This is a genomic window from Streptomyces sp. ATCC 21386, assembly GCF_018728545.1.
Taxonomy (GTDB): Bacteria; Actinomycetota; Actinomycetes; order Streptomycetales; family Streptomycetaceae; genus Streptomyces.
Genome location: NZ_JAAVVL010000001.1, coordinates 3,782,588 through 3,964,051 on the forward strand (window position 1 = coordinate 3,782,588; position 181,464 = coordinate 3,964,051).

Genomic DNA, 181,464 nt, shown 5'->3' on the forward strand with positions numbered 1-181,464 from the left:
ACAACATGGCCCAGCGGGAGGCCGAGTTGGGCGAGGCACTCGGGATCGAGGTCAACCCCGACACCTACCCGGAGCTTCCGGCCCCGCGGCGTGTCGTCGCCATCGAGAACAGCAACACCCCGAAGTACAGCAGGAATTCGAGGTACGCCGACAACTCGTCGTACCCGTACAACCGGAATGAGGACCACTGATGGAGTCGGCCGAGATTCGTCGCCGCTGGTTGAGCTTCTTCGAGGAGCGCGGTCACACCGTTGTCCCTTCGGCGTCGCTCATCGCGGACGACCCGACTCTGCTCCTGGTCAACGCGGGCATGGTTCCGTTCAAGCCGTACTTCCTGGGTGAGGTCAAGCCCTCCTTCGCCCGCGCCACCAGCGTGCAGAAGTGCGTCCGTACGCCGGACATCGAAGAGGTCGGCAAGACCACCCGGCACGGCACGTTCTTCCAGATGTGCGGCAACTTCTCCTTCGGCGACTACTTCAAGGAAGGCGCCATCAAGCACGCCTGGGAGCTGCTCACCAGCCCTCAGGACAAGGGTGGTTACGGCCTGGAGCCGGAGAAGCTCTGGATCACCGTCTACAAGGACGACGACGAGGCCGAGCGCATCTGGCACGAGCAGATCGGCGTGCCCAAGGAGCGCATCCAGCGCCTCGGCATGAAGGACAACTACTGGTCCATGGGCGTCCCCGGCCCGTGCGGCCCGTGCTCCGAGATCAACTACGACCGCGGCCCCGAGTTCGGCGTCGAGGGCGGCCCGGCCGTCAACGACGAGCGGTACGTGGAGATCTGGAACCTGGTCTTCATGCAGTACGAGCGCGGCGAGGGCACCTCCAAGGAGGACTTCGAGATCCTCGGCGAGCTGCCCAGCAAGAACATCGACACGGGCCTCGGCCTGGAGCGCCTCGCCATGATTCTGCAGGGCGTGCAGAACATGTACGAGATCGACACCTCCATGGCCGTCATCAACAAGGCCACCGAGCTGACCGGCGTCCGCTACGGCGACGCCCACGAGTCCGACGTCTCCCTGCGTGTGGTCACCGACCACATCCGCACCGCCGTGATGCTCATCGGCGACGGCGTCACCCCCGGCAACGAGGGGCGCGGCTACGTCCTGCGCCGCATCATGCGCCGCGCCATCCGCAACATGCGCCTCCTCGGCGCCACAGGCCCGGTCGTCAAGGACCTCATCGACGTCGTCATCGGCATGATGGGGCAGCAGTACCCCGAGCTGATCACCGACCGCGAGCGCATCGAGAAGGTCGCCCTCGCCGAGGAGAACGCCTTCCTCAAGACGCTGAAGGCCGGCACCAACATCCTCGACACCGCCGTGACCGAGACCAAGGCCACCGGTGGCCGGGTCCTCGCCGGCGACAAGGCCTTCCTGCTCCACGACACCTGGGGCTTCCCCATCGACCTCACCCTGGAGATGGCGGCCGAACAGGGCCTCTCCGTGGACGAGGACGGCTTCCGCCGCCTGATGAAGGAGCAGAGGGACCGCGCCAAGGCCGACGCCCGTGCCAAGAAGACCGGTCACGCCGACCTCGGCGCCTACCGGGAGATCGCCGACGCCGCCGGCGAGACCGAGTTCATCGGCTACTCGGACACCGAGGGCGAGTCCACGGTCGTCGGCATCCTCGTCGACGGGCTCTCCTCGCCCGCCGCCACCGAGGGCGACGAGGTCGAGATCGTCCTCGACCGCACCCCGTTCTACGCCGAGGGCGGTGGCCAGATCGGCGACACCGGCCGGATCAAGGTCGATTCCGGTGCCGTCATCGAGATCCGCGACTGCCAGAAGCCGGTCCCGGGCGTCTACGTCCACAAGGGCGTCGTCCAGGTCGGCGAGGTGACCGTCGGCGCCAAGGCCCAGGCCTCGATCGACAGCCGCCGCCGTACGGCCATCGCCCGCGCCCACTCGGCCACCCACCTCACCCACCAGGCCCTGCGCGACGCCCTCGGCCCGACGGCCGCCCAGGCCGGTTCCGAGAACCAGCCCGGCCGCTTCCGCTTCGACTTCGGCTCCCCGTCCGCCGTTCCGACGGCCGTGATGACCGATGTCGAGCAGAAGATCAACGAGGTGCTCTCCCGCGACCTGGACGTCCACGCGGAGATCCTGAGCCTCGACGAGGCCAAGAAGCAGGGCGCCATCGCCGAGTTCGGCGAGAAGTACGGCGAGCGCGTCCGCGTCGTCACGATCGGCGACTTCTCCAAGGAGCTGTGCGGCGGCACGCACGTCCACAACACCTCGCAGCTCGGCCTGGTCAAGCTGCTCGGTGAGTCCTCGATCGGTTCCGGTGTGCGCCGTATCGAGGCTCTGGTCGGCGTCGACGCCTACAACTTCCTCGCCCGTGAGCACACGGTGGTCGCCCAGCTCCAGGAACTGATCAAGGGCCGCCCGGAGGAGCTTCCGGAGAAGGTCTCCGCCATGCTCGGCAAGCTGAAGGACGCCGAGAAGGAGATCGAGAAGTTCCGCGCCGAGAAGGTGCTGCAGGCCGCCGCCGGTCTCGCCGAGTCCGCCAAGGACGTCTCCGGCGTCGCTCTCGTGACCGGACAGGTCCCGGACGGCACCACCGCCGACGACCTCCGCAAGCTCGTCCTCGACGTGCGGGGACGCATCCAGGGCGGCCGGGCCGTCGTGGTCGCCCTGTTCACCGTCGTGAACGGCAAGCCGCTGACGGTCATCGCCACCAACGAGGCCGCCCGCGAGCGTGGCCTGAAGGCCGGTGACCTGGTCCGTACGGCCGCCAAGACGCTCGGCGGCGGCGGTGGCGGTAAGCCGGACGTCGCCCAGGGCGGTGGCCAGAACCCGGCCGCCGTCGGCGAGGCCGTGGACGCGGTCGAGCGCCTGGTCGCCGAGACGGCCAAGTGAGCACCACGGATCACACGAGCGCAGGTGACGGTCCGGCCATGCGTCGTGGCCGTCGCCTCGCGATCGACGTCGGGGACGCCCGTATCGGGGTCGCCTCCTGCGACCCCGACGGGATCCTCGCCACCCCCGTCGAGACGGTGCCCGGACGCGATGTCCCGGCGGCTCAGCGCCGATTGAGACAACTGGTCGACGAATACGTACCTATCGAAGTGATCGTCGGTCTGCCACGCTCTCTGAAAGGCGGAGAGGGCCCGGCCGCGGTCAAGGTACGGGGTTTCGCCCAGGAGTTGGCCCGCATGATCGCGCCCATTCCGGTCAGACTCATCGACGAGAGGATGACTACAGTGACGGCCGGTCAAGGACTTCGTGCCTCGGGTGTGAAATCCAAGAAGGGCAGGTCGGTCATCGACCAGGCAGCGGCGGTGATCATCCTGCAACAAGCGCTGGAATCCGAACGGGCGTCAGGCAAAGCACCGGGCGAGGGCGTCGAAGTGGTCATCTGATCGCGATACGGTAACGTTCCGCGCGATGTGGTGGCCTTCGAACAGCCACCGCACAAAAAGAGGCGGGGACGACAGCCGAGCCACAGGCCCCGCGTGACCGCCGCCTCGCGGCTCTAGGGGATCGATGACTGAGTATGGCCGGGGCCCAGGCTCCGAACCGTGGCATCCGGACGACCCGTTGTACGGGGACGGCGGATGGGACGGACAGCAGGCCCAGGGGGGCCAGCAGTCCGCCTACGGCGGCCAGCCGCAGCAGGACTACCCGGAGCAGCAGCAGTACCAGCAGCACTACGGAAACGGCAACGGCCACGGCGGCTGGGGCAACGGCCACCAGGACGGCTATGCCCAGCAGCAGTACCAGCAGGAGTACGGCGACCCGGGGCAGCAGTACCCCGGCCAGCAGCAGCCCCAGCACCACCAGCAGTACACCGGCCATGGTGAGCAGCAGTACGGCCAGGTCAACGGGGGCTGGAACGACGGAACTGCCCAGCACCCGCAGGGCGCTTACGCCGCCGACCCGAACGACCCCTACGGGGCACAGCAGCAGGCGAACGCCTACGGGGGCGGCGACCAGCAGGACTTCTACGGGACGCCGGAGGCGTATCCGCCGCCGGAGCCGCCTGCTCGCAGTCGCGTGGAGACCCGGCCCGCCCCGGCTCCGGAGCCCGAGGCGGAGGAGCCGCAGGCCGCCGAGCGGACCGACTGGGACCCCGGGCCGGACCAGGGCGAGCACGCGTTCTTCGCGGGTGGCGGCGATGACGACGACGATGACGAGGCGAAGGGCCGCGGCGGCCGGGGTGACCGGAAGGGCCGCGGCGGAAAGTCCAAGAAACCGGGCAAGGGCGGCAAGAAGCGTCGCAGTGGATGCGCCTGCCTGGTGGTCGTCATGGTCTTCGGCGGCGGCTTCGCCGGTGTGAGCTACTTCGGCTACCAGTTCTTCCAGAGCCGCTTCGGTGAGGCCCCGGATTACTCGGGCAACGGCACGAACGAGACGGTCACGATCACGGTGGCCAAGGGTGAATTCGGGTCGGTGATCGGGCAGAAGCTGAAGAGGGCCGGGGTCGTCAAGAGTGTGGACGCCTTCACGGCCGCGCTGGCGCAGAATCCCGAGAGAGATCGGATTCAGGCCGGTGTTTATCTGCTCAAGAAAGAGATGTCCGCCGCAAGCGCCATCGCCCTGATGCTTGACCCGAAGAGCCAGAACAACTTCACCGTCACCGAAGGTGAACGGAACAACTCGGTCTACGCGAAGATCGACAAGGAGTTGGGTCTCGACAAGGGAACGACCAAGGAGACCGCGGAGAAGAAGTTCGACACCCTCGGTCTGCCCAAGTGGGCGAACGACAATGACGAGATCAAGGATCCGCTGGAAGGATTCCTCTACCCCTCCACGTATCCGGTCGCCAAGGGCATGAAGCCCGAGCAGGTCCTCAAGGAAATGATCGCCCTGGCGAAGGCGAAGTACGAGCAGTTCGATCTGGCCGGCAAGGCCAAGGAACTGAAGCTCGAGAATCCGCTTCAGGTCCTCACTGTCGCGAGCCTCGTACAGGCCGAGGGAAACAACGAGAAGGACTACAGGAAGATCGCGCGGGTCGTCTACAACCGCCTTGAGCCCAACAACGCGGAGACGGCCGGTCTGCTCGACTTCGACTCGACGGTCAATTACCTGCGCGGTGAATCCAAGTTGGCGACAGGCTCGGTCGACTCGCTGCGACGGATCGACGACCCGTACAACACCTACAAGGTGTATGGATTGCCGCCCGGGCCGATCGGGAATCCCGGCGACGAGGCGATCGAGGGAGCCCTCAAGCCGGCCAAGGGCGACTGGTACTACTTCGTGTCGATCAACGAGGACGAGACGCTCTTCGCCGTGACCAACGAGGAGCACAACAAGAACCGCAGGAAGTACCAGGAAGCGCAGAACGCACAATGAGCCGCACCGCCAGCAAGAGCCGCGCCGCCGTGCTCGGTTCGCCCATCGCCCACTCGCTCTCGCCGGTGCTGCACCGGGCCGCCTACGCCGAACTCGGGCTCACCGACTGGTCGTACGACCGCTTCGAGGTCGACGAGGCGGCGTTGCCCGGGTTCGTCGAGCAGCTCGGGCCGGAGTGGGCGGGTCTGTCGCTGACGATGCCGCTCAAGAGGGCGGTCATCCCGCTGCTGGACGAGATCACCGAGACGGCCACCTCCGTCGAGGCCGTCAACACGCTGGTGTTCACCGAGGACGGACGGCGCGTAGGCGACAACACGGATATCCCCGGCATGGTGGCCGCCCTGCGGGAGCGCGGCATCGAGCAGGTGGAGTCGGCGGCGGTCCTCGGCGCGGGCGCCACCGCCTCCTCCGCGCTGGCCGCGCTCGCCCGGATCTGCACCGGTGAGGTCGTGGCGTACGTCCGGAGCGAGGCGCGGGCCGCCGAGATGCGGCAGTGGGGCGAGCGGCTGGACGTCGAGGTGCGTACGGCGGACTGGGCGGATGCCGAGCGGGCGTTGACCGCTCCGCTGGTCATCGCCACGACGCCGGCCGGGGCGACGGACGTGCTCTCCGGTGCGGTGCCGGAGCGGCCGACGACGCTGTTCGACGTGCTGTATCACCCGTGGCCGACGGAGCTCGCCGCCCGCTGGTCGGCCTACGGCGGTGCCGTCGTCAGTGGGCTCGACCTGCTCGTCCACCAGGCGGTTCTGCAGGTCGAGCAGATGACGGGGTGCAAGACGGCGCCGGTGGCGGCGATGCGGACGGCGGGGGAGCGGGCGCTGGCCGAGCGCGGCTGAGGGAGGCTGAGCGAGGGCGGGCATCCCGCGTGTGTTGATCCTGTGTGAACCCCTTGTACCGAGGGGTAACCAGCGGCGATCATCACGGGGCGGCCCGGCGACGCAGGCGGGGCGTTGAACGGAGCCCCCATGTCACGTCACTCCCGGCGCAGGTTTCTCACGTATCTGGTGGCCGCGCCCACGCTCGCGGTCGCGACCAAGATCGGTCTGGACGTCTACGAGCCCGCCGGCGCCGAGGCGGCGATCCCCACTCTGCCCGCGCCGGCGGATCTGGTGGACCTCGGCGATCTGCTGATCCTGGCGGGGGCGCCGACGGCGCACATGCTGGTGCTGAGGGTCGACGAGGAGGGCGTGGCCCATTTCCGGCTGCCGCGCGAGGAGGTCGGGCAGGGGCTCACCACGGCTGTGGCGATGCTGGTGGCGGAGGAGTTGGACACCCCGCTCGACCAGGTCAGGATCCAACTGGACGATGCGCGGCCGGAGTTGCTGTTCAACCAGCTCACCGGAAGCTCCAACTCCATCCGCTCGCTGTACGACCCCGTGCGGCACACGGCGGCCGCCGCGCGGGCACGGTTGGTCCGTGCCGCCGCGAAACAATGGGGGTTGGCGGCGCGTGAGTTGACGGTACGTCAGGGAGTCGTCGTGGCGCCGGACGGGCGCACCGCCTCCTACGGCTCACTGTCGGTGGCCGCCGCCACCCTCGACCTCGGCTCCCTCACCGTCACGCCGAAGAAGGAGTCGGAGCGCACGCTCGTCGGCACCCCCACCTCACGCATCGACGCCCGCGCCCTGGTCACCGGCAAACAGGCCTACACCCTCGACCTCGACGTGCCCGGGGCCAAGCCGTGCATGGTCCGCAGGCCGCCGACGATCAACGGCACGGTGAAGGCGGTGAACAACGCGGCCGTCGTACGGGCCATGCCCGGCGTGCTCGACGTGGTGACCATCGACACGGGCGTGGCCGTCGTCGCGGAAACGTTCGGGCAGGCCCTCGACGGCAAGGAGGCGCTGGACGTCACCTGGGGTCCCGGGAGCGTCGACGCGCTCTCGGACCACGGCATCAGGGCCAGGCTGAAGGCGGCCACACCCTCGCTGGACGTCCTCGGGCTGCTGGTGAAGAAGGTGGAGGGCGAGTTCGACTTCGCGTTCGCCAGTCACGCGCCGCTGGAGACCAACTCGGCCGTCGCGGACGTACGGGAGGACCGGGCCGAGATCTGGTCCGGGCTGAAGTCCCCGATCGTCGCGCAGGCCGCCATCGCCAAGGCCGTCGGGCTTCCGGTGTCCAAGGTGAAGGTCCATGTCGTGCAGTCGGGCGGGTCCTTCGGGCGGCGGCTCTTCTACGACGCGGCTCTGGAAGCCGCCGTGGTGTCCAAGAAGAGCGGGCGACCCGTGCGGCTGATGTGGTCCCGCATCGACGACATGCGGCACGGGCGGATGCGTCCCGCCACCCACCACCGGGTCCGGGCCACCTACGCGGCCGGGCAGGTCCTCACCTTCACCCACCAGGTGGCGGCGGTGGAGACCGACTTCCGGCACGGCCTCGGCGACGCGATCACCGCCGCCGCGGCGAGCCTGCCGTCCGGCGTCGGGAACGCGACCTTCGCCCAGACACTGTTCCTGACCACGGTCAAGTCCCCGTACAACTTCGGGGTCACCACCCAGGCGCTCACCGAGGTGCCGATCAGGATGCACACCGGGTCGTGGCGCTCGGTGTACTCCGCGAACACCCGCGGGGCCGAGGAGATCATCGTCGACGAGCTGGCGGCGAAGCTGGGCAAGGACCCGGTCGCCTTCCGGCGCGAGTTCCTGAAGACCGCGCGTCAGCGGGCCGTGCTCGACAAGGTCGCGAAGGAAGGGGACTGGGGGCGCGGCCTCCCGGACGGCTGGGCCCAGGGGGTCGCCTTCCATGACGAGTACAAGGCCTGCACGGCCTGTCTGGTCGAGATCGACGCGACCGATCCGAAGAAACCCCGGGTGACCAAGGCCGTCATCGCGGCGGACGTGGGCCGGGTGATCAACCCGCGCGGCCTGGAGGCCCAGCTGCTCGGCGGGCTCACGGACGCCATCTCCACCACCCTGCGGGCCGGGCTCCACATCGACGAGGGGCTGCCGCTGGAGGGCAGCTACTCCCAGTTCCACTACGCCCGCCAGAAGGACTCGCCGAGGGACGTGAGGATCTTCGTCATCGAGGGAGCCGACGAACCGGGCGGCGCTGGTGAACTCGGAGTCCCAGCGGCCGTCGGCGCCGTCGCCAACGCCTACGCGCGCGCCACCGGCACCAAGCCGCGCAGCTTCCCCGTCAACTTCGACGTGGACTTCACGCCCTTCCCCCGCTGAGCCGGCCGGAGAATCCAGGAGCACCACCGATGCCCTCGCACACCTTCACCGTGAACGGTGAGACCGTCACCGTCCACGCCCCCGACGACCTGCCCCTGTTGTGGGCGCTGCGCGATCTGCTCGGCGTGCGCGGCCCCAAGTACGGCTGCGGCATCGACGTCTGCAAGGCCTGCACCAGCCACCTCGACGGCGAGGCCGTCCGGCCCTGTGTCGTGCCGGTCGCCGAGGCGGCGGGCCGTGAGGTCACCACCATCGAGGGGCTGGCCGACGGCGATCAGCTGCACCCCGTCCAGGAGGCGTGGCTGGAGCAGGACGTGGCCCAGTGCGGCTACTGCCAGCCCGGACAGATCATGGCCGCCGTCGCCCTGCTCAAGCGGACCAGCGACCCCACCGACGCCGACATCGACGAGATCGCCAACGTCTGCCGCTGCGGCACGTACTTCCGCATCCGTGAGGCGATCAAGAGCGCGGCGGCGAAGCTGGCGTGAGCGCGGCCGCGAAGACGGCGTGACCCGGCGGGGTGCTCCCTCCCGCGCCGCCCGGCCCGTCCGTCTGCTGGACCTGTGACCGGCCCGCGCCCCGGACGTGGGAGGATCGGAGGTGGCGGGCCGGGGCCGCGCACCCGGTAGCCGTCGCCGTACGCGAGGACGCGCGTACACGCAGGCAGGACGCAGTACCGGGCGCGAGCACTGAGGAGCACCGTTGAGCAGGTTGCGCTGGCTGACCGCGGGGGAGTCCCACGGTCCCGCACTTGTCGCGACGCTGGAGGGCCTTCCCGCCGGCGTGCCGATCACCACGGAGATGGTGGCGGACCACCTGGCCCGGCGGCGCCTGGGCTACGGACGCGGTGCCCGGATGAAGTTCGAGCGCGACGAGGTCACCTTCCTCGGCGGTGTGCGGCACGGCCTCACCATGGGCTCCCCGGTGGCGATCATGGTCGGGAACACCGAGTGGCCCAAGTGGGAGCAGGTCATGTCCGCCGACCCGGTCGACCCGGAGGTCCTGGCCGGACTCGCCCGCAACGCGCCCCTGACCCGCCCCCGGCCCGGTCACGCGGACCTGGCCGGTATGCAGAAGTACGGCTTCGACGAGGCCCGGCCGGTGCTGGAGCGGGCCTCCGCCCGGGAGACCGCCGCTCGTGTCGCCCTCGGCGCGGTGGCCAGGTCGTACCTGAAGGAGACGGCCGGGATCGAGATCGTCAGCCATGTGGTCGAGCTGGCGGCCGCCAAGGCCCCGCAGGGCGTGTACCCGACCCCGGCGGACGTGGACAGGCTGGACGCGGACCCGGTGCGCTGCCTGGACGCCGACGCGTCGAAGGCGATGGTCGCGGAGATCGACCAGGCCCACAAGGACGGCGACACCCTCGGCGGCGTCGTCGAGATCCTGGCCTACGGCGTGCCGGTCGGCCTCGGCTCGCACGTCCACTGGGACCGCAAGCTCGACGCCCGTCTCGCCGGGGCCCTGATGGGCATCCAGGCCATCAAGGGCGTCGAGATCGGCGACGGCTTCGAGCTGGCGCGGGTGCCCGGCTCCAAGGCGCACGACGAGATCGTGAACACCCCCGAGGGCATCCGCCGGGTCTCGGGCCGCTCCGGCGGCACCGAGGGCGGGCTCACCACCGGCGAGCTGCTGCGCGTCCGCGCGGCCATGAAGCCGATCGCGACCGTGCCGCGCGCCCTGCAGACCGTCGACGTGACCACGGGCGAGGCCGCGCAGGCCCACCACCAGCGCTCCGACGTCTCCGCCGTGCCGGCGGCCGGCATCGTCGCCGAGGCGATGGTGGCCCTGGTGCTGGCCGACGCGGTGGCCGAGAAGTTCGGCGGCGACAGCGTCACCGAGACGGCCCGCAACGTCCGCTCCTACCTCGACCACCTCGCGATCCGGTGAGCCCGGTGCCTCTGGTAGTCCTCGTCGGCCCCATGGGGGTGGGCAAGTCCACCGTCGGACAGCAGCTCGCCGAGCGGCTGGGCGTCGCCTACCGCGACACCGACGACGACATCGTGGCCGAGCAGGGCCGCGAGATCGCGGAGATCTTCGTCGACGAGGGCGAGCCCGCCTTCCGCGCCATCGAGAAGCGGGCCGTGCACACGGCGCTCGCGGGCCACGACGGCGTCCTCGCCCTCGGCGGCGGCGCGATCCTCGACGCCGACACCCGGGCCCTGCTCGTGGGACAGCGGGTCGTGTACCTCTCGATGGACGTCGAGGAGGCCGTCAAGCGCACCGGCCTCAACGCCGCACGCCCCCTCCTGGCCGTCAACCCCCGCAAGCAGTGGCGGGAGTTGATGGAGGCCCGGCGCAACCTCTACGAGGAGGTCGCCACGGCCGTCGTCGCCACCGACGGCCGCACGCCCGAGGAAGTCACCCGGGCGGTCCTGGACGCACTGGAGTTGAAGGAAGCATGAGCGAGACAGTGACCCGTATCCAGGTCGGCGGTACGGCGGGCACCGAGCCGTACGAGGTCCTGGTGGGGCGTCAACTCCTCGGCGAACTCGGTGGGCTGATCGGCAACCGGGCCAAGCGGGTCGCCGTGATCCACCCCGAGGCGCTGGCGGACACCGGGGAGGCGCTGCGCGCGGATCTGGCGGAGCAGGGCTTCGAGACCGTCGCGATCCAGGTGCCGAACGCGGAGGAGGCCAAGACCGCCGAGGTCGCCGCGTACTGCTGGAAGGCGCTCGGCCAGTCCGGGTTCACCCGCACCGACGTCATCGTCGGTGTCGGCGGCGGCGCCACCACGGACCTGGCCGGCTTCGTGGCGGCCACCTGGCTGCGCGGGGTCCGCTGGATCGCCATCCCCACCACCGTCCTCGCCATGGTGGACGCCGCCGTCGGCGGCAAGACCGGTATCAACACGGCCGAGGGCAAGAACCTGGTGGGCGCGTTCCACCCGCCGGCCGGGGTGCTGTGCGACCTGGCCGCGCTGGACTCCCTGCCGGTCAACGACTACGTCTCGGGCCTGGCCGAGATCATCAAGGCCGGCTTCATCGCCGACCCGGTGATCCTGGACCTGATCGAGTCCGACTCGCAGGCCGCCCGTACCCCCGCCGGGCCGCACACCTCGGAGCTGATCGAGCGGTCGATCCGGGTCAAGGCCGAGGTCGTCTCCGGCGACCTCAAGGAGTCCGGGCGCCGCGAGATCCTCAACTACGGGCACACCCTGGCCCACGCGATCGAGAAGAACGAGCGCTACCAGTGGCGGCACGGCGCGGCCGTGTCCGTCGGTATGCACTTCGCCGCCGAACTGGGCCGTCTGGCCGGCCGGTTGGACGACGCCACCGCCGACCGGCACCGCACGGTCCTGGAGTCCGTCGGGCTGCCGCTGACCTACCGCTACGACCAGTGGCCGAGGCTGCTGGAGACGATGAAGGTCGACAAGAAGTCCCGGGGCGACCTGCTGCGCTTCATCGTCCTGGACGGCCTGGCCAAGCCCACCGTCCTGGAGGGGCCCGACCCGGCGATCCTGCTCGCCGCCTACGGCGAAGTGGGCCAGTAACGCCCGCTCGGGCACCACTTGCCCGATTCGCCTTGTGTCCATGGCCACTTGGGCACTTCGGGCTGCCCCCGGCCGTTCACCAAACGACGGCCGGGGACGGTACCGTTCGGTGAGGGCGGGGTCGCGAGACCCCGCTCGCCAGTGTCGATGTGACTGTACGAGACGGAGTGGCACCGGATGCAGCACGCAGTGGGAGCTCCGCTGCCGCCGCCCCATCGGCCGGGGCAGGACCCGGCGGCCCCGTGGTCGCCGACCGCGAACCACCAGGGACACCCGGCATCCCCGCACCCCGCAGCGCCGGGCGCGAACCCGCCGGGGCAGCCCGGCGCGGGCCACCCCGTTCCCCCGGGCACGCACCCCGGCGCCGTACCGCCGCCCCCGCACGCACCGACGGCTCCGCCCAGCCCGGCCGCGCCCCCCGTCTCGGCACCCCCGCCCGCCCCTCCCGGCTCGGTGCCCCCCGCGCCGGGCTTCGCCGGCAGCCCCGGGCACCCGCACTCCGCCGCCCCCCAGCAGACGGCGATACCGAGGGACACCACCGGACACGTGCAACTGCCGCCGGGCGGCCCCGTCACCATGCCGCCGCCCGCCACCGGCGCCCCCGACGTCACGACCACCACACTCGCCGTCCTGCTCATCGGGCCCGCGGGGGCGGGCAAGACCAGCGTCGCCAAGTACTGGGCGGACCACCGCCGGGTGCCCACCGCGCACATCAGCCTGGACGACGTGCGCGAGTGGGTGCGCTCGGGCTTCGCGGACCCGCAGTCCGGGTGGAACGACAACTCCGAGGCGCAGTATCGTCTCGCCCGCCGCACCTGCGGCTTCTCCGCCAGGAACTTCCTGGCCAACGGCATCTCCTGCATCCTCGACGACGCCGTCTTCCCCGACCGCCCGGTCGTCGGCCTCGGCGGCTGGAAGAGGCACGTCGGCCCCGGCCTGCTCCCGGTCGTCCTCCTCCCGGGCCTGGAGATTGTCCTCGAACGCAACGCCGAGCGCTCGGGCAACCGCCGTCTCACCGACGAAGAGGTGGCCCGCATCCACGGCCGGATGGCGGGCTGGTACGGCTCGGGCCTCCCGATCATCGACAACTCCCAGCTGGATGTCCCGGCCACGGCGAGGGTCCTGGACGAGGTTCTGGCGAGGTCGATCGCCAGCCCTCCGAAGTGGTGACCACGTCCCTCTGAAGCCGCGCCCCGAAAGGGGCGCGGGGAACTGCGCGAACAACCCCCACCGGCCCGCACTCGGCACACGAGCCCCGCCACACCCCCGGGTCCCCGCAGATCGCCCCCCAGCTGGCCCCGCTCGACCGGCGGCTCTCCGCCGAAGCTCATACGCTCGGCACATGTCAGAGGTGTACGAGGCCCGCCGCGCCCGGCTCAGGGAACGCTGCCACTCCAGCGGCAGCGCCACCGCACTCGTCACGCGCCCCGCCAACATCCGGTATCTGGCGGGCGCGGCACCCGCGGGTGCCGTCCTCCTGCTGGGCGGGGGCGAGGACGTCCTGGTCTGCGGCGCACCCCCGCGAGGAGAGATCGGCGAGGGCCGGCCCGACGAGGCCGTACGCGTCCAGGTGCTGCCGAGCCCCGGTGGCGACCCGGCGGTCGCCGCCGCCGACCTGGTCACGGCGCTCGACGTCGAGTCGCTGGCCGTGGAGGAACACCACCTCACCGTGGCCCGCCACCGGGCGATCCGCTCGGTCGCACCCCGGCTGCGGCTGGCCGATCTCGGCGGCGCGGTCGAGCAGCTGAGAGTGATCAAGGACGAGGAGGAGGTCTCCTGCCTGCGGATCGGCGCGGAGATCGCCGACCAGGCCCTGGGCGAACTCCTCGAATCGATCCTCGTCGGCCGCACCGAGCGCCATCTCGCCCTGGAACTGGAGCGCCGCCTCGTCGACCACGGCGCCGACGGCCCCGCCTTCCGGACCTCCGTCGCCACCGGCCCGAACTCCGGCCGTCCCGGTCACGTCCCCACCGATCGACGGGTCGAGGAGGGCGACTTCCTCTCCGTCTGCCTCGGCGCGACCTACCGCGGCTACCGCTGTGAGATCGGCCGTACGTTCGTGATCGGCACCTCGCCCGCGGACTGGCAGATCGAGCTGTACGACCTGGTCTTCGCAGCCCAGAGGGCCGGACGGGAGGCGCTCGCACCCGGTGCGGCCTACCGTGCCGTGGACCGGGCGGCCCGCCAGGTCCTGGACTCGGCGGGGCACGGTGAGCGCCTCCCGCCGCTGATGGGGCACGGGGTCGGACTCGAAATCGACGAGGACCCGCAGTTGGCCCCTGCGGCCATGGGTAAACTGGACGCTTGCGTGCCGGTCACCGTCGAACCGGGGGTCCACCTCCCGGGCAGGGGCGGCGTCCGGATCGATGACACGCTCGTCGTACGCCCCGAGGCGGACGGCGGACCCGAGCTACTCACCATCACGACCAAGGAGCTGCTCGCGCTCTAGCTCATCGGCTGGGCGCGTGGCCCGGGGTCGTCCACGTCAGTCCAGGAGATTCCGCAACCGTGGCTTCCACGAACGACCTCAAGAACGGCCTGGTGCTCAAGCTCGAAGGCGGCCAGCTCTGGTCCGTCGTCGAGTTCCAGCACGTCAAGCCCGGCAAGGGCCCGGCCTTCGTGCGCACCAAGCTCAAGAACGTGCTCTCCGGCAAGGTCGTCGACAAGACGTTCAACGCCGGCGTCAAGGTCGAGACGGCCACTGTCGACAAGCGCGACATGCAGTTCTCCTACATGGACGGCGAGTACTTCGTCTTCATGGACATGGAGACCTACGACCAGCTCATGGTCGACCGCAAGGCCGTCGGCGACGCCGCCAACTTCCTGATCGAGGGCTTCACCGCCACCGTCGCGCAGCACGAGGGCGAGGTGCTCTTCGTGGAGCTGCCGGCCGCCGTCGAGCTCGTCATCCAGGAGACCGAGCCGGGCGTCCAGGGCGACCGCTCCACCGGTGGCACCAAGCCCGCCACCCTGGAGACCGGCCACCAGATCCAGGTGCCGCTCTTCATCACCACCGGTGAGAAGATCAAGGTCGACACCCGCACGAGCGACTACCTCGGCCGGGTGAACAGCTAACCGTGGCTGCCCGTAACACGGCCCGCAAGCGCGCCTTCCAGATCCTCTTCGAGGGCGACCAGCGCGGGGTCGACGTCCTGACCGTCCTCGCGGACTGGATCCGGCACGCCCACAGCGACACCCGTCAGCCGCCGGTCAGCGAGTACACCATGGAGCTGGTCGAGGGGTACGCCGAGCGCGCCAAGCGGATCGACGAGTTGATCGCGCAGTACTCGGTGGGGTGGACGCTCGACCGGATGCCGGTGGTGGACCGCAACATCCTGCGGCTCGGCGCGTACGAGCTGATCTGGGTGGACGCCACTCCGGACGCGGTGGTGCTGGACGAGATGGTGCAGCTGGCGAAGGAGTTCTCCACGGACGACTCACCGTCGTTCGTGAACGGGCTGCTCGGCCGGTTGAAGGACCTCAAGCCTTCGCTCCGCCGGGAAGCCGAGTAGCGGACGGCCGGACGGAGAGCGCCGTCGGGGTGCTGTGCGAAGCCGGCCGCGGGTGATCCGTGGCTGGTCGCGCAGTTCCCCGCACCCCTTGGGCGCTGTGCCGCTCCTCTGTGACCACGCGCCGTACGCCACACACAAAGCCGCCGGGGTGGCCCGAACCAACTGGTTCGGGCCACCCCGGCGGCACGTTTCTGCTGGGCTCCGCCCGGAGGGTCAGGCGTCCTCGTGGGAGACGGCGCGGCGTGCGTCCGCGTCCAGGACGCCCCAGCTGATCAGCTGCTCGGTGAGGACCGAGGGGGACTGGTCGTAGATGACGGCGAGTGTGCGCAGGTCGTCCTGGCGGATCGAGAGCACCTTGCCGTTGTAGTCACCGCGCTGGGACTGGATCGTCGCCGCGTAACGCTGGAGCGGGCCCGCCTTCTCGGCCGGCACGTGCGCCAGGCGCTCCAGGTCCAGGACGAGCTTCGGCGGCGGCTCGGCGGCGCCACCAGGGGTCGTCCCAGGAAGCAGCTCCTGCACGGGAACCCCGTAGAAGTCCGCCAGCTCCGCCAGGCGCTGCACGGTGACGGCGCGGTCGCCGCGCTCGTACGAACCGACCACGACCGCCTTCCAGCGTCCCTGGGACTTCTCCTCGACACCGTGGAGGGATAGGCCCTGCTGGGTGCGGATGGCCCGGAGCTTGGCCCCGAGCTGTTTGGCGTATTCGCTGGACATATAGCTCCCCGGACGAAGGCTGGTGACTCACTGTGAGGTTACGCAGCGTGACTCTGCCCCGTCAAGCCGAACGGTCCGGACCGACTCTTCCGTGGCAACCGCGTTCCCTTGGGCCAGGGGGGTGATCAGGGGCGTTGCGGGAGCCTGCTAACGTTGACGGCGCAAATCCGACGTCCTTTAAGGTCCGTCCCGTGAGGCGGAGAAGGAGGTCCGTTTCGTATGGACACGCACGACCCGCAAGCGAATCTGCCCCAGGACGCGCCGTCGTCCGATGCGCGGCCCGTTCTCGAAGGCCCCGACATCGCGCGCGTACTGACCCGCATCGCCCACGAGATCGTCGAACGCGCCAAGGGCGCCGACGACGTGGTGCTCCTCGGCATCCCGACCCGGGGCGTCTTCCTCGCGCAGCGGCTCGCCGCCAAGCTCGCGGAGATCACCGACCGCAAGATCCCGGTCGGCTCGCTCGACATCACCATGTACCGCGACGACCTGCGCATGCACCCGCCGCGTGCGCTGGCCCGCACCGAGATCCCCGGTGACGGCATCGACGGCCGCCTGGTCGTCCTCGTCGACGACGTGCTCTTCTCCGGCCGCACGATCCGCGCGGCGCTCGACGCGCTGAACGACATCGGCCGCCCGCGCGCCGTCCAGCTCGCGGTCCTCGTCGACCGGGGCCACCGCGAACTGCCCATCCGCGCCGACTACGTCGGTAAGAACCTCCCCACGTCGCTGCGGGAGACGGTCAAGGTCCAGCTCGCCGAGGAAGACGGTCGGGACACCGTCCTGCTCGGTGCGAAGCGGACCGCCCAGCAGTAGCACGCGCGCGTGCGGCTCCGCGCCGTACGTTCCTTCGCGATGCCCCTGACTGCCCGTAATCTCCCGAACTGCCTTACGGAGCCTGAAAGATGCAGCGTCATCTCATCTCGGCCGCCGACCTCACCCGTGACGACGCCGTCCTGATCCTCGACACCGCCGAGGAGATGGCCCGGGTCGCCGACCGGCCGATCAAGAAACTGCCGACCCTGCGCGGCCGGACGATCGTCAACCTCTTCTTCGAGGACTCCACCCGCACCCGGATCTCCTTCGAGGCCGCCGAGAAGCGCCTCTCGGCGGACGTCATCAACTTCACCGCCAAGGGATCGAGCGTCTCCAAGGGCGAGTCCCTGAAGGACACCGCCCAGACGCTGGAGGCCATGGGCGTGGACGCCGTCGTGATCCGGCACGGCGCCTCGGGGGCCCCGTACCGGCTGGCGACCTCCGGCTGGATCGACGCCGCCGTGATCAACGCCGGCGACGGCACCCACCAGCACCCCACCCAGGCCCTGCTCGACGCCTTCACCATGCGCCGCCGCCTGGTCGGCCGGGACGCCGGGCTCGGCCAGGACCTGTCCGGGAAGCGGATCACGCTCGTAGGCGACGTCCTGCACAGCCGGGTCGCCCGCTCCAACGTGGACCTGCTGCACACCCTCGGCGCCGAGGTCACCCTCGTCGCCCCGCCCACCCTGGTCCCGGTCGGCGTCGAGACCTGGCCCTGCGCCGTCAGTTACGACCTCGACAGCACGCTCGCCAAGTCCGACGCCGTGATGATGCTGCGGGTGCAGCGGGAGCGGATGAACGCCGCGTTCTTCCCGACCGAGCGCGAGTACTCGCGGCGCTACGGCCTCGACGGCGACCGCATGGCCCGCATGCCCGAGCACGCCATCGTGATGCACCCGGGCCCGATGGTCCGGGGCATGGAGATCACCGCCGAGGTCGCCGACTCCGACCGCTGCACCGTCGTCGAGCAGGTCGCCAACGGCGTCTCCATCCGGATGGCCGTGCTCTACCTGCTGCTCGGCGGCAATGAACCCGCCGTGACCCACACCCGCACCACCGAGGAGAAGTAAGTCCATGAGCAAGATCCTGATCCGTGGTGCGAAGGTGCTGGGCGGCGAGCCGCAGGACGTCCTGATCGACGGCGAGGTCATCGCCGAGGTGGGCACCGGGCTGTCGGACGAGGGCGCGGTGGTCGTCGAGGCCGAGGGCAAGGTGCTGCTGCCGGGCCTCGTCGACCTGCACACCCATCTGCGCGAGCCCGGCCGCGAGGACTCCGAGACCGTGCTCACCGGCACGCGCGCCGCGGCCTCCGGCGGCTACACGGCCGTGTTCGCCATGGCCAACACCTTCCCCGTCGCCGACACCGCCGGTGTGGTCGAGCAGGTCTACCGGCTCGGCCAGGAGCACGGCTACTGCGACGTGCAGCCCATCGGCGCCGTCACCGTCGGCCTGGAGGGCAAGAAGCTCGCCGAGCTGGGCGCGATGCACGAGTCGGCCGCCGGTGTCACCGTCTTCTCGGACGACGGCAAGTGCGTCGACGACGCGGTGATCATGCGCCGGGCCCTGGAGTACGTGAAGGCCTTCGGCGGCGTCGTCGCCCAGCACGCGCAGGAGCCCCGGCTGACCGAGGGCGCCCAGATGAACGAGGGGATCGTCTCCGCCGAGCTGGGCCTCGGCGGCTGGCCCGCGGTGGCCGAGGAGTCGATCATCGCCCGGGACGTCCTGCTCGCCGAGCACGTCGGCTCCCGCGTCCACATCTGCCACCTCTCGACCGCCGGGTCCGTCGAGATCGTCCGCTGGGCCAAGTCCCGCGGCATCGACGTCACCGCCGAGGTCACCCCCCACCACCTCCTCCTCACCGACGAGCTGGTGCGGTCGTACAACCCGGTGTACAAGGTGAACCCGCCGCTGCGCACGGAGCGCGACGTGCTGGCGCTGCGCGAGGCGCTCGCCGACGGCACGATCGACATCGTCGCCACCGACCACGCCCCGCACCCGCACGAGGACAAGGACTGCGAGTGGGCCGCGGCGGCCATGGGCATGGTCGGCCTGGAGACCGCGCTGTCGGTGGTCCAGGAGACGATGGTCACCACCGGACTGCTCGACTGGGCCGGCGTCGCGGACCGTATGTCGTTCAAGCCCGCGAAGATCGGCCGGGCGGCCGGTCACGGACGTCCCGTCTCGGCAGGTGAGCCCGCCAACCTCACGCTCGTCGACACGGCATACCGTGGGTCGGTGGATCCCGCGGGCTTCGCCTCGCGCAGCCGCAACACCCCCTACGAGGGCCGCGAGCTGCCGGGCCGTGTCACGCACACGTGGCTGCGGGGCAAGGCCACGCTCGTCGACGGGAAGCTCACGTGACACCTGTAATTCTGCTGGCCGCCGAGAAGGAATCGGCCGAGGTCACCGACTGGGCCGCGCGCATCGGCTGGGTCGTCGGACTCGCCCTCTTCGTCGCCCTCGTCTACTGGCTGATGCGCGAGGGCTGGAAGTGGCGCGGCACGCTCCAGAGCGATCTGCCGGAGCTGCCCACCTCGCCGGAGGAGCCCGGTGAGGCCAGACTGACGATGAGCGGCCGCTACCACGGCTCCACCACCGCCGGGCAGTGGCTCGACCGCATCGTGGCGCACGGCCTGGGCACCCGCAGCCGGGTCGAGCTGACACTGACGGACGTGGGCCTGGACGTCGTACGCCCGGGGGCGACGGACTTCTTCGTCCCGGTCGCGGCGCTGCGCGAGGCCCGGCTCGACAAGGGCATCGCCGGCAAGGTCCTCACCGAGGGCGGCCTGCTGGTCGTCACCTGGGAGCACGGCGGCAAGCTGCTCGACTCCGGGTTCCGCTCGGACCGCGCGGCCGAGCACAACGAGTGGGTCGAGACCCTGAACCAGATGATCAACACGACGGAAACGGAAGGCGCACGATGACGACCTCCACCCGGGGAGCCACCAGGGTTCCCGCCGTACTCGTCCTGGAGGACGGCCGGATCTTCCGCGGCCGTGCCTACGGGGCCGTGGGGGTGACCTTCGGCGAGGCCGTGTTCTCCACCGGTATGACCGGCTACCAGGAGACCCTCACCGACCCGTCGTACCACCGCCAGGTCGTCGTCATGACCGCCCCGCACGTCGGCAACACCGGTGTCAACGACGAGGACCCCGAGTCCAAGAAGATCTGGGTCTCCGGATACGTCGTCCGCGACCCCGCGCGCGTGCCCTCCAACTGGCGCTCCCGGCGCTCCCTGGACGACGAGCTGCGCGCCCAGGGCGTAGTCGGGATCTCCGGCATCGACACCCGCGCCCTCACCCGCCACCTCCGTGAGCGCGGCGCCATGCGCGTCGGCATCTTCTCCGGCAACGCGCTGCCCGACGAGGGCGTCATGCTCACGGAGGTCCGCGAGGCCCCCGAGATGAAGGGCGCGAACCTCTCCGCCGAGGTCGCCACCAAGGAGACGTACGTCGTCCCCGCGATCGGCACCAAGAAGTTCACCGTCGCCGCCGTCGACCTCGGCATCAAGGGCATGACCCCGCACCGCATGGCCGAACGCGGCATCGAGGTGCACGTCCTGCCCGCCACGGCGACCGCCGAGGACGTCTACGCCGTGAACCCCGACGGCGTCTTCTTCTCCAACGGCCCCGGCGACCCGGCCACCGCTGACCACCCGGTCTCCGTCATGCAGGCGGTCCTGGAGCGCGGCACCCCGCTCTTCGGCATCTGCTTCGGCAACCAGATCCTGGGCCGCGCGCTCGGCTTCGGCACCTACAAGCTGAAGTACGGCCACCGGGGCATCAACCAGCCGGTGCAGGACCGTACGACCGGCAAGGTCGAGGTCACCGCGCACAACCACGGCTTCGCCGTCGACGCCCCGCTCGACCAGGTCTCCGACACCCCCTACGGCCGCGCCGAGGTCTCCCACGTCTGCCTCAACGACAACGTGGTGGAGGGGCTCCAGCTCCTCGACCGGCCGGCCTTCAGCGTCCAGTACCACCCCGAAGCGGCAGCGGGCCCGCACGACGCCGCCTACCTGTTCGACCGCTTCGTATCCCTGATGGAGGGCCAGCGTGCCTAAGCGCACCGATATCCAGTCCGTCCTGGTCATCGGCTCCGGCCCGATCGTCATCGGCCAGGCCGCCGAGTTCGACTACTCCGGCACCCAGGCGTGCCGCGTGCTCAAGGCCGAGGGCCTGCGCGTCATCCTGGTCAACTCCAACCCGGCGACGATCATGACCGACCCGGAGATCGCCGACGCCACCTACGTCGAGCCGATCACCCCCGAGTTCGTCGAGAAGATCATCGCCAAGGAGCGCCCGGACGCCCTCCTGCCCACCCTCGGCGGTCAGACGGCCCTCAACACGGCCATCTCGCTGCACGAGGCCGGGACGCTGGAGAAGTACGGCGTCGAGCTGATCGGCGCCAACGTCGAGGCCATCAACAAGGGCGAGGACCGCGACCTCTTCAAGGAGGTCGTCGAGGCCGTCCGCGCCAAGATCGGGCACGGTGAGTCCGCCCGCTCGGTCATCTGCCACTCCATGGACGACGTCCTCGGCGGCGTCGAGACGCTCGGCGGCTACCCCGTCGTCGTCCGCCCCTCCTTCACCATGGGCGGCGCCGGCTCCGGTTTCGCGCACGACGAGGACGAGCTGCGCCGCATCGCCGGCCAGGGCCTGACCCTCTCCCCGACCACCGAGGTGCTCCTGGAGGAGTCCATCCTCGGCTGGAAGGAGTACGAGCTGGAGCTGATGCGCGACAAGCACGACAACGTCGTGGTCGTCTGCTCCATCGAGAACTTCGACCCCATGGGCGTCCACACCGGCGACTCGATCACCGTCGCGCCCGCGATGACGCTCACCGACCGCGAGTACCAGATCCTGCGGGACATCGGCATCGCCGTCATCCGCGAGGTCGGCGTCGACACCGGCGGCTGCAACATCCAGTTCGCGGTCAATCCCGAGGACGGCCGGGTCATCGTCATCGAGATGAACCCCCGCGTCTCGCGGTCCTCAGCGCTGGCCTCCAAGGCGACCGGCTTCCCCATCGCGAAGATCGCCGCGAAGCTCGCCGTCGGCTACACGCTCGACGAGATCCCGAACGACATCACCGAGCAGACCCCGGCCTCCTTCGAGCCGACGCTCGACTACGTCGTCGTCAAGGCCCCGCGGTTCGCCTTCGAGAAGTTCCCGTCCGCCGACTCCTCGCTGACCACCACCATGAAGTCGGTCGGCGAGGCCATGGCGATCGGCCGCAACTTCACCGAGGCGCTCCAGAAGGCGCTGCGGTCGCTGGAGAAGAAGGGCAGCCAGTTCACCTTCGTCGGTGAGCCCGGCGACAAGGCCCGCCTCCTGGAAGAGGCCGTCCGGCCCACCGACGGCCGGATCAACACCGTCATGCAGGCCATCCGGGCGGGCGCCACGCCCGAGGAGGTCTTCGAGTTCACCAAGATCGACCCGTGGTTCGTCGACCAGCTCTTCCTGATCAAGGAGATCGCCGACGAACTGGCCGAGGCCGACAAGCTCGACCCCGAGCTGCTCGCCGAGGCCAAGCGGCACGGCTTCTCCGACCAGCAGATCGCCGAGATCCGCGGGCTGCGCGAGGACGTCGTGCGCGAGGTCCGGCACGCCCTGGGCGTACGCCCGGTGTACAAGACGGTCGACACCTGCGCCGCCGAGTTCGCCGCCAGGACGCCGTACTTCTACTCCTCCTACGACGAGGAGTCGGAGGTCGCCCCGCGCGAGAAGCCGGCCGTGATCATCCTCGGCTCCGGCCCGAACCGCATCGGCCAGGGCATCGAGTTCGACTACTCCTGCGTGCACGCCTCCTTCGCGCTGCACGACGCGGGCTACGAGACCGTGATGGTCAACTGCAACCCGGAGACCGTCTCCACGGACTACGACACCTCCGACCGCCTGTACTTCGAGCCGCTGACGCTGGAAGACGTGCTGGAGATCGTGCACGCCGAGTCGCAGGCCGGCCCGATCGCGGGCGTCGTCGTCCAGCTCGGCGGCCAGACCCCGCTGGGCCTGTCGCAGGCGCTCAAGGACAACGGCGTGCCGGTGGTCGGCACCTCCCCGGAGGCCATCCACGCCGCCGAGGACCGCGGCGCCTTCGGCCGCGTCCTCGCCGAGGCCGGCCTCCCCGCGCCCAAGCACGGCACCGCGACCACTTTCGAGGGCGCCAAGGCCATCGCAGACGAGATCGGCTACCCGGTCCTCGTCCGCCCGTCCTACGTGCTCGGCGGACGCGGCATGGAGATCGTCTACGACGAGGCCCGCCTGGAGGCGTACATCGCCGAGTCGACCGAGATCAGCCCCTCCCGGCCGGTCCTCGTCGACCGCTTCCTCGACGACGCCATCGAGATCGACGTGGACGCCCTGTACGACGGCCACGAGCTCTACCTCGGCGGCGTGATGGAGCACATCGAGGAAGCGGGCATCCACTCCGGCGACTCGGCGTGCGCCCTGCCCCCGATCACCCTCGGCGGCTTCGACATCAAGCGCCTGCGCGCCTCCACCGAGGCCATCGCCAAGGGCGTCGGCGTGCGCGGACTGATCAACATCCAGTTCGCGATGGCCGGCGACATCCTCTACGTCCTGGAGGCCAACCCGCGCGCCTCCCGCACCGTCCCCTTCACCTCGAAGGCGACGGCGGTGCCGCTGGCCAAGGCCGCCGCCCGGATCTCGCTCGGCGCGACCATCGCCGAGCTGCGCGAGGAGGGGCTGCTGCCGAGGAACGGCGACGGCGGTGAGCTGCCGCTCGACGCGCCGATCTCCGTCAAGGAGGCCGTCATGCCGTGGTCGCGCTTCCGCGACATCCACGGACGCGGCGTCGACACCATCCTCGGCCCGGAGATGCGCTCCACCGGCGAGGTCATGGGCATCGACTCGGTCTTCGGCACGGCATACGCCAAGTCGCAGGCGGGCGCGTACGGGCCGCTGCCCACCAAGGGCCGCGCGTTCATCTCGGTCGCCAACCGCGACAAGCGGTCGATGATCTTCCCGGCGCGTGAGCTGGTCGCGCACGGCTTCGAGCTGCTGGCCACGTCCGGCACGGCCGAGGTCCTCAAGCGCAACGGCATCAACGCCACCGTCGTCCGCAAGCAGTCCGAGGGCACCGGCCCGAACGGCGAGAAGACGATCGTCCAGCTCATCCACGACGGCGAGGTCGACCTCATCGTCAACACCCCGTACGGCACCGGCGGCCGCCTCGACGGCTACGACATCCGTACGGCCGCCGTGGCCCGCTCCGTGCCGTGCCTGACGACCGTGCAGGCCCTCGCGGCAGCCGTCCAGGGCATCGACGCGCTCAACCACGGCGGTGTGGGCGTGCGCTCGCTCCAGGAACACGCCGAACACCTGACCGCGGCCCGCGACTAGCAGCCGACGAGGGGGACACCGGAAACGGTGTCCCCCTCGTCGTGAGGACACCACCATGTACAAGCTCTTCTTCCGTCTGGTCTTCACCCGGATGGACCCGGAGGAGGCCCACCACCTGGCCTTCCGCTGGATCCGCCTCGCTTCCCGCGTCCCCGTGCTGCGCACCTTCCTGGCGGCGGCACTCGCGCCCCGCTACGAGGAACTGCGCACCGAGGCCTTCGGGCTGCGCATGCACGGCCCCTTCGGACTCGCCGCCGGCTTCGACAAGAACGCGATCGCGATCGACGGGATGTCGATGCTCGGGTTCGACCACGTCGAGATCGGCACGGTGACCGGCGAGGGGCAGCCCGGCAACCCCAAGAAGCGGCTGTTCCGCCTGGTCGCCGACCGCGCGCTGATCAACCGCATGGGCTTCAACAACGAGGGCTCGCTCGCCGTGGCCGCCCGCCTGGCCTCCCGCACGCCCGTCTTCAGGACGGTCGTGGGCGTCAACATCGGCAAGACCAAGGTCGTGCCCGAGGACGAGGCCGTCGGGGACTACGTGAAGTCCACCGAGCGCCTCGCCCCCTACGCTGACTATCTCGTCGTCAACGTCTCCTCGCCCAACACGCCCGGCCTGCGCAACCTCCAGGCCACCGAGGCGCTGCGGCCCCTGCTGACCGCCGTCCGCGAGGCCGCCGACCGCACGGTCCGCACCCGCCGGGTCCCGCTCCTTGTGAAGATCGCGCCGGACCTCGCCGACGAGGACATCGACGCCGTCGCCGACCTCACCGTGGAGCTGGGCCTGGACGGGATCATCGCCACCAACACCACCATCGCGCGCGAGGGACTGGGCCTCACCTCCGCACCCTCCCTCGTGAAGGAGACGGGCGGTCTCTCCGGCGCCCCCGTCAAGGCCCGCTCCCTCGCGGTCCTGCGCCGTCTCTACGCGCGCGTGGGCGACCGGATCACCCTGGTGGGCGTCGGCGGCATCGAGAACGCCGAGGACGCCTGGGAGCGCATCCTGGCGGGCGCCACCCTGATCCAGGGCTACAGCGCCTTCGTCTACCAGGGGCCCTTCTGGAGCCGCGCCCTCCACAAGGGGCTCGCCGCGCGGCTGCGCACGAGCCCGTACGCCACCCTCGCCGACGCGGTCGGCGCCGACGTGAGGAAGACGGTATGACCGAGCCCTTCGGCGCACGGCTGCGCCGAGCCATGGACGCGCGCGGACCGCTCTGCGTCGGTATCGACCCGCACGCCTCCCTGCTCGCCGACTGGGGCCTGAACGACGACGTCACGGGCCTGGAGCACTTCAGCCGCACGGTCGTGGAGGCGTTGGCCGACCGGGTCGCCGTCCTCAAGCCGCAGAGCGCGTTCTTCGAGCGCTTCGGGTCGCGCGGCATCGCCGTGCTGGAGAAGTCGGTGGCGGAGGCGCGGGCGGCGGGCGCGCTGGTCGTCATGGACGCCAAGCGCGGCGACATCGGCTCCACCATGGCCGCGTACGCCGAGACCTTCCTGTGCAAGGACGCGCCCCTCTTCTCGGACGCGCTGACGGTCTCGCCCTACCTGGGCTACGGCTCGCTGAAGCCCGCCGTGGAGCTGGCGCGCGAGAACGGGGCCGGACTGTTCGTGCTGGCGCTGACCTCCAACCCGGAGGGCGGCGAGGTGCAGCACGCGGTCCGCACCGACGGCCGGAACGTCGGCGCGACCATGCTGGCCCACCTGGCCGCCGAGAACGCGGGAGAGGCGCCCCTGGGGTCCTTCGGGGCCGTCGTCGGCGCCACGCTCGGTGACCTCTCGCAGTACGACCTGAACATCGGTGGACCCCTCCTCGCGCCCGGGATCGGGGCGCAGGGGGCCACGCCGGCCGATCTTCCGGGGGTCTTCGGGTCCGCCGTGGGCCATGTGGTCCCGAACGTCAGTCGGGGTGTCCTTCGTCACGGTCGCGACATCGTCGCGCTGCGTGACGCCTCGGATCGTTTCGCGGATGAGATCCGCACCGCGACGGAGACCGTCCGAGACCTCCGATGAGTGCTTGAGGGGCGGTTACCGGACGCCTTGAGTCTGAATACATTCTCAAATCCAGGGCGATATGCCGGTTATGCCCGACTCCAGGGAGGCTGACCAGGACTTTTCCGCTGTTCTCGCTGACTCTGGCGGAGTTGGCCGCTAGTCTCCGAGCAGGGTGAACGGGCGAGCGTGTTGCTCGTGGCACCCCAGGTGTGGGGCGACTAGGTTCCTCACCGGTCCGTATCCGACAGTTCGACATCCGAGGTGACGTAGGCGTGGCTCTTCCGCCCCTTACCCCTGAACAGCGCGCAGCCGCGCTCGAAAAGGCCGCCGCGGCTCGCCGGGAGCGGGCCGAGGTCAAGAATCGACTCAAGCACTCCGGCGCCTCCCTGCACGAGGTCATCAAGCAGGGCCAGGAGAACGACGTCATCGGCAAGATGAAGGTCTCCGCCCTGCTCGAGTCCCTGCCGGGCGTGGGCAAGGTCCGCGCCAAGCAGATCATGGAGCGACTCGGCATCTCCGAGAGCCGTCGTGTACGCGGCCTCGGTTCCAACCAGATCGCTTCCCTGGAGCGTGAGTTCGGCAGCACCGGTTCCTGATCCCGCCCCCTGACGGGAAGGGAGTCCCGGGCACTCCGGGATTGCTGGAATAATCGCTGCATGGCTGCAACATTCCGGGGGACGACCCCCGAGCCCCCGGACGTACGTCCGCGGCTGACCGTGCTCTCCGGCCCCTCCGGGGTCGGCAAGAGCACGGTCGTCGCCCATATGCGCAAGGCTCACCCCGAGGTGTGGCTCTCGGTGTCGGCGACGACCCGCAAGCCGCGCCCCGGCGAGCAGCACGGCGTCCACTACTTCTTCGTCACCGACGAGGAGATGGACAAGCTGATCGCCAACGGTGAACTGCTGGAGTGGGCCGACTTCGCCGGCAACCGCTACGGCACTCCCCGGGCCGCCGTGCTCGAACGCCTGGAGAAGGGCGAGCCGGTCCTGCTGGAGATCGACCTCCAGGGTGCGCGGCAGGTCCGCGAGACCATGCCGGACGCCCAGCTGGTCTTCCTGGCGCCTCCCTCCTGGGAGGAGCTGGTGCGCCGGCTCACCGGGCGGGGCACCGAACCGCCCGAGGTGATCGAACGCCGCCTGGAGGCGGCCAAGATCGAGCTGGCGGCCGAGCCGGAGTTCGACGTGACCCTGGTCAACACCTCCGTCGAGGACGTGGCTCGCGAGCTGCTAGCCTTGATGGATGTTGTGTGATCACGGGGTCTGTCCGTTTTCTGTGATCACGACCGATCTTTTCCCATCCATCGGAAGGTAGAGCGTGTCCTCTTCCATCTCCGCGCCCGAGGGCATCATCAACCCGCCGATCGACGAGCTCCTCGAGGCAACCGACTCGAAGTACAGCCTCGTGATCTACGCGGCCAAGCGCGCTCGCCAGATCAACGCGTACTACTCGCAGCTCGGCGAGGGCCTCCTCGAGTACGTCGGTCCCCTCGTCGACACCCACGTCCACGAGAAGCCGCTCTCGATCGCCCTGCGCGAGATCAACGCGGGTCTGCTGACGTCCGAGGCCGTCGAGGGCCCCGCGTAAGTCATATCGGCAGTTCGCAGTAGGTTTTTCCACAGGCCCGGCAGGGGGCACCTCCCAGCGTTAGCTGGGGGAGCGACTGTCGGGCCTGTGGTGTGTCATTGAGGCGTCACGCAGAAGGCGTACACATCCGAGTGCGGGGAGGCCCGGTGGGCAAGCCGAAGGTCGTTCTGGGGGTCAGCGGCGGGATCGCCGCCTACAAGGCGTGCGAGCTGCTGCGCCGGCTGACCGAATCCGGTCATGACGTCAGGGTCGTGCCCACCGACTCCGCACTGCATTTCGTCGGCGCCGCCACCTGGTCCGCGCTCTCCGGCAACCCCGTCTCCACCGAGGTGTGGGAGAGCGTCCACGAGGTGCCGCACGTGCGCATCGGGCAGGAGGCCGACCTGGTCGTCGTCGCCCCGGCGACCGCCGACATACTGGCCAAGGCCGCCCACGGCCTGGCCGACGACCTCCTGACCAACACCCTCCTCACCGCTCGCTGTCCGGTCGTCTTCGCCCCCGCGATGCACACCGAGATGTGGGAACACCCGGCCACCCAGGAGAACGTGGCGACGCTCCGCCGCCGCGGCGCCCTCGTCATCGACCCCGCCGTGGGCAGACTGACCGGCGTCGACACCGGCAAGGGCCGACTGCCGGACCCCGCGGAGATCTTCGAGGTCTGCCGCCGGGTGCTGGCACGGGGCGTCACCGAGCCGGACCTCGTCGGCCGGCACGTGGTGGTGACCGCCGGCGGCACCCGGGAGCCCCTCGACCCCGTCCGCTTCCTCGGCAACCGCTCCTCCGGCAAACAGGGGTACGCCCTCGCCCGTACGGCCGCGGCGCGCGGCGCCCGGGTCACGCTCATCGAGGGGAACACCGGACTGCCGGACCCGGCGGGTGTGGACGTCGTCCGGATCGGAACGGCGGTCCAGCTGCGCGAGGCGGTGCTCAAGGCGACGCCGGACGCGGACGTCGTGGTGATGGCGGCGGCCGTGGCCGACTTCCGCCCGGAGACCTACGCCAGCGGCAAGATCAAGAAGAAGGACGGCCAGGAGCCCGAGCCCGTCGTCCTGGTGCGTAATCCGGACATTCTCGCGGAGATCTCGGCGGACCGTCCGCGCCCTGGCCAGGTGGTCGTCGGCTTCGCCGCCGAGACCGACGACGTCCTCGCCAACGGCCGCGCCAAACTGGCCCGCAAGGGGTGCGATCTGCTGGTGGTGAACGAGGTGGGGGAGCGCAAGACCTTCGGCTCCGAGGAGAACGAGGCCGTGGTGCTGGGGGCGGACGGAAGTGAGACACCGGTCCCGTACGGCCCCAAGGAAGCCCTGGCGGAGACGGTCTGGGACCTGGTGGTGAGCAGGCTCGGGTGACGGTGGCATTCGCGTCAGCCCTCACCCGAACCGCTGACTTTGGGGCGTGGCGACCCTGGCGGACCGCGGCGGCCATTGGGCACAATGCACGTGCCGCAGGTCACAGGGCTCCCGAGAGGCGAGACAGGTGGGCCGGTGGCCGAGCCCGACCGATAAACTGTTCTCGGACGACGCCGGGCGCAGCCCCCGACCGCGTCCGACAATGATCAGCCAGCAGCCGCTGCAACCACAGGGAGCGTTGTGTCCCGTCGTCTGTTCACCTCGGAGTCCGTGACCGAGGGTCACCCCGACAAGATCGCCGATCAGATCAGCGATGCCATTCTCGATGCGCTCCTGCGCGAGGACCCCACGTCCCGCGTCGCCGTGGAGACGCTCATCACGACCGGCCTGGTGCACGTGGCCGGCGAGGTCACGACCAAGGCGTACGCGCCGATCGCCCAGCTGGTGCGCGACACCATCCTGAACATCGGCTACGACTCGTCGAAGAAGGGCTTCGACGGCGCCTCCTGCGGTGTGTCGGTGTCGATCGGCGCGCAGTCCCCGGACATCGCGCAGGGTGTGGACACGGCGTACGAGTCCCGGGTCGAGGGCGACGAGGACGAGCTGGACAAGCAGGGTGCGGGCGACCAGGGCCTGATGTTCGGCTACGCGTCGGACGAGACGCCGACGCTGATGCCGCTCCCGATCTTCCTGGCGCACCGTCTGTCGAAGCGCCTGTCCGAGGTCCGCAAGAACGGCACCATCCCCTACCTCCGTCCTGACGGCAAGACCCAGGTCACCATCGAGTACGACGGTGACAAGGCGGTCCGGCTGGACACGGTCGTGGTCTCCTCCCAGCACGCCAGCGACATCGACCTGGAGTCCCTGCTGGCCCCGGACATCCGCGAGTTCGTGGTGGAGCCGGAGCTGAAGGCCCTCCTGGACGACGGCATCAAGCTGGACACCGAGGGCTACCGCCTGCTGGTCAACCCGACCGGCCGCTTCGAGATCGGCGGTCCGATGGGTGACGCCGGCCTGACCGGCCGCAAGATCATCATCGACACCTACGGCGGCATGGCCCGTCACGGTGGCGGTGCCTTCTCGGGCAAGGACCCGTCCAAGGTCGACCGGTCGGCGGCGTACGCGATGCGCTGGGTCGCCAAGAACGTGGTCGCGGCCGGCCTCGCCTCCCGCTGCGAGGTCCAGGTGGCGTACGCCATCGGCAAGGCCGAGCCCGTCGGTCTCTTCGTGGAGACCTTCGGCACCGCCAAGGTCGACACCGACCGGATCGAGAAGGCCATCGACGAGGTCTTCGACCTCCGCCCGGCGGCCATCATCCGTGACCTCGACCTGCTGCGCCCGATCTACGGTCAGACCGCCGCGTACGGCCACTTCGGCCGCGAACTCCCCGAGTTCACCTGGGAGCGCACGGACCGCGTCGAGGAACTGCGCAAGGCCGCGGGTCTCTGAGCCCTCCGGCTCGGCACTTCTCCGGTTCTCCGACGAGGCCCGGCACTCCTTCGGGGGTGCCGGGCCTCGTCGCGTTCCCCGACCCCGCGGCCGCCGGACCGCCCCGCCCGCCTCGGACGGTCCGAGCGCCGTCTCGCGCGCTCCCGGGCGGCGTCGGCTGTCAGTGGGGTTTGGGAGGATGGGCGTGTGAGCAGCGAGGACGGTACGAGGGGCGGGGGCGCGGCGGGGGACGGCGAGCCGGAGCAGCTGGCTCTCGTCCGGGAGGCCGTGCGCAGGGCCAAGGTGCCGCGGGCGAAACCGCGGACCTGGCGGGGGGCGGCGCTGGCGAAGGAACTGCCGGTCGCCCGGGTGCTGGTCGACAAGGGCGTGCTGCATCTCGACCGGTACTTCGACTACGCGGTGCCGGAGGAGCTGGACGAGGCCGCCCAGCCGGGCGTGCGGGTGCGGGTGCGGTTCGGCGCCGGGGGGCGCAACGTCCGCGAAGGGCGACGGGAGGGCGGCTCGCTGATCGACGGCTTTCTCGTCGAGCGGGTCGCCGAGTCGGACTACTCCGGGCCGCTGGCCGCGCTCGCGCAGGTCGTCTCCCCGGAACCGGTGCTGGGGCCCGAGCTGTTGGGGCTGGCGAGGGCCGTGGCGGACCGGTACGCGGGGAGCCTCGCCGATGTGCTGCAGCTGGCCGTTCCGCCTCGGCACGGTCGGGCGGAGGCGGTGCGGATGGGCGAGCCGGCGTCCCCGCTGCCCGCACCCGAGCCGGGGTCGTGGCTGCGGTACGGACGGGGGAGGGAGTTCCTGCGGGCGCTGGCCGACGGCGGCGCCCCCCGGGCCGTGTGGACCGCGTTGCCGGGGCCGGAGTGGGCCGAGGAGATCGCGCGGGCCGTGCAGGCGACGCTGGCGTCGGGGCGTGGGGCGCTCGTGGTCGTACCGGCCGGGCGGCCCGCCGCGCGGGTCGACGAGGCGCTCGGACGGCTGCTGGGGGAGGGGCGGCACGCGCTGCTGACCGCCGACGCCGGGCAGGAGAGGCGGTACCGGGAGTGGCTGGCCGTGCGGCGGGGGGCCGTACGGGCTGTGGTGGGGACCCGGGCGGCCATGTTCGCACCGGTGCGGGACCTCGGGCTGGTCGTCGTATGGGACGACGGCGACGCGAGTCACAGCGACGACAACGCCCCGTTCCCGCATGTGCGGGAGGTGCTGGAGCTGCGGGCGTCCCGCGACAAGTGCGGCTTCCTGCTGGGGAGTTGGAGTTGCACGGTCGAGGCCGCCCAGCTCGTCGAGAGTGGCTGGGCCGCGCCGATCGCGGCCGGGCGGGAGCAGGTGCGGGCCACCGCGCCGCTGGTGCGGACCGTGGGGGACGCGGACCTCGCACGGGACGAGGCCGCTCGGGCGGCGCGGTTGCCGAGTCTGGCCTGGCAGGTCGCGCGGGACGGATTGCGGGACGGTCCCGTGCTGGTGCAGGTGCCCCGGCGCGGATATGTGCCGCGGATGGCCTGCGCGCGCTGCCGTGAACCCGCGCGGTGCCGGCACTGCGCGGGACCGCTTCAGGCGCGGGACGACTCCGGTGCGCTGCGGTGCGGATGGTGCGGGCGTGAGGAGGCCGGCTGGCACTGCCCCGAGTGCGGTGGGCACCGGCTTCGGGCACAGGTCGTGGGGGCGCGGCGGACCGCCGAGGAGCTGGGGCGGGCCTTTCCCGCCGTGCCCGTGCGGACCTCCGGCCGGGAGCAGGTGCTCGACACCGTGCCGGGGACGCCCGCGCTGGTGGTGAGTACGCCCGGGGCCGAGCCGGTCGCGGAGGGCGGGTACGCGGCTGCCCTGCTGCTCGACGGCTGGGCGATGCTGGGGCGGCCGGATCTGCGGGCCGGGGAGGACGCGCTGCGACGCTGGATCGGCGCGGCGGCGCTCGTGCGGAACCAGGGGGACGGTGGCACGGTCGTCGTGGTGGCCGAGCCGACGCTGCGGCCCGTGCAGGCGCTCGTGCGGTGGGATCCGGTGGGGCACGCGGTGCGGGAACTCGCCGAACGGGCCGAGCTGGGGTTCCCCCCGGTGTCACGGATGGCCGCCGTGTCCGGCCCGGCCCAGGCGGTGTCCGATTTCCTGACCGCTGTCGAACTGCCTTCGGACGCGGAGGTGTTGGGGCCTGTGCCCGTGGCGGGACCGCCGGTTCCCGGGGCGAGCGCCGGGCCTGCGGCAGGTGCGGGAAGGGCGCGGCGGGCCGGGGTGCCGGCACCGGGGGAGCCGTGGGAGCGGGCGCTGATCCGGGTACCGCCGGGGAGCGGGGCGGCGCTGGCCGGTGCGTTGAAGAGTGCGCAGGCGGCGCGGATGGCGCGCGGGGTGAACGAAGGGGCGCGTGTGCGGATCCGGGTGGATCCGTTGGACATCGGGTGAGCGGTACGGGGGCTGGGCAGCTCCGGCATGGGTCTGCCTCCCGGTCGGTCGGAGACCGGGAGGCAGACGTCGGGGCGGGTCAGCCGTTGCGAGGGCCGGGGAATGCCGTGGGTCTCACGTCCTCGCGGAGGGTGGGGCTGCCCGCTGTCGGCTGCGTCGGCATGTGCGCGGGCACCGGGGCGGGCAGGGGAGCGGGCATCGAGCGGGCCGCCGGGACCGTGGGGATGCCGGAGCCGACGTTGACGGTGCGGGTGCCCTGGGGTTCCCCCGTGCGTTCCGCCTCGGCGGCGGCCTGCGCGGCGGCACGACGGGCGCCGTAACGGCGGTGTACGGCCTGCTTGGTGACCCCGAGGGCCGAGCCCACCGCGTCCCATGAGAAACCGAGCGAGCGGTCGAAGTCCACGGCTGCCGTGACGAGGGTCTCGACACTGTCCCGCAGCTCCTGGGCGAGGCGGACGGTCGGGGCGGGGGCGCGTCCGTAGACGACGAAGCCCGTGGAGGGGCCGGAGCGGCGCGGGCGGTAGACGTTGCCCAACTGGGCGGTGAGGGTGCGCAGTGCGTCCACCTGCCGGCGGACCCGCTCGATGTCCCGCACCAGCAAGTGCAGGCTGGCCCGAGCCTGGGCGTCGTGGGTTGCGTGGTCGGCCATGAACAAGCCTCTCGAACCGGCGTTGGAAAAGGGGAGGTGCCGCGAATGCGGCGCGTATCGGTCAACTCTTTCTTGACCAACGCGAATTCGCTCCGCTGGTAACGGGGTGGGGGCGTGGGGGCATATGCGTAGGGCGCGTGGGTGGGGGTGCGCCCCCGCTGGCGCTGGGCTTGGGCCTTGTTCTCCCACCTGCGCAGCGCCCGTTACTCCTTGGTGGAGGAGTACAGCTCTCTCGTGGGGGTGCCACGCCGTCGGTGGCTGCGGCCCGTCGGGTGGTTGGGTGGGAGGTCTGTGTGGGGCGGAACATAGACTGGGCTGTTGTCCCGCGTTGTCGCGTGGGGGCGTACGAACTTTCGTCCGAGAGGCCGTCAGACATCCATGAAGCTCGTCTTCGCCGGTACCCCAGAGGTCGCTGTTCCCGCCTTGGACGCCTTGATCGCGTCGGGGAGGCATGAGGTGGCCGCGGTCGTGACGCGGCCGGACGCTCCGGCGGGGCGGGGGCGGCGCCTGGTCGCGAGCCCGGTGGCGCAGCGGGCGGAGGAGGCCGGCATCGAGGTGCTGAAGCCTCACCGGCCCCGGGACGAGGCGTTTCTCGCGCGGCTCCGGGAGATCGCGCCCGACTGCTGCCCCGTCGTCGCCTACGGGGCCCTGCTGCCCCGGGTCGCCCTCGACGTGCCCGTCCACGGCTGGGTCAACCTGCACTTCTCCCTGCTGCCCGCCTGGCGGGGCGCCGCTCCGGTGCAGCATTCGATCATGGCGGGTGACGAGATCACGGGCGCGTCCACCTTCCTGATCGAGGAGGGGCTCGACTCCGGGCCGGTGTACGGAACGGTCACCGAGGAGATCCGGCCGACCGACACGAGCGGGGACCTGCTGACCCGGCTCGCCTTCGCCGGCTCCGGGCTGCTCGCCGCCACGATGGACGGGATCGAGGACGGCACCCTGAAGGCCGTGCCCCAGCCCGCCGACGGGATCACCCTCGCCCCGAAGATCACCGTGGAGGACGCCCGGATCGACTGGGCCACCCCCGCGCTGCGCGTCGACCGGGTCGTGCGCGGCTGCACGCCCGCGCCGGGCGCGTGGACGACGTTCCGCGGGGAGCGGCTGAAGCTCGTCCACGTCGCGCCGGTGCCCGAGCGGACCGAACTCGCTCCGGGCGCGCTCGAAGTCGGCAAGAACAACGTGTACGTCGGGACCGGGTCGTACGCCGTCGAACTGCTCTGGGTGCAGGCGCAGGGCAAGAAGCCGATGCGGGCCGCCGACTGGGCGCGCGGGGTGCGGATCGAATCCGGTGAGTCGGTCGGAGTCTGAGCGACTCGGATTCCGATTCTCGATTCCGCCGGGCCGGTGGCCGCCCTGACCGCAGGTCTCCGCGGCCGCCGCTCGGTGGTCCGCCCCCGCGGCGTACCCTGGCCGTGATGTCTCGTCCCGTATCCGGAGCACCTTTTTCGTGAGTGAGCAGTCCCGTCCGGGCAAGCCGGGCAAGCCGTACCGCCGTCCCCAGAAGGACCCCGTCCGTATGCTCGCCTTCGAGGCGCTCCGGGCCGTGGACGAACGGGACGCGTACGCGAACCTCGTTCTGCCGCCGCTGCTGCGCCGGGCGCGGGAGAAGGAGGGGCCCGACAAGTTCGACGGGCGGGACGCGGCGCTGGCGACCGAGCTGGTGTACGGGACGCTGCGGCGGCAGGGGACGTACGACGCGGTCATCGCGGAGTGCGTCGACCGGCCGTTGCGTGAGGTCGACCCGCCGGTGCTCGACGTGCTCAGCCTCGGTGTGCACCAGCTGCTGGGCACCCGGATCCCCACGCACGCCGCCGTGTCCGCCTCCGTCGACCTCGCGCGTGTCGTGCTCGGCGACGGACGGGCCAAGTTCGTGAACGCCGTGCTGCGCAAGGTGGCGCGGCACGACCTCGACGGCTGGCTGGAGCGGGTCGCGCCGCCCTACGAGGACGACCCTGAGGACCACCTCGCGGTCGTGCACTCGCACCCTCGCTGGGTCGTCTCCGCCCTGTGGGACTCCCTCGGCGGCGGGCGCTCCGGGATCGAGGAGCTGTTGGAGGCCGACAACGAGCGGCCCGAGGTCACGCTCGTCGCCCGGCCCGGACGGTCCACCGCCGAGGAACTGCTCCGGGAGGAGTCCGCGGTGGCGGGGCGCTGGTCGCCGTACGCCGTGCGGCTCTCCGAGGGCGGGGAGCCGGGTGCCGTGGACGCCGTGCGGGAAGGCCGCGCGGGGGTGCAGGACGAGGGCAGCCAGTTGGTGGCGCTCGCGCTCGCCAACGCGCCCTTGGAGGGTCCCGACAAGGCATGGCTCGACGGGTGCGCCGGGCCCGGCGGCAAGGCCGCGCTGCTGGCCGCCCTCGCCGCCGAGCGCGGGGCCGTGCTGCTCGCCTCCGAGAAGCAGCCGCACCGGGCCGGGCTGGTCGCCAAGGCACTGGACGGCAATCCAGGCCCGTACCAGGTGATCGCCGCCGACGGCACCCGCCCGCCCTGGCGGCCCGGGGCGTTCGACCGGGTGCTGATGGACGTGCCCTGCACGGGGCTGGGGGCCCTGCGGCGGCGCCCCGAGGCCCGTTGGCGACGGCGGCCCGAGGACCTGGACGGGTTCGCCCCGCTCCAGCGGGCGCTGCTGCGGACCGCGCTGGAGTCCGTGCGGGTCGGCGGAGTCGTCGGCTACGCGACCTGCTCGCCGCATCTCGCCGAGACCCGCGCGGTCGTCGACGACGTGCTCAAGAGTTACGGCGACGCGGCCGATCTGATCGACGCGCGGCCCCTGCTTGAGGGCGTACCGGCACTGGGCGAGGGCCCCGACGTCCAGCTGTGGCCCCATCTGCACGGGACGGACGCCATGTACCTGGCCCTCATCCGCCGGGTCGCGTGACGCTCCGCCCCGTCAGCCGTCCGGCCCCGCGGCGCTGCCCACCGGTTCCTGCGGCGGCGGCGGTGCTCCGCCGTCCTCCCGGGCCAGCCGGTGCGGCCACCACACCTTCGGGCCTACGTCCAGGAACAGCGCCGTGACCAGCACGGAGCGGACGACGAAGGTGTCCAGGAGCACGCCCAGAGCGACCGCGAAGCCGATCTCGGCGAAGGCGACCATGGGGAGCGTGCCGAGGGCGGCGAAGGTGCCGGCGAGGACCAGGCCGGCCGAGGTGATCACCGCGCCGGTCGTCGCCAGGCCGGTCACCACGGCTTTGCGGGTGCCCTGGTGGGTGGCCTCCTCGCGGATGCGGGTGGTCAGGAAGATGTTGTAGTCGATGCCCAGGGCGACCAGGAACACGAAGACGAACAGGGGGAAGTCGGTCGACTCACCGGCGTAGTCGAAGAGGTGTCTGAAGGCGAGCGCGCTGATGCCCAGCGCGGCGGCGAAGGAGAGGATCACCGTCCCGATCAGCAGCAGCGGGGCGATCAGGGCGCGGAGCAGGGCACAGAGGATCAGCAGGACCACGACCAGCACCAGCGGGATGATCAGGATGTTGTCGTGGGTGGTCGCCTCGTCCATGTCCAGCAGGGCCGCCGTGCCGCCGCCCACCTGGGCGTCGGCGTCCGGCACCGCGTGCACGGCGTCCCGGACCCGCTCCACGGTCTCCTTCGCCGCCTCGCTGTCGGCCGGGTCGGACATGGTCGCCTCGAAGAGGACCCGGCCCTCGTGGGCGGGTTTCGTGCCGGGCGGCAGGCCGAGCGAGTCCGGCACGACGCCTTCCGTGTCGGCGACGACCCGGCCCACCTCCCGCGCCTGCTCCTGGTTGCTGATGATCACGAGCGGATCGCCGCTGCCCGCGGGGAAGTAGCGCGCGGATACCTCCTGGCCGACGATCGAGTCCGGTTTGCCGGTGAAGGCGTCCGCGTTGCTGATGCCTTCCGCGCGCAGTTGGATCAGACCGAGTGAGCACAGTGCGAGGGCGGCGGCCGTCGCCACCCAGACCGTGCGGGGGCGGCGGGAGAAACGGCGGCCCATCCGGGCCCACACACCCCGCTCGGTCGGGTCGGGGCTGCCGAGGTGCGGGATCACCGGCCAGAAGATCCAGCGGCCGAAGATCACCAACAGGGCGGGGAACAGCGTCATCATCGCGAGCAGGGCGACCGCGACACCGATGGCCGCCACCGGGCCCAGCCCGCTCGTGGAGTTCATCTCGGCGGCCAGCAGCACGAGCATGCTCAGCACGACCGTCGCGCCGGACGCCAGCACCGCCGGGCCCGCCCGGTGCAGGGCGAGGGCCATCGCCTCGTGGCGGTCCTCGTGACGGCGCAGTTCCTCGCGGTAGCGGGCCACGAGCAGCAGGGCGTAGTCGGTGCCCGCGCCGAAGACGAGAACGGTGAGGATGCCCGCGCTCTGGCCGTTCACGGTCAAGCCGGCGTGTTCCGCGAGCAGGTAGATCAGGGCCTGGGCCGTGAACAGGGCCGCGATGACCGCGAGGAGCGGCACCAGGATGAGGGTCGGACTGCGGTAGGTGAGCAGCAGCATCACGATGACGACGGCCATCGCCGAGAGCAGCAGCGTTGAGTCGATGCCCTCGAACGCCTCGGAGAAGTCGGCGGACGTGCCGCCCGGACCCGTGATGTGCACGGCGAGCCCGTCGCCGCCCTCACCCACGTCCTCGCGGATCGAGTCGACCGCCGGCGCGATCCGCTCCCAGCCCTTTTCGTCCATCGTGATCGGGACGTAGACCTGGGCGGCCCTCGGGTCGACCGCGCGGTCGTAGACGGGGCCACGGGTCTGGTCGCCGATGATCTTGTGGGCGGTCAGCTGCTTGAGCTCCCGTACGTCCGCCTCGATCGTCGCCCGGTCCTCGGCGGTCAGCCCGCTCTCCCGGGCGTACACGACCACGGCCGGGATCTGCTCGGGGCGGAAGCCCTCCGAGATCTCCAGCACCTGGGTGGACTCGGCCGAGCCCGGCAGCCAGGAGGCGGCGTCGTTGTCCTGGGCGTCGGTGAGCTTCGTGGCGAACGACGCGACCACGAACAGCACCACCAGCCACAGCCCCAGTACGACCCACTTGGCCCGCCGCCCGCAGACGAGGTGCCCGATGCCGCGGTTCCCTGTCATACCGACCTCCACGACCGCGCCCTGTCAGGGGCGCGGGACGGTGACATCTGCGGCTGCGCCGCGCCGGCGCGAGCGACCAGGACGGGCCCGCGGCCGACGAACCACGGTCTACACCCCGGACCGATGCCCGCAACCCCTGGAGGGCATGACAGTCTTGGCCCATGGCCGCGCAGATCAACCCCAGCATCCTGTCCGCCGACTTCGCCCGTCTCGCCGACGAGGCGAAGGCGGTCGAGGGAGCCGACTGGCTCCATGTAGACGTGATGGACAACCATTTCGTCCCGAACCTCACGCTCGGTGTGCCGGTCGTAGAATCCCTGGCCCGTGCGACGGAGACGCCGCTGGACTGCCATCTGATGATCGAGGCCCCCGATCGGTGGGCGCCCCAGTACGTGGAAGCGGGTGCCGGTTCCGTCACCTTCCACGTGGAGGCGGCCGCCGCACCGGTGCGGCTCGCCCGCGAGATCCGGGCCAAGGGTGCCAGGGCCTCCATGGCGCTCAAGCCGGCGACGCCGATCGAGCCGTTCGAGGACCTGCTGCCCGAACTCGACATGGTGCTGATCATGACGGTCGAACCGGGCTTCGGAGGCCAGGCCTTTCTCGACATCATGCTCCCGAAGATCCGCCGGACCCGCGAGTTGATCAGCAAGCACGGCCTCGACCTGTGGCTCCAGGTCGACGGCGGGGTCGCCGCGTCCACCATCGAGCGCTGCGCCGAGGCCGGCGCGGACGTCTTCGTCGCCGGTTCCGCGGTCTACGGCGCACAGGACCCGGCCGAGGCGGTCCGGGCGCTGCGGGCCCAGGCGGAGGCCGCGACGGCGACCGCGGGCTGGGCCTGCGGCCACTGAACACCGGGCCTGCGGCCACTGAATTACGGAGGAACACCCGGGCGAACGCCGAGGCCGGCGGGGCACGTCGTGCGTCCAGAGGGCCAAGGAAACGTGAACGGCGTTCCTTCGGGCTGATCGAAAACGTCGGATCTGCAAGGATGAACGGCGTATCCATGTGTGAAGAGCAGTGAGGAGATGACCGTGTCGGGTATGTCGGCGGGCCGGTCAGCCATGCGGATGGGACCCGCTGAGCTGGTTCAGGCGGCGGCCATGGCACGCCGTTTCTACCTCGAGGGCAAGTCCAAGATCCAGATCGCCGAGGAGTTCGGCGTGAGCCGCTTCAAGGTGGCCCGGGTCCTGGAGACCGCCCTCGAGCGGGATCTCGTACGGATCGAGATCCGTGTCCCGGCGGAGCTGGACGCGGAGCGTTCCGACGCGCTGCGGGCCCGGTACGGCCTGCGGCACGCCGTGGTCGTCGAGTCCCCGGCCGACGCCGAGGAGTCCCCCGACCCGGAGAACCTCGGCGAGGTCGCCGCGGACCTGCTCGGTGAACTGGTCAACGAGGGCGATGTCCTCGGCCTCGCCTGGGGCCGCTCCACCATCCACATGGCGGCCGCCCTGGACCGGCTGCCGCCCTGCACGGTGGTGCAGCTGACGGGCGTGTACGACGCAGGGACCGCCGAGCGCGGCTCGGTGGAGGCGGTCCGGCGGGCCGCCCAGGTGTCCGGCGGCGACGCCCACCCCATCTACGCGCCGATGCTGCTGCCGGACGCGGCCACCGCGGCCGCGCTGCGCCACCAGACCGGGATCGCACGGGCCTTCGAGTACTTCGACAAGGTCACGGTCGCCTGTGTCTCCATCGGCTCCTGGGAGGCGGGCATCTCCACCGTGCACGACATGCTCAGCGACGAGGAGCGGGGGCACTACGCCTCCCTCGGGGTCGCCGCCGAGATGTCGGCGCACCTCTTCGACGCCGACGGCCGCCGGGTCGGGCGCGACCTCGGCGAGCGGTGCATCACGGTCAAGGCCGACCAGCTCCGCCGTATCCCCGAGGTCGTCGCGATCGCGGGCGGGCAGCGCAAGGCGGCCGCGATCGACGCCGTCCTGCGTTCGGGGCTGGTGACCAGCCTCGTCACCGACACCTCGGCAGCGGACTCTCTGCTGACGGCCGGCCAGACGCCGCGTCCGGCGCTCAACCGGGCGGACCCGGACGGGGTGTAGCGCTCCGCCGGGCCGGGGGAAGGGTGAGTGGGGACTTGGGCCGGGGGATCGCCGCGGCTCCTGTGGCTGGTCGCGCAGTTCCCCGCGCCCCTGTCGGGGCGGGCGGCCCTCGATGAGACACGGGATGCGGAGACTGCGCCTTCGGAGGATCCTCCCAGGACCCCCACCGCCCCTCTGGACGATCCGTCGGGGCCGCTCATACCCGCCGACATGGGACAATGAGGTACGTGCTCTTCCCCCTGGCGGTCCTGTCAGGGGGTCACCTCTGATCGACTGGGATGTGCGGCACGTGCGTTTCCTCAATGACATCCAGCCCGCGTACGACCTGACGTACGACGACGTCTTCATGGTCCCGAGCCGTAGCGCCGTCGGATCGCGGCAGGGCGTGGACCTGGCCTCCCCGGACGGCACGGGCACCACCATCCCGCTCGTCGTCGCCAACATGACCGCCATCGCCGGCCGCCGGATGGCCGAGACGGTCGCCCGCCGCGGTGGCCTGGTGGTCATCCCGCAGGACATCCCGATCGAGGTCGTCACCGACGTCATCTCCTGGGTGAAGAGCCGCCACCTCGTCCTCGACACCCCGATCGTGCTCAACCCCCACCAGACGGTCGCCGACGCGCTGGCCCTGCTGCCGAAGCGCGCGCACAACGCGGGCGTCGTCGTCGACGAGGGGCTCCGGCCCGTCGGCGTCGTCACCGACACGGATCTCACCGGTGTCGACCGCTTCACCCAGCTCGAAGTCGTCATGTCCCGGGACCTGTTGCTCCTCGACGCCGACATCGACCCCCGTGAGGCCTTCAACCGGCTCGACGCGGCCAACCGCCGGTACGCGCCCGCTGTCGACCGGGACGGCCGTCTCGCGGGCATCCTCACCCGCAAGGGCGCTCTCCGCGCCACGCTGTACAGCCCCGCCGTCGACGCGAACGGCAAGCTGAGGGTCGCCGCCGCCGTCGGCGTCAACGGCGACTTCGTGGGCAAGGCCAAGCAGTTGCTCGACGCGGGCGTCGACACGCTCGTCATCGACACCGCGCACGGCCACCAGGAGTCGATGATCAACGCGATCAAGCTGGTGCGCGATCTCGACCCCCGGGTGCCGATCGTGGCGGGCAACATCGTGGCCGCCGAGGGCGTGCGGGACCTGATCGAGGCCGGCGCGGACATCATCAAGGTCGGTGTCGGGCCCGGCGCGATGTGCACGACCCGCATGATGACCGGGGTCGGGCGGCCGCAGTTCTCCGCCGTCCTGGAGTGCGCGGCCGAGGCGAAGAAGTACGGCAAGCACGTGTGGGCCGACGGCGGTGTGCGCCACCCCCGCGATGTCGCCATGGCGCTGGCCGCGGGCGCGTCCAACGTGATGATCGGGTCGTGGTTCGCGGGGACGTACGAGTCGCCCGGCGACCTCCAGCAGGACGCCGGCGGGCGGCTGTACAAGGAGTCGTTCGGGATGGCGTCCGCGCGGGCCGTCCGCAACCGGACGAGCGAGGAGTCGGCCTACGACCGGGCGCGCAAGGCGCTGTTCGAGGAGGGCATCTCGACGTCGCGGATGTTCCTGGACCCGGCGCGGCCGGGGGTCGAGGACCTGATCGACTCGGTGATCGCGGGGGTGCGGTCCTCCTGCACCTACGCGGGGGCCGGGTCGTTGGAGGAGTTCGCCGAGCGTGCGGTCGTCGGGGTGCAGAGCGCTGCGGGGTACGCGGAGGGGAAGCCGTTGCACGCCAGCTGGAGTTAGGGGTTCGGGCGTGGCGCGGCGCCCGGGAGCTCGGGGGAGCTGTGGGTTGGCGGGTGCGGGTTCTGTGTGGTTGTTCGCGCAGTTCCCCGCGCCCCTGACCATGCTGCCGTTTCCCCTCTTCCCAAGAGTGCGCGCAACGGCCTGAACGGGCCGCGCAACGAAGCTTCACGCACCCGTGAGCAACGCAACGATCTTGCGTCGGCGCGCAAGGTTGCCGCATTACGCATGTAAAGCCCTGGCCCATAGGGTCATGCGCTGTACGTGGCGTGGCGGGGACCTCCTGCTCGGTGGCCCCCTGCTGTTCGGTGCTGTCGGTCCTCACCCGCCCTGACCGGCAGCGATGAAGGAGCCACGCGTGCTCGACCAAGGCGCACCCCCGCAGCATGAGAATCGGTCCGCCCCGCCCTCCATAGGCCTCACGGCGGGGCTGATGCGCCGCAAGCCCGTGGAACGCCTGGTCGCGGAGGGCGGCCAGGGCGAGGGAGGGTCGCTGCGGCGGTCCCTCGGTCTGTGGCAGCTGACGATGATCAGCATCGGTGCCACGCTCGGCACCGGTATCTTCGTCGTCCTCGGCGAGGCCGTCCCCAAGGCCGGTCCCGCCGTCACCCTCTCCTTCGTGATCGCGGGTCTCACGGCGCTGTTCTCGGCGCTGTCCTACGCGGAGCTGGCCGGCACCATCCCGGTCTCCGGGTCCTCCTACTCGTATGCGTACGCAACGATGGGTGAGCTGGTCGCCTGGGTCTGCGGCTGGTGTCTGGTGCTGGAGTACGGGGTGTCGGTGTCCGCCGTCGCCGTCGGCTGGGGCGAGTACCTCAACGAGCTGCTGGACGGGACGATCGGCGTGACCATCCCGGCCGCGCTGTCCGCGCCGCCCGGCGACGGGGGCATCTTCAACCTGCCGGCGCTGATCGTCGTCCTGCTGGCGATGGCCTTCCTGCTGGGCGGCGCCCGGGAGTCGGCCCGCGCCAACACGATCATGGTCGTGGTGAAGATCGCCGCCCTGCTGCTCTTCTGCCTCATCGGCCTCCAGGGCTTCCGGTCCGGCAACTACGAGAACTTCATGCCGCTCGGCATGGCGGGCGTCAGCGCGGCCGGGGCCACGCTCTTCTTCTCGTACATCGGGTTCGACGCGGCCTCGACCGCCGGTGAGGAGGCGAAGAACGCACAGCGCGACCTGCCGCGCGCCATCATGCTGTCGCTGGTCGTCGTCACCGCGCTGTACGTGCTGGTCGCCGCCGTCGCGATCGGGGCGCGGCCCTGGGAGGGGTTCGGCGAGTCCGAGGCCGCGCTCGCCGGGATCATGAAGGACGTCACCGGGGACGCGTTCTGGGGCACGCTGCTGGCGGCCGGTGCCGTCATCGCCATCGCGAGCGTGGTCCTCACCGTGCTGTACGGGCAGACCCGCATCCTGTTCGCCATGTCACGCGACGGGCTCGTGCCCAAGGTGTTCTCGCGGGTCCATCCGAAGACCGGGACGCCCCGTGTGAACACCGTGATCGTGTCCCTGTTCTGCGGTGTCCTCGCCGCCGCCGTCCCGCTGGGACAGCTCGCCGACGCGACCAGCATCGGTACGTTGTTCGCGTTCGCCCTGGTCAACGTGGCGGTCGTGGTGCTGCGGCGGACGCGGCCCGAGATGCCGCGGACCTTCCGGGTGCCGCTGTCGCCGGTGCTGCCCGCACTGGGATTCGCCTTCTGCGTCTGGATGATGGGCAGCCTCGACACCGTGACCTGGGTGGTCTTCGGGGTCTGGATGGCCGCCGGGCTCGTGTTCTACTTCAGTTACGGCTATCGCCGTTCCCGTCTCGCGACTCCAGAGAAGTGATCCACCCGCAGTGCTGAACGATCTCGACGAACGCATCGTGCACGCCCTCGCCGAGGACGCCCGCCGCTCCTACTCCGACATCGGCCAACTCGTGGGGCTCTCCGCGCCCGCGGTGAAGCGGCGGGTGGACCGGCTGCGGGCGACCGGGGCGATCACCGGATTCACCGTCCGGGTGGACCCCGCCGCGCTCGGCTGGGAGACCGAGGGGTTCGTCGAGATCTACTGCCGGCGCAACACCTCGCCGGAGACGATCCAACGGGGACTGGAGCGGTACCAGGAGGTGGTGGCCGCGTCGACGGTCACCGGTGAGGCCGATGCCGTGGTGCAGGTGTTCGCTTCCGATATGCGGCACTTCGAGCGGGTGTTGGAGCGGATCGCCGGGGAGCCGTTCGTCGAGCGGACCAAGTCGGTGCTCGTCCTTTCCCCCTTGCTGCGGCGGTTTTCTTCCGGGGCGCCCGCCTGAGAGCTCGGGGGTGGGCGGTTCGTCGGCGGGTGCGGGTGCGTGGGGGTTGTTCGCGCAGTTCCCCGCGCCCCTGAGGGGGCCGGGGGTTTCCAGTTACTCGGCGGTCTTCCTCGCCAGTGCGTTGTTGCCGATCGAGTTGTGGATGCTGAAGCTCACCGCGTCCGGGCGGTAGCGGTCGTCGGACCACTCCACCGGGCGGCCCTCGCGGGTGGTGGTGACCCGCCGGACCCGCAGGAGAGGGCTGGTACGGCGCACGGTGAGCAGCTCGGCGTCCCGGGCGCCGGCCGCCACGGCGTCGATGACGTGCTCCCCGTAGGCGAAGACCAGGCCCGTGTCGTCGAGCAGGCGCTGGGTCACCGAGGGGCAGTCCTCCTCGATGGACTCGACGGCCGGGGAGATCCAGTCGGCGTAGACCGTGCGCTCCAGCAGGACCGGCTGCCCGTCGAGGCCGCGCACCCGCAGCACGTGCAGGACCTGCGCGCCCGGGGCGAGCTGGAGGCGCACACGGTCCTCGGCGGTGGCCGTCCGGTACTCCTGCGTGATCACCCGGCCCGTGGCCTCGCGGCCCATCGCGCGCGCCCACTGGGCGAAGCTGCGCAGCTCGGCGAAGCTCTGGCTGCGGCGGCCGGCCAGGACCACCCGGCGGGCGCCCTGGCGTGAGCCGATGAGGCCCTCGGCGGTCAGGGTCGCCACGGCCTGGCGGACCGTGCCGCGTGAGACGCCGTAGCGGGCCGCGAGTTCGGTCTCCGGCGGCAGCAGACTGCCCACCGTGTACTCCTCACGGTCGATCGCCCGCCGCAGTGCCTCGGCGATCTCCTCGTGTCGCGCCGCCATGGTCCCCCTCCGCTCGTCCGGTCGCCCGCTGTGCGCAGCACGACCAGCCTAACGAGGTGGGGAAGGGGGTGCCGAATGCGGCCTCCGGGCAGGGATTGTGCGGGAAAACGTGCACGAGTATTTCGCCGCTGTTTACGTGCGTGATATGAAGCGCGGACCTAATGAGGCCAACTTGTTCAGACAAGTGCTCCACCCAGATCGTCCCTGCGCGTACCCCTGGAGAGCTCGTGAACCTCTTCCTGCCGAGAACCGCCGTATTCGGCGGCAGCCTCGCCGTCGCCGCCGCACTCACCCTCAGCGCCTGTGGCGCGGCCCCCGAGAGCACCACCACCGCCGACGGCAAGAGCGCGGCCACCGCGACCTCGGCCGAGGACTTCGGCGGCATGGACGCGCTGATCGAGGCGGCCAAGAAGGAGGGCAAGCTCAACGCGATCGCCCTGCCCCGTGACTGGGCCAACTACGGCGCGCTGATCGACGGCTTCGAGAAGAAGTACGGCATCAAGATCGAGGTGGAGAACCCGGACGGCGCCAGCCAGGACGAGATCAACGCCGTCACCTCGCGCAAGGGACAGGACCGCGCGCCCGACGTGCTCGACCTCGGCAGCTCCTTCGCCATCAGCGCCGCCCAGCAGGGGCTGCTCGCGCCCTACAAGGTGGCCGCGTTCGACGACATCCCCGAGGGCCAGAAGGACCCGAAGGGCCAGTGGTACAACGACTACGGCGGCTACATATCCATCGGGTGCGACGCCAAGCGGGTCAAGGAGTGCCCGGAGACCTTCGCCGACCTGCTGGAGCCGAAGTACAAGGGCCAGGTCGCCCTCAACGGCAACCCCACCAAGTCCGGTTCGGCGTTCGGCGGCGTCTGGGCGGCCTCGCTCGCGAGCGGCGGTTCGTTCGACGACATCCAGCCCGGCCTCGACTTCTTCGCCAAGCTGAAGAAGAACGGCAACTACACGCCCGTCGAGTCGACCCCCGCGACCGTCGAGAAGGGCGAGACGCCCATCAGCATCGACTGGGACTACCTGAACGCCGGGTACGCCGACGAGTTCAAGTCCAAGGGCGTCGACTGGAAGGTCGTCGTCCCGGAGGACGGCAAGTTCTCGCAGTACTACTCCCAGGCCATCAACAAGGACGCCCCGCACCCCGCCACCGCCCGGCTCTGGCAGGAGTACCTCTACAGCGCCGAGGGCCAGAACCTCTGGCTCGCCGGCTACGCCCGCCCGGCCCTGATGCCCGCCATGGAGAAGGCCGGCACGCTGGACGAGACGGCCGCCGCCAAGCTGCCGAAGGTGTCGGGCACCCCCGAGTTCCCGACCGAGGAGCAGCAGACCAAGGCCAAGGACGCCCTCGCGCAGGGCTGGGCCAAGGCGGTCTCCGGGTGACCGCCGTCGTCACCGAGGCCGACCCGCCACTCGTGGCCGCCGCTTCCGTGAAGCGGCGGCCACGCCCCGGCGGCTGGCTCGCCGTGCTCCCGCTGCTGGCGTTCGTCGCGATCGCCTTCGGACTGCCCGCCGCCGCCATGCTGAACGGCGCGTTCACCGTCAAGGACCCGGCCACGGGCGCCGCGACGTACACCACGGCGAACATGACGGCCTCCGTGCAGGGGGCCTACCTCACGGCCATGCTCGGCAGTGTGAAACTCTCCGCCGTCTCGGCGGGCCTCGCCGCCGTCCTTGGGCTGCCGCTCGCCCAGGCCGTGGTGACCTCCCGTTTCCCGGCGCTGCGCGAAGCCGTGCTCACCGCCTCCGGGGTGCTCGCCAACTTCGGCGGAGTCCCGCTCGCCTTCGCGTTCGTCGCCACCCTCGGCAACTCCGGTGTGCTGACCCGGCAGTTGGGCCTCACGGACAAGGGCTGGGACCTCTACAGCTTCTGGGGCCTGGTCATCGTCTACCTGTACTTCCTGATACCGCTGATGGTCCTCACCATCACCCCCGCCCTCGACGGGCTGCGCGTCCAGTGGCGGGAGGCCGCCCAGAACAACGGCGCCACCGGCCTCCAGTACTGGATCCACGTGGCCCTGCCCGTGCTCGCGCCCTCACTGCTCGGCGGGCTGGTGCTGCTCTTCGGCAGCGCCTTCGCCGCGTACGCCACCGCCGCGGCCATGGTGGGCAGCTCCATCCCGCTGGTCACCCTGCAGATCGCCGACGCCATCTCCGGCAACGTCCTGGTCGGCCAGGAGAACGTGGCGCTCGCCCTCAGTCTCGACATGGTCCTGATCGCCGGACTGGTCATGGCCGTCTACCTGCCCCTGCAACGACGGAGTGCGCGATGGCTGGCCTGAACCCGGCACGACCGGCGTCGCGCCGCCCGGCCCTGTGGCGTCCGCTGGTGTTCGCCTGCGCCGGGCTGTACTTCCTCGTCCCGCTCGCCGCCTCCGTGATCTTCACGGTCGACGTGCCCGGCGAGGGCGTCACCTTCGACGCCTACACGCGGATCCTGAGCACCGACGGCTTCGTGACCAGTCTGCTGCTCTCGCTGGAGCTGGCCGCCGCGACCATCGCCGTCGTGCTGCTGCTGATGGTGCCCGCCATGGTCGCGCTGCGGCTCGGCGCCCCCAGACTGCGGCCCGTCGTCGAGGTGGTGTGCGCCCTGCCGCTGGTGGTGCCGCCGATCGCGTTCGTCGCCGGCCTCGGCACCGTGCTCAAGTGGGGTCCCGAACACCTCTCCAGGACCCCGCTGTTCCAGACCTTCGTCGCGGTCCAGAACCCCGACTTCCCCGTGGTGCTGGTCCTCGCCTACGTCGTGATGGCGCTGCCCTTCGTGTACCGGGCGCTGGACGCGGGGCTGCGCGCCATGGACGTCCGCACCCTCGTGGAGGCCGCCCGCAGCTGCGGGGCGAGCTGGCCCCAGGCGCTCGTGCGGGCCGTACTGCCCAATCTGCGCGGGGCACTGCTCAACTCCGCCTTCCTCACCCTGGCGCTCGTGCTCGGCGAGTTCACCGTCGCCCAACTGCTGGGCTTCCGGCCGTTCGCCGTGTGGATCGTCAACGTCAGCGGCTCGCAGGCCCAGCTGTCCGTGGCCGTCTCGGTGCTCAGTCTGCTCGTCACCTGGGCCATGCTCCTCGCGCTCGCCTCCTTCGGCGGACGTACCCGAACCGCTTCCGCCTCCCGGGGATGAACCATGACCGTGCTTGAGAAGACCGCGACCGACACCGCCGCCACCGTCGAATTCCGGGGCCTGCGACGGGAGTTCGGCGCCACCGTCGCCCTCGACGGCCTCGACCTGACCGTCCGCCCCGGCGAACTGCTCGCCCTGCTCGGCCCCTCCGGCTGCGGCAAGACCACCGCCCTGCGGATGCTCGCGGGCTTCGAGCACCCAGACGCCGGCGAGGTGCTCGTCGACGGGGAGGACGTCACCCGCGTCCCGGCCCACCGGCGCGACGCCGGGATGGTCTTCCAGTCGTACAGCCTCTTCCCGCACCTCAGCGCCCTCGACAACGTGGCCTTCGGCCTGCGCATGCGCAAGGTGCGCACGGCCGAACGGCGGTCCCGCGCAGCCGAGTTGCTCGATCTCGTGGGCCTCGCCGACAAGGGCGCCCAGTACCCCCACCAGCTCTCCGGCGGCCAGCAGCAGCGCGTGGCCCTCGCCCGGGCGCTCGCCCTGCGCCCCCGTGTGCTGCTGCTCGACGAACCGCTCTCCGCCCTCGACGCCAAGGTGCGGCTCACCCTCCGCGAGGAGATCCGCCGCCTCCAGCAGGAGCTGGGCATCACCACCCTCTTCGTGACGCACGACCAGGAGGAGGCCCTGTCCATGGCGGACCGGGTCGCGGTGATGCACGCCGGCCGCCTCGAACAGTGCGCCACCCCGGTGGAGTTGTACGGCCGCCCGGCCACCGCCTTCGTCGCCGAGTTCGTCGGCACGATGAGCCGGATCCCGGGCCGGCTCGACGGCACCACCGTCGAGGTCCTCGGCCGGCGGCTCCCCGTGGACGGCACCGCCCCGGACGCCGCGGACGTCGACGTCCTGGTACGGCCGGAGGCGGTCGGCGTACGGGCGGACGACACCGGGGACGCCCGGGTCGTCGCGACCGCGTTCCTCGGCGCCGCCACCCGCCTCACCGTACGGTTCGCCGACGGCATCGAGGTCAAGGCCGACCTGCCCACCCACGAGGCGGCGGCCCTCGGCGCCGGAAGCTCCGTGACCGTCACCCTCCCCGAACGGCCGGTACTCCTCGCGGCCCGGCCCACCCGCTGAGACACGGGCACCCGCCCCCACGGCGGGACCCCGCAGTCCCGCCACACCCCCACGGAAAGAGAGTCCCGTGTCCCGATCTCCGCTCCAGGCCGCCCTGTTCGACATGGACGGCACGCTCGTCGACACCGAGCGGCTGTGGTGGGAGGCGGTGGCAGAGGTGGCCGCCGGCCTCGGACGCGCGCTGACCGAGGCCGACCAGCCGGACGTACTGGGCCGTCCCGTCGAGCACACCGCCGGCTGGCTGGCCGCCCTCACCGGCGCCGACGCCGGCGCGCTCGCCGCCGAGCTGCACCGGGAGTTCGCCGACCGGGTCCGCACCGGGATCGTGCCCCGTCCGGGCGCGCTGGAGCTGCTGCGGGCCCTGGCCCGCGAGGGTGTCCCCACCGCCCTGGTCACCGCGTCGCCGCGTGCCGTCGCCGACACCGTCCTGGACGTCCTCGGCCGCGACCTGTTCGCCGTCTCCGTCACCGCCGACGACACCGAGCACACCAAGCCCGCTCCCGACCCCTACCTCGCCGCCTGCCGAGCCCTGGGCGTCGACCCCGCCGCCTGCGTCGCCGTCGAGGACACCAGCACCGGGGTCACCTCGGCCGAGGCCGCCGGGTGCGTGGTCCTCGCCGTTCCCTCGCTCGCCCCCATCGAGGAGGCCCCGGGCCGCTCCGTACGGGAGAGCCTGGAGGCCGTGACCCCGGCGAGCCTGCGGCTGCTGGTCGCGCCCGACGGCCCCGCCCTGCGGGTGATGACCTGGAACCTCTGGTACGGCGGCACCAAGGTCCGCGACCATCGCGCCAAGCAGCTCAAGGTGATCACCGAGACCGGTGTCGACGTGGTCGGCCTCCAGGAGACGTACGGCACCGCCGCCCAGGAACTCGCCGACGCCCTCGGCTGGCACCACCACCGGGCCGGCGACAACCTCGGCATCATCAGCCGCCACCCGATCACGGCCCGCCTCGGCGACCCGGACGTCGGCTTCTACGGGGCCGCCGGCGTCCGGATCAGGACCGACTCCGGCGCCGAGGTCGACATCTGGACGGTCCACCTCGACTACCAGCCCTACGGGCCCTACGAGGCCGCGTTCGACGGGCTGGAGGCCGCGGAGCTGATCGCCCACGAGGAGGTGCGGCTGGCCCAGCTGCGGGACTGCCTGCGCCGGATCGACGACACCGCGCCCGCCGTGCCCGTCGTACTGGTCGGTGACTTCAACAGCCCCTCGCACCTCGACCGGCCGGACGTCGACTGGCCGGTCACCAGGGCCGCCGAGGCGAGGGGACTGCGCGACTCCTACCGAGAGGCCCACCCCGACCCCGTGCGGGAGCCCGGCCACACCTGGTCGCCGATCCACACCGAGCACGAGGACGGCAGCGGCCGGCCCGAGCCGCAGGACCGGATCGACTTCGTGCTGCACCGTGGCCTGGCGGTGCTCGACTCCCGGACCCATGTCAGCGGCACCCCCCGCCCGTGGCCGGACGTCGAGGACAACGACTGGCCGTCGGACCACGCCGCGGTGATCACCACGTTCGCACTGGAGCTGGACCTGGAGCTGGAGCCGGAGCCGGAGCCGTAGTCGTAGCCGGAGCCGGGCGGTGGGCGCGATCCCGATAACCCCTGGGCCGGAAGGTGCGGCCGGGATAGCATCGATGCCATGACCTGGCGACATTGATCCACCGGCCACGCCTCCCGAGGACCGCCTCGGACGCCGTACCGACGACGTCCGATCCGCTCCCTCGGGAAGGCCTCATGACTCTCTCACCCGCGCGTGCGCCCGGTGACGCGACCACCGGTGTCCGCCGGCTCACGGCCACGCTGTACGCCTACGCGTTCCTCGACGAATTCGTGCTGCTCTACCCGGTGTACGCGCTGCTGTTCAGCGACACCGGCCTGTCGATCTGGCAGATCTCCTCCCTGTTCGCCCTGTGGTCCGTGACCGGGATCGTGCTGGAGGTGCCGTCCGGTGCCTGGGCCGACGCCGTCTCCCGGCGACTGCTGCTGTGGGTGGGGCCGCTGCTCACCGCCGCCGGCTTCGCCCTGTGGGTGATCGTTCCCTCGTACTGGGCCTTCGCCCTCGGGTTCGTCCTGTGGGGAGTGCGCGGCGCGCTCGGTTCCGGTGCGCTGGAGGCGCTCGTCTACGACGAGCTCGACCGGCTGGGCGCGGCCGACCGCTACGCGCGGGTCGTCGGCCGGGCCCAGGCGGTCGGCATGGTCGCCGTGATGGCCGCGATGGGGCTGGCCGGCCCGGTCCTCGACCTCGGCGGTTACCAGGCCGTGGGCGCGGCGAGCATCCTGGCCTGTGTGCTGACCTCGGTGACGGCCACGCGTTTCCCCGAACACCGGGAAGCGGTGCCCGGGCCGAAGCACGCCTCCACCCTCGCCACCCTGCGGGCGGGGCTCACCGAGGTCCGCCGGGACCGGTCCGTACGGGGCGCGCTGCTTCTCGTGCCGGCCGTCGGGGCGGTCTGGGGCGCGCTCGACGAGTACACGCCGCTGCTGGTCCGGGACACCGGGGTGGCCGAGCAGACGGTTCCGTACCTGCTGCTGGTGATCTGGGTGGGGCCGGCGATCGGCAGCCTGCTGACCGGCGTGGGGGAGCGGTGGGGCACGGCCCGGCTGGGGGCGGTGCTCGCGGGCTCGGCGGTCGCGCTGGCCGTGGGGGCGCTGCTGGGGACGCCGGCCGGCATCGGGCTGGTGGCCGTCGCCTTCGGGGGCTTCCAGCTGGTCAACGTGCTGGCCGACGCGCGGTTGCAGGACCGGATCGACGGGGCTCGGCGGGCGACGGTGACGTCCGTCGCGAGCATGGGGACCGAGACGGCGACGGTCGCCGTCTTCGCCGCGTACGCCGCGCTCGCGGTGGGGCACGCGCACGGGGCGGTGTTCGCCGTGTTCGCGGTGCCGTATCTCGTGACGGCGGGTGTGCTGGTGGTGCGGAGAGGCACGTAGGGGTGGGGCGTGGGGTGCGTGGGCGGCTGCGGCTGTGGTGGCTGCTCGCGCAGCTCCCCGCGCCCCTGGAGGGGCCCGGGTTGCGTCCTTTCTCAGGCGCGCAACGAATCGTCGTGCGGCCCGGCGCCCACGCAATGAATCGTCCACCGGTGCGCAATGGCCGCCGCTTGTCCGGGTCGGCGCGGCGACCGTACCGTCTTCCTGGCCCCCTTTCTGGCCCCCGAACACCCCTTTGTCCCGGTGAGGAACACGCATGCGTACCGCCCTGCTCCAGAGCTCCGGTCTGCCCGGCTCGGTCGTCGGGAACCTGAAGGTGCTCGACGAGGCAGCACGGTGTGCCGCCGACGCCGGGGCGGGGCTGGTGGTGACGCCGGAGATGTTCCTGACGGGGTACGCGATCGGCGACGACATCGCGCGGCTCGCCGAGGCGGCCGACGGCGACTCGGCCGACGCGGTCGCCGAGATCGCGGGACGCCACGGCGTCGCGATCGTCTACGGCTACCCGGAGCGCGCCGGTGAGACGGTCTTCAACTCGGCGCAGCTCGTCTCCGCCGAGGGCGTCCGACTGGCGAACTACCGCAAGACCCATCTCTTCGGCTGCTTCGAACGCGACCACTTCGCACCCGGCGAGCGGAGCGTCGTCCAGGCCGACCTGGGCGGGCTCCGCGTCGGACTCCTGATCTGCTACGACGTGGAGTTCCCGGAGAACGTCCGCGCCCACGCGCTCGCCGGCACCGATCTGCTGGTGGTGCCGACGGCCCAGATGCATCCCTTCCAGTTCGTCGCCGAGTCGATGATCCCGGTGCGGGCCTTCGAGAACCAGATGTACGTCGCCTACGTCAACCGGGTCGGCCGCGAAGGGGAGTTCGAGTTCGTCGGGCTCTCCACGCTGGCCGGGCCGGACGGGGTCGCGCGCACCCGCGCCGGACGGGCGGAGGACCTCGTCCTCGCCGACGTCGACCCCGCGTTCGTCGCGGCCTCCCGCGAGGCGAACCCGTATCTCCAGGACCGTCGCCCCGGTCTCTACGGTTCCCTCGTCTGAGCCCCGCCCCCGCCCCACCCCGAACACCCGCTTCACCGCAAGGAGTCCGTACCCCATGACGTCCACCGTGCCCAACGCCGTCGAGCACGCAGACGAGCAGCAGCCGCCGATCACCATGTTCGGCCCGGACTTCCCGTACGCGTACGACGACTTCCTGGCCCACCCGGCCGGGCTGGGCCAGATACCGGCCACCGAGCACGGGGCCGAGGTCGCGGTCATCGGCGGCGGGCTGTCCGGCATCGTGGCGGCGTACGAGCTGATGAAGATGGGGCTCAAGCCGGTCGTGTACGAGGCCGACCGGATCGGCGGGCGGCTGCGGACGGTCGGTTTCGACGGGTGCGATCCCTCGCTCACCGCCGAGATGGGGGCCATGCGCTTCCCGCCGTCCTCCACGGCGCTCCAGCACTACATCGACCTCGCGGGTCTGGAGACCCGGCCGTTCCCCAACCCCCTCGCGGAGGCCACGCCCTCGACCGTCGTCGACCTCAAGGGCGAGTCCCACTACGCCGAGACCATCGACGACCTGCCCCAGGTGTACCGGGACGTGGCCGCCGCCTGGAAGACCTGCCTCGAAGAGGGCGCCGACTTCTCCGACATGAACCGGGCGCTGCGTGAGCGGGACGTGCCGCGCATCCGGGAGATCTGGGCGAAGCTCGTCGAGCGGCTCGACAACCAGACCTTCTACGGCTTCCTCTGCGACTCCGAGGCGTTCAAGTCCTTCCGGCACCGCGAGATCTTCGGCCAGGTCGGCTTCGGCACCGGCGGCTGGGACACCGACTTCCCCAACTCCATCCTGGAGATCCTGCGCGTCGTCTACACCGAGGCCGACGACCACCACCGGGGCATCGTCGGAGGCAGCCAGCAGCTCCCGCTGCGGCTCTGGGAGCGCGAGCCCCAGAAGATCGTGCACTGGCCGTACGGGACGTCCCTCAGGTCCCTCCACACGGAGGGGGAGCCCAGGCCCGCCGTGACCCGGCTGCAGCGGACCGCCGGCAACCGGATCACGGTGACGGACGCGAACGGTGACATCCGTACGTACCGGGCGGCGATCTTCACGGCCCAGTCCTGGATGCTGCTGTCGAAGATCGCCTGCGACGACTCGCTCTTCCCGATCGACCACTGGACGGCCATCGAGCGGACCCACTACATGGAGTCCAGCAAGCTCTTCGTGCCCGTCGACCGGCCGTTCTGGCTCGACAAGGCCGTCGACGACAGGGGAAATCCGACGGGGCGGGACGTGATGTCGATGACGCTCACCGACCGGATGACGCGCGGCACCTACCTCCTCGACGACGGCCCCGACAAGCCGGCCGTCATCTGCCTCTCCTACACCTGGTGCGACGACAGCCTCAAGTGGCTGCCCCTGTCGGCGAACGAGCGGATGGAGGTCATGCTGAAGTCGCTCGGCGAGATCTATCCGAACGTCGACATCCGCAGCCATGTCATCGGCAACCCGGTGACCGTCTCCTGGGAGAACGAGCCCTACTTCATGGGCGCGTTCAAGGCGAACCTGCCCGGCCACTACCGCTACCAGCGGCGCCTGTTCACCCACTTCATGCAGGACCGGCTGCCCGACGACAAGCGGGGCATCTTCCTCGCCGGCGACGACATCTCCTGGACGGCCGGCTGGGCGGAGGGCGCGATCCAGACGGCGCTCAACGCGGTCTGGGGTGTCATGCACCACTTCGGCGGCGCCACGGACGCGACCAACCCGGGCCCGGGTGACGTGTACGACACGATCGCTCCCGTCGAACTCCCCGAGGACTAGGGGCGGTTTCGGGGCCAGTCGGCTCGCTCGGGCATCGGCGTCAGCAGCATGCGGCCCGCCAGGCCCACCGCCGCGTCCAGCCGGTGGGCGAACTCCTCTGCGAGATCCGGGAGTCCGCGCAGCGCCCACAGCGCGCGGGCGGCCGACCAGCTGGCCTCACGGGCGCGTTCCAGGCTCCACGCGCCAAGCAGATGGGTGAGCGGATCGGCGATCTGGAGCAGATCGGGACCCGGCATCAGCTCCTCGCGGATACGTTCCTCCAGCGCGACGAGGACATCGCCCACCTGCTCGAACTCGTCCTCCAGAGCGGCTGGTCCGCAGTCGAGCGCACGACAGCTGTCCACGACGGCCAACGCGAGATCGTGCCCGATGTGCGCGTTGATGCCGCAGAGGGCGAACTGCAGCGGCCGTACCCCGGGATGACGCCGCAACTGCAGCAGCGGCCGCCAGCACGCGGGTGCGCGGCCGCCCTCGGCGACGCTCAGGTACCGCTCGGCGAAGAGCACGTCCAGGGTGATCGCGGCCCGGGCGTCCGGGAAGTGACCGGTGTCCAGGCGCCGGCCGATGGCCTCCGTGACGGCGAGGTAGACCCTGTTGAAGACCGCGATCCCGTCCCGCTCCGGAAGGACCGCGTCCAGGGCACGCATACGGCGGAGGACGGTGTCCACCGCGCCGGACGCGACCGCCGTGCCCGTCGAGTCCCCGGAATTGGTGAAATGTTCCGACTGCGCCATAGGGGGCAGGGTCGCAGGCCTACGCTGACACCGGTGCCGCCGTGCCCGTCGCGTCCCCGGAACGGGGTAACGCGGGCACGGCGGGAAGTGCTGGGGAGCCGACGTGGCGCGGCCCGGGGAGCAGGGGGAGAACCACGTGTCAGGCTTACGCGCCCAGCGTCTGGCCGCACGCCGGGCCGAGCGTCGGCGGGCGGTGCGGCGCGCCGCCATGACGGCCGCCGCGGCAATCGTGGCCGTCGTCGGAACGATCACCGCGATGGCGGCGGCGACGGGCGGTGACAGAGGCATCGACGAGGCCCGACCGCCGACGAGCCGCTCGGGGGGCCATCCGTCCGGTCTCTCCGCCCCCACCGCGCTTTCCGGCCCGACCGGGCCGGCTCCCGGCCCTTCCTCCCCGCGGCACACCTCGCCCCCGCCGTCGCCCTCGCACTCGCGCGGGCCCTCGGTCAAGGCCGGAACGGAGCCCTCGGCGGAGCGGACCGAACGGCGGGCGGCACCAGGGACCGGCTCCGGAAAGCTCTACCGCCACCCCGACTCGCAGGTCCTCGACTGGGTCCGTGACCACCCCGACGACCCGCGCGGCGCCGCCATCGAGACGGGCATCGCCGACCGTCCCGCCGCCGTCTGGTTCACCGACCCCGCCCCCGCCACGATCACCTCCCAGGTGGCGGCGGTCGCCTCCGGAGGCGCCGCGCGCGACCAGGTGCCGGTCCTCGTGGCGTACGCGATCCCCGACCGGGACTGCGGCGGTGCCTCGCAGGGCGGGGCGCCGAACCTGGACGCGTACGACGCCTGGATCGACGCGTTCGCCGCCGGGCTCGGCTCGGACGACGTCATCGTGATCCTGGAGCCGGACGCGATCGCGCAGTCCGACTGTCTCTCCGCCGCCGGCCGCGCCGACCGTTTCGCCTCACTCGCCCGCGCCGGCCGGGTCGTCAAGGCGGCCAACCCGAGCGCCCGCGTCTACCACGACGCCGGACACTCGGAATGGAACACCCCGGTCGAGCAGGCCGCACTCCTGCGGCAGGCGGGCGCCGCCGCTCCCGACGGCTCCGACGGTGTCTTCAGCAACGTGTCGAACTTCAACCGCACGGAAGCCGAGGTCGCCTACACCCGCCGGGTCCTCGACGCCCTCGGCGCTCCCGCCGGCCTCGGCGCCGTCATCGACACCAGCCGCAACGGCAACGGCGCTCCCGCCGACGGCGCCTGGTGCGACCCCGCGGGCCGCGCCCTCGGCCGCCCACCCACCCTCACCACCGGCGAACCCCGCGTCGACGCCTATCTGTGGGTGAAACTCCCGGGCGAGTCCGACGGCTGCCGGGGGAGGGCGGGGGCCTTCTCCCCGGGGTACGCGTACGAGCTGGCGCGCGGGTGAGGGGGAGCCCGGCGCCCGGATCGGGGTTTCAGACCGGGAGCGGGGGGACCGGGCGCGGCCGGATCAGGGCTTCAGGTCGGGCAGCGCCACGTTCGGCCGGGGCATCTGCGGGCGGTCGCGGTCGCTGGTGCGCAGCACGCCCGCGAAAAGCACCAGGCCGCACGCCAGCACGGTCACCAGACCGAACGAGACGACCAGGCTGGTCAGCTGTGCCAGACCGCCGATCGCGCTCGGTGCGACGAGCCCGGAGGTGTAGGTGATGGTCGCGACCCCCGCGATGGCCAGACTGGGGTTCGGCCCGCTGCGGCCCGCGGCGGCGAAGCAGAGCGGCACGACGACCGCGATGCCGAGGCCCATCAGGGCGAAGCCGGTCATCGCCACCGCCGGCACGTTCGCGACGACGATGAGGACCCCGCCGAGTGCGGCCAGCACGCCGCTGGCCCGGACGGTACGGACCGAGCCGAAGCGGTTGACCACCGCGTCGCCCGCCAGCCGGGCCACCGCCATGGTCAGCATGAACCCGGTGGTGCACGCCGCGGCGAGCCCGGCCGAGGTCTCCAACTGATCCCGCAGGTAGACCGCCGACCAGTCCAGGGCCGCCCCCTCCGCGAACACCGCGCAGAACCCGACGGCGCCGATGAGCAGCGCCGACTTCGGCGGCAGCGCGAAGCGGGGAGGCGGCTCCTCGTCCTCGGTGGGCCGCAGATCCAGGACCCACTGGCAGGCGATCAGCCCGAGCGCGGTGAGCGAGGCAGCGGCTAGCGCGTGGTGCAGCCGGGCGTCCGACCCGAGGTGCGCGGCGAGCGTGCCGGCCGCCGAGCCGACGAGGGCGCCCGCGCTCCACATGCCGTGCAGCCCCGACATGATCGACTTCCCGAGGCGGTTCTCCACGTCGACACCGAGCGCGTTCATGGCGACGTCCGCCATGCCCGCCGACGCGCCGTACACGAACAGCGCGAGACAGAGGGTCCAGAGGTTCGGCGCGAGGGAGGGCAGGACCAGGGCGAGCGTCCACAGCGAGAGCAGTCCGCGCAGCGCCGTCCGGGCGCCGAACCGGTGGCTGATGCGTCCCGCGAGCGGCATCGCCAGGGAGGCGCCGATCGCGGGGAAGGCGAGTGCGAGACCCAGCTGGCCCGTGCTGACGCCCGCATGGTCCTGGATCCACGGCACGCGGGTCGCGAACGAGCCGGTGACGGCGCCGTGCACCGCGAACACGGCCGCCACGGCGTACCGTGCCCGCCTCACCTCGCGCCGCTCGTAGATCACCGCACTCATTCTCCGCCTCCGTGAATCCTCGGTGTGCCGAGAGGCTTCGCGCCTCGGCTGTCGTTCCGCCTTGAAGGCGCCGCGCCCCGCCTCCGGGTGCGCCACGAGGGCACCCGCCAGGCCCTCGGCCGTCGTACGGACGGCGGCCCGCTCCGCCTCCGCCGTCACGGGACCGCGTCGCTCTCCTCCGTCGCGGGACGGCGCCGCTCCCGGCGGCCTCGGACGGCACAGCTCCCGGTGGCCCCAGCCGACGCCGCTCCCGGCGTCTCCCGTGTCCCCCGCGCCACGGACGCGTCCCGTACGGGGGCACGCCCCCGCGCTCCGTTCCTCAGCCGCCTGCCTGTCTGCTTGCCCGCCCACCGCGCTCGGCTCTCCGCTTCACCCTGCCCTCGGCCCACCCCGATCCCGGCGCTGAAGTAAACTATCAGGAACCCTGCCTGATAGATAGGAGGCGGGGCGGGGAGCAGGTGCTTCAGGCCAACCACCCCTGAGCGCCGCCTTTCTGGGAGGATCCCGGCATGCCCGCATCACCCAGCACCGCCCGAGCCATCAACGACCGGCTCGCCCTGCGGCTGCTGCAGCAGGAAGGGCCGCTGACGGCAGGGCGGTTGAAGCAGCTCACGGGGCTGTCGCGGCCCACCGTGGCCGACCTCGTGGAGCGCCTCACGGCCGCCGGGCTGATCGAGGTCGTGGGGGAGTCGGGGGAGCAGCGGCGTGGGCCCAACGCCCGCGTCCACGGCATCGTCGCCGACCGCGCGCATCTCGCCGCCCTCGATGTGCGCACCGAGGGCGTCTCGGTCGTCGTGGCCGATCTGATCGGTACGGAGCTGACGCGGGCGTCCGTCCCGATCGCGGACGACACCGGCACGGGCCCCGCGGTGGAGCAGGCGGTCACCCTGGTGGAGCGCGCGGCCAAGGAAGCGGGCGCCGACCGGCTGCACACGGTGGTGATCGGCGCTCCCGGCCTGATCGACCCGGTCACCGGCGAACTCCGTGACTCCAGCGGCCTGCCCGCATGGCACCGCCGCCTGGTCGCCGCCCTCGGCGAACGGCTCCCCGCCCGCGTCCTCGTCGAGAACGAGACCAACCTCGCCGCGCTCGCCGAACAGCGCGACGGTGTCGCCCGCGACCGCGACACCTTCGTCCTCCTCTGGCTGGGCCTCGGCACCGGAGCCGCCGTGGTCCTCGACGGCCGCCTCCGGCGCGGTGCCTCCGGCGGCACCGGAGAGATCGGCTTCCTCCCGGTCCCGGGCACGGCCATGGTCCCCTCGGCCGTCGACTGCGAGGGCGGCTTCCACTCCCTCGGCGGCGCGGCGGCGGTGACAGCGCTGGCCGCCGCACACGGCCTCACGGCCGAGGCCGTGCCGCACGAGCCGTACGCGGCGACGCTGGTGCGGTCGGCGGTGACCGCCCTCGCCGCGAACGGCGCGGCGGACGCGTCGCCGCCCGCGCCCGAGGCCGCCTTCCTCGACGCGCTCGCCGACCGCCTGGCCATCGGCGCGGCCTCGGTCGTCGCTGTGCTCGACCCCGGGTGTGTGGTGCTCGGGGGCGAGGTCGGGCAGGCCGGTGGGGCGGAGCTCGCCGTCAGGGTGGGGGAGCGGCTGGCGGCCATGTCACCGCTCCCGACCGAGGTGCGGGCCGGCGGCCTCGGCGGAGCCGCGGTCCTGCGCGGCGCGTTGCTCATGGCCCGGGAGGCGGCCCAGGACGACCTGTTCGGCGCGCCCGCGCGATAGGTCCGACGTTCAGTCCGCGCGGCAGCGGGACGTTCAGCAGGTCAGGTCCGGGGGAGCGGCCCTCGCACCCGGCCCCCTGCCCCCGCCCTCTACCCCGGTCCCCGCCCTCTACCCCGGCACCCACTCCCGGCTTTCACCGCTTGCCCGGCTTCGTCCCGAACCGCCGCTCCAGGTGCTCCGCGAACGTACCTTTCCCCGCGGCCCGCTCCGGCGCGAGGTGTCCGCCGTCCCGGAAGCCCCGGTAGGCCGAGCCGAACAGGGGGACGTTCAGGAGCGGGCGGCGGCGGCCGGTGGCCGTCAGGTAGGCGCGGGCCAGTTCGGGGAAGGTGAGGATCTCCGGGCCACCCAGGTCGTCCACCCGGCCGGCGGGGGCGCCCCCGGCCAGCTCCGCCAGACGGTCCGCGACCTCGGTGACGGCGACGGGCTGGTCGCTCACCCCGGCGGGGAGCATCATGACCGGCGGCTTGGAGAGAACATCGAAGAGCAGCACGAGCAGGTCGTGGAACTGGGTCGCGCGCAGGATCGTCCAGCCCAGCCCGGACCCCTCGACCAGGCGCTCGACGGCCAGCTTGGACCGGTAGTAGCCCAGCGGCACCCGATCCACACCGACGATCGAGATGTAGACCAGATGGCCCACCCCGGCCTGCTTCGCCGCCTCGATCAGGTGCTCCGCCGCCTTCTCGTCGCCTCCGCGCGGCGACGTCGCGCAGTGCACGATCGTGTCCACCCCGGCCACGGCCGCGTCCAGCCCGCTCCCGCCCGCGACGAGGTCGACGGCGTACGGCCACGCGTGCCTGCTGAGCACCCGCACCTCGTGCCCGTCCGCGCGCAACCGCTCGCCGAGAGGGCGGCCGAGAACGCCGGTGCCACCGGTCACCAGGATCGTGGTCATGCCGTCCGTCCCCTTCACGTTCTGCGCGTCGCCGTCCCGAGAACACCAGGGTGCGGGCCGGGGCCCCGGTCGGCAGTGCGGGGACCCGTCAGGGCGGGGGACCCGGCGGCGGGGCAAGGGCCGTCGTCACCGCCGCCGGGCCGTTCGAGGCGGGTACCGCGACCGCAGACTTTAAAAGGACTAGACCAAGGTGGTCAATGGGTCGAGATCCTTTCGAGTGGGGCCGCTGTGCCAGAAATTGACCCTTGGTCAGTGATAGCCGAAACGCGTCGGTGTTCGTCGGAGAAGTCCAGTGATGCCGTCTGTGAGCCACCCCACAGCGCTCACCCGCATGGGTGTCGACCGGGCGTGGCACACTGGCCCTGTACCAGAAGCAGCGCACTCCGGGGTCGGTGAAAGTCCGAACCGGCGGTTACAGTCCGCGACCCGGTCGCTTCCAGCGGCCGGTTGACCAGGTGAAATTCCTGGACCGACGGTTAAAGTCCGGATGGGAGGCAGTGCGCGGCGGGCGGGCATTCGTGCGCGCCGCCGTCTGTTTTCGGTCTGCCTCGTCGGAGGTGGGCCCGCATACGGCGTCGCCCCCTGTGCCGCTGTCCGCTCTGTCTGTCGTCTTCGACAGCCCCGGAGTCCGTGCCCCACGAGGCAGGAGGACCCGGGAAGTGTTCACCGGAATCGTCGAAGAGCTGGGTGAGGTCACCGCCGTCGAGAACCTCGGCGACTCCTCCCGCTTCCGTCTGCGCGGCGCCGTCGTCACCCAGGGGGCGAAGCACGGCGACTCCATCGCCGTCAACGGCGTCTGTCTCACGGTCGTCGAGCACGAGGACGACTGGTTCACCGCCGACGTCATGGCGGAGACGCTCGAACGCTCCAGCCTCGGCGCCCTCGCCGTCGGCTCCCGAGTCAACCTCGAACGCCCGATGGCCGTCGGTGAGCGCCTCGGCGGACACATCGTGCAGGGTCACGTCGACGGCACCGGCCAGGTCATCGAGCGCAAGCCGTCCGAGAACTGGGAGATCGTCAAGATCTCGCTCCCGGCGGACCTCACCCGGTACGTCGTCGAGAAGGGCTCCATCACCGTCGACGGCATCAGCCTCACCGTCGTCGACGCCGGCCCCGACTACTTCACCGTCAGCCTCATCCCCACCACCCTCGACCTGACCACGCTCGGCCGCAAGCAGCCCGGCGACCCGGTGAACCTGGAGGTCGACGTCATCGCCAAGTACGTCGAGCGCCTGCTGGGCAGCCAGGGGACGGCGGGCACCCCGGGAGCGGGACGGTGAACTCCCTGAACAGCGTCGCCTTCACCGCCTTCGGCCAGCAGATCCTCTGGTCGGACATGATCGGCAACGTCCTCGGACTGATCGCTCTCGCCCTCGGCGCGATCCGCTCCCTGTGGAACTGGCCCGTGCAGTTCCTCTCCGGCCTGGTCCTCTTCAGCCTCTTCGTCGGAGACCTCACCGGCAGCGCCGGCAAGCAGGTCATCGTCATGGCCGTCGCCGCGTACGGCTGGTGGCAGTGGAACCGCACCAAGGGACGGTCGGCGGACGGCGCCATCACCCCGCGCTTCGCCACCTGGCGCGAGCGCGGCTGGCTGATCGCCGGCGCCGCGCTCGGCACCCTCGCCGTCGGCGGCCTCTTCACCGCCTTCCCGACCCTGTCCTGGGACCCCTGGCCGGACGCCTACATCTTCACCGGCACCATCGTCGCCATGTACGCCCAGGCGCGCGGCATGGTCGAGTTCTGGTTCGCCTGGCTGCTCGTCGACCTCGTCGGCGTCCCCCTCAACTTCGCCAACGGATACGCGTTCTCCGGATTCGTCTACATCATCTACGGCGCGCTCGTCCTGTGGGGCATGCGCGACTGGTGGCTGCGCTCCCGCAAGCCCGCCCTGGAAGGAGCCCCCGCATGAGCACCGCGCCGATCCTCTACAGCACCGACGACGTCGAGAACTTCGGGCTCGACCCGATCGAGCAGGCCATCGCCGACATCGCGGCGGGCCGTCCCGTCGTGGTCGTCGACGACGAGAACCGCGAGAACGAGGGCGACCTCGTCATCGCCGCCGAGAAGGCCACCCCCGAGATCATCGCCTTCATGATGAGCGAGTGCCGGGGCATGATCTGCGCCCCCATGGAGGGAGACGAGCTGGACCGGCTCGAACTGCCGCAGATGGTGCAGCAGAACACCGAGTCCATGCGCACCGCCTTCACCGTCACCGTCGACGCGGGCCCGCGGCACGGCGTCACCACCGGCATCTCCGCCTCCGACCGCGCCACCACCCTGCAACTCCTGGCGAGCGGCACCGCCGAGCCCGGCGACTTCGTCCGCCCCGGCCACATCTTCCCGCTGCGCGCCCGCACCGGCGGGGTGCTCGTGCGCGACGGCCACACCGAGGCCGCCGTCGACCTCGCCCGCCTCGCGGGCCTGCGCCCGGCCGGCGCGATCGTCGAGATCGCCGGCGAGGACGGGCGCATGCTGCGCCTGCCCGAACTGATCCCGTTCGCCCGCAAGCACGGCCTGACGATCATCTCCATCGAGGACCTGATCGCCTACCGGCGCAGCTCCGAGCCCACCGTCAAGCGCGAGGCGAAGACCCAACTGCCCACCGCCTTCGGCGACTTCACGGCCTACGGCTACCGCTCCACCGTCGACGGAGTCGAGCACGTCGCCCTGGTCCACGGCGAGATCGGCGACGGCGAGGACGTCCTCGTCCGGGTCCACTCCGAATGCCTCACCGGCGACATCTTCCACTCGCTGCGCTGCGACTGCGGCCCCCAGCTGCAGACCTCGCTCCAGCGCATCGCCACCGAGGGCCGCGGCGTCGTCGTCTACCTGCGCGGCCACGAGGGACGGGGCATCGGCCTGCTGTCCAAGCTGCGCGCGTACGAACTCCAGGAGCTCGGCCGTGACACCCTCGACGCCAACCTGGAGCTCGGCCTGCCCGCCGACGCCCGGGACTACGGCGCCGGCGCCCAGATCCTCCAGGACCTCGGCGTCCGCAGCCTGCGCCTCATGACGAACAACCCCGAGAAGACCGACGCCCTCGTCCGGCACGGCCTCGCCGTCACCGACCGCGAGCCGATGCCCGTCCGCGCGGGCGAGCACAACCTCCGCTACCTGCGCACCAAGCGGGACCGGATGGGCCACGACCTGCCCTGGCTGGACACCGCCACCACGTCCACCTGCGGCAACCAGTAACACCGAAACCAGCGGCAAGACCAACGAGCAAGAGATCCAGGAACCAAGGAGCAACGTGAGCGGCAAGGGCGCACCCGAACTGTCCGTACGCAACTGCGGCGACCTGCGCGTCGCGGTCATCGCGGCCCAGTGGCACGAGAAGGTGATGGACGGCCTCGTCGAAGGCGCCCTGCGCGCTCTGCGAGACCTGGGCATCGACGAGCCGACCCTGCTGCGGGTCCCCGGCAGCTGGGAACTCCCCGTCGTCGCCAAGGTCCTGGCCGGACGCGGATACGACGCCATCGTCGCCCTCGGCGTCGTCATCCGCGGCGGCACCCCCCACTTCGAGTACGTGTGCCAGGGCGTCACCCAGGGCCTCACCCAGGTCTCCGTCGACACCGGAGTCCCCGTCGGCTTCGGCGTACTGACCTGCGACACCGAGGAGCAGGCCCTGGACCGCGCCGGCATCGAGGGCTCGAACGAGGACAAGGGCCACGAGGCGGTGACCGCGGCGGTGGCGACCGCCGCGACCCTCCGCTCAGTATCTGAACCCTGGCGCTGAGGCGCGGCCGGTTGCGCGTAGGCTGGGCCTCACCATGTCCAAGAAGACGTTCGAGGAGCTCTTCACCGAGCTCCAGCACAAGGCCGCCCAGGGCGATCCCGCCACTTCCCGCACCGCAGAACTGGTCGAGAAGGGCGTCCATGCCATCGGCAAGAAGGTCGTCGAGGAAGCCGCCGAGGTCTGGATGGCCGCCGAGTACGAGGGCAAGGAGGCAGCCGCCGAGGAGATCTCGCAGCTGCTCTACCACGTCCAGGTGATGATGGTCGCCCGCGGCATCTCCCTGGACGACGTGTACGCCCACCTCTGAGCCGTACCCCCGCACACCACCCCGTACGAAACCCGAACGTACGAAACCGAACGAAGGAAGCTGGCCTCATGCTGCGCATCGCCGTCCCCAACAAGGGTTCCCTGTCCGGCCCTGCGGGGGAGATGCTGCATGAGGCCGGCTACCTGCAGCGCCGGGAGTCCAAGGAGCTGCGGATCGTCGACCCGGCCAACGAGGTCGAGTTCTTCTACCTCCGCCCCCGCGACATCGCGATCTACGTCTCCTCCGGCCGCCTCGACATCGGCATCACCGGCCGGGACCTGCTCATCGACTCCGGCGCCAAGGCCGAGGAGATCCTCCCCCTCGGCTTCGCCCGCTCCACCTTCCGCTTCGCCTCCAAGCCGGGCACGGCCGACGGCGTGGCGGACCTCAAGGGCAAGACGGTCGCCACCTCCTACGAGGGCATCGTCGCGGGCCACCTCGCGGACAACGGCATCGACGCCTCCGTGGTCCACCTCGACGGAGCCGTCGAGACCGCCATCGAACTGGGCGTCGCCGAGGTCATCGCCGACGTCGTCGAGACCGGCACCTCCCTGCGCAACGCCGGCCTGGAGGTCTTCGGCGAGCCGATCATGAAGTCCGAGGCCGTCGTCATCCGCCGCGTCGACGCCGACACGACCTCGGAGAACGAGCCCAAGGTGCAGCAGTTCCTGCGCCGCCTCCAGGGCGTCCTCGTGGCCCGGACGTACGTGATGATGGACTACGACTGCCGCGTCGAGCAGCTGGAGAAGGCCGTCGCGCTCACCCCGGGCCTGGAGTCCCCGACCGTCTCGCCGTTGCACAACGAGGGCTGGGTCGCCGTCCGGGCCATGGTCCCGGCCAAGGAGGCCCAGCGGATCATGGACGACCTCTACGACATCGGCGCGCGGGCCATCCTGACCACCGCCATCCACGCCTGCCGCCTCTGACGGCCGGGGAGTCGCACGCCATGCCCGACCAGTCCCCCCTCCCCACGCTGCCCGTCACTTTTCGGCCGGGCCGCACCCGAGCCGTACTGCTGACCGCCGCGGGCGCGATCTTCGTGGTCATCACGGTCGTCGCGCTGCTGCTGCCCACACTCGGCCCGGGGGAGCGGCTCAGCTTCGTCTTCACGGCGGCCATGCTCGCCGGGGTGCTGTGCATGCTCTCCCGGCCCAAGGTCGTCGCCGACGAGGCCGGGGTCACCGTCGTCAACATCACCGCGCGGCGCCGGCTGGGCTGGGCCGAGATCGTGCAGGTCAACCTGCGGGTGGGCGACCCCTGGGTCTTCCTCGACCTCACCGACGGCACCAGCATGCCCGCGCTCGGCATCCAGCCGGGCATCGCCAAGCAGCGTGCCATCGAGGACGCGCGGACCCTGAGGGCGCTGGTCGAGGCCCGGTCGGTCGCCGAGCCCGAGCAGCGTCAGGGCTGACCCGGAGGCGCGTCCCGGTCGGTCCTGACCAAGATCAGGGCCGACTCGGGGCCGCCGCCCCTGCCGCACCGGCCCCTGTCTTGATTAATCTGTTGGCGGAGGCGTTTTCGTCGCGCCTCCGCCTCTGTCGTTCCACCCCGGAAGGCAGGGGCTCCCTGCTATTCGAGGAGTGACTCCCTCCAGCGATGGACGGATCGTCCTGTAGTACCTGCGCCGCCCCCTCCCGGCACACTGAGGCGGCGGCATGACCATCCCCCTGCTGCTCCTCGGAGCCGCGTTCCTGCTGATCCTCGCCAACGGCTTCTTCGTGGCCGCCGAGTTCGGCCTCGTCACGGTCGAGCGGCCGGAGGCCGAGAAAGCCGCCGCCGAGGGCGACCGCCGGGCCCACAAGGTGGTGGGCGCGCTCAAGGAGCTGTCCTTCCAGCTCTCCGGCACCCAACTCGGCATCACGATCACCTCCCTGGTCGTCGGCATGCTCGCCGAACCGGCTCTCGCGGAGATACTCCACGGCCCGTTCACCGCCATCGGCATACCCGAAGGCGCCGTGTCCGGGGTGTCCGTGGTCGTCGGCATGCTGCTGGCCTCGGCCGTGCAGATGGTGATCGGCGAACTGGTCCCCAAGAACTGGGCGGTGTCGAAGCCCATGCAGGTCGCCCGCTTCGTCGCGGGTCCCCAGCACGTCTTCTCCCGTCTCTTCCGCCCGGTCATCGCCGCTCTCAACGCGGTCGCCAACCGCCTGGTCCGCGCCTTCGGCGTCGAGCCCACCGACGAGCTGGCCTCCGCCCGCACCCCCGGCGAACTGGTCTCCCTCGCCCGGCACTCGGCCCAGGCCGGCGCCCTGGAACAGGACACGGCCGACCTCTTCGTCCGCACCCTCTCCCTGGGTGACCTGACCGCGGAGAACGTGATGACACCGCGGGTCAAGGTCAGCGCCCTGCAGTCCTCGGCCACCGCCGAGGACGTGGTCAACCTGACCCGCGCCACCGGCCTCTCCCGCTTCCCCGTCTACCGGGAGCGGATCGACGAGATCGTCGGCATGGCGCACCTCAAGGACGCCCTCGCGATCCCCGCCCACGAACGACTGCACACCCCGGTCGGCCGGATCGCCAGGACCCCGCTGCTCGTCCCCGAGTCACTGCCCGTGCAGCCGTTGCTGGCCCGGCTGCGCAGCGAGCAGCCCATCGCCGTCGTCGTCGACGAGTACGGCGGTACGGCCGGGGTGGTGACCCTGGAGGACATCGTCGAGGAACTGGTCGGCGAGGTGCGCGACGAACACGACGTGCACGAGCGGCCCGAACTCGCCGCCGCCCCGCCCGAGGACGGCCGCCTTGCCTGGGACGCCGACGGCAGTTGCCGCGTCGACGTGCTCCAGCGCATCGGTCTCGACGTCCCGGAGGGCCCGTACGAGACGGTCGCCGGCCTGGTCGCCGACCTGCTCGGCCGTATCCCGGCCCCCGGCGACCACGCCGAGCTGCCCGGCTGGCGGCTGGCGGTGCGCCAGGTCGGCCACTACCGCGCGGAGCGCGTCCGCCTCGTCCGCACCACACCCGGCACGGACCCCGTCCACGGCCGGGAGGCGGCAGCCCGCGGCAAGGACACCGCCCCCGCCGCGGAGGCGGCCGACGTGAAGGCGACCATCCCCGTCACGGAAGCGGCCCGCTTCCCGGGCATCACCCCCGCCACAGACGCCGCCTCGGCCGTGGAGGCAACCCGATGAGCATGTTCCAACTCCTGTTCGCCCTGCTCCTGGTGCTCGCCAACGGCTTCTTCGTCGGCGCAGAGTTCGCCCTGGTCTCCGTCCGCCGCAGCCAGATCGAACCCCTCGGGACCACCCGGTCCCGCCAGGTCCTCTACGGCCTGGAGAACCTGCCCCAGATGATGGCGGCCGCCCAGTTCGGCATCACCGTCTGCTCATTGACGCTGGGCGCGGTGGCCGAACCGACGGTGGCCCGGCTGCTGGAACCGGTCTTCGAGGCGATCCACCTCCCGCACGGCATGATCCACCCCCTGGGCTACGTCATCGCGCTGGCCGTGGTCGTCTTCCTGCACCTCGTCATCGGCGAGATGCTGCCCAAGAACCTGGCGATGGCGGCGCCGGAGAAGACGGCCCTGTGGCTGAGCCCGGCACTGGTGGCCTTCGCGCGGCTGTGCAAGCCCGTCACCGCCGGTCTCGGTGCCTGCGCCCGCGTGGTCCTCAGGCTCTTCCACGTCGAGCCCAAGGACGAGGTCGAGGCCGTCTTCACCAGCGTCCAGCTGGGCAGGCTGGTCGAGGACTCCGGTCAGGCCGGGCTGCTCGACCCCGAGGAGCAGGAGCGGCTGGAGGACGCGCTGGAGCTGGGCTCCCGCCCGGTGACGGACGTGCTGCTCAAGCGGGACACCCTGGTGACGGTGGCCCCCTCGGTGACGCCCGCGCAGATCGTGGCGCTGACCGCCCGCACGGGCTACTCCCGCTTCCCGGTGGTCGCGGAGAACGGTGCCTTCATGGGCCGCTACCTCCACGTCAAGGACGTCCTGGACCTGGAGGACTCCGACCGTGCCGTTCCCCAGCAGATCTGGCGGCCCATGACCACCCTCCGCGCGGAGCTGCCGCTGGACGACGCGCTGACGGTCATGCGGCGGGCCGCCACGCATCTGGCGCAGGTGGCCGACGCGTCCGGCAAGGTACTCGGTCTGGCGGCACTGGAGGACGTCCTGGAACTGCTGGTGGGAGAGGTCCGGGACCCGGCCCACCGGGAGGTCCCCCCGGCCCGGGTGACAGAGCCAAGGCTCAGCGAACCCCCGCAGCAGGCCCTCGCCAGCTGATTCCCGCCCCCGCCGCCCCTACCCGTCCCTCCCCCACTCTCGGCTTCGCTCGAGCGGGAGGTGCCCCCATCCAGGGGCTGCGCCCCTTCGACCCCGCTCGCTTGTCGGTCGTCCGCGGGTCGGTGGGGCTTCTCGCGCAGTTCCCCGCGCCCCTTTTCAGGGGCGCGGGGAACTGCGCGAACGGGGTCCGGGGCGGAGCCCCGAGTCTTTGACGCGGGTGTCCAAGGGGCGCGCAGCCCCTGCGATGGGCCGGGTAGGGGCGGGGGCGAGAAAGACTCACATCGCCGAAGGTTCTCCGGGCCCCCGCCCCGACAACACCTCCCCGTACGCCTGCATCAGATCCGGCAACCGCAACGTCGACAGATCATCCCGCGTGGGAATCGACGGATACCCCGACAACCGCAGGTCCCGGTACGCACAACTCTTCTCGTACAACGTCCGCAGGAACCGCCCGTTCCCGAGCTCGTCGATCCACCCCTGCTCCACGACATGCCCGGAGATGGACCGCAACTCGTCGAGCGCCTCCTCGTCCCACACGTCCCCGTTCTCCGCCGCGAGCACCTCCCCGATGGAGGTCAGCTCCAACGGCCGGTACGAGGGAAAGTCGACCCGCGTCGTGAACCGGGACGACAGCCCGGGGTTCGCCGCCAGCAGCCGGTCCATTCCCTCCGGATAGCCGGCCAGGATCACGACCAGATGGTCCCGGTTGTCCTCGGCCCGCTTCAACAGCACCTGAAGCGCCTCGTCCCCGTACGCGTCCCCCTTGCCGTACCCGGAGTTGGACAGGGAGTAGGCCTCGTCGACGAACAGCACCCCGCCGATCGCGGAGTCGATCAGCTCGTTGGCCTTCACGGCGGTCTGTCCGAGGTACTCGCCCACCAGATCCGCACGCTGCGCCTCGACGAGGTGATCGCCGCCGAGCAGCCCGAGCGCGTAGAAGACACGGCCCAGTATTCGTGCCACGGTCGTCTTCCCGGTCCCCGAGGGCCCGGAGAAGACGAAATGCCGCTTGGGCGGCTGCACGGGCAGCCCCTGCCCGGCCCGCAACCGCGCCATGTTCAGCTGCGCGGACAACGCCTTGACCTGCCGCTTCACCGGCTCCAGGCCGACCATCCGCTCCAGCTCGGCCAGCGCCTCCTCCAACAGCTCCGGATCCGTCGGCCCCGCCGGCAGGGACAGCGGCTCCACCGGCACCACGGCGGACTTCTCCCGTACGAAGGTGTCGCCGGCCTCGGGCGGCAGCCCGCCCGAGGCCGGCGGCCCGGGATCGGACACCTTCAGGTCCCGGCCCTCGGCGTCGAAGAACGGCTCCAGCCCGTCGGCGTCGAGCACGTCCTGCCCGATCCCGGCGAGCGAGATCGCGGCGAAGTCGCTCGCGTCGTCGTCGTACCCGTCCCCCTCGGCGATCGCGGCCAACCGGGCGGAGGTGTCCATGAAGGCGGGGTCGACCCGGTGCACGGCCCGGTACAGCGGCAGCGCGGCCGCGCTGCGCCCCGTGCCCTCATGGGCGCGGGCCAGCCAGTACCGCAGCTCCTTGCGCTGCGGCTGCTCGCTGCGACAGCGCATCAGCGCCGCGGAGAGCAGTGGCTCGGCCTGTCCGTACGTCTCCAGCCGCACCCTGGCCATCCCGCCGAACAGCCCTGCCTCGATGCCCAGCAGGGGATCGTCGAGCAGCGGATCGGTGTGCCGGACCAGTTGCTCCCAGTCCTTGACCAGATAGGCGCGGCAGGCGTGCAGAAAACGCACCTGGTGGTCCGCGTCGACCGGCGGCAGCCCGGCGAGCGCCCGGTCCAGCTCGGGCACATGACGTCCGTCCAGCCAGTGCGAGGCGTGCGCGAGGAGCAGATCACGCGGGCTCTCCAGCACCGGCTGCACCCACCAGCCCAGCCAGTACCAGGAGTTGAGGGTGCGACGGTGCCGGGTGCGCTGCTCCCCGAAGCGTTCCCGGTGCCGGAACATGCGCAGCAGCGCGGTCGTCGTGTCCACCCGAAGCGCGTGCAGCCCGAGCCAGCCGTCCGCCATGCCCGGATCCATCCGCACCGCGGCGCGGAACTCCTCCTCCGCCTGCGGATAGGCGCCCATGGTGTAGGCGTCCACGCCTCGCAGCCAGGCGAGGTCGGCCGGGGCCTCGGGGCCCCGCGAGCCGAAGTCCATCACGTCCCCCACAAACCGTGCCCCCGCTGGAAACCGAACGGGCCGGTGCCCGTCGGCAGCCTTCGTCGAACCGCTGTGCCGCGGACGGGAGTTGCGCCGGTGCGTTGCTGCAGCCGTCCGAAGGTCGCACCTTGGGCATCGTACCTGCGGGTCGGGCGCCCTTCGAAGGGTGCCGCACCCCTCGTCCCGCGAGGTGGGAGCAGACGGGGCGCATTGCGGACGGTGACCGAGGGTGAAGGAATCGTGTCCCTCAGGCTTCCGAAAAGCCGCGAAGAAGGCAGAACGAAGCCCCCGATCACGGGGGAACAACCGGGGGCTTCGCGTATTCGGGCGGTGTCGATCGACCGCACATTGAGAACGTAAGACCTGTACGGCCCCTCGGTCAAGCCGAGTTGGGGCCCTCGGGCAACTTCTCGGACAGCTGTCTTCACGAGTTCAGCACATTGCGGATGGCCCGTCACCCTGAGTGAGATGCGGCGCCGATACGGGAGTCGTCGGGGGCCCCGTGAGCACCTCGTACCCCGTGTTTCCCGGCCGAATCAGGAGATCGGCGAACGGCCGAGAAGGATCCTCGGCGAAATGCCGACGCTCCGCCCGGACCCAGCCGGCCCAGAAGTCGTCCTGCTCCACCCCGTCCCGAGCCCGCCCCCGCGCCCAGGCATCCCCTTCCGCCACTTCCATCCACACCAGCCACGCCAGAAACGGCCGCAACACCCGTCGGCCCGCCCCCACTCCTTCGACGACGACCACCGGCGCGCTCGGCAGCACACGCGCCGGGCCGAAGCCGCGTGCACGCCAGTCGTAGGGGGTGTACCGCGCGCTCCGCCCGTGGCGCAGTGGCTCGATCACCTGGTCCAGCAGGCGATCCGTCCATGCGAACAGCTCCTCGTGTGTCGCGATGTCGTCGAGGTGCAGCACCGGGGCGCCGCCGAGCGCGTCCGCCAGCCGTCCGGCGAAGGTGCTCTTCCCGGAACCGGCGTGCCCGTCGACCGCCACCAGCCGGACCGGGCCGCAGGAGGGCGGCAGCCGCCGCAGCCGCGCGGCGAGGTCGTCGACGGCCGGGTCCACGGAAGCGGGGGAGTCGTGCATACGTGGATTGAACACCGTGCCGCGCGGTCGCGGATACGCCACTGGTGTCGACCAATATTGGCGGGCGTGGCGCGGCGCGAGGTGCTGGCAGAACTCGTTCCCCGGCGTCCATAGTGGGCGAACAGCCGTGCGTCTGAACCGTTCCATCCGGACCACTGGGGGTCACCCGCAGATGACGAGCCTCTCCGAGCCGTCCCGCAGGACCGTCCTGACCGCAGCCGTCGCCACCGCAGCCACCGCAGCCGCCGCGGCGGCCGCGGGAGCGGCGGGTCAGGCGGTCGCAGACACCACGAGCGGCCGGGGCGAGGCCCCCGGCCGCCCCACGCGAGCACCGGAACGTTTCACCGACTTCCGGGCCTGGACCTCGTACGCCGACTGGTGCTCGGGCAGCGCCCGGGGCACCCTGGCGAAGGCGGGGGCGCGGCCGGGCCTGGTGATCGACACGCCGCTCGGGACCATCGACTACACCGACCCGCACACCGGGCGTACGGCCGCGTGGGAGTACGGGACCTGGACCTCGCCGGTCCACCGGCTCACGGTGCCCGCCACCGAGGCCGTCGCGTCCTGGAACGCGCACACCCCCGAGGGCACCTGGATCGGGATCGAGCTCAAGGGCACGTACTCCGACGGCACCGACACGCCCTGGTACGTGCTCGGCAGGTGGGCGTCCGGGGACCGGGACATCAGGCGGACGTCCGTCGACGGCCAGAAGGACGGCAGGAGCAGTGTCTGGACGGACACCTTCGCGATCGACGACCCGGCGACGGGCCTGCGCCTGGCCTCCTACCGGCTGCGCCTGACGCTCTACCGCACGCCCGGTACCCGGCTCACCCCCACGGTCTGGCGGCTCGGCGCGATGGGCTCCGACGTCCCCGACCGCTTCACCGTTCCCGCCTCGACGCCCGGACTCGCACGAGAGCTGGACGTCCCGCGCTACTCGCAGGAGATCCACAAGGGTCAGTACCCCGAGTACGACAACGGCGGCGAGGCCTGGTGCAGCCCCACCTCCTCCCAGATGGTCATGGAGTTCTGGGGCAGGAAGCCCACCGCCGCCGACCTGGCCTGGGTCGATCCGGCGTTCGCGGACCCGCAGGTGTGCCACGCGGCGCGGTTCACCTTCGACTACCAGTACGAGGGCTGCGGCAACTGGCCCTTCAACGCCGCCTACGCCGCCACCTACCGGGATCTCCAGGGCGTGGTGACCCGGCTGGGCTCGCTCACCGACCTGGAGACACTGATCGGGGCGGGCATCCCGGCGATCACCTCCCAGTCGTTCCTCGCGGAGGAGCTGACGGGGGCGGGCTACGGCACGGCCGGGCATCTGATGACGGTGATCGGCTTCACGGCCGAGGGCGACGTCATCGCCAACGACCCGAACTCGCCGACCAACGAGGCGGTGCGCCGGGTCTACCGGCGGCGCGAGTGGGAGAACATCTGGCTGCGGACCAAGCGGTACAACGCCGCCGGCAAGGTCGTCTCCGGCACCGGCGGCGTCTGTTATGTGTACTTCCCGGCGCGTCCCACGGCCCGCCAGCGCGCGGCGCTCTCGGCGGTGGGCATCCACTGACGCGGCAGGTCAGGTGCGGCGCGGCTCCCGGGCGACCGGGGCCGCGCCGACGTGTGACCAAGGTCTCGGCCGCGAACCGCCCATGCGGTGGCAAGGTGGACGAGGCGGTGGGGGGAGCCCACCGCACACCGATCACACCAGCGAGCTGCCATGACCGCGACCTCCGCCACCGCCACCCGCATCCGGACCCGCACGGGCGGGCCCGGGGACGACGGCCCGAAGATCGTCGAGCACGTGATGGGCTGGACCCTGGTCGTGGTCGTCGCGATGCTGGTGGCCCAGCTGGGTCTGCTGTGACCTGATCCGCCGGTCGATTCTGTCGATCAGAGTCGAACAAGCTGGTGGTGAGGGTCTGCGATACTGCGGTTGTCCCGCTGGCAGTTGGAGACCAGGACCGAAATTGAATAGCAGTCAACAGCGTGGCGTCGAACCGTCGAGGGCTCGCGGCACCGACCGTTCGCTGGCGCGCCGCGCCGAACTCATCTCCATCGGGCGCAAGTTGTTCGCCGACACGTCGTACGACACGTTGTCCATGGACGACATCGCGCGTCAGGCGCACGTGGCCAAGGGACTGATCTACTACTACTTCAAGTCCAAGCGCGGCTACTACCTCGCGATCGTTGAGGACTCGGTGGCCGATCTGATCACGTTCGCGGCGAGCGGGCTGCAACTGCCGCCCGTCGAACGGGTGCACAGGACCATAGACTGCTATCTCCGGTACGCGGAGGACAACCAGGCCGCCTACCGCACCATCGTCAGTGGCGGTGTCGGCTTCGACACCCAGGTCCACGCGATCCGGGACGGCGTCCGCGAGGCGATCGTCGCCACCATCGCGGAGGGCGCGTACGGCAGGACGGACATCGAACCGGTCGCCCGCATGGGCCTGTTCGGCTGGGTGTGCGCGGTCGAGGGCGCCACGCTGGACTGGATCGACCGCCCCGAACTGCCCCGCGACACCATGCGCGACCTGCTGGTCAAGATGCTGGGCGGCTCGCTGCGCGCCATCGAGGAGCTGGCCCCGGCCTATCTCGCGCCGGAGCCCGCCCGCCGGGACGCCTGAGCGCTCCAGGGTCCGGGGACACCCCGGCGACGCACTCGGGGTGGGGGTCCGCCGACCGACCCCCACCCCAAGTCCCCCGTCACGGCGGTTACTTGATCGCCTTGATCAGCTCGCCGTCGGCGGTGTCGCCGCTCAGCTCCCAGAAGAAGGTGCCGCCGAGGCCCTGCGCGTGCTTGTACGCCATCTTCCCCCTGATGGTCCGCGGGGTGTCGTAACTCCACCAGTCGTCACCGCACTTGGCGTACGCGGTGCCGCCGACGACCCCGTTGGCCGGGCACGTCTTCTTGAGCACCTTGTAGTCCTCGTAGCCCGCCTCGTACGTCCCCGCGGCGGGGCCGGTCGCCGTGCCGCCGGGCGCCGACCGGGTCACCCCCGTCCAGCCGCGGCCGTAGAAGCCGATGCCGAGCAGCAGCTTGGAGGACGGGATGCCGAGGCTCTTCAGCTTCTGGATGGTGGCGGCGGTGTTGAAGTGCTTGTCGGCGATGCCCGGGTAGGGGTAGAGCGGCGAGTGCGGGGCGGTGGTCGCGTCCCAGGAGCCGAAGTAGTCGTAGGTCATCGGGTTGTACCAGTCGACGTACTTCGCGGCGCCCGCGTAGTCCGCCGCGTCGATCTTGCCGCCGGGCTTGGCGTCGGCCGTGATCGCCGCGGTGACGAGCTCCTTCTTGCCGAATCGTTTGCGCAGTGCGGCCATCAGGTCCTCGAAGGACTCGCTGCCGCTGGTGTCGCAGGTGAGACCGCAGGCGTTGGGGTACTCCCAGTCGATGTCGATCCCGTCGAAGACGTCCTTCCACCGGGAGTTCTCGACGAGGTCGTAGCAGGAGTTCGCGAAGGCCACCGGGTCCTTCGCCGCCTCACCGAAGCCGCCGGACCAGGTCCAGCCGCCGAACGACCAGACGATCTTGAGGTTGGGGTGCAGCTTCTTCAGCTTGCGCAGCTGGTTGAAGTTGCCGCTGAGCGGCTGGTCCGCGGTGTCCGCGACGCCGTCCACGGACTCCTCGGCGGTGAACGGCTTGTCGGTGTCCGCCCAGGGGTCGCCGAGGGAGCACTTGCCGTCGACGACGTTTCCGAAGGCGTAGTTGATGTGCGTGAGCTTCTTCGCCGAGCCGGAGGTCTCGATGTTCTTGACGTAGTACTTGCGGCCGTAGATGCCCCAGTCGATGAAATAGCCGACGACCTTGGAAGGGGCCGTGCCGGGCGTGCGCTGCGGGGAGCCGGCCTCCGCCGGGGTGGCGGTCGCGGTGCCGGCTCCGGCGAGCAGTCCAGCGCCGAGGGTGGCGCAACACGTGGCGGCGACAAGCGTCCTGACGGGGACGCGGGGGCTGTGCGGTCTGAGCATCGTGACTCCGGGGGAGGGGAGCGGGACGGGGAGGGTCCTGCCTGGACCTGCTGTGCCGAGGGGGGTGAACGCGGTGTCGCGTTGTTGGGGGAGAACGTAGAGGACTAGACCACTGGGGTCAATGGTTCGGACCAATTTGGGCGGGGGTGTGGCGGGCTCGGAACGTGCCCGGACGAACGGTCGTCAACCGGTGACTCGCTGCGCCGGATCGGGCATACTTCCAGCGCCACCGCCGCTGATCAGCGGCTTCCGTGATCCGGAGGAGGACCATCGGCTGTGGCACGTGTGCCCCGGCGGCACCACCTCATCCCCGGTGCGTGTCCGCCGCCGTGCCCTACAGGGAGGAGAGCGTCGCCATGCCCGAGCGCGCCGCGCAGCCGGTGGACCGTCAACTGCCCACGGAGGAGGCCCGGGATCTGATCTCGCTCGTCCGTGAGATCGCGCAGCGGGAGATCGCCCCGCACGCGGCGGCGGAGGAGGACGCCGGCCGCTTCCCTCGCGAACTCTTCGGTCTGCTCTCCGAGTCGGGACTGCTCGGCCTGCCGTACGACGCGGAACACGGCGGCGGGGGCCAGCCTTACGAGGTCTATCTGCAGGCGCTGGAAGAACTCGCCATGGCCCGTCTCACGGTCGGCCTCGGGGTCAGCGTCCACACCCTGGCCTGTCACGCTCTGGCCGACTACGGGACCAAGGAGCAGCGGGCCGAGCATCTGCCGGCGATGCTGGGCGGCCGTCTGCTCGGCGCGTACTGCCTCTCCGAGCCCTCGTCCGGCTCGGACGCCGCGTCCCTGCGGACCAAGGCGGTGCGGGACGGCGAGGGTTGGGTGATCAGCGGCACCAAGGCATGGATCACCCACGGCGGCATCGCCGATTTCTGCACGGTGATGGCCCGTACGGGCGGCGAGGGCTCCGGTTCCCGGGGCATCACGGCCTTCCTGGTGCCGGGGGACGCCGCGGGGCTGAGCGCCGCGGCACCGGAGAAGAAGATGGGCATGAAGGGCTCACCCACCGCGCAGCTCTACTTCGACGGGGTGCGCGTCGCCGACAGCAGGCGTATCGGTGAGGAGGGTCAGGGCTTCGCGATCGCCCTGTCCGCGCTCGACTCCGGGCGGCTCGGCATCGCGGCCTGCGCGATCGGCGTGGCTCAGGCGGCACTGGACGAAGCGGTCGCCTACGCCACCGGACGGCAGCAGTTCGGACGCCCGATCTCCGACTTCCAGGGGCTGCGCTTCATGCTCGCCGACATGGCGACACAGGTGGAGGCGGGACGCGCGCTCTACCTCTCGGCCGCACGACTGCGCGACGCGGGCAGGCCGTTCTCCAAGCAGGCGGCCATGGCGAAGCTGCTGTGCACCGACGCCGCGATGAAGGTCACCACGGACGCCGTCCAGATCCTCGGCGGGTACGGCTACACGGCGGACTTCCCCGTCGAGCGGTACATGCGCGAGGCCAAGGTGCTCCAGATCGTCGAGGGCACCAATCAGATCCAGCGGATGGTCATCGCCCGTCACCTCGCGGGGCCCGAGTCACGCTGAACGAACCACGGAAGAAGTCGGGCGCCCCGAGCGGGTCCGCGCGGGTGCCGAACTGGTCGAGACCGCTGGGCGGCGTCACCAGTTGCACCCATTCCGGATCGTGACGCCCCGGCAGGGTGCGGCCCCGTTCTGCCCAAGTCCGCAGCAGAGCACGGTAGATGGGCGGGTCCTGGAGCGGGGCCGACCCTTGCGGAAGCGATTCTGCCGAAGCCGGTACGAAGATGTGACGCCGACTCCCGGTCACCGAAAAAGGTGGGGTCATACCGGGCCAACGCGCACGAGGTCGCGCGGGTCACCGTTCCCGGGAATCGTGTCTGAGTTCGCGCCGGGACCGAACGGGGCAGGGCGGCCTGCCCGCCGGGCACGGAGGCGCTGGGCCCGACCGGGCCCGGGATCAAGCGGCTCGGCGCTGCTCGGCCCGGCTCTGCTCGGGCTGCTGGCGCCGCATCACCGGCACGCGGATCGGGCGCGAGCCCGGGCCACCGACGTGCGAGAAGGGCTGGGTGCGCCAGTCGATGCTCTGCGGGAGCGTCAACAGCAGCGCGGTGTCCTGCTCCTGCGGCTCGACGGACTCGTCCGCCGACCGGGCCTCGCTCGCCGAACGACCGGTGCCGGCACAGGCCGTGAGCCCGAAGGGGTTCCACGGCGAAACGACGCGCGCGTGCTCGGGGAGGCTGTCCTCATCGGACAGCAGGGCGATGGGCTGAGCGCAGTCCGGGCAGATCACCCGGTACATCTCGAAGGTGTCGTACGCGTCGAACTCGTCGTCCGGTTCGACGCCCTCCGGCTCGGGCTCGATGACCGCCTGGAGTCGCTTGGGTGCGGTACGACCAGGGCGCTTAAGACTCTGCATGGGATTCTCCCCCTCGGGCTGGGCCGTGAAGGCACTGCGGCCTCGACCACAGCAAGCACTTCCCGCCCCGTCTCGGGGGTAATCACGAGATCATCACGAAGCCTGTTCGGGTGCTGTGGTCTTCGTCACATGCCGCTCGCAGGTGCCCGACATGGTCCGGCTGTCACCCGTATGGCTCACAGGCGGCTCGCAGGCACATCACGAACCGGTCATGACCTGCGCCGCTCAGGTATCGCAGGAGATCAAGCGCCCTGTAGGTTCTTGCGCCATGGAGGAGCTGGACCGACAGATCGTGCAGCTGCTCGTCGCGGACGGGCGGATGAGCTACACCGACCTGGGCAAGGCCACGGGCCTGTCCACGTCGGCGGTGCATCAGCGGGTGCGCCGACTCGAGCAGCGTGGCGTCATCCGGGGCTATGCCGCGGTCGTCGACCCGGAGGCCGTCGGGCTGCCGATGACCGCGTTCATCTCGGTCAAACCGTTCGATCCCAGCGCCCCCGACGACATCGCCGAACGCCTCGCGGGCGTCCCGGAGATCGAGGCCTGCCACAGCGTCGCCGGCGACGAGAACTACATTCTCAAGGTCCGCGTGGCGACCCCGCACGAGCTGGAGGAGCTGCTGGCGCGCCTGCGGTCGCTCGCCGGCGTCTCGACGCGGACGACGGTGGTGCTGTCGACCCCGTACGAGGCCAGGCCCCCGAGAATCTGACGGCGCGGCTCGGCACGGCCGCCGCCGGACGTTTCCTCGGCCGCCTGCCGCCTGCCGCCTGCCGCCTGCCGCCTGCCGCCTGCCGCCTGCCGCCTGCCGCCTGCCGCCTGCCGCCTGCCGCTCGTCTGTTCGCTGCCGGCGGCTCATCGCTGTGGGCGATCCTTCCGCGCTGCGGGCCGGGGTGCACCAGGGCGGCCGACAAGAGGGGGCACCTCCCGCTCGAGCGACGCCGAGAGAGCGGGGGAGGGTGGGCACAGTCGACAGCGCCGGGTGCCGTGGAACACCGGCCCAAGTACGTCGCGGCAGCCGCCGCACGCGAGACTGTCCCCATGAGCGATCGCACCGCCCCGTCGAACACCGTGTTGCTCCGCGGTGGAGAAGTCCACAGCCCCGCCGACCCGTTCGCCACCGCGATGGTCGTGGAGCACGGCCAGATCGCCTGGGTCGGCTCCGAGGGCGCCGCCGACGCCTTCGCGGCCGGCGTCGACGAGGTGGTCGATCTCGAAGGTGCCCTGGTCACCCCGGCGTTCACCGACGCCCATGTGCACACGACCGCCACCGGCCTCGCGCTCACCGGCCTCGACCTCACCGCCGCACCCTCCCTGGAGGCCGCGCTCGTTCTCGTACGGGAATTCGCCGCCGCCCGACCCGCCGACCGCGTCCTCCTCGGCCACGGCTGGGACGCCGCCCGCTGGCCCGGGGGCCGCCCCCCGACCCGCGCCGAACTCGACGAGGCCACCGGCGGGCGCCCGCTCTACCTGAGCCGGATCGACGTCCACTCGGCCGTCGTCACCACCGCCCTGCTGGACCTGGTCACCGGCGCCGACGCCTTCGAGGACGGCCCGCTCACCCGCGACGCCCACCACGCCGTACGCGCCACCGCGCTCGGCGCCATCACCCCCGCCCAGCGCATCGAGGCCCAGCGCGCCGCCCTCGCCCACGCCGCCTCCCTCGGCATCGGCTCGCTCCATGAGTGCGCGGGCCCCGAGATCTCCTCCGAGGACGACTTCACAGGGCTGCTGCGGCTCTCCGCAGAGGAGCCCGGCCCGCGCGTCGTCGGCTACTGGGCGGAGCGCGACGTGGAGAAGGCGCGCGCCCTCGGCGCGATCGGCGCCGCCGGCGACCTCTTCGTCGACGGCGCCCTCGGCTCGCACACGGCGTGCCTGCACGAGCCGTACGCCGACGCCGACCACACCGGCACGGCCTACCTGGACGCCGGCGCCGTCGCCGCCCACGTGGTCGCCTGCACCGAGGCGGGCCTCCAGGCGGGCTTCCACGCCATCGGGGACGCCGCGGTGGCCTCGGTGGTCGAGGGGGTGCGGGCGGCAGCCGAGAAGGTCGGCCTGGCCCGGGTACGGGCTGCCCGGCACCGGGTCGAGCACGCCGAGATGCTCACCCCGGACACCGTCGCCGCGTTCGCCGAACTCGGCCTGACCGCTTCCGTCCAGCCCGCGTTCGACGCGCTGTGGGGCGGGGAGGAGGGCATGTACGCCCAGCGGCTGGGTGTCGACCGTGCCCGCACCCTGAACCCGTTCGCGGCGCTGCTGCGGGCCGGGGTGCCCCTGGCGTTCGGCTCCGACAGTCCGGTCACGGCTCTCGACCCCTGGGGCACCGTCCGGGCGGCGGCCTTCCACCGCACGCCGGAGCACCGGGTCTCGGTGCGCGCCGCGTTCACAGCGCACACACGGGGCGGCTGGCGGGCGATCGGACGCGACGACGCGGGCGTCCTCGTGCCGGGCGCTCCCGCGGACTACGCGGTGTGGCACACCGGCGACCTCGTCGTCCAGGCCCCCGACGACCGCGTCGCCCGCTGGTCCACCGATCCCCGTTCCGGCACCCCCGGCCTGCCCGACCTGAGCCCCGGCTCCGACCTGCCCGTCTGTCTGCGGACCGTGGTCGCGGGGCGCACGGTTTTCGTACGGCCGGGCGAGTGATCTCCCGGGAGGACGCGGAGCCGATCATGGCTCGCCGGGGCACCGCGCGACCTGCGCATCCTCCCCTCCCACCAGGCGTGGGAGGCAATCTTCGCAGGTCAAACGGTGGTTGACAGTTGGCGCCAGGGGGCGGGTAGGTTCTGCCGGGTCCACCACCGGACGTCCGACCGGGGAACTTCCGCGCGGTCGTCGAAGCGCCGCTGGGTCAGGGGCGGTGCGCCGCACCGGCGCACCATCACTGGGAGCCAGGCCCAGGGTCCGCGCTCCGGCGAGGGAACGTTCCGGCCCGGTCGGGTAGGTGCGACCCGGGTGGGGCCCGGACGCTCAGTAGACAACGGCTTTCGGTCGACCCGCAGCCAGCGGGCCCCAGGTCGGCCCGAAGGGCGTCGGGCCCCCATCCGTCGCGGGTGACTTCCCGCTCCGCCCGCCGCCTCGCAGGACGGTACGAGGTCCGCTGTGGCGGCGCACGGGCTACGCAGAGCGCGCTCCCGCACACCTCCTGTTGAATCGACACCCCTCTGGACACCGGCCGACACTCCATTGCAGGCCGCGGCCACTATGGTGGTCCCCTGCGTACGGAGGACTTGAAGGGGCAGCAGTGAACGACGGCGACGGGACCCTCGCGGCTCAAGGCCAGGAGAGGCGGTTCGGCCCGCTCGGCACGGCCTTGGTGATCATCCCGACCTACAACGAGGCGGAGAACATCAAGGCGATCGTGGGCCGGGTGCGCAAGGCCGTTCCCGAGGCGCACGTCCTGGTGGCCGACGACAACAGCCCCGACGGCACCGGCAAGCTCGCCGACGAACTGGCCGTCGAGGACGACCAGGTCCAGGTGCTGCACCGCAAGGGCAAGGAGGGGCTCGGCGCGGCCTATCTCGCGGGCTTCCGCTGGGGCATGGAGAACGGCTACGGCGTCCTCATCGAGATGGACGCCGACGGCTCGCACCAGCCCGAGGAGCTGCCCCGGCTGCTCACCGCGCTCAAGGGCGCCGACCTCGTCCTCGGTTCCCGCTGGGTGCCGGGCGGGCGCGTGGTGAACTGGCCCAGATCCCGCGAGTTCATCTCCCGCGGCGGCAGCCTCTACTCCCGGGTGCTGCTCGACGTCCCCGTGCGTGACGTCACCGGCGGCTACCGGGCGTTCCGCCGCGAGACCCTCGAAGGGCTCGGCCTCGACGAGGTCGCCTCCCAGGGGTACTGCTTCCAGGTCGACCTCGCCCGCCGCGCGATCAAGGCGGGCTACCACGTGGTCGAGGTGCCCATCACCTTCGTCGAGCGCGAACTGGGCGACTCCAAGATGAGCCGTGACATCCTCGTCGAGGCGCTCTGGCGGGTCACGGCGTGGGGCGTGGGGGAGCGGGTCGGCAAGGTGCTGGGGCGGGACGACCGAAAGCCCTGATCATCCCCTTATCCCGTGCTGAGCCGGGTCCAGGCACACTGGGAGCATGACGACTGGCGTTCCGTCCTCGACCCACTCTGCCCGGCCCCGGCGTTCCCGGCTGCGCACGTTCCTGCCGCTGGGCGTCGCCGCATGGCTGGTGCTGGAGATCTGGTTGCTCACGGTGGTCGCGGGCGCGGCCGGCGGGTTCACGGTCTTCCTGCTGCTCGTGGCCGGCTTCGCCGGCGGCTCGGCCGTGGTGAAGCGGGCCGGGCGGCGGGCGTTCCGCGTGCTGTCCGAGACGCTGCAACAGCAGCAGGGCGGGGCGGCGGCCGGGGGGCCCGGATCCGGCTCCGCCTCCGGCTCCGGAAAAAGCGAGGGCAACGGCTTCCTGATGCTGGGCGGCCTGCTGCTCATGCTGCCCGGGCTGGTCTCGGACGCGGTGGGGCTGGTGCTGTTGATCCCGCCGGTGCAGAGGGCGTTGGGGCGCTACACGGAGCGGACCTTCGAGCGGAAGATCCGTGAGGCGAGTTCGGGTTCTCTCGGGGACGCCTTCCAGCAGGCGCGGATGCACCGGCCCGACGGCAAGGTCGTGCAGGGGGAGGTCATCCGGAACGACGAGGGCTCCGGGGGTGCCGGGGGTTCCGGAGACCTGCCGCCGCGTCCGCCGCTGAGTCGCTGAGACGCGTGAGCTGCGCCCCTATGACCCCCATCCGCGGGTCCTGTGGGGGCTGATCGCTCAGCTCCCCGCGCCCCTTAAGGGCCTTAGGCCCTCGGGGCCGAAAAAGCAGGGGCGCAGCCCCGCTTTTTCAGGGGCGCGGGGAACTGCGCGAGAAGCCCCCACCCACCCGCACCCGACATCGCACCACCACGCACCACGCACATCGCACGTCAAAGACCGCGGGCGCCGTACAAGTTCGTACGGCGCTCGCGGTCATCGGTTGCGCTGTCGGTCCGCCCGGCCCCGGAGGGGTTACGCGGACTTGCGGCTGTCTCGCGGATGTACCGCGATGTTCATCGCGCCGGAGCGGAGAACCGCCAGGCGCTCTTCGAGGACCTCTTCGAGTTCCTCACGGGTGCGCCGCTCCATCAGCATGTCCCAATGCGTACGCGCGGGCTTGGCCTTCTTCTCCTCAGGGCCGTCGCCGTCCACGAGGAGTGCCTGGGCCCCGCAGACCTTGCACTCCCACTCCGGCGGAATCTCCGCCTCGACCGAGAAGGGCATCTCGAAGCGGTGCCCCTTCTCGCATGCGTACTCCACGGCCTGGCGCGGAGCCAAGTCGATGCCGCGGTCCGTCTCGTAGCTGGTCACCACGAGGCGCGTGCCGCGAAGAGCTCGCTCACTCATGAATCGTGCCTCCCGGGCTTGTCGCCCACAGGACAGGTGTCGCTGTCGTCGTCATCCGGTCAACGTCCGGTCGGCGGTAAAGATTCCCGTTCCGTGTCCCGTTCCGGGTCCTGCGTCGCCGTCGTAGCCGCAGCCTTGTCAACCAATTCAGTACCCACCGGCGCCCGGTTTGTCACATCTGGCAGCAGATGTGACACAGCGTTTCGGCATCTTTGACGCGCAGTAACGGTACGCCTGGCAGGCCAAACGCGTACACTACAGCCCTTTCGCTTCCGGCGCTAAATCCTGTCCGGCACGGGATTGCCCGCGTCACTGATCGCCCGGCGCACCGGAACCCTCGTGAGCAGGGCGAAGCCCAGGACGAAGAAGGCCACCAGCGAGATGATCGCGTCCCGATAACTTCCGGTCAGCTGGTAGGTCACGCCGAACAGCAGCGGGCCCAGCCAGCTCATTCCGCGGTCGCTCATCTCGTACGCGGCGAAGTACTCGGCCTCCTTGCCCGATGGGACCAGGTGGGAGAAGAGAGAGCGGGACAGGGCCTGGCTGCCGCCGAGGACCAGGCCGATGCCCGAGGCGAGGACGAAGAACCACAGCGGGGCACTCGCCGGGAGGAAGTATCCGGCGGCGAGGATCAGGGTCCAGGCGACCAGGGAACCGAGGATGGTGCGCTTGGCGCCGTAGCGCCGGGAGAGCCGGCCCATGCCGAGGGCGCCCCCCACCGCCAGGATCTGCACCAGCAGCACGGCCACGATGAGCGTGGACTGCTCCAGGTCGAGCTCCTCGGAGCCGTACACCGAGGCCTGGGAGATCACCGTCTGGATGCCGTCGTTGTAGACGAGGTAGGCGAGGAGGAAGCTCAGGGTCAGCGGGTGGCGCCGCATGTCACGGACGGTCGCCGCCAGTTGACGCAGTCCCGGGGCCGTCGCTCCCGCGGACTCGCCGGCCGGGCGGCGCCGGTCACGCAGACGGTTCAGCGGGATCAGGGTGAAGGCGCCCCACCACAGGCCGGCCGAGGCCAGGCAGATGCGGACCGCCATGCCCTCGGAGATGCCGAAGGACTCGTGGGCGGTGAAGAGGACCAGGTTCCCGACCAGGACCAGGGAGCCGGCCGCGTAGCCGAAGGCCCAGCCCCGGGAGGAGACGGCGTCGCGTTCCTCGGGCGGCGCGATCTGCGGCAGGTAGGAGTTGTAGAGCATCATCGCCACGGACTGCGCCGCGTTCGCCACGACCAGCAGGACACCGCCGAGCAGATAGCGGTCGCCGTCCAGGAAGAACATCCCCGCGGTCGCGGCGGCGCCGACGTAGGCGGTCGCGGCCAGCAGCGGCTTCTTGCGGCCCGTACGGTCGGCGGCCGCGCCCACCAGCGGCATGATCACCACGGCGAGGATCACCGACAGGGACACCGAGTACGCGAAGAAGGAGCCGGCGCGGACCGGTATGCCCAGCGGATGGACGTAGCCGTCCGCGTCGGCGGCGGACTTGGCGACCTCGGTCAGATAAGGGCCGAGGAACACGGTCAGGACGCTGGTCGAGTAGACGGAGCAGGCCCAGTCGTAGAAGTACCAGCCGCGTTGTTCGCGCCGTCTGCCCGCGGCGTCGTCTGCCGCGTCCGTCCGCACGGTGTCGGTGCCCACCCGTGCCCCTCGCTTCCCCGTGAACGGGCCGCGCGAGGGCGTCAGACCCAGGTCCCCCGGTCCTCAAGCACCTTGCGCAGCGTGTCGATGTGATCGGTCATGATGCCATCGACGCCCAGGTCCAGCAGTCGGTGCATACGTTGCGGTTCGTTCACGGTCCAGACGTGCACCTGCAGCCCACGTGCGTGGGCCGCGCGCACGAACCGGTGGTCGACCACGGGCACCCCGGCGTGCGACTCGGGCACCTGCGCCGCGACCGCCGAGCGGCGCACCGTGGCGGGGACGCCCCACGAGCGCAGCCGCAGCCCCAGTACGCCGCTCGTGCCGTACGAGGTGGCCAGGCGCGGACCGGCCAGGCGCTGGGCGCGGGCCACCCGGGACTCGGAGAAGGAGCCGACGCAGACCCGGTCCCAGGATTCCGTGCGGGCGATCAGATTGAGCAGCGGGTGCAGCGCGGGCTCCGCCTTGACGTCCACGTTCCAGCGGACGTCGGGGAACTCTTCGAGCAGTGCCTCGAAGAGGGGGACCGGCTCGACGCCCGCCACACGCGCGCCGCTGATCTCCCTCCACGGCAGATCGGCTATCCGGCCCGCCCCGTCGGTCATCCGGTCCAGGGTCGAGTCGTGGAAGGCGACGAGCTTGCCGTCGAGCGTGGCGTGGACGTCGGTCTCGATGTAGCGGTAGCCCGCCTCCACGGCCCGCCGGAACTGGGCCGTGGTGTTCTCCAGGCCGTCGGCCGCCCCGCCCCGGTGGGCGAAGGCGATCGGGCCCGGGTGGTCGAGGTAGGGGTGGCGTATGAGGGCGGTCACCCGGGAAGTATCGCCCGCTTCGATGGACCGGTGGCAACGACCGTGCTGCCGGATTCCGAGGGCACGGCGAACACACGCAGGAAGAGCTGGGCGAGGGGCCCTATGCAGAGGGCGTAGAGAAGGGTGCCCACCCCGACCGTGCCGCCGAGGGCGAAGCCGGTGGCCAGCACCGCGACCTCCACGGCCGTCCGCATCAGCCGCAGCGAGCGCCCGGTGCGCCGGTGCAGCCCCGTCATCAGGCCGTCACGCGGGCCCGGGCCGAAGCGGGCCGCGATGTAGAGGCCGGTCGCCGCGCCGTTGAGCACGATCCCGGCGGCCAGCAGGGGTATCCGTACGGCCAGGGTGTGCGCCTCCGGTACCAGCGCCAGGGTGGCGTCCATCGCGATGCCCACCACGAAGACGTTGGAGACCGTGCCGAGTCCCGGGCGCTGACGGAGCGGGATCCACAGGAGCAGCACCGCCGCGCCCACGACGATCGACACCACCCCGATGGTCAGCCCGGTCAGCTCAGCCAGGCCCTGGTGGAGGACGTTCCAGGGCTCCAGGCCGAGTCCCGCCCGTACGAGGAGCGCGGAGCTGGCGCCGTACAGCGCGAGCCCGGTGTAGAGCTGGACCAGTCGGCGCCCCCGATGCGGGTGAGCGGCCTCCCGTCCGTCCTGCCGTGTGTCCTGCTGCGGTTCGGACCGCGGTTCGTGCTGTGTGGGCAAGACGTTCCCCCCTGGTGGTGCCGGTGGCCTGACGCATGACACTCTGTGGCTTGGAGAGAGATGGCTTCCATGGCCAATTCGCGGAAGGTGGACTGGAATCATGGCGCAGTGGACTTCGGCGGTCGGTGCGGCCCAGCTCGCCCGGCTGCTCACCTCGCAGCAGGAGCGCCCCGCCGGCCCCGGCACCCGCCGCCCGCCCGCCTACCGCGCGCTCGCCGACGGGATCCGTCTGCTGGTGCTGGAGGGCCGTGTGCCCGTCGCGGCCCGGCTGCCCGCCGAGCGCGAGCTTGCGCTCTCCCTCTCGGTGAGCCGTACGACCGTCGCGGCGGCCTATGAGGCGCTGCGCACGGAGGGGTTCCTGGAGTCCCGGCGGGGCGCGGGCAGTTGGACGGCGGTGCCGGCGGGGAACCCGTTGCCCGCGCGGGGTCTGGAGCCGCTGCCGCCCGAGGCCCTCGGATCGATGATCGACCTGGGGTGCGCCGCCCTGCCCGCGCCCGAGCCCTGGCTCACCCGGGCGGTGCGGGGCGCGTTGGAGGAACTGCCGCCCTACGCCCACACGCACGGCGACTACCCGGCGGGGCTGCCCGCCCTGCGCTCCATGCTCGCCGACCGGTACACCGCGCGCGGCATCCCGACGATGCCCGAGCAGATCATGGTCACCACCGGTGCCATGGGGGCGATGGACGCCATCTGCCATCTGTTCGCCGGGCGGGGTGAGCGGATCGCGGTGGAGTCGCCGTCGTACGCCAACATCCTCCAGCTGATGCGGGAGGCGGGGGCGCGGCTGGTGCCGGTCGCCATGGCGGACGGGCTCGCCGGGTGGGACATGGACCGGTGGCGGCAGGTGCTGCGGGACGCCGCGCCCCGACTGGCGTACGTCGTCGCCGACTTCCACAACCCGACCGGGGCGCTCGCCGACGAGGACCGGCGGCGGGGGCTCGTCGACGCGGCTCGGGGCGCCGGGACGGTGCTGGTCGCCGACGAGACGATGAGCGAGCTGTGGCTCGACGACGACGTGGAGATGCCGCGGCCCGTGTGCGCCTTCGATCCGGCGGGGTCCACGGTGATCACGGTCGGGTCCGCCAGCAAGGCGTTCTGGGCGGGGATGCGGATCGGGTGGGTGCGGGCGGCTCCGGATGTGATCCGGAGTCTGGTCGCGGCCCGGGCGTACGCGGACCTGGGGACGCCGGTGTTGGAGCAGTTGGCCGTGAACTGGCTGATGAGTACCGGGGGTTGGGCGCAGGCCGTGGGGGTGCGCCGGGAGCAGGCCCGGGAGAACCGGGATGCTCTGGTGGCCGCGGTGCGCCGTGAGCTGCCCGACTGGGAGTTCTCGGAGCCCCGGGGCGGACTGACGTTGTGGGTCCGCACCGGCGGGCTCTCCGGGTCGCGGCTCGCGGAGGTGGGGGAGCGGGTGGGGGTCCGGGTGCCCTCCGGACCCCGGTTCGGGGTGGACGGGGCGTTCGAGGGGTATGTGCGGCTGCCGTTCACCGTGGGGGGAGCGGTGGCCGAGGAGGCGGCGGTGCGGCTGGCGGCTGCGGCGCGGTTGGTGCGGGACGGGGCGTCGGGCGGGAGCGAGGGGCCGCGGACGTTCGTGGCGTGAGGGTTCGGATTCGGTCGGCGGGTGCGCGGCGGCTCATCCCCTCAGGCTCCTCCCTCGGCTCACGCGTCCGTTCGATCCGTCCGCTCGGTCCGTCCGCTCGGTCCGTCCGTTCGATCCGTCCCGCTCATCCCTCCGCCGGGGCGGCCTTGGTGAGGGCGTCCGCCAGGGTGGTGTGGGGCGGGAGCAGGTCCAGCACCGCCTGGCGGTGGGCCTCGGGGGTGGTGTCGTCGTACGGGTCGGGAGTGGTCGGGACCTGGAGGCGGAGGGCCGGGGCGGGGCCCAGGCGGGCGTAGCCGCGGCCCGGGGGCATGTCCGGGGTGGGCGTCGTGGGGGGTGCGGCGCCCAGGACCGTCTCGACCTGGCCGGGGGAGGCGGGGCCCAGCACGACACGCGCGCGCGTGTGCTGCCGTACCACCTCCGTGAGGGCGTCCAGGTGGTCGAACTGTTCGGTGATCACGACAGTGACGTCGACCGCGCGGCCGTGCCTGAGGGGGATCTGGAGGAGGGACTGCGGGTCGGGCCGGCCCTCGGCCGCGGCGAGGTGAGTGAGCACGGTGGGGCGGTCGAGGAGGAGCCACAGGGGCCGACGGATGTCGTCCGGCGCCGGAAGCCCCGCCTGACGGGCACGGTTCGTGGCGATCAGCCGGCGCTCCGTCTCCTGGGACGCCCACTCCAGGCTCGCCAGGGCCCCGGAGATCCCGCTCTCCACCGCGAGGACCCCGTCACGGCCGGCCAGGCACGCGTACTCGCCGCTGCCGCCGCCCTCGACGATGACGACGTCGCCGTGCTGGAGCGCCTGGAGGGCGATCGAGCGGAGCAGGGTCGTGGTGCCGCTGCCGGGCTCGCCCACGGCCAGCAGATGAGGCTCGGTGGAGCGGACGCCGGTCCGCCAGACGACCGGCGGCGCGTCCCGCTGCTCCTCGCCGGAGGAGAGGGGGAGCGTGCGCTGGACGTGACTCTCGTCGGTGAAACCGAGGACCGTCTCGCCCGGTGCCGTCACGAAGCGCTGGGCGGTGATGTCGGTGGCGAGCGGGGGGAGGACGGCGACGGTGAGCTCGTTGCCCTCCTCGTCCCAGGTGAAGCGGTACTCGCGGCCGCGGCCCGCCTTGGTGTGCAGCAGCTGCTCGACGCGTGCGCGGGCCTCCGCCTCGCCGTCCGTGAAGTAGGCGGGGTAGCGGATCAGCAGGTGGCAGATCCGGCCCGTGCCGTCGAAGGCGTACGTGGGGAAGGCCTTGTCCCAGGCGCCGCCATGCGCGTAGAGAGGCTCGGGGTCCTCGGAGGCCGAGAAGTAGGGGACCAGGGCCTCGTAGAGGGAGCGCAGTCGCTGGGTCTGGGACTCGTCCGGGCCGACGGGCTCGGCGACGGCGCCCTCGCGGCCCGCCCAGGCTGCCGCCGCCATCAGGGCGATGACGGCGAGCAGCAGGCCGTACGGCACCAGGGTCACAACCAGGACGATCGAGGCCGCGAGGAAGAGCAGTGACCCACGACGGTCCTTCGGGGTCTCGGCCCATCTGCGGCGCCCGGCGGCGACCAGCCGGCGCAGTCCACGCGTGATCGTGATCAACGGGTGGAGGACGTCGGTGGCGCCGTCGGCCGCCGTCCGGGCCAGCTCCCGGCTCCTGGCGAGGTGCGCGCCACCGGTGCTCAGAATGCGGGGGAGGGGGACCCGGGCCACGGCTCTCTCCTGGGGGTGCGTGCGGATGGGGGCGGGGTCAGAACTTGATCCCGCCGAGGAGGCTCGCGAGGCTCTCGCCGCCCGCTGTGATGCTCGGGGCGATGCCCGTGCTGGCGAGGTAGAAGCCGAAGAGCGTGACGACGATGCAGTGCGACGCCTTCAGGCCGTCCTTGCGGAAGAACAGGAAGACGATGACGCCGAGCAGGACGACGCCTGAGATGTTCAGGATCATTTGGGCTCTCCTGGTTGATGGGGACAGTCACCATGAGTTCTTCCAAGGTCACAGGATGTATCCATACGATAAAAGGTGCATATGGGTGAAATCCGATGGAATTCGCCCTGATGGCCGAATCCAGGTTGGGCCGTCCGAGCTGGGCTGTTGCGCGCGACGGGACTCGGTGTGATCTTTGCCTCGACTCTGTCCGCTGATGTGTGCGTCGAGCCAGTACCCTGGCGATTCACCCGTTCGGCTCGAGGCGTGTATGTGAGAGGTGGTCCCGGCGATGAGTGAAGCCCCCGACCCCGAGGTCGTGGAGCTGGCGACCAAGATCTTCGATCTGGCCCGCAGGGGCGAGACCGAGGCGCTCGTGGCGTACGTCGACGCGGGTGTTCCGGCCGATCTCACCAACGACCGCGGCGACTCCCTCGTGATGCTCGCCGCGTACCACGGTCACGCCGACGCAGTCCGGGCCCTCCTGGCCCGCGGCGGGGAGGCCGACCGTGTCAACGACCGCGGTCAGACTCCCCTCGCCGGGGCGGTCTTCAAGGGCGAGGAGAGCGTCATCCAGGTCCTCCTGGACGGCGGGGCCGACCCGGCCGCGGGCACTCCGAACGCGGTCGACACCGCCCGGATGTTCGGCAGGACACATCTGCTCGAACTGTTCGCGGCACACTGATCAACATGTTCTGACCAGGAAAAACACGAAAGACGGGGGAGGCGGTACGGGGCCGCCGGATATTTCGGTCGCGGCAGCGAGAACCGCCGGGTCATCATGACGTCGTGATTCACGGACATGATGGCTGGGCAGGTGTTGCCGCACCGCGTGGGCCGTGATGCGGTCCGCATGGGCCACCGACGAGAGGCAGAGGAAGATGGTCTTCAGCAAGCAAGAGACGGCGGGCGCTCCGACGTGTGGTCACGCGGCCAGGTAATGCAGGATTCCCGGTTGCGTCGACGCTTGATGTGAGGCTGTTTCCCATGTTCGAACCGGTCATAGCGCCCAGCGGTACGCTGCTCGGCCTGCTGCAGAGGGGCCGCGGCGACGGCACCCTGCACGCGCTCACCGCCCCGCGGGCCGAGGCGCTCGCGGCGCTGAACCACTGTGTGCTGAGCGACCCCCGCCACGACTGGCAGGTGGAGAACCGCTCGCTCTACTACGCCCGTCTCTACCTCGACCTGAGTGGTGAGCTCGACGAGATCGAGCGGCACCTCTTCGACGCCGAGGACCTGCTCGACACCGACGAGTCACGCACCGGGCTGGCCCTCGCGGTCCTCGGGCACCTCGCCTCGTACGGCAGGCGGGACGCGCTCGAACTGCTGCGCAGGTACGCCGCCGTGGGCACCAGCTGGGCCTGGGCCCTGGACGAGCTGGCCCTCAGGGACGACGACGAGGGGCTGCGCTCCCTCGCCGAACCCGTCCTGGCCCGTTTCGCCACCGATCCGGAGGGTGAGGCCGAGCTGGCCGTCGCCGTCCGTGACGCCTTCGAACCCCGGCCCTGGCGGCTGTGGGCCGACGACCCCCGCGAGGCGATCGCCACCCGCGTGCGCGCCGCCCACGAGACCGGCTGTTTCGACCGCTGGCAGCGGCAGATGCGACCCAGCGGGCCCCGGCCCGGGTGGAGTGTCAAGGCCGTCTTCGAATGGGCGCAGCAGGGCATCGAACGGGGAGCGGTCCTCCATGTGCCCGCGGCGCGGTGTCTGACCGCCGTCGCCGGCCCCGAGGACCGGCCCGAGATCCTCTCCGCCGCGCGGTCGGGCGACGACGGCGCCCGCTGCACCGCCTTGCGCTACCTCGCCGACGGCAACGATCCCGACGCCCTCGACCTGATCGAGGGCGCCGTGACCGACGGCACGACGATGGTCGTGGAGGCCGCCGTCGACGCCTTCGAACGGATGCGCAGTATGGCCGCCGTCGACCGGGCACGCGGCTGGGTGCACCGGCCCGATCCCCTGGGCGCCGCCGCCGGACGCATGCTCGCCTGTCTCGGCGGGACCAAGGACAGCGACCTGGTGCTGGGCGCGTTGCGCGAGGCCGTACGCGGCGAGGGACCGGACGCGCCGACCCTGTGGACGCTCGTCGACGGCACCGGACGCCTCGGCATCGTCTGCGCCGCGCCCGTCCTGCGCCACATCTACCGCGAGACCGCCTCCTCCCACCTCCGCGGCCGCGCCGCTCGCGCGCTAGCCGCCACCGACCCCTCCTTCGCCGCCGGCTTCGCCGTCGAGTGCCTCTGGGACTGCGAGGAGACCACCCGCGAGATCGCCGCCCGGCACGCCGAGACGGGAGACGCCCGCGTCGTCGACCAGCTCCGCCGGCTCGCCGCCGATCCGGCCGAGGAGGACGACGTCCAGACAGCCGTACGCAGCCGAATCGGTCCTGACATGCCCGCAATGTGAACACGGGGTGACCCGGAGATCAGGCGGGCATGGACACGGCCTGACCTGGACAGGTGTGCAGCGCAACGCTCATGGGACGTTCCCCGCGCGGAAAGATCCACGTTGACGCGGCCACGTCCAGCACGACGACAACACCGGTATGCGTGTCGTCATAGTGACCGAGTCTTTTCCCCCCGATGTGAACGGCGTGGCCCACTGCGCCCTGCAGACCGCGCGGCACCTCGTCGCGCGGGGGCACGCCCCGCTCGTCGTGGCCCCGGCCACCGCCCAGGGAACCGGTGCCGGAGCCGACCTCCGGGCGCCGTGCCCCGTCGTCCGCGTCCCCTCCCTCCCGCTCCCGGGCTACCCCCAGGTCCGCGTCGCCCTGCCCAGTCGCCGGGTCGCGGCGGCGATCGTCGAACACCGGGCCGACATCGTCCACCTGGCCAGCCCCTTCGTCCTCGGCGTGCGGGGCATGGCGGCCGCCGCCCGCCTGGGTGTCCCCGCCGTCGCCATCTACCAGACCGACCTCGCCGGATACGCCCGCACCTACGTGCACGCCGGTGAGGCGGCGGCCTGGCGGCGCATCCGCTCCGTGCACGCCGCCGCCGACCGCACCCTCGCCCCCTCCAGCGCGGCCCTGCGCGACCTGGAGGCACACGGCGTGCCACGGGTCAGCCTGTGGCCGCGCGGCGTCGACACCGTCCGGTTCCGCCCCGACCTGCGCGACGAGGCACTGCGCCGCGAACTGGCCCCGAACGGTGAGCTGATCGTCGGCTACGTCGGCCGTCTCGCCCCCGAGAAGCAGATCGAACTGCTCGCCGGGGTGTGCGGTCTGGAGGGCACGCGGGTCGTGGTCGTGGGCGACGGGCCGAGCGAACCCGGGCTGCGCGAAGCGCTGCCGGGAGCGGTCTTCCTGGGCCGCCGCACCGGCGACGAACTCGCGCGGATCTTCGCCTCGTTCGACGTCTTCGCCCACACCGGCCCCTTCGAGACCTTCTGCCAGACCGTGCAGGAGGCCATGGCCAGCGGGGTGCCCGTGGTGGCGCCCGCCGCCGGGGGCCCGCTGGACCTGGTCGCCCACGGGCGCACGGGTCTCCTGGTCCCGCCGCGCGACGCGGCCGCCGTACGCGACGCCGTGTGGTCGCTCGCCGCCGACCCGGCACTGCGGGCCGCCTACGGGGCCGCCGGACGGGCCATGGTCGAGGGGCGCACCTGGGCGGCCGTCGGTGACCAGCTCATCGGGCACTACGCCGACGTGCTGACGGCGCGGACGGCGGTGGCGGCATGAGCACCACTGCCGACGGGGCATCGAGGAACGGTGTCCGGACAGGGCTGCGGATCGTGCGGCTCGCCAACTTCGTCGCGCCCTCCTCCGGCGGACTGCGGACCGCGCTGCGGGAACTGGGCCGCGGCTACGAGGCGGCCGGACACGAGGCCGTGCTGGTCGTGCCCGGAGAGCGGTACACCGACCGCGCGACCGAGCAGGGGCGGGTGATCACACTGCCCGGACCGCTGCTGCCGGGCACCGGCGGCTATCGCGTCCTCATGGACAGACGACGGGTGGCGGGACTCCTGGAGTCGCTGGAGCCGGACCGGCTGGAGGTCTCCGACCGGACCACACTGCGCTGGACGGGGAAGTGGGCCCGGCGGGCCAGGGTGCGCGCGGTGATGGTCTCGCACGAGACCGCCGACGGGGTGCTGCGGACCTGGGGGCTCTCCGAGGGCATGGCCAGGCGAACCTCGGACGCCCTCAACGTCCGTACGGCCCACACCTACTCGCGGGTGGTGTGCACCACCGAGTTCACCGAACGGGAGTTCGTGCGGATCGGCGCGCGGAACGTCGTCCGGGCACCCCTGGGTGTCGACCTCGTGGGACGCCACCCCGCCCTGCGCGACCGGGGACTGCGGGAGCGGCACGCGCGCGTGGACGAGATCCTGCTGGTGATGTGTTCCCGGCTGTCCGTGGAGAAACGGCCCGGCACGGCCGTCGACGCCCTGGAGGCGCTGCTCGCGCGCGGACGGCGCGCCGTGCTGGTCGTCGCCGGGGACGGGCCGCTGCGCGGCAGGCTGGAACAGCGCGCCCGAGGGCTGCCGGTGACCTTCCTGGGCCACGTGGGCGACCGCGGGACGCTGGGCGCCCTGCAGGCGTCCGCCGACGTGGCCCTGGCCCCCGGCCCCGCCGAGACGTTCGGTCTGGCCGCCCTGGAGGCCATGGCCTGCGGTACGCCCGTGGTGGCCAGCTCCTCCTCCGCGCTGCCGGAGGTCATCGGAGCCGCGGGCGCCACGGCTGCGGACAACGGGAGGTCCTTCGCGGACGCCGTCGAACTGCTGTTGGACCGCTCCGAGGACGAGCGCAGGGAGGCGGCACGCGCGCGTGCCGAGTGCTTCGGCTGGCAGGCCGCGGTGGACGCCTTCCTCGCCGCGCACGACGCGACCGTCGGACGCCCGGTGCGGGAGGGCGTGGGATGAGAGCCCGGCGGTTCGTGGCCCTCGGCGACTCCCTCACCGAGGGCGTGGGCGACCCCGTCGCGGCCGGCTGGCGGGGCTGGGCCGCGCTGCTCGCCGACGGGCTCGGACCCGGCGTGGAGTTCACCAACCTGGCCGTCAGCGGTTCCCAGACGCGCGACGTCCTGGACCGGCAACTGACCGCCGCGCTCGACCTCCGCCCGGACGTCGCCTCGGTCGTCATCGGCGTCAACGACACCCTGCGGTGCACCTTCGACATCCACGCCGTCGCCGCCCGTCTCGACACGGTCTACGGCGCCCTCCGGGCGTCCGGAGCCGTGCTGCTCACCGCCTGTCTGCCCGACCCCGGGGCGATGCTCGGCCTGCCCGGGGCGCTCGCCCGGCCCCTCGCCCGGCGGCAGCGGGCCGTCAACACCGTCGTGCACGCGCTGTCCGAGCGCCACGGCGCCGTCCATCTGCACGCGTCGGAGGGTGCCTGGCTGACGGACCGCGCGATGTGGAGCGCGGACCGGCTGCATCCCGGCGAGCGGGGGCACCGGCAGCTCGCCCTCCGCTTCCACGCCCTGCTCGCCGGGGCGGGAGTCGCCACGGGCCCCGCGCCCTCCGCCGAGCCAGACTCCCCGGCCCCCACCCGCGGAGCCGGCCTGTGGTGGCTGGCCACCGCGGGGACGGGCTGGGTGGCCCGGCGCTGCACCGACCTGCTCCCGCAGCTCCTCGCCCTCGCCGCCGCCGAGGTGCGCCACAAGGCGCGCGGCACCAGCGCCCGCCTGGACCTGTCCGCCTCCCATGCGGTGGCGTCCGCCCTGGCCGCGCTGTCCGTCGCCGAGCAACGGCCGGAGGTGGCGTGAGGCGGCCCGGGGCGCCCGCTCCGCCGCCGGGCGCCGCCCCCGGTCAGCGACGGTGGCGGACGGCGACGAACCGCACCGGCGTGCCCGGCGTGGCCTGGGCCGCGCCGGGCAGGTCCGCCGGGTGGACGACCGCGATCACCGGATAGCCCCCGGTGGTCGGATGGTCGGCGAGAAAGACGACCGGGCGGCCGTCCGGCGGCACCTGGACGGCGCCCAGCACCATCCCCTCGCTGGGGAGTTCACCTGCCCGGGAGCGCTCCAGGGCGGGCCCTTCCGTCCGCAGCCCGATGCGGTTGCTCGCGGACGACACGGCATAGGGATGCCGGGTGAGGGTGCGCAGCGCCGCGTCGGTGAACCAGTCGTCGCGTGGACCCAGGGTGACGCGCAGCACCAGCTCCGAGGGCGGCGCCGGATGCGGGACGACGTCCACGCGCGCGTGCGGGCGGCCCGGGCGGCCGAGCGGGAGCACGGTGCCGTCCGTCAGCGGGGGCGGGCCGAGGCCGGACAGCAGGTCCGTGGAGCGGCTGCCCAGCACCGGTTCGACGGCCACACCGCCGCAGACCGCCAGATAGCCGCGTACGCCGGAGCGGGCGGGGCCGATGTCGAGGAGGGCCCCGCCGGGGACCCGCACCGGCGCGCCCCACGGGGCCGGACGGCCGTCCACCGTGACCGGACCGGGTGCGCCGGTCACGGCCACGGTGACCGGCGAGCGCGGGCGCACGGAGCAGCCGCTGAGGGTGGTCTCCAGCACCGCCGCGTCCGGGGCGTTGCCCACCAGACGGTTGGCCAGGGCGGCCGCCGGTGCGTCCAGGGCGCCCGAGCGGGGCACACCGAGGTGGGCGTGGCCGGGCCGGCCCCGGTCCTGGACGGTGGTCAGGGCGCCCGCGCGGACCACCACGAGGGCATCGTCCGTCACGGCGTCTCCAAGGGGGTGAAGCGGACCCGGGTGCCCGGCGCCAGCAACGCGGCCGGCACGCGCGCGTGGTCCCACAGCACCGCGTCCGTCGTACCGATCAGCTGCCAGCCGCCCGGGGACGCCCGGGGGTACACGCCGGTGTACGGGCCCGCCAGGGCGACCGACCCCGCCGGGACCGAGGTGCGCGGGGTCGCCCGGCGCGGGACCTCGCGGGGCAGTCCCGTGAGATAGCCGAAGCCGGGGGCGAAGCCGCAGAACGCCACGCGGTACTCGGCACCCGCGTGGATGCGGGCCACCTCGGCCTCGTCGACGCCCCAGTGCGCGGCGACCTCCGGCAGATCGGGGCCGTCGTACCGTACGGGGATCTCGACGACGTCCTCCGCACGCGGCGGGACCGGCGGGATGTCCCAGGAGGCGAGGCGTTCGGCGAGGCGGGACGGAACGTCGAGGCCGTCCAGGAGGACCGTGCGGGCGGCGGGGACGATCTCGGTCGCCGACAGCTCGCCCGTCGCGCGGCGGCGCAGCAGCTCGGCGTGCAGGGCCGCGGCCTCCTCGCCCGTCCCCACCTCGATCAGCAGGGCGCGGTCCCCGACCGGCAGTGCTCTCATGAGAACGCCTCCACGCGCACGCCCGCCGCCTCCAGTGCGGCCCGCACCCGCCGGGCCAGCTCCACCGCGCCCGGTGTGTCGCCGTGCAGACACAGGGAGCGGGCCCGCACGGGAATGCGCGCGCCGGAGTGGGACGTCACCGTGCCGTCGTCGGCGAGGCCCACCGACCGTGCCACCACCGCGTCGCCGTCCGTGATCACGGCACCGTCCTGACCGCGCGGCACCAGCGTGCCCGCGTCGGTGTACGCGCGGTCCGCGAACGCCTCGGTGACGGCGGGCAGCCCCGCCTCCTCCGCCAGCGCGAGGAGGCGCGAGCCGGGCAGTCCGAGGACGGGCAGCGTGGCGTCGGCGAGGCGTACCCCGTCGACGACCGCCGCCGCCTGCCGCTCGTCGCGCACGACGCGGTTGTAGAGCGCGCCGTGCGGCTTCACGTACGACACGCGCGTGCCCGCCGCGCGTGCGAAGACCTCCAGGGCACCGATCTGGTACGCCACCTCGGCCGCCAGTTCGGCGGGCGGCACGTCCATCGCGCGCCGCCCGAAGCCCGCCAGGTCGCGGTACGAGACCTGGGCACCGATCCGGACACCGCGCTCGGCCGCCAGTTCGCAGACCCGCCGCATGGTGATCGCGTCCCCCGCGTGGAAGCCACAGGCCACGTTGGCGCTGGTGACGACGGAGAGCAGCCGCTCGTCGTCGGTCAGCGTCCAACGGCCGAAGCCCTCGCCGAGGTCGGCGTTCAGATCGATGGAGCTCATGGATCCCATTCTCCCGCTCGGGTGTGTCAGAGGACTCGGTACTGCTCGTCGCGGGCGTCGGTCAGGAACATCTGCCCCGGTGCGTGCGTGATCGCGAACGAGGGGCGTGAGGCCGTCACGGCGGCCTGCGGTGTCACCCCGCAGGCCCAGAACACCGGGATGTCGTCCGGCTCGGCGTCCACGGGGTCGCCGAAGTCCGGACGGGACAGGTCGGCGATGCCGAGGCCCGTCGGCTCGCCGCAGTGCACCGGAGCACCGTGCACGGCCGGCAGCAGACTGCTCTCCCGGATCGCCGCCGCCAGGTGCGCGGGTGGCACCGGGCGCATCGACACCACCATCGGACCGTGCAGCCGCCCGGCGGGCCGGCACATGCGGTCGGTCACGTACATCGAGACGTTGCGGCCCTGCTCGACGTGGCGCATCGGCACGCCCGCGGCGGTCAGCGCCGACTCGAAGGTGAAGCTGCAGCCGATCAGGAACGACACCAGGTCCTCGCGCCAGACGTCGACCACGTCTGTCGGCTCGCCCACCAACTCGCCGTCCTCCCAGACCCGGTAGCGCGGCAGATCGGTGCGCAGGTCCGCGCCCGGGGCCAGCGGGGTCGTCCACGCTCCGGCGTCCGTGACGTCGAGCACGGGGCACGGCTTGGGGTTGCGCTGGCAGAACAGCAGCATGTCGTAGGCCCAGTCGGCGGGCACCGAGATCAGGTTCGCCTGGGTGTGTCCGGCGGCCACCCCGGCGGTGGGGCCCGCGGCGCCCGAACGGAACCGGGCGCGTGCGCCCTCGGGGGTCCACGCGTGCGCGCGCGGGTCGGCGGCGGCGAAGGGGCGGTCGTAGGGGGTGGCGGGGGCGGCCGGACGCTCGTGCGCAGTGGCGGCCGGGCCGGCGTGCCGCGTGGTCATGTCGTTCACACGAGTTCCCTTCCACGTGTCTCGGGGAGGCCGAGCAGGGCCACCGCCGCCAGGCCGTAGCCGAGCGCGCCGAAGACCAGCGCGCCGCCCACGCCCCAGCTGTCCGCGAGGAAGCCGACCGTGGTCGGGAAGACGGCGCCGACCGCGCGTCCGGTGTTGTACGTGAAGCCCTGCCCGGTGCCCCGGACGGCCGACGGGTACAGCTCGCTGAGGAAGGAGCCGAAGCCGCTGAAGATGGCCGACATGCAGAACCCGAGCGGGAAACCGAGCACCAGCAGCAGCGTGTTGGCACCGTCGGGGATGTTCGCGTACGCCAGGATGCACAGCGCCGAGAGCACGGCGAAGAGCCAGATGTTCCGGCGGCGGCCCAGCACGTCGGTGAGATAGCCGCCGGTGAGATAACCGACGAAGGCACCGGAGATCAGGAACGTGAGGTAGCCGCCGGTGCCGACGACCGACAGACCGCGCTCCGTCTTCAGATAGGTCGGCACCCAGGTCGCCAGGGTGTAGTAACCGCCCTGGACGCCGGTGGAGAGCAGCACCGCGAACACCGTGGTGCGCAGCAGCCCCGGAGCGGAGGCCGTGCCCGGCCGGAAGATCACGGCGAACGAGCCCTTCTCGGCGCTCCGCTCACGTGCGGCCGCGGCCTTCGGCGCGTCCTCGACCGAGCGGCGCACCCAGATCACGAGCAGCGCGGGCAGCGCGCCGGTCCAGAACATCACGCGCCAGGCCAGGTCGTCGTCGAGGAAGGAGAAGACCATCGTGTAGACGATCACGGCCAGACCCCAGCCTACCGCCCACGAGCTCTGGATCGCGCCGAGCGTACGCCCGCGGTGCTTGGCGCTCGCGTACTCGGCGACGAGGATCGCGCCGACCGCCCACTCACCGCCGAAGCCGAGCCCCTGGAGGGCACGGAAGACCAGCAGGGTCTCGTAGTTGGGCGCGAAGCCGCAGGCCACGGTGAACACGGCGTACGTGATCACGGTGATCATCAGCGCCTTCACCCGGCCGATCCGGTCCGCGAGCACACCCGCGGCGGCGCCGCCGATGGCCGAGACGACCAGGGTGACCGTGGTGAACAGCCCGGTCTGGCCGTTGTCCAGACCGAAGTAGGCCGTGAGCGCGACCATGCTCAGCGGCAGCGTGAAGTAGTCGTAGGAGTCGAGGGCGTAGCCGCCGAACGCGCCGCCGAAGGCGCGGCGGCCGCGCGGGCCGAGGGCCCGCAGCCAGCCGAAGGGGCCGTCGTCGGCGACGGGGCCGTCGCGGTGAGGTTCGCTCGTGGAGGTCAGGGCCTGGGAGGGAGGGTTCGCGCTCATGAGCACCTCGCGGTGAGGGGGGAGGGTTCGTGAGGACTGAGCCGTGGAGAGGGGGCGCCTGTCCAGCAAGGTAGAGGATCGTTGAACGATCCTTCAATACCCCTGTTGTTTCGTTCTCGTGTCTGCGCTTGAATTCCGGCATGGCCGCCGAACTGACGGGACTTGCCGACGACCGCGCCCTCCTGGGACGCACCAGCACCGCCGAGCGGGTTGCGGACATCCTTCGCAGCCGTATCGCCGAAGGCTTCTTCCCCCCTGGGACCCGGCTCTCCGAGGACAGCATCGGCGGTGCCCTCGGCGTCTCCCGCAACACCCTCCGCGAGGCGTTCCGCCTGCTCACCCATGAACGTCTCCTCGTCCACGAGCTCAACCGGGGCGTCTTCGTCCGGGTGTTGACCGTCGAGGACGTGGAGGACATCTACCGCACCCGCCGCCTCGTCGAGTGCGCCGTCGTGCGCGGGCTCGGGGACCCGCCGTACCGCCTGGAGGGGCTCGCCGAAGCCGTCGCGGAGGGGCAGCGGGACGCCCGCGAAAGTGACTGGAAAGGCGTGTCCACCGCCAACATCCACTTCCACCGCGAGCTGGTCGCGCTCGCCGGCAGCGCCCGCACCGACGAGCTGATGCGCAGCGTCTTCGCCGAACTCAGGCTCGCGTTCCACGTGGTGGACAATCCGCGCGAGCTGTACGAGCCGTACCTGGCGCGCAACCTGCTCATCCTGCGGACGCTGCAACGGGGGGAGCGGGCCGAGGCCGAGCGCATGCTGGTCGAGTATCTCGACGACTCGCTGCGGCGCATGGTCGAGGTCTACGGGCGGAGGGTGCGGCACGGCGGCCCGTGAGCGGCCGCCCCGTGAACGTTGCCGTGGCTCATCCGGCGGCTCGGCGGCTCGTCGGGAGGCTCGGCGGCTCGTCGGGCGGCGCGTTTGGGTCGTTGTCAGACCCAGGACCTAGTCTGTGCACCGTGACTTCACCCGCATCGACGGACAGCGTTCCGCCCCAGCTCAGCGCGGGGCCGCGCCCCGCGCAGGGGCCGGCTGCCGACGAGGGACTGGCGCGGCGGCTGCGCGCGCTCGCCTGCACCGCGCCGCTGCACGACCTGGACGCGCGCAAGGCGAACCTCGCCGGTGAGTACACGGTGTACGGCATGGCCGAGGTCGCGCTCGCCGCCATCGACCTGGTCACCCTGAACATGGACTTCGACACGGGCGCGGACCACGACCAGATCGTCGCCCGCCTCATTCCGCGCATCGCCGCCCAGGCTCCCGGGCGACCCGTCGAGGAGCACGAGCGGGTGGCCCGCTGGGTCCTGGAGAACCTGATCAACGTCGGCAGCGTCGACCGCGGCTTCCGGGCGGTGTACGGGACCTTCACCCCCGACGGCACCTACGTCCGCCGCGACTACGACTTCAAACTGATCGAGGAGGTCCCTGGCTACGGCGGCGGTGTCTATCTCCGCACCACCGACGAGGCCGTCAACGTACTCGTGGGCGCCCTCGACACCGACGTCACCAGCGCCCAGATCGCCGCCGAGGTCAAGCTGGAGGTCCTGATCAGCCGGGGCCGCCTCGCCGACGCCCAGCTCGCCGCCGAGCAGGCCCGCTACCGGACCGTGCAGTACTCCGAGACGCTGCGCAAGGCCCTGGACGCGACCCGGCGCAACGTCCGCGCGGTCGACTGGCTCCAGAGCGTGCCCGACATGATCGCCGAGGCCCTCGACCACGTCGCCGACCGCTATCGCCACGAGAACGCGATCCTCACGAACATCCGCAAGGCCCGGGACGAGTCGGAGGATCCCGAGCAGAAGCGGCGCGCCGCCGAGCTGGTCGACATCGTCAAGGACTGCATCCGGCGGCACACACAGCTGCAGTCCCGCCTGCTGGAGGCCGGTCCGCTGTTCCGTGCCGAGCAGGACCGACAGGCCTTCGCCACCCCGATGACGACCTCCGGGATAGATCTGTACGGGCATCTCGTCGGACCCCTGCTGCCCCTGCCCGTGGAGCAGGCGCGACGGGTGACCGACGCGTTCTTCGCTCGTGGCACCGGTCTGCGCACACCCGGATCCGTGCGGGTCGGGGACCTCGTGGAGCTGCTGTTCACCCCGCCCGTCGAGCGGGAGCACCTCGGGGTGGAGATGCCGGAGCCCGATCTGATCGCCACGCCCGACGACAGCCGGTTCAGCGAGGAGCAGCTGGCGGCGGCCAAGGCGCTGCTGGATCTGCCGGCGGACGCGCCCCGGCGGCTGTCCGGGCTGTTGGCCGAGGCACGGCTCCAGGACCCCGAACTGCCTTATCTGGTCGCCCTGTTGGCTGTGCACGCGGCGAGTCCGCCGGTCGGTACGGCCTATCGGCAGGGGGAGGAGAGGCTGCTGTTCGCCGTGGACGACGGGACGGAGCTGGACGACCCCGAGTTCGGTGGGGCCGATCTGATCGTGGGCATGGCTCTGCTGGATTCCGCCGGCATGGCGGCGGACAGGGAGGCGCTGTGAGGACGCCGTCGGGAATCCGGCCGTCGGCGGTGGGCGGCCGGTTCGTGGCTGACCGCGCCCATGCGGCGGAGCCGCGCATGTCACCGTCCCGCGCCCCTGCGAGGGCGCTTGCCGTTCCCCCTGGTTATGAGATCGAGGAGTTCTTGTCGTGAGTGAGCATGTCGAGTGGAGTGAGCCGGAGACGGCAGCCGCTCCGGTGGCTGCCGCCCTCACTCCCGCCGACGCCGCCGACGCAGCTCGGCTCGTCTCCTTCGGGCTTCAGCCGAAGCTGCAGCCCGCCCGGGACCAGGAGTACGGAGAGCTGTTGCGCCGGTACCGCGAGGATCCGCCGTTCGCCCGGCTCGCCGACGCCGTCGCCACCGGGCTGGGGCTGGTCGTCCTGGAGGTGTCGCCGCGGGCGGGGATGGCGGTGACGGCCGCCGAGGACTCCGTCTTCGCGGTGCGGATGGGCGAGTACGCACGGCGGACGTCGGCGGACTCGGTGGACCGCTTCCTGCACGGGCTGGCGCACCTCGCGGTGGCCGCGATGGCCTTCCCCCGCCCGGAGGACCTCGCGGACGACGGATACATCGGGCGGGTCTCGGTCAACGGCGTCGACGCCTTCGTACGGCAGGCCTGTCGGCGGCTGGAGGAGCGGGCCGAGGAGCAGGGCGAGAACACCGACCCGGCGACCGACGCGCCCGGCCTGGAGTCGGCCTGGCGGATCTGGGCGCGACGCAGCTCCACCGGGGCCACCAAGGACGCCCGCCGGCTCGCCGGGTCCACCACCGGCATCATCGGCAAGGCGGTCGGCTTCCTGACCGACTCGGGCTTCCTCCAGCGCACCGGCGACGACAACGGCGGTACGTATCGCACGACCGCGCGTTATCAGCTCCAGGTGCGGGACATGGCGGGCAGTGCCGCGATGGCGGAACTGCTGGAACTGGGCGTCGTACCGGTCACCGACGGCTCGGCCACGCTGCTGCCCGCCGAGGACACCGACGACCTGGAGCTGGTCGCCGACGCCGGACTGCCGTTCCACTCCTGACCCCGACCTCCGTCCCCGACCACCGTCCTCGACCTCCCTCCCCCCGCACGATCCACCGTCACGACCGCGAAAGTCCGCCGCCATGTACGAGCTGTCCCGGGTCCGCCTCTACTCCATCGGGCCGGCCGGTGCGCGCTACGCCGACACCGTGCTGGACCTGAGAGGTGTGGGCGAGTACGTGCCCGACCCCGCGCCGCAGCAGGCGGAGTTCTTCGAGGACGAGCCGACCGAGCCGCCGCGCAGGCCCGCGCCGGCCGGGGTGCTCTTCCTGGAGAACGGCGGCGGCAAGTCCGTACTGCTCAAGCTGATCTTCTCGGTGATGCTGCCGGGCCACCGGAACACGCTGGGCGGCGCAAGCTCCGGAGTGCTACGGAAGTTCCTGCTCGCGGACGACTGCGGCCACGTCGCCCTGGAGTGGCAGCACACGCTGACCGGCGAGTGCGTGGTCGTGGGCAAGGTCAGCGAGTGGCGGGGGCGGCAGGTCTCCAACGATCCGCGGAAGTTCGCCGAGGCCTGGTACTCCTTCCGGCCCGGCCCGGGTCTGAGCCTCGACAATCTGCCCGTCGCCGAGTCCACCGCCGTACGGCCGTCCGTCGAGGGCGCGTCCGGCGCGCGGGGGCGGCGGCGGACCATGAAGGGGTTCCGGGACGCCCTCACCGACGCGGGCAAGGCGTATCCGCACCTCGAAGTGCACTGGGAGGAGATCCACGACCGCTGGAACGAGCATCTGACGGACCTCGGTCTCGACCCCGAACTCTTCCGCTACCAGCGCGAGATGAACGCCGACGAGGGCGAGGCCGCCGGACTCTTCGCGGTGAAGAAGGACTCCGACTTCACCGACCTGCTGCTGCGGGCCGTGACCGACACCCGGGACACCGACGGACTGGCCGACCTCGTCTCCGGATTCGGCAACAAGCTCGGGCGGCGGGCGGAGCTGATCGCCGAGCGGGACTTCACGGCCGGGTCCGTGGATCTGCTGGGCCGGATCGTGGAGGCGGCCGAGGGGAGGTCCAGGGCCCGGGACGTCCACGCGGGCGCCGAGCGGCGCACCCGCACCCTGGCGCGGCGCCTGTCGGCGCGGGCCGCCCGGGAGCGACTGCGGGGCACCGATCTCGCCCAGCGCGTCACCGCGGCCGCCTACGCGGTCACGCACTCCGAGGCCGCCCGGGACCGCAGCGCCCTCATCGCCGCCGAACTGGCCTACCGGCACGCCTCGTTGGCGCTCGCCGCCGCGGAGAAGTCGGCCGCGGCACAGAAGCGGGAGCTGGCCGACGCGCGCACCCTGCACTCCGCCTGGCAGGCCGCCGAGGCGGTGCTCAGGCACCGGGCCGCCGCCGACCGCGTCGCCCGGGTGGCGTCCGCCATCCAGGAGGCCGAACGGGACGCCGCCCCCGCGCTCGCCGCCCGCGCCAAGGCCGCCGTCGACCTCGTACGCGCCCTGCACGCAGCCGCCGAGAGCGCCGAGGACCTCGCGAACGAGGGCGAGGAGAAGTCGGCCGCGCTGCAAGAGGTCGGCGAGGCCGCCTACCGGGACTCCACCGTCGCCGCCACCGAGGCACAGCGCGCCCGCAGCGAGGTGGGACACCTCAAGCAGCGGCTCAGCGAGGTCGAGCAGGAGACCGCCGAGGCGGTCCGCGCGGGCTGGCTGGACGACAGCGCGCCCGACGCCGACCCGGCCAGGGCCGCCCTCGCCGCCAGCGACGCCGAGAAGACGGCCGTCGCCGCCTGGGACACCGCGCGCGAGGCCTCGCGCCGCGCCTCCGAGCACGCCCGGGAGGCGGCCGCCGCCGAGTCCCGCGCGGAGCTCACGGCCGCCCGCGCGGCGGACGCGGCGATCGCCGCCGAGCGCGCCTACGACGGGGAGCGACGCACCGCGGAGGCCCTCGCGGCGGAGGAGCGGCTGGCGGAGCTGCTGAGTCTGCCGGGTGCCGTGGGCCGGACAGCGGGCGTGGTGCCGGGCGCGGTGCCGGGTCCTCGCAGGGGAGGGGACGAGGCCGACGCGGACGGCGCGGCGGGTGTCGCCGCCGGTGCTCGGTCGTCCGGCGCGGACGCCGTCGGCGGCCCCCTCACCCCCGAGGAGCTGGACCGCTTCGCCGACGAACTGCGCGAACTGCTCGACGAGAACGTGTCGTCCGCCGAGCGCCACCTCTTCGAGCTGCGGACCGCCGCGGCCGACGACTCCCGCATCCTCGGCGCCCTCGGCGACGGCGGACTCCTGCCCCCCGGCCCGGACGTCCTGGCCACCGTCGAGTTCCTCGGTGAGCACGGCATCCCCGCCCTCCCCGGCTGGCGCTACCTCGCCCAGGCCGTCGACCCCACCGACCACGCCCGAGTGCTCGCCGCGCGCCCCGAGCTGGTCGACGGCGTGATCATCACCGACCCGGACTCGCACGCCCGGGCCCGCGAGGCACTCTGCGACGCCGCACTGCTCCCGAGGTCCGCCGTGGCCGTCGGCACTGCCGCCGCCCTGCTGGCCCCGACGCCACCGATGGACGCGGGCGACGGGCACGCGTCCGACGTCTTCCTCGTCCCGCCGAACCCTGCCATGCACGACGAGCACGCCGCCGACGAGGAGCGGCAGGCGCTGCGCGCGCGGGCCGGCGAGCGGGACGAGGAGATCCGGGAGCTGGCGGCCCGCCTCGGCAAGGACAGGGAGCTGGCGGCCCGGCTCTCCTCCTGGCGCACGGGCTGCCCGGCGGGACGGCTCACCGAACTGGCCGACACCGCGCGGGAGACGCGCGCCTTCGCCGAGGAGGCCGAGGCGGAGCTCGCCGAGGCGCGGACCGTTCGGGCCGAGGCCGAGGAGGCGGCCGCCGAGGCGGCTCAGGTGCGGGACGAACGGCAGGAGGCTGCACAGAAGTCCCGCCGTGCCGCCGACGCCCTCGCCGGACTGGCCTTCCGGCTGCGCGAGCGGGCCGGCTGGCAGGTCAAGCTCCGTGAACTCGCCGACGAGGCCGCCGAGTCCGAGGCCCGCGCCCAGGCCTGTCTGGAGCGGGCCCGCGCCGCCGACGAGGACCGGCGCGCCACCCAGCGCGGCGCGGACGACGCCCGCCGCACGGCGCGTGCGCTGCGCGCCGAGCGCGCCGAGATCGCGGGCGCCCCCGACGACGTACCGGAGACGGACTCCGACGCGCCCAAGCAGCCCCTCGCAGCCCTGCGCGAGGCATACCGCGCCGCGTCCCAGGTGTACGAGAAGGTCGGCGTCGGTGCCGACCTGAGGGCCGAGCAGGCGCGGGCCGAGAGCGACGAGAGCGCCGCGATCGCCGAGCTCGACCGGCTCACCAACAAGGTCCGCAACCGCGCCGAGCAACTGCTCCAGTCGCCCGACGGCTCCGACGGGCCGTCGCGGCAGGCGGCGGCCGCGCGTGCCGAGGAACTCGTCCAGCTCCTGGAAACCCGGATGTCCACCGCGAGCGAGCAACTCGGCCGGTTGCGCGGCGAGGCCGAGCGGCACGCGCCGGAGGACGGCGAGGCGCACACCGAACTGCCCGAGGAGCTGCTCCCGCGCGACGCCGACCACGCCCAGGCCCTGCTGCGTACGGCCACCGCCGAACTGGCCGCCCGCGCCGAGGCGTTGACACAGGCCCGGGAAGCCCACGCCGAGCTGCTGGAGTCCCACCGCGCCGCCGAGGACGCGGCCGGTGGCTTCGACGAGACCGCCGCCCTCCTGCGGGACCTCCTGCGCGACCACTCCGCTGACGACGACCAGGAGGAGCCCGAGCCCTACCCCGGAGGGCTCGAAGAGGCCCGCAGGGCCGCCGCGGAGGCCCGCCGCTCCCTGCGCGGCTGCGCCGCCGACCTCTCCGCCGCCGAGGGCTCCGTGCGCGAGGCGAGCGACGTCCTCGTCCGCCACGCCAACTCCACGCGCTACGAACAGGTCCGCACGCCCGCCCGCCAGCAGATCCGGGAGCTGCCCGCCGCCTCGCTCCCGGAACACGCACAGAAGTGGGCCGACGCGTTCGCGCCCCGACTCCGGGTCCTCACCGACGAGTTGGCCCAGCTGGAGCGCAACCGGGACTCCATCGTCGACCGGCTGCGGGGCCTCGTGGAGTCGGCCCTCGCGACCCTGCGCTCCGCCCAGCGGCTCTCCCGGCTCCCCGAGGGCCTCGGGGAGTGGTCCGGCCAGGAGTTCCTCCGGATCCGCTTCGAGGAGCCCGACCAGGCCACCCTCACCGAACGTCTGGGCGAGGTCGTCGACGAGGCGACCCGCGCGGCCGTGAAGAAGAACTCCGACATGCGCCGCGACGGCATGTCCCTGCTGCTGCGGGGCGTCAGCGCCGCGCTCCAGCCCAGGGGCGTCGCCGTGGAGATCCTCAAGCCGGACGCGGTGCTGCGGGCCGAGCGCGTCCCCGTCGGTCAGATGGGTGACGTCTTCTCCGGCGGCCAGCTGCTCACCGCGGCCATCGCCCTGTACTGCACGATGGCGGCGCTGCGCAGCAACGACCGGGGCCGGGACAAGCACCGTCACGCCGGCACCCTGTTCCTGGACAACCCCATCGGACGCGCCAACGCGACATACCTGCTGGAACTCCAGCGGGCGGTCTCGGACGCCCTCGGCGTCCAGCTCCTCTACACCACCGGTCTGTTCGACACGACGGCCCTGGCGGAGTTCCCCCTGGTCATCCGCCTGCGCAACGACGCCGACCTACGAGCGGGCCTCAAGTACATCAGCGTGGAGGAACACCTCCGCCCGGGCCTGCCCCAGCAGCCCCAGCCGGGAGAGACGGCCCACACGGAGATCACGGCGACGAGGATGTACAAGAGGCCCACCACGGCCGCGCCCTGAAAGGGCGCGGGGAACTGCGCGACCAGCCACAACGGACCCGCAGTTCCCCACGGCCCTGCCAGTGCGGGGACTACGCGTCGGCTTTCAAAAGATCCGCACACTTCTCGCCGATCATCATCGTCGTGATGCACGGATTCACGGTCACCAGATCCGGCATCACCGACCCGTCCGCCACCCGCAGCCCTTCGATCCCCTTCACCCGCAGTCGCGCGTCCAGCGGGGCCGAGGCGTCGTCGTCCGCACCCATCTTCACCGTGCAGGCCGGGTGGTAGACGGTGTTGTGGGTCTTGCGGATGTAGTCGAACAGTTCCTCGTCGGTCCGTATGTCGGGTCCGGGCGCCAGCTCGGCCCCGGCCCACCCGCTCAGCGCCGGCTGCGCCGCGATCCGCCGGGCGAGCCGGAGACCGTACGTCATCACGCGCACGTCGTGCTCGTGCGTGAAGTAGCGCGGGTCGACCTTCGGCTTGTCCCGGTAGTCGCGGGTGCGCAGCCGCACGGTGCCCCGGGACTTCGCCCGCGTCACGTTCGGTGTCAGACAGAACGCGTTCTCGGACGTGGGGTAGCCGTGCCGGGCCGTGTTCATGTCGAACGGCACGGACCCGTAGTGGAACATCAGGTCCGGCCGGTCCAGGCCCGGTTCGGTGTCGTAGAAGATGCCCGCCTCCCACCACTGGTTGGACGAGGTGGGCATCGGCTGTGCGGCCTCCCACATGATGACGCCCTCGGGGTGGTCCTGGAGGTTCTCGCCGACGCCCGCCGAGTCCACGACCACGTCGACGCCCACCTCGCGCAGCTGTTCGGCGGGGCCGATGCCGGAGAGCATCAGGATCTTGGGGGTGTCGATGGCGCCGCAGGAGACGATGACCTCACGCCGCGCGCGCACCGTCCGGGTGTGGATCAGGTCCGGGTCCAGATACTCGGCGCCGACGCAGCGCCGCCCGTCGAGCACCAGCTTCTTGGCGCGGACCCCGGTGCGCACGTCCAGGTTCGGACGCCGGCCCATGATCGGGTGCAGATACGCCACCGACGAGGACTGGCGGATGTTGTTCTCGTCGGAGTTGATCTGGAACCAGTTGGCGCCCCGGATCACCGTCGTGCCCGTGTTGAACGGCGTCGTCGGGATACCCGCCTGGACGCACGCCTCCAGCAGGGCGTTGCCGCACGGGTCCTCGCTCTTGATGGTGCGCAGCTTCACCGGTCCGGACCGGCCGTGGTGGTCACCGGGCGCGTCGTTGGTCTCCAGCCGCTGGTAGAGCGGGAAGAGATCGGCCGCCGACCAGCCCGTGCAGCCCGCGGCCGCCCAGTCGTCGAGGTCCTCCGCCGGTGCCCAGAAGGCGATGCAGGAGTTGTGGGACGAGCAGCCGCCGAGGACCTTCGCCCTCGCGTGCCGCATGAAGCTGTTGCCGCTGTCCTGCGGTTCCACCGGGTAGTCCCAGTCGTAGCCGGACTCCAGCAGGCCCATCCAGCGTTCCAGCTTCAGGACGTCGTCGTCGCCGACGTCGCTGGGACCCGCCTCCAGGACGCACACTGTGACCGACGGGTCCTCGGAGAGTCTGGCCGCCACCACGTTGCCCGCGGTGCCGCCGCCGACCACAACGTAGTCGAACTCGTCTTCGAACATGGGGAGTTGACCTCCTGGGTACTGTGCTGTCGAGCTGCTGTGCCGTGCCGTGCCGTGCCGGGCCGTGTTGTGCCGTGCAGTGCTGGGCGGAGCTCAGTCCGCCGCCGGGGCGACGAGAGGGGCGGCGGGCGGCGTGGTGCCGGCCTCGGGGACCACGCGGTGCTCGGCGAGCACGCCGGTCTTGTGCCGCTGGACGAACCAGTAGTAGGCGAAGCCGCCGCCGGCGATGATCCCGACGAAGAGGACCGCGCCCCACTGCAGGTACCAGTGGAAGGGGGCGGCCGCGTTGTAGACCGCGGCGCGCGGCCAGATCAGGTTGAGGGTCATGCCCGCGCCCCACAGCACGGCGAGGATGTTCACGGGCAGGCCCCAGCGGCCCAGCGAGAACCGGCCGTCCCCGGCGGGCTGCCACGTGCCGCGCAGCCGCGCCACCAGCATCGGCACGGTGACGCCCAGATAGGCCAGGTAGATCATGATGATGCCGATGCTGGTCACCACGGTGAAGATCTGCGGCTGACGGATGTTGACCACGAGGATCGCCAGCGCCAGCACGCCGATGATGACGGTCGGCAGGACCGGCGTCTGGAAGCGCGGGTGGATCTTGGCGAGCTTCGAGGAGGCGGGCAGGTTGTTGTCCCGGGCCATGGCGAAGGTCAGCCGGACGGCGGCGGTGTGTACGGCCAGGGCGCACACGGTGACCGCGATCAGGACGCACCAGAGCATGGCCTTGCCGGCCGTCGGGCCGAGCACGTTGAGCACGACGTACTGCAGGCCGTCCGTGGACAGTTGCTCGCCCTTCAGGCTGGAGACGCTCATCAGCGCCAGCAGCAGGATCAGACCGCCGAGCAGGAACGAGGCGACGATCGCCCGGATGATCGCGCGCGGCGCGTTCCGGGTCGGGTCCAGGGACTCCTCACCGAGCGAGGCGGCCGTGTCGAAGCCGTACATGACGTACGCCGAGGCCAGCGACGCCACGAGGAACGCGCCCAGGTAGCCGTTGCCGTAGCCGTCCCCCGTGCCGTTGGTCTCCAGGACCACCTGCGGGCCGCGGGTGATGTGGACGGCGAACAGCACGATCAGGACGACGGTGGCGATCAGCTCGATGAACACGCCCGCGGTGTTGATCCGTGCCATCAGCTTGACGCCGAAGGCGTTCACCAGGGTGGTGAACAGGATCAGCACCGCGGCCAGGACGACCGCGTTGGTCGCCACGTCGTACTTGCCGGTGCCGTCCCCGACGAGCTGGAACACGTCGGAGATCTGCGGCAGCGTCAGCTGGTAGGCCAGCGCGACCGCCGCGATCGACACGACGGAGGCGGCCAGCATCATCCAGCCGGCGAGCCAGCCCAGATGCGGATTGCCTATCTTCTTCGACCAGTTGTAGACCGAGCCCGCGACCGGGTAGCGGGCCGCCAGCTCGGCGAAACAGAGCGCGACCATGAACTGGCCGACGAACACCATCGGCCAGGACCACCAGTAGGCCGGGCCGCCACTGGCGAAGCCGAAGTAGAACAGCTGGAAGGTGCCGGTCAGGATCGAGATGTAGCTGATCCCGGCGGCGAAGGTGTGGAAGTTGCCCAGGGTGCGCTTGAGTTCGGGCTTGTAGCCGAACTCGGTGAGTTCGGTGTCGTCGGAGGAGTTCTTCGGTCCGGTGGGTTGCTCGATGGTCGTCATGAGCGGACTCCTGGTGGGCCTGGGGGAGGGGAGGGGGGAGCGGCTCTGCGGGTGCCGAGAACAGCGGACTAGGCGAACCAACCCTGCGGTGCCGGGGCCGTGTTGCGCCAGATGTGCTTCGCCTCGCGGTACTCGGCCAGTCCCGCCGGCCCGAGCTCACGGCCGAATCCGGACTGCTTGAAACCGCCCCACTCGGCCTGCGGCACATACGGGTGGTAGTCGTTGATCCACACCGTGCCGATCCGCAGCCGGGCCGCCGTCCGCCGGGCCCTGGCCTCGTTCGTCGTCCATACGGCGCCGGCCAGACCGTAGATGGTGTCGTTGGCCAGCCGTACGGCCTCGTCCTCGCTGCTGAACCGTTCCACCGTCAGCACCGGCCCGAACGACTCGTCCTGGACCACGGACATCGAGGCCGTGCACTCGTCCAGGACGGTCGGCAGGTAGTAGAAGCCCTTGTCGTACGCGTCACCGCTCGGCCGTTCGCCGCCGCAGCGCAGCACCGCGCCCTCGGCGATGCCCCGGGCGACGTACTCCTCGACCTTCGCGCGGTGGGCGGCGGAGATCAGCGGGCCGGTCTGTGCCCGCTCGTCGAAAGGCCCGCCCAGCCGGATCTCCCGCGCCCGGCGGACGACCTCGTCGACGAACCGGTCGTGCAGCGAGTCCTCCACCAGCAGACGGGCGCCCGCCGAGCAGACCTGCCCCGAGTGCAGGAAGACCGCGGTCAGCGCCATGTCGACGGCCGTGTCGAAGTCGGCGTCCGCGAAGACGATGTTCGGGTTCTTGCCGCCGAGTTCCAGGGCGACCTTCTTCACGCTCGCGGCGGCGTTGGCCATCAGCCGACGGCCGGTCTGAAGACCACCGGTGAACGAGACCAGGTCCACATCGGGGTGGTCCGACAGCGGGGCACCCGCCTCGGGACCGGCGCCCAGGACGAGGTTGGCCACGCCCTCCGGCACCCCGGCCTCCGCCAGCAACCGCATCAGATGGATCGCGGTGTGCGGGGTCAGCTCGCTCGGCTTCAGCACGAACGTGTTGCCGGCCGCGAGCGCCGGAGCGACCTTCCAGGCCGTCTGGAGCAGGGGATAGTTCCAGGGGGTGATCAGCGCGCACACCCCGACCGGCTCGTACACGACCTGGCTGTCGACATCCGGCTGACCCGTGTCGACGACCCGGCCCGTCTCGGCGGTCGCCGCACGCCCGAAGTAGCGGAAGCAGTTCGCGATGTCGTCGATGTCGTACTCGCTCTCCACCAGCCGCTTGCCGGTGTCGAGGGACTCGGCGCGGGCGAGCGCGTCCTTGTCGCGCACGAGGAGGTCCGCCACCCGGAGCAGCAGGTCACCGCGGTCGGCGGGCGAGGTGGTGGGCCACGGGCCCTCGTCGAAGGCGCGCCGCGCGGCGGTGATCGCCTCCACGGTGTCCTTGGCGCCGGCCTCGTCGACGACCGCGACCAGGCTGCCGTCGGCGGGGCAGCGGATCTCACGTGTCCGGCCGTCGAGCGCGGATCGCCATGCTCCGCCGATGAAAAGTTCGGGCATGTCTTTCGTTCCTCCTGGTCAGCGCCGTACGGCAGGCGCCCTCGCGGCTGAGCGCCTAACCGGAAGACTGCGTTCTATGCCCAAGAGGGAGTCAAATGTGACAGCCAACACGCCTGGTCAGGAGTCTCGCCCTCGGCGAGAGACGACAGGAGGAGACGGCGGGGCGGCACAACCGCCGCCCGGAGGGGGCGGGCCCTTCTCGGAAGGCCCGCCCCTGCCGCCCTACGGGTGCGACAGCTGCCCGGCGCCACCCCGACGGCGTATTCGCGCCTGCGCACGCTCGGCCGCCCGTGCCTCACGGCGGGCACGCCGCCGCTCCCGGCGCAGCGAGCGCGCCGTGCTGCTCGGGGCGGAGACCACCCCGTTGCGCTGCTTCCACACCTGGCGGGTCACCCAGACGTCCAGGACGCCCCAGGTGGCCGCGATCGTGCTCGCCACGCTGCTCAGCACCATGGGGAACGCCAGCCAGGAACCCGCGAGGGTGCACAGGACCGCCACCATCGCCTGAAGCAGTGTCACCGCGATGATGAGGACCGCGCGCACCGCCGCCGTCCGCACCGGATCGGGCAGCCGCCGCCTGCGGGCCGGCTCCTCGATCCACAACGGCCGGTAATGCACCTGCTCTTCGTAGGCGCGCGGGGAGAGCCCCCGTTCTTCCACCGCGACGCCGACCCCCGTCAGGAGGCCGCGGTCCGGTGTACCAGCGCTCCGCGCCGCCACCTCGGGCGTCGCCGCTCCGTCACCGGACGCCGCGCGCCGCTCCGCCGTGCCCATCAACTCGTCACTCCCCACCGCCGGTGGACCAACAGATCCGGATCCATGGACCCGGCCCCCCACTGGTGCCCGACTTCCTCTGGTTTACGCCGCCTGAGAGCGGCCTGCGGGATCTGTGGCCGATTCCGCCCCCGATTCCCGTACTGAAAGACGATCGAGGTCCGTCGAAGATTCCCACGGAACGAAAAAATCCGGCCAACCGGCAGACTTCCCCGACGGGATGTCATTGGTTCAAGTGCCGGACGGCGGGCGGCAATCTCCCCCAATGAACGGACAACTCCCCCTGTCCGGTTCGCCCCTGGTGTCGTGGGCGCCCGGCCGCCCCTTCGAGATACGTGTGAGTCGGTAGTAGGCTCACGCCGTTTGTTGACGCACATGTGTGCCCCCGGACCTGGCGGGGGTCGAGCTGGGGGAGGCCATGCGCTTTCGCGGGAAATCGATCCGCCGGAAGATCGTGGCGCTGTTGCTCGTGCCCTTGGTGGCCCTGACGGGTGTCTGGACCTTCGCCACGGTGCTGACGGGCCGTGAGGCGAGCGACCTCTTCAGGGTGGCGGACATCGTCGAGCAAGTCGGCTTCCCCACCGAGGACACCATCCGCGTGCTCCAGCAGGAACGCCGTCAGACCCTCGTCTACCTCGCCGACCCCCGGTCCGAAGAGTCGGCCACGGCACTCGACCGCAGCCGGGCGGCCACGGACAAGGCCGTCGCGGAGTTCCGCAAGCACGCCGGGGACGCCGACCTGCAGGACGAGATGGGCGAGTCCGCCTCGCTGCGGCTGACGACGATCCTGGACGCCCTCGACACCCTGCCCTCCCTGCGGACCACCGTCGAGAGCGGCACCGTCACCGTCACCCAGGCCCTCGGCCACTACAACGAACTCGTCGACCCCTGCTTCACCCTGCTGTCCGACCTGCCCGCGCTCGACAGCGTGGAGATGGACAAGCAGGGCCGGGCCCTGGTCAACGTCGGCCGCGCCCGCGAACTCCTCTCCCGCGAGGACGCACTGCTCAGCTCGGTGCTCGTCGCGGACCGCATCACCAAGGAGGAGATCCGCGACTTCTCCGACCTGGTCGCCCAGCGCACCCTGATGTACGACATCAGCCTGCCGCAGCTGCCCACCGCCGACCGCGACCGTTTCGCCGACTACTGGAAGAACGCCAGCACCGCGCCCCTGCGTTCGGTCGAACAGGCCGTCATCGCCTCCGACCCCGGCAGGCCCACCAAGTTCACCGCGAAGAGCTGGGACACCGCGGTCGAACCCGTGCTCGCCGATCTCCGCGACCTCAGCATCGAGGCGGGCGACAGCTACCAGGACCGGGTCCGCCCGCTGGCCACCAACGTCATCCTGAAGGCCGCCGTCGCCGGTGTCCTCGGCCTCTTCGCCCTGCTCGTCTCGCTCTTCATGTCCGTCCGCATCGGCCGCGTCCTCATCCGCGACCTGCGCCGGCTCCGCCAGGAGGCCCACGAGACCGCCGGGGTCCGGCTGCCCAGCGTGATGCGCCGGCTCGCGGCGGGCGAACAGGTCGACGTGGAGACCGAGGTGCCGCACCTCGAGTACGACAAGAACGAGATCGGCGAGGTCAGCCAGGCCCTCAACACCCTGCAGCGGGCGGCCGTCGAGGCCGCTGTCAAGCAGTCCGAACTCCGCAGCGGGATCTCCGAGGTCTTCGTCAACCTCGCCCGGCGCAGCCAGGTGCTGCTGCACAAGCAGCTCACCCTCCTCGACACCATGGAACGCCGGACCGAGGACACCGACGAACTCGCCGACCTGTTCCGTCTGGACCACCTGACGACCCGTATGCGCCGCCACGCCGAGGGTCTGGTCATCCTCTCGGGCGCCGCCCCCTCCCGGCAGTGGCGCAAGCCGATCCAGCTCATGGACGTCGTCCGCGCGGCCGTCGCCGAGGTCGAGGACTACGAGCGGATCGAGGTCCGCCGGCTGCCCCGGGTCGCCGTGACCGGTCCCGCGGTCGCCGACCTCACCCACCTGGTGGCCGAACTCCTCGAGAACGCCACGGTGTTCTCGCCCCCGCACACCGCCGTCCAGGTGCACGGCGAGCGGGTCGCCAACGGCTTCACCCTGGAGATCCACGACCGAGGCCTCGGCATGTCGGCCGAGGCGCTCCTGGACGCCAACCTCAAGCTCGCCGAGACCCCCGACTTCGAACTCTCCGACACCGACCGGCTCGGGCTCTTCGTGGTCAGCCGGCTCGCCCAGCGGCAGAAGGTCCGGGTCTCCCTCCAGCCCTCCCCGTACGGCGGCACGACGGCCGTGGTGTTCATCCCGGACGCCCTGCTCACGGACGACGTCCCCGACACCAACGGCATCGGCTTCCGGCTCGACCGCGCCCACCCCACCCGCGAGGCCGAGCTGGAGGAGGAGCGCAACGCGGCCCTCTCCCAGGTACCGGTCCGGCTCCCGGGGCTCACCGCGGGCATCCTCGACGGCCCGGTGGAACTGGAGGCACCGGTCGACCTGGAGCCCCTGGGCGGCTTCCCCGGCACCCTCGGCGACGAGGAGACCGAGCAGGGCGGGCTGTTCCGGCCCCGGCGTTCCCTCTCCGGGATCACCGACGACCAGCAGCCGGCACGCGACGGTGAAGGACGGCAGGCACCCTTCACCGACCCCGACCCGACGCTCGGCCCCGTGCCGCTGCCCCAGCGCCGGACCCCCCATCTCGTCAGCTCGCACGGCCGTTCGGTGACCGGCGCCAGGGCCAGGCACCCGGAGGACGAGCCCGCGCAGGGCCGTCCGGCGGGCCCCGAGGGCACCGCGGACACTCGCCCGCTCACCGCCCTGCCCCCCGGCGGCCACGACGGCCCCGCGCTGCCCCAGCGCCGCCGCACGACTTCGTCGGGCGGCCCGGCCCCGACGACCTCGCCGTACGGCGCGGGCGAGCCCACCCCGCGCGCGGACATGATGACCGACCAGGCAGAATCAGCTCCGGGCCCGCTGCCCCGTCGTGTCCGACAGGCCAGTCTGGCACCGCAGTTGAAGGAGGGTCCCGACCGGCGTACCGAACGCGAGAGGTCCCGCCCCGAGCGGCACCAGGACCCGGCCGAGCGCGACGCAGACGAGGTACGCAGCCGTATGGCCTCGCTCCAACGGGGTTGGCAGCGTGGCCGCGAGGAGAACGCCGAGGGCGACGGAGCCCAGGGCGTCTCAGCACCACGAGGAACGACTAAGGGGGACGGTCGATGACCGCACCGAAGGCCGAGAGGACCGCGACCGGCACGTCCGGGGAGCTGAACTGGCTCCTGGACGATCTGGTGGAGCGTGTCGCCAGCATCCGCAAGGCGCTCGTGCTCTCCAGCGACGGACTGCCCACGGGCGTCTCCAGGGACCTCACCAGAGAGGACAGCGAGCACCTGGCCGCCGTCTCCTCCGGATTCCACAGCCTCGCCAAGGGCGTCGGTCGCCACTTCGAGGCGGGCAGCGTACGGCAGACCGTCGTCGAGCTCGACGAGGCCTTCCTCTTCGTCACGGCCGCCGGTGACGGCAGCTGCCTCGCCGTCCTCGCCGACTCCGACGCCGACATCGGCCAGGTCGCCTACGAGATGACCCTCCTGGTGAAGCGCGTCGGCGTACATCTGGGATCCGCCCCGCGCACCGACGTGGCCCCGGGCGGGTAGTGGGATGGCATGAGCCGAGACGGTCAGGGAAGAAGCCACTGGTTCGATGACGAGGCCGGACCAGTGGTGCGTCCGTACGCGATGACACGCGGCCGGACCAATCACGCGATCCAGCACCGCCTCGACCTGATCGCCGTCGTCGTCACGGAACCGCACGTGGACGACCCGGAGGAGGACCACTCCCTCTCCCCTGAGCACGTGCGTATCGTCGAGCTCTGCCGCGACACCCCCCAGTCGGTGGCCGAACTGGCCGCCGACCTCGACCTCCCCGTCGGGGTGGTCCGCGTCCTCGTCGGAGATCTCGTGGACGAGGAACTCGTCCACGTGACCCGCCCCGTACCGCCTGCCGAGCTGGTGGACGAGAGCATCCTGCGCGACGTCATCAACGGCCTCCGGGCGCTCTGAGCGGCGCGGAGGCGGAGCGAACACGTGACACACACCCCTTCCAGCTGGAGAAAGACCGATGATCCTCGGGCGCTCTGAGCGCGGCACACCCCCGGTCGAGCCCGTCACGCTCAAGATCCTCGTGGCCGGCGGCTTCGGCGTGGGCAAGACGACCTGTGTCGGCGCGGTCAGCGAGATCAAGCCACTGCGCACCGAGGAGGTGCTCACCGAGGCGGGCCGCCCGGTCGACGACACCAGCGGTGTGGAGAACAAGACGACGACCACCGTCGCCATGGACTTCGGCCGTATCACTCTGCGCGAGGATCTCGTCCTCTACCTCTTCGGCACTCCCGGGCAGGACCGCTTCTGGTTCCTCTGGGACGAACTCGCCTCCGGTGCCCTCGGGGCCGTCGTCCTCGTCGACACCCGCCGCCTGGAGGACTGCTTCGCCGCCGTCGACTACTTCGAGCGGCGTTCCATACCCTTCGTGATCGGCGTCAACTGCTTCGACGACGCGGCGCGTTACCCGGCCGAGACGGTCCGTCAGGCCCTCGACCTCGACCCCGACGTACCGGTCGTCCTGTGCGACGCCCGACAGCGGGACTCGGTCAAGGATGTCCTCGTCGCCGTCGTCCGGCACGCGATGGCCCACGCCTCGGGGCAGCGCCGGACCGTCACCACCTGAGGCACGGCCCGTACCCCCGCCGACAGGGGTACGGGCCGTGGCTTCATGGGCACGCGCGCGGGGAGCCCTGTCCGACGCCGACGTACGCGCGCGTGGGTCTCGCCGTCAGCTCGCGTCGTCCTCGTGCCAGCCGAGGCTCTTCTCCACCGCTTTGCGCCAGTTGTGGTACTCGCGGTCACGCACCGAGGCCTCCATGGCGGGCGTCCACTCGACGTCCCGCTGCCAGTGCGACTTCAGCTCGTCCAGGTCGTTCCACACCCCGGTCGCGAGACCGGCGGCGTACGCGGCCCCCAGACAGGTCGTCTCCGAGACCCGTGGCCGGATCACCGGTACGCCCAGGACGTCCGCCTGGTGCTGCATCAGCAGGTTGTTCTTGGTCATGCCGCCGTCGACCTTGAGCGTCGTGATGGGCACCCCGGAGTCCTGGAACATGGCGTCCACCACCTCCCGCGTCTGCCAGCTCGTCGCCTCCAGCACCGCGCGCGCGAGGTGCGCCTTCGTGACGTACCGCGTCAGCCCGGTCACGACGCCCCGCGCGTCCGAGCGCCAGTAGGGGGCGAACAGACCCGAGAACGCGGGCACGATGTACGCCCCGCCGTTGTCGTCGACGCTCGCCGCGAGGGACTCGATCTCGTCGGCGCTGCGGATGATGCCGAGTTGGTCCCGGAACCATTGCACCAGGGCGCCCGTGATCGCGATCGACCCCTCCAGGCAGTACACCGGTGCCTCCGAGCCGATCTTGTACCCCATGGTGGTGAGCAGCCCGCTCTTCGAGGGGACGGGCCGGTTCCCGGTGTTGAGCAGCAGGAAGCTTCCGGTGCCGTAGGTGTTCTTCGCTGTGCCCACGTCGTAGCAGGCCTGGCCGAACACCGCCGCCTGCTGGTCGCCGAGCGCCGAGGCGACAGGCACGCCGGCGAGGGGCCCGACGGCGGTGCCGTACACCTCGGCGGAGGACCTGATCTCCGGCAGGACCGCCTCCGGGACATCCATCGCGGAGAGGATCGAGGCGTCCCACTGGAGGGTCTCCAGGTTCATCAGCATGGTGCGTCCGGCGTTGGTGACATCGGTGACGTGCCGGCCGCCGTCCGTGCCACCGGTCAGGTTCCAGATCAGCCAGGAGTCGATCGTGCCGAACGCGATCTCGCCGCGCTCGGCACGTCCCCGCAGACCGGGCACGTTGTCGAGCAGCCAGGCGGCCTTCGGACCGGAGAAGTAGCTGGCCAGGGGCAGCCCGGTCTGCTCACGGAAACGGTCCTGCCCGTCCGTGCCGCCGAGTTCGTTGCACAGCGCCGACGTACGGGTGTCCTGCCAGACGATCGCGTTGTGCACGGGCTTGCCCGTCGCCCGGTCCCACAGGACCGTCGTCTCCCGCTGGTTGGTGATGCCGAGCGCGCTGATCTGGTCCGCCCGCAGGCCCGCCTTCGCGATGGCCCCGGCGACGACCGCCTGCACCTTCGACCAGATCTCCGTGGCGTCGTGCTCCACCCACCCCGGCTTGGGGAAGATCTGACGGTGCTCGCGCTGGTCCACGGCGACGATCGCGCCGCCCTGGTCGAAGATGATGCAACGGCTCGAAGTGGTGCCCTGATCGATGGCGGCGACGTACTTCTGGGCGTTGTCCGGCATGACATCCCCTCACGTCTTGCGTCGATTCACGTCTTACGGCGGTGCGTCAGAAGGCTGCGTTGTGGACGAGGCCCGCGAGGACCCCGCCGACCAGGGGGCCGGCCACCGGGATCCAGGCGTAACCCCAGTCCGAGGTGCCCTTGTTGGGGATCGGCAGGAAGGTGTGCACGATGCGCGGGCCGAGGTCACGGGCCGGGTTGATGGCGTAGCCGGTCGGGCCGCCCAGCGAGAGGCCGATCCCGACCACCAGGAACGCCACCAGCAGGACCGAGATCCCGGAGCCGTAGATCCCGGCCTCCTCCCCGGGGATCTGGCCGATGCCGATGCCCGTGTTCCGGCCGAACGCGAGGATCGGCAGCACCAGGGCGATCGTGGCGATGATCTCGGTGATCAGGTTGGCGACGGGGTTCCGGATCTCCGGGATGGTCGAGAAGATCCCGAGGGTCGGCGTCGGTTCGTCCGCCGTTCCCTCCGTGGTGCCCTCCTTGCGGACGTTCGCCTGGAACTGTGCGAGATAGACGAGGTAGGCGAGCAGGGCGCCGATCATCGCGCCGACCATCTGGCCGAGCAGATACACCCACACCTTGTCCCAGGTCTCCGTGTCGACCGCGATCCCGAGGGTCACCGCCGGGTTGAGGTGCCCGCCCGACAGGGGAGCGGCGGTGTAGGCGCCCGCCAGTACCGCGAAGCCCCAGCCGAACGCGATGACGATCCAGCCCGACGCCCTCGCCTTCGAGAACCTGAGAGTGACGGCGGCGCACACACCGGCGCCGAAGAGAATCAGAATCGCCGTACCGATGACCTCACCGACGAATATGTCTCCGTTGCTCATGGCGGCTCCTTGGCCCCGGCCCGGAGCGATCGGCCCCGGACCTCCGTGACGAGCGTGCCGTCGTGGCCGCATCGCCCGTGGGGGATGGCCCGTTGCAGGTGGGGAGCCCGAGCGGCGCGGTGCACAAAGACGCCCGAATCCGGCGATGCCGACCGACACCGGAAGTGTTCACCGGCACCCAGGGGGCGTCAAGGACACGCACAACAACGGTTGAAGGCGCCTACGGGGCGCACACGTCGGCGCGCACGGCAGGCACCGCCCGGCGACCGCTCGTGGGCGCGCGGAGGATCACGCGCCCACGACCACCGACCGAGCCGCCCTCATCGAGCCGCTGCCCTCATCGAGCCGCCCTCGACGAACGGCCCTCACCGACCCGCCCTCGCCGAACGGCCCTCAACGAACCGCGATCACCGCCGACCCGTGCCCGAACAGGCCCTGGTTGGCGCTGAGCCCGACCCGCGCACCCTCGACCTGACGGTCGGTCGCCTCGCCGCGCAACTGCCGGACCAGCTCGCACACCTGGGCGATCGCCTGCGCCGGAACAGCCTCCCCGAAAGAGGCCAGCCCACCGCTGCAGTTCACCGGCACACGGCCGCCCAGCGCCGTCGCACCGTCCCGCAGCAGCTTCGCGGCCTCGCCCTCACCGCACAGCCCCAGATCCTCGTACCACTGCAACTCCAGCGCGGTGGACAGGTCGTAGACCTCGGCGAACGACAGATCCCCGGGCCCGATCCCCGCCTCCTCGTACGCCGCCCGCGCGATCGACGCCCGGAACGTCTCGTCCGGCGGCGAAACCGCGACCGCCGAGTCCGTGGCGATGTCCGGCAGATCCAGCACCGTGTTGGGGTAGCGGGGCGTCACCGTCGACACCGCCCGTATCCGCACCGGCTCGGCCACTCCGTGCCGCCGCGCGAACTCCATGCTGGTCAGCACCAGTGCCGCGCCCCCGTCAGAGGTCGCGCAGATGTCCAGCAGCCGCAGCGGATCGGCGACGACGGCCGAGGCCGCGACCTCCTCCGCCGTGACCCGCCTGCGATACCGCGCGTACGGATTGAGCGCCCCCGCCGCAGAGTTCTTCACCTTGACCCGCGCGAAGTCCTCCGTCGTGTCCCCGTGCACCGCCATCCGCCGCCGCGCGTACAGCGCGAAGTACGTGGGATTGGTGGCACCGAGGACCCGGAACCGCAACCAGTCCGGATCGTCCTCCCGGTCCCCGCCCGCCGGTCGGAAGAACCCTTTCGGAGCCGAGTCCGCGCCCACCACCAGCACCACGTCCGCGAGGCCCGCGAGGATCTGGGCCCTCGCGGTGCCGACCGCCTGCGCCCCGGACGCGCAGGCCGCGTACACGCTCGTGACCCGGGCCCCCTGCCAGCCCAGAGCCTTCGCGAAGGTCGCCCCCGCCACATAGCCCGGATAACCGCCCCGGACGGTGTCCGCGCCGACGATCGAGCCGACGTCCCGCCAGTCGAGGCCCGCGTCGGTCAGCGCCGCGCGCGCGGCCGCCGTCCCGTACTCGACGAAGCTCCTGCCCCACTTGCCCCACGGGTGCATGCCCGCGCCGAGCACCGCCACCTCGCCCGTCATGCCGTCACCCCCGTCGGCCGCCACTGCCAGGTCGTCCAGACCGTCTCCGCGTCCTCGTTCAGGACCCCCTGGACGACCTCCACCTCCATCCCCACCGACAGATCGGCGACGGTGACCCCGGGAACCGCCTGTCCCAGCACCACGAGTCGTTCTTCTGCCAGTTCCACGGCGATCAACGCGTAGGGCTCCCACGGAAGTTCCGGATCGGACACGTAGGGTGACGGAGGCCGGTACCGGCCGTCCGTGTACGACCACACCCGCCCCCGGCGCGACAGCGGGACCTCGCGCAGCTCACCCCCCGGACAGCCCGGATTGCGACAGAAGACGTCCTCACGGGGGAAGAACACCGAGGCGCACGCCGCGCAGCGTGTGCCGAGCAGCCGGAACCCCTCGCCCTCCCCGGTGAACCAGCCCGCGACCACAGGTGTGCGACTCCGCGACAAAGTCCCTCCCGGCGAACGGATCTGATGAACCGTCAGAAAGTTTGGCACGGGCATCCGGAATTGGGCAGCCCTTCGGAGAACCGACGAGCCCCTCCCGGCGTCGCTGTATCGGGAGGGCCGGCCGGGGCTCACGGGGGTGGTTCCGGCCGGCCCTCCCCTGTGCGGGCGCGCCACGGTATGGCGCATAGAGCCGCCCCGACGAGACGACCAGCAGATGATCGGATACAGTCCGCCGCGTGTCCGCTAATCCACACCCACCCGCCAACTTCGCACCGGACTCGCACTGTTCGAGCTGCGGAGCGCCCTACGGAGAGGGCGTTTCCGGCTGGCCCCGCACCTGCGAGGCCTGCCACTCAGTGGCCTACCGCAATCCGCTCCCCGTCGCGGTGGCCCTCCAGCCCGTGTACGACACCCAGGGCACCGCCCTCGTGGTGATCACACGGACCATCGCCCCCGCGCGCGGGGGCACCGCCCTGCCCGGCGGCTTCATCGACCACCGGGAGGACTGGCGCCACGCCGTCGCCCGTGAACTCAAGGAGGAGACGGGTATCTGCGTGGCCGACCGCGACGTACGCCTCGCCGACGCCATGAGCTCGCCCGCCGGTCATCTCCTGCTCTTCGGGCTCCTCCCGGAGCGCCCGGCCGCCGGCCTCCCGGCGCCCGTCGCCACCGACGAGACGGAGGGCTGGCACCTGCTGCGCAGACCCACCGAACTCGCCTTCCCCCTGCACACCCTGGCCGTCCAGGCGTTCTTCGACGGCCGCTACATCTGAGCCGAAGCCACACCCGAGCCACCACCGGGCTCACCCACGGTCGAGCCCGCGCACCTGCACGGGATACGCGGGCTCGACCGGACCCTCGTCCCCCTCCCGCTCCACGATCAGCCGCGGCCCCTCCCAACGCGCCGTGTACCGCTCGACCTCCGGCTCGTCCCAGCCGTCTCCGGCGTCCGGCACCACGAGCCCGCCCCCCGTCCGCCCGCGCGCGGGTGCCCACACCTCCAGCTCCAGGCCGCCGTCGGCGCCCCGGACCGGCAGCACGGCACCCGCGCGCGCCAGTACCGGGACACGCGACAGCGGCGCGTCCAGCAGCACCTGTCCCGGTCCCTGGTACGCCCGCCCCGTCACCGTGTCGTACCAACGGCCCCGCGGCAGCCGCACCGCCCGCCGCTCCACGCCCGACTCCAGCACCGGCGCCACCAGCAGACCGTCTCCCAGGAGAAACGCGTCCTCACAGTCGCGCAGCGCCCGGTCCTCCGGGGCGCCCCACCACAACGGACGCACATACGGCGCCCCCGTACGACGTGCCAGATGGGCCAGCGTCATGAAGTACGGCGCCAGCCGCCGCCGCTCGACGAGCGCCACGCGCGCGTGCTCGACGATCTCGTCCCCGAACTCCCACGGCTCGCGCCGCCCCGCCCGCAGACTCGCGTGCGTACGGAACAGCGGCAGATACGCGCCGAGCTGGAACCACCGCAGAAACAGCTCCGGCGAGGGACTCCCGTCGAACCCGCCCACGTCCGGCCCCGAGTACGGCACCCCGCACAGCCCCAGCCCCAGCACCAGCGCGAGCGACGCCCGCAGCCCCGGCCAGCCGGTCGCCACGTCCCCCGACCACGTCCCGCCGTAGCGCTGCATACCGGCCCACCCGGAGCGCGAGAAGACGAACGGCCGCTCCTCGGGCACCAGCTCACGCAGCGCCTCGTACCCCGCGCGGGCCATGCAGAGCGCGTACACGTTGTGCGCCTCGCGATGATCACCGCCCCGGCCCTCCAGATCGTGCCGGGCCGACCGGGGCAGCGTGTTCTCCCCGAACGCCGTGAACGACGTCGGCTCGTTCATGTCGTGCCAGAACCCCGCGAAGCCCTGCGCCAGCCGCTCCTCGTAGAGACCGCCCCACCACGCGCGCGTACGCGCGCGTGTGAAGTCCGGGAAGACCGAATCCCCGGGCCACACGAGCCCCTCCACGACCTTCCCGGTGGCGTCGCGCACGAAGGCGTCCTCGGCCGTCCCGCTGTCGTACACCGCGTCGCCCGGCCGCGCACCGACCGCCGCGTCCACGATCGACACCAGCCGGATCCCCTCCCGCCGCAACTCGTCGGCGAGCACCGGCAGCTTCGGGAAGTTCTCCGCGTCGACCGTGAAGACCCGGTGGGCGTCGTAGTGGTCGATGTCCAGATGAACCGCGTCGAGCGGCAGCCCGTGCTCCCGGTAGCCCGCGACGATCCGCCGCACCTCCTGCTCGCTCCCGAAGCCCCACCGCGCGTGATGATGGCCCAACGCCCACGCCGGCGGCAGCGCCGGAGCGCCCGTCAGCGCGGCCCAGGCGTGCAGCACGCGCGCGGGCGTACCGACTATCACCCAGCAGCGCAGCGGGCCGCCGTCCATCCGCAGCTCTGAGGCGCCGGCCCGGTCGTGCCCGGACCCGGCGCCCTCCTCGCCCTCCCGCAGCGTCACCGTGCCGTCCCAGGTGGTGTCGTGGAACACCAGATGCGTGGCCGCGTCCGCCACCACCATCTGGACCGGCATCGTGATGTACAGCGGGTCGTCGCCCGGCGCGAACGGACGACCGGGGTCCGTGTTCCACAGCCGATACGTTCCGCCCCGCAGCCGGGGACCCGACGCCCGTCCGCCCAGACCGAAGAACCGCGCGTCGGCCGCCACCTCCGACCGCTGCACCCACCGCGCCTCACCCCCACCCACCGGCTCCCACCATCGGGGCGGCAGATCACGCCGCAGGACCACTCCACCAGGCGTACGCACCTCCACGGCGCCCAGCCGCGACACCACGACCGTGACGCGCTCGGCCACGACCCGCCAGGCGCCGTCCTTGTCCGGCTCCAGCACGGCCCGCGGGTCCGGCTCCGGGCACCGGCCCGCCAGCGCGTACGACGGCTCGGGGCCGGCCCCGTCCCAGCCCCAGAAGACCGCGCCGTGCACATCGACGGTGACCCGCAGCTCGGACCTGCTGAACCGCACGACCCCGCCGCCGGGCCCCGGCTCCACACCCACCACCGGCCCCGGCACCCTGGCACGCTCGGCCCCCCGCGCCGGCAGAGCGGCCGCGTCGGCACGCCTCCTGCGCCATGCGGCCCGCACGGTGCGCAGCCCCTGCGCCGCCCCCGCCGAACCGATCGATTTCACCGAACGCACCAGGTCACGACCGTTCATGACGCTCACCATGCCATCCGCCGGACGATTCGTGTGAACCGTTCAACTCCCGTTCACCCACCGTCCCAGCACATGTTCACGCCGCCGTCCGGCAGCGGCTCACCCTGGTGCGGAAGTCGATCACATGGCATCGTCCGTGTCAGCCGCGTCACGCGCACACCCCTGCCCGTGCGCGCCCGACGCACACCACGCGCACAGTCCCGGGAGCCGCCCCATGACCTCAGCGAACCCCTCGCCGCTCTGGCAGCCCGACGCGGACCGCATCGCCCGGGCCCGGATCACCGCGTTCCAGTCCTGGGCGGCCGAACATCACGGAGCCCCCGCCGAGGGCGGCTACCCGGCTCTGCACCGCTGGTCCGTCGACGAACTCGAGACGTTCTGGAAAGCCGTCACCGAATGGTTCGACGTACGGTTCTCCACCCCCTACGCGCGCGTGCTCGGCGACCGCGCCATGCCCGGCGCCGCATGGTTCCCCGGCGCCACCCTCAACTACGCCGAACACGCACTCCGCGCTGCCGACGCCCGCGCCGACGAACCGGCCCTGCTCCACGTCGACGAGACCCACGAACCCCGCCCCGTGACCTGGGCGGAGCTGCGCCGCCAGGTCGCCTCGCTCGCCGCCGAGCTGCGCGCCCTCGGCGTACGCCCGGGGGACCGCATCAGCGGGTACCTCCCGAACATCCCGCAGGCCGTCGTCGCCCTCCTCGCCACGGCCGCCGTGGGCGGCGTCTGGACCTCCTGCGCACCGGACTTCGGCGCCCGCAGCGTCCTCGACCGCTTCCAGCAGGTCGAGCCCGTCGTCCTGTTCACCGTCGACGGCTACCGCTACGGCGGCAAGGAACACGACCGCCGCGACGTCGTCGCCGAACTCCGCCGCGAACTGCCCACCCTGCGCGCCGTGGTCCACATCCCCGTCCTCGGCACCGACGCCCCCGAGGGTGCCCTGGAGTGGTCCGCCCTGACCTCCGCGGACGTGGCACCCACCTTCGAACAGGTCCCGTTCGACCACCCCCTGTGGGTGCTCTACTCCTCCGGCACCACCGGCCTGCCCAAAGCCCTCGTCCAGTCCCAGGGCGGCATCCTCCTCGAACACCTCAAACAACTCGGCCTGCACTGCGACCTCGGCCCCGAGGACCGCTTCTTCTGGTACACCTCCACCGGCTGGATGATGTGGAACTTCCTCGTCTCCGGCCTCCTCACCGGCACCACCGTCGTCCTGTACGACGGCAGCCCCGGGTACCCCGACACGGGCGCCCAGTGGAGCGTCGCCGAACGCACCGGCGCCACCCTCTTCGGCACCTCCGCCGCCTACGTGATGGCCTGCGGCAAGGCCGGCGTCCACCCCGGCCGCGACTACGACCTCTCCCGCGTCCAGTGCGTCGGCACCACCGGCTCCCCGCTCCCGCCCGACGGCTTCCGGTGGCTCCACGACGAGGTCCGCGAGGACCTCTGGATCGCCTCCGTCAGCGGCGGCACCGACGTGTGCTCCTGCTTCGCGGGAGCCGTCCCCACCCTCCCCGTCCACATCGGCGAACTCCAGGCCCCCTGCCTCGGCACCGACCTGCAGTCCTGGGACCCCAGCGGCAAACCCCTCGTCGACGAGGTCGGCGAACTCGTCGTCACCAACCCCATGCCGTCCATGCCGATCCACTTCTGGAACGACCCCGACGGCACCCGCTACCACGACAGCTACTTCGACACCTACCCCGGCGTCTGGCGCCACGGCGACTGGATCACCCTCACCGCCCGAGGCTCCGTCGTGATCCACGGCCGCTCCGACTCCACCCTCAACCGCCAGGGCGTCCGCATGGGGTCGGCCGACATCTACGAAGCCGTCGAACGCCTGCCCGAGATCAAGGAGTCCCTCGTCGTCGGCATCGAAGAGCCCGACGGCGGCTACTGGATGCCCCTCTTCGTCCAACTCGCCCCGGGCGCAACCCTCGACGAGGCCCTCCTCGCCCGCATCAAAAGCACCATCCGCGAACAGCTCTCACCCCGCCACGTCCCCGACGAGGTCATCGAAGTCCCCGGCGTCCCGCACACCCTCACCGGCAAACGCATCGAGGTCCCCGTCAAACGCCTCCTCCAGGGCACCCCTCTGGAAAAGGCGGTCAACCCCGGCTCCATCGACAACCTCGACCTCCTGCGCTTCTACGAGGACCTGGCCCGTCGGCGGCCCTGACCCCGCTCGCGACTGCGTTGTCAGTGCCCTCGATTACTGTGAGTGAGCATTGATCGACCGTTCGCACAGGGGGAAGACATGGCACACACCAGCCACCAGAGCATGCGACGCGTCCTGCGCCGCGAGATCGCGGGCACCATCGGCCTGCTGGCCGACGAACACGACTTCACGGCGATGCGCCGCTACCGCAGCTTCACCTTCGACGACCACACGACCTACCTCCGACAGGTGGAAGCCCTGCTCCGGACCCTCTCCGCGCAGGGCAACCACACCACGGTCGCCCTCTTCGACCCCGAGGAGTACGCCGAGTTCTGCGCCGACACCGGCCTCGAACCCGACACCCCCTCCAGCCGCACCCGCTTCACCGCGGAGCTGGCAGCGACGGGCGCCGCCGTGCCGTACGAAGGACAACCCCTCGCCGAGCTCGTCCCCGGCCTCATCGAGGAGGCCGTTCGCCTCGCCACCTGGGAGTACGCCACCACCCGCCTCGCCCAGATCGGCGACTGCGCCTCCTGCGGTGAGGACGTCGGACGCGCGGCCTTCTCCCGCGCCATGCACCTGCTCAAGCGCATCCTCGACACCGCGGGCCCGGGCGAGCGCCACCTGGTCTGCAGCGTCTCGGCCGAACCCCAGGCACTGGCCGCCGTCCTCCACGTCGACCAGAGCACCGAAGGAACCACCCGGCTCGACGAGGCCGAAGCCCTGGAGTTCGCCACCGTCCTCGCCCTCGGCCTCGCCACCCGGAGCCCCGGCGGTCTCGTCATGCGCACCACCGCCCCGGACCGGACCGACCGCGTCTACGGCTGGCGCCTGCACGGCGACGACCTCGCACCCCTCACCGCGGGAGAGGTCTTCGACGCCTACTGCACCGACATGGAATCCGGAGACCTCGTCTCCCCGGAGTCCGGCGTCGACTACTGCACCCCACCCGACCTCGGCGACGACCTCGGCAGGGGAGGCGCGACGCCGCACGGCCACGCCCACTGAACGGGCGAGGGGCGCCCCACCCAAGGTGGAGCGCCCCTCGACGTCGGCCGAATCCTCCCGGGCTACTCGCCCGACAGCACCGCCTGCGCGGCGCCACGCGCCTCCTCGGCCGTGTCCGCCGCCCGCGCGGCGGCCGCCGCCCGCTCGCACTGCGCCAGCGTGTACTTCGCCAGAGTCGCCCGCACATACGGAATCGACGCCGCACCCATGGACAGGGAGGTGACACCCAGACCGGTCAGCACACACGCGAGCAGCGGATCCGACGCCGCCTCGCCGCAGACGCCACAGCTCTTGCCCTCGGCCTTCGCCGCCTCGGCGGACAGCGCGACGAGGTCGAGCAGCGCCGGCTGCCACGGGTCCTGGAGCCGCGACACCGCCCCCACCTGCCGGTCGGCCGCGAACGTGTACTGCGCGAGGTCGTTCGTCCCCAGGGAGAGGAACTCCACCTCCCGCAGGATCGACCGCGCCCGCAGCGCCGCCGACGGGATCTCCACCATGGCACCGAACTTGGCCCGCAGCCCCGCCTCCCGACACGCGTCGGCGAACGCCTTGGCGTCCGTGCGGTCCGCGACCATCGGCGCCATGACCTCGAGATGGACCGGCAGACCCTCGGCGGCCTTGGCGAGCGCAGTCAACTGGGTCCGCAACACCTCGGGATGATCGAGGAGCGTCCGCAGACCACGCACACCGAGCGCCGGGTTCGGCTCGTCGGCCGGGGTGAGGAACTCCAGCGGCTTGTCGGCGCCGGCGTCCAGGACCCGCACGACCACACGCCCCTCGGGGAAGGCCTCCAGCACCTTGCGGTACGCCTCGACCTGCTTCTCCTCGGACGGCGCCGCCTTGCTGTCGTCCAGGAAGAGGAACTCGGTCCGGAACAGACCGACGCCCTCGGCCCCGGCTTCCACGGCCGCCGGCACATCGGCGGGGCCGCCCACGTTGGCCAGCAACGGAACCCGGTGTCCGTCGGAGGTCGCACCGGGCCCGCTCGACGCGGCCAGCGCGGCCTTGCGCGCCGCCGCGGCGGCCTCCAGCTCGGCCTTCTTCTCCGCACTCGGATTCACGAAGATCTCACCGGTGCTGCCGTCCACGGCGATCACGGTGCCCTCGGCGAGTTCCCCGGCCCCCGGCAGCGCCACCACGGCCGGCACCCCGAGCGCCCGCGCCAGGATCGCACTGTGGCTGGTCGGCCCACCCTCCTCGGTGACGAAACCGAGGACGAGCGTCGGGTCGAGCAGCGCCGTGTCCGCGGGTGCCAGGTCACGGGCGATCAGGACGTACGGCTCGTCGCTGTCCGGTACCCCCGGCATCGGAACCCCGAGCAACCGGGCGACGATACGATTCCGCACATCGTCGAGGTCCGCCACGCGACCCGCTAGGTACTCGCCGGCCCCGGCCAGCAGCGCCCGGTACGCGGCGAAGGCGTCGTAGACACCACGCTCCGCCGTGCTCCCCACGGCGATACGTCGCTCAACATCCGCCATCAGCTCAGGGTCCTGGGCCATCAGCGCCTGGGCCTCCAGGACGGCTTGGGCCTCGCCACCGGCCAGATTGCCGCGCGCGATCAGATCGGCGGCCACGGCGTCCACGGCCTTACGGGCTCGACCCTGCTCGCGCTCCGCGTCCTCCGCCGCAATCTGCTTGGCGGGCGGCTCCAGCACCGCCGTTCCCATATGCCGAACCTCGCCGATCGCCACACCGTGGCTCACACCGACGCCTCGCAGCGTTGTCTCCATCTCACCTGTCTCCGTTAGTGCGACGGTTCCGGCCGCCGCGGTGGTTGTGGAACTCGGGGTCCAGTACGGCCTCTGGCCTCACCGCCAGCCGAAGAGGGTGTCGCCGGCCTTCACCTCGCCGTCGTCGCGGAGCTCGGTGAGGGAGTCTGCCGTGGCCTCCAGGGCCACCACGGGGCAGACCGGCGACTTGCCCGCGGCCTCCACGGCGGCGGGGTTCCAGCGCACCACGGCCTGACCCCGCCGTACGGTGTCGCCCTTGTTCACGAGCAGCTCGAACCCCTCACCGTTGAGCTGCACGGTGTCGATCCCGAGATGCGTCAGCACGCCGTGCCCCTCGCCGTCCACCACGACGAACGCGTGCGGGTGCAGGGAGACGATGACCCCGTCGACGGGAGCGACGGCCTCTCCTGCCTCACGCTCGGGGTCGATCGCCGTGCCGGGGCCGACCATCGCCCCCGAGAACACGGGATCCGGTACGGCGGCCAGGCCGATGGCGCGTCCTGCGAGAGGGGACGTCACGGTGGTCATGGGAAGCCTCCCAGATGGAGATCTATGAGGACACCGTCCCCGCTTGTCCCGGGACGGCGCTCTGAGCAGCAGGGTAGTCAGTTGAAGTACCCGTTCCGCACGATAGCTTCGCACGAGAGGTCTAGACCACCCCTCGAACTGATTTGCACGGGCTCCACGGCCCGTTGTAGAGTCGTAGACCTGCCTCGGGGCGAGCGGCACTGTGTGTCCGACCCCGGCAGCACCGAACTCGTTCAGATGGTTCAGATCCTATCCCGGGATCATTTTCTGCATGCCTGCAGGATGGTGGTCAGGGGGCCGGAAAAACACTGATAGAGTTTGGAACACCGAAGGGAAGCGCCCGGAGAAAAGCCCAAAAAATTGCTTGGGTGAGTACAAAGGAAGCGTCCGTTCCTTGAGAACTCAACAGCGTGCCAAAAATCAACGCCAGATATGTTGATACCCCGTCTCCAGCATCAGCTGGGACGAGGTTCCTTTGAAACAAACACAGCGAGGACGCTGTGAACCATCGGACTATTCCTCCGGTGGTTCCGCTCTCGTGGTTTGCACCCGATTACGGGTACACATTCACGGAGAGTTTGATCCTGGCTCAGGACGAACGCTGGCGGCGTGCTTAACACATGCAAGTCGAACGATGAACCACTTCGGTGGGGATTAGTGGCGAACGGGTGAGTAACACGTGGGCAATCTGCCCTTCACTCTGGGACAAGCCCTGGAAACGGGGTCTAATACCGGATACAACCACTAGGGGCATCTCTTGGTGGTGGAAAGCTCCGGCGGTGAAGGATGAGCCCGCGGCCTATCAGCTTGTTGGTGAGGTAACGGCTCACCAAGGCGACGACGGGTAGCCGGCCTGAGAGGGCGACCGGCCACACTGGGACTGAGACACGGCCCAGACTCCTACGGGAGGCAGCAGTGGGGAATATTGCACAATGGGCGAAAGCCTGATGCAGCGACGCCGCGTGAGGGATGACGGCCTTCGGGTTGTAAACCTCTTTCAGCAGGGAAGAAGCGAAAGTGACGGTACCTGCAGAAGAAGCGCCGGCTAACTACGTGCCAGCAGCCGCGGTAATACGTAGGGCGCGAGCGTTGTCCGGAATTATTGGGCGTAAAGAGCTCGTAGGCGGTCTGTCGCGTCGGATGTGAAAGCCCGGGGCTTAACCCCGGGTCTGCATTCGATACGGGCAGACTAGAGTGTGGTAGGGGAGATCGGAATTCCTGGTGTAGCGGTGAAATGCGCAGATATCAGGAGGAACACCGGTGGCGAAGGCGGATCTCTGGGCCATTACTGACGCTGAGGAGCGAAAGCGTGGGGAGCGAACAGGATTAGATACCCTGGTAGTCCACGCCGTAAACGGTGGGAACTAGGTGTTGGCGACATTCCACGTCGTCGGTGCCGCAGCTAACGCATTAAGTTCCCCGCCTGGGGAGTACGGCCGCAAGGCTAAAACTCAAAGGAATTGACGGGGGCCCGCACAAGCAGCGGAGCATGTGGCTTAATTCGACGCAACGCGAAGAACCTTACCAAGGCTTGACATACACCGGAAACGGCCAGAGATGGTCGCCCCCTTGTGGTCGGTGTACAGGTGGTGCATGGCTGTCGTCAGCTCGTGTCGTGAGATGTTGGGTTAAGTCCCGCAACGAGCGCAACCCTTGTTCTGTGTTGCCAGCATGCCCTTCGGGGTGATGGGGACTCACAGGAGACTGCCGGGGTCAACTCGGAGGAAGGTGGGGACGACGTCAAGTCATCATGCCCCTTATGTCTTGGGCTGCACACGTGCTACAATGGCAGGTACAATGAGCTGCGAAGCCGTGAGGCGGAGCGAATCTCAAAAAGCCTGTCTCAGTTCGGATTGGGGTCTGCAACTCGACCCCATGAAGTCGGAGTTGCTAGTAATCGCAGATCAGCAGTGCTGCGGTGAATACGTTCCCGGGCCTTGTACACACCGCCCGTCACGTCACGAAAGTCGGTAACACCCGAAGCCGGTGGCCCAACCCGCAAGGGAGGGAGCTGTCGAAGGTGGGACTGGCGATTGGGACGAAGTCGTAACAAGGTAGCCGTACCGGAAGGTGCGGCTGGATCACCTCCTTTCTAAGGAGCATCTAGATCTCGCAAGAGATCCAGGGCCACAACGTCGGCGAACGTCCGACGGTGGTTGCTCATGGGTGGAACGTTGATTATTCGGCCGGTTTCACGGGCCGGAGGCTGTTAGTACTGCTCGCAAGAGCGTGGAAAACATGATCTCCGGACGGAATCTGGTCGGGCACGCTGTTGGGTGTCTGAGGGAATGAACTTTCCTTCAGTTGCCGGCCCCGGTGAAGCACCATGTAGGTGGTGTGTGACGGGTGGTTGGTCGTTGTTTGAGAACTGCACAGTGGACGCGAGCATCTGTGGCCAAGTTTTTAAGGGCGCACGGTGGATGCCTTGGCACCAGGAACCGATGAAGGACGTGGGAGGCCACGATAGTCCCCGGGGAGTCGTCAACCAGGCTTTGATCCGGGGGTTTCCGAATGGGGAAACCCGGCAGTCGTCATGGGCTGTCACCCACTGCTGAACACATAGGCAGTGTGGAGGGAACGCGGGGAAGTGAAACATCTCAGTACCCGCAGGAAGAGAAAACAACCGTGATTCCGGGAGTAGTGGCGAGCGAAACTGGATGAGGCCAAACCGTATGCGTGTGAGACCCGGCAGGGGTTGCGTATACGGGGTTGTGGGATCTCTCTTCTGTTGTCTGCCGGCAACAGGACGAGTCAGAAACCGTTGATGTAGGCGAAGGACATGCGAAAGGTCCGGCGTAGAGGGTAAGACCCCCGTAGCTGAAACATCAGCGGCTCGTTTGAGAGACACCCAAGTAGCACGGGGCCCGAGAAATCCCGTGTGAATCTGGCGGGACCACCCGCTAAGCCTAAATATTCCCTGGTGACCGATAGCGGATAGTACCGTGAGGGAATGGTGAAAAGTACCGCGGGAGCGGAGTGAAATAGTACCTGAAACCGTGTGCCTACAAGCCGTGGGAGCGTCGGACATCAAGCTTGCTTGGTGTCTCGTGACTGCGTGCCTTTTGAAGAATGAGCCTGCGAGTTTGCGGTGTGTTGCGAGGTTAACCCGGGTGGGGTAGCCGTAGCGAAAGCGAGTCCGAATAGGGCGACTTTAGTAGCACGCTCAAGACCCGAAGCGGAGTGATCTAGCCATGGGCAGGTTGAAGCGGAGGTAAGACTTCGTGGAGGACCGAACCCACCAGGGTTGAAAACCTGGGGGATGACCTGTGGTTAGGGGTGAAAGGCCAATCAAACTCCGTGATAGCTGGTTCTCCCCGAAATGCATTTAGGTGCAGCGTCGTGTGTTTCTTGCCGGAGGTAGAGCACTGGATAGGCGATGGGCCCTACCGGGTTACTGACCTTAGCCAAACTCCGAATGCCGGTAAGTGAGAGCGCGGCAGTGAGACTGTGGGGGATAAGCTCCATGGTCGAGAGGGAAACAGCCCAGAGCATCGACTAAGGCCCCTAAGCGTACGCTAAGTGGGAAAGGATGTGGAGTCGCAGAGACAACCAGGAGGTTGGCTTAGAAGCAGCCACCCTTGAAAGAGTGCGTAATAGCTCACTGGTCTAGTGATTCCGCGCCGACAATGTAGCGGGGCTCAAGCGTACCGCCGAAGTCGTGTCATTGCGATATATACCCCCAACGGGGATCGTGATGGGTAGGGGAGCGTCGTGTGCCGGGTGAAGCAGCCGTGTAAGCGAGTTGTGGACGGTTCACGAGTGAGAATGCAGGCATGAGTAGCGATACAAACGTGAGAAACGTTTGCGCCGATTGACCAAGGGTTCCTGGGTCAAGCTGATCTGCCCAGGGTAAGTCGGGACCTAAGGCGAGGCCGACAGGCGTAGTCGATGGATAACCGGTTGATATTCCGGTACCCGCTGTGAAGCGTCAAACATCGAACCAGGCGATGCTAAGTCCGTGAAGCCGTCCCGGATCCTTCGGGTGAAGGGGAGTGGTGGAGCCGACGAACCAGACTTGCAGTAGGTGAGTGATGGGGTGACGCAGGAAGGTAGTCCATCCCGGGCGGTGGTTGTCCCGGGGTAAGGGTGTAGGCCGTGCGATAGGTAAATCCGTCGCACTTGTGGCTGAGACCTGATGCCGAGCCGATTGTGGTGAAGTGGATGATCCTATGCTGTCGAGAAAAGCCTCTAGCGAGTTTCATGGCGGCCCGTACCCTAAACCGACTCAGGTGGTCTGGTAGAGAATACCGAGGCGTTCGGGTGAACTATGGTTAAGGAACTCGGCAAAATGCCCCCGTAACTTCGGGAGAAGGGGGGCCACACCTGGTGATAGCACTTGCTGCTTGAGCTGGGGGTGGCCGCAGAGACCAGCGAGAAGCGACTGTTTACTAAAAACACAGGTCCGTGCGAAGCCGTAAGGCGATGTATACGGACTGACGCCTGCCCGGTGCTGGAACGTTAAGGGGACCGGTTAGTCACTCTTCGGGGTGGCGAAGCTGAGAACTTAAGCGCCAGTAAACGGCGGTGGTAACTATAACCATCCTAAGGTAGCGAAATTCCTTGTCGGGTAAGTTCCGACCTGCACGAATGGCGTAACGACTTCTCGACTGTCTCAACCATAGGCCCGGTGAAATTGCACTACGAGTAAAGATGCTCGTTTCGCGCAGCAGGACGGAAAGACCCCGGGACCTTTACTACAGTTTGATATTGGTGTTCGGTTCGGCTTGTGTAGGATAGCTGGGAGACTGTGAAGCTCGGACGCCAGTTCGGGTGGAGTCGTCGTTGAAATACCAGTCTGGTCGTGCTGGATGTCTAACCCGGGTCCGTGATCCGGATCGGGGACAGTGTCTGATGGGTAGTTTAACTGGGGCGGTTGCCTCCCAAAGGGTAACGGAGGCGCCCAAAGGTTCCCTCAGCCTGGTTGGCAATCAGGTGGTGAGTGTAAGTGCACAAGGGAGCTTGACTGTGAGACCGACGGGTCGAGCAGGGACGAAAGTCGGGACTAGTGATCCGGCGGTGGCTTGTGGAAGCGCCGTCGCTCAACGGATAAAAGGTACCCCGGGGATAACAGGCTGATCTTCCCCAAGAGTCCATATCGACGGGATGGTTTGGCACCTCGATGTCGGCTCGTCGCATCCTGGGGCTGGAGTCGGTCCCAAGGGTTGGGCTGTTCGCCCATTAAAGCGGTACGCGAGCTGGGTTTAGAACGTCGTGAGACAGTTCGGTCCCTATCCGCTGCGCGCGCAGGAATATTGAGAAGGGCTGTCCCTAGTACGAGAGGACCGGGACGGACGAACCTCTGGTGTGCCAGTTGTTCTGCCAAGGGCATGGCTGGTTGGCTACGTTCGGGAGGGATAACCGCTGAAAGCATCTAAGCGGGAAGCCTGCTTCGAGATGAGTATTCCCACCCACTTGATGGGGTAAGGCTCCCAGTAGACGACTGGGTTGATAGGCCAGATATGGAAGCCTGGTAACGGGTGGAGTTGACTGGTACTAATAGGCCGAGGGCTTGTCCTCAGTTGCTCGCGTCCACTGTGTTGGTTCTGAAACCACGAACAACCCCATTTCTCATGGTCACGAGGGATGGTGCGGTATTCATAGTTTCATAGTGTTTCGGTGGTCATAGCGTGAGGGAAACGCCCGGTTACATTCCGAACCCGGAAGCTAAGCCTTACAGCGCCGATGGTACTGCAGGGGGGACCCTGTGGGAGAGTAGGACGCCGCCGAACTCCTTTTAGAGCTCTGGCTCTTGGGCACACAAGCCCAGGAGCCAGAGCTTTTTTGCGTTGAGGTAGGGTCAGGGGGCACATCGTTGGCTCATTTTCCCCCAGGAGGCACCCGGGTGGAGGTCCAGGAGACACGGGTCCAGACGGACCGGGTCCTCACCATCCCGAACATCCTCAGCATGGCGCGGCTCGTTGGCGTTCCCGTCTTCCTGTGGCTGATTCTCTGGCCGGAGTTCGGCGGCCCCAAGGTCGACGGCTGGGCGCTCCTGGTGCTCGCTCTCAGCGGCGTCAGTGACTATCTGGACGGCAAGCTGGCCCGGCGCTGGAACCAGATCAGCAGCCTCGGCCGGCTTCTCGATCCTGCGGCTGACAGGCTGTACATCCTGTCGACTCTCCTCGGGCTCACCTGGCGCGAGATTCTGCCATTGTGGTTGACCGCCGTCCTGCTCCTGCGTGAGCTGGTTCTGCTGGTGATGGTGGGCATCCTCAGACGGCACGGCTATCCGCCGCCCCAGGTGAACTTCCTCGGCAAAGCGGCTACGTTCAACCTGATGTATGCCTTCCCGTTGCTGCTGCTCAGTGACGGAAGTGGATGGATCTCGTCACTCGCTGCTATTTTCGGATGGGCGTTCGCCGGATGGGGTACAACGCTGTATTGGTGGGCAGGGATCCTCTACGTGGTTCAGGTCCGCCGACTCGTCAGTGCGGACGCCATGGCCGATTGAGCCCGCCCAGTGGGCGGCCGTGAGTGGCTCGATGGCCCGCGTCGGAAAAGTGCGGGACAATCTGGACGGGTGAAGTCGGCTAGACCGTCTCTTCAAGGAGGACGCTTCCGACATGAAGGCCGTCGTGATGGCCGGAGGCGAAGGCACACGCCTTCGCCCCATGACCTCGAGCATGCCCAAACCGCTCCTGCCCGTGGCGAACCGCCCGATCATGGAGCACGTACTGCGGCTGCTCAAAAGGCATGGGCTCAACGAGACCGTCGTTACTGTCCAGTTCCTGGCGTCCCTCGTCAAGAACTACTTCGGGGACGGCGAGGAGCTCGGGATGGAGCTCACCTATGCCAACGAGGAGAAGCCACTCGGTACCGCCGGGAGCGTCAAGAACGCCGAGGAGGCGCTGAAGGACGATGCCTTCCTCGTCATCTCCGGCGATGCCCTCACCGACTTCGACCTCACCGAGCTCATCAATTTCCACAAGGAAAAGGGTGCGCTGGTCACCGTCTGCCTGACTCGGGTGCCGAATCCACTGGAATTCGGTATCACGATCGTGGACGAGGAAGGCAAGGTCGAGCGATTCCTGGAGAAGCCCACCTGGGGCCAGGTCTTCTCCGACACCGTCAACACGGGCATCTATGTGATGGAGCCCGAGGTCTTCGACTACGTCGAGGCCGACGTTCCCGTCGACTGGTCCGGTGATGTCTTCCCGCAGCTGATGAAGGAGGGCAAGCCGGTCTACGGCTATGTCGCCGAGGGCTACTGGGAGGACGTCGGCACGCACGAGAGCTATGTGAAGGCTCAGGCCGACGTGCTGGAGGGCAAGGTCGACGTCGAGATCGACGGTTTCGAGCTCTCGCCCGGTGTGTGGATCGCCGAAGGCGCCGAAGTGCACCCCGACGCCGTGCTGCGCGGGCCGCTGTACATCGGGGACTACGCCAAGGTCGAAGCCGGCGCCGAGATCCGCGAGCACACGGTCGTGGGCTCGAACGTCGTCGTCAAGAGCGGGGCCTTTCTGCACAAGGCCGTGGTCCACGACAACGTCTACATCGGGCAACACAGCAATTTGCGTGGCTGCGTGGTCGGAAAGAACACCGACATCATGCGCGCCGCGCGGATCGAGGACGGCGCGGTGATCGGCGACGAGTGTCTCGTCGGCGAAGAATCGATCATCCAGGGGAACGTGCGCGTCTACCCCTTCAAGACGATCGAGGCCGGCGCCTTCGTCAACACCTCGGTGATCTGGGAATCCCGAGGGCAGGCCCACCTGTTCGGTGCCCGGGGCGTCTCGGGCATCCTGAACGTGGAGATCACCCCCGAGCTGGCCGTGAGGCTCGCGGGAGCCTATGCCACGACCCTCAAGAAGGGTTCCACGGTCACCACCGCCCGCGACCACTCCCGAGGCGCCCGCGCGCTGAAGCGGGCGGTCATCTCGGCGCTGCAGGCCAGCGCCATCGACGTACGGGACCTGGAGAACGTCCCGCTGCCGGTGGCTCGGCAGCAGACCGCCCGGGGCAGCGCCGGCGGGATCATGATCCGGACGACACCGGGCGTTCCCGACTCCGTCGACATCATGTTCTTCGACGGCCAGGGTGCCGACCTGTCGCAGGCCAGCCAGCGCAAGCTGGACCGGGTGTTCGCACGGCAGGAGTACCGGCGCGCGTTCCCGGGCGAGATCGGGGACCTGCACTTCCCGGCCAGTGTGTTCGACTCGTACACCGGATCGTTGCTCCGCAACGTCGACACGACCGGGATCGCCGAGTCGGGGCTCAAGGTCGTCGTGGACGCGTCCAACGGCAGCGCCGGTCTGGTGCTGCCGAGTCTGCTCGGCAAGCTGGGTGTCGACTCGCTGACCATCAACCCGGGTCTCGACGAGTCGCGCCCGACGGAGACGGGCGACATGCGGCGGTCCGGTCTGGTGCGGCTGGGCGAGATCGTCGCCTCCTCGCGGGCCGCGTTCGGTGTCCGGTTCGACCCTGTCGGTGAACGGCTGTCGCTCGTCGACGAGAAGGGCCGGATCGTCGAGGACGACCGGGCCCTGCTGGTCATGCTCGACCTGGTGGCCGCCGAACGGCGGAGCGGACGGGTCGCGCTCCCTGTGACCACCACCAGGATCGGCGAGCAGGTCGCCGCGTACCACGGCACGCAGGTCGAGTGGACGACCACCTCGCCCGACGACCTCACGCGGGTCGGCGGGGACGAGACGACCATCTTCGGCGGCGACGGGCGCGGCGGTTTCATCGTGCCGGAGTTCAGCAGCGTCTTCGACGGGACGGCGGCCTTCGTACGGCTGATCGGGCTGGTGGCGCGCACACAGCTCACGCTCAGCCAGATCGACGCACGGATTCCGCGGGCGCACGTCCTGAAGCGGGATCTCGCCACTCCGTGGGCCGTCAAGGGCCTGGTGATGCGGCGGGTCGTGGAGGCGGCCGGGGACCGTTTCGTGGACACCACCGACGGGGTCCGGGTCGTGGAGACCGACGGGCGGTGGGTGATGGTCCTGCCGGACCCGGCCGAAGCCGTCACGCATCTGTGGGCCGAGGGGCCCGACGACGCCTCCGCGCAGGCCCTGCTGGACGAGTGGTCGGCGGTCGTGGACAGCGCCGGCCGCTGATCGACCTCGCACGTGCGCGTGCCGGACAAGTGCCCCCAACGGGGCCTGTCCGGCACGCCGGTGGGGCCATTCGGAGGTAGTGGTCGCGACGTGCGACGATGTGCGGCATGCCGCAGCAGCCCCCCGTTCGGAGCACACCCGCGCGCCCGTCGCGTCCGGACGCCTCCATGTCGCTGCTCAACAACGTCATGGACCACAGCCTCGACGACGGGTACGCCGAGGCCGCTGCCCGCAAGAAGGCCGCGGGCACCGCCGGCATGCCGAAGACGGTGCGGGCCAAGCTGGGACTCGCGGTCGGTCTGGTCCTCGCCGCCCTGGTGGTGACGGTGGGTGCCGCGCAGGCGCGCATCAGCGCGCCCGTGGTCGCCAAGGAGCGCGAGGAGCTCATCGACCGCATCCAGGAGGAGACCGCCGCCGCGGACGATCTCGAGGACTCCGTGGACGAGCTCCGGGACGACGTGAGCGCACGCCAGCGCAAGGCACTCAAGGACGACGGCGGCAGCGACGGGAACGACCTGATGGGCATCCTGTCGGGCGCCGTCGAGGTGCACGGCCCCGGAGTCCGTCTCGTCGTCAACGACTCCAAGGGCGCCGGTCAGGGCGGTGACGGCGATCCACGGGAGACCTCCGGGTTCTCGGACACGGGCCGTGTGCGGGACCGGGACATGCAGCGGGTCGTCAACGGGCTGTGGGAGTCCGGCGCCGAAGCCATCTCGATCAACGGGCAGCGGCTCACCGCGCTGTCGGCGATCAGGGCCGCGGGCGACGCGATACTGGTCGACAACAAGCCGCTGGCACCGCCGTACACGGTCCTCGCGGTGGGGGACGGGCAGCGGCTGAGCACCAGGTTCCAGAACAGCCCCGATGGGCTGTATCTGCATGCCCTCCAGGAGAACTTCGGCATCCGCACGAGCATCTCCGTCGAGGACGACCTCAAGGTGCCGGCCGCGCCGAGCGTGATCGTACGAACAGCAGAACCCAGCACAGAGAAGGGCACATCGTGATCGCCGTACTGGGCCTCGTCCTCGGAGTCGTGGCCGGACTGTTGGTCCGGCCCGAGGTACCGGCGGTGGTAGAGCCGTATCTCCCCATCGCCGTGGTGGCGGCGCTGGACGCCGTCTTCGGTGGTCTGCGCGCGATGCTGGACGGCATCTTCGACGACAAGGTCTTCGTCGTGTCGTTCCTGTCGAACGTGGTCGTGGCCGCCCTGATCGTCTTCCTCGGTGACAAGTTGGGCGTCGGCGCCCAGTTGTCCACAGGCGTCGTGGTCGTTCTCGGCATCCGCATCTTCTCCAACGCCGCGGCGATCCGCCGGCACGTGTTCCGGGCGTGAGGCCGATGAGCGACCAGGACCGCACGCCCGATCCGAAGCCGACTCCCGGTGCGGGAGAGGACGACGCGCCCACGACCCGGCTGCGCCGGGAACTTCCCCAGGAAGTGCCCCCCACGGCCGCCGCGGAGCCCGGTGAGGCACCTCAGGAGGAGCAGAACAAGCTGACCGGGCGGCAGCGGCTGGCCCAGGGGCTGTGGCCGCCGCGCTTCACCCGTGCCCAACTCATCGTGGCCCTGCTGCTGTTCGGACTCGGCTTCGGACTGGCCATTCAGGTGGCCTCCAACAACGACGACAGCGCGCTGCGCGGAGCACGCCAGGAGGACCTCGTTCGCATCCTGGATGAACTGGATGACCGTACGCAGCGTCTGGAGGAGGAGAAGCAGGGGCTGGAGGATCAGCGCACCGAGCTGGAGAACAGCTCGGACCAGGCTGAGGAGGCGCGCAATCAGACGGTCGAGAAGGAGCGGCAACTCGGCATTCTGGCGGGCACGGTGGCGGCACAGGGGCCCGGCATCACACTGACGATCGACGACACGAAGGGGACGGTCGAGGCGGACATGTTGCTCGACGCGATCCAGGAGCTGCGCGCGGCCGGCGCGGAGGCGATCCAGGTGAACGGTGTGAGGGTCGTGGCCAGCACGTATCTGTCCGATTCCGACGACGGAATCAGCGTCGACGGGAACAAGATCACCCAGCCGTTTCGTTTCAAGGTCATCGGCAACCCGCAGGACCTCGAGCCCGCACTGAACATCCCCGGAGGCGTGGTGCAGACACTGGAGAAGGAGCAGGCCACCGTGACCGTGCAGCGGGCGGAGAAGATCGTCGTGGACGCCTTGCGAGCGGCGAAGCGGCCTGACTACGCTCGGTCGTCCTCCCAGTGAACCGCAGGTGCATGGGGCCCGTCCGGCGAGGGCATGAGGTTGCGGGGGGTCGGCGCACCGAATGGGTGGTGCGTGGTGGAAACTGTCCGGTGGGTACGGACGTTGTGAGGTTGTCCGGCTCGGCCGGTGTGTTCAGTCAGGGTTCGTCCTGCCCCACGGGCGGGTCTGTTTCGGTCAAGGGGAATCGCCCGTGAAGTTGTTTGCGAAGTTGTTCGGCAAGAGCGCGCGAGAGGGCAGCGACAACGCGACCTCCCGCCATCGCGCGCAGCCTTCGGAGGCGGAGGGCCAGGGCGGTGAGCGCCCCATGTTCCGGGACCAGGTCGCTGGTCCGGGAGGTGACATTTCCGGAGGTCAGGGCGCGCCGTCTGTTGACCCTGCCCAGTCGGGCCGCATAGGTTTCGGGGATCCGTCAACCTCAGGGACGGGTGGAGGGTTCGCTTCAGACCCGTATGCGTCCAATGCCCCGGCGGGGCAGCCGCGGCAGGAGGATCCGTCGATGTCGGCCCTGGTGTGTACGAGGTGCGGTAACCGCAACGCGGAGAACAGTCGCTTCTGCTCGAACTGCGGTGCTCCGCTGCGGGCCGGCGCGACTCCCGAGCGTCCGTCCGAGACGACCTCCACGATCTCCATCTCCGGCCTCGAGGCATATGACTCCGAGGTCACCGGCCAGACCCAGCTGCCGGCGCTCTCTCCCGAGGCCCAGGCCGCCGTCGACGCGCTGCCGCTCGGCTCGGCACTCCTCGTCGTGCGTCGCGGCCCGAACGCGGGCAGCCGCTTCCTGCTGGACGGCGATCTGACCACGGCGGGCCGTCACCCGCAGAGCGACATCTTCCTGGACGACGTGACCGTGTCGCGTCGTCACGTGGAGTTCCGCCGCGGCCAGGACGGCTCGTTCACGGTCGCCGACGTGGGCAGCCTGAACGGCACGTACGTCAACCGTGAGCGGATCGACCAGGTCGCCCTGCACAACGGCGACGAGGTGCAGATCGGCAAGTACCGGCTGGTCTTCTACGCGAGCCAGCGGGGCTACTGACCCTCCCCCGGACCGCGTCCGGGGGGACCCCAGGGAAGGTCCATGCTTCGAACAACGAGCGGTGGTGCCGACCACGGCACCGCCGCCGCGGACAGTGGCCTGATGAGCATCGGCACGGTGCTGAACGCGCTGCGCGAGGAGTTCCCCGAGGTAACCATCTCCAAGATCCGTTTCCTGGAGTCGGAGGGGCTCATCGAGCCGCAGCGGACCCCCTCGGGGTATCGCAAGTTCAGCGCCGAGGACGTCGAGCGCCTGGGACACGTTCTCAGGATGCAGCGGGACCACTATCTGCCCCTCAAGGTGATCCGTGAGTATCTGGAAGCCCTGGAGCGCGGAGAGGACGTACGGCTGCCGTCCGTGGGGCGTCAGCGTGACGTCGGTGACGGAGAGCGCCTGAGCGAGCTCTTCGGGGAGCCGGAGGAGGCGTCGGCGGCCCGGATCGGGCGCGGTGAGCTGCTGGCCGGCGCCGGGGTCGACGAGGAGCAGCTGGCGGAGTGGGAGTCGTACGGGCTGGTGGCCGCGCTGCCGGACGGGTCGTACGACGCCGAGACGCTCACCGTCGCCACGCTTGTGGTCGAACTGGGGCGGTTCGGTATCGAGCCACGGCATCTGCGGGTGATGCGGGCCGCCGCGGATCGCGAGGCGGGGCTCGTGGACCAGGTGGTGGCGCCGTTGCGTCTGCATCGCAATCCGCAGACCAGGGCCCATGCGGAGGATCGCACGCGGGAGCTGGCGGGGCTCACGGTGAAGCTGCACGCGGCTCTGGTGCGCAGCGCGCTGGGCGTTCGAATCCGCTGAGGCGCGGTGTTCGCCTGTGGCGGATCGGGCGGCCGATCTGTGCCCGACTACCCAAACATCCCGAGCACGGCCTAGGGTTGCTGTGTGAACGAGCTCGATGTCGTAGGTGTCCGGGTCGAGATGCCCTCCAACCAACCGATCGTGCTCCTGCGCGAAGTGGGAGGCGATCGTTACCTCCCCATCTGGATCGGGCCGGGGGAGGCGACGGCGATCGCTTTCGCCCAGCAGGGCATGGCCCCCGCGCGGCCGCTGACCCACGACCTGTTCAAGGACGTGCTGGAGGCCGTCGGCCAGGAGCTCACGGAAGTGCGCATCACCGACCTGCGTGAGGGCGTCTTCTACGCGGAGCTGGTGTTCGCCAGTGGGGTCGAGGTGAGTGCGCGGCCTTCCGACGCCATAGCGCTGGCCTTGCGTACCGGTACGCCGATCTTCGGCAGTGACGGGGTGCTCGACGACGCGGGCATCGCGATCCCGGACGAGCAGGAGGACGAGGTGGAGAAGTTCCGCGAGTTCCTCGACCAGATCTCGCCCGAGGACTTCGGTACGAACAGTCAGTGAGCCGGGCGGGCGGTGGTGCGAGGCCGCCCGGCCTCCACGCTGCCCGTCGGGGATGTCCGCGCATGTATCCAGGTGGTGGGGTGCCAGCTGCTCTGAGGGCGTTCGAACGGGGCCCTGCACGTGCCGAGGGCCTGTGCGCCGTCAGTCGGCTCCCCCGGAGTGCATTCGGCTAGCCTTTCCCCGCGGGAGGGCACGCGAAACCACTCTCAGGGTGATTATCACTCGGCGTGGCGAGTGCGGTGGTCGTTGACGCACCCCTGGTGGCTGCCTACCGTCGATAAGGCAGGTCAAGGACGGAGGTCGGCGTGGGAAGCAGCGGCGACGGTACGGCTGGGGGTGCCCCCGGACGCAGGCTGGGGGACGGCGGCCCGTACCCTCCCCCAGGCTCTCGGCTGAGCTCGAGCTGGGGGGACCCCCATCACGGCAGCGCGGCCGGTCACGTCCCGCAGCGGCCCGCGGTCGTGCAGGACAGCGCGGAGGCGGCGTCCGAACCGCATGAGAACGTCGGCTACCGCGGTCCCACCGCGTGCGCGGCGGCCGGCATCACCTACCGGCAGCTCGACTACTGGGCCCGCACCGGTCTCGTGGAGCCGAGTGTGCGTTCCGCGCAGGGCTCCGGGACACAGCGCCTCTACAGCTTCCGGGACGTCGTCGTCCTCAAGATCGTGAAACGGTTCCTCGACACGGGGGTGTCGCTGCAGAACATTCGCACCGCCGTCCAGCACCTGAGGGAGCGGGGCTTCAGTGATCTGGAGCGGATGACGCTGATGAGTGACGGGGCGACGGTCTACGAGTGCACCTCGCCCGACGAGGTCCACGCCCTGCTCCAGGGCGGCCAGGGGGTCTTCGGGATCGCCGTGGGGGTCGTTTGGCGTGATGTGGAAAGCGCTCTCTCCCAACTGCACGGAGAGCGGGTGGACACCGGGGAGACACTCGTGGGCCACAACCCGTCGGACGAGCTCGCTCGGCGACGCAACCGGGCGGTCTGAGAGGCCCGCCGAGGGGCCCGGCGGCGTGAGGCGGTGCCGCCGTCGATGCGGGGCATGGGGCATTGTCAGTGGCGTAGGGCAGCATCGGACATGTGAGAACCGCGCCCACCATCCTGCATCTCGACATGGATGCCTTCTACGCCTCGGCGGAGCAGGCGTCCAAGCCGAGTCTGCGCGGGAAAGCCGTTGTGGTGGGCGGGTTGGGGCCTCGGGGAGTGGTCGCGACCGCCTCGTACGAGGCGAGGGTCTTCGGGGTGCACTCGGCGATGCCGATGGCGCAGGCGCGTCGGCTCGCTCCCAACGCCGCGTATCTCACGCCGCGCTTCACGTTCTACCGGGCGATCAGCGATCAGGTCATGGGGCTGTTGCGGGATCTGTCTCCGCTGGTGGAGCCGTTGAGCCTGGACGAGGCGTTCGTGGATCTGGAGGCCGGGGGAGCGGCCTGGGACGAGGAGTCCGCGCGTCTGGTGGGGGTGCGGTTGCGGGCGGACATACGGGCGGTGACCGCGCTCACCGGTTCCGTGGGGCTCGCGGCCTCCAAGATGCTCGCGAAGATCGCCTCCGAGCAGGCCAAGCCGGACGGGCTGGTGCTGATCGAGCCCGGGACCGAGCGGGCGTTGTTGGGCCCGATGTCCGTACGGATCCTGCCGGGCGTGGGGCCGGCGACCGGGGACCATCTGCGGCGGGCCGGGATCACCACGGTCGAGGAGATCGTGGAGGCCGGGGAGGACGAGATCGTCCGGCTGCTGGGCAAGGCGCACGGGCACGGGCTGTACGCGATGGCGCTGGCGCGGGACGACCGCGCGGTCGTGGCCGAGCGGGACACCAAGTCGGTGTCGGTGGAGGACACCTACGACGTCGACATCCATGACCGGGTGCGGGTGCGGATGGAGGTGCAGCGGCTCGCGGACCGGTGTGTGCGGAGGTTGCGAGGGGCCGGGCTGTCGGGGCGGACGATCGTGCTGAAGGTGCGGCGGTACGACTTCTCGACGCTGACCCGGTCCGAGACGTTGCGGGGGCCGACGGACGACCCCACGGTGGTGCGGGAGGCCGCGGGGCGGCTGCTGGAGGCCGTGGACACGACGGGTGGTGTGCGGCTGCTGGGGGTGGGCGTCAGCGGGCTCGCCGACTACACGCAGGAGGATCTGTTCGCGCAGGCGGCCGGTGAGGCGGGTCCTGTCGAGGACGACGCCGGGGCCGCCGGGGCCGCTGTGGACGCGCCCGCCGTGGAGGAGCGTGCGGGTGGGGACCGGCCGTGGAGGGCCGGGCACGACGTGCGGCATGCCGAGTACGGGCACGGGTGGGTGCAGGGAAGTGGGCTGGGGCGGGTCACCGTGCGGTTCGAGACGCCGGACGACGTGGAGCCCGGGCGTGTGCGGACGTTCCGGACCGATGATCCGGAGCTGGAACCGGCTGAACCGTTGCCGTTGGTGCCGGGTGGGGTGCGGGGCTGATCGCGGCCGGGCCGCGTCGTCGGGGCTGAGGGCGGTGGCGGCGGGATCAGGGGAGGCCGGGACCGGGCGGGTGGCAGGCTCGGGGGAGGGTCAGGCGGGATGGCCGGCATCAGGTACTGACGGACGACGAGGAACACGTCGAGCTGAATCGGGGGAGCCGGGAACAGGGGATGAGCCGGAACATGGGACCGAGGAGGAAGGCGCCCGGGTGGTGGAGCGTGGCGGCCGTGTGGCGCATCGAGGTCGGCGCCTCGGCGCGCGGGGACAGTGAGGTGGTCCGGCCATGGAGGGACTCCGGGTGCAGGTCAGTTGTCGTCCCTGCCTGCCGTGTTGCCGAAGTCGTGGTCCAGGGGTGGGGGTGGGGCCGTGTCCAGACCGTAGTGGTGGTAGAGCTGGAGTTCCTGTTCCGGGGAGAGGTGGCGGCCCACGCCGAAGTCGGGGGCGTCCTTGATGAGGGAGCGTTCGAAGGGGACACGGAGGGTGCCCTCGACCAGTTCGCTCGGCTCCAGGGGGACGAAGGCGTCGCGGCCGAAGAAACCCATGCGTATCGCGGCCCACTCGGGTATGCCGGTGGCGTCGTCGAGGTAGACCTCGTCCACGGTGCCGATCTTGCTGCCCCTGCGGTCGAACGCCTTGCGGCCGATCAGGTTGCGCGGATCGATGTCGGTCTGCACGGGCCCTCCAAGTGGTCGCAGAACGGTCGCACATCGTGTCTCATGACTACCAAAAGGCACATCGGGGGCGGCGGCCACTCGAAGGTGAGTGCGTTGACCGCGCTGATACGCTGGCAGCGGCTGTTGACCCCGTGCGGGAGAGTCCTCCGGACACCATCCGGAGGCGCCGAAGGAGCAAATCCTCCCCGGAATCTCTCAGGCTCACGTACCGCACGGACGAGGTCACTCTGGAAAGCAGAGCGGGTGTCACGGCTCCCGCTCTCACCGACGGTGAAAACCGGCCCGAACCAGGACCGGTGAAGCTCTCAGGTTGAGATGACAGAGGGGGAGGCCGTCCGGGCACCCGTGCCGTGGTGCCCTCGAAGGTCGTGTCAGACCAGGAGGCCTCCGTAATGACCGCCCATCGCATTCCGCTCTCCGAGCTCGAACAGGGAATCCCCTTCGAGCGGCGTCACATCGGCCCGGACGCCGGGGCCCGGGCCAAGATGCTCGCGCACGTCGGGTACGGCTCGCTCGACGAGCTGACGGCCGCCGCGGTGCCCGATGTGATCAAGAACGCCGAGGCGCTCGAACTGCCGGGCGCCCGCACCGAGGCCGAGGTACTGGCGGAGCTGCGTTCGCTGGCGGACCGCAACCAGGTGCTCGGGTCGATGATCGGGCTCGGGTACTACGGGACCTTCACGCCGCCCGTCATCCTGCGCAACGTCATGGAGAACCCGGCCTGGTACACCGCCTACACGCCGTATCAGCCCGAGATCTCCCAGGGGCGCCTGGAGGCGCTGCTCAATTTCCAGACGGTCGTCGCCGAGCTGACCGGACTGCCCACCTCCGGGGCCTCCCTGCTCGACGAGGGCACCGCAGCCGCCGAGGCGATGGCGCTGTCCCGGCGCATGGGGAAGAACAAGAAGGGGCTCTTCCTCGTCGACGCGGACGCTCTGCCGCAGACCGTCGCCGTGATCCGGACCCGTGCCGAACCGACCGGGGTCGAGGTCGTCGTGGCGGACCTGAGCGAGGGGATCCCGGCCGACATCGCCGAGCGGGAGATCAACGGGGTGCTGCTGCAGTACCCCGGTGCCTCCGGTGCCGTACGCGATCTGAAGCCGGTCATCGAGCAGGCGCACGAGCTCGGCGCGCTCGTCACCGTCGCCGCCGACCTGCTCGCCCTCACGCTGCTCGTGTCGCCCGGTCAGCTGGGTGCCGACATCGCGGTGGGGACGACGCAGCGCTTCGGTGTGCCGATGGGCTTCGGCGGTCCGCACGCGGGCTACATGGCCGTTCAGGAGAAGTTCGCGCGCAGCCTGCCCGGGCGGCTCGTGGGCGTCTCCGTGGACGCGGACGGACACAAGGCGTACCGGCTCGCCCTGCAGACGCGGGAGCAGCACATACGCCGGGAGAAGGCGACCAGCAACATCTGTACGGCTCAGGTGCTGCTCGCCGTGATGGCCGGGATGTACGCCGTCTACCACGGGCCGGAGGGGCTGCGGACCATCGCCCGGCGTACGCACCGGTACGCCACCGTGCTCGCCGCGGGGCTCGCCGCGGGTGGGATCGAGGTCGTGCACGGCGCGTACTTCGACACGCTCACCGTGCGGGTGCCGGGGAGGTCCGGTGAGGTCGTGGCGGCCGCGCGGGAACATGGCGTGAACCTGCACCCGGTGGACGCCGACCTGGTGTCGATCTCCTGCGACGAGACCACCACCCGGGCGCAGCTGGGCGCCGTGTGGACCGCGTTCGGGGTGGAGGGGGATGTCGAGGCCCTGGACGTCGAGGCCGAGGACACGCTGCCCGAGGCGCTGCTGCGGTCGGACGACTACCTCACGCACCCGGTGTTCCACGAGTACCGCTCCGAGACCGCGATGCTGCGCTATCTGCGCCGGCTCGCCGACCGGGACTACGCGCTGGACCGGGGCATGATCCCGCTGGGCTCCTGCACGATGAAGCTCAACGCGACCACCGAGATGGAGCCGGTGACCTGGCCGGAGTTCGGGCAGCTGCACCCGTTCGCGCCCGCCGGGCAGGCGCAGGGGTACCTCACGCTCATCCGTGAGCTGGAGGAGCGCCTGGCGGAGGCCACCGGGTACGACAAGGTCTCGCTGCAGCCGAACGCGGGTTCGCAGGGCGAGCTGGCCGGGCTGCTGGCCGTGCGCGGGTACCACCGGGCCAACGGCGACGCGCAGCGGACCGTGTGTCTCATCCCTTCCTCGGCGCACGGCACCAACGCGGCGAGCGCCGTCATGGCCGGGATGAAGGTCGTCGTCGTGAAGACCGCCGAGGACGGCGAGATCGACGTCGAGGACCTGCGGGCGAAGATCGAGCAGTACCGCGACGAGCTGTCGGTGCTGATGATCACGTACCCGTCCACGCACGGGGTGTTCGAGGAGCACGTGGCCGACATCTGCGCGCAGGTGCACGACGCCGGTGGGCAGGTCTACGTCGACGGGGCCAACCTCAACGCACTGGTGGGGCTCGCCAAGCCGGGCCACTTCGGCGGCGACGTCTCGCACCTGAACCTGCACAAGACGTTCTGCATCCCGCACGGCGGCGGCGGTCCGGGCGTCGGACCGGTGGCGGTGCGCGAGCACCTGGCGCCGTTCCTGCCCAACCACCCGTTGCAGCCCGCGGCCGGTCCGGAGACGGGCGTGGGCCCGATCTCGGCGGCGCCGTGGGGCTCGGCGGGCATCCTGCCCATCTCGTGGGCGTACGTCCGGCTCATGGGTGGCGAAGGGCTCAAGCGGGCCACTCAGGTGGCGGTGCTCAGCGCCAACTACATCGCCAAGCGGCTGGAGCCGCACTACCCGGTGCTCTACACCGGTCCCGGCGGGCTCGTGGCGCACGAGTGCATCATCGATCTGCGGCCGCTGGCCAAGGCGACCGGGGTGAGCGTCGACGACATCGCCAAGCGGCTGATCGACTACGGCTTCCACGCGCCGACGATGTCGTTCCCGGTGGCCGGGACGCTGATGATCGAGCCGACCGAGTCGGAGGACCTCGGTGAGCTGGACCGGTTCTGCGACGCGATGATCGCCATCCGGGCGGAGATCGAGAAGGTCGCCTCGGGCGAGTGGCCGGCGGACGACAACCCGCTGCGCAACGCGCCGCACACCGCGGCCGCGCTGGGCGGGGAGTGGGAGCACGCCTACACCCGTGCGGAGGCCGTCTTCCCGGCCGGTGTCTCACCCGCCGACAAGTACTGGCCGCCGGTACGCCGGATCGACCAGGCCTTCGGCGACCGGAACCTCGTCTGCTCCTGCCCGCCGTTGGACGCCTACGCAGAGTAGTCGTCCGCGGATACGCGTCGGGGCCGGTTCGGAGAGTGCGTTCTCCGGCCGGCCCCTCTTCTGTCCGGGCGGACGTCCTGTACGGGGACGTTCACCCTGCGCGCACGTCTGTGCGGCTCAGGCGGCTGTCACCACGCTGCCCATGGGGCGGTGCGGTGCGATGATCTGGCCGTCCGGCAGGAGCTCACCGGTGTCCTCGAAGAGCAGAACGCCGTTGCAGAGCAGGCTCCATCCCTGCTCCGGGTGGTGCGCCACGAGTCGGGCGCCCTCCCGGTCGGCGGACTCGGCTGTCGGGCACAGTGGCTGGTGCTGGCACATGGTTGTTGGGATCTTTCGGCTTGTCGTGTGGTCTGAGTCAGTTGGTTTGTCCGACCCGCGGCTTGAAGCCTCGTTCATGGCCGCCCCCCGTTGTGATAAATCGGTCCGGTCCCAGTGTTGCCCCACGGGCGTCAATCCGCAGGCATTTCACAGCACGGCTTCTTCACAGATTGATGACGCGTCCCTCGCGCGGACGGTTCATCCCCGCCCCCCTGTCCCTTCGGGTGGTTCGCCATGGTCGGATGGGGCTAGTCAGGTGGTGGGATAGCGAGCGAATAGCTCGTACGAGCGTAATGCTGCCCGAAAGAGCGCGCATTCTCGGTGAGGGGCAGAGGGAAAACGAGCGCCCCGCCGCCGGGGAATCGGCAGCGGGGCGCGGGCGGTGCGAAGAGGCGAGTCGGCCTTGGTTCAGGCGGGTGATCCCATCAGGGGTGCGGGCGTGAGCCGGGTGGTCAGCACCGGGAGGAGATCGGCGGCCCGGTGCGGGCGGTGGGCGGCGATACCGGGCGGGGCCGGCGCCAGGGGGACCAGCAGGTCGTCCGGGGCCGGGTGGCCGCAGGCGCCGTCGGCGGTGGGGTCGGCGTGCAGCCACAGCGTGAGCATGTACAGCTCGGGCACGGACAGCAGGCGTGGCTGGTAGGGCAGCTGCATGACCTCGGCCTGGCGCAGGGCGAGCTCGGTGGAGGCGATGTACGGGCCCTCGAAGAAGTGCGAGAACACCCAGCCGTCCGGGGTCAGCCGGGTCTCGGCGGCGGCCACGGCGCGGTCGCCGCAGCGGATCAGGAACCGCCATCCGGTGAGCCGGGCGGTGCCCGTGCCCTCCGGGGTGATCCGGTCGAGGACGTGGACGGGCAACGGAAGTTCGGGTGTGGCGGGGCCCGAGGCGTTCTTCAGCGACGGAGTACGCGCCTCGTGGACGGCGGTGGGAGAACCGAGTGCCATGAGGACGGTGCGCAGGGCGGGCGCGGGAGCCGGGGGGACATGCAGCGGCATGGTGGGTCGCCTCTCCATTCGACAGGCACGGTGGCGCGAGGGCCGTGGCGGACGGCGCTGTCAGCTCGCGGGGATCGGAGAGACGGGTGCCCGGGGTCCGGGTGCGTGGGTGGGTCCGCCGCGCGTGGACTGACGGCGGGACCGAGGACCGCGAGTGCCGCTCTCAGCCTCGTTTGCAGAGTTTATACGACACGTGTTCACACAAGGTTTCGTCTAGCCGTTCCTCATATGAAGAACAAGGCGGTATCAGGTCGCCGGGAGCTGTCCGTCGACCCGCTTTTTCAGCGGGGACCGCCGGTGGCCTCGTAATACCGGCACGTAGTGGACGGCCTGTTCTCGTCGGCGCTTTTCACGAAACACAACAGGTGGAAAGCGCGTGCTCTTTCATGCCTGCTGAATGTGCCAGAAGCACGCCGAGTGAATAGTGTCGTAGGTGACCGGCGTTCAGCCTAGCGTGCGCAGGTCGCGGCCGGGACGTTATCAGCGGCTCCACCGGGGCATCATCATTCGTGGACCCGAGACAGCAGTGGCCGGATCGTCGGCCTGCCCATCCAAGGAGGGACCCCTAGATGGGAGAGAAGGTCGTGGCGGGGCCGTTCGGCCTCTCCGATCGCCAGCAGTACCGCGACAAGTTGAGGCAGTGCCTGGCGGGGCTGGCGCGGCTGCTGGAGGAGAAGCGCTTCGATCGCCCCAAGAACCTGATGGGCGTGGAGATCGAGCTGAACCTCGTCGACGGTGACGGGCTGCCCAGAATGATGAATGCGCAAGTACTGGAGCGGATTGCGAGCCGAGATTTCCAAACAGAACTCGCCATGTTCAACCTGGAAGTCAACATTGCTCCACACCGGCTCGGCGGCAGGGTATTCGACCAGCTTTCCGAGGAGCTGCGCACCTCCCTCGCGTATGCCGACCGCAAGGCGATCGAAGTCGGCGCCGGAATCGTGATGATCGGCATTCTGCCGACCCTGGGCCGGGACGACCTGGTCTCCTCGAACCTCTCCGCGGGCGACCGCTACACCTTGCTCAACGACCAGATCGTCGCTGCCCGGGGTGAGGACTTCACCCTCGACATCGACGGGGTGGAGCGGCTCGTCTGCACCTCGAAGTCCATCGCGCCCGAAGCGGCCTGCACCTCGGTGCAGTTGCACCTCCAGGTCACCCCGGGCCGGTTCGCCGACGTGTGGAACGCCGCCCAGGCGGTCGCCGCCGCGCAGGTCGCCATCGGCGCCAACTCGCCGTTCCTGTTCGGGCACGAGCTGTGGCGCGAGTCGCGACCTCCGCTGTTCCAGCAGTCGACCGACACCCGGCCGCCCGAACTGCAGGCCCAAGGGGTGAGGCCGCGCACCTGGTTCGGGGAGCGCTGGATCTCCTCGGCGTTCGATCTCTTCGAGGAGAACCTGCGCTTCTTCCCGGCCCTGCTGCCCATCTGCGACGAGGAGGACCCGATGGCCGTCCTCGACGCGGGCGGCGTGCCCTCTCTCGCCGAACTCACCCTGCACAACGGCACGATCTACCGCTGGAACCGGCCCGTCTACGGCATCGCCGACGGGGTCCCGCACCTGCGCGTGGAGAACCGGGTACTGCCCGCCGGGCCGACCATCACGGACGTGATCGCCAACGCCGCCTTCTACTACGGCGTGGTACGCGCCCTCGCCGAGGAGTCGCGGCCGATCTGGACACGGTTGCCGTTCGAAGCAGCCGCAGCCAACTTCGACGAGGCATGCCGGCACGGCATCGACGCGCGGCTGCAGTGGCCGCGCGGGCGCTACGGCGGGGTGGGGCCGGTGGACGCGGTGAACCTGGTACGGGACGAGTTGTTGCCGCTCGCCGAGGCGGGGCTGGACGCGTGGGGGGTCGAGCCGGTCGATCGCGACTTCTACCTCGGTGTGATCGAGGAGCGCTGTCGGCGCCGGGCCAACGGGGCGTCCTGGCAGGTCGAAACGTTCCACCGGGCTCTGGCCAAAGGGCTGGGCCGGGACGAGGCGCTGGCCGCCACGACACGGCGCTACGGCGAGCTGATGCACTCCGGGGAACCGGTCCACAGCTGGCCGGTCGGGCTGCCGGAGCCGGTGCCGCTGGGCTGAGAGCCGGCCTCCGCCGGGCCGTCGGCCGCCTCCCGGGCGTCGCGTCCGGTCGGCTGGGTCGCCGGGACCGGCCTCCCGGGTGTCCTGACCGTACGGGTGCGCGCTGAGAAGGGACGCCGACGGAATGTCGCGGACCGCCGCGGGTGATGATGGACCCTCGGCGGGCCGGACAACGGGAGGCGTGGGTGCAGGGGCAGGCGGAATCGGTGGAGGGCGCGGTACCGGGAGAGCGGCCGGGCCGACGGATTCTGAGGGACGAGACGCTCCTCGTGCTCGCGCTCTCGCTCGGTGCGAGCGGGGTGTCCGCGCTGATCAGCTTCATCGGATCGGTGACCGAACCCGGTGGGCTCAAGGACCAGGCGGCCACCATGAACGCCTCGGCCGCGCCGGGCCGGCCGTGGCTCGACCTCGCGTGGCAGCTCTTCGGCATCACGACCGCGCTGGTGCCCGTCGCGCTGGTCGCGCACTTCCTGCTGCGTGAGGGCGCCGGGCTGCGGACCCTCGGCTTCGACCGGACGAAGCCGTGGCCCGATCTCGGCCGGGGTGCGGCGATCGCCGCGGTGATCGGCAGCACCGGGATCGCCTTCTACCTGGCGGCACGCGGCCTCGGCTTCAACCTCACCGTGGTGCCGGAGGCGCTGCCCGAGGTGTGGTGGAAGTACCCCGTGCTGATCCTCTCCGCCATCCAGAACGCGATCCTCGAAGAGGTCATCGTGGTGGGGTATCTGCTGCGCCGACTCCAGCAACTGGGCTGGTCGCCGGGGAGCGCGCTGGCCGCCAGTTCGGTGCTGCGCGGCTCCTACCACCTCTACCAGGGCATCGGCGGCTTCGTCGGCAACATGGTGATGGGCGTGGTGTTCGTCTATCTGTACCGGCGGTGGGGGCGAGTGGGCCCGCTGGTGGTGGCCCACTCGCTGCTCGACATCGGGGCGTTCGTCGGATACGGCCTGCTGGCCGGGAGGGTGGACTGGCTGCCCACGCCGTGAGCGGGGTGCGGCCGGAGGGGGCGACGGCCGTCTGTCAGGCGAGGAGTTCGCCGTCGATGACCGTGACCGCGCGGCCGGAGAGCAGGGTGCGGTCCCCGCGGAGTCCTGTGCGGACATGGCCGGAGCGGGGGGAGGCCTGGAGGCCGGTGAGATCCGGGCTGCCCAGGCGCGCGGACCAGAAGGGGGCGAGGGCGGTGTGGGCGCTGCCCGTGACCGGGTCCTCGTCGATGCCGATGTTCGGGAAGAAGCAGCGCGAGACGTAGTCGTGGCCGGCGGCGGCGTCCTCGGCGCGGGCCGTGGCGATGATGCCGCGCTCGGAGTAGCGGCCGAGGGAACGCAGGTCGGGGGTCAGACCGAGGACCGTCTTCTCGTCGGCCAGCTCCAGCAGCAGGTCGCCCACCTGCGGGCCGGTGTCGAAGGCGCTCAACGGCTCAGCGCCCAGGGCCTCCGCGACGCCGTCCGGGACGGGCACCGGGGTGAGGAGCGCGGTCGGGAAGTCGAGGGTGAGGGAACCGTCCGGCTGGGGTGTGGCGATGAGGACGCCGCTGCGCGTGGCGAACCGTACCGGGCCCTCGTGGGTGTGGGTGCTGTTCAGGACGTGCGCCGTGGCCAGTGTGGCGTGGCCGCACATCGCCACCTCGGCGACCGGCGTGAACCAGCGCAGCGCCCAGTCGGCTTCGCCGCCCGCCGGGAGGGGGTGGGCGAACGCGGTCTCGGCGTGGTTCACCTCTCTGGCCACGTTCCGGAGCCAGGCGTCGTCCGGGAAGGCGTCGAGGAGGAGGACTCCGGCCGGGTTGCCGGAGAAGGGGCGGTCGGTGAAGGCGTCGACGATACGAATGCGCATGGGACGACGCTAGGCGGTTCGGGGAGCCACGGGCCAAGGCCAATTCCGGGACGGTGGACTGATGGATCGGTTCCCATGGGCCACTTTCGCCGGACGGTGGGCCGGTGGGCAGAAATGCCGCCTGGTGGACGGGATGCGGCCGGGCATACAGGGCTCGACCTGGCAGAGGGGGCCCGCGGGGTTGACGGGCCGGCCTGGTAGTCGGGTCCGCGGGGTGGACGGGCCCGCGGGGTGGACGGGGCCCGCCTGGTGGACGAGGGTCCGCCCGGCAGCCGGTGGTCCGCCTAGTGGACCGAGAAGCCGCCGTCGACGAAGATCGTCTGCCCGGTGATGTAGCCGGCCGAGCGCCCGGACAGGAACACCGCGGCGCCGGCGAAGTCGTCGGGGAGACCGTTGCGGCCCGTCAGGGTGCGGGCGGCGAGCGCCGCCACCTGCTCCGGGTCGGACGACAGGCGAGTGTTGAGCGGGGTCGGGACGAAGCCGGGGACCAGGGTGTTGCAGGTGACGCCGTGCGGTGACCACTCCTCGGCCTGCGAGCGGGCCAGTGACTCCAGAGCGCCCTTGGAGACGCCGTACGCGCCGCTGCGGACGAACGCCCGGTGCGCCTGCTGGGAGGTGATGTGGATGATGCGTCCGTATCCCCGCTCGGCCATGCCGGGCCCGAAGCGCTGACCCAGCAGGAAGGGCGCGTCCAGGTTCACCGCCATCGTGGTGTCCCACACGTCCTCGCCCACATCGCTCAGCGGGGGACGGAGGTTGACGCCGGCGCTGTTGACGAGGATGTCGGGTTCGCCGAACGCCTCCGTCGCCTGCTCCGCCGCCGCGCGCACGCCGGCTCGCGTGCCGAGGTCGCCGCTCACCCAGGCCGCGCGGCAGCCGTCCGCCGTCAGCCGTTCGACCGTGGCCGCCAGTTCCGTCTCCCCGCGCGCGACGATCACGACGCTCGCCCCGGCCCGGGCGAGTGCCGTGGCGATGGCCTTGCCGATGCCGGAACTGCCGCCTGTCACCACGGCTTTCCGGCCGTCGAGGGAGAACAGTCGGGAGAGGTAGCTGTCGGAGATCATTCCCGCACCTTAGGGCGATCGTCGGCGGATGCGGTGCACGGGGGTGATCGGATGCGGGTTCGGGAGGTGTGCGGCTGCTCGGGCGCGGCCCTGCCGGGGCGCACCGGGGGTTGCGGCCCGGCGGTTCGCGGGTGAGCCGGGACGGACTTGCCGACCTGGCCGGCCGTCCTGAGCTACATCGAGGTCGGTGCGTGCGGGGAGCGGAGTACCAACAGGGTGATCTCGCTGGGGGCGAAGACGCGGAATGGCGGGCCCCAGAAGCCGGTGCCGCGGCTGGTGTAGAGGAGGGTGCGGGTGCCGTGCCGGCTGAGACCGGCGAGGGCGGGCTGGTCGAGGCGGACCAGGTGGTGGAAGGGCCAGATCTGGCCGCCGTGGGTGTGGCCGGAGAGCTGGAGGTCGATGCCGGCCGCTGCCGCCCGGTCGATGAACTTGGGCTGGTGGGCCAGGAGCAGGACGGGTAGGTCGGGGTCGGCGCCGTCCAGGGCTCCGGTGAGGTGGGCGCGGTGGCCTGCAAGGCCGGAGGCTTCGGCGGTGACGTCGTCCACTCCGGCGACGACGAGGGTGTCGCCGCCTCGTTCGAGCAGCACGTGGCGGTTGCGCAGCGGTTCCCAGCCCAGCTCGTCCATCAGGTCGACCCAGCCCTGGGCCTGGCTGTAGTACTCGTGGTTGCCGGTGACGTACACGCGGGCGTGGGTGGCCCGCACGGTGGCGAGCGGGGCGGCCTGGGCGCGGCGGCGTTCGGCCGTGCCGTCCGCGATGTCGCCGGTGTGGCAGACCAGGTCCGCTTCCAGGGTGTTCACCGTCTCGCACACCCGTGCCGACCAGCGGGCGCGGTCGAGCGGGCCGTAATGGGTGTCGGTGATGAGGGCGACGCGCAGGCCGTCCAATCCCGCGCCCAGCCGGGGGAGTCGCACGTCGAGACGGCGCACACGTGGCACGCGGCGGGCTTCGACGTATCCCCAGGCGAGGAGTGCGGCGGCGGTGCCGAGGACGGCCCAGGTGACGATGCGGGCCCGGTCCTGGCTCTCGCCGACGCCGGTCACGGTCAGAGCGAGCCGCAGGAAGAGGCCGAGCAGAACGGACCAGGTGAACAGAACCCAGCTGGTGCCGAGCAGGGTGTCGCCGATGATCGCCGCCCTGTCTTGCTGGCGTCTCCCGTGGCCGCGCGCCATCGCGAGCGGCATGCCGATCAGCCCGAGGACGAACAGCGCGGTGCCGACCGCCGTGACCGGCAGCGGCCAGTGCTGGCCGGCGAACAGGAGCACCCAGCAGGGCACGGTCCACAGGAGGACGGGGGCGATCAGCGGGAGAGCGCGCATCAGGCGGTGCAGTCGGCTCTGCCGCTGAGCTTGCGCGTCGCTGTCGGCGGGTCGGGTGTTGCTGGTGTCGGTCACGCTGCCACTCCCTGGCCATGCTGCTGTCTCGCGCAGGGTATCCGGTCGTCCCTGGGCTCGTGTACGCACTGCTGTGCGACCCCCGCTCGTGAACTGACGGTCGGCGCAGGGTGCTTGAGGTCCGGCGGATCGCACCGCCTGTCGCGCCCCGTTCTGGCGGGCCCCCGTCCCGCCCCGCGTCCGGGGTGTTGTCATTCGATCGGTTCCGATATATCGTTGAGGCATCGCGACAGATTCGCGACAGATCAACGATGGATGGAGTGATGGCAATGCGTTCCCGTGGACAGGACTTCGGATTCGAGCATGGGCATGGGCGACGCGGTGGGGAGCACCACCGCGGACGAGGTGACGGCGAGGCGCTGCGTGCCGCCTTCGGGCCGTTCGGGCCGGGCCATGGTGGTCCCGGGCCGTTCGGGCCCTTCGGTGGTGGCCCGTGGGGCGGACGTGGCCGAGGCGGACCCAGGGGAAGGGCGCGGCGGGGCGATGTGCGTGCCTCGATCCTGGCCCTCCTCAAGGACAGGCCCATGCACGGCTACGAGATGATCCAGGAGATCGCCGAGCGCAGCGGCGGGGCGTGGAAGCCCAGCCCCGGCTCGGTGTACCCCACCCTCCAGTTGCTGGAGGACGAGGGGCTGATCGCCAGCGCGACCGAGGGCGGCAAGAAGCTGTTCTCGCTCACCGAGGCCGGTCGCACCGCGGCCGAGGAGGGGCCCGAGGCTCCTTGGGAAGAGGCCTCGCGCGGGGTCGACTGGGAGGCGCTGAGTGAGATCCGGCAGGCCGGCTTCGGTCTGATGGAGGCGTTCGGCCAGGTCTGGAAGACCGGCGACAAGGACCAGCGCGACAAGGCGCTGACGGTGATCAACGAAGCCCGCAAGAAGCTGTACCTGATCCTCGCCGACGAGGACTGACAGCGCTGAGTGGGTGAGGCGAGACAAGGGAGCGCCCCCGGAGTGATCCGGGGGCGCTCCCGTATGTGCTGGCGCACGGGAGCGGGGGGCTTCGGTCAGGCGACGAGTGCGCCCAGTTTGCGCAGGGACTCGTCGAGCGCGGCCGTGGCGGAGTCCTTGAGCTTGCCCGCCATGAGGGAGACCGCGGCACCGGTGAACCGGCCGTCGACGCGGACCGTGGTGGCGTCGCCGTCCGGGGTGAGGGTGTAGCGCGTGGTGAGGTCCACGGCCATCGGGCCCTTGCCGCGGATGGCCAGGGTGCGGGCGGGTTCCAGCTCGGCGATGGTCCACTCGACCTCCGCCGGGAAGCCCATGAGCCTCAGGTTCTCCTGGAAGGTGCCGCCCACTTCGAGGGTCCGCGGGCCGCCGTGGGGGAAGCCGGTGTGGGTCGTGTTCCACTCGCCGTACGCGGACCAGTCGACGAGCCGGGCCCAGACCTGCTCGGCGGGCGCCTCGATGCGTGCCTCCGCGCTGACATCGGCCATGCGACAACCCCTTCGTCTCGGACGGTGGTGTCACGGAACGTAGCCCCGGGCCCCGGAACATTCAATACTGATGACCCGTCAGAAAAGGCGGGCCGGCCGATGGTTCGGGGCCTAGGGTGCCTGGCGGATCAGCGCCGCGTCGAACAGGTCCCATGCGCGGGGCAGATGACTTTCGTCGTGGCAGTGCCAGGCCTCCCAGAACAGGTCCGCGGGCAACGCCGTCTCGGGGGCGTACACCCGGTACACGTACTGTCTGCCGTCGATCGCCGGCAGGGTCACCAGCCAGCACCCGCTCTCCATGGGGTGAGGGACGAGCGCCGGTGCCATGCGGTTGCGTGCGGGGCGCGGCGCGAAAAGCCGCGCGCCCCTGGGGTGTGCACGGCCCTGTCTCATCCCCAGGGAGGAGAAGCGGGTCCTTCCTGCGCAACCTGTGTGGGACACGAAGATGCTTCCTGTCGTGGATGACCCGGGGGTGGTGGGCCTGATGGGGTGGAGGGCGTGCGACCCCCTATGCCCCGGCAGTCGGCCGTAGATCATGGTCCGGACCACGTGGAGATCGAGGGCAGGCTCACGGACGAGCTGGCCTCGGTGATCGCCGCCGCGCGCAGACGGGCCCTCCGGGACGGGGACCGGCAGATCGACACCGCCCATCTGCTGCACACGCTCCTGGAGTCCGACCCCGACGTCCGCGCCCTCTTCGACGGACCGCAGGTCGCCCGGCTGCTCGGCTATCTGGTGCAGCGCAGCATCGGCTACGGGCTGCGCTGGCAGATCGGGGTCGAGGACGCCGGAGCCCTCCCGGGTGCGCCGGGCACGCCCGGCTGGTCGCCGGTCGCGGCCCGCGCGATGGGTCAGGCGTACGACCGTGCCGTGCGACGGGGTGAGCGGTCGGCCCATGGTGTGGACCTGCTCGCCGCGCTGGTCGCGGCCACCGGTTCGCGGGCCGTGGAGGTGCTGGCCGCCGTGGGTGTCGACGTCGGGGCCGTGGCTCGGCGGGTCGTGCGGACGGGCGAGGCCCTCTGACGCCAGGTGGGCCGCGGTCCAGTCGGTGAGACAGGTGTCAATGAGGGTGACGCTCCTGTCGTCGGCTGCCATCATGTGCCGGTGCATACGTCTCAGAGGAGTCACGGACAACGCGGTCGGGGTGTCGGGCTGGTGCTCGCGCTCGGGTCCGCCGTCGCATTCGGCGGGTCGGGCACGGCGGCCAAGCCGCTCATCGAGGCGGGGCTCGATCCGTTGCACGTGGTGTGGCTGCGCGTCGTCGGCGCCGCGCTGGTGATGCTGCCGTTGGCTGTCCGGCACAGGGACCTGGTGTGGCGGCGGCCCGCGCTGCTCGTCGGTTTCGGACTGTTCGCCGTGGCCGGTGTGCAGGCCTTCTACTTCGCGTCGATCTCCCGCATCCCCGTCGGAGTCGCCCTGCTCGTGGAGTACCTCGGCCCGGCGCTCGTCCTCGGGTGGGTGCGATTCGTGCAGCGGCGGCCGGTGACCCGGGCGGCGGCGGTCGGGGTCGTCCTCGCGGTAGGGGGCCTCGCCTGCGTCGTCGAGATCTGGTCCGGGCTGAGCTTCGATCCGCTGGGGCTGCTGCTGGCGCTCGGCGCCGCCTGTTGTCAGGCCGGGTACTTCGTGCTGTCCGACCAGGGGAGCGAGGCCGGGGCCGAGGCACCGGACCCGCTCGGCGTGATCGCCTACGGACTGCTGGTGGGGGCGGCCGTGCTCACGGTGGTGGCCCGGCCGTGGGGGATGGAGTGGGCGGTGCTCGGGGGCACCGCGGTGATGGACGGGACGGCCGTTCCGGCGTGGGTGCTGCTCGGGTGGGTGGTGCTGATCGCCACGGTGCTCGCGTATGTGACCGGAGTGGTGGCCGTACGGCGGTTGTCTCCCCAGGTGGCCGGGGTGGTGGGGTGCCTGGAGGCGGTGGTGGCGACCGTGCTCGCGTGGGTGCTGCTGGGTGAGCACCTGGGCGCGGCGCAGATCGTCGGCGGGCTGGTCGTGCTGGCCGGGGCGTTCGTCGCGCAGCGGTCCGCGCCGGGCAGGAGGGCGCCGAGGAAGGTGGCGTCCGGTGGGGAAGGGGTGGGGGCCGAGGTGTCGGTGGGCCGGGGGCGATGAGGTGGCCAGGGTCCGGTGAGATGCGGCCGTTGAGGCGGTTCGGGGCCTGACGTCCGCGGGGTGCGGGCCCGTTGTGGTTGCTCGCGCAGTTCCCCGCGCCCCTTGGGGCGCGGGTCAGGGGCGCGGGTTCGCCGGTGGCTACAGGGATTTGAGGTAGGCCGGGAGTTCGGTGCCCGGGGCCAGGCCGGGATCCGGGATCGGGGTTCCGTAGCCCTTGCGGAGGGGGACGACGCCGGCCCAGTGGGGGAGTGTGAGGTCCTCGGGCTCGTCGTTGACGCCGCCGGTGCGGGTCTTGGCCGAGACCTCGTTCAGGTCGAGGCGGATCACGGCCGTGGCCGCGAACTCCTTGCGGTCGGCGGGCCGGGAGTCCCGCGATCGGCCCGGTACGACATGGTCGACCAGCGCGTCCAGGGCGATCCGGCGCTCCTCCGGGTCGGTCACCTGGTGCGCGGTGCCGTGCACCACCACCGACCGGTAGTTGATCGAGTGGTGGAAGGCGGACCGGGCCAGGATCAGCGCGTCCACATGGGTGACCGTCAGGCACACCGGGAGGCCCGGGTCGGCCTGGCCTGTCATCCGCAGTGGCCGCGAGCCCGTCGAGCCGTGCACATAGAGCGTCTCGCCGACGCGGCCGTACAGCGTCGGCAGCACCACCGGGGCGCCGTCGCGGACGAAGCCGAGATGGCAGACGTACCCCTCGTCGAGTATCGCGTGCACCAACTCCCTGTCGTACGAGGCCTTCTGGGCGGCCCGGGTGGGGACGGTGCGCTCGGTGGGGGTGTAGGCGGCGGGCGGTGGTGTCGTCGGCTCCGGTGTCGTCGGCCGCTCGGTCCCCGTCATTGCGCTCTCCATTGCACTAGTGCATAATTAGATTTGTGCTAGGAGAATACCTGATCGCTGGTCGACGTGCAGTCGAGATTGCGGCGAGCGTCGAGCAGGCGGTGGCGGAGGGCGGGCTGGAACCCGGTCAACTGCTGCCGCCCATGCGGGAGTTGGCGGACCGGCTCGGCGTGAATCCCAACACCGTCGCGGCTGCGTATCGCACGCTCCGGGAGCGCGGGGTCATCGAGACCGCGGGGCGCCGGGGCAGTCGTGTGCGGTCTCGGCCGGCGACGACGGGACGGGAGTACATCCGGGTCGAGGTCCCCGACGGTGTGCGGGACCTCGCCGACGGCAATCCCGATCCGGCGCTGCTCCCGCGCCTTGCGGAGGCGTTCGCGGCCGCCGCCGGGCAGGGCGACCGGGAACCGGTCCTCTACGGGGCGGCGGCGGTGGAGCCCGAACTGGCGCGGATCGCGCGGGCCGACCTGGACGCCGACGGCGTGCCGGACGGGCCCGTCGCCGTCACCTCGGGGTCGCTCGACGCCATCGAGCGGGTGCTGGCCGTCCACCTCAAGCCTGGGGACGCCGTCGCCGTCGAGGACCCCGGGTGGGGGAGCGTGCTCGATCTGGTGCCCGCGCTGGGGCTGCGGGTCGTCCCCGTCGGCGTCGACGACGAGGGGCCGCTCCCCGACGACGTACGAGGGGCGCTGGACGGCGGGGCGCGTGCCCTGATCGTCACCGACCGGGCGCAGAACCCGACCGGCGCCGTCGTGAGCGCCGCTCGTGCGCGTGCCCTGCGGTCCGTGCTGGCCGAGCATCCGGAGACCCTGCTCATCGAGGACGACCACGGCCACCGGATCGTCGACCAGCCCCTGCATCCGCTCGCCGGGGGAACCCGCAGCTGGGCCTTCGTACGGTCGGTCGCCAAGGCGTACGGCCCCGACCTGCGGCTCGCCGTGCTCACCGGTGACGCGGTCACCGTCGACCGGGTGCGGGGCCGGCAGCGGCTGGGGCCCGGCTGGGTGAGCCGGCTGGTGCAGCGGGCCATCGTCCGGCTGTGGTCCGACGGCGCGGTGGACGCGGAGGCCGTGGCCGGGGCGTACGGGCGGCGGCGGGACGCGCTGATCGGTGCGCTCGCGCGGCGCGGGGTGGAGGCGCACGGGGTCAGCGGGATGAACGTGTGGATCCGGGTGCCGGACGAGACCGGCGCGGTCGCACGGCTGTTGCACGCCGGTTGGGCTGTCGCGCCCGGGGCGCGTTTCCGGATGAGCGCCCCGCAGGGGATCCGGATCACCGTCTCCACCCTCACCGAGGAGGAGATCGGGACGTTGGCGGACGCGGTGGCCTCGGCGATCGGACCGGGGGCGGGAGTGGGATACGTGTGAGGTCAGGGCACGGTGGTAGGGACGCGAGCGGGATGCGTGTGACGGCACGGCGGTCGGGGCGCGAGCGGGATGCGTGTGACGGCACGGCGGTCGGGACGCGAGTCGTGTACGTGTGACGTCACGGGCGGCGGCGTGGGCGAGGCGCGTCCGCCGGGACGCCCGGCTCCCCGCCGGATCCGGTGCGCGGTCCGGCCTGTGTCAGTGCCGCCCCCGCCAGGACGATCGCCGCGCCGACCGGGGTCGACCACGTCAGGGACTCGCCGAGGAGCGCGACGCCGGCGGCCGTGGCGATGACCGGGATGAAGTAGGTGACCATCTGGGCCGTCGTCGGGCCGACCTCGGAGACGAGCCCGTACTGGACGAGCATCGCGACCCCCGTGCCCAGGGTGCCCAGTGCGACGACCGCCAGCAGGGGCAGTATCGGGAAACTGCTCGGCACGCTCGTGAACAGCGGGGTGACGAAGGCCAGTTGCGCGGTGGCCAGCAGTAGTTGGGCGCCGGTGAGGGAGAGGTGCGACGCGGTGGTGCCGGCCAGGGTGCGGCGGACGTAGATCCAGCCGACGGGATAGCTGAGGGAGGCCAGCAGCGCCAGCGCGGTGCCCGTGGCGTCCACGCCCTGAAAGCCCTGCCAGGCGCCGAGCACGGTGAGGACTCCGAGGAACCCGAGGCCGAGACCGGCGACCCGCACCCGGGTGGGGCGGTCCTCGGAGAGCGCGACCAGGGAGAGCGCCATGCCCCACAGGGGCGAGGTCGCGTTGCAGATGCCCGCCAGCGTGGACGGGACGGTCAGCTCCGCGTAGGCGAACAGGGAGAACGGCAGGGCGTTGAGGAAGAACGCGGCCACGGTGAGGTGACCCCACGTGCGGGCGCCGCGCGGCAGCCGCTCCCGACTCACCGCCATCGCACCCGCGAGGACCAGGGTGCCGAACAGCAGCCGCCCCAAGGTGACCTGGAAGGGTGCGTACGCCTGTGTGCCCACCTTGATCAGAAGGAAGCTGAAGCCCCAGACGAGGGAGAGGAAGGCGAAGCGCAGCCGCCAGTCGACGGCGGCGCGGGAACGGTCAGGGGCACGGCCGGCGGCGGCTCGGGCGGGCGTGGCGGTGGTCATGCGCCCACGATGGCGCCCGGTGATCTCGTAGCACAAGTGAGAATTGGTGAGCCGATTCTCGTAGTATCGCTTACATGTTGAACCTGGAGCGCCTGCGCACCCTGGACGCCCTCGCCCGGCACGGCTCGGTCAGCGGGGCGGCCGAGGGGCTGCATGTGACGACCTCGGCCGTCTCGCAGCAGATGGCCAAGCTGGAACGCGAGGTGGGGCAGCGGCTCCTCGCCAAGAACGGGCGGGGGGTGCGCCTCACCGACGCGGGGCGGCTGCTCGCCGAGCACGCCGCGCGCATCCTGTCGCAGGTCGAGCTGGCGCAGTCGGCACTGGAGGAACAGCGGGGACAGGTGGTCGGCGAACTTCGGCTGGCCGCGTTCCCGACGGCCGTCCGGGGGTTGTTTCCCGCCGTCTTCCGCGCGCTGCGTGAGGACCATCCCGCGCTGCGCGTGCGGTCACGGGAACTGGAACCCGAAATCGCCGTCGACGCCGTGATCCGGGGCGACGTCGACCTGGCCGTCGTCCTCGACTGGTACAACAAGCCGCTGCCCGTGCCCGCGGGGCTGGCCAGGGCCGCGATCCTCGACGACCCGGTGGAGGTGGCCCTGCACGAGGACCATCCGCTCGTCGCCCGGGACGAGATCGACCTGCGGGAGCTGGCCCAGGAGTCGTGGGTCGCCTGGCCCGAGGGCGAGTTCTGCCACGAATGGCTGCTCTACACGCTGCGGGCCAACGGCATCGAGCCCCACATCGCCCACCGCGCGGGCGAGCACCACACGCAACTCGCCCTGGTCGCCGCGGGGTTGGGCGTCTGCATCGCGCCCCGGCTCGGCCGGGACCCGATGCCGGCCGGGGTGCGGACCGTGCCGGTGCGCCACCGGGTCCACCGTAGCGTGTACGCGGTGTGGCGCTCGGACGCAGACCGACGGCCGTCCATCAGGGCGGCGGTGGAGGCGCTGCGGACCGCGGGCGACGGGTGCGGGGCGGGCTGAACCGAGGGTGCGTCCGTTCGCCGAGGGGGCCGGTCATGTCGAGCCCAGTTTGCGGAAGTCCCAGGACGCGACGGCCTCCGGTGTCAGACGCAGCCAGGCGTGCCTGCCGTCGTGGGGCATCTCGTCGATGCCGAAGTTCTTCCGGGCGAACAGCCGCTCCACCTCGACGAGTTCGGGGACGGGCTCGCCCGTGCGCGGGACCTCGCCGACGAGATCGACGGTGCCGGACAGTTCGACGCCGCGCAGTTCGCCGTACTCCTCGCCCGCGTCGACCACGACGGCCACGCGCGGGTCGCGACGCAGCACGGACCAGCGTTTGCTGCGGGTGATCGAGTAGAGCCAGAGCGCGGTGCCGTCCCAGACGAACCAGAGCGGGGTGACGTGCGGGGCGCCGTCGGACCCGACTGTCGCCACCCGGCAGGTGCGCTGCGTGCTCAGGAACTCGTCCAGTTCGGCGGGTTCCATCATGATCTTCCGGCCCCGGCGCTGGGTGACGGTCATGGAGTCCCCTCTCCTGACGTGGCGTCAGAAGAGCATCGGTCGTCTTCCGTCCCTGCGCAAGGGGCGTTACGCTCCACCGCCCGATCGCCGGCGACAGGGGGAGCGTCATGCCCGCGTACGCGAGTGAGTCCAAGCGGCGACGGGAGTTGGGCCGGCTCCTCGATCCCGCCACCACCGCCCTGCTCACCGTCGAGTGCCAGCAGGGCGTTGTGGGACCCGGCGGCGCGCTGCCCGAACTCGCCCGGGAGGCCCGGTCGTCCGGGGCGCTCGCGCGGGTCGCCCGGCTGGTCACCGCGGCCCACGGATGCGGGGCGCAGGTCCTGCACGCGGTCGCCGAGCGACGGCCCGACGGCCGGGGCGCCAACCGCAACGCACGGTTGTTCCGCGCGGCGGAACGGCTGCCCGTACGGCAGTTGACGGGCACCGAGGCCGTACGGGTCGCGCCGCCCATCGAGGTCGCCGAGGAGGACCTGATCGTACGGCGGCTGCACGGGCTGTCCCCGCTGGCGGGTACCGACGTGGACGCGCTCCTGCGCAACCTGGGCTGCCGCACCGTGGTCGTCGCCGGCGTCTCGGCCAACGTGGCCGTGCCGAACGCCGTGTTCGACGCGGTCAACCTGGGCTACACGGTGGTCGTGCCCGGCGACGCCATCGCGGGGGTGCCTGCCGACTACACCCCCGCGATGATCCGTCACACCCTCGCGCTGGTCGCCACGGTCGCGACCACGGACGAGGTGGTGGCGTGCTTCGAGCGGCCCGCGGAGCCGTCCGACTGCTCGACCGGCGAGCGCTAGGCCAGGGTGATCGAGTCCCCGGACACGGTGACCTCCTTGGCCGGCAGCGCCTTCGTCGCCGGTCCGCTCTTCACGCTGCCGTCAGCGATCGAGAAGTTGCTGTTGTGGCAGGGGCAGTTGATCACGCCGTCGGCGATCGTCTTCACCGCACAGCCCTGGTGGGTGCAGACGGACGAGAACGCCTTGAACGTGCCCGCCTCGGGCTGGGTGACGACGACGCCCTCGCTCTCGAAGATCTTGCCGCCGCCCTCGGGGATGTCCGCGGTCTTCGCGATCTCCTTGCCGCCCGTGCTGCCGCCGGTCGTGTCGCCGCCCGTGCTGCCGCCGGAGTCGGCGTTCGCGTCGCCGCCGGCCCCGGCGCCGGACGAACTCGACGTCGACGCGTCGTCCTCCGATCCGCACGCGGTCAGCGCGACGGCGAGCCCCGCCACGCCGGCGGCCGCCATGACGGTGCGACGGCCCGGGATCGAAGCGGGTTTGGTCGATTCGCTGGTCATGCTGACGGTTCCTTCCGAGATGGCTTCGCACTTTCGCCCATGGATACGGCGGGTCTGCGCTTGAACGTTCAGACAGGGTGCACATCTTGACCTGTCCGGGATCACGACGGCGTCAAAAGCAGCTGTCTGAAAGCTGTCGGTCGGCGGCCTCAGGCCCAGGGCGCCACGGGGACGAAGGAGCGGCCGGCCCGGTCGGAGGCCGTTTTCCCCGAAGGGTCGAGCCACAGCTGGAGGTTGTCCCGGTGGCAGAGGTAACGGCCGGGGTAGTTGTACGACTCCAGGGAGACCGAACCGGCCGTGGAACCGGAGCGGGGGCAGAAGGTGGCGTCCTTCCGGAAGATGGCGGATCTGTCGTCGACGTCCAGCCGGATGCGGAAGGCGTAATGCCGCAGGTACCTGCCCTTGGTGTCCCTGAGGGAGTAGCAGCGGGGGTCGGCCAGGCCGGGGACGAAGGTGAAGGTGGCCGCCTGCCGGGTGGAGGCGGAGCTGTCGGCGCCGACCGGGCCGAGGACGCCGAGTGAGCCGGACCGGCTGACGTAGGCGCCGGGGCTGTCGACCGAACGCAGGGCGTGCCGCCCCGAGATCCGCGCCTCGGCCGTCGTCGCCGGGGAGGCCGTCGGCGTCGATCTCGGCACCGGTGTCGGTGTCGCCGTCGGTGTGGCGGACGGCCGCTGGGGCGGCGACTCGGACAAGGTCGTGGGCGCCTGCGGGGCCACGACAGCGGGCAGCGCGGCCTCCTCGTGCGATCCCGTGGCGGCGTACCAGGCCACACCGGCAGCCGCCAGCGTGACGGCACCTGCGGCTGCCGCCGCCATGGGCTTGGCGGCCAGCTTGCCGAACGTCCGAGCGGCACGGCTCGCACCACTCGCCGTATGCGTGCTCGTGCTCGTGCTCGCGCTCACGGTCGCCGCGGCCGAGCCCTCCCCCAGGGCCCTGGCAAGCACCAGGCCGGCCAGGCCGACCGGTACCGGCACCAGCGCGAGACCGGCCAGCAGCCCCTCCGCCGGTATCAGGTCGGAGGAGCGCGACAGGCACTGCGGACAGTCGCGGACATGGCGTGCCGCCCGCTTGCGCCACAGGCCGGACGGCCGCCCGTCCCACGAGGTGAGCACGGTGGCCAGGTCCGGGCAGCGCGGCGACGCCGTCACGGCCCGTACGACGGTGCGCGCCGTCTCCAGCCGCTCCTTGACCCGCTGGACCCGGACCGCCGCGTGCTGCGGGGTGAGATCGCAGGCCGTCGCGAGCTCACCGCGGGTCAGTTCACCGGCGCTCTCCATCCACCACAGCGCGAGTACCTCGCGTTCCTCGTCCTCCAGCCAGCGGGCCGCCTCCACCGCTTCACGCCGCTGGCCCGACAGCGCGAGCCGAAGGATCGCCAGGTCGGAGAAGTCGGCCTGCGGGTCGGCTTCGTGGGCGTTCTCCTCCAGGGGTTCCGCGGCGAGCCAGGTGCGCCCCCTGCGCCACCGGTCACGGATCTGTCGCACGGTGATGGCGACGAGCCAGGACCGGAACCGATCCGGTCGCTCCAGTCCGGGCAACCCGTCCAGGACCCGCACCATCGTCTCCTGGACCACGTCGTCGACGTCGCTGTGCCCGTCCAGCGCCCGCCCGACGATGTTGTAGACCAACGGCAGGCAGTCCCGTATCAGCTGTTCCGCGGCCTGCGCGTCCCCGGTCCGCGCCGCCTCGACGACGGCGACATCCGGTCGTTCCTGCCTGTTCCGCGAACGCACTCCTACCCACCCGTTCCGTCGTCCTGCCGATGTGTCGAGGCGACAGTGTGACAGGCGCGAATCCGGAGGAGGCGTGTCGGCTGACGCCCGGATGCCGCCCCACGTTTCAGCCAGTGGACCGTGGCGCGGTGGTTCGGTCCCTCCTCGCCGACGATCACCCTTGGTTACTATGGTCACTTCATGCCGGAGGCCGGAACCAAGGGGCGAGCAACCGTTGACGGACTGCTGGGGAGGCAGGGGGATCCGCATGCCGGTCGAAACTCCCCAGAGTCTCCCCAGGGTTGACGGCGGGCATCCTGTGGCTTTCCGTGCCCGCGAGGCAACCATGGATTGTAAGGGGAATGGCGTGGGTGGCCTGAGGAAATGCTGAAGAATGTCGCTGTGACCCGGTACATCACGCCTTTGCGGGAGGGCGGCTCGCTCCCCGGACTCGTCGAGGGCGACGACCACGGGACGTACGTCCTGAAGTTCACCGGCGCGGGCCAGGGCCGCAAGACGCTCGTCGCGGAGGTCGTCTGCGGGGAGCTGGCGCGGCGGCTGGGACTGCGGGTGCCCGGCCTCGTCACCGTCGACCTCGATCCCGTCCTGGGCCTCGGCGAACCCGACGAGCGGGTGCAGGAACTGATCAAGGGAAGCGGCGGCACCAACCTGGGCATGGACTTCCTGACCCGGGCCGTCGGCTTCGATCCGCTGGCCTTCGAGGTGAGCCCCGAGGAGGCCGGGCGGATCGTCTGGTTCGACGCGCTGATCAACAACGTCGACCGCTCCTGGCGCAACCCCAACCTGCTGATGTGGCACGGCGACCTGTGGCTCATCGACCACGGCGCCACCATGATCTGGCACCACAACTGGCCCGGCGCCCGCGCCTCCGCCGCCAAGCCGTACGCGGCCGCCGACCACGCCCTGGCCCGCTTCGGCCCCGACGTCGCGGCGGCCGCCGCCGAGCTCGCGCCCCTGGTCACCGAGGAGCTGCTCGCCGAGGTGACCGCCGAGATCCCCGACGTCTGGCTGACCGACGAGCCCGGCTTCGAGACACCGGACGCGCTGCGGCGGGCGTACGCCGAACCCCTGCTCGTCCGCGCCGCCGACGTGCACGAACGCATTGAGGGGATCAAGTGAGCGACCGCTTCCTGGGCACCGGCGCGACCGGGCAGGACGTCTACGAGTACGCGCTGCTGCGGATCGTGCCCCGGATCGAGCGCGGCGAGTGCTTCAACGCCGGCGTCCTCGTGTACAGCCGTTCCCGGGCCCTGGTGGCGGCCCGTACCCATCTCGACGAGGCCAAGCTGCTCGCCCTCGACCCCGACGCGGACGTCACCGGCGTACGCGCCGCGCTGCGCGCCGTGGAGGGCGTGTGCGCCGGGGGAGAGGCGGCCGGGCAGGCCGCCGGTGACGACGCCGGACGGCGGTTCCGCTGGCTTGTCGCGCCCCGGTCGACGGTCGTCCAGGCGGGGCCCGTGCACACTGGGCTCACCGCGGATCCGGTGGCGGAGGCCGAGCGGCTGCTCGCCCTGCTGGTGAAGTGACCGGGCCAAGGTAAGGGATCACACCCGGTGGAACGTTGACACCGGGTGCCAGGACTTCTAGCGTCACCTGTGCTGAAGGTACTAAGCGGTCGCTCACCAGATGAGGGCGCCGCAGGAGCCGCATCCCAAGGGCGAGGAGAACCAGCAATGTCCACCACTGAGCAGCGTGTCGCCGTGGTCACGGGTGGCGCGCGCGGCATCGGCGCCGCGACCGCCGTACGACTGGCCGCCGAGGGGCGGGCCGTCGCGGTGATCGACCTCGACGAGGCCGCGTGCAAGGACACCGTGGAGAAGATCACCGCCGCCGGCGGCAGGGCGCTCGCGGTCGGCTGCGACGTCTCCGACGAGGCCCAGGTCGAGGCCGCCGTCACCCGGATCGCCGAGGAGCTGGGCGCCCCGACGATCCTGGTGAACAACGCGGGCGTGCTCCGCGACAACCTGCTGTTCAAGATGAGCGCGTCCGACTGGGACACGGTCATGAACGTGCACCTGCGCGGCGCCTTCCTGATGGCGAAGGCCGTGCAGAAGTACATGGTCGAGGCCAAGTTCGGCCGGATCGTGAACCTGTCCTCGTCGTCCGCGCTCGGCAACCGGGGCCAGGTCAACTACTCCGCCGCCAAGGCCGGTCTGCAGGGCTTCACCAAGACCCTGGCCATCGAGCTCGGCAAGTTCGGCGTCACCGCCAACGCGGTCGCCCCCGGCTTCATCGTCACCGACATGACCGCCGCCACCGCCGCCCGCGTCGGCATGGGCTTCGAGGACTTCCAGGCCGCCGCGGCCACCCAGATCCCCGTCCAGCGCGTGGGCCGCCCGGAGGACATCGCCGGAGCCATCGCCTACTTCACGGGCGAGGACGCCGGATTCGTCTCCGGACAGGTGCTGTACGTCGCCGGCGGACCGCTCAACTAAGGGATCCAGGACATGACTTCGGTGGAACTCCCCGAGCTTTCGGGCAAGGTCGCGCTCATCACCGGCGCCAGCCGCGGCATCGGCTACGGCATCGCCGAGGCCCTCGTCGCACGCGGCGACCGGGTCTGCATCACCGGCCGCAACGAGGACGCGCTCAAGGAGGCCGTCGAGCAGCTCGGCGCCGACCGCGTCATCGGCGTCGCCGGCAAGGCCCACGACGAGGCCCACCAGGCCCTCGCCGTGGAGCGCACGATGGAGGCCTTCGGCCGCGTCGACTACCTGGTCAACAACGCCGGTACGAACCCGGTGTTCGGCCCGATCGCCGACCTGGACCTGAACGTGGCCCGCAAGGTGTTCGAGACCAATGTCGTCTCCGCGCTCGGCTTCGCCCAGCGGACCTGGCACGCCTGGCAGAAGGACAACGGCGGCGCCATCGTCAACATCGCCTCCGTCGCCGGTGTCTCCGCGTCGCCGTTCATCGGCGCGTACGGCATCAGCAAGGCCGCCATGATCAACCTGACCGTCCAGCTGGCGCACGAGTACGCGCCCAAGGTCCGGGCCAACGCGATCGCGCCCGCCGTGGTGAAGACCAAGTTCGCCCAGGCCCTCTACGAGGGCCGGGAGGCCGAGGCGGCCGCGTCCTACCCGCTCGGACGGCTCGGCGTGCCCTCCGACATCGGGGGCGCCGCCGCGTTCCTCACCTCCGACCAGTCCGACTGGATCACCGGACAGACCCTCGTGGTCGACGGCGGCATCTTCCTCAACGCCGGGGTCGGCTGACAGAGTGAGGCGGGCGCCGGTGCGCGATTCACCGAACATCTCCGGCGCCCGTCCGCACCCCTCACGGGGCCTCGACAACGCCGTCACACGCGGACCGACCAAAGGCACTGCCGACCGCGCGGGATCCGCTCGGGGGGCCTGCGGTATCGTTCGGCCACTCTGTACGGCATTTCGAGGAGCATGCACGTGTTCAACCGGAACCGATACTTGCCACCACTCGCGGTGATCGCGTCCATATCCATGGTGACCGGGTGTGGTGTGTTCTCCTCGGACGCCTCCGACGACGCGGACCCCATCATCGTGGGGACCACCAGTACGCCCAGCACCCTGGACCCGGCCGCCGCCTGGGACAGCTCCTGGGAGCTGATGCGCAACGTCTTCCAGCCCCTCCTCGGCTACTCGCCCGGCGGGTCCGAGCCCGAGCCGGACGCCGCCGAGAGCTGCGAGTTCACGGACAGCTCCAGCACGGTGTACAGCTGCACGCTGCGTGAGGGCCTGAAGTTCTCCAACGGGCACACGCTGGACGCCAAGGCCGTCAAGTACTCGTTCGACCGGATCAAGAAGATCAACGTCAACGGTGGCCCCGCCGGCCTGCTGACCACCCTCTCCCGGGTGCAGACGAAGGGTGACCGCGAGGTCGTCTTCCACCTCAGCCAGCCCGACGCGACCTTCCCGCTGGTGCTCACCACGCCCGCGATGTCGATCGTGGACCCCGAGGAGTACCCCGCGGACAAGCTCCGCGAGGGCGGGGGCATCGCCGGCTCCGGACCCTACAACCTCGCCTCCTACGATGAGGGCAAGACGGCCGAGCTGACCCGCAACGACAACTACAAGGGCATCGCGGAACACAAGAACTCCGCCGTCACCATCCAGTACTTCACGCAGTCGGACGAGATGGTCAAGGCCCTCAAGAACAAGGACATCTCGGTCATCTACCGGGGTCTCGGCGCCTCGGACATCGTGGAAATCCAGGCCAACCACGACGAGGAGGGGCTCCAGATCGTGGAGAACCCCACCACCGAGATCAGCTATCTGGTGTTCAACCCCAAGGACCCCTGGGCGAAGAACCCCGCGGTCCGCAAGGCGGTCGCCCAGGTCCTCGACCGGCCGGCGCTCGCCCACAACATCTACAAGGACACCGTCGAGCCGCTCTACTCCATGATCCCCCGGGGTCTGGTCGGCCACACGACGGGCTTCTTCGACGACTACGGCAACCCGAGCGCGACCAAGGCGAAGTCCATCCTCACCGAGGCGGGCATCACCGAAACGGTTCCTCTCCAGCTCTGGTACACCACCGACCGGTACGGCTCCCAGACCAAGCCGGCCTTCGAGGAGCTGAAGCGGCAGCTGGAGGCGTCCGGACTGTTCGAGGTCACGCTGAAGAGCCGCCCCTGGAAGGACTACTCCAAGGGCTACCAGAACGGCGAGTACCCGGTCTTCGGTCGCGGCTGGAACCCCGACTTCAACGACGCCGACAACTTCATCGCCCCCTTCGTGGGCAAGCAGAACGCGCTCGGCACGCCGTACGACGCCCCCGAGATCACCAACAAGCTCCTGCCGGAGTCGCGCGCCGAGAGCGACCGCGGTGCCGTGGGCGAGGAGTTCGAGGAGGCCCAGCAGATCCTCGTGGACGACGCCCGGCTGATCCCGCTGTGGCAGGGCAAGGCGTACACGGCCGCCAACGAGGAGATCGCCGGCCTCGAGAACGTCATCGACCCCGCGACGATGATGATCATGTGGCAGCTGTCGTGGAAGACCAGTTGGTAATTCCGGGTGCCGGGTCCCGTTGTCAGTGGGCGCCTGTAGGTTCTGTGCTCTGACGGCAGCCGCGCTTCGCGCGGCTGCCCATGGCCGCGCGTTCCGTGGCCGTGAAGTGAGCGCACACCGGAGGAAGTTGACGTGACCGACATCGCGATGCTGCCCGAGTCCTGGCGCGGGGTCCTGGGGGACGAGCTGCAGCAGCCCTACTTCAAGGAACTCACCGAGTTCGTCGAGGAGGAGCGCGCCAAGGGTCCCGTCTACCCTCCCCGTGAGCAGGTCTTCGCCGCGCTCGACGCCACCCCGTACGAGAGCGTGAAGGTACTGATCCTCGGGCAGGACCCGTACCACGGCGAGGGTCAGGGCCACGGGCTGTGCTTCTCCGTGCGGCCCGGGGTGAAGACCCCGCCATCGCTGCGGAACATCTACAAGGAGATGCAGGCCGAGCTGGGCACCCCGATCCCGGACAACGGCTATCTCATGCCCTGGGCCCAGCAGGGCGTGCTGCTGCTCAACGCGGTCCTCACGGTCCGCTCCGGTGAGGCCAACTCGCACAAGGGCAAGGGCTGGGAGAAGTTCACCGACGCCGTGATCCGCGCGGTGGCCGACCGGCCCGACCCGGCGGTCTTCGTGCTGTGGGGCAACTACGCGCAGAAGAAGCTCCCGCTGATCGACGCGGAGCGCCACATCGTGGTGAAGGGCGCGCACCCCTCGCCGCTGTCGGCCAAGAAGTTCTTCGGCTCCCAGCCGTTCACGCAGATCAACGAGGCCGTCGCCCGGCAGGGCCACGAGGCGATCGACTGGACGATCCCGAACCTCGGCTGACGGGCCGCCCACCCTGGCCCGCTCCGTTCGCCCGCCCCGGTTCCGGTCGTCCTCCCCGCCGCCGGCTCCGGTCAGTATCCGGTGGTCCCGTCGATGCGCTCCCGGAGCAGGTCCGCGTGTCCGTTGTGCCGGGCGTACTCCTCGATCATGTGGGTGTAGAGCCACCGCAGGCTCGGTGCCTCGCCCGACCGTCGGTGCACGCCCTTGGCGACGTCGTCCAGGGCGAAGCCCTCGGCGTTGCGGCGGGCGATCGCGATCTCCGCCTGCCAGGTGCCGTACGCCTCTTCCCAGGTGTCGGCCTCGGTGAGGTGGAACTCACCGTCCGGGTCCGCGTCGCTGAAGTAGATCGGGCCGCGGTCGTCGTCCACGAGCACTGTGCGGAACCAGATGCGCTCGACCTCCGCCATGTGCCGTACGAGCCCGAGGAGGGAGAGCTGGGAGGGCGGTACCGAGGCGGTCCGCAACCGGACGTCGTCCAGCCCCTCGCACTTCAGCGCGAGCGTGTCCCGGTGGTAGTCGAGCCAGCCCTCCAGCATGGCCCGTTCGCCGGCGGTGACGGAAGGTTCGGTGCGCAGGTCGGTCATGCGGGCCATCCTCGCAGCCCCCGTATGCTGCCGACGAGGCATTTCGACGGCACACCGTGGACGGGAGACCCCAGTGAAGGTCGGCTGCGTCGGGCTCGGCGACATCGCGCGGAAGGCGTATCTGCCGGTGCTCGGCACCCAACCGGGGCTCGAACTTCATCTGCAGACACGCACACCAGCCACCCTCACCCGTGTCGCCGACAGCCTCCACCTCCCGCCCGGCTGGCGGCACTCCGACCTCGATTCGCTGCTGGCCCAGGACCTCGACGCGGCCTTCGTGCACGCGCCCACCGCCGTCCACCCCGAGATCGTGGAACGCCTGCTGGAGGCGGGCGTGCCGACGTACGTCGACAAGCCACTCGCGTACGAACTCGCCGACTCGGAACGGCTCGTACGGCTCGCGGAGGAGCGCGGCGTCGGGCTCGCCGTGGGGTTCAACCGGCGGTTCGCGCCCGGGTACGCGCAGTGCGCCGACCATCCGCGCGAGCTGATCCTGATGCAGAAGAACCGCATCGGTCTGCCCGAGGTGCCGCGCACGATGGTCCTGGACGACTTCATCCATGTCGTGGACACCCTGCGGTTCCTGGTCCCGGGCGAGATCGAGGACGTGACCGTACGGGCCCGGACCGAGGACGGCCTGCTGCACCACGTCGTGCTGCAGCTCTCCGGGGCCGGATTCACCGCGCTCGGTGTCATGAACCGGCTCAGCGGCTCGGCCGAGGAGATCCTGGAGGTCTCCGGACAGGACACCAAGCGGCAGGTGGTGAACCTCGCCGAGGTGATCGACCACAAGGGGCAGCCGTCCCTGCGGCGGCGGGGCGACTGGGTGCCGGTGGCCCGGCAGCGCGGCATCGAGCAGGCCGTGCTCGCCTTCCTCGACGCGGTGCGCGCGGGCAGGGTGCTCAGCGCACGGGACGCGCTGGCGACCCATGAGCTGTGCGAGCGGGTGGTGCGGGCGGTGGAGGACCGCTCCGCCGCCTGAGCCGCAGGGCACGTACGCCCTCGAAGGCGCCCCACGCGAGCAGGGCGAGCAGCGCCGCGTCCACCGGCCAGTCGCCGAAGCGGACGTAGGGCGTCGTACCGCTCGCCAGCGGCACCTCGTACACCGCCGTCGTGCTCTCGTCCGTGCCGAGTCGGAGGCCGACCGGCCCGCCGTCCGGGCCGTACACCGCCGAGACGCCGGTCAGGGTCGCGTGGGCCATCGGGCGGCCGGTCTCGGCGGCCCGCAGCGCCGCCAGCGAGGCGTGCTGCTCGGGGGCCCAGCTCTGCTGGAACGTCGAGGTCGCCGACTGCGCGAGCAGCAGCTCGGCGCCGTCCCGGGCGAGATGACGGCTCATGTCGGGGAACGCGGACTCGAAGCAGACCATGGGGCCGATCCGCAGCCCCTTCCCGGAGTCGAACACGACCTGCTCGGTGCCGCGCCTGCGGTCCTCGCCGGCCGCCTCGCCGACGGAGGTGGCCCAGCCGAGCAGCGAGCGCATCGGGATGTACTCGCCGAAGGGGACCAGACGCATCTTGTCGTAGCGGTCGCCGGTGGGGCCGTCGGGACCCACCAGCACGGAGCTCTTGTAGATGCCGGGACGGTCGGAGCGGCGGGCGTCCACGTTCACCAGGATGTTCGTGTCCGTCTCGCGGGCGAGCGCGGCGATCCGGTCGGAGAGATCGGGACGGTCGGCGAGGTCGTGACCGACGCTGCTCTCGCCCCACACGATCAGGTCGAGGTCCCGCCCGGCGAGGCGTCGGGTGAGCGCCTCCTCACGGGCGAAGCGTTTGTCGGGTCCGTCGGTCACGCCGGGTTGCACGACGGCGATCCGCACCTCGCCCCGGACGTCGGGGCGTGGCGACCACAGCCACACCGCCGACGTCGCGGTGGCCGTGGCGACCAGACCGGCGAGCGCCGGCGCCCGCGACCGGCGTACGGCGACCAGTACGGTGACCGCCACATTGACGGCCACCAGCAGGAAGCTGATCAGCCAGACCCCGCCGACCGAGGCCAGCCGCAGTGCGGGCTCCGCCTGCCACTGGCTGGAGCCCAGGAGACCCCACGGCCCGCCGAGGCCCTGCCAGGAGCGGACGAGTTCGATCGCCAGCCAGCCCGACGGCACGACCAGCAGCGCGGCGGCGACCCGGCGCGGTGACGGCGTCCCGGCCAGGAACCGGCGCACCAGCCAGGCCCAGGGCGCCCACAGCGCGCCCAGCAGGCCGGCGATGACGAAGGTGAACACATGGAGGTTCGGCAGCAGCCAGTGGTGCATGGCCAGCATGAACGCGCATCCGCCGAGCCAGCCGTCGTAGAGCGCCCGGCGGGCGGTCGGGGCGGTGCGGACGATGAGCATCCACGGCACCAGCGCCCCGTACGCGAACCACCACAGGCCCGGCGCCGGGAACGCGAGCACGGGCAGGGCTCCGGCCACGACGAGGGCCGCTCGCCGCCGCCAGGGGGAGGCCGTCCATACCGCCGTCCGCCGCCGCCATGGGGAGGCCACCCAGTCCGCCGCCGTTCGCATCCAGCGCCTCCCTCCCCACCGGTGAGTCCTTCCAGTGTGCGCGCCGGAGACGATCTCCGACAGAGGGCCTGGGC

At 71.0% G+C, this 181,464-nt stretch carries 153 protein-coding genes, 3 rRNA genes and 2 riboswitches (1 of these 158 running past the window's edge); of the genes, 108 read left to right on the top strand and 48 right to left on the bottom strand.

Going from position 1 to position 181,464, the window contains the following annotated elements:
- From GWK25_RS16555 to nusB, 14 genes are all read left to right on the top strand, one after another.
- Nucleotides 1–191, top strand: the 3' portion of a protein-coding gene (locus GWK25_RS16555; RefSeq protein WP_215450974.1) for a hypothetical protein. Its footprint begins 184 nt before the window's first position; the window shows 191 of its 375 coding nt (coding positions 185–375); the start codon falls outside the window, past its left edge; its stop codon occupies nucleotides 189–191.
- Nucleotides 191–2,863 (top strand): alanine--tRNA ligase, encoded by a 2,673-nt coding sequence (alaS, locus tag GWK25_RS16560; RefSeq protein ID WP_215450975.1) that lies wholly within the window; start codon nucleotides 191–193, stop codon nucleotides 2,861–2,863. The genes GWK25_RS16555 and alaS overlap by 1 nt, the downstream gene beginning before the upstream one ends.
- A gap of 38 nt (nucleotides 2,864–2,901) precedes the next feature.
- Nucleotides 2,902–3,366: a Holliday junction resolvase RuvX gene (gene ruvX, locus GWK25_RS16565; protein WP_215457400.1), complete on the top strand. Its 465-nt coding sequence runs from the start codon at nucleotides 2,902–2,904 to the stop codon at nucleotides 3,364–3,366.
- A 124-nt stretch (nucleotides 3,367–3,490) separates the two neighbouring features.
- The gene (gene mltG, locus GWK25_RS16570) at nucleotides 3,491–5,299 is read left to right on the top strand and encodes an endolytic transglycosylase MltG (protein WP_215450976.1); all 1,809 of its coding nucleotides are present in this window, start codon (nucleotides 3,491–3,493) and stop codon (nucleotides 5,297–5,299) included.
- A complete protein-coding gene (locus tag GWK25_RS16575) occupies nucleotides 5,296–6,135 on the top strand; it encodes a shikimate dehydrogenase (RefSeq protein ID WP_215450977.1) in 840 nt (279 codons plus the stop codon). The genes mltG and GWK25_RS16575 overlap by 4 nt, the downstream gene beginning before the upstream one ends.
- A 129-nt stretch (nucleotides 6,136–6,264) precedes the next feature.
- On the top strand, nucleotides 6,265–8,472 hold the full coding sequence (locus GWK25_RS16580) for a xanthine dehydrogenase family protein molybdopterin-binding subunit (protein ID WP_215450978.1): 2,208 nt from the start codon (nucleotides 6,265–6,267) through the stop codon (nucleotides 8,470–8,472).
- Between the two features lie 29 nt (nucleotides 8,473–8,501).
- Nucleotides 8,502–8,960, top strand: a complete 459-nt coding sequence (locus GWK25_RS16585; RefSeq protein ID WP_215450979.1) for a (2Fe-2S)-binding protein — start codon at nucleotides 8,502–8,504, stop codon at nucleotides 8,958–8,960.
- A 214-nt stretch (nucleotides 8,961–9,174) separates the two neighbouring features.
- A complete protein-coding gene (aroC, locus tag GWK25_RS16590) occupies nucleotides 9,175–10,359 on the top strand; it encodes a chorismate synthase (protein WP_215450980.1) in 1,185 nt (394 codons plus the stop codon).
- A 32-nt stretch (nucleotides 10,360–10,391) separates the two neighbouring features.
- Nucleotides 10,392–10,874: a shikimate kinase gene (locus tag GWK25_RS16595; protein WP_184898716.1), complete on the top strand. Its 483-nt coding sequence runs from the start codon at nucleotides 10,392–10,394 to the stop codon at nucleotides 10,872–10,874.
- Nucleotides 10,871–11,962, top strand: a complete 1,092-nt coding sequence (aroB, locus tag GWK25_RS16600) for a 3-dehydroquinate synthase (RefSeq protein ID WP_215450981.1) — start codon at nucleotides 10,871–10,873, stop codon at nucleotides 11,960–11,962. Before GWK25_RS16595 ends, aroB begins: the two co-directional genes overlap by 4 nt.
- Nucleotides 11,963–12,139: 177 nt before the next feature.
- Nucleotides 12,140–13,132 carry an AAA family ATPase gene (locus GWK25_RS16605; RefSeq protein ID WP_215450982.1) on the top strand — a complete coding sequence of 331 codons (993 nt, stop codon included), beginning with the start codon at nucleotides 12,140–12,142 and terminating at the stop codon, nucleotides 13,130–13,132.
- A 172-nt stretch (nucleotides 13,133–13,304) separates the two neighbouring features.
- A complete protein-coding gene (locus GWK25_RS16610; RefSeq protein WP_215450983.1) occupies nucleotides 13,305–14,411 on the top strand; it encodes an aminopeptidase P family protein in 1,107 nt (368 codons plus the stop codon).
- A 59-nt stretch (nucleotides 14,412–14,470) separates the two neighbouring features.
- Entirely contained in the window at nucleotides 14,471–15,037 is a 567-nt protein-coding gene (efp, locus tag GWK25_RS16615; RefSeq protein ID WP_033532566.1) for an elongation factor P, read from the top strand.
- Nucleotides 15,038–15,039: 2 nt separating this feature from the next.
- On the top strand, nucleotides 15,040–15,474 hold the full coding sequence (gene nusB, locus GWK25_RS16620) for a transcription antitermination factor NusB (protein ID WP_215450984.1): 435 nt from the start codon (nucleotides 15,040–15,042) through the stop codon (nucleotides 15,472–15,474).
- Nucleotides 15,475–15,687: 213 nt separating this feature from the next.
- Here nusB and bldD read toward each other — a convergent pair whose 3' ends face one another.
- Complete coding sequence (gene bldD, locus GWK25_RS16625) at nucleotides 15,688–16,188, bottom strand: transcriptional regulator BldD (RefSeq protein ID WP_027751102.1); 501 nt, start codon at nucleotides 16,186–16,188, stop codon at nucleotides 15,688–15,690.
- Nucleotides 16,189–16,407: 219 nt separating this feature from the next.
- On the opposite strand from bldD, the gene pyrR reads away from it, so the two are divergent.
- The 14 genes from pyrR to GWK25_RS16695 all read left to right on the top strand — a co-directional run bounded on the left by pyrR (nucleotide 16,408) and on the right by GWK25_RS16695 (nucleotide 33,121).
- The gene (gene pyrR, locus GWK25_RS16630) at nucleotides 16,408–17,004 is read left to right on the top strand and encodes a bifunctional pyr operon transcriptional regulator/uracil phosphoribosyltransferase PyrR (RefSeq protein ID WP_215450985.1); all 597 of its coding nucleotides are present in this window, start codon (nucleotides 16,408–16,410) and stop codon (nucleotides 17,002–17,004) included.
- A gap of 89 nt (nucleotides 17,005–17,093) precedes the next feature.
- Nucleotides 17,094–18,074 carry an aspartate carbamoyltransferase catalytic subunit gene (locus tag GWK25_RS16635; protein WP_215450986.1) on the top strand — a complete coding sequence of 327 codons (981 nt, stop codon included), beginning with the start codon at nucleotides 17,094–17,096 and terminating at the stop codon, nucleotides 18,072–18,074.
- A gap of 4 nt (nucleotides 18,075–18,078) precedes the next feature.
- Nucleotides 18,079–19,365: a dihydroorotase gene (locus GWK25_RS16640; protein ID WP_215450987.1), complete on the top strand. Its 1,287-nt coding sequence runs from the start codon at nucleotides 18,079–18,081 to the stop codon at nucleotides 19,363–19,365.
- Nucleotides 19,362–19,928 (top strand): hypothetical protein, encoded by a 567-nt coding sequence (locus tag GWK25_RS16645; RefSeq protein WP_215450988.1) that lies wholly within the window; start codon nucleotides 19,362–19,364, stop codon nucleotides 19,926–19,928. The genes GWK25_RS16640 and GWK25_RS16645 overlap by 4 nt, the downstream gene beginning before the upstream one ends.
- A complete protein-coding gene (carA, locus tag GWK25_RS16650) occupies nucleotides 19,925–21,067 on the top strand; it encodes a glutamine-hydrolyzing carbamoyl-phosphate synthase small subunit (RefSeq protein WP_215450989.1) in 1,143 nt (380 codons plus the stop codon). Before GWK25_RS16645 ends, carA begins: the two co-directional genes overlap by 4 nt.
- Complete coding sequence (gene carB, locus GWK25_RS16655; protein ID WP_215450990.1) at nucleotides 21,060–24,368, top strand: carbamoyl-phosphate synthase large subunit; 3,309 nt, start codon at nucleotides 21,060–21,062, stop codon at nucleotides 24,366–24,368. Before carA ends, carB begins: the two co-directional genes overlap by 8 nt.
- A gap of 55 nt (nucleotides 24,369–24,423) precedes the next feature.
- Nucleotides 24,424–25,530 carry a quinone-dependent dihydroorotate dehydrogenase gene (locus GWK25_RS16660; protein ID WP_215450991.1) on the top strand — a complete coding sequence of 369 codons (1,107 nt, stop codon included), beginning with the start codon at nucleotides 24,424–24,426 and terminating at the stop codon, nucleotides 25,528–25,530.
- A complete protein-coding gene (gene pyrF, locus GWK25_RS16665) occupies nucleotides 25,527–26,378 on the top strand; it encodes an orotidine-5'-phosphate decarboxylase (RefSeq protein WP_215450992.1) in 852 nt (283 codons plus the stop codon). Before GWK25_RS16660 ends, pyrF begins: the two co-directional genes overlap by 4 nt.
- Nucleotides 26,379–26,632: 254 nt before the next feature.
- Nucleotides 26,633–26,956, top strand: a complete 324-nt coding sequence (locus tag GWK25_RS16670) for an integration host factor (RefSeq protein ID WP_003977346.1) — start codon at nucleotides 26,633–26,635, stop codon at nucleotides 26,954–26,956.
- Between the two features lie 60 nt (nucleotides 26,957–27,016).
- Entirely contained in the window at nucleotides 27,017–27,610 is a 594-nt protein-coding gene (gmk, locus tag GWK25_RS16675) for a guanylate kinase (protein ID WP_215450993.1), read from the top strand.
- 64 nt (nucleotides 27,611–27,674) lie between these two features.
- On the top strand, nucleotides 27,675–27,944 hold the full coding sequence (gene rpoZ / locus GWK25_RS16680) for a DNA-directed RNA polymerase subunit omega (RefSeq protein ID WP_005485492.1): 270 nt from the start codon (nucleotides 27,675–27,677) through the stop codon (nucleotides 27,942–27,944).
- Between the two features lie 146 nt (nucleotides 27,945–28,090).
- Complete coding sequence (gene coaBC, locus GWK25_RS16685) at nucleotides 28,091–29,293, top strand: bifunctional phosphopantothenoylcysteine decarboxylase/phosphopantothenate--cysteine ligase CoaBC (RefSeq protein ID WP_215450994.1); 1,203 nt, start codon at nucleotides 28,091–28,093, stop codon at nucleotides 29,291–29,293.
- 240 nt (nucleotides 29,294–29,533) lie between these two features.
- Nucleotides 29,534–30,742, top strand: a complete 1,209-nt coding sequence (metK, locus tag GWK25_RS16690; RefSeq protein ID WP_215450995.1) for a methionine adenosyltransferase — start codon at nucleotides 29,534–29,536, stop codon at nucleotides 30,740–30,742.
- A gap of 186 nt (nucleotides 30,743–30,928) precedes the next feature.
- Nucleotides 30,929–33,121 (top strand): primosomal protein N', encoded by a 2,193-nt coding sequence (locus GWK25_RS16695; protein WP_215450996.1) that lies wholly within the window; start codon nucleotides 30,929–30,931, stop codon nucleotides 33,119–33,121.
- A gap of 79 nt (nucleotides 33,122–33,200) precedes the next feature.
- Here the strand turns inward: GWK25_RS16695 and GWK25_RS16700 are convergent, their stop codons facing one another.
- Entirely contained in the window at nucleotides 33,201–33,770 is a 570-nt protein-coding gene (locus tag GWK25_RS16700) for a hypothetical protein (RefSeq protein ID WP_215450997.1), read from the bottom strand.
- A gap of 378 nt (nucleotides 33,771–34,148) precedes the next feature.
- On the opposite strand from GWK25_RS16700, the gene fmt reads away from it, so the two are divergent.
- The gene (fmt, locus tag GWK25_RS16705; protein ID WP_215450998.1) at nucleotides 34,149–35,081 is read left to right on the top strand and encodes a methionyl-tRNA formyltransferase; all 933 of its coding nucleotides are present in this window, start codon (nucleotides 34,149–34,151) and stop codon (nucleotides 35,079–35,081) included.
- A gap of 139 nt (nucleotides 35,082–35,220) precedes the next feature.
- The gene (locus GWK25_RS16710) at nucleotides 35,221–36,648 is read left to right on the top strand and encodes an RsmB/NOP family class I SAM-dependent RNA methyltransferase (RefSeq protein WP_215450999.1); all 1,428 of its coding nucleotides are present in this window, start codon (nucleotides 35,221–35,223) and stop codon (nucleotides 36,646–36,648) included.
- 12 nt (nucleotides 36,649–36,660) lie between these two features.
- Here the strand turns inward: GWK25_RS16710 and GWK25_RS16715 are convergent, their stop codons facing one another.
- Nucleotides 36,661–38,811, bottom strand: a complete 2,151-nt coding sequence (locus tag GWK25_RS16715) for an MMPL family transporter (protein ID WP_215451000.1) — start codon at nucleotides 38,809–38,811, stop codon at nucleotides 36,661–36,663.
- 161 nt (nucleotides 38,812–38,972) lie between these two features.
- On the opposite strand from GWK25_RS16715, the gene rpe reads away from it, so the two are divergent.
- The 5 genes from rpe to GWK25_RS16740 all read left to right on the top strand — a co-directional run bounded on the left by rpe (nucleotide 38,973) and on the right by GWK25_RS16740 (nucleotide 44,879).
- Complete coding sequence (rpe, locus tag GWK25_RS16720) at nucleotides 38,973–39,659, top strand: ribulose-phosphate 3-epimerase (protein ID WP_215451001.1); 687 nt, start codon at nucleotides 38,973–38,975, stop codon at nucleotides 39,657–39,659.
- Nucleotides 39,660–39,818: 159 nt separating this feature from the next.
- The gene (locus GWK25_RS16725; RefSeq protein WP_215451002.1) at nucleotides 39,819–40,862 is read left to right on the top strand and encodes a sugar-binding transcriptional regulator; all 1,044 of its coding nucleotides are present in this window, start codon (nucleotides 39,819–39,821) and stop codon (nucleotides 40,860–40,862) included.
- Between the two features lie 289 nt (nucleotides 40,863–41,151).
- Nucleotides 41,152–42,594, top strand: coding sequence for a GuaB1 family IMP dehydrogenase-related protein (locus tag GWK25_RS16730; protein ID WP_184896420.1), 1,443 nt, complete (start codon nucleotides 41,152–41,154; stop codon nucleotides 42,592–42,594).
- Nucleotides 42,595–42,949: 355 nt separating this feature from the next.
- Nucleotides 42,950–44,416, top strand: a complete 1,467-nt coding sequence (locus GWK25_RS16735; protein ID WP_215451003.1) for an amino acid permease — start codon at nucleotides 42,950–42,952, stop codon at nucleotides 44,414–44,416.
- Nucleotides 44,417–44,426: 10 nt separating this feature from the next.
- Entirely contained in the window at nucleotides 44,427–44,879 is a 453-nt protein-coding gene (locus tag GWK25_RS16740) for an Lrp/AsnC family transcriptional regulator (protein WP_037701371.1), read from the top strand.
- Between the two features lie 93 nt (nucleotides 44,880–44,972).
- On the opposite strand, the gene GWK25_RS16745 is transcribed toward GWK25_RS16740, so the two are convergent.
- The gene (locus GWK25_RS16745; protein WP_215451004.1) at nucleotides 44,973–45,713 is read right to left on the bottom strand and encodes a GntR family transcriptional regulator; all 741 of its coding nucleotides are present in this window, start codon (nucleotides 45,711–45,713) and stop codon (nucleotides 44,973–44,975) included.
- A 227-nt stretch (nucleotides 45,714–45,940) separates the two neighbouring features.
- Here GWK25_RS16745 and GWK25_RS16750 point away from each other — a divergent pair, with 227 nt between their 5' ends.
- From GWK25_RS16750 to GWK25_RS16785, 8 genes are all read left to right on the top strand, one after another.
- Complete coding sequence (locus GWK25_RS16750) at nucleotides 45,941–47,095, top strand: ABC transporter substrate-binding protein (protein ID WP_215451005.1); 1,155 nt, start codon at nucleotides 45,941–45,943, stop codon at nucleotides 47,093–47,095.
- Complete coding sequence (locus tag GWK25_RS16755; protein ID WP_215451006.1) at nucleotides 47,092–47,994, top strand: ABC transporter permease subunit; 903 nt, start codon at nucleotides 47,092–47,094, stop codon at nucleotides 47,992–47,994. The genes GWK25_RS16750 and GWK25_RS16755 overlap by 4 nt, the downstream gene beginning before the upstream one ends.
- The gene (locus tag GWK25_RS16760; RefSeq protein ID WP_215451007.1) at nucleotides 47,982–48,830 is read left to right on the top strand and encodes an ABC transporter permease; all 849 of its coding nucleotides are present in this window, start codon (nucleotides 47,982–47,984) and stop codon (nucleotides 48,828–48,830) included. Before GWK25_RS16755 ends, GWK25_RS16760 begins: the two co-directional genes overlap by 13 nt.
- Before the next feature lie 3 nt (nucleotides 48,831–48,833).
- Nucleotides 48,834–49,907 carry an ABC transporter ATP-binding protein gene (locus tag GWK25_RS16765; RefSeq protein WP_215451008.1) on the top strand — a complete coding sequence of 358 codons (1,074 nt, stop codon included), beginning with the start codon at nucleotides 48,834–48,836 and terminating at the stop codon, nucleotides 49,905–49,907.
- Between the two features lie 67 nt (nucleotides 49,908–49,974).
- Nucleotides 49,975–51,471, top strand: coding sequence for an HAD-IA family hydrolase (locus tag GWK25_RS16770; RefSeq protein WP_215451009.1), 1,497 nt, complete (start codon nucleotides 49,975–49,977; stop codon nucleotides 51,469–51,471).
- Nucleotides 51,472–51,644: 173 nt separating this feature from the next.
- The gene (locus tag GWK25_RS16775) at nucleotides 51,645–52,841 is read left to right on the top strand and encodes an MFS transporter (protein ID WP_215451010.1); all 1,197 of its coding nucleotides are present in this window, start codon (nucleotides 51,645–51,647) and stop codon (nucleotides 52,839–52,841) included.
- A gap of 253 nt (nucleotides 52,842–53,094) precedes the next feature.
- Nucleotides 53,095–53,883 carry a carbon-nitrogen hydrolase family protein gene (locus GWK25_RS16780; RefSeq protein ID WP_215451011.1) on the top strand — a complete coding sequence of 263 codons (789 nt, stop codon included), beginning with the start codon at nucleotides 53,095–53,097 and terminating at the stop codon, nucleotides 53,881–53,883.
- A 55-nt stretch (nucleotides 53,884–53,938) separates the two neighbouring features.
- Nucleotides 53,939–55,651, top strand: a complete 1,713-nt coding sequence (locus tag GWK25_RS16785) for an NAD(P)/FAD-dependent oxidoreductase (RefSeq protein ID WP_215451012.1) — start codon at nucleotides 53,939–53,941, stop codon at nucleotides 55,649–55,651.
- On the opposite strand, the gene GWK25_RS16790 is transcribed toward GWK25_RS16785, so the two are convergent.
- Nucleotides 55,648–56,385 (bottom strand): DUF5995 family protein, encoded by a 738-nt coding sequence (locus tag GWK25_RS16790; RefSeq protein WP_215451013.1) that lies wholly within the window; start codon nucleotides 56,383–56,385, stop codon nucleotides 55,648–55,650. The two genes, GWK25_RS16785 and GWK25_RS16790, sit on opposite strands and share 4 nt — an antisense overlap.
- A gap of 208 nt (nucleotides 56,386–56,593) precedes the next feature.
- On the opposite strand from GWK25_RS16790, the gene GWK25_RS16795 reads away from it, so the two are divergent.
- Nucleotides 56,594–57,760: a glycoside hydrolase family 6 protein gene (locus GWK25_RS16795; protein WP_215457401.1), complete on the top strand. Its 1,167-nt coding sequence runs from the start codon at nucleotides 56,594–56,596 to the stop codon at nucleotides 57,758–57,760.
- Between the two features lie 63 nt (nucleotides 57,761–57,823).
- Here GWK25_RS16795 and GWK25_RS16800 read toward each other — a convergent pair whose 3' ends face one another.
- On the bottom strand, nucleotides 57,824–59,035 hold the full coding sequence (locus GWK25_RS16800) for an MFS transporter (protein ID WP_215451014.1): 1,212 nt from the start codon (nucleotides 59,033–59,035) through the stop codon (nucleotides 57,824–57,826).
- 509 nt (nucleotides 59,036–59,544) lie between these two features.
- On the opposite strand from GWK25_RS16800, the gene GWK25_RS16805 reads away from it, so the two are divergent.
- Nucleotides 59,545–60,759 (top strand): ROK family transcriptional regulator, encoded by a 1,215-nt coding sequence (locus GWK25_RS16805; RefSeq protein WP_215451015.1) that lies wholly within the window; start codon nucleotides 59,545–59,547, stop codon nucleotides 60,757–60,759.
- Between the two features lie 133 nt (nucleotides 60,760–60,892).
- On the opposite strand, the gene GWK25_RS16810 is transcribed toward GWK25_RS16805, so the two are convergent.
- Nucleotides 60,893–61,651 (bottom strand): SDR family oxidoreductase, encoded by a 759-nt coding sequence (locus tag GWK25_RS16810; RefSeq protein WP_215451016.1) that lies wholly within the window; start codon nucleotides 61,649–61,651, stop codon nucleotides 60,893–60,895.
- Nucleotides 61,652–62,025: 374 nt separating this feature from the next.
- Nucleotides 62,026–62,156: riboswitch (FMN riboswitch) on the top strand.
- A gap of 154 nt (nucleotides 62,157–62,310) precedes the next feature.
- Between GWK25_RS16810 and GWK25_RS16815 the strand changes: the two genes are divergently transcribed.
- The 9 genes from GWK25_RS16815 to GWK25_RS16855 all read left to right on the top strand — a co-directional run bounded on the left by GWK25_RS16815 (nucleotide 62,311) and on the right by GWK25_RS16855 (nucleotide 69,907).
- Nucleotides 62,311–62,931 carry a riboflavin synthase gene (locus tag GWK25_RS16815; RefSeq protein ID WP_184896457.1) on the top strand — a complete coding sequence of 207 codons (621 nt, stop codon included), beginning with the start codon at nucleotides 62,311–62,313 and terminating at the stop codon, nucleotides 62,929–62,931.
- A complete protein-coding gene (locus tag GWK25_RS16820; RefSeq protein ID WP_215451017.1) occupies nucleotides 62,928–63,560 on the top strand; it encodes a nicotinamide mononucleotide transporter family protein in 633 nt (210 codons plus the stop codon). The genes GWK25_RS16815 and GWK25_RS16820 overlap by 4 nt, the downstream gene beginning before the upstream one ends.
- On the top strand, nucleotides 63,557–64,846 hold the full coding sequence (locus tag GWK25_RS16825; RefSeq protein ID WP_215451018.1) for a bifunctional 3,4-dihydroxy-2-butanone-4-phosphate synthase/GTP cyclohydrolase II: 1,290 nt from the start codon (nucleotides 63,557–63,559) through the stop codon (nucleotides 64,844–64,846). The genes GWK25_RS16820 and GWK25_RS16825 overlap by 4 nt, the downstream gene beginning before the upstream one ends.
- A 55-nt stretch (nucleotides 64,847–64,901) precedes the next feature.
- Nucleotides 64,902–65,387 (top strand): 6,7-dimethyl-8-ribityllumazine synthase, encoded by a 486-nt coding sequence (gene ribH, locus GWK25_RS16830; RefSeq protein WP_033532534.1) that lies wholly within the window; start codon nucleotides 64,902–64,904, stop codon nucleotides 65,385–65,387.
- Between the two features lie 34 nt (nucleotides 65,388–65,421).
- The gene (locus GWK25_RS16835; protein ID WP_003988914.1) at nucleotides 65,422–65,694 is read left to right on the top strand and encodes a phosphoribosyl-ATP diphosphatase; all 273 of its coding nucleotides are present in this window, start codon (nucleotides 65,422–65,424) and stop codon (nucleotides 65,692–65,694) included.
- A 68-nt stretch (nucleotides 65,695–65,762) separates the two neighbouring features.
- The gene (hisG, locus tag GWK25_RS16840) at nucleotides 65,763–66,620 is read left to right on the top strand and encodes an ATP phosphoribosyltransferase (protein WP_215451019.1); all 858 of its coding nucleotides are present in this window, start codon (nucleotides 65,763–65,765) and stop codon (nucleotides 66,618–66,620) included.
- A gap of 20 nt (nucleotides 66,621–66,640) precedes the next feature.
- Nucleotides 66,641–67,105 (top strand): PH domain-containing protein, encoded by a 465-nt coding sequence (locus tag GWK25_RS16845; RefSeq protein WP_215451020.1) that lies wholly within the window; start codon nucleotides 66,641–66,643, stop codon nucleotides 67,103–67,105.
- 244 nt (nucleotides 67,106–67,349) lie between these two features.
- Nucleotides 67,350–68,822 (top strand): hemolysin family protein, encoded by a 1,473-nt coding sequence (locus tag GWK25_RS16850; RefSeq protein ID WP_251828888.1) that lies wholly within the window; start codon nucleotides 67,350–67,352, stop codon nucleotides 68,820–68,822.
- Nucleotides 68,819–69,907: a hemolysin family protein gene (locus tag GWK25_RS16855; RefSeq protein ID WP_215451021.1), complete on the top strand. Its 1,089-nt coding sequence runs from the start codon at nucleotides 68,819–68,821 to the stop codon at nucleotides 69,905–69,907. The genes GWK25_RS16850 and GWK25_RS16855 overlap by 4 nt, the downstream gene beginning before the upstream one ends.
- Before the next feature lie 276 nt (nucleotides 69,908–70,183).
- Here GWK25_RS16855 and GWK25_RS16860 read toward each other — a convergent pair whose 3' ends face one another.
- Nucleotides 70,184–72,061, bottom strand: coding sequence for an AAA family ATPase (locus GWK25_RS16860; protein ID WP_215451022.1), 1,878 nt, complete (start codon nucleotides 72,059–72,061; stop codon nucleotides 70,184–70,186).
- Nucleotides 72,062–72,496: 435 nt separating this feature from the next.
- Nucleotides 72,497–73,150 (bottom strand): uridine kinase, encoded by a 654-nt coding sequence (locus GWK25_RS16865; RefSeq protein WP_215451023.1) that lies wholly within the window; start codon nucleotides 73,148–73,150, stop codon nucleotides 72,497–72,499.
- A 172-nt stretch (nucleotides 73,151–73,322) separates the two neighbouring features.
- Here GWK25_RS16865 and GWK25_RS16870 point away from each other — a divergent pair, with 172 nt between their 5' ends.
- The 3 genes from GWK25_RS16870 to GWK25_RS16880 all read left to right on the top strand — a co-directional run bounded on the left by GWK25_RS16870 (nucleotide 73,323) and on the right by GWK25_RS16880 (nucleotide 75,777).
- Nucleotides 73,323–74,717, top strand: coding sequence for a peptidase C39 family protein (locus tag GWK25_RS16870; RefSeq protein ID WP_215451024.1), 1,395 nt, complete (start codon nucleotides 73,323–73,325; stop codon nucleotides 74,715–74,717).
- A 150-nt stretch (nucleotides 74,718–74,867) separates the two neighbouring features.
- Complete coding sequence (locus GWK25_RS16875; RefSeq protein WP_215451025.1) at nucleotides 74,868–75,014, top strand: SCO1431 family membrane protein; 147 nt, start codon at nucleotides 74,868–74,870, stop codon at nucleotides 75,012–75,014.
- Between the two features lie 103 nt (nucleotides 75,015–75,117).
- Nucleotides 75,118–75,777, top strand: coding sequence for a TetR/AcrR family transcriptional regulator (locus GWK25_RS16880; RefSeq protein WP_215451026.1), 660 nt, complete (start codon nucleotides 75,118–75,120; stop codon nucleotides 75,775–75,777).
- Nucleotides 75,778–75,865: 88 nt separating this feature from the next.
- Here GWK25_RS16880 and GWK25_RS16885 read toward each other — a convergent pair whose 3' ends face one another.
- On the bottom strand, nucleotides 75,866–77,113 hold the full coding sequence (locus tag GWK25_RS16885; protein ID WP_215451027.1) for a glycoside hydrolase family 18 protein: 1,248 nt from the start codon (nucleotides 77,111–77,113) through the stop codon (nucleotides 75,866–75,868).
- 356 nt (nucleotides 77,114–77,469) lie between these two features.
- Between GWK25_RS16885 and GWK25_RS16890 the strand changes: the two genes are divergently transcribed.
- Nucleotides 77,470–78,648 (top strand): acyl-CoA dehydrogenase family protein, encoded by a 1,179-nt coding sequence (locus GWK25_RS16890; protein ID WP_215451028.1) that lies wholly within the window; start codon nucleotides 77,470–77,472, stop codon nucleotides 78,646–78,648.
- 394 nt (nucleotides 78,649–79,042) lie between these two features.
- On the opposite strand, the gene GWK25_RS16895 is transcribed toward GWK25_RS16890, so the two are convergent.
- Entirely contained in the window at nucleotides 79,043–79,501 is a 459-nt protein-coding gene (locus tag GWK25_RS16895) for a hypothetical protein (protein ID WP_215451029.1), read from the bottom strand.
- 268 nt (nucleotides 79,502–79,769) lie between these two features.
- On the opposite strand from GWK25_RS16895, the gene GWK25_RS16900 reads away from it, so the two are divergent.
- From GWK25_RS16900 to fxsA, 4 genes are all read left to right on the top strand, one after another.
- Nucleotides 79,770–80,210: an Lrp/AsnC family transcriptional regulator gene (locus GWK25_RS16900; protein WP_033532524.1), complete on the top strand. Its 441-nt coding sequence runs from the start codon at nucleotides 79,770–79,772 to the stop codon at nucleotides 80,208–80,210.
- 329 nt (nucleotides 80,211–80,539) lie between these two features.
- Nucleotides 80,540–82,144 (top strand): amidohydrolase, encoded by a 1,605-nt coding sequence (locus GWK25_RS16905; protein WP_215451030.1) that lies wholly within the window; start codon nucleotides 80,540–80,542, stop codon nucleotides 82,142–82,144.
- Nucleotides 82,145–82,742: 598 nt separating this feature from the next.
- Nucleotides 82,743–83,540, top strand: a complete 798-nt coding sequence (locus GWK25_RS16910) for a polyprenol monophosphomannose synthase (protein ID WP_215451031.1) — start codon at nucleotides 82,743–82,745, stop codon at nucleotides 83,538–83,540.
- A gap of 46 nt (nucleotides 83,541–83,586) precedes the next feature.
- Nucleotides 83,587–84,201, top strand: a complete 615-nt coding sequence (fxsA, locus tag GWK25_RS16915; protein ID WP_215451032.1) for an FxsA family membrane protein — start codon at nucleotides 83,587–83,589, stop codon at nucleotides 84,199–84,201.
- A 291-nt stretch (nucleotides 84,202–84,492) separates the two neighbouring features.
- Here the strand turns inward: fxsA and GWK25_RS16920 are convergent, their stop codons facing one another.
- From GWK25_RS16920 to GWK25_RS16935, 4 genes are all read right to left on the bottom strand, one after another.
- Nucleotides 84,493–84,867 carry an RNA polymerase-binding protein RbpA gene (locus tag GWK25_RS16920; protein ID WP_003977404.1) on the bottom strand — a complete coding sequence of 125 codons (375 nt, stop codon included), beginning with the start codon at nucleotides 84,865–84,867 and terminating at the stop codon, nucleotides 84,493–84,495.
- A 278-nt stretch (nucleotides 84,868–85,145) separates the two neighbouring features.
- Nucleotides 85,146–86,501, bottom strand: coding sequence for an MFS transporter (locus GWK25_RS16925; RefSeq protein WP_215451033.1), 1,356 nt, complete (start codon nucleotides 86,499–86,501; stop codon nucleotides 85,146–85,148).
- 41 nt (nucleotides 86,502–86,542) lie between these two features.
- A complete protein-coding gene (locus tag GWK25_RS16930; protein WP_215451034.1) occupies nucleotides 86,543–87,310 on the bottom strand; it encodes a glycerophosphodiester phosphodiesterase in 768 nt (255 codons plus the stop codon).
- The gene (locus GWK25_RS16935) at nucleotides 87,307–87,927 is read right to left on the bottom strand and encodes a YitT family protein (protein ID WP_215457402.1); all 621 of its coding nucleotides are present in this window, start codon (nucleotides 87,925–87,927) and stop codon (nucleotides 87,307–87,309) included. The genes GWK25_RS16930 and GWK25_RS16935 overlap by 4 nt, the downstream gene beginning before the upstream one ends.
- Before the next feature lie 190 nt (nucleotides 87,928–88,117).
- Between GWK25_RS16935 and GWK25_RS16940 the strand changes: the two genes are divergently transcribed.
- The gene (locus tag GWK25_RS16940) at nucleotides 88,118–89,617 is read left to right on the top strand and encodes a PLP-dependent aminotransferase family protein (protein WP_215451035.1); all 1,500 of its coding nucleotides are present in this window, start codon (nucleotides 88,118–88,120) and stop codon (nucleotides 89,615–89,617) included.
- Between the two features lie 124 nt (nucleotides 89,618–89,741).
- On the opposite strand, the gene GWK25_RS16945 is transcribed toward GWK25_RS16940, so the two are convergent.
- Together GWK25_RS16945 and GWK25_RS16950 are read right to left on the bottom strand one after the other, a co-directional pair.
- Nucleotides 89,742–91,292 carry a hypothetical protein gene (locus tag GWK25_RS16945; protein ID WP_215451036.1) on the bottom strand — a complete coding sequence of 517 codons (1,551 nt, stop codon included), beginning with the start codon at nucleotides 91,290–91,292 and terminating at the stop codon, nucleotides 89,742–89,744.
- A gap of 37 nt (nucleotides 91,293–91,329) precedes the next feature.
- Nucleotides 91,330–91,524 (bottom strand): hypothetical protein, encoded by a 195-nt coding sequence (locus tag GWK25_RS16950; RefSeq protein ID WP_005485586.1) that lies wholly within the window; start codon nucleotides 91,522–91,524, stop codon nucleotides 91,330–91,332.
- A gap of 271 nt (nucleotides 91,525–91,795) precedes the next feature.
- On the opposite strand from GWK25_RS16950, the gene GWK25_RS16955 reads away from it, so the two are divergent.
- From GWK25_RS16955 to GWK25_RS16975, 5 genes are all read left to right on the top strand, one after another.
- Nucleotides 91,796–92,188 (top strand): ankyrin repeat domain-containing protein, encoded by a 393-nt coding sequence (locus GWK25_RS16955; protein WP_215451037.1) that lies wholly within the window; start codon nucleotides 91,796–91,798, stop codon nucleotides 92,186–92,188.
- A 302-nt stretch (nucleotides 92,189–92,490) separates the two neighbouring features.
- The gene (locus tag GWK25_RS16960; protein ID WP_215451038.1) at nucleotides 92,491–93,909 is read left to right on the top strand and encodes a HEAT repeat domain-containing protein; all 1,419 of its coding nucleotides are present in this window, start codon (nucleotides 92,491–92,493) and stop codon (nucleotides 93,907–93,909) included.
- Nucleotides 93,910–94,048: 139 nt separating this feature from the next.
- Nucleotides 94,049–95,179, top strand: a complete 1,131-nt coding sequence (locus GWK25_RS16965; protein WP_215451039.1) for a glycosyltransferase family 1 protein — start codon at nucleotides 94,049–94,051, stop codon at nucleotides 95,177–95,179.
- Nucleotides 95,176–96,360: a glycosyltransferase gene (locus GWK25_RS16970; protein WP_215451040.1), complete on the top strand. Its 1,185-nt coding sequence runs from the start codon at nucleotides 95,176–95,178 to the stop codon at nucleotides 96,358–96,360. Before GWK25_RS16965 ends, GWK25_RS16970 begins: the two co-directional genes overlap by 4 nt.
- On the top strand, nucleotides 96,357–97,205 hold the full coding sequence (locus GWK25_RS16975) for an SGNH/GDSL hydrolase family protein (RefSeq protein ID WP_215451041.1): 849 nt from the start codon (nucleotides 96,357–96,359) through the stop codon (nucleotides 97,203–97,205). Before GWK25_RS16970 ends, GWK25_RS16975 begins: the two co-directional genes overlap by 4 nt.
- Before the next feature lie 43 nt (nucleotides 97,206–97,248).
- On the opposite strand, the gene GWK25_RS16980 is transcribed toward GWK25_RS16975, so the two are convergent.
- Genes GWK25_RS16980 through GWK25_RS17000 form a run of 5 tightly spaced genes read right to left on the bottom strand, consistent with a single transcriptional unit; the run spans nucleotide 97,249 to nucleotide 101,711 of the window.
- Entirely contained in the window at nucleotides 97,249–98,121 is an 873-nt protein-coding gene (locus tag GWK25_RS16980) for a biotin-dependent carboxyltransferase family protein (RefSeq protein ID WP_215451042.1), read from the bottom strand.
- Nucleotides 98,118–98,729 carry an allophanate hydrolase subunit 1 gene (locus GWK25_RS16985; protein ID WP_215451043.1) on the bottom strand — a complete coding sequence of 204 codons (612 nt, stop codon included), beginning with the start codon at nucleotides 98,727–98,729 and terminating at the stop codon, nucleotides 98,118–98,120. Before GWK25_RS16985 ends, GWK25_RS16980 begins: the two co-directional genes overlap by 4 nt.
- Nucleotides 98,726–99,484 carry a LamB/YcsF family protein gene (locus GWK25_RS16990; RefSeq protein WP_215451044.1) on the bottom strand — a complete coding sequence of 253 codons (759 nt, stop codon included), beginning with the start codon at nucleotides 99,482–99,484 and terminating at the stop codon, nucleotides 98,726–98,728. Before GWK25_RS16990 ends, GWK25_RS16985 begins: the two co-directional genes overlap by 4 nt.
- 26 nt (nucleotides 99,485–99,510) lie before the next feature.
- A complete protein-coding gene (locus GWK25_RS16995; protein ID WP_374200615.1) occupies nucleotides 99,511–100,395 on the bottom strand; it encodes a putative hydro-lyase in 885 nt (294 codons plus the stop codon).
- Nucleotides 100,392–101,711, bottom strand: coding sequence for an MFS transporter (locus GWK25_RS17000; protein ID WP_215451045.1), 1,320 nt, complete (start codon nucleotides 101,709–101,711; stop codon nucleotides 100,392–100,394). The genes GWK25_RS16995 and GWK25_RS17000 overlap by 4 nt, the downstream gene beginning before the upstream one ends.
- Nucleotides 101,712–101,851: 140 nt before the next feature.
- Between GWK25_RS17000 and GWK25_RS17005 the strand changes: the two genes are divergently transcribed.
- From GWK25_RS17005 to GWK25_RS17020, 4 genes are all read left to right on the top strand, one after another.
- Nucleotides 101,852–102,550, top strand: coding sequence for a GntR family transcriptional regulator (locus GWK25_RS17005; RefSeq protein WP_215451046.1), 699 nt, complete (start codon nucleotides 101,852–101,854; stop codon nucleotides 102,548–102,550).
- Nucleotides 102,551–102,672: 122 nt separating this feature from the next.
- A complete protein-coding gene (locus GWK25_RS17010) occupies nucleotides 102,673–104,196 on the top strand; it encodes a hypothetical protein (RefSeq protein WP_215451047.1) in 1,524 nt (507 codons plus the stop codon).
- Between the two features lie 148 nt (nucleotides 104,197–104,344).
- Complete coding sequence (locus GWK25_RS17015) at nucleotides 104,345–105,223, top strand: hypothetical protein (RefSeq protein WP_184896517.1); 879 nt, start codon at nucleotides 104,345–104,347, stop codon at nucleotides 105,221–105,223.
- 82 nt (nucleotides 105,224–105,305) lie between these two features.
- The gene (locus GWK25_RS17020) at nucleotides 105,306–110,009 is read left to right on the top strand and encodes a hypothetical protein (protein WP_215451048.1); all 4,704 of its coding nucleotides are present in this window, start codon (nucleotides 105,306–105,308) and stop codon (nucleotides 110,007–110,009) included.
- A 70-nt stretch (nucleotides 110,010–110,079) separates the two neighbouring features.
- Here GWK25_RS17020 and GWK25_RS17025 read toward each other — a convergent pair whose 3' ends face one another.
- The 4 genes from GWK25_RS17025 to GWK25_RS17040 all read right to left on the bottom strand — a co-directional run bounded on the left by GWK25_RS17025 (nucleotide 110,080) and on the right by GWK25_RS17040 (nucleotide 115,613).
- Nucleotides 110,080–111,630 carry a GMC family oxidoreductase gene (locus GWK25_RS17025; RefSeq protein WP_215451049.1) on the bottom strand — a complete coding sequence of 517 codons (1,551 nt, stop codon included), beginning with the start codon at nucleotides 111,628–111,630 and terminating at the stop codon, nucleotides 110,080–110,082.
- Nucleotides 111,631–111,723: 93 nt separating this feature from the next.
- On the bottom strand, nucleotides 111,724–113,304 hold the full coding sequence (locus GWK25_RS17030; RefSeq protein WP_215451050.1) for an APC family permease: 1,581 nt from the start codon (nucleotides 113,302–113,304) through the stop codon (nucleotides 111,724–111,726).
- A 68-nt stretch (nucleotides 113,305–113,372) separates the two neighbouring features.
- A complete protein-coding gene (locus GWK25_RS17035; protein ID WP_215451051.1) occupies nucleotides 113,373–114,839 on the bottom strand; it encodes an aldehyde dehydrogenase family protein in 1,467 nt (488 codons plus the stop codon).
- A 222-nt stretch (nucleotides 114,840–115,061) separates the two neighbouring features.
- Nucleotides 115,062–115,613 (bottom strand): hypothetical protein, encoded by a 552-nt coding sequence (locus GWK25_RS17040; RefSeq protein ID WP_215451052.1) that lies wholly within the window; start codon nucleotides 115,611–115,613, stop codon nucleotides 115,062–115,064.
- A gap of 418 nt (nucleotides 115,614–116,031) precedes the next feature.
- Between GWK25_RS17040 and GWK25_RS17045 the strand changes: the two genes are divergently transcribed.
- The 4 genes from GWK25_RS17045 to GWK25_RS17060 are packed head-to-tail and all read left to right on the top strand — an operon-like array spanning nucleotide 116,032 to nucleotide 120,315.
- On the top strand, nucleotides 116,032–118,815 hold the full coding sequence (locus GWK25_RS17045; RefSeq protein ID WP_215451053.1) for a nitrate- and nitrite sensing domain-containing protein: 2,784 nt from the start codon (nucleotides 116,032–116,034) through the stop codon (nucleotides 118,813–118,815).
- Nucleotides 118,812–119,246, top strand: a complete 435-nt coding sequence (locus tag GWK25_RS17050; protein WP_215451054.1) for a roadblock/LC7 domain-containing protein — start codon at nucleotides 118,812–118,814, stop codon at nucleotides 119,244–119,246. The genes GWK25_RS17045 and GWK25_RS17050 overlap by 4 nt, the downstream gene beginning before the upstream one ends.
- 9 nt (nucleotides 119,247–119,255) lie before the next feature.
- Nucleotides 119,256–119,651: a DUF742 domain-containing protein gene (locus GWK25_RS17055; protein WP_005485618.1), complete on the top strand. Its 396-nt coding sequence runs from the start codon at nucleotides 119,256–119,258 to the stop codon at nucleotides 119,649–119,651.
- Between the two features lie 58 nt (nucleotides 119,652–119,709).
- A complete protein-coding gene (locus GWK25_RS17060; RefSeq protein ID WP_215451055.1) occupies nucleotides 119,710–120,315 on the top strand; it encodes an ATP/GTP-binding protein in 606 nt (201 codons plus the stop codon).
- A gap of 105 nt (nucleotides 120,316–120,420) precedes the next feature.
- On the opposite strand, the gene glpK is transcribed toward GWK25_RS17060, so the two are convergent.
- The 4 genes from glpK to GWK25_RS17080 form a co-directional block, all read right to left on the bottom strand.
- The gene (gene glpK / locus GWK25_RS17065) at nucleotides 120,421–121,941 is read right to left on the bottom strand and encodes a glycerol kinase GlpK (RefSeq protein WP_215451056.1); all 1,521 of its coding nucleotides are present in this window, start codon (nucleotides 121,939–121,941) and stop codon (nucleotides 120,421–120,423) included.
- A gap of 46 nt (nucleotides 121,942–121,987) precedes the next feature.
- Nucleotides 121,988–122,773 (bottom strand): MIP/aquaporin family protein, encoded by a 786-nt coding sequence (locus tag GWK25_RS17070; protein WP_215451057.1) that lies wholly within the window; start codon nucleotides 122,771–122,773, stop codon nucleotides 121,988–121,990.
- Between the two features lie 393 nt (nucleotides 122,774–123,166).
- Nucleotides 123,167–124,357, bottom strand: coding sequence for a lipid-transfer protein (locus GWK25_RS17075; RefSeq protein WP_215451058.1), 1,191 nt, complete (start codon nucleotides 124,355–124,357; stop codon nucleotides 123,167–123,169).
- Nucleotides 124,354–124,779 (bottom strand): zinc ribbon domain-containing protein, encoded by a 426-nt coding sequence (locus GWK25_RS17080; RefSeq protein WP_215457404.1) that lies wholly within the window; start codon nucleotides 124,777–124,779, stop codon nucleotides 124,354–124,356. Before GWK25_RS17080 ends, GWK25_RS17075 begins: the two co-directional genes overlap by 4 nt.
- A 257-nt stretch (nucleotides 124,780–125,036) precedes the next feature.
- Here GWK25_RS17080 and GWK25_RS17085 point away from each other — a divergent pair, with 257 nt between their 5' ends.
- Nucleotides 125,037–125,573, top strand: coding sequence for an NUDIX domain-containing protein (locus GWK25_RS17085; protein WP_215451059.1), 537 nt, complete (start codon nucleotides 125,037–125,039; stop codon nucleotides 125,571–125,573).
- A gap of 30 nt (nucleotides 125,574–125,603) precedes the next feature.
- Here the strand turns inward: GWK25_RS17085 and GWK25_RS17090 are convergent, their stop codons facing one another.
- A complete protein-coding gene (locus GWK25_RS17090; RefSeq protein ID WP_215451060.1) occupies nucleotides 125,604–127,970 on the bottom strand; it encodes a glycoside hydrolase family 31 protein in 2,367 nt (788 codons plus the stop codon).
- A gap of 214 nt (nucleotides 127,971–128,184) precedes the next feature.
- Between GWK25_RS17090 and GWK25_RS17095 the strand changes: the two genes are divergently transcribed.
- Together GWK25_RS17095 and GWK25_RS17100 are read left to right on the top strand one after the other, a co-directional pair.
- On the top strand, nucleotides 128,185–130,152 hold the full coding sequence (locus GWK25_RS17095; RefSeq protein ID WP_215451061.1) for an acetoacetate--CoA ligase: 1,968 nt from the start codon (nucleotides 128,185–128,187) through the stop codon (nucleotides 130,150–130,152).
- A gap of 78 nt (nucleotides 130,153–130,230) precedes the next feature.
- Nucleotides 130,231–131,139, top strand: a complete 909-nt coding sequence (locus GWK25_RS17100) for a hypothetical protein (protein ID WP_215451062.1) — start codon at nucleotides 130,231–130,233, stop codon at nucleotides 131,137–131,139.
- A gap of 62 nt (nucleotides 131,140–131,201) precedes the next feature.
- Here GWK25_RS17100 and ptsP read toward each other — a convergent pair whose 3' ends face one another.
- Nucleotides 131,202–132,872, bottom strand: a complete 1,671-nt coding sequence (gene ptsP, locus GWK25_RS17105) for a phosphoenolpyruvate--protein phosphotransferase (RefSeq protein ID WP_215451063.1) — start codon at nucleotides 132,870–132,872, stop codon at nucleotides 131,202–131,204.
- A gap of 78 nt (nucleotides 132,873–132,950) precedes the next feature.
- Entirely contained in the window at nucleotides 132,951–133,400 is a 450-nt protein-coding gene (locus GWK25_RS17110; RefSeq protein ID WP_215451064.1) for a PTS glucose transporter subunit IIA, read from the bottom strand.
- 566 nt (nucleotides 133,401–133,966) lie between these two features.
- On the opposite strand from GWK25_RS17110, the gene GWK25_RS17115 reads away from it, so the two are divergent.
- The 13 genes from GWK25_RS17115 (at nucleotide 133,967) to GWK25_RS17175 (ending at nucleotide 149,505) form a co-directional block, all read left to right on the top strand.
- A 16S ribosomal RNA gene (locus GWK25_RS17115) occupies nucleotides 133,967–135,492 on the top strand.
- Nucleotides 135,493–135,793: 301 nt separating this feature from the next.
- A 23S ribosomal RNA gene (locus GWK25_RS17120) occupies nucleotides 135,794–138,917 on the top strand.
- 95 nt (nucleotides 138,918–139,012) lie between these two features.
- Nucleotides 139,013–139,129: ribosomal RNA gene (rrf, locus tag GWK25_RS17125) — 5S ribosomal RNA — on the top strand.
- The 16S, 23S and 5S rRNA genes sit together here, the layout of an rRNA operon.
- Nucleotides 139,130–139,242: 113 nt before the next feature.
- Nucleotides 139,243–139,851 (top strand): CDP-alcohol phosphatidyltransferase family protein, encoded by a 609-nt coding sequence (locus GWK25_RS17130; RefSeq protein ID WP_215451065.1) that lies wholly within the window; start codon nucleotides 139,243–139,245, stop codon nucleotides 139,849–139,851.
- 112 nt (nucleotides 139,852–139,963) lie between these two features.
- Nucleotides 139,964–142,459, top strand: coding sequence for a mannose-1-phosphate guanyltransferase (locus GWK25_RS17135; RefSeq protein WP_215451066.1), 2,496 nt, complete (start codon nucleotides 139,964–139,966; stop codon nucleotides 142,457–142,459).
- Nucleotides 142,460–142,557: 98 nt separating this feature from the next.
- Nucleotides 142,558–143,463, top strand: a complete 906-nt coding sequence (locus GWK25_RS17140) for a DUF881 domain-containing protein (RefSeq protein ID WP_215451067.1) — start codon at nucleotides 142,558–142,560, stop codon at nucleotides 143,461–143,463.
- Entirely contained in the window at nucleotides 143,460–143,792 is a 333-nt protein-coding gene (locus GWK25_RS17145; protein WP_009343209.1) for a small basic family protein, read from the top strand. Before GWK25_RS17140 ends, GWK25_RS17145 begins: the two co-directional genes overlap by 4 nt.
- Nucleotides 143,793–143,797: 5 nt before the next feature.
- Nucleotides 143,798–144,673, top strand: coding sequence for a DUF881 domain-containing protein (locus GWK25_RS17150; RefSeq protein ID WP_215451068.1), 876 nt, complete (start codon nucleotides 143,798–143,800; stop codon nucleotides 144,671–144,673).
- Between the two features lie 61 nt (nucleotides 144,674–144,734).
- Nucleotides 144,735–145,706, top strand: a complete 972-nt coding sequence (locus GWK25_RS17155; protein ID WP_215451069.1) for an FHA domain-containing protein — start codon at nucleotides 144,735–144,737, stop codon at nucleotides 145,704–145,706.
- A gap of 42 nt (nucleotides 145,707–145,748) precedes the next feature.
- Nucleotides 145,749–146,504 carry a MerR family transcriptional regulator gene (locus GWK25_RS17160; RefSeq protein WP_215451070.1) on the top strand — a complete coding sequence of 252 codons (756 nt, stop codon included), beginning with the start codon at nucleotides 145,749–145,751 and terminating at the stop codon, nucleotides 146,502–146,504.
- A gap of 84 nt (nucleotides 146,505–146,588) precedes the next feature.
- Nucleotides 146,589–147,062: a bifunctional nuclease family protein gene (locus GWK25_RS17165; protein WP_005475662.1), complete on the top strand. Its 474-nt coding sequence runs from the start codon at nucleotides 146,589–146,591 to the stop codon at nucleotides 147,060–147,062.
- 305 nt (nucleotides 147,063–147,367) lie between these two features.
- The gene (locus GWK25_RS17170) at nucleotides 147,368–148,051 is read left to right on the top strand and encodes a MerR family transcriptional regulator (RefSeq protein ID WP_215451071.1); all 684 of its coding nucleotides are present in this window, start codon (nucleotides 147,368–147,370) and stop codon (nucleotides 148,049–148,051) included.
- Nucleotides 148,052–148,143: 92 nt separating this feature from the next.
- Complete coding sequence (locus GWK25_RS17175; protein WP_215451072.1) at nucleotides 148,144–149,505, top strand: DNA polymerase IV; 1,362 nt, start codon at nucleotides 148,144–148,146, stop codon at nucleotides 149,503–149,505.
- A 305-nt stretch (nucleotides 149,506–149,810) separates the two neighbouring features.
- On the opposite strand, the gene GWK25_RS17180 is transcribed toward GWK25_RS17175, so the two are convergent.
- A complete protein-coding gene (locus GWK25_RS17180; protein ID WP_215451073.1) occupies nucleotides 149,811–150,179 on the bottom strand; it encodes a PRC-barrel domain-containing protein in 369 nt (122 codons plus the stop codon).
- Between the two features lie 124 nt (nucleotides 150,180–150,303).
- Nucleotides 150,304–150,400, top strand: a riboswitch (glycine riboswitch).
- 171 nt (nucleotides 150,401–150,571) lie between these two features.
- Here GWK25_RS17180 and gcvP point away from each other — a divergent pair.
- Nucleotides 150,572–153,457: an aminomethyl-transferring glycine dehydrogenase gene (gcvP, locus tag GWK25_RS17185; protein ID WP_215451074.1), complete on the top strand. Its 2,886-nt coding sequence runs from the start codon at nucleotides 150,572–150,574 to the stop codon at nucleotides 153,455–153,457.
- A 117-nt stretch (nucleotides 153,458–153,574) separates the two neighbouring features.
- Here the strand turns inward: gcvP and GWK25_RS17190 are convergent, their stop codons facing one another.
- Both GWK25_RS17190 and GWK25_RS17195 read right to left on the bottom strand, forming a co-directional pair.
- Nucleotides 153,575–153,775 (bottom strand): DUF5999 family protein, encoded by a 201-nt coding sequence (locus tag GWK25_RS17190; protein ID WP_086756025.1) that lies wholly within the window; start codon nucleotides 153,773–153,775, stop codon nucleotides 153,575–153,577.
- A gap of 408 nt (nucleotides 153,776–154,183) precedes the next feature.
- Nucleotides 154,184–154,768 (bottom strand): hypothetical protein, encoded by a 585-nt coding sequence (locus tag GWK25_RS17195; protein WP_215451075.1) that lies wholly within the window; start codon nucleotides 154,766–154,768, stop codon nucleotides 154,184–154,186.
- 569 nt (nucleotides 154,769–155,337) lie between these two features.
- On the opposite strand from GWK25_RS17195, the gene GWK25_RS17200 reads away from it, so the two are divergent.
- Together GWK25_RS17200 and GWK25_RS17205 are read left to right on the top strand one after the other, a co-directional pair.
- Nucleotides 155,338–156,852, top strand: coding sequence for a glutamate--cysteine ligase (locus GWK25_RS17200; protein ID WP_215451076.1), 1,515 nt, complete (start codon nucleotides 155,338–155,340; stop codon nucleotides 156,850–156,852).
- A gap of 185 nt (nucleotides 156,853–157,037) precedes the next feature.
- Nucleotides 157,038–157,838 carry a CPBP family intramembrane glutamic endopeptidase gene (locus tag GWK25_RS17205; RefSeq protein WP_215451077.1) on the top strand — a complete coding sequence of 267 codons (801 nt, stop codon included), beginning with the start codon at nucleotides 157,038–157,040 and terminating at the stop codon, nucleotides 157,836–157,838.
- 34 nt (nucleotides 157,839–157,872) lie between these two features.
- On the opposite strand, the gene GWK25_RS17210 is transcribed toward GWK25_RS17205, so the two are convergent.
- From GWK25_RS17210 to GWK25_RS17220, 3 genes are all read right to left on the bottom strand, one after another.
- On the bottom strand, nucleotides 157,873–158,682 hold the full coding sequence (locus GWK25_RS17210; protein ID WP_215451078.1) for a PhzF family phenazine biosynthesis protein: 810 nt from the start codon (nucleotides 158,680–158,682) through the stop codon (nucleotides 157,873–157,875).
- 284 nt (nucleotides 158,683–158,966) lie between these two features.
- Nucleotides 158,967–159,746 carry an SDR family NAD(P)-dependent oxidoreductase gene (locus tag GWK25_RS17215; protein WP_215451079.1) on the bottom strand — a complete coding sequence of 260 codons (780 nt, stop codon included), beginning with the start codon at nucleotides 159,744–159,746 and terminating at the stop codon, nucleotides 158,967–158,969.
- 173 nt (nucleotides 159,747–159,919) lie between these two features.
- Complete coding sequence (locus tag GWK25_RS17220) at nucleotides 159,920–161,140, bottom strand: metallophosphoesterase (RefSeq protein ID WP_215451080.1); 1,221 nt, start codon at nucleotides 161,138–161,140, stop codon at nucleotides 159,920–159,922.
- 269 nt (nucleotides 161,141–161,409) lie between these two features.
- Between GWK25_RS17220 and GWK25_RS17225 the strand changes: the two genes are divergently transcribed.
- Nucleotides 161,410–162,048 carry a PadR family transcriptional regulator gene (locus tag GWK25_RS17225; RefSeq protein ID WP_374200616.1) on the top strand — a complete coding sequence of 213 codons (639 nt, stop codon included), beginning with the start codon at nucleotides 161,410–161,412 and terminating at the stop codon, nucleotides 162,046–162,048.
- 95 nt (nucleotides 162,049–162,143) lie between these two features.
- On the opposite strand, the gene GWK25_RS17230 is transcribed toward GWK25_RS17225, so the two are convergent.
- Together GWK25_RS17230 and GWK25_RS17235 are read right to left on the bottom strand one after the other, a co-directional pair.
- Nucleotides 162,144–162,572, bottom strand: a complete 429-nt coding sequence (locus GWK25_RS17230; RefSeq protein ID WP_215451082.1) for an SRPBCC family protein — start codon at nucleotides 162,570–162,572, stop codon at nucleotides 162,144–162,146.
- Between the two features lie 111 nt (nucleotides 162,573–162,683).
- Nucleotides 162,684–162,872 (bottom strand): hypothetical protein, encoded by a 189-nt coding sequence (locus GWK25_RS17235; protein ID WP_215451083.1) that lies wholly within the window; start codon nucleotides 162,870–162,872, stop codon nucleotides 162,684–162,686.
- 210 nt (nucleotides 162,873–163,082) lie between these two features.
- On the opposite strand from GWK25_RS17235, the gene GWK25_RS17240 reads away from it, so the two are divergent.
- On the top strand, nucleotides 163,083–163,595 hold the full coding sequence (locus tag GWK25_RS17240) for a Clp protease N-terminal domain-containing protein (RefSeq protein WP_215457405.1): 513 nt from the start codon (nucleotides 163,083–163,085) through the stop codon (nucleotides 163,593–163,595).
- A gap of 75 nt (nucleotides 163,596–163,670) precedes the next feature.
- Nucleotides 163,671–164,678, top strand: a complete 1,008-nt coding sequence (locus GWK25_RS17245) for a DMT family transporter (protein WP_215451084.1) — start codon at nucleotides 163,671–163,673, stop codon at nucleotides 164,676–164,678.
- 138 nt (nucleotides 164,679–164,816) lie between these two features.
- Here the strand turns inward: GWK25_RS17245 and GWK25_RS17250 are convergent, their stop codons facing one another.
- Nucleotides 164,817–165,518: a pyridoxamine 5'-phosphate oxidase family protein gene (locus GWK25_RS17250; RefSeq protein ID WP_215451085.1), complete on the bottom strand. Its 702-nt coding sequence runs from the start codon at nucleotides 165,516–165,518 to the stop codon at nucleotides 164,817–164,819.
- A gap of 35 nt (nucleotides 165,519–165,553) precedes the next feature.
- Here GWK25_RS17250 and GWK25_RS17255 point away from each other — a divergent pair, with 35 nt between their 5' ends.
- Nucleotides 165,554–166,885: an aminotransferase class I/II-fold pyridoxal phosphate-dependent enzyme gene (locus tag GWK25_RS17255; protein WP_215451086.1), complete on the top strand. Its 1,332-nt coding sequence runs from the start codon at nucleotides 165,554–165,556 to the stop codon at nucleotides 166,883–166,885.
- A 118-nt stretch (nucleotides 166,886–167,003) separates the two neighbouring features.
- On the opposite strand, the gene GWK25_RS17260 is transcribed toward GWK25_RS17255, so the two are convergent.
- Entirely contained in the window at nucleotides 167,004–167,993 is a 990-nt protein-coding gene (locus GWK25_RS17260; protein WP_215451087.1) for a DMT family transporter, read from the bottom strand.
- A gap of 74 nt (nucleotides 167,994–168,067) precedes the next feature.
- Here GWK25_RS17260 and GWK25_RS17265 point away from each other — a divergent pair, with 74 nt between their 5' ends.
- Nucleotides 168,068–168,976 carry a LysR family transcriptional regulator gene (locus tag GWK25_RS17265; protein ID WP_215451088.1) on the top strand — a complete coding sequence of 303 codons (909 nt, stop codon included), beginning with the start codon at nucleotides 168,068–168,070 and terminating at the stop codon, nucleotides 168,974–168,976.
- Nucleotides 168,977–169,009: 33 nt separating this feature from the next.
- Here GWK25_RS17265 and GWK25_RS17270 read toward each other — a convergent pair whose 3' ends face one another.
- Entirely contained in the window at nucleotides 169,010–169,477 is a 468-nt protein-coding gene (locus GWK25_RS17270; protein WP_215451089.1) for a pyridoxamine 5'-phosphate oxidase family protein, read from the bottom strand.
- Nucleotides 169,478–169,584: 107 nt separating this feature from the next.
- Here GWK25_RS17270 and GWK25_RS17275 point away from each other — a divergent pair, with 107 nt between their 5' ends.
- Complete coding sequence (locus tag GWK25_RS17275; protein ID WP_215451090.1) at nucleotides 169,585–170,271, top strand: cysteine hydrolase; 687 nt, start codon at nucleotides 169,585–169,587, stop codon at nucleotides 170,269–170,271.
- Here GWK25_RS17275 and GWK25_RS17280 read toward each other — a convergent pair.
- Complete coding sequence (locus GWK25_RS17280) at nucleotides 170,268–170,768, bottom strand: Rieske (2Fe-2S) protein (protein WP_215451091.1); 501 nt, start codon at nucleotides 170,766–170,768, stop codon at nucleotides 170,268–170,270. The genes GWK25_RS17275 and GWK25_RS17280 overlap by 4 nt on opposite strands.
- Nucleotides 170,769–170,917: 149 nt before the next feature.
- Nucleotides 170,918–172,501, bottom strand: a complete 1,584-nt coding sequence (locus tag GWK25_RS17285; protein WP_215451092.1) for a sigma-70 family RNA polymerase sigma factor — start codon at nucleotides 172,499–172,501, stop codon at nucleotides 170,918–170,920.
- A gap of 363 nt (nucleotides 172,502–172,864) precedes the next feature.
- Between GWK25_RS17285 and GWK25_RS17290 the strand changes: the two genes are divergently transcribed.
- The 6 genes from GWK25_RS17290 (at nucleotide 172,865) to GWK25_RS17315 (ending at nucleotide 178,299) form a co-directional block, all read left to right on the top strand.
- Nucleotides 172,865–173,620: a HipA family kinase gene (locus GWK25_RS17290; RefSeq protein ID WP_215451093.1), complete on the top strand. Its 756-nt coding sequence runs from the start codon at nucleotides 172,865–172,867 to the stop codon at nucleotides 173,618–173,620.
- The gene (locus tag GWK25_RS17295) at nucleotides 173,617–174,027 is read left to right on the top strand and encodes a DUF3037 domain-containing protein (protein ID WP_215451094.1); all 411 of its coding nucleotides are present in this window, start codon (nucleotides 173,617–173,619) and stop codon (nucleotides 174,025–174,027) included. Before GWK25_RS17290 ends, GWK25_RS17295 begins: the two co-directional genes overlap by 4 nt.
- 147 nt (nucleotides 174,028–174,174) lie before the next feature.
- Nucleotides 174,175–174,936 carry a 3-oxoacyl-ACP reductase FabG gene (fabG, locus tag GWK25_RS17300; RefSeq protein ID WP_215451095.1) on the top strand — a complete coding sequence of 254 codons (762 nt, stop codon included), beginning with the start codon at nucleotides 174,175–174,177 and terminating at the stop codon, nucleotides 174,934–174,936.
- A gap of 12 nt (nucleotides 174,937–174,948) precedes the next feature.
- Nucleotides 174,949–175,716 carry an SDR family oxidoreductase gene (locus GWK25_RS17305; protein WP_215451096.1) on the top strand — a complete coding sequence of 256 codons (768 nt, stop codon included), beginning with the start codon at nucleotides 174,949–174,951 and terminating at the stop codon, nucleotides 175,714–175,716.
- 186 nt (nucleotides 175,717–175,902) lie between these two features.
- Nucleotides 175,903–177,483 carry an ABC transporter substrate-binding protein gene (locus GWK25_RS17310; protein ID WP_215451097.1) on the top strand — a complete coding sequence of 527 codons (1,581 nt, stop codon included), beginning with the start codon at nucleotides 175,903–175,905 and terminating at the stop codon, nucleotides 177,481–177,483.
- A 132-nt stretch (nucleotides 177,484–177,615) separates the two neighbouring features.
- Nucleotides 177,616–178,299 (top strand): uracil-DNA glycosylase, encoded by a 684-nt coding sequence (locus GWK25_RS17315; RefSeq protein WP_215451098.1) that lies wholly within the window; start codon nucleotides 177,616–177,618, stop codon nucleotides 178,297–178,299.
- A gap of 71 nt (nucleotides 178,300–178,370) precedes the next feature.
- Here GWK25_RS17315 and GWK25_RS17320 read toward each other — a convergent pair whose 3' ends face one another.
- Complete coding sequence (locus tag GWK25_RS17320; RefSeq protein WP_215451099.1) at nucleotides 178,371–178,883, bottom strand: DinB family protein; 513 nt, start codon at nucleotides 178,881–178,883, stop codon at nucleotides 178,371–178,373.
- Between the two features lie 73 nt (nucleotides 178,884–178,956).
- On the opposite strand from GWK25_RS17320, the gene GWK25_RS17325 reads away from it, so the two are divergent.
- Nucleotides 178,957–179,865, top strand: coding sequence for a Gfo/Idh/MocA family protein (locus tag GWK25_RS17325; RefSeq protein ID WP_215451100.1), 909 nt, complete (start codon nucleotides 178,957–178,959; stop codon nucleotides 179,863–179,865).
- On the opposite strand, the gene lnt is transcribed toward GWK25_RS17325, so the two are convergent.
- Nucleotides 179,786–181,390 carry an apolipoprotein N-acyltransferase gene (gene lnt, locus GWK25_RS17330; protein WP_215451101.1) on the bottom strand — a complete coding sequence of 535 codons (1,605 nt, stop codon included), beginning with the start codon at nucleotides 181,388–181,390 and terminating at the stop codon, nucleotides 179,786–179,788. The genes GWK25_RS17325 and lnt overlap by 80 nt on opposite strands.
- Nucleotides 181,391–181,464 lie beyond the last annotated feature (74 nt).

Coding starts and splice junctions, on each gene's coding strand:
- GWK25_RS16960 (WP_215451038.1), top strand. CDS start 92,491: ATGTTCGAACCGGTCATAGCGCCCAGCGGTACGCTGCTCGGCCTGCTG.
- GWK25_RS16765 (WP_215451008.1), top strand. CDS start 48,834: ATGACCGTGCTTGAGAAGACCGCGACCGACACCGCCGCCACCGTCGAA.
- GWK25_RS17290 (WP_215451093.1), top strand. CDS start 172,865: ATGCTGAAGAATGTCGCTGTGACCCGGTACATCACGCCTTTGCGGGAG.
- GWK25_RS17110 (WP_215451064.1), bottom strand. CDS start 133,400: ATGACCACCGTGACGTCCCCTCTCGCAGGACGCGCCATCGGCCTGGCC.
- GWK25_RS16795 (WP_215457401.1), top strand. CDS start 56,594: ATGACGGCCGCCGCGGCAATCGTGGCCGTCGTCGGAACGATCACCGCG.
- GWK25_RS16595 (WP_184898716.1), top strand. CDS start 10,392: ATGGGGGTGGGCAAGTCCACCGTCGGACAGCAGCTCGCCGAGCGGCTG.
- GWK25_RS17055 (WP_005485618.1), top strand. CDS start 119,256: ATGAGCCGAGACGGTCAGGGAAGAAGCCACTGGTTCGATGACGAGGCC.
- GWK25_RS17190 (WP_086756025.1), bottom strand. CDS start 153,775: ATGTGCCAGCACCAGCCACTGTGCCCGACAGCCGAGTCCGCCGACCGG.
- GWK25_RS17140 (WP_215451067.1), top strand. CDS start 142,558: ATGTGCGGCATGCCGCAGCAGCCCCCCGTTCGGAGCACACCCGCGCGC.
- mltG (WP_215450976.1), top strand. CDS start 3,491: ATGACTGAGTATGGCCGGGGCCCAGGCTCCGAACCGTGGCATCCGGAC.
- GWK25_RS16785 (WP_215451012.1), top strand. CDS start 53,939: ATGACGTCCACCGTGCCCAACGCCGTCGAGCACGCAGACGAGCAGCAG.
- GWK25_RS16790 (WP_215451013.1), bottom strand. CDS start 56,385: ATGGCGCAGTCGGAACATTTCACCAATTCCGGGGACTCGACGGGCACG.
- GWK25_RS16745 (WP_215451004.1), bottom strand. CDS start 45,713: ATGGCGGCGCGACACGAGGAGATCGCCGAGGCACTGCGGCGGGCGATC.
- GWK25_RS16835 (WP_003988914.1), top strand. CDS start 65,422: ATGTCCAAGAAGACGTTCGAGGAGCTCTTCACCGAGCTCCAGCACAAG.
- GWK25_RS17215 (WP_215451079.1), bottom strand. CDS start 159,746: ATGATCTCCGACAGCTACCTCTCCCGACTGTTCTCCCTCGACGGCCGG.
- fxsA (WP_215451032.1), top strand. CDS start 83,587: ATGACGACTGGCGTTCCGTCCTCGACCCACTCTGCCCGGCCCCGGCGT.
- bldD (WP_027751102.1), bottom strand. CDS start 16,188: ATGTCCAGCGAATACGCCAAACAGCTCGGGGCCAAGCTCCGGGCCATC.
- GWK25_RS17095 (WP_215451061.1), top strand. CDS start 128,185: ATGACCTCAGCGAACCCCTCGCCGCTCTGGCAGCCCGACGCGGACCGC.
- GWK25_RS17155 (WP_215451069.1), top strand. CDS start 144,735: ATGGGTGGTGCGTGGTGGAAACTGTCCGGTGGGTACGGACGTTGTGAG.
- GWK25_RS16640 (WP_215450987.1), top strand. CDS start 18,079: ATGAGCAAGATCCTGATCCGTGGTGCGAAGGTGCTGGGCGGCGAGCCG.
- GWK25_RS16975 (WP_215451041.1), top strand. CDS start 96,357: ATGAGAGCCCGGCGGTTCGTGGCCCTCGGCGACTCCCTCACCGAGGGC.
- GWK25_RS17030 (WP_215451050.1), bottom strand. CDS start 113,304: ATGACGACCATCGAGCAACCCACCGGACCGAAGAACTCCTCCGACGAC.
- GWK25_RS17100 (WP_215451062.1), top strand. CDS start 130,231: ATGGCACACACCAGCCACCAGAGCATGCGACGCGTCCTGCGCCGCGAG.
- GWK25_RS17200 (WP_215451076.1), top strand. CDS start 155,338: ATGGGAGAGAAGGTCGTGGCGGGGCCGTTCGGCCTCTCCGATCGCCAG.
- GWK25_RS17240 (WP_215457405.1), top strand. CDS start 163,083: ATGCCCCGGCAGTCGGCCGTAGATCATGGTCCGGACCACGTGGAGATC.
- GWK25_RS17250 (WP_215451085.1), bottom strand. CDS start 165,518: ATGACGGGGACCGAGCGGCCGACGACACCGGAGCCGACGACACCACCG.
- GWK25_RS17150 (WP_215451068.1), top strand. CDS start 143,798: ATGAGCGACCAGGACCGCACGCCCGATCCGAAGCCGACTCCCGGTGCG.
- GWK25_RS16700 (WP_215450997.1), bottom strand. CDS start 33,770: ATGGCCGACCACGCAACCCACGACGCCCAGGCTCGGGCCAGCCTGCAC.
- GWK25_RS17225 (WP_374200616.1), top strand. CDS start 161,410: ATGCGTTCCCGTGGACAGGACTTCGGATTCGAGCATGGGCATGGGCGA.
- GWK25_RS17090 (WP_215451060.1), bottom strand. CDS start 127,970: ATGAACGGTCGTGACCTGGTGCGTTCGGTGAAATCGATCGGTTCGGCG.
- GWK25_RS16900 (WP_033532524.1), top strand. CDS start 79,770: ATGGAGGAGCTGGACCGACAGATCGTGCAGCTGCTCGTCGCGGACGGG.
- GWK25_RS17035 (WP_215451051.1), bottom strand. CDS start 114,839: ATGCCCGAACTTTTCATCGGCGGAGCATGGCGATCCGCGCTCGACGGC.
- GWK25_RS17000 (WP_215451045.1), bottom strand. CDS start 101,711: ATGAGCGCGAACCCTCCCTCCCAGGCCCTGACCTCCACGAGCGAACCT.
- GWK25_RS17005 (WP_215451046.1), top strand. CDS start 101,852: ATGGCCGCCGAACTGACGGGACTTGCCGACGACCGCGCCCTCCTGGGA.
- GWK25_RS16855 (WP_215451021.1), top strand. CDS start 68,819: ATGAGCATGTTCCAACTCCTGTTCGCCCTGCTCCTGGTGCTCGCCAAC.
- gmk (WP_215450993.1), top strand. CDS start 27,017: ATGGCTGCAACATTCCGGGGGACGACCCCCGAGCCCCCGGACGTACGT.
- glpK (WP_215451056.1), bottom strand. CDS start 121,941: ATGCCGGACAACGCCCAGAAGTACGTCGCCGCCATCGATCAGGGCACC.
- GWK25_RS17270 (WP_215451089.1), bottom strand. CDS start 169,477: ATGACCGTCACCCAGCGCCGGGGCCGGAAGATCATGATGGAACCCGCC.
- GWK25_RS16610 (WP_215450983.1), top strand. CDS start 13,305: ATGTCAGAGGTGTACGAGGCCCGCCGCGCCCGGCTCAGGGAACGCTGC.
- GWK25_RS16850 (WP_251828888.1), top strand. CDS start 67,350: ATGACCATCCCCCTGCTGCTCCTCGGAGCCGCGTTCCTGCTGATCCTC.
- rpe (WP_215451001.1), top strand. CDS start 38,973: ATGGCCGCGCAGATCAACCCCAGCATCCTGTCCGCCGACTTCGCCCGT.
- GWK25_RS16875 (WP_215451025.1), top strand. CDS start 74,868: ATGACCGCGACCTCCGCCACCGCCACCCGCATCCGGACCCGCACGGGC.
- GWK25_RS16955 (WP_215451037.1), top strand. CDS start 91,796: ATGAGTGAAGCCCCCGACCCCGAGGTCGTGGAGCTGGCGACCAAGATC.
- GWK25_RS17045 (WP_215451053.1), top strand. CDS start 116,032: ATGCGCTTTCGCGGGAAATCGATCCGCCGGAAGATCGTGGCGCTGTTG.
- GWK25_RS16985 (WP_215451043.1), bottom strand. CDS start 98,729: ATGAGAGCACTGCCGGTCGGGGACCGCGCCCTGCTGATCGAGGTGGGG.
- GWK25_RS17135 (WP_215451066.1), top strand. CDS start 139,964: ATGAAGGCCGTCGTGATGGCCGGAGGCGAAGGCACACGCCTTCGCCCC.
- GWK25_RS17025 (WP_215451049.1), bottom strand. CDS start 111,630: ATGTTCGAAGACGAGTTCGACTACGTTGTGGTCGGCGGCGGCACCGCG.
- GWK25_RS16825 (WP_215451018.1), top strand. CDS start 63,557: ATGAGCACCGCGCCGATCCTCTACAGCACCGACGACGTCGAGAACTTC.
- GWK25_RS17320 (WP_215451099.1), bottom strand. CDS start 178,883: ATGACCGACCTGCGCACCGAACCTTCCGTCACCGCCGGCGAACGGGCC.
- GWK25_RS17235 (WP_215451083.1), bottom strand. CDS start 162,872: ATGGAGAGCGGGTGCTGGCTGGTGACCCTGCCGGCGATCGACGGCAGA.
- GWK25_RS16605 (WP_215450982.1), top strand. CDS start 12,140: ATGCAGCACGCAGTGGGAGCTCCGCTGCCGCCGCCCCATCGGCCGGGG.
- fabG (WP_215451095.1), top strand. CDS start 174,175: ATGTCCACCACTGAGCAGCGTGTCGCCGTGGTCACGGGTGGCGCGCGC.
- GWK25_RS16965 (WP_215451039.1), top strand. CDS start 94,049: ATGCGTGTCGTCATAGTGACCGAGTCTTTTCCCCCCGATGTGAACGGC.
- hisG (WP_215451019.1), top strand. CDS start 65,763: ATGCTGCGCATCGCCGTCCCCAACAAGGGTTCCCTGTCCGGCCCTGCG.
- GWK25_RS16865 (WP_215451023.1), bottom strand. CDS start 73,150: ATGCACGACTCCCCCGCTTCCGTGGACCCGGCCGTCGACGACCTCGCC.
- GWK25_RS16635 (WP_215450986.1), top strand. CDS start 17,094: ATGCAGCGTCATCTCATCTCGGCCGCCGACCTCACCCGTGACGACGCC.
- GWK25_RS17075 (WP_215451058.1), bottom strand. CDS start 124,357: ATGACGGGCGAGGTGGCGGTGCTCGGCGCGGGCATGCACCCGTGGGGC.
- GWK25_RS16585 (WP_215450979.1), top strand. CDS start 8,502: ATGCCCTCGCACACCTTCACCGTGAACGGTGAGACCGTCACCGTCCAC.
- GWK25_RS16870 (WP_215451024.1), top strand. CDS start 73,323: ATGACGAGCCTCTCCGAGCCGTCCCGCAGGACCGTCCTGACCGCAGCC.
- GWK25_RS16715 (WP_215451000.1), bottom strand. CDS start 38,811: ATGACAGGGAACCGCGGCATCGGGCACCTCGTCTGCGGGCGGCGGGCC.
- GWK25_RS17265 (WP_215451088.1), top strand. CDS start 168,068: ATGTTGAACCTGGAGCGCCTGCGCACCCTGGACGCCCTCGCCCGGCAC.
- lnt (WP_215451101.1), bottom strand. CDS start 181,390: ATGCGAACGGCGGCGGACTGGGTGGCCTCCCCATGGCGGCGGCGGACG.
- GWK25_RS16760 (WP_215451007.1), top strand. CDS start 47,982: ATGGCTGGCCTGAACCCGGCACGACCGGCGTCGCGCCGCCCGGCCCTG.
- GWK25_RS17305 (WP_215451096.1), top strand. CDS start 174,949: ATGACTTCGGTGGAACTCCCCGAGCTTTCGGGCAAGGTCGCGCTCATC.
- carA (WP_215450989.1), top strand. CDS start 19,925: ATGACGACCTCCACCCGGGGAGCCACCAGGGTTCCCGCCGTACTCGTC.
- gcvP (WP_215451074.1), top strand. CDS start 150,572: ATGACCGCCCATCGCATTCCGCTCTCCGAGCTCGAACAGGGAATCCCC.
- alaS (WP_215450975.1), top strand. CDS start 191: ATGGAGTCGGCCGAGATTCGTCGCCGCTGGTTGAGCTTCTTCGAGGAG.
- GWK25_RS17020 (WP_215451048.1), top strand. CDS start 105,306: ATGTACGAGCTGTCCCGGGTCCGCCTCTACTCCATCGGGCCGGCCGGT.
- ruvX (WP_215457400.1), top strand. CDS start 2,902: ATGCGTCGTGGCCGTCGCCTCGCGATCGACGTCGGGGACGCCCGTATC.
- GWK25_RS17040 (WP_215451052.1), bottom strand. CDS start 115,613: ATGGGCACGGCGGAGCGGCGCGCGGCGTCCGGTGACGGAGCGGCGACG.
- GWK25_RS16990 (WP_215451044.1), bottom strand. CDS start 99,484: ATGAGCTCCATCGATCTGAACGCCGACCTCGGCGAGGGCTTCGGCCGT.
- GWK25_RS16860 (WP_215451022.1), bottom strand. CDS start 72,061: ATGGACTTCGGCTCGCGGGGCCCCGAGGCCCCGGCCGACCTCGCCTGG.
- GWK25_RS16845 (WP_215451020.1), top strand. CDS start 66,641: ATGCCCGACCAGTCCCCCCTCCCCACGCTGCCCGTCACTTTTCGGCCG.
- GWK25_RS16970 (WP_215451040.1), top strand. CDS start 95,176: ATGAGCACCACTGCCGACGGGGCATCGAGGAACGGTGTCCGGACAGGG.
- GWK25_RS16780 (WP_215451011.1), top strand. CDS start 53,095: ATGCGTACCGCCCTGCTCCAGAGCTCCGGTCTGCCCGGCTCGGTCGTC.
- GWK25_RS17210 (WP_215451078.1), bottom strand. CDS start 158,682: ATGCGCATTCGTATCGTCGACGCCTTCACCGACCGCCCCTTCTCCGGC.
- GWK25_RS16890 (WP_215451028.1), top strand. CDS start 77,470: ATGCCCGAGCGCGCCGCGCAGCCGGTGGACCGTCAACTGCCCACGGAG.
- GWK25_RS17260 (WP_215451087.1), bottom strand. CDS start 167,993: ATGACCACCGCCACGCCCGCCCGAGCCGCCGCCGGCCGTGCCCCTGAC.
- aroB (WP_215450981.1), top strand. CDS start 10,871: ATGAGCGAGACAGTGACCCGTATCCAGGTCGGCGGTACGGCGGGCACC.
- GWK25_RS16920 (WP_003977404.1), bottom strand. CDS start 84,867: ATGAGTGAGCGAGCTCTTCGCGGCACGCGCCTCGTGGTGACCAGCTAC.
- GWK25_RS17070 (WP_215451057.1), bottom strand. CDS start 122,773: ATGAGCAACGGAGACATATTCGTCGGTGAGGTCATCGGTACGGCGATT.
- GWK25_RS17195 (WP_215451075.1), bottom strand. CDS start 154,768: ATGCCGCTGCATGTCCCCCCGGCTCCCGCGCCCGCCCTGCGCACCGTC.
- GWK25_RS16905 (WP_215451030.1), top strand. CDS start 80,540: ATGAGCGATCGCACCGCCCCGTCGAACACCGTGTTGCTCCGCGGTGGA.
- GWK25_RS16895 (WP_215451029.1), bottom strand. CDS start 79,501: ATGCAGAGTCTTAAGCGCCCTGGTCGTACCGCACCCAAGCGACTCCAG.
- GWK25_RS17160 (WP_215451070.1), top strand. CDS start 145,749: ATGCTTCGAACAACGAGCGGTGGTGCCGACCACGGCACCGCCGCCGCG.
- GWK25_RS17060 (WP_215451055.1), top strand. CDS start 119,710: ATGATCCTCGGGCGCTCTGAGCGCGGCACACCCCCGGTCGAGCCCGTC.
- GWK25_RS16575 (WP_215450977.1), top strand. CDS start 5,296: ATGAGCCGCACCGCCAGCAAGAGCCGCGCCGCCGTGCTCGGTTCGCCC.
- pyrR (WP_215450985.1), top strand. CDS start 16,408: ATGGACACGCACGACCCGCAAGCGAATCTGCCCCAGGACGCGCCGTCG.
- fmt (WP_215450998.1), top strand. CDS start 34,149: ATGAAGCTCGTCTTCGCCGGTACCCCAGAGGTCGCTGTTCCCGCCTTG.
- GWK25_RS16810 (WP_215451016.1), bottom strand. CDS start 61,651: ATGACCACGATCCTGGTGACCGGTGGCACCGGCGTTCTCGGCCGCCCT.
- GWK25_RS17280 (WP_215451091.1), bottom strand. CDS start 170,768: ATGACCAGCGAATCGACCAAACCCGCTTCGATCCCGGGCCGTCGCACC.
- GWK25_RS17050 (WP_215451054.1), top strand. CDS start 118,812: ATGACCGCACCGAAGGCCGAGAGGACCGCGACCGGCACGTCCGGGGAG.
- GWK25_RS16775 (WP_215451010.1), top strand. CDS start 51,645: ATGACTCTCTCACCCGCGCGTGCGCCCGGTGACGCGACCACCGGTGTC.
- GWK25_RS16940 (WP_215451035.1), top strand. CDS start 88,118: ATGGCGCAGTGGACTTCGGCGGTCGGTGCGGCCCAGCTCGCCCGGCTG.
- GWK25_RS17275 (WP_215451090.1), top strand. CDS start 169,585: ATGCCCGCGTACGCGAGTGAGTCCAAGCGGCGACGGGAGTTGGGCCGG.
- ptsP (WP_215451063.1), bottom strand. CDS start 132,872: ATGGAGACAACGCTGCGAGGCGTCGGTGTGAGCCACGGTGTGGCGATC.
- GWK25_RS17230 (WP_215451082.1), bottom strand. CDS start 162,572: ATGGCCGATGTCAGCGCGGAGGCACGCATCGAGGCGCCCGCCGAGCAG.
- GWK25_RS16660 (WP_215450991.1), top strand. CDS start 24,424: ATGTACAAGCTCTTCTTCCGTCTGGTCTTCACCCGGATGGACCCGGAG.
- GWK25_RS16800 (WP_215451014.1), bottom strand. CDS start 59,035: ATGAGTGCGGTGATCTACGAGCGGCGCGAGGTGAGGCGGGCACGGTAC.
- GWK25_RS16885 (WP_215451027.1), bottom strand. CDS start 77,113: ATGCTCAGACCGCACAGCCCCCGCGTCCCCGTCAGGACGCTTGTCGCC.
- pyrF (WP_215450992.1), top strand. CDS start 25,527: ATGACCGAGCCCTTCGGCGCACGGCTGCGCCGAGCCATGGACGCGCGC.
- GWK25_RS16950 (WP_005485586.1), bottom strand. CDS start 91,524: ATGATCCTGAACATCTCAGGCGTCGTCCTGCTCGGCGTCATCGTCTTC.
- GWK25_RS16805 (WP_215451015.1), top strand. CDS start 59,545: ATGCCCGCATCACCCAGCACCGCCCGAGCCATCAACGACCGGCTCGCC.
- GWK25_RS16580 (WP_215450978.1), top strand. CDS start 6,265: ATGTCACGTCACTCCCGGCGCAGGTTTCTCACGTATCTGGTGGCCGCG.